This is a genomic window from Streptomyces sp. NPDC046465 (assembly GCF_040646035.1).
In the GTDB taxonomy this organism is placed as follows: domain Bacteria; phylum Actinomycetota; class Actinomycetes; order Streptomycetales; family Streptomycetaceae; genus Streptomyces.
Map to the genome: position 1 here is coordinate 56,237 of NZ_JBEYZK010000001.1, position 225,185 is coordinate 281,421.

Genomic DNA, 225,185 nt, shown 5'->3' on the forward strand with positions numbered 1-225,185 from the left:
GAGCACCCCGCCGCACAGCCACACGTCCGTCCAGCCGATCCCGCTGAGCGAGCCGAGGAGCCAGAACAGCACGCCACGGGTGGTCTCGGCGTCGCCTGCCGTGAGCACGACGAACGAGGTCAGTGCGGAGAAGAGCTGCATGGCCGCGACGCCGGACAGCACCACCCGGTCCGTGGTGTCGCCCAGCGTGTGGCTCAGGAACAGCACAAGGGCGAAGGAGCAGACCGCTCCGGCGAAGGCGCCCGCCGAGATCGACACCGCTCCCCCGCCGACCCCGAGGACGACGACCGCGACGGCTCCCGTGGACGCCCCGGACGACACCCCGAGCACGAAGGGGTCCGCGAGGGGGTTGCGGAGCAGGGACTGCATGACCACCCCGCAGACCGCGAGGCCCGCGCCGCAGACCGCGGCCAGCAGGGTGCGCGGCATCCGCAGGTTCCAGACGATGCCGTCCCTGATCGGGGTGAGCGGGGTCTCGCCCCAGCCGAGGTGGGCGACGACGGTCGACCACACGTCGGGCACGGAGATGTCCGCGGGGCCGATGGTGACGGCCACGGAGACGGAGAGGAGGAGCGCGGCGACGCCCAGCGACCAGAGCAGGCTCAGGCGCAGGCCCACGCGAAGTCCCGGGCGAAGCCCCGGGCGAAGCCCCGTACGCAGGCCGTGCGGCGGCGGGGCGGGAGGGTGTACGGCGCCGGGCGCCACGTCCTCCGTGGCGGGTGCCACGTCCTCCATGCCGGGTGCCACGTCCTCCATGCCGGGTGCCACGTCCCCCACCCGCGTCACGTGACGAGTCCGAACTTCCGCAGCGCTGCCGCGACCTGTTCGATGCCGTCGGCCGTGCGGATCGTGGGGTTCATGGCCTGGCCGCTGAGCAGCACGTACCGCTTCTTCTTCACGGCGGTCAGGTTCTTCGTCGCCGGGTTGGACTCCAGGAACTCGATCTTCGCCGCGGCGCTCTCGGCCGACTGCGACTTGCGGGTGAGGTCACCGAGGACGATGACGTCGGGGTCGCGATCGGCGACGGTCTCCCAGTTGATCTGGGGCCACTCCTCGCGGGTGTCGTCGAAGACGTTCTTCGCGCCGAGTTCGCGGGTGATGATGCCGGGGGCGCCGCAGCAGCCCGCCATGTACGGGGCGTCGGAGTTGGCGAACCAGTACATGAGGCGCGCGTCGGAGGCGTCGATGTCCTTCGTGGCCTTGTCGACGCGGCTCTTCATGTCGGCGATCAGCTTCTCGCCGCGCTTCTCGACGTCGAAGACCTTCGCCAGGTCGCGCACCTCGCCGTAGACGCTGTCCATGGTGAGGGTCTTCACGCGCTTGCCGTCGCCGGAGCCGCCGTTGTCCTTGCCCGCGCAGTCGGTGGGCGAGACGTAGACGGGCACGCCGAGTTCGGTGAACTTCGCGCGGTCGGCGACCCCGCCCTTGCCGACCGTGTAGAGGAAGGAGGCGCTGACGAAGTCCGGCTCCTTGGCGAGGACCTTCTCCAGCGACGGGTAGCGGTCGGCGAGCCGCTCCACCTTCGCGTTGTCCTGCGCCAGGTTCTTCAGGACCGGGTCGGTCCAGGTGCCGGTACCGGCCATGCGGTCGGCGAGGCCGAGGGAGAGCAGGATCTCCGTGGATCCCTGGTCGAGGGAGACGGCCCGCCGCGGCGGCGCCTCGACCTTCGCCTCCTTGCCGCAGGAGCTGACCGTGACCGGATAGCCGTCGGCGTTCTTGCCCCCGGCGGTACCGGACTTCTTCCCGGAGCCGTCGCCGCACGCGGTGAGCGCGAGCAGGCAGGCACAGAGGAGGGCGGATATACGGGCTGTCGAGGACACGGGATCCCTTGAGTCTCACGGCTCATACGCGGAGCCTGGCCTGCGTCACGGCCTCCGCCGCCCGGTGTGCGAGCGGAGGCGCCAGCAGGTCTTCGGACTCGGGATCGACCGGGCGGGGCGCCTTCCCGGGTGTCCTGAGACGCCCAGTGGCCGTGGCCCCGCCCGTCCCCCTCACCGCTGCGCGTCAGTTCCGGTTTTTCACCGGATTCCCTGGCCCAGGTGTGGGTTTGACTGGCTTGCGCAAGTTATCACGCACCCGGCGGCCCCTCACGCGGTCGGTGCGGGCCTCGGCTCGCCGCGGTAGGTGCCGAACGACCAGCGGTTTCCCTCCGGGTCCTCGATGCCGAATTCGCGGCTGCCGTACGGCTTGTCCTCGATCTCGGCGGTGATCTTCACGTCCGCCGCGACGAGGCGGCGGTAGAGGTTGTCGACCCGGGCGGTGACGACGTAGGCGCCCGCGGTGCCGGGTGTGCCGCAGGTGGCCGCGGCCTCCGGGTCGTACGAGCCGAGCATGATGCCGCCGCCCTCGGGCCAGTCGAGCTGGGCGTGGGCGACGCGGCCCCCGTCCTCGTAGACGGCGGTGCGCAGGAAGCCGACGGTGTCGACGAGGAAGTCGATCAGCGCGGGGGCGTCCTGGGCCTGCACGCCCGGCCAGATGGCGGGTGGGGGCGTGGTGAGGTGCTCACCCGCGGCCGGGCTCGGCTCAGGGTTCGGGTCCGGGTTCGGATCAGGGGTCAGGTTCGGTGTGGTGTGCGGTGTGGTGTTCATGCCTTCGAGTCTTCGCCCGTACCGTGCGCCCCGGCTTGGATATTCCGGCACTCTTCGGCCAGCCAGCCGGTGGGGCTCACCCCTGTGTATTGCCGGAAGTCGCGGACGAGGTGCGAGTGGTCGTAGTAGCCGGTGTCGGCCGCGACCCGGGCGAGGTCCGGCGGGCAGCCCCGCGCGACGGCGCGGGTCACGGTGGCCTTCGCGTGCTGGAAGCGCATCAGGCGCGCGGCCTGTTTGGGGCTCAGGCCGGTCTCGGCGCGGAACAGCGCGGTCAGCCGGCGTTCGCTGAGCGCGACGTGCCGGGACAGGCCGTCCAGGGTGCCCGCACCGTGGTGCCGGGCCAGCCACGCCCAGGCCTCGGCGACCTCCGGGCGGACGGGGCTCGCGGCACGGTCGTCGGACGCGAGCCGCCGCAGATAGGCGGAGAGGTGGGTGAACCTGTCCGCCCAGTTGTCCAGCTCGCACAGCCGTTCCCGGACGTCGGCGGCGCGGTCGCCGAACACGTCCGTGCCGTCGACGACGAGCTGTCCGGTCAGATCGGCGGCGGGCAGGCCGAGGAGCGCTCGGGCCGCGAGGGGGTGCACGGCGAGCTGGATGCCCGCCTCGTGCTCGGCCTGTACGACGTACGCGGGGCTCTGGTGCAGGCCGCCCACCACGATCTCGGTGCGCGCCGCGTCCGGTCCTGTCGCCCGGTCGGGGGTGCCGCCGGTGGCGATGGGACCGTCCAGCGAGAAGATCACCGTCAGGTACGGCGAGGGCAGGCCCCGGTGCAGGGCGGGGCGCTGCCCCGCGGTGCGGTAGCCGACGGCGGAGACGACCATGCCGTCGAGCCGCGGCGCGGCCCGGACGAACTCACGGGAGCCCATGGAAACCAGTATGCGCGGTGGGTACCGGGCGGTCACGGCGACAGGGGTGACGACACGGGTGACGACACGGGTGACGCCGGGAGCCAGGGTCCGGGGCCGTCCCGGCGTCAACCTCGCCTACCCGCGTTCACTTCCCCCATGCCCCCGGGACCCGGTGACTTCGATCATGGGAAATGTCCGCCGTGCCCCATAGCATTGCGCGCCGCTCCGGACGGGGCCGCGCATCGCTCTCAGGAACGGCAGGGACGTAACAACATGGCAGTACGGGCAAAGGGCAAGCTGGCCGTCATCGGCACCACGGGCGCGCTGGCCGCCGCCGTCCTCGCGGGCAGCGCGCTGTGGCCGACGAGCGAGGCGAACGCCGCCGACACCTCGGCGGCCACCGCCCGCGAGCTGTCGCACTGGCCGAAGCCCGTGGCGAAGAAGCTCGGCAAGGTCATCGCGAAGAACGACCACAAGGGCGCGTACGCGGTCTTCGACGCGGACAACACCACGTACCGCAACGACCTCGAAGAGGCGCTGCTGCCGTTCCTGGAGATGAAGGGCGTCCTCACCCGCAAGACGATGGACCCGTCCCTGAAGATCATGCCCTTCAAGGACAAGGCCGGTCACAAGGAGAGCCTCTACAGCTACTACCTGCGGCTGTGCGATGTGGACGACCAGGTCTCCTACCCCTGGGCCGCGCAGATCTTCTCCGGCTTCACGCTGAAGGAGCTCAAGGGGTACGTCGACGAGCTCCTCGCGTACAAGAAGCCGATCCCGGCCGAGTACTACGAGGACGGGAAGCTCACGAAGACCGAGGTGAAGCCGCCGGAGTTCTCGCGCGGCATGCAGCAGCTCTACAAGACGCTGCGCGCGCACGGCGTCGAGGTGTACGTGGTCAGCGCGGCCAGCGAGGACCTGGTGCGCATGGTCCTCGCCGACCCGAAGTACGGCTACGGCGTGAAGCCGGAGAACGTCATCGGCGTCTCCGCGCAGCTGAAGGACCGCAAGACCGGCGCAGTCACCAGCTCCCGCAAGGAGATCGCCGAGGGCCGCTTCGGCGAGAAGGACCGCGCGAAGCTCGCGAAGCGTGAGCTGACGCCGAACCTGTGGGCGCCGCTGACCTGGTACGAGGGCAAGCCCGCGGCCATCAACACCTACATCGACGAGTGGAAGAAGCCGATCCTCGCCGCCGGTGACACACCGTCGAGCGACGGCCCGATGCTGTTCCACTCCGCCGATGTGGACCACGGCGGCGTGCGCGTCTGGGTCAACCGCAAGGACTCGTACATGAAGCAGCTCGACGGGATGAAGAAGAAGAACGCCGAGCGCCAGCGCGAGCTCGGTCAGAAGGTGACCGCCGACAAGCGGTGGCTGACGGTCACCCCGGACCAGATCGGTTAGTTCACCGTCCCGCCGGTTCACCGACCCGCTAGTTCACCAACGCGCGGAAGGCGTCGGCCACTTGGGCGTGGTCGGCGCCGTCCGCAAGCAGCGCGTGCAGCAGGAGCCTGGCCTTCGGCGCGTCCAGCGGACCCGCGGAGAGCAGGCCGCGCCCGAGCATGTCGTACTCGGAACCCGGACCCTTGTACGTCTCGCTGAGCAGCGGGCCCGCGCCCGTGCGGGAGGCGAGGACCACCGGCATGCGGGCGGCGAGCGCGGTCAGCGGTTCGACGAGCCAGGTGGGGACGTGGCCCGCGCCGAACGCCGCCACGACCAGGCCGCCGAAGCGGTCGTCGACTGCGTCGAGGAGTTCGCCGCGGTCGCCGAGCGCGAGCGTCACCAGGGCGACCCTGGCCGGGCCGCGCAGGCTCAACGGGCGGGCCACGGTGGGCCCGGCCGGGCGGAGCAGGACGCGCGGCCTGCCCTCGACGACCCGGCCGAGAGGGCCCGCGCCCGGCGACGCGAAGGTCGCGACGGACGTGGTGTGGCACTTGCGCACGTGCCGTGCCGCGTGGATCTCGTCCGCGAGGACCGCGACGACGCCGAGCCCCGCGCACTCCGGGTCCGCGGCGACGGCGACCGCCGCGGCCAGGTTCGCCGGGCCGTCGGCGCCCGGCAGGTCAGGGCGGCGCATCGCGCCGGTGACCACGACGGGGGTGCGGGGCGCGCAGGCGAGGTCGAGGAGGAAGGCGGTCTCCTCCAGGGTGTCGGTGCCCTGCACCACGACGACGCCGTGCCCGGCGGCCGCCGCCTCCTCGACCCGCTCGGCGAGGGCGGCCACGTCCTCCACGCTCAGCGAGGAGCTGGGCAGCCTGCGGACGTCGTGGACCTCCACCTCGACGCCGGGCGGGATCGCGCCGGTCGCCGCGAGGACCTCGGCCCCGGACAGCCGGGCCGAACCGCCGCCGCCTCGGGCGGAGATGGTGCCGCCGAGGGTGAACACGGACACGGTCGTCGCCATATGCCTCATCTTCCCGTTACGCGCCCCACGGCACGGGGGCCCGGCCGAGGATAGGCGGCATGACTCAGGACTCCCTCGCCACGCCCGCCTCTTCCACCCCCTCCGCTCCTTTCACCCCCGCCACCCCTTCCACTCCTTCCACTCCTTCCACTCCTTCCACTCCTTCCACAGCCGTCTTCTCCTTCGTCTGTGACGGCGAGACGCTCAGCTGCTCGGAGGCGGTGCCCGGCGCCGTGCGGGACCCGGCCGACCCGGCCGACCCGGCCACCACCGTCGTCCTCCTGCACGGCGCGGGCGCCGGAAGCAAGGTGCGCCTTGCCGCCCTCCAGGCCGACTTCGCCGCGCGCGGCTGCCGGGCGCTCACGTTCGACTTCTCCGGGCACGGCGAAAGCTCGGGCGAGCTGCGGGAGTTGAGCCTGCGGCGGCGGTTCGAGCAGGCGGTCGCGGTGGTCGAGGAGCGGATGCCCGGCTCGGACGGGCTGGTGTTCGTCGGGTTCAGCATGAGCGGGCAGACCGTGGCTGACCTGGTGGCGCACTTCGGCGCACGGGTCACGGGCATCGGCCTGTGCGCGCCCGCCGTGTACGCGACGGCGGCCTGGCCGCTCCCCTTCGGCGACGGCGACGGCCGCTTCACGGAGATCATCCGTACGCCGGGCCGGTGGCGCGAGTCCGCCGCGCTCGACATCTACCGGGACTTCCGCGGCCGGGCGGTGCTCGTGGTGCCCGGCACCGACGCGGTGATCCCGCCCGAGGTCACGGCAGCCATAGACGAGGCTCTCGGCACCCGCGCACGGTTCACGCGCCTCGAACTGCCGGACGCGGGCCATGCGTTGGGCGCCTGGCTACGGGACCACGCGGCGGACCGGCGACGCCTCGTGGACGCCCTGCTCGGGTGACGGGAAGCAGCCGGGACGCACTCCGCCGACACACTCCGCTCGCCTCAGCGGCCGGTGACCGCCGTCGTGCCGGGCCTCTCCTCGTCCGCCGTCCACGCCGCCACCCGCTTGGCCAGCGTCGCGCCCGCCCGGGTCCACGCGAAGTGGTCGAGCCGTCGGCCCGCCTCCTGCGTCGTGTAGTGGCGACGGGTGAGGCGGGCTTGCGGGACCTTGCCGAGCAGGTGGTCGAGGGCGGTGACGGGGGCGTAGCCGTCCTGCTCCACGGAGACCGCGAGCACGGGCAGCTCCAAGGCGCCGAGCGCCGCTTCGTAGTCGAGCGCGGAGCCCTTGGCGCGGTAGCGGCCGGTGCGCACCTGCCTCGCCCAGTCGCGCATGACGCCCTTGGGCTGATCGCCGCCGAAGCCGAGCCGGGTGCCGGGCCAGCGGCCGAGCACGGTCACCGCGCCGGTGACCAGGAGCTGGAAGAGGAACAGGCCGACGCCGCGCAGCGGGCCGAACGCGCGGTACCAGACCGAGCCGGTGGCGACGAGCGCCACTCCGTCAACGCCGGGACGACCGGGACGACCGGGACGACCGGAGTGGCCGGAGCGGCCGGGGGTTCCCTGCGCCACCGCCGCGTACACCAGGCCGAGTTGGCCGCCGAGGCTGTGGCCGAGGAGGTGCAGGGGCGGTTCGGGGCCGAGCTCGTCGCGGATCGCCGCGACGACCGCGGGGAGGTCCTCCTCCACGATCGCGCGGTAGCCATGGTCGAGCGCTCCGTGCCGGGTGTCGGCGGGGGCGCCGGGGGTGCCGGTGGCGCCGGGGGCCGACTCGCCCTGACCGCGCAGGTCGACGGTGAGCACCGTAAGGCCCTCGTCGTGCAGTTGGCGTGCGAAGCGGCGGTAGTAGCGGGCGGCGGTGCCCATCGCGGGCAGGATGAGCACCGCGGGGGCCGGGGGCGGGCCCGGCGCCGGACCCGAGCCCGACGGAAGGAAGCGTTCCGGTGCGGGGGCGCGCAGGCCGCGCACGGGAAGGCGGGTGCCGTCCGGGAGTTCGGCGGTCAACAGGAGCGGCAGTTCGCCGACGGGTTCCGGCAGGGTCATGGGGCCCAGCATGTCCCATCGCACACGCGACCGCACAGGCCCGTGCGGAAACGGGGCCCGCGGCGGTCAACTGCCGCCACAGGCCCCGTACTTGCTCAGCGGCTGTACCGCATCAACGCCCGCACCATATGGCAGGTGATGTCGGACGGCGGATGGATCCCGACATCCTCGGCCATGCGCCGTATCGTGCTGTTCTTCGCCTGGTTCGGCAGATAGACGCCGGAGTCGAGCAGGGCGATGGCAAGGCGCATCGCCTTGAGTCGACGGTTGTGGTTGACGTACCACTCGCGCGGGCGCCCGGCGGGCAGCGCCTTCTTCTCCAGCGGTACGTACGGCAGGTCGATCAGGACGGGCTTCGGTACGGGCTTCGGTACGGTCTTGGACACACGCTTCGATGTGAGTGCGGCAGCGGGCACAGGCATCCTCCTGTCGCGGTCAGGACCCCCCGTCGGGCGCCCTCGAACACTACTGTGATTCTACTGCGAGGCACTGACAATCGCCGCTGGCCAGACGGCCTTTGGGCTATTCGAACAGAGGCGCTCGCGAACGCCCGGAACGGGTGGGGCTGGGGGTACCGTACGGGCATGGAGATCTGGATCAACCCCGCCTGTTCGAAGTGCCGGAGCGCCCTCTCGCTGCTCGACGCGGAGGGCGCCGACTACACCGTGCGCCGCTACCTCGAAGACGTCCCGACCGAGGACGAGATCCGCGCCGCGCTCGACCGCCTCGGCCTCGAACCCTGGGACATCACCAGGACCCAGGAGCCGGAGGCAAAGGAGCTGAACCTCGCGGACCGCGCGGCCTGGCCCCGCGACGCCTCGGCCCGCGACCGCTGGATCACGGCGCTCGCCGGTCACCCCAAGCTGATCCAGCGCCCGATCATCACGGCGGACGACGGCACGGCGGTGGTGGGCCGCACGGAGGAGGCGGTGCGGGACGCGCTGTCGCGCTGAGCTGACCCCGGAGCCGAGATGACCTGAGCGCCGCGATGACCCGGGTGCGCGCCGAGATGACCCCCGACCGATGGCCGAAGTCCGGCAAACCGTTACATATGCCTGTCTAGGGTAGGGGGCTCCACACGCCGTCGCCCGGACGAAGGATCCGGCACACGGAGAGGAGCGCGCCGTGCGGAGCTGGATGTTCGGGGGTGTATACGGAACGGTCCTCGCGAGCGCGCTGCTCGCGGCGCTGCACTCGGAAGGCACCCCCTACACGCCGTACTACGACGCGGCCTGGGTCATGGTGACCGCGGGCACGGCCGCGCTCGCGCACGGCTACGCGCACCACATGTCGACGCACCGGCCGGGGCACGGCACCCACCGCTGGCGCCAACTGCTCTGGGCGCTGGTGAACGAGTGGCCGGTGATCGTCGCCTGCTGGCCGACCGTGCTGCTGCTGATCCTCGCGGGCGCCCTCGGCTGGCCCGAGAGCCGCGTCACCTACGGCGGGCTGCTCCTGAACGCCGCCCTGCTCTTCGCCTGGGGCACCGTCGCCGCGCTGCGGGTCGGCTACCGGCGCCGCTCCGCCGTCCTGATCGGCGGCGCCGACGCGGCCATCGGCCTTGCCATCGCGGCCGCCAACGCCGTCATCAAATGACCGCGCCGACACGGCCCTGAGCGACGGGCGCCCGGTGACGTGGGACCGGTGACGTGGGACCGGTGACGTGAGCCACACCCACCGCAGGTAACACGGGGTTCACACAAGGGCAACGGTCGGGAAATCGCGGATTGCCAGGCTGCCGCACATCACCACGGCACCGCAGCACCCGCACGTTCTGCGCCGTACCGAGCGTCAAAGGATGAGGCCCCCGTGACCTTCAAGGCTGAGTACATCTGGATCGACGGCACCGCGCCGACCGCCAAGCTCCGTTCCAAGACGAAGATCCTTGCGGACGACGCGAAGGGCACCGAGCTGCCGCTCTGGGGCTTCGACGGATCCAGCACGAACCAGGCCAAGGGCCACGCGTCGGACCGCGTCCTCAAGCCCGTCTACACCTGCCCGGACCCGATTCGCGGCGGCGCGGACGTACTCGTCCTGTGCGAGGTCCTCAACACGGACATGACGCCGCACGAGTCCAACACCCGCGCCGAACTCGCCGAGGTCGAGGCCCGTTTCGGAGCGCAGGAGCCGATCTTCGGCATCGAGCAGGAGTACACCTTCTTCGAGGGCGACCGCCCGCTCGGCTTCCCGGTCGGCGGCTTCCCCGCCGCGCAGGGCGGCTACTACTGCGGCGTCGGCTCGGACGAGATCTTCGGCCGTGACGTCGTCGAGGCGCACCTGGAGCACTGCCTCACGGCCGGCCTCGGCATCTCCGGCATCAACGCCGAGGTCATGCCGGGACAGTGGGAGTTCCAGGTCGGCCCGCTGGCCCCCCTGGAGGTCTCCGACCAGCTGTGGATCGCCCGCTGGCTGCTCTACCGCACCGCCGAGGACTTCAAGGTCTCCGCGACCCTCGACCCCAAGCCGGTCAAGGGCGACTGGAACGGCGCGGGCGCCCACACCAACTTCTCCACCAAGGCGATGCGTGAGGGGTACGCCCCGATCATCACCGCCTGCGAGTCCCTCGGCGAGGGCTCGAAGCCGCTCGACCACGTCAAGAACTACGGCGCGGGCATCGACGACCGCCTCACCGGTCTGCACGAGACCGCGCCCTGGGACGAGTACAAGTACGGCGTCTCCGACCGCGGCGCCTCGGTGCGCATCCCGTGGCAGGTCGAGGTGGAGCAGAAGGGCTACATCGAGGACCGCCGCCCGAACGCGAACGTCGACCCGTACGTCGTGACGCGGCTGCTCGTCGACACCTGCTGCACCGCCCTCGAGAAGGCCGGCCAGGTCTGATCCGTCCGACCGTCACCGACGGGGGCGCCCACCGGTACCGGTGGGCGCCCCCGTCGCCATCTGATTCAATGGAGCCATGGGCAGCCACCGGATCACCGCGACAGGTCGTCATGACCTCGAGCCCTTCTGGCCCTCCCGGCAGCATCACGACTTCGACCGGGTGTGTTGCCGCGCGATGAACGCGCGGGCCCTCTAAAGCCGTTCACGCGGCCTTCGCCTGACGCGCACGACGTACGTCTCGTTTCTGACGACTCCTTCGCGCGAAAGAGCTGATCCCACCATGGCGAACACCCGATCCTTCTCCGCCACCGCCCCCACCGCCCTCACCCCTCCCCCGGTGCCGGGCCGCGGCCGACTGCGAGCCGTCGCCCCCGACGAGGTGGCGCAGATCTCCGACTTCCTGCCGCCGGGCGCCACCTGGCTGCCCGCGCCGCAGCACACCCTGCCGACCCTGCCGGGGCAGCCCCCGATGGTCGGCTACCTCGTCCTCGTACCGGCGGGCCAGGAGCCCGTCGCCGCCGCCCCCGCACCGCCCGAGCCCCGGCCCGCGCCCGCCGCGGGACCGGTCAGGATCGACGCCGGACAGCGTGCCGCCGAAGTCGACGGACGCCTCCTCGACCTCACGTACCTGGAGTTCGAGCTGCTCGCCCACCTCGTCGCGCACCCCCACCGGGTGCACACCCGCGACCAGTTGGTGACCACGGTGTGGGGGTACGGGCACGTGGGCGACGGCCGGACCGTCGACGTCCACGTCGCCCGGCTGCGCCGCAAGCTCGGCGCCGAGCACCGCAGGACGATCCAGACGGTGCGCCGGGTCGGCTACAAGTACGCGCCGCTGACACCGCGCTGACCTGGAGCGCAGTACGGGTCCTTGCTCTGCTGCGAGCAGAATCCGGTTCCCCCGGCACAGGTCGTCCGGGCAGAGTCGCCCTCATGAGACTTCTGATGCTGGGCGGTACCGAGTTCGTGGGACGTGCGGTCACCGAGGCGGCCCTCGCCCGGGGCTGGGAGGTGACCGTCTTCCACCGCGGCCACCACGCGGCGCCCGAGGGGGCCACGGCCGTGCACGGCGACCGCACCGCCGAGGGCGGCCTCGCGGCGCTCGCCGACGGCGAGTGGGACGTGGTGGTCGACACCTGGTCGGCGGCGCCCCGGGTGGTGCGGGAGTCGGCCCGGCTCCTCGCGGGGCGGGCCGGCCGGTACGTCTACGTCTCCAGCGGCTCCGTCTACCGCTACCCCGGCGAGGCCGGGTCCGACGAGAGCTTCCCCGTGGTGGACGGCGATCCGGACGCGGACGCGACGGAGTACGCGCAGGACAAGCGGGGCGGCGAGCTGGCCGCGGTCGCCGAGTTCGGGGCCGGGCGGACGGTGCTGGCGCGGGCCGGGCTGATCCTCGGGCGCTACGAGAACATCGGGCGGCTGCCGTGGTGGCTGAACCGCGTCGCGCGGGGCGGGCCCGTCCTCGCCCCCGGCCCCCGCGACCTGGACATCCAGTACATCGACGTGCGGGACCTCGCCGAGTGGATCCTGCACGCGGCGAGTGCCGGGCTGCACGGCCCGTACAACCTGGTCAGCCCGATGGGGCAGATCACGATGGGCGAACTGCTCGACGCCTGCACGGCCGTGGCGGGGCCGGACGCGTCGCTGCGCTGGACCGATCCGGAGACGGTGCTCGCCGCGGGCATCGAGCAGTGGATGGAGCTGCCGGTGTGGCTTGCGCCGGGCGAGCTGCACGAAACGATGCACCGGACGTCCTCGCGGAAGGCGATCGACGCGGGGCTCGGAACGCGGCCGGTGACCGACACGGTGCGCGACACCTGGGAGTGGCTGCGGTCCATCGGCGGGGCGGCGCCGCAGCGCCCCGACCGCCCGGTGGTCGGGCTCGCCCCGGACAAGGAGGCGAAGGCGCTGGGCCTCTAGCGAGAGGCTGGCAGGACGCCCGGCAAGGTGAACGGCATGACACGGCCCCGGTGCGGAGGTTCCGCGCCGGGGCCGTGTCATGCCTGGCCCGCCTCCGTCAACGAGTGCTCGGCACCGGGGCGTTGGGCCACCCGGGCTGCTGCGGGGCGGCCGGGGCCTCCTCCTCGTGGGAGATCTCCGGGAGCCACCGCAGGTAGCGCGGCGTGTGCCAGTTGCGCTCGCCGAGGAGGCTCATCAGGGAGGGCAGCAGGATCATGCGGACCACCGTCGCGTCCAGGAGGACCGCCACGCCCAGGCCCACGCCCATCTGCTGCATGTCCTGCATGGACAGCGTGCCGAAGACCCCGAACACCGCCACCATGATCACGGCCGCCCCGGTGACCGCGCCCGCCGTGCGCGTGATGCCCTCGCGGATCGCCGAGCGGTTGTCCATGCCCCGGTCGCGGAACTCGCGGATCCGCGAGACCACGAACACGTGGTAGTCCATGGAGAGGCCGAAGAGGACGACGAGGACGAACAGCGGCATCCAGTTCTCGATCGCGCCGACCTTCTCCGAGCCGATCAGCTCCGCGCCCCAGCCGTGCTGGAAGACGGCGGTCATGACGCCGTAGGCGGCGCCCACCGACAGCAGGTTCAGCGCGATCGACGTCACCGCGATCACCACCGAGCGGAAGCTGAGGAGCATCAGGAGGAACGTCACCGCGGTGATGAAGACGAAGACCGGCACGATGCCCTTGCCGAGCTGGTCGCTGAAGTCCTCCGAGGACGCCAGGTCGCCGCCCACGTACGCCTCGGCGTCCACCCCGTCGAAGGCCGCGGGCACGGTGTCCTCCCGCAGTTCGTGCAGGGCCTCCTTCGCCTCCGCGCCCGTGCCGTCGCCCGGCAGCGGTACGGCGATCTCCGCGACGCCCGCCGTCTTGTGGACGGTGAGTTCGGCGCCGTCGCCCGCCTTCCGCGTCAGCGAGCCGAGGGCGTCCCGCACCGGCCCGGCGTCGATGTCGTCGGCCTTGACGACCACCCGGGCGGGGGCAGGACCGCCGGGGAACTTCTCGGTGATCTTCTTGTACGAGACGGAGAGCGGGGCGTCCGAGCCGAACTGCTTCTCCAGGCCGAGCTGTTCGGTCTTCATGCCGAGCGCGGGAGCGGCGAGGGCGAGCAGGAGCACCGCGGCGCCGATGGCGAAGAACTTTGGGCGGGCGAGGACGGGCTTCAGTACGGTGCCCGCGAAACCGCCACTGGCGTGCACCCCCTTCTTGGCTCGGCGGTTGAGGAACGGGATACGGCCCGCGTCGATCCGGTCGCCGAGCCCGGCGAGCAGCGCGGGCAGCACGGTGACCGAGCCGAGCATCGCCACACAGACCACCAGGATCGTGGCGACGGCGAAGCCCTTGAAGAGGAGCAGTCCGGACAGGAACATGCCCGCCATCGCGACCATCACCGTGAGCCCCGAGACCAGGACGGCGCGTCCGCTGGTGGCCGCGGCGATCCGCAGGGCCGTGTCGGCGTCCCGGCCCGCCGCCCGCTCGTCGCGCTCCCGGCGCAGGTAGAACAGGCAGTAGTCGACGCCGACCGCGAGGCCCATCAGGAACATCACCGAGTACGTCGTCTCGAAGAGGTGCAGCTGATGGCTGGCCAGCGAGAGCAGCCCGAAGGCCGCCACGCACGCGGTGAGGGCGAGGCCCACCGGGAGCAGCGCCGCGACCACGGCGCCGAAGGCGACCAGGAGGATGCCGAGCGCCAGCGGCACCGCCGTGAACTCGGCCTTCTTGAAGTCGTCGGAGAGCAGGTCGGTGAGGTGCTTCTCGGAGCTCGCGTCGCCGAACTGGTGGACGGATACGCCGTGTTCCGCCCCGTCCCGCGACGCCTTCGCCACCGCGTCGAGGACCGGCTCGACACGGTCAGCCGCGTCCTTGGACTCGCCCTTGATCTCGAAGCGCAGCAGCGCGTCCCTGCCGTCCTCGGAGGGCAGCGGCGCCTTCAGCCCCCGTACGTCACCGGTCGCCGTCAGCGCCTTGGACAGGTCGGCCGCCGCGTCCCGCCACCCGTCGGGGGTCCGGGCGGTGACCATGACCAGCTCGCCCGCGGGTTCGTCGATGTCCGCGTCGTCGAGGATCTTCGTCGCGCGGGCCGAGTCGCCGACCCCCATCTCGTCTTCGGAAGCGGTGACCATGCCGGAGGCCCCGCCGATGACCGTGGCGAGAACCACGAAAACCAGCCAGCCGAAGATGGCCGTCTTCCGGTGGTGTGCGCTCCACACCCCGAGTCGTGCCGCGAGGTTCCGCCTCATGGCGATCCGCCCCCATCAAGTCTGCGTGTATGCGTCGGATAAGACGTGCTCCACGCTAGAAATCGGGGGCCGCCCGCCCCAGCCGCCGAGGCCCCCTCTCTCCGAGGCACAGGGCGAGGCCGGGGGGTGTCGTCAGGTACACCCCCGCTCGGGTGCGGGACCCAGTGCTCCGCACCGGTGCGACCAGCGAGAATGGTCGGGTGCCGGACGCGGGGAGCGGCCGGACGACCTGACGAGAGGGGCTCACGGCCATGACGAGGCTACGGAACGCGGTGATCGCCGCAGGGCGGGGGCACTATCTGGCGACCGTCTCGGTCTCGGTCTCGGTCACCCTCTTCGTCCTCACCGTCCTCTCGCTCGCCTTCATCCCGCTCGGCATCGGCCTGTTCACCACGCCCGTGGCCCTGACGGCGGTCCGCGGCTGGGCGACCTTGCGGCGCCATCAGGCCCTGCGCTGGTCGGACGTCCGGATCCCGGTCCCCTACCGGGCGCTCCCCGCCGACCCGCGCAGCGGTGTCACCGGTCAGGTGGAGCGCTGCATCTTCATGCTCAAGGACCCGGCCACCTGGCGCGATGTGCAGTGGCTGCTCGTCGACATGACCGGCGGGCTCCTCACCGCGATCTTCGCTCCCGCGCTGCTGCTCTACTGGCTGTACGGCTGGGTGCTCGCCCTCGGCGTCTGGAAGCCGATCTACGACGCGGGCGGCGGCGAGTGGTACGGCTTCATCCACGTCACCTCGCAGTCCACGGCCAACCAGGCCGCCGCCCTCGGCACCGCGCTCCTGGTGCTCGGCGTGTTCGTCAACCCGGCCCTGATCCGCGGCCACTTCCTGCTCGCCCGTACGCTCCTGGCGCCCACCACGAGCATGCGCGAGCGCGAACTGGCGCTGCGCGTCGACCGGTTGACCGAGACCCGGCACGACGCCGTGGACAACTCCGCCGCCGAGCTGCGCCGCATCGAGCGCGACCTGCACGACGGCGCGCAGGCCCGCCTGGTCGCCATGGGCATGGACCTCGGCACCGTGGAGGCCCTGATCGACGCGGACCCCGCCAAGGCCAAGGAGCTGCTCGCCAAGGCCCGGCAGAACTCCGGCGAGGCGCTGACCGAGCTGCGCGACCTGGTCCGCGGCATCCACCCGCCGGTCCTCGCCGAGCGGGGCCTCGGGGACGCGGTGAAGGCCCTCGCGCTGCGGCTCCCGATCGCCACGGAGGTCGACGTGGAGCTGGCTTCGCGCGTCGGGGCGCCGGTCGAGTCGGCCGCGTACTTCGCGGTCAGCGAGACCCTCACCAACGCGATCAAGCACGCGGGCGCCGACCGCATCTGGGTGGACATGCACCACGCCGACGGCATGCTGCGCATCGCCGTCACCGACAACGGCAAGGGCGGGGCGGCCGTGGGTGCGGGGTCCGGGCTGACCGGGGTCGAACGCCGACTCGGTACATTCGACGGCGTACTGGCCGTCAGCAGCCCCGCGGGCGGCCCGACCATGGTGACCATGGAGATCCCTTGCGAGTTGTCCTAGCCGAAGACCTCTTCCTGCTGCGCGACGGCCTGGTGCGGATGCTGGAGGCGTTCGACTTCGAGATCGCGGCTGCCGTGGAGAGCGGGCCCGAACTGAGCAAGGCCCTCGATGAGTTGCAGCCGGACGTCGCCGTCGTCGACGTCCGGCTTCCGCCGTCCCACACGGACGAGGGCCTGCAGTGCGCCCTTGCCGCCCGCCGGGCCCGGCCGGGACTGCCCGTCCTCGTCCTCTCCCAGCACGTGGAGCAGTTGTACGCGCGCGAGCTCCTGGCCGACGGCAACGGCGGCGTCGGCTATCTCCTCAAGGACCGGGTGTTCGACGCCGCGCAGTTCATCGACGCCGTGCGCAGGGTCGCGGGCGGCGGCACCGCGATGGACCCGCAGGTGATCCAGCAGCTCCTGTCGCGGCACTCCGCCGAGGAGCCGCTCGGCGCGCTCACCCCGCGCGAGCGCGAGGTCCTCGAACTCATGGCGCAGGGCAGGTCGAACGCGGCCATCGCGGCGCAGCTCGTCGTCACCGAACGGGCCATCGCCAAGCACACGTCCAACATCTTCGGAAAGCTGGACCTGGCGGTCTCCGACGACGACAACCGGCGGGTCCTCGCGGTCCTCGCCTATTTGGACCAGGGGCGCTGAACGCTGAACACGCCGGGCCACTGATGCGTATGTAGCCCCATGGGACGCACTTCACGAAAACGATCGAAGCTCGCGCGGCGCATGGTCGCCGCCTCCGCGGCGTTGCTGCTGGGCGGCGGCGGTCTCGTCGCCGTGAACGTCTACGCGAACGCCGAGGAAGGCTCGGACCGGCCGCCGCCTCCGCAGAACGCCGCGCAGCAGGTGTCCACCATCAGCTGTCCGGACGTGGGGAACCAGCTCTCCGAGGTGCCCGACGCGGCACGCGGTGAGGTGGACCGCGGGCTCGCCGAGCTGGACACCCAGATCACCCGGGCCTACACCCGCTTCGGCCAGGTACAGGACAAGGAATCCGTGCTGCCCCCGCTGGAGGAGCAGCGGCGGGAAACCATCGGCCGGATCGACGACGCCCTCGACCAGGCCGGTGACCGGCCCGAGACCCCCGAGAACATCGCCGGCATGGCGCCGTGCACCCTGCGCGCCGACGACCAGCAGCAGCAGCAAGGGCAGGAGCAGGGCCAGGAGCAGCAGGGCCAGGGCGGCGGCAGCAACAACGGCAACGGGCCCGCGGCCGGTGACTTCGTGCGCATCCAGTCCGTCCGGCCCGACGCCGACCGCCCCCGCGACGGCCGCAACGCCTCCCGCGGCACCTTCACCACGAGCTGCGGCCGCAACGAGAACGGCAAGTTCAACCCGGACAACGTGATCGCCGCGCCCGGCGTGCGCAACGGCGCGCACCACATGCACGACTATGTGGGAAACCAGGCGACGGACGCCTTCGCCTCCGACGACGACCTCGCGAACGGCCGGACCACCTGCCGCAACCAGGGCGACAAGTCGACGTACTACTGGCCCGTCCTGCGGCTGCAGAACGGCAAGGACGAGAACGACGCCCAGGCCGACGGCGGCGGCAAGGACCAGAACGTCGGGGAGATCCAGACCCCCGCGTCGGTCACGCTGAAGTTCGCCGGGAACCCGGTGAGCAAGGTCTCCGCGATGCCGCGCTTCCTGCGGATCATCACCGGTGACGCCAAGGCCCTCACCAACGGCGACGCCAACGCCAACGCCTCCTGGAGCTGCACCGGATTCGAGAACCGACAGCTGAAGGACAAGTACCCGATCTGCCCCGAGGGCAGCAAGGTCGTCCGGACGTTCAGGTTCCAGAGCTGCTGGGACGGCCGGAACACCGACAGCGCCAACCACCGCACCCATGTCGCCTTCGCGGACCCGCGCACCGGCGCCTGCCCGCAGGGCTTCCGCGCCGTCCCGCAGCTCGTGCAGCGCATCGTGTACGACGTGCCGCCGGGCCCCGGCTTCGCCGTCGACTCGTTCCCCGAACAGCTGCACAAACCGGTCACCGACCACGGCGACTTCATCAACGTCTTCGACGAGCGCCTGATGCGGCGCGTCGCGAAGTGCGTCAACGCCGGACAGCGCTGCACCTGACCCCGCGCCCGGCCCCGCGGCTGTTCGAAGACGGGCTCTCAGCCCATGCGGTGACCGTGGTGGCCCCCGCCGTGCTTGCCCGCGGCGTCCACCACGGTCCCGCCGAGCCTGCCGCGCAGCGCCGCGATGTCCTCGGCGCCGCCGACCGCCACCCAGCTCCCGCCGACGAGGTACGTACCCCCGTAGTCGTTCGCCTCGTCGAGCCATTCGGCCTGGCCACGGCTGTTTGTAAAGGTTACGAGGAGGTAGCGCCGGGCACCGTTCTCACAGGTGGCCTGGCGCAGTTCGGCCGCGTCCGTCTGGACGTCGGGCCTGCACCCCGCCTCCGCCGCCAGCTGCTCCAGGCTGCCGCTCGCCGTGTCCGGCGGGCCGTCATGCCCCGAGCCGCACCCCATCAACGTCAGCATCAGCACCCCACCCACAGCCATGCCCGAAAACGCGCTCCGTGCTGCCCTCATCGTCACACCAGCCTCACCCGGCGACTTGAACACGCCATCTCCCTCTTCACCGTTGAGCACGGGGTGCGGCACGGATACCGTGCGCCGCAGCCTTCACCCCAGGGGGTACACATGTCCGAACTGTCCCGACGTTCCGTGCTCGGCACCGCCGGCGCGCTCGGCCTCGGCGCCGCCGCGAGCGCGGTGCCGCTGCCCGCTCACGCCGCCGACGGCCCCACTCGCCCCACGGAAACCACCGGGGGCCCCGCCTTCGATACGGATTCCGCGCGCTCGGCGCTCAACAGACTTCTGCCGCATCACGCGGAGCAGATCCGTCTCAGACTCGTCCCGGTGCGGGACGGCGAGGACCGCTTCCGGGTCACCGGCACCACCGGGCGGATCCAGGTGACCGGCACGACGCCCGCCGTGCTGCTCACCGGAGTGCACTGGTACCTGAAGTACGTGTGCGGCGCGCACATCACCTGGAACGGCAGCCAGTTGGACCTGCCGCGCAGGCTCCCCGCACCGGCCCGACCGCTGGAGCGGTCCACCTCGCTCCCCCACCGGTTCGCCCTCAACGACACCAATGACGGGTACACCGCGCCGTATGCCGACTGGGCCTACTGGGAGCGGATGATCGACGTACTCGCGCTGCACGGCTGCAACGAAGTCATGGTGATCGCGGGCGCGGAAGCCGTGTACCACCGGGTACTTCAGGAGTTCGGCTACTCCGACGCGGAGGCCAGGGCCTGGCTGCCCGCCCCCTCGCACCAGCCCTGGTGGCTGCTGCAGAACCTCTCCGGGTACGGCGGCCCGCTGGCGCGGCAACTCATCGACGACCGCGTCCAGTTGGGCCGCCGCATCGTGGACCGGCTGCGCGGACTCGGCATCGCACCGGTCTTCCCCGGCTACTACGGGCACGTGCCCGACGGCTTCGTCGAGCGCAACGGCGACGACGCCCGGGTCGTGCCGCAGGGCGTCTGGCACGGCTTTCCGCGCCCCGACTGGCTGGACCCGCGCACCACCGCGTTCGCGAAGGTCGCCGCCTCCTTCTACCGGCACCAGGAAGACCTCTTCGGCCCCGCCGACCACTTCAAGATGGACCTCCTGCACGAGGGCGGAACCGCGGGCGACGTGCCCGTGCCCGCGGCCGCCCGCGGCGTCGAAGCCGCCCTGCGGAAGGCCAGACCCGGGGCCACCTGGGTGATTCTCGGCTGGGAAGCCAATCCGCTGCCCGAGCTCCTCGACGCCGTCGACAAGAAGCGGATGCTGATCGTCGACGGCGTCTCGGACCGGTTCAAGGGCGTGACGGACCGGGAGAAGGACTGGGGCGGCACCCCGTACGCGTTCGGCACCATCCCCAACTTCGGCGGGCGCACGACGATCGGGGCGCGCACCCACATCTGGAACGAGAAGTTCTTCGCCTGGCGCGACAAGGCGAACAGCGCGCTGACCGGCACCGCCTTCCTGCCGGAGGCCACCGACCGGGACCCCGCCGCCTTCGAGCTCTTCTCGGAGCTGGCCTGGACGGAGGACCGCGTGGACCGGTCCTCGTGGTTCTCCTCGTACGCCGACTTCCGGTACGGCGGACGCGACCGCGACGCGCGGGCCGCCTGGCAGGCCCTGAACGACACCGCCTACCAGCACACCGCCGTCGAGCGCAGCGACCCGCACGACTCGCTGTTCGCCGCCCGGCCCGACCTGGCGGCCGCCCGCGCCGCCGACTTCGCGCCGCGCGCCCTCACCTACGACCCGGGCCGCTTCGACGCCGCGCTCACCGGGCTGCTCGGCGTGGGCACCGCGCTGCGGGCCAGTGCCGCCTACCGGTACGACCTGGTCGACGTCGCCCGGCAGGCCCTCGCGCACCGCAGCCGCCAGCTCCTGCCGCAGCTGCGGGCGGCCTACGCACGCAAGGACCGGGAGACCTTCGCCGCCCTGTCGACGCTGTGGCTGCGGCTCATGCGGCTCTCGGACGACGTGACGGGCACCGACCCGGCGTTCCTCCTCGGGCCGTGGGTCGAGGCCGCCCGGCGGATGGGCACGAGCGAGGCCGAGGCCGCCGAGTTCGAGCGGACCGCCAAGGTCCTGATCACCGTGTGGGGCGAGCGCGCCACGGCCGACCCGGGGCGGCTGCGCGACTACGCCAACCGCGAATGGCACGGCCTCATGAACGACTTCTACGTGCCCCGCTGGCAGACGTGGCTGGACGAGCTCGCCGACGCTCTCGCCGCGGGCCGCGCGCCGAAGCCGGTCGACTGGTTCGCGTTCGAGCAGCCGTGGACCCGGGAGCGCAAGGACTACCCGCTGCGGCCCGTCGGCTCCGCGTACCGCACCGCGTCCCGCGTCCGGGACGTCCTGGCCCGTGCGCCGTACCAGGGCGACCTCAAGGTCACCGCGGAGCCGCCCGCTCTGCCGCCGGGCGGCCACGCCCGCCTGGAGGCCGTCTTCCGCAACGTCAACGGGCTGCGCGCCACGGGCCGCGTCGACTTCGCGTTGACCGGCATCGACGCCGAGCCGACAGGGCCCGTGTCGCTGCCGAGGGTCCCGCCCGCGGGCACGGCGAAGGCCGCCTGGCGGGCCGACGCGCCGGACACGCCCCTGGACCGGCCGCTGCGCCCGCTGCCGTACGAGATCACCGTCGAGTACGGCCCCGCGGGCGAGCGCCGGGTGCGGTCCGTCCACGAGGGCACCCTGTACGAGGCCGGGCCCGTGAGCGGCGTGTGGCGGACGTACACGAACAACGGTGCCGTCTTCGGGGAGCTGGAGAAGCGGTACGCGATCGACGGCGGCGGCGCGGATCTGTGGAAGGGCACGACGGAGTTCGGCGCGCTGTACCGGGAGGGGGCGCTGCGGGACGGGGTGTCGGTGACGGTACGGGTCGACTCCCAGACGGTGTCGGGGCCGTGGGCGCGTGCGGGCATCATCAGCCGCGCGGCGCTCGGCACGCCCGGCTCGCACGGGATCGTGAATCTCGCCGTCACACCGGCCAACGGCGTCGTCCTGTCGTACGACACGAACGGCGACGGCACGCTGGACACGTACAAGCGGCTCACCGGGATCAAGGCGCCGGTGCTGCTGCGGCTTTCGCGCGAGGGGAACTCCTTCACGGGGGCCTGCTCCACGGACGACGGCGCCTCCTGGCGGACCGTGGCGACGGCGGCCGTGGCCGGTGCGGTGGCGGCGCAGGACGTGGGGATGTTCATGAGCGCGACGAACGGGGGCGACGGCGGGCGCGGGACGGTGGAGTTCAGCGGCTGGAAGGCCGACGCGTAGCGCCCCGGGGCCGAGGCGGTGCGGGAAAAGGAGTGACGTGAGGGGGTCCGCGGTGCGAGGGTGAGGGAATGGATGACGACTGGGAGAAGCGGCTCGCGGCGACGTGGGACACACAGGACGACTACGGCGAGGAGAACGCCGGGGAGTTCCGCGCCGCCATCGACGCACTCGCCGCCGAACTCCCCGAAGGGGACCCCGTCGGCCTCTTCGAGCGGGCCTGCGCCTTCGACTCCACCGGCCACTCCGACCGCGCCGTGCCCCTTTACCAGGAAGCGCTGGAGCGCGGCCTTCCGCAGTACCGCAGGCGGCGGACCGCGGTCCAGCTGGCCAGCTCCCTGCGGAACGTCGGGCGGGCCGAGGAGGGCGTCGCCCTGCTCACCCCTGAACTGGTCGCTCCGAGCGATGAGCTGGACGACGCCGTGCGGGCCTGCCTGGCCCTGTGCCTGGCGAGCCTCGAGCGCGAGCGCGAGGGCCTCGCCCTGGTGCTCGGCGCCCTCGCGCCCCATCTGCCGCGCTACCAGCGGTCGATGGCCAACTACGCCCGCGCGCTCGTGGAGGACGCCCCGGCCTGAGGTGACCACAGGTGACCATCCGACGATTCGCTCGTTTTGCTGAACGTGTCGTCGAATGTGCAGTCTCACCCGAAGCCCCCGAACCCCAGCGGCCCCGCGGCCGTCGTCGACGTGGAGCAGGCCGAGGCCGCCCTCGTCGAGCACTACCCGCGGCTCGTCCGGCTGGCCTACCTGGTGCTGCCGCCGAGCCTCGGCCGCAACCGCCGGGTCCTGACCGCCCACGCCCTCACCCAGCGCGCCCTGCCACGCAGCCGCAAGAGCGCCGACGCGGCCGCCGTCCCCGCGCAGCGGGGCTCCGGCCCGCACGGCGACCCCGGGTACGCGTACATCCGGCTCCAGGTGCTGCGCAGCGCCCTGGACGCCGGGCTGCCGCTGCGGTGGACCTCCTGGCCCAAGCGGGCCCAGCTGCCACCACTGTTCCCCCAGGTGCGGGGGCTCAGGCTGTTCCCGCGCTCGGGCGGCGCCGATGAACTCGCCCTCGACCAGCGGCTGTCCGCCCTGTCCGGCGCCGCGCGCGCCGCCTACGTACTGCGCGGGCTCGACGGGCTCGACGACGCGGCCGTGGCCGCCGTGCTCTCCGCCGCCGGGTGCGACGACCCCGAGGACGCCCTGGACGAGGCCGACGACGTCGAGGAGCGGTACGACCTGCTCGCGTCGCCCGAGTTCGACCCCTGCTCGCTGCAGGCCAGGCCGACCGACCTGATGCGGCGCAGGCAGCACATGAAGGCCGCGGGCGTCGCGGCCGTCGCCGCGCTGGTGTGCGGGGCGCTCCTTGGCCTGCCGGGCGAGGGCTGGGGGCCCGACGGCGCCGCCGCTCCCCCGTACGCGCGGAACCCGGCGGGCCAGGCCGCCCTCGACCCCGGGCGGCTGACGGTGGCCACCGCCGCGGCCTGGAAGCGGTCCGCGCGCACCGACTTCTCCGTGTGGCCCGCCCGCGGCAACCTCGTCGGCGACCGGGCGCTGCTCCGCCGCGCCCTCGCCGTCTGGGCGCGGCCCGGCGAGTCCGTGCAGGTCTCCGCGACCCCGGGCACCGCGTCGGGGGCGCCGCCCGGACCCGCCCAGCTGCTCTTCGCCGGTGACGTCGACTCCGCGCGCGTGGTGCTGCTCCACGACGGCCTGCGCATCGTGCGGTACGCCGAGCCGCGGGAGGGCACGAGCGGCGCGGCGCTCGACTTCGCGCGGGTGGACGGCGCGGGCGGCACCGAGGCGAACGCCGTCGTCGTGGACCGCGCCGACGGGAACATCCGCTATCTGACCGCCCCGTGGGTCACGGCCGCCTCGGTGCAGGACCTGCTGAAGCCCGCCGCGAGGCCCGCCGCCCTGCACCGCTCCAAGGACGGTGTCACCGACCCGTTCGCCGGGCCCGCGCAGAGCGGGCAGTGCACGTCGTGGAACGCGCTGCGGCTGCGTGACGAATCCGGCTCCGTGTACATGTCGAGCGACCTCGGCGAGCTCGTCCCGGCCCATCTGACGGCGGGCCGCCCCGAGGACCCGCGGGAGGCCACGCCCGCGGAGTGGTCGAAGTCCGCGTGCTCGCTCGCGACGGTACGCTCCAACGGCGTCCGGGCCGTGAACTCCTGGGCGTACGCGCGCCAGACGCTGCCCGAGGGCAACGGCGCGGCGCAGTGGGTCTGCACCCGCGCGGAGACCTGGCGGGGCGGCGGCAGCCGGACCCTCGCCCAGTTCCAGACGGCCGACGGGCCCGCGGGCGCCGTCGCCGCCAAGGCCGAGGACACCCCGGCATGCGGCAGCCGCGACCCCCAGGTCCTCGCGGGGGTCCGCTGGAAGTCGCGCGGCGGCAGCTGGTACCTGCTCGCGGCCGGCAGCAAGGACGTGGCGTCGATCACCGCGACGGGCGGTGTGCGGGTGCCCGGCCATGTCCTCGCGACGCGGACGGAGCGGGACGCCGAGCTCAGCCTGACCGGCACGTTGCCGGACGGCAGGAAGCTGAGTCCGCCGCGGTAGCCACCGAAGTTCCTCCCGCAGACCCCTGTACCGCCGAACTACCGCTCAGTACATTGACGCCATGTCTAATACGCAGAGCCGGGTGCCCGAGCCCGTCGCGTCCGAGCACATACCGCTCAAGGCACGCAACGTCTCCTTCTCCTGGGAGAACACCCCGCTCCACTGGCTCCCGGACGACCCGTTCACCACGCACACCATCAACGTGCTGCACCTGCTGCTGCCCGCCGGTGAGCGCTGGTTCGTGCACGTCTACAAGCAGGTCCTGCCGCTCATCCGCGACGAGAGACTGCGCGAGGACGTCATCGGGTTCATCGGCCAGGAGGCCATGCACTCGCAGGCCCACGACGAGGTCCTGCCGCACCTCAAGGAACAGGGGCTCGACCCGACGCCGTACACCGCGCAGGTCGACTGGCTCTTCGAGAAGCTGCTCGGCGACCGGACGCTGCCGCCGGGCAAGCCGCGCCAGTGGTGGCTGATGGAGCGCGTCGCGATCATCGCGGCCATCGAGCACTACACGGCCTTTCTCGGGGACTGGGTGCTCAACGCCGGGGAGCTGGACCGCAGGGGCGCCGACCCGACGATGCTGGACCTGCTTCGCTGGCACGGCGCGGAGGAGGTCGAGCACCGCTCCGTCGCCTTCGAGCTGTTCATGCACGTCGACGGCGGCTACCGGCGCCGGGCCAGGACCTGGGCGACCGCGTTCAGCGCCTTGGTCTTCCTCTGGCAGCGCGGCACGCGGTTCTTCATGGAGAACGACCCGACGCTCGTCGACGGCAAGGCGTCCTTCAAGGACTTCCACCGCAGCGGCAAGGCGGGCACGCTGCCCACCGCGGGCGACATGATCCGCTCCATCCCCCGCTACCTCAGCCGGAACTACCACCCCTCGCAGGAAGGCAGCACGGAACAGGCCGTCGCCTACCTCGCCTCATCGCCCGCGGCCGTCGCCGCGCTCGCCGCCGAGAAGGGGGCCGCCTGACATGCCCCGCATCCGCACCGTCGCCCTCGTCGCGGGCGCCGCCCTGCTCACCCGGCGGGCCCTGCGCCGCCGCATCGGGGCCTCCCCGCTGTGGCCGCTGCCCGCCCTGGAGGAGCCGGTCTCCGGGCAGCCGCGCTCCCGGGCGCTCAGGCTCACCGTCGCCCGGCACGAGAGCGTCGCCGACGGCGTCGTCCAACTGCGCCTGGAAGGGCGGGACTTGCCCGCGTGGGAGCCGGGCGCCCACCTCGACGTCGTGCTGCCCTCGGGGCTCGTACGGCAGTACTCGCTCTGCGGCGACCCCGAGGACACCTCCTCGTACACCGTCGCGACCCGCCTGATCAGCGCCGAGCAGGGCGGCAGAGGCGGCTCGCGGGAGGTGCACGAGCGGCTCCGGGAGGGCGCCGAGGTCGAGGTGCGCGGGCCACGCAACCGCTTCCCGCTCGCCGGCGCCCCGTCCTACGTCTTCGTGGCGGGCGGCATCGGGATCACGCCGGTCCTGCCGATGCTGCGGGCCGTCGAGGCGGCCGGGGCGGACTGGCGGCTGCTGTACGGGGGGCGTTCGCGCGGCTCGATGCCGTTCCTGGAAGAGGTCGAGAAGCTCGGCGGCGCGGGGCGGCAGCGGGTCACCGTCGTGGCCGAGGACGAGGCCGGACTGCCGGACCTGGCCGCCTTCCTCGACGGCACCCCGCGGGGCACCGCCGTCCACGTGTGCGGCCCCGAGGCCCTGATGGACGCCGTCGACGCCGTCCTGCCCGAGGGGTGCACGCTGCACCTGGAGCGCTTCTCGCCCCGCACCTCCCTCGACGGCAACGCACCCTTCGAGGTCGAACTGCGGCGCAGCGGGCGCACGGTGGCGGTCGCCGCGGACACCACGGTGCTCGCCGCCGTCCGCGCCGAGCTGCCCCATACCGCGTACAGCTGCGAGCAGGGTTTCTGCGGGACGTGCCAACAGCGGGTCGTGGAAGGGGAGATCGACCACCGCGACGAGCTCCTTAACGACGGCGAGCGGGCCACATCGATGCTCATCTGCGTCTCGCGGGCGCGGGGCGAGCGGCTCGTGCTCGACATGTGACTCGTGCTCGACACACGGACCGGCCCTCCGTAGGGCCGGTTCTGCTCGGTAAGGTGTTCGCATGACAACCGGGGTGCGCCGCAGGATGGGTGTGGAGGAGCGGCGGGAGCAGTTGATCGGGGTCGCGCTCGAACTGTTCAGCCACCGCTCGCCGGACGACGTCTCCATCGACGAGATAGCAGCGGCCGCGGGCATCTCCCGCCCGCTGGTCTACCACTACTTCCCCGGCAAACTCAGCCTGTACGAGGCGGCGTTGCGCCGGGCGGCGGAGGATCTGGCCGGCCGGTTCGTGGAGCCGCGCGAAGGGCCGCTCGGCGCGCGGCTGCTGCGGGTGATGCGGCGCTTCCTCGACTTCGTCGACGAGCACGGGCCCGGCTTCTCCGCGCTGATGCGGGGCGGCCCCGCGGTCTCGGCAGGCGGTGCCTACGCGCACGAGGCCGCGTCGACGACGAACGCACTGATCGACTCGGTGCGGCAGGCGGCGTACGACCAGATCCTTAACCATCTGGGCATCACGGACGCGCCCGCCCGGCTCGAACTCGTGGTGCGCTCCTGGATATCGCTCGCCGAGGCGACGGCGCTGATCTGGCTCGACGGCCGCCGCATCCCGCGCGCGGAGCTGGAGTTGCAGCTGGTGCACGACTTCGCCGCGCTGACCGCGGTGAGCGCCGCGTACGACCCGGAGATGGCGACGCTGCTGCGCGGCATCCTCGCCTCGGAACCGGCCGACGGCCCGTTCGCCGAGCTGATCGAGCGGCTGGTGACGCTCGCCCCATGACCACCGCACCGCTCACCGTCCGCCCGGCGACGGACGACGACCTCGGCACGCTCGTCTCCCTCTACGACGGCGCGGCCCGCTGGATGCTGGCGCAGGGCATCACCCAGTGGACGCCGGGCGGCAGGGACGAGCGGCACTTCCGCCGGCTGCTCCGGTCCGCCTCGGCAGAGGTGTGGCTCGCCCACGACGGGCCGGGGAACGCCCTCGGCGCGTACGAACTGTGGTGGTCCGACGAGCAGGCGTGGGGCGTGCAGCCCCCGGTGGCCGGTTACGTGCACCGGCTGATGACGCGCCGCGGCGCCCCCGCGGGAACGGGCCGCGGACTCCTCGCGGACGCCGAGCGGCGGATCGCCGCGGCGGGCCGCTCCCTGTCCCGGCTGGACTGCGTGGAGACCAACCCGCGGCTGCGCACGTACTACGAGAAGGCGGGCTACACGGTCGTCGGAAAGCTGCCGGACAAACGCGCCGCGGACGGAAGCCTGTACGCGGTGCTGCTCCTGGAGAGGCCGCTCGGCTAGAGCGCCTCCGCGCGCAGCCGCATCGCGAGCAGCGCGATGTCGTCCTCGCGGTCGTGGCCGAGGCAGGTGAGCAGCGTGTCGCAGAGGGGCGTGACGCCGGGCGGCGCGTCGGCCGCGACCGTGCGCAGGTGCTCCATGGAGACCGCGAGGTCCGTGCCTCGGGTCTCGATGAGCCCGTCGGTGACCATGAGGAGCCGGTCGGTGGGGCGCAGGACCGTCTCGGTGGGCTCGGGCCTGTCCAGGCCGAGGCCGAGCAGCGGGCCGCTCGCGCGGAGGTAGGCGGCGGTGCCGTCGTCGCCGACGACGAGGGGCGGGATGTGCCCGGCGTTGGCGACGCGGGTGCGTCCGTCGGCCGGGTCGGTGAGGGCAAGGCAGAGGGTGGCCGTCACCTCGGGGTGGTAGCGCTGGAGCATTCTGTCGAGGCGGCTCGCGAGCCTGCCGGGGTCGGGGTCCTCGACGCAGTAGGCGCGCAGCGCGTGCCGGATCTCGACCATCACGGTGGCCGCCTCCAGGGAGTGGCCGACGACGTCGCCGATGCCGGTGAGCAGGCCCTGGGAGGTGCCGAGAGCGGCGTAGAAGTCGCCGCCGATCTCCGTGTCGCGGGAGGCGGGTTCGTAGCGGACGACGACTTCGGTGCCGGGCGTCTGCGGCACGTGTGCCGGCAGGAAGCTGCGCTGCAGGGTCAGGGCGATGTGCCGCTCCATCTCGTACATGAGCAGGCGTTCGGCGGCGACCGCGGTGGCGTGGGCGAGGCGCGCCACGAGCCGCCCGGTGTCGGGGAGGAGCCTTCGGGCGTACGCGGGGGTGGCGAGGCAGACGGGCGCGCAGCCCTCGCGGGCGCGGGCCAGGGTCAGCCGGGCGTCCTCGGGGAGGCGGGGGCCCGCGGACGGCTCGGCGTGGAAGAAGCCGGGCGGCCACAGGGGCGCGGGCACGACGGTGTCCCGCACGCCGACGCGGCCCGACATGCCGCGCTCGATCAGGTGGACGACCGCCGTGTGCGCGCCGTCGTCGGGCAGCGCGACGGCGGCTCTGCGCCGCGACAGGCCCCGGTGGAGCTCGCCGTCGTCGCCGAGGACGAACGCGGCCGCCGGGCCGTGGGTGAGGCGGGCCGTACCGGCCGCGGCGGCCTCGGCGAGCTCGCGCGGGCAGCGGGCCGACTGCACGTCGACGATGGTCTCCGCGAGCCGGGTCAGGTGTCCGGCCTGTGCCTCGGCGTCGCAGCGGTGGCGCGCGCCGCGGGCGGCCGCGCGCACGACGGCCTGGATCTCCTCCGGTTCGGCGGGCACCATCAGATAGGACTCGCCGCCCGCGTCGAGGCCGCGGCAGCGGTCGGCGGGGGCGGTCCACGCCGCCGAGAAGTGCACGACGGGCAGGGCGGCGAAAGGGGGCGTCTCCTTCATGCGGCGGCACAGTTCGAAGCCGCTCATGTCGGGCAGCCCGACGTCGACGAGCGCCACGTCGGGCAGTAGCCCGGCCCGCCCGCGCACGTCGAGCTCGATGAGGGCCTCGCTCGCGGTGGCGGCGAGAACGACGCGGTGGCCGTCCCTGCGCAGGACCGCGCCCAGTGCGTACCGGCTGGCGGCGACGTCGTCTACCACCAGGATCGTGGTGCCTGCCTTGCCGTGGACGCTCACGCGGGGCCCCTTTGGGGCTGGTGGGACAGACCCCCGTTGGGCCTGTCCGACCAAATTAGCGCTCCGACGGGCGCTGCGGGAGGCGACGAGGCCGCTGCGACCGGGACCGGTGAAGATCCCGGAACTTTCGCCGTGGGCCGTGTGCTTGACGATAGGATCTGCGCCCGAGCGGCGCCCGGGGCGCCAGGTGCCCGTGTTCCCGCGGCCCGCCCGCGCGAAGGCACCGGACCACTACCGCCGGTGCGGCGGACACGTTCGTGACCTTCACGTTCCGCTTCGTGACCTTCACGTTCCGCGCGGCGTTCACCAGCGTGTCCGGTCCGCCACCGGCGCCGCCCGCGGCGCCGGACCCCACCGCGGTCCCCGGCCGCCTCCGGCCCCTTCGCCCACGTAACTCCCCGCATCTCCAAGGGACTTCATGACGCAGAACGTGACCGCCGCGCCCGCCGCCCCCGGCTCCGCTCCCGCACCGCAGTGGTGGCGCGACGCCGTCATCTACCAGGTCTATCCGCGCAGCTTCGCCGACGGGAACGGCGACGGCATGGGCGACCTGCCCGGCATCGCCGCCCGCCTGCCGCACCTGCGCGACCTCGGCGTGGACGCCGTCTGGCTCTCCCCCTTCTACGCGTCGCCGCAGGCCGACGCGGGGTACGACGTGGCGGACTACCGCGCCGTCGACCCGATGTTCGGCACCCTCACCGACGCCGACGCCCTCATCCGCGAGGCGCACGCCCTCGGTCTGCGCGTCATCTTCGACATCGTGCCCAACCACTGCTCGGACCGGCACGAGTGGTTTCTCCAGGCGCTGCGGGAGGGCCCTGGCGCACCGGTCCGCGACCGCTTTCATTTCCTCCCCGGCAAGGGCCCCGACGGCGAACTCCCGCCGAACGACTGGGAGTCCGTCTTCGGCGGCCCCGCCTGGACCCGCGTCGAGGACGGCGAGTGGTACCTCCACCTCTTCGCGCCCGAGCAGCCGGACTTCAACTGGGACCACCCCGCCGTGCACGAGGAGTTCCGCTCCGTGCTGCGCTTCTGGCTCGACCTCGGGGTCGACGGATTCCGCGTCGACGTCGCACACGGCCTGGTCAAGGCCTCGGGCCTGCCGGACATCGGCCACGGCGAGCAGGTCAAGCTGCTCGGCAAGCAGGAGGTGCCCTACTTCGACCAGGACGGCGTGCACGCCATCTACCGCGACTGGCGCCGGATCCTGGCGGAGTACGGCGGTGCGGAGCGCATCGCCGTCGCCGAGGCGTGGACCCCGACGGTCGAGCGCAGCGCCCGGTACCTGCGCCACGACGAGCTGCACCAGGCGTTCAACTTCGAGTACCTGACGACGGACTGGGACGCCGCCGCGCTGCGCGCCGTCATCGACCGCTCCCTCACCGCGATGAACGCCGTGGACGCGCCCGCCACCTGGGTGCTCTCCAACCACGACGTCGTACGACACGCCACGCGCTTCGCCGACGGCGACGGCGACGGCGACGCGGCCCGCGGCCTGCGCCGGGCGCGGGCGGCCACGCTGCTGATGCTGGCGCTGCCCGGCTCCGCCTATCTCTACCAGGGCGAGGAGCTCGGCCTGCCCGAGGTCACCGAGCTGCCCGACGAGGTGCGGCAGGATCCGGCGTTCTTCCGCGGCGCCGGGCAGGACGGCACGCGGGACGGGTGCCGGGTGCCGCTGCCGTGGTCCGGGCGGCGGGCGCCGTTCGGGTTCGGGCCCGCCGAGGGCGGCCCGAGCTGGCTGCCGCAGCCGGACTCCTGGCAGGGCCTCTCGGTGGCGGCGCAGACCGGCGACCCGGATTCCACGCTGGAGTTCTACCGGCGCGCGCTCGCCGTGCGCCGCGCCCACCCGGCCCTCGGCGCGGGCCGCGACATCGTGTGGCTGCCCTCGCCCGAGGGCGTGCTCGCCTTCCGCCGCACCGGCCGGGGCGGCTCGTTCGTCTGCACGGTGAACCTCACTGCGTCGCCCCTGTCGCTGCCCACCCCCGGCACCCTGCTGCTCGCGAGCGCGGACGTCGGGCCGGGCGCGGGCAGGACCGTCCTCCCGGCGGATACGACGGTCTGGTGGGCGGCCTGAGCCACGGCCGGTGCGGTCTTCGGGCCCCAGACGCCCCAGGCGCCCCAAGGGCCACACGCGGATGGCGGCCTCGTTCCTGTGGCGTAGACAATGCGGCCCGAACCCGACCAGGGGATGATCGGTCGAAGGATGTGGATCTGGCAGACTCTGTCCCTATGGGTGAGAAGACCGTGACGACACTGGAGGGCCGACAGAGCCCCGCTTCATCACCCGTCGCGGGCGAGCGTGACGCCCGCAATGGGCGGAGTTTCGCACGCCGTCTCCGCCGCCTCCGTACGCCCCGCCGCCCCCGCCTCTGGTTCGAGATCCTGCTGATCGCGGTGAGCTACTGGACGTACTCACTGATCCGCAACGCCGTGCCGGAACAGAAGTCGCAGGCGCTGGACAACGCCGACTGGATCTGGCGCGTCGAGCACCACCTGGGCATAGCGGTCGAGCAGAGCGTCAACCATGCCGTCGACTCGGTGACATGGCTCATCGTCGGCATGAACTACTACTACGCGACGCTGCATTTCGTGGTGACGCTCGGCGTTCTGGTGTGGCTCTTCCGCAAACACCCCGGCCGGTACGCGGCGACGCGCCTGGTCCTCTTCGCGACGACGGCGGTGGCCCTGGTCGGCTACTACCTGTACCCGCTGGCGCCGCCGCGCCTGATGAACGGCACGCACTTCATCGACACCGTGGTGTTCCACCAGACGTGGGGCTCGATGGCGTCGGGCGACCTCAAGAGCATGTCGAACCAGTACGCGGCGATGCCGTCGATGCACATCGGCTGGTCCCTGTGGTGCGGCCTGACCATCTTCGCCCTGGCGTCGGTGCCGTGGGTGAAGGTCCTCGGCCTGCTCTACCCCACCGCGACGCTCATCGTGATCGTCGCCACGGCCAACCACTTCTGGCTCGACGCGGTCGGCGGCATGATCTGCCTGGCCTTCGGGTTCCTGGTGGCCCGCCTCTGGTACGGCGCGATGCCGTACGCGCTGGCGCGCGAGGTGGCCGTCGAGGACGCGGAGACCATGCCGCCGGCCGACGGGCCTAGCTGAACGACTCGTCGCCGTCCCACTTCACGTGGACGACCTCGGGGGCGAGGCCGTGGACCACCGCGCGGCCGACGTCCTTCTTGAAGCCGTCGATCAGTCCCTGTATGCCGCTCAGCGGGTACTTGGCCTCCAGCGTGGCGATCAGCGCCTCCGCCGAGACGCCGACGCCGCGCGCGAGCTCCGCGGTGTTGCCGGACCGGTTGTTCCAGCCCTTGGCGTTGTTGCGGCCCACGTGGATGGACTCCTCCGCGGTGAGGCTGGAGGCGCCGGCCTCGTGGATCCGGTTCTGGCCGGCCACCGGGCGGGCCGTCAGGTGGAAGAGCGAGCCCTTGATCGTCGCCGAGGATTCGCCCGTACTGCGGTCCCTGACCTCGCCGCCGCTGGTGAGCATGACGTTGAGGTGGACGGCCAGTTGGGCCGTCGTGCCGCCGTCGCTCACGGTCACCGTGACGGGCCGGGAGATGAGGTTGTTGCCGCCGTTGTTGCGGCAGTCGGAGCCGAACTGGAACCCGCCGAGGCTGCGGTCCTGGCCGACGATGATGTTCAGCAGGCGGTCCCAGTCGACCCGGGGCCCGAGCTGGGTGTCGTTGACCCGCTGGAGGGCGGTCGCGCGCTGCACGTCGGGCGCGTGCGAGGAGGCGGTGGCGCGCTGGACCGCCGCTTCGGCGTGGGCCTCGGGCGCTGGTCCGGACAGGACCCGGTGGGCGTTGGCCTCGGCCTCGCGCTCGAAGCGGTCGGACGGGTCCGACACCCGCAGGCCGCTGCCGTTGTCGGTGCCGGCGACGGGGCCCTGCCGCTGCTGGATGACGTGCGTCAGCTCGTGGGCGAGTGTGTGCCGGTCCGCCCCGCCGTCGCCGATGACGACGTGGCTGCCGGAGGTGTAGGCGCGGGCGCCGACCTCGGCCGCGGAGTCCTTCGCGGCGCTGTTGTCGTGGATGCGGACGTCGGAGAAGTCCGCGCCGAGGCGCGCCTCCATGTCGGTACGGGTACCGGCGTCGAGGGGGCGGCCGCCGCTGCGGAGCACGTCGTGGACGGCGGAGCGCTGCACGGCCTCGACGACGGCGGCGTTCCCCGCCGTGCGCTGCAGCGCACGGACCTCCTCGGCGGACATGGTCCCCACGCTCGCCGGGGCCCCGGCGGAACGGGCCGGTACGCGGCCGGCCCTCTCCCCATCAGCAGGTCGGGCGGTTTCGCGGGCACGCATGGCGGCCTCCAGGCAGACGGACTCGAACTCTTCCTGGATACGTCACGGAGCGGGTGCCGGGCCAGGTGCGCAAGGGCAGGGTTCGGTGCACGATCAGACAGCCGGGGCGCCGGGCGGCCCTGGTGACGCGCTCACGCGGCCCTGTGCGACCGGGCTCACGCCGCCCCGTAGAACCGCTCCTCCACCACTGCCCGCGCCCGCCGCGTGATCCGCCGGTAGTCGTCCAGCATGTCACCCACGTGTCCCGTGTCGTACCCCAAGTACCGTGCGACGGCGGCCAGTTCACGACCGTCGGAGGGGAACGTGTCACCCGCCCTGCCGCGCACCAGCATCACCGCGTTGCGCACCCGCGCGGCGAGGACCCACGCCTCGTCGAGGATCGCCGCCTCGTCCGTCGGGATCAGCTCCGCCGCGCAGGCCGCCGCGAGGGCCTCGCGGGTACGGGTCGTGCGCAGCCCCGGCTCGGCCCAGCCGTGCTCCAACTGCAGGAGCTGGACGGTCCACTCGACGTCGGAGAGGCCGCCGCGGCCCAGCTTGGTGTGGAGCGTCGGGTCCGCGCCGCGCGGCATCCGCTCCGCCTCCATACGGGCCTTGAGGCGGCGGATCTCCCGGACCGCGTCATCGCCGAGCCCCTCCACCGGATAACGCAGAGGGTCGATGAGCTCGATGAAGGCGCTGCCGAGCTCCGCGTCGCCCGCGACGGGTTCGGCCCGCAGCAGCGCCTGGGACTCCCAGACGAGGGACCAGCGGCGGTAGTACGCCCCGTACGAGCGCAGGGTGCGCACCAGCGGGCCGCTCCTGCCCTCCGGGCGCAGATCCGCGTCGATGAGCAACGGCGGGTCGGCGGACGGGAGTTGGAGCAGCCTGCGCATCTCGGAGACGACCTTGGCCGCAGCCTTCGCCGCCTCCTGTTCGTCGGCGCCCTCGCGCGGTTCGTGTACGAACAGGACGTCCGCGTCCGAGCCGTAGCTCAGCTCGTGGCCGCCGAAGCGGCCCATGCCGATGACCGCGAAGCGAGTGGGGAGCGTGTCGCCCCAGCCCTCCCGGACGACCGCGCGCAGGGTGCCCGCGATGGTGGCGGCCGTCAGGTCGGAGACCGCGTCGCCCACCCGGTCGACCAGCGCGCCGGGGTCGGCCTCGGCGGGGCTCTCCTCCGTGCCGTACGAGCCGATGATGTCCCCCGCGACCGTACGGAACAGCTCGCGGCGGCGCACGCCGCGCGCCGCCGTCACGGCCTGCTCCGCACCGTCCGCGCGGCGCACCGCCGCCAGGATCTCCTGGTCGAGGGGGCCGCGGCCGCGGGGTTCGAGACCGCGGGAGTCGCCGAGCAGGGCGACCGCCTCGGGGGCGCGGAGCAGCAGGTCGGGGGCGAGGCGCCCGGCGGACAGGACACGGGCGAGGTTCTCGGCCGCCGCGCCCTCGTCCCTGAGCAGCCGGAGGTACCAGGGGGTCTTGCCGAGCGCGTCGGACACCTTGCGGAAGCCGAGGAGCCCGGCGTCCGGGTCGGCGGAGTCGGCGAACCAGCCGAGCAGGACGGGCAGCAGGGTGCGCTGGATGGCCGCCTTGCGGGAGACCCCGGAGGCCAGCGCCTCCAGGTGCCTGAGCGCGGCGCTCGGGTCCGCGTACCCGAGGGCGACGAAGCGTTCGCGGGCCGCCGCCGTACTCAACCGGGCCTCGCCCGGGGCGAGTTGGGCGACGGCGTCGAGCAGCGGGCGGTAGAAGAGCTTCTCGTTCAGGCGGCGCACCACGGAGGTGTGCCGCTTCCAGGCCCGGCTGAGCTCGGTGATCGGCTCGGTGCGCATGCCCAGGGAGCGGCCGATGCGCCGCAGGTCCGCGTCACCCTCGGGGACGAGGTGGGTGCGGCGCAGCCGGTAGAGCTGGATGCGGTGTTCGAGGGAGCGCAGGAAGCGGTACGCGTCGTCGAGCTGGGCGGCGTCCACGCGCCCCACGTAACCGCCCGCGCCGAGCGCCTGGAGCGCCACCAGCGTTGAGCCGCTCCGGATCGAGGGGTCGCTGCGCCCGTGCACCAACTGCAGCATCTGCACGGCGAATTCGACGTCCCGCAGCCCGCCGGGCCCGAGCTTGAGCTCGCGGTCGACCTCCCCCGCCGGGATGTTCTCGATCACCCTGCGGCGCATCTTCTGCACGTCGGGCACGAAGTTCTCGCGCTCGGCGGCGTGCCAGACGAGGGGCGCGAGCGTGGCGACGTACTCCTCGCCGAGCGCGAGGTCGCCCGCGACCGGGCGGGCCTTGAGCAGCGCCTGGAACTCCCAGGTCTTCGCCCAGCGCTGGTAGTACGCGAGATGGCTGGAGAGGGTGCGCACCAGGGGGCCGTTCCTGCCCTCGGGGCGGAGGTTCGCGTCGACGGGCCAGATCGTGCCCTCGACGTTCGTCTCGGAGCAGATCCGCATCATGTGCGAGGCGAGCCGGGTCGCCGCCCGGATCGCCTCGTCCTCGTCGGCGCCGTCGACCGCCTCGCCGACGAAGATGACGTCGACGTCGGAGACGTAGTTGAGCTCGTGGCCGCCGCACTTGCCCATCGCGAGGACCGCGAGCCTGCACTGCGCGGCGTCGCCGGGCGCCGCCGCGCGGGCCATGGCGAGCGCCGCCCGCAGCGTCGCCGTCGCGAGGTCCGCGAGCTCGGCCGCCGCCTCGGCGACGTCCGTCGTGCCGCACACGTCGCGCGCCGCGATGGAGAGCAGGCAGCGACGGTAGGCGACGCGCAGCGAGACCGGGTCGCCCGCCTCGCCGAGACCCCGCTCGAACTCCGCCACGCCGGGGTGCAGATCGGCCGATTCGTACGTGACGAGGGCCCGCCAGTCCCTGGGGTGCCTGGCCAGGTGGTCGGCGAGCGCCTCGGAGGCGCCGAGGACGGCGAGGAGGCGGTCGCGCAGGGGCTTCGCGGTGACGAGGGTGTCGAGCAGCTCCCGCCGGTCGAGGTCGCCCTCCTGGCCCTCCACGAGCCGGACGAGGCCGAGGAGCGCCAGGTCGGGGTCGGCGGTGGCGCCGAGCGCGTCCAGGAGCAGCGGGTCGTCGCGCACGGCGCTCAGCGCCGGGTCGTCGAGGAGCCGCTCCGCGGTGGACGGGTCGGTGAAGCCGTGCCGCAGCAGCCGGGTGAACGTACTGCTCCGTCGTCCTTGCGGCACCGTCATGCCGAGCCTCCGTTCGATCACTCCTCGGCCCGAGCCTACGGCCTGACCCACGCACTCGGCGCGTGCGGAGCCTCCTTGCGCGGGGACACCGCGTCGGGGGCGCTGACAGGGGCCCGGCGCCCTGGTGTACTGCGGGTCATGGAATACACACTCGAAGTGATCCCGCTGCCCATCAGCGACATCGACCGTTCCATGGAGTTCTACCGCGACAAGCTGGGCTTCCACGTCGACATCGACACCGAGGTCATGCCGGGCATGCGCATCGTCCAGCTGACCCCGCCGGGTTCGGGCTGTTCCATCGCCCTGGGGGACACGATCTGGGAGTCGGTCCGCGGGCCGCGTCCGGCCGCCGGGAGCTATCAGGGCCTCCAGCTGTGCGTGCCCGACGCCAAGGCCGCGCACGCCGAGCTCGTCGCCCGCGGCCTGGACATCACCGAGCCGATCGAGCACGCCCCGCAGGACGGCGCCACGTTCATGTACTTCTCGGACCCGGACGGCAACGGCTGGTCGATCCAGGAGTACCGGGTCCGCGCGACCACATCGCTGCGGGAGGCGATCGTGCCGAAGCTCTGAGTCCGAGCACCGGGGCGCCGCCATGCGGCGCTCACCGATTGCGTGGCATCGCGAGACCCACGGAGGGATAGGGAAGGCTCCGGGGCTCCCAGTGGGTCGGGGCGCTCCGGGCCGCGGGGTCCTGGTCGCGGGCGGTTCGGCGGCTGCGCGCCGACGCCTCGTGCAGCCGGGCCAGGCGCCGCCCCATCCGCTCCACCTCCTGGTGCCGGCTCGCGCGGTGCCAGGCACTGCGCCAGCGCCCCCATTCGACGCCGTCGGTCACATCGCACACCCGCAGAAAGGCCACGAGCTGGGAGAGGTCGAACATGGACTTGCCCGACAGCATCCGCAGCACCGTGCTGTGCGGCAGCTCTCCGTGCGCACCGGCCCGGCGCTCCATCTCGTCCACGGGGATCGCCCCCGCCTTGTAATAGAGCTCCTGCAGCGCGTGGTTGAGACCGTTCCGGTCATAGACCCGGTCCGGTCTGGGGACGCCCGCCCGCGGGTACTTCCGCCGGTGCTCGGCGTACCGGGCGGCCTGCCACAGCCGCCGCGCCTGCCCGACCGGAGCCCCGCAGGTCCGTGCGTACGCCTCCACCACCGGCAGGCGGGGGATCCGGTTCCCGCTCGCGGCACGGGAGTACGTGGTGGCGGAGAAGGCGTACCCGGACTTCTCCGCCATCTCCCGGTGGGTCAGACCCACCGCCCGACGGTGGGCACGCAGCCACTCCACGAGCTTCGCCAGGCCGGGATTGGAGGTGGAGACCGGCTGCTCCGGGCGCGCCACGGCCCGCCCGGTCACATTCCGGTCGGCGCGGACTGAGCGCGGCGAGCCAGTTGGGCGCCGATCAGACCGCAGGCCGTCAGGGTTTCGGCCAGGACGGCGACGGGCGTTCCGGCGAGCGCCAGGGCGGCGCCGAGGACCAGAACCACGATGACGATGACGGTCTGGCGGCCGTCCGGACGGATGGAGGGCTTCGGCCTGATCGGCGTGGCACAGGTCGGCCGCCGGTGTGTGCGCATGAGGTACCTCTGGATCTCGAAGTGCCCGGGATGTCGCGCCCGGTACAGTCATGGACTGCAAGGTCAACTGGGCGCCGACAGGCACCCGTTGGGACATCGTGGCACTAGATCCGAGGCGCCCGCGGGGTTGATGCACTCCTACCCCACTCACACGGCTCCGGCGCGGTTCAGCCGCGACCGGGGCCGCCCCGGAACCCCTCCCCACCTGCACGGACACCAGGCGCCCGAACGTATGTGCCGCATGTGGGCGGCAGTTGATGCACGCTCGGACCCGACACGTCTGCGCCCCGCCTACAGCACCGGCAGGTTCTTCCGCAGCTCGAAGGCCGTGACCTCGGAGCGGTACTCCTCCCACTCCTGCTTCTTGTTGCGCAGGAAGAAGTCGTAGACGTGCTCGCCGAGCGTCTCGGCGACCAGTTCGGACTTCTCCATCAGGGCGATCGCCTCGCCCAGGTTCTGCGGCAGCGGCTCGATGCCAAGGGCGCGGCGCTCCGCGTCCCGCAGCGCCCATACGTCGTCGTCGGCGCCGGGCGGGAGTTCGTAGCCCTCCTCGATGCCCTTGAGACCGGCGGCGAGCAGCACCGCGTACGTCAGGTAGGGGTTGGCGCCGGAGTCGATGGAGCGGACCTCGACGCGGGCGGAGCCCGTCTTGCCCGGCTTGTACATCGGGACGCGGATCAGCGCGGAGCGGTTGTTGTGGCCCCAGCAGATGTACGAGGGGGCCTCGCCGCCCGCGCCCGCCGTGCGCTCGGAGCCGCCCCAGATGCGCTTGTAGGAGTTCACCCACTGGTTGGTGACGGCGGAGATCTCCGCGGCGTGCTTGAGCAGGCCCGCGATGAAGGAGCGGCCGACCTTGGAGAGCTGGTACTCGGCGCCGGACTCGTAGAACGCGTTGCGGTCGCCCTCGAAGAGGGAGAGGTGCGTGTGCATGCCCGAGCCGGGGTGCTCGGAGAACGGCTTGGGCATGAAGGTGGCCTGGACGCCCTGTTCGAGGGCGACCTGCTTCATGACCAGGCGGAAGGTCATGATGTTGTCCGCCGTGGAGAGCGCGTCCGCGTACCGCAGGTCGATCTCCTGCTGGCCCGGCGCGCCCTCGTGGTGGCTGAACTCCACCGAGATGCCCATGGATTCGAGCATCGTGATGGCCTGGCGGCGGAAGTCCATGCCCACGTTCTGCGGGGTGTGGTCGAAGTAGCCGGAGTTGTCGGCGGGGGTGGGCCGCGAGCCGTCCAGCGGCTTGTTCTTCAGGAGGAAGAACTCGATCTCGGGGTGGGTGTAGAAGGTGAAGCCCAGGTCGGAGGTCTTGGCCAGGGCGCGCTTGAGGACATAGCGCGGGTCGGCGAAGGACGGGGAGCCGTCCGGCATCAGGATGTCGCAGAACATGCGGGCGGTGCCGGGGGCCTCCGCGCGCCAGGGCAGCACCTGGAACGTCGACGGGTCCGGCTTGGCGATCATGTCCGATTCGTACACCCGGGCGAAGCCCTCGATCGCCGAGCCGTCGAAGCCGATGCCCTCGTCGAAGGCCTGTTCCAGCTCGGCAGGGGCCACGGCCACCGACTTCAGGAAGCCGAGGACATCCGTGAACCACAGGCGTACGAACCGGATGTCGCGCTCCTCCAACGTACGGAGCACGAATTCCTGCTGCTTGTCCATCTTCCGCTTCCACCCATCCTTGCTGGTCAGGCCACCTTCACCCGGCTCCCGGGACGCACCGGGCACACGAGCATCCCATTACTCGGTTTCGTGCGCGTTGCGGAGACCGCGCCGCGGCGTCCCGAGCCGTACCGCGGCGTTCCGAGCTGTGCCACGTGCCGCTCCCTGCCCATAGTGCCTGCTCGACGGCGCGGCTGTAACGGCGGCGGGTGCCTCGTCCGGTCCGCGCCGTCCGGCGCCCCCTCGCTATAACTTGCATCTCAGATGCTAATTTGGAGCCCGAAACAGACAACGGGGGCGCAAACCCCCCGTACCTCTTCGCCCTTGAGCCCTTTAGCCCTTTAGCCCTTGAGCCCTTGAGCCCTTTGGCCCTTTAGCCCTTGAGGAGTCCACGTTGCTGTCCGAGCAGTCAGCCGCGACCGTCCGCGCCACGCTTCCCACCGTCGGAGCGGCCATCGACGAGATCACCGAGCGCTTCTACGACCGGCTCTTCACGGCGCATCCGGAGCTCCTCAAGGACCTGTTCAACCGCGGCAACCAGGCAGCGGGGACCCAGCGCCGGGCCCTGGCGGGATCGATCGCCGCCTTCGCCGCCCACCTGGTGGACCACCCCGACGAGCGGCCCGACGTGCTCCTGAGCCGCATCGCGCACAAGCACGCCTCGCTCGGCGTGACCCCCGGCCAGTACGAGACCGTGCGTCACCACCTCTTCGCGGCCATCGCCGAGGTGCTCGGCGACGCGGCCACGCCCGAGGTGGCCGCCGCCTGGGACGACGTCTACTGGCTCATGGCCAACGCCCTCGTCGCCATCGAGGCCCGGCTCTACGCCGCGCACGGCGTCACGGCGGACGCCCCCGGCCCGCGGGAGTGGGAGGTCGTCGAGCGCGTCGAGGAGACCGCCGACGTCGCCACCTTCAGGCTGCGCCCCCTGGACGGCGCGCCCGCCCCGGACTTCCGCGCGGGGCAGTACGTGTCCGTACAGGTCCAACTGGACGACGGGGCACGGCAGATACGGCAGTACAGCCTGTCCGGCGGCGTCGGCCGAGGCTCTGAGGTGCGGCAGATCAGCGTGAAGCGGGTGCGAGGGGTCGCCGGGGCCCACGCGGCACCCGAAGGGGAGGTCTCGAACCACCTGCACGCGCGCGTGCGGGCCGGCGACGTGCTGCGGCTCTCCCCGCCGTACGGGGACCTCGTCCTCGACGCGGCGGACACCGACGTTCCGCTGCTGCTCGCCTCCGCGGGCATCGGCGTCACTCCGATGATCGCCATGCTGGAGCAGCTCGCCGACGCCGGGCACCGCGCGCCCGTCACCGTCGTGCACGCCGACCGCTCCCCCGCCGGGCACGCGCTGCGCGCCGACCACGAGGCGTACGCCGCCAAGCTCCCGGACGCCCGCACCCACTTCTTCTACGAGCGGCCGGACGCCGGGCACCCCGCCGCCCTGACGGGGCGCGTGGACCTGGCGGCGCTCCCGGCGGTTCCGGCGGGCACGCGCGCGTACCTGTGCGGGCCGCTGCCCTTCATGCGGGCCGTACGGGCCCAGCTGATCGGGCGTGGGGTCGCTCCCGCCGACATCCACTACGAGGTGTTCGGGCCCGACCTGTGGCTCAGTTCGTGCCCCGGACCGTGATGTCCAGCAGGAGGCCGCCCGTCGGCGCCGCCACGATGTCCGCCACCGTGAGCGGGTCGAGCGAGGCGTAGAACGCCTCCTGCGCCCTGCGGAGCGCGTCCCGCAGGCGGCACGCCGAGTTCAGCGGGCACGGCGTGCCGCCCTCGCAGTCCACCACGTCACCCGTGCCCTCGAAGGACCGCACAAGGGCGCCGACCGACGCGGTGCGGCCCGCCTCCGTCAGCGCGAGCCCGCCGCCCCTGCCCCGGCGGGCCTCGAGAAGGCCCAGCTTCTGGAGCTCGGCGACCACCTTGGTCTCGTGGGTGTAGGGCACCGCCATGTCGGCGGCCACCTCACGCGTCGTGGGGGCCGCCCCCTTCGCCACGGCCAGGCGCATGAGCGTGCGCAGCGCCAGGTCGGTCGATCGCATGAGCCGCATGCCGTCGAGCGTAGGTAATGCGCATCTCCGGCTCAAATCATCCGGCGCCATGAATGTCGAGGACGCTCCGCAGGGAGGACGCCCTGTAGTACCGCCCTCCCTCGCATTACGATCAGCGGACTCGTTCGTCGTCCCGTCCGTCCCTTTCCGCAGAAGGACACACCATGGGTTCCGCCAAGAACACGAGCAACGCTTCCCGCAAGGCCCGGATAGAGGAGATGCGCCGGGCAGAGCGCGCACGTGATCGCCGGGGCCGGGCCCTGACGATCACCGTCAGCGCGGTCGTCGTCGCGGCGCTCGGCGTGGGCGGCTTCTTCCTCTTCGACAAGGCGTCCGACGACTCGGGATCGACGGACGACGCGAAGGGCTCGAAGTACAAGGTCACCTCCGACGGCGAGAAGGTCTGGGGCAAGCTCGGCCGTACGCACGTCACCAAGAAGGTGGACTACCCCATGACGCCGCCCGTCGGCGGGGACCACAATCAGGTGTGGATGAACTGCAACGGCGATGTCTACAAGAAGGCGATCCCGGAGGTGAACGCCGTGCACTCCCTGGAGCACGGCGCCGTCTGGGTCACGTACAACGCCAAGGCGAAGCCGGCCGACCTGAAGAAGCTCGAGGCGAAGGTCAAGGCCACGCCGTACTCGCTGATGAGCCCGGTCGAGGACCAGAAGGACCCCGTCATGCTGAGCGCGTGGGCGCACCAGCGGACGGTCTCGGGCGCGGACGACCCGAAGGTCAAGGAGTTCTTCTCCACGTACGTCCAGGGCAAGCAGACCCCGGAGCCGGGGGCGGCGTGCACGAACGGCCTCGCGCAGTGAGCACGGTGAAGGCAGTGGGCGCGGTGGGCGCGGTGAGGTGGGGTGTGACGTGAGGCGGCGTACGAACTGGCTGGTCGGTGGCGTCGCGGCGGCGGTCGTCGCCGCGGGCGGCATCACGGCGGCGGTGGCCGCCACGGACTCCGACTCCGGCGGCTCGCCCGCGACGTCGTCGGCCGACGCGGGCTTCGCGCAGGACATGGCCGTCCACCATCAGCAGGCCGTGGAGATGTCGTACATCGTGCGGGACCGCACCGAGGACGAAGAGGTGCGGCGCCTCGCGTACGACATCGCGCAGACCCAGGCCAACCAGCGGGGCATGCTGCTCGGCTGGCTGGACCTGTGGGAGCTGCCGAAGGTTCCGGAGGGCGCGCCCATGGAGTGGATGGGCATGGGCGACATGCCGCCGGGCGAGGACGGGGCGCTGATGCCGGGGATGGCCACGGGGGCGGAGCTCAAGCGGCTCGGGAAGCTGAGCGGTGACAAGGCCGAGGTGCTGTACCTGCAGTTGATGACGCGGCACCACCGGGGCGGGGTGCACATGGCTCAGGGCTGCGTCGACCGGTGCGAGGTGCCCGCGGAACGGCGCCTCGCCCGGGGCATGGTGGAGTCGCAGGAGTCCGAGATCGAGCTGATGGCGACGTTGCTGAAGGCCCGCGGCGCCAAGCCCTGAGGCGGCGCCAAGCCGTGAGGCGGCGCCGGGCCGGGGGTTCGAGAACAGGCTCTCAGCGCACCGGGAAGCCGAAGGTGTGGCCCTGCTCCTTGAGCCGCGGGATGAGCCGGCGCAGGGCCTCGACGGTCTGGGTGCGCTCGCCGCCCGCGTCGTGGAAGAGGAGCGTGGGTCCGTTGGACAGCTCCCGCTCGACCGTGGCGACGATCGCGTCCGTACCCGGGCGTTCGAAGTCCTTGGTGTCCACGTTCCAGCCCAGCGGGCGCATGCCCCGGGAGGCGGCGAGCTTGCGGCTGTAGGGGGTGAAGGCGCCACCGGGCGCGCGGTAGTACATCGGCCGCACGCCACCGGACGCCTTGGTGATCATGCGTTCGGCGTCGAGTATCTGCTGGGACTGGTAGGCGTTGGTGTCCTTGTCCATGCCGGTGTTGTGCGACACCGTGTGGTCGCACAGCCGGTGGCCCGCGGCGACGACCTTCTTCACCATGTCCGGGTGGGCCTGGGCCTGCCCGCCCACCATGCAGAACGTGGCCTTCACGTCGTACTCCCGCAGCACGTCGAGCACTTGAGGGGTCCATCTGGGGTCGGGGCCGTCGTCGATGGTGAGGTTGACGGCGCCCTTCCCCTTCTCCGAGGCGTGCGCGATGGCCGTCGAGACCGGCTTGGCGGCGCTGCCCGGCGCGGGCGCGGTCGCCTCCGACGAGGCGTCACCCTTCGAACCGGCCTGCGCGGTCCACACGGAGGCGCCGGTGGCGAGCATCGTCACCCCCAGCGCCGCCCCGATCATCTTGCCGTACCAGCCCCGCCCACCGCTGTGCCGTGCCATGCCCCGCCCCTCTCGCCCTGTCCCTCGCCGATCCCCGGTCACCCTGTGACCACCTGGCAGGACGAGAGATGAGGCCCGGGGGATCCGCCTGTTACAGATCACGGACAATCCCGGGAAGATCTCCGGACAAGCGCCCCGGGGCGAGGCCCCCACACGGCGGAACTCCGCCCGGCGGACGGCCCCTACGCCAGCCGCGCCAGTTCCTCCCTCAGGAGCCGCCCCCGCAACTCCGCCCCCGCCACGAACCGCTCGACCTCCGCCACCGCGTACTCCCCGAGGCGGCGCACCTCGCTCCCCTGCGCCCCCGCGATGTGCGGGGTGACCAGGACGTTCGGCAGGCGAAGGAGTGCGTGGTCCGGCGGCAGCGGCTCCGGGTCCGTCACGTCGAGGAACGCGTCCAGGCGCCCCGTCCCGCACTCCCGCGCCAGCGCCTCCGTGTCGACGAGTGAGCCCCGCGCGGTGTTGATCACGGCTCCGCCGTCGGGGATCAGCTTCAGCATCTGTTCGCTCAACAGGCCGCGCGTCTCGGGTAGTTGCGGTGCGTGCACCGTGACGATGCTGCTGCGCTCGCACAGCTCGGGCAGGTCCACCAGGTCCACGCCGAGCGACGCCGCCTCCGCGGGGCTCACGTAGGGGTCGGTGAGCAGGACGCGGCACCCCGTGTCCGACGCCCGCAGCGCCGCGATCACCCGGCGGCCGATCCGGGACGCCCCGATGACGCCGATCGTGCGGGCGTCCGCTCCGGCCCGGCCGGTGAACGGCGGCCACCCGGCCGCGTACCGCGCCGCGGTCGAGAGCGCTCCCTTCGCCGCGAAGGTGATCGCGGCGATCGTGAACGCCACCACCGGGTCGGCGTTGGCGTCCGCCGCCGACGAGACCACGATGCCGCGGTCCCAGACCGCGTCCGTCACCATCGGCTTGACCGAGCCCGCCGCGTGGACGACCGCGCGCAGGCGGGGCGCTCCGGCGAGGATCTCCGGGGTCAGGGGCGGGCACTCCCAGCCCGTGACCAGGATTTCCGTCTCGGCAAGGACCGCCCGCGCCCCGGGCGTGGTGAGCGTGCCCGACAGCAGGAGCGGGGACAACTCCACGCTGCGGGCGAGCCGTTCGCGCAGGTCCGGCGCGAACACGCGGTCCGCGACCTCGATGCCCATGGCCAGGGCCGTGATCGGCGGCCCTTCACCGGCCCGCTCCCGCCGATCCGCCCTCCGCCGATCCACCCGCTCCCGCCGATCCACCCGCTCTGCCTGATCTGCCACGCGTGACCGTCCCTCGTAGTAACCGGTTACCAACCAGCGTCTGGAGGCTAGGACCAATCCGGGAGCGTGGTCAAGAGACAGCGAGGCGAGGGGGGTTGACCGGGCGCAGTAACCGCTTTAGATTCCGGGCACCTTATTCCGACGACGGAGGGGTTGCCGTGCCGACGGTGACGAAGGACCGGGCGAAAACCGAGGCGGTGAAGCCGCCCGGCAGGCGCGAGAGTGGGTCAAGTGGTGAGAAAACGGGCCGTGGTGAGCTGTGGAAACGGTTTCAGCGCACGCGTGTCCTGGTGCTGCTCATGGTGCCGGGGCTCGTGTACTTCCTGGTCTTCCACTACGGCGCCTTCGTCGCCAACGCGGTGGCCTTCAAGGAGTACGTCCCCTTCGACGGCCTGTGGGCCAGCCCGTGGGTCGGCACCGAGAACTTCTCGCGGATGTTCGGCGACCCGGACTTCTGGCACGCGACGTGGAACACCCTCTTCATCGCCGTGCTGCAGCTGGTCTTCTTCTTCCCCGCGCCGCTCGCCATCGCGCTGCTCCTGCACAGCCTGACCTCGGACCTGCTGCGCCGCTTCACGCAGTCCGTGATCTATCTGCCGCACTTCCTGTCGTGGGTCGTCGTGGTCGCGCTCTTCCAGCAGGTGCTCAGCGACACGGGGTTGCTGAACACCTTCCTGAGCGACTCCGGGCTGCACACCGTCGACATCATCGGCAATCCGGACGCGTACAAGCCGCTCGTCGTCATCGAGGTGATCTGGAAGGACGCAGGCTGGGGGACGATCATCTTCCTCGCCGCCCTGATGCAGGTCGACGAGCAGCTGTACGAGGCCTCGGCGATCGACGGGGCCGGGCCCTGGCGCCGCTTCTGGCACGTCACGCTGCCCAGCATCCGGCCCATCGTCATCCTGCTGCTGATCATGCGGCTCGGCGACATCCTCTCCGTCGGCTTCGAACAGATGCTGCTGCAGCGGCAGTCGGTCGGCCCGGAGGTCGGCGAGGTGCTCGACACCTTCGTCTTCTGGCAGGGCATCGTCGGCGGCGACACCGGATACGCGGCGGCCGCCGGTCTGTTCAAGGGCGTCGTCGGCGCCGCGCTCGTCTTCACCGCCAACCGGATCGCCCACCGGCTCGGCGAACAGGGGGTCTACAAGTGAGTACCGGTCACGTCACCAGGCCCGCCTGGATGGAGAAGCCCCGGTTCGCGACCAAGGCCGCCAAGGCCGTGGCGGTCCTCGTCATCCTCGGGCTCGTGCTGATTCCCTTCCTCGTCATCGTCTCGACGTCGCTCGCCTCCAACCGGGAGGTCGTGGACAACGGCGGCTGGGTGCTCTGGCCGAGCGATCCGACCCTGCGCGCCTACCGGACCATCCTCGACGGCGGCATCGTCACCAAGGCGCTCGGCATCAGCGTCGGCCTCACCGTCGTGGGCACGCTCTTCTCGCTCGCGTGCACCACCTTCCTCGCGTACGCCCTGGCCCGCCCCGGCGTCTTCGGCGGCAAGCCGGTGCTGCTGCTCATCCTGTTCACCTTCCTCTTCCCGCCCGGCATGATCCCCGCGTTTCTGCTGGTCAAGGGGATGGGGATGATGGACACGTATGCCGCTCTCATCGCGCCCGTCCTCATCAACGTCTTCAATCTGATCGTGCTGCGCGGCTTCTTCCAGGGGATACCCGAGGAGCTGTACGAGGCCGCCAGGCTCGACGGGGCCGGTGACTGGCACATCCTGTGGCGGATCGTTCTCCCGCTGTCCAAGGCGGCGCTCGCCGTGGTCTCGCTCTTCTACGCGGTGAGCTACTGGAACGCCTGGTTCCATGCCTCGGTCTACATGGAGTCCGGCCACTGGCCGCTCTCCCAGGTCCTGCGTACGTACGTCATCGGCGGCTCCCAGATCGCCGACACCGGACTGAGCGAGGCCGGTCTGGTCTCCGCCCCGCAGACGACGCAGATGGCCGTCCTGGTGATCGCCACCGTGCCGATCCTGCTCGTCTACCCCTTCCTGCAGAAGTACTTCACCAAGGGCGTGCTCACCGGCGCCATCAAGAGCTGAGCTGCCACCCGATCCGTCGTCAACCCGTCGTTCAGAAGGGCTCATTCACGTGTCCGGTTCCTCGATGTCGCGGCGCACGCTGCTCCGCTCCATAGCCGTCGGCGGCGCCGCCCTGGCCGCCCCGTCCGTCCTGACCGCCTGCTCGACCGACTCCAGCGGCGGCGGCAACGTCTCCAACGCGGGCAAGAAGGTGACGCCCTGGCCGACGTACACCCCGGCGAAGGGCCCCACCCCGGACCTCGCGCCGACCACCGAGGGCGTGCAGCCCGGGTACACGAAGTACCCGGAGAAGCTGGTGCGGGCGACGGCCGAGAAGCCGGGCACCGGCAAGCAGAAGATCAAGGTCATGACCATCACCTACGGCACCCCGCCGAAGCCGGTCGGCGACAACAAGTACTGGCAGGCCGTCAACGAAGCGCTGGGCGTCGAGGTCGAGTTCACCGTCGTGCCGGACGCGGACTTCCGCGCGAAGATGTCGACGCTGATGTCGGGCGACGACCTGCCCGACATGATCAACTTTGGCGGCGGGTACGTCCTGCCGCGCGAAGCGCAGTTCGTGCAGGCACGGTGCGCCGACCTGAGCGAGCACCTGTCGGGCGACGCGGTCAAGGACTACCCGAACCTCGCCAACATCCCCACGTACGCCTACGAGGGCATGGGCCGCATCTCCGGGCGCCTCTACGGCCTGCCGATCGAACGCGCCAAGGTGCAGGGCGCGATGTTCATCAACCGCGAGGCGTTCGACAAGGCCGGGTACAAGCCGGGCATGTCCGCGCCCGACTTCCGGTCGATGGCCCAGGACGCCTCGCAGGGCAGGAAGTCCGCGCTCGGCGGGTCCTCGGTGGGCTTCTTCGGCTACCTCTACCACGCGATGTGGCACGGCGCGCCCAACCAGTGGCAGATCAAGGGCGGCAAGGCCACCGACATGTTCGGGACCGACGCGTTCAAGGCCGCCCTGGAATATATGGCCACGCTGCGCAAGGACGGCTCGTACAACTCCGACGCCACCTCGATCTCCCAGGTGGACCTGAAGACGCAGTTCTACAACGGCACCGTCCGCTCCATGACGGACGGCTGGGGCGCCGTCATCTCCAACGCCCAGGGCATCAAGGACGAGTTCACCCTGGACGTCGCCGAGCCCTACGCGGTGGATGGTGCGACACCCGTCTACCAGCAGAACCGCGGCTGTTTCGGCTACACCGTCATCAAGAAGGCGTCCAAGGACCGCGTCGAGCTGATGCTGCGCGTACTGAACTGGCTCGCCTCGCCGTTCGGCTCGAAGGAGTACGAGCTGATGCACTACGGAGTCGAGGGCACCCACTTCACGTACAACAAGGACGGCGACCCGGTCGCCACCGAGGTCGGCCTGGTCGACTCCAAGACCAACCTGCCCTTCCCCTACCTCATGGACGCGCCGCAGCCGCTGTACTTCCCCGGCTTCCCCGACCTCACGAAGCGGCTGCACGCGTGGGAGAAGAAGGTCGTCCCGCTCCTCGTGCCCGACGACCACTGGGGCCTGATGTCACAGACGTACAACCGGCAGGGCGCCACGATGCAGCAGATCATCGAGGACGGCGTGACGGCGATCGTCTCCGGCCGCAAGAAGCTCTCCGACTGGGACGGCATCCACCAGAAGTGGCAGGCGCAGGGCGGCAAGCGGGCCGCCGAGGAGTTCCTGAAGGAGTACGAGGCCGCGCACTGACGCGGGGCGCGGGCGCGCGATGATGGTCCGGGGACGGAGTGCCGTGGGGGCAACTCCGCCCCGGGTACGGCGGGTTGGCTGCCGGGCGATCAAGGGCCGGCCGACGGCCGGGTGAGGGAGACACAGTGGGTGAGCGGGTCACCATCCGCGAGGTGGCCGCGCGCGCGGGCGTCTCGGTAGCGACCGTCTCGCGGGTCCTCGCGGGCAACTACCCGACGTCCACGGCGTCGCGCGCCAAGGTGCTGCGGGCGGTCAAGGACCTGGACTACGTCGCCAACGCGCACGCGCGCGCGTTGGCCGGCGCGGGCCGCAAGACGATCGCGGTCCTCATGTACGACGTGGTGGGGGCCTTCTACGCGCAGGTCGCCCAGGGCGTAGAGGTGGAGGCCGCCCAGCGCGGCCGCCTCACCCTCGTCGCGTCCACGGGCAGCGATCCGGCCCGCGAGCTGGCGCTGGTGCAGATGATGCGCGAGCAGGCCGCGGAGGCCGTCATGCTGGTGGGCGGCGCCGTCCAGGACGACGAGTACCGGCAGCGGATGGCGCGGTACGCGGAGGCGCTCGCGGCGGCGGGCTCCCGGCTCGTGCTGTGCGGGCGCCCCGCGCCGACGCCCGACATGCCCGCGCTGGTCGTCGAGTACGACAACGAAGCGGGCGCGCACGCCGTCACCAGCCACCTCCTGGGCGCAGGACACCGCCGGATCGCCCTGCTCGGCTACGAGCCCGGCAACACCACCGGCGAGGACCGTCTCGCCGGTTACCTCCGGGCGCTCGACGACCACGGGGTGCCCCGCGGCGAAGCCATCCTGCACGGGACCGGCTTCGGACAGAACCACGGCTACCGGGCGATGCGCGAACTGCTCGACGAGGCGGCAGGGAAGCCCCGCTTCACCGCGGTCTTCGCGGGCGACGACCGGGCCGCGGCGGCGGCGATCATCGCCCTGCGGGAGTACGGCCTGCGGGTCCCGGAGGACATGTCGGTGGTCGGCTACAACGACGACCCGGTGGCCGGGGACATCACCCCCGGCCTGACGACCGTCCACATCCCCGCCGAGGAGATGGGCCGCACGGCGGTCCGCCGCGCCCTCTCCGGCGGGCCTCTCACCGGCCAGGAGCGCCATGTCCTGGGCACGCACATCGTGATCCGGGAGAGCGTGCGGCCGGTCCGGGGCGCGCAGGGGTGAGCCGGGGGCGGCTGTGCGGTGCGGGGCTTCAGGAGGCGGCCCGTGCCCCCGCGAGGACCGCCGCCGCCACGTCCGCGGGGCGGTCCCGCATCACCAGGTGACCCGACGGCCACGTCACGCGGTACGTGCCGCCCAGGGCGGCGGCAAGGCCCCGCTGCCGGTCGAGCCAGCGCCGCGAACCCCCGGCGTACGCGGCGAGCACCGTCACGGGCACCTCCTCGCGCAGGGGCAGGGCCCGCCGCAGCCCGGCGAGTTCACGCGCCGCGTCGCCGTACGTCGCGTACTCCATGAGCGCGCCCCGCCACATCCGGCTGCTCCCGTAGAGCCACGCCCAGGGGGTCGGCGCCGTCAGCCTCCGCAGCGCGGGCCCCACCGCCCGCGGCAGCCCCACCGCGCGGAGCAGCACCCCGCACGCGCGCGTGCCCGCCACCCGCGCACCTCGCGGCAGCGGCACGAGCCCGCGAGACCGCTCCTCCACACTGGAGTCGACCAGGACGAGCCCCGCCGTACGTTCCGGATACAGCCGCGCGAACGCCTCCGCGTGGAAACCGGCGAGCGAGTGGCCGACCACCGTCGCCCGCTCACCGCCGCGTCCCGCGCCGCCGCGCCCCGCACCCTCGCGCCCCGCCCCGTCGAGCACCGCGTCAAGGACCCGCAGAATCCGTTCCGCCTCGCCCCGCAGAGTGGGCGCCACGCGCGTGTGCCCACTGAGTCCGGTGCCCGGCCGGTCGAAGCGGACCACCGTCCGGTGCGGGGCGAGGAGCGGCACCACCGGGTCCCAGTCGAACCAGCCGAGCCCGAGACCGGCGCTCAGCACGCACACGGGCCCGCTGCCGGTCACCGCGACGTGGTGCGGCACTCCCCCGACCCGTACCCGTACGAAGGTCATCCCCGCCCGGTCCCCGACGAGCGATTCCGGGCGGGCGGCTCCGCGGCCGTCATCAGCGACCGTGCGAGGACCACGAGCCAGACCGCGATGAACAACACCTGAAGCCGCTGGCCGATGCCGAGGCCCCAGGTGCCCCGCCCGGCTTCGAACGCGGCGATGGAGGCCAGCGTCCAGCAGGTGGCGGCCAGTTCGAGGGCGACGACGGCGGGGCCGGTGCGCGCGAGTACCGGCCAGCTGGCGGCGTGGCGGCGCGCGACGGCCGTGAGCAGCACCATGCCGGTCAGCGCCGCGGTGGCGGCCAGACCGCTGCTGACCACGTGCGCGGAGTGCGTCCAGGGGACGTCGCCCGCCCGCTCCCGCGCGATGCACCCGGCGTCGGCGGTCGCCACGCAGCTCAGCGGCAGCCGCGAGTCGGCCGCGGTGGCCGCCCCGAACAGCGCGATCCCGGCCCAGCCCGCCGCGGCCCACCGCCCCCGGCCCGGCAGCCACCGCAGCGCGCCCGCCGCGCCCGCGAGGACGAGGAGCCCGGCAAGCAGATCGGCGGCGCGGAAGAACGTCCCGTACGGCTGGTCCTCGGCGGCGAGCGCGCTGACGTACACCGTGCGGGGTGAGAGCCCGGTCGGCAGGAAGATCTCGCTCACCCAGGTGGTGTACGCGAGGGCACCGGCCAGCAGAAGGACCGTCAGGACGCGGGCGAGGGCGGGCCGCGGTCGCTGCGGGGCCATGGGGGCGGTTGCCGTCGTCGGGGGCGGTGCCGGGCGGGAGAGGCTATTCGGGCACATGGGCAGACCGATGCTCGGGATGGATCCAGCCGGGTTTGCGGTACTTGAGGAAGGCCGCGGGCGCCAGGACACCGAGCACGAGGAGACCGCCGCCGACGATCAGCAGATAGCGCCACAGCGGGCCCTTGCCGAACTGGTCGGGCGGCACGAAGCCGATGGCGAGGGCGGCGAGCGAGGCGACGAACCCGACGGACGCGACGAGCGTCACCGCGGGCACCACGAAGCCCCGCGGTACCTCGGGCCGCACCGTCCGCAGCCGCACGACGGCCACGAACATCAGCAGGTACGCGATGAGGTAGATCTGCACGGTGATGACGGAAAACATCCAGTACGCACTGGAGACGTCGGAGCTGAAGGCGTAGAGAACGCCGATCAGGGTGGTGACGACGCCCTGCGCGACCATGATGTTCCGGGGCACGCCCGCCTTGTTGAACTTCTGCAGGAAGGGCGGCAGATAGCCCTCCTGCCGGGACAGCGTCACCAGCCCCTTGGCGGGCCCCGCGAGCCAGGTGAGCATGCCGCCGAGCGCGGCCATGACGAGCATGACGCCCACGACCTTCGTCAGCCAGCCGACGTGGAAGTGGTCGAAGAACGCCTGGAAGGCCTGCATCAGACCGGCGGTGAGGCTGAGTTCCTCCGACGGCATGACCCAGCTGATGGCCAGCGCCGGAAGGATGAAGATCAGCAGGACGAGGCCGGTGGCGAGGAAGATCGAGCGCGGGTACTCGGCGCGGGGGTGGCGCAGCGACGACACGTGGACGCCGTTCATCTCCATGCCCGCGTAGGAGAGGAAGTTGTTGACGATGAGGACCAGGCTGGCGAGGCCGGTCCACGGGGGCAGCCAGTGGCCGGGGTCCATGGGCGCGGCGGACGCGTTGCCCTGCCCCAGGAAGACGATGCCGAGGACGACGAGGACGACACCGGGGATGAGGGTGCCGATGATCAGCCCCAGGGAGGAGAGACCGGCGACCGTTTTGGTCCCCCGGCAGGTGACCCAGACGCCCGTCCAGTAGATGACGACGATGACGATCGCTACGTAGGGGCCGTTCTCGGCGAGGCTCGGGTGGATGACGTACGCGAACGTCGAGGCCACGTAGGCGAGCAGGCTCGGGTAGTACGCGATGGTCATGGCGAACTGGCACCACACGGCGACGAACCCGAGCGGCTTGCCCAGCGCCTCGCTCACCCACCGGTAGATGCCGCCGGACCACCCGGAGGCGAGCTCGGCGCCGACGAGGGCGGTGGGCAGCAGGAAGACCACGGCGGGCAGGAGGTAGAGGAAGACGGCTGCCAGTCCGTAGATGGCCATCGACGGCGAGGGGCGCAGGCTGGCCACGGACGCGGTGGTCATGAGGGCGAGCGTCACCCAGGAGATGAACTGGCGCGGGATGGCGGGGTCCGGCTCCGGAAGCTGCCCTTCGAGCCCTTCGAGCCCTTCGCCGGTATGTACCGGTACGTCCTTACTCGTCATGCGCTCATGATCGTCGCAGTGCGAGGGGCCCGCACGTCGGTCCGATACCCGGTGGGGGTAGGGTTTCCCGCATGGCGAGGACGCGGAGCCGTACAGGACGCCGTACGGGACGCCGTACGGGACACGGGCAGTTGCTGCTGCTCGCCGCGCTGCTCCTCGGGATCGTGACCATGCATACGCTGGGGCATCCGTCGGGCGGCCACGAGAGCGGTTACGAGGGCGGCCACGGCGGTGGCTCCGCCGCGTCGGCGCCGATGCGGCACGACATGGGCGCGGCGCCCGCCGCCCCGCACGACGCGGGGCCCGGTGCGGTCCTCGGCCCGGCCACCGACTCCGGCACCACCGTCACGGAGACGGCCGCGTCCGCCCCCGAGCCGCACGGCGCCATGAGCATGGATCCGCTGTCCGTGTGCCTGGCGGTCCTCGGCGCCTTCACCCTCCTCGTACTCCTCGTGCTGGTGCGGGCCGGGCTGCTGCGGCCGGGCGGCACCCTCGCCCACCTGCCCCCTCCCGGCCGCCTCCGGCACGCCCCGCGGCCCGAACCGCCCCCGCTCCGGATACTTCTCGCCCGCCTGTCGGTGCTGCGCATCTAGGCCCGCGCACCGGCTGCTTCGCGCTGCCCGCGCAACCCGCGCCAACCCGCACCGGAAGCAGCAGACGCGCCCTCTGCACGCACACCATCGGACGAGGTGTCACTCAGTCATGCGTAAAGAAACTCCGCACTCCCCTTCGCGCCGCGCGGTGCTCGGCGCGGCGGCGGCCGTCGCCGGGACGGGAATCCTGACGGCGTGCTCCGGCTCGGAGCCGAGCGACGGTCACAGCGGCCACAGCGGTCACAGCGGCCACAGCCGGGGCGGCGCGGCCGGTCCCGAAGGCTATGTGGATCCGGCGGGCCAGGAGGTCGCGGCGGCCGAGAAGAAGCGCGCCCGGGGCGGCCGGGTCCGCGAGGTCAGGCTGACGGCCGCGGAGACGCGGCTCGACCTCGGCGGCCCCACGGTCAGGACCTGGGCGTACGGGGACCGCCTCCCCGGCAAGGAGGTCCGGGTCACCGCGGGCGACACGCTCGCCCTCACCCTCGCCAACCACCTCCCGCGGGCCACGTCCCTGCACTGGCACGGCATCGCCCTGCGCAACGACATGGACGGCGTCCCCGGGCTCACCCAGAAGGCCATCGCCCCCGGAGGGGACTTCACCTACCGCTTCGCGGTGCCGGACCCGGGCACGTACTGGTTCCACCCGCACTCCGGCACCCAGCAGGACCGCGGCCTGTACGCCCCCTTGATCGTCGACGACCCGAAGGAGCCCCTGCGGTACGACAAGGAGTGGGTGATCGTCCTCGACGACTGGGTCGACGGAGTGGACGGCTCGACACCGGACGGCGTGCTCGCGGAGCTCAGCAAGGGGATGGCCGACCACGACATGGGCGGGGGCCACGACATGTCGAACATGTCCCACGCGGCGGCACGAAAGGCCCCGTCGCCGACACCTTCGGGGCCTTCGGGGCCGCCGTCCGGGCCGTCCCGGATGATGATGGGCGCCGAGAGCGACCTGCTCGGCGGCGACGCGGGCGACGTCGCCTACCCCCACCACCTCATCAACGGCCGTACGGCGACGGCGCCTTCGCAGTTCCGCGCCCGCCCCGGCGACCGCATCCGCCTGCGCATCATCAACGCGGGCGGCGACACGGCCTACCGCGTCGCGCTGGGCGGCCACGAGATGACGGTGACGCACACGGACGGCTCTCCCGTGCGGCACGCGAAGACCGACGCGCTGCTCCTCGGCATGGGCGAGCGGTACGACGTACTGGTCACCGCCAAGGACGGCGTCTTCCCGCTGACCGCGCTGGCCGAGGGCAAGAAGGCGGCGGCCCTGGCGCTGCTTCGCACGGGCGGCGGCACCGCGCCGTCCGCCTCGGCCCGTCCCGAGGAGCTGACGGGCCGCCTCCTCACCGCGGACCGCCTCAGGGCGCACGAGTCCGTAGCCCTGCCCGCCCGCAGGCCCGACCGCACGATCAAGCTCCGGCTGACCGGCGGCATGGCCGCGTACGACTGGGCGTTCGACAAGAAGCCCTACTCCCCCGGACAGCGCCACCCCGTCCGCGCGGGCGAGCGGGTCCGCCTCACCTTCGCCAACGCGACCACGATGTGGCACCCGGTCCACCTCCACGGCCACAGCTTCACCCTGGCGAACGTGGCGGACGGCCCCCGCAAGGACACCGCGATCATCCTGCCGAACGGCACCCTGTCGGTGGACTTCGAGGCGGACAACCCGGGCCTGTGGATGATCCACTGTCACAACGTCTACCACGCGGAGGCGGGCATGATGACGGTGCTCGGCTACCGCGGCTAAGGCCTTCGGGGCGCCCCGCGTGGGGCGCCCCACACCGTCCCGCAGGGCATCGCGTCGCTCTGACGATTACACTGGGCCGCGTGCCTCAACTACGCCTCGCTCTGAATCAGATCGACTCGACCGTCGGCGATCTCGCCGGGAACGCCGAGGCGATCGTCCACTGGACCCGGCACTCCGCCGAGCAGGGGGCGCATCTCGTCGCGTTCCCCGAGATGGTGCTGACCGGCTATCCCGTCGAGGACCTCGCCCTGCGTTCGTCCTTCGTCCACGCCTCGCGGGAGGCGCTGCGCGCGCTCGCCGTGCGGCTGCGGGACGAGGGGTTCGGGGAGCTGCCGGTCGTCGTCGGCTATCTCGACCGCACCGAGGAGGCCAAGCCGAAGTTCGGCCAGCCCGCGGGCGCCCCGCGCAACGCGGGCGCGGTCCTGCACCGCGGCGAGGCCGTCCTGACCTACTCCAAGCACCACCTCCCCAACTACGGCGTCTTCGACGAGTTCCGCTACTTCGTGCCGGGCGAGACCCTGCCGGTCGTGCGCGTGCACGGCGTCGACGTCGCGCTCGCCATCTGCGAGGACCTCTGGCAGGACGGCGGCCGCGTACCGGCGACCCGCAGCGCGGGGGCGGGGCTGCTGCTCTCCATCAACGCCTCGCCGTACGAGCAGAACAAGGACGACGAGCGCCTGGAGCTCGTGCGCAAGCGCGCGCAGGAGGCCGGGTGCACCACCGCCTACCTCGCGATGATCGGCGGGCAGGACGAGCTGGTCTTCGACGGCGACTCGATCGTCGTCGACAAGGACGGTGAGGTCATCGCGCGCGCCCCGCAGTTCTCCGAGGGCTGCGTCGTGCTCGACCTGGAGCTGCCTGCCGCCGCGCCCGCGGCGCCGTCCGGCGTCGTGGACGACGGGCTGCGCATCGAGCACGTCACGCTGTCGGAGGAGCCCCTCGCCGCGTACGAGGGCGAGCTCACCGGCGGGTACGCCGAGCGGCTCGACGACGACGAGGAGGTGTACTCGGCGCTCGTCGTGGGGCTGCGCGCGTATGCCGCGAAGAACGGTTTCGGCAGCGTCCTGATCGGCCTCTCCGGCGGCATCGACTCGGCGATCACCGCCGCCATCGCCTGCGACGCGCTCGGCGCGCAGAACGTGTACGGCGTCGCCATGCCGTCCCGCTACTCGTCCGACCACTCCATCGGCGACGCGGAGGAGCTGGCCCGCCGCACCGGCCTCAACTTCCGCACCGTGCCGATCGCGCCGATGTTCGACGCGTACATGGGGTCGCTCGGGCTCACCGGGGTCGCCGAGGAGAACCTCCAGTCGCGGCTGCGCGGCACGACGCTGATGGCGCTCTCCAACCAGGAGGGGCACATCGTGCTCGCGCCGGGCAACAAGTCCGAGCTGGCGGTCGGCTATTCGACGCTCTACGGCGACTCCGTCGGCGCGTACGGCCCCATCAAGGACGTCTACAAGACGGCGATCTTCCGGCTCGCGGAGTGGCGCAACCGCGCGGCGCGGGAGCGGGGGCAGACGCCGCCGATCCCGGAGAACTCCATCAGCAAGCCGCCGAGCGCCGAGCTCCGCCCCGACCAGGTCGACACGGACTCGCTGCCCGACTACCCGGTCCTCGACGGGATCCTGGAGCTCTACGTCGACCGCGACCAGGGCGCCGACACGATCGTGGCCGCCGGGTACGACCGGGAGCTCGTCACCAAGACGCTGCGCATGGTCGACACCGCCGAATACAAGCGGCGGCAGTACCCGCCGGGGACGAAGATCTCCGCGAAGGGCTTCGGCAAGGACCGCCGCCTGCCCATCACCAACCGCTGGCGCGAGACCGCCTCCAGTTGAGGGGTGGCGGTGTACTGAGCCGCCGCGTCGCGGCGGAATTCTTCCCACCCACCACCCACCCGTTTGCCCCGCACCGGACTGGACCGCAGGGGCACGGGTGGGTGGGAGCCCGTGTCAGTGGTGGGCCGGTCGGCGCTGCTCGGTCGACGTCGCCACCACCCGCTCCGCACCCGGCACGGGACCGCGCCGCAGATCCACCGCGTACGCCAGGCCCGCCACCGCGAGGCCGAGCACCGCGAGGACCGCGCCGGTCACCGCCGGGGAGGTCACACCGAAGCCCGCCGCGAGGGCGAGGCCGCCGATCCAGGCGCCACCCGCGTTGGCGAGGTTGAACGCGCCCTGGTTCGCGGACGAGGCGAGCGAGGGGGCGGCGGCCGCCTTCTCCATGACCATGAGCTGCAGCGGCGAGCCCGTCGTGAACGCCGCCATGCCGAGCAGGAAGACGGCGATCGGCGCGCTCCACGCGGCGGTCATGAGCAGCGGGAAGAAGGCCAGGACCACGGCGAGCGCGATGAGCCCGCCGAAGAGCGTGCCGCGCAGGGAGTGGTCGGCGAGGCGCCCGCCGAGCAGGTTGCCCGCCGTCGCGCCCACGCCGAACAGCGCCAGGAGCAGCGTGACGCTGGACTCGGCGTAGCCCGCCGCGTCCGTGAGCATCGGCGTGATGTAGCTGTACGCCGAGAAGAGCGCCCCGAAGCCCGCGACGGTCGTGCCGAGCGCCAGCCAGACCGGGACGCTGCGCAGCGCCCGCAGCTCGCCGCGCAGGCCGACCGCGTTCTCGTGGCCGTGATCGGCGGGGACGAGCAGGGCGAGCGCCGCGATGGCCGCGAGCCCGATGGCGCTCACCGCGAGGAAGGTGGCGCGCCAGCCGAGCTGCTGCCCCATGGCCGTGGCCACCGGCACGCCGACGATGTTGGCGACGGTCAGGCCGAGGAACATCAGGGAGACCGAGCGGGCCTTGCGCTCGGGGGCGACGAGCCCGGTGGCGACGACCGCGCCGACGCCGAAGAAGGCGCCGTGCGGCAGACCGCTGAGAAAACGCGCGGCCATCAGCAGGTGGTAGTCGGGGGCGGCGGCCGACAGGGCGTTGCCGACCACGAAGAGCACCATCAGGCCGATCAGGACGCGGCGGCGCGGCAGCTTCGCGGTCACGGCGGCGAGCAGCGGGGCGCCGATGACGACGCCGAGCGCGTACGCGGAGACCAGGTGTCCGGCGACGGGGATGGAGATGTCCAGGTCGTCGGCGACGTTGGGCAGCAGGCCCATCATCACGAACTCGGTCGTGCCGATGCCGAAGGCGCCCACGGCGAGGGCGAGCAGGGCCAGGGGCATGAAGAAGTACCTCTTACGGAAGCAGGGGGAGCCCGGGGGGCGGAGGGGGGACGGGGGGAGGGCAGCGCGGGGCAAACCCGTAAGTTCATGTACGGAACAAAGCCGCGCCCGCCGAGTATTCCGCCTGCTCCGAGTATTCCGCTTGCTCCGAGTATTCCGTGCGGCCGGAAAGACCGAGCGACGCGGACGTTACGAGGAGAGGTCGACCCGCGCCGCGATCGGCAGGTGGTCGCTGCTCGTCTTCGGCAGTGTCCAGGAGGAGACCGGCTCGACGCCCTTGACCATGATCTGGTCGATGCGCGCCATCGGGAACGACGCGGGCCAGCTGAAGCCGAAGCCGTCGCCCGCCGCGCCCTGCGTGGACCGCAGCTGCGCGGTGACGCCGTTCAGGGCGCGGTCGTTCATGGTGCCGTTGAGGTCGCCGAGGAGGACGATCTTGCCGGTCTTCTCGTCGGAGATGGCCTCGCCGAGCGCGTCGGCACTGTTGTCCCGCTGGTTGGCGGTGAAGCCCGCGTCGAGCTTCACGCGCACCGAGGGCAGATGCGCGACGTAGAAGGCGACGTCGCCCTTGGGGGTGTGCACCGTGGTGCGCATCGCACGGACCCAGCCCAGCTTGATGTCGACGGGCTTGGTGTCGGCCAGCGGGTACTTGCTCCACAGGCCCACGGTGCCCTTCACCGAGTGGTACTTGTACGTACCGGCCAGGGCCTTCTCGTACGTGGGGACGGCGTTCGCGGTGAGCTCCTCCAGGGCGATCACGTCGGCGCCGGAGGCCGCGACGTCCTGGGCGGTGCCGGTCGGGTCGGGGTTGTCCGCGTTCACGTTGTGCGTGGCCACCGTCAGGTCGCCGCCGGTGGCCGACTTGCCGGTGATCAGGCCGCCGAAGGAGTCGATCCAGATGACCAGGGGCAGCAGCAGGGCGATCAGCGCGGTGGCGGACTTGCGGACCACCGCGACGACGAGCAGCACCGGGATGAGGAAGCCGAGCCAGGGCAGGAAGGTCTCGGTCAGGCTGCCGAGGTTGCCCACGTTGTTCGGGATCTGCGCGTGGAAGAGCATCACCAGGGCGAGGAGGACCGCGACACCCGTAACGACCAGTCCGCGCCGCCAGATGCCCGGGTCGCCCCGCCAGCCGTCGAGCAGGCGGCGGAGCCGGGATCCCGGACGTTCGGGGCCCGAGCCGCCGCTGCCCGTCTCCGTCATGTACGCCTGCGCCATGCTCTCGTCGCCTCACTGCCTGCCGTGCACACCGTCTGTTCCCGCCCCCTGAAACCCTAGGCGATGATCGGGTGTCGTCCCTGCCGTCTCGCGACGGCCGTACAGGCTCCAGGACGAACGGCGCGGCGCGGCAGGTTCCTGATCGGCCACGGAGAGCGCACTCTGTGACGAAATGCGCATATGCGCGGCGGCGGTCTCCGGCGCGTCACTTCGGGGCGTCCCTTCGGGGCGTCACTTCGAGGCGTCACTTCGAGGCGTCACTTCGAGGCGTCACTTCGAGGCGTCACTTCGGGGCGCGAAGTCCGCTCAGGACCGTGTCGACGATCCGCTCCGCGAGATTCTCGTCGAGCGGGGCGCCGGGCCGCAGGATCGTGCGCAGCAGCATGGGCCCCACGAAGAGGTCGTTGGCCGTCTCCACGTCGACGTCCGCGCGCAGGTCCCCATCGGCGACGCCCTGCCGCAGCACGTCGAGTATCCGGCGGCGGCGGGGCGCGACGACCATCTCCTGGTAGGCCTCGGCCAGCTTGGGCAGGGCCTTCATCTGCGCGAAGACGTTGTGCAGCAGGGCCGAGGAGCGCATGGTCAGGCCGCGGCGGCGCAGGCTCTCCAGGATGCAGATGAGGTCGTCGCGCGTCGAGGTGCCGGGCAGTTCGGGGTCCGGCTCCTCGAAGACGCGCAGGACGTCGACGAAGAGGGCCTCCCTGCCGTCCCAGCGCCGGTAGATGGTGGCCTTGCCGACGCCGGCCGTGCGGGCGATCCGCTCGATGGAGAGCTCGGTGAGCGGGACGCCGTCCTCCATGAGCTGGAGGACGCCCTCGATGATCGCCTGCTCCACGGCCTCGCTCCGGGGCCGCCCCCGGCCGGCCCGGGCGGCGGGCACCCCCTCGGCGGTGCCGACCTTGCCCGCGACCCGCACGGCTTTGTGGACCACGTCGTCTCTCCCTCGCTCACGTCGGCTGCGGGGCCGACCACGTCGGCTGCGAGGCCGATTCTGCCTCAGCGTCCGGCGGCTCCCACCGGCTCGGTCGTCTCCTGCTGCGGCCCCTCGTCCCGGGGCGCGCGGCCCGGCAGGAAGAGGAAGACGATCACTGAGCCGAGCACGGCGACGCCCGCGCCGCACAGCGCCGTGACGTGCATGGCGTGCAGGAACGAGTCGTTGGCCGCCGTCACCAGGGGCTCACCCCTGGGGCCGAGCTTCGCGGCGACGCCGAGGGTCGCCTCGATGGACTCGCCCGCGGTGTGCCGCGCGCCCTCGGGCAGCATGTGCAGCTTGTCCTCGACGCCGCCCCGGTACGCCGTGGAGAGCACGGAGCCGAGTACGGCGATGCCGAGGGCGCCGCCGACCTGCCGGAAGGTGTTGCTGAGCGCGGACGCGGAGCCGGCCTTCTCGCGCGGCAGGGCCTGCATGATCACGACACTGGTCGGCGTCATGATGTGCGCCATGCCGGTGCCCATCAGGAAGAAGACGACCTCGAGGAGCCAGATCGGCGTATCGGACTCGAAGAGCGTGAAGGCCGTCAGGGTCGCCGCCACCAGGAGCAGCCCGCCGGTGCACACGGCCCGGACGCCGAACCGGTCGACGACGAGGCGGGCGCGCGGCGCGAAGATGAGCTGCGCCACGGCCAGCGGCAGCATCAGCAGGCCGGTCTGCAGCGGCGAGTAGCCCCGCACGCTCTGGGTGTAGAAGACCGAGAAGAAGGTCACGCCCATGAGCGCGAAGAACACGAGCGCGATGGCGCAGATCGCCGCCGAGAAGACGCGGTTCTTGAAGTAGGCGATGTCGATGGAGGGGTGGTCGCTGCGCTTCTCGTAGAGCACGAAGGCGGCGAGTACGACGACTCCCGCGACGACGGTCCCGACGACGGCCGGGTCGGTGAAGTCGGCGAGCTGGCCGCCCTTGATGATGCCGTAGACGAGCAGGACAAGGCCGACGACGGAGAGCGCGACACCGAAGAGGTCGATGCGGCCGGGCTCGGGGTCGCGGGAGTCGGGCACGAGCCAGACCATCAGGGCCAGGGCGATGAGCACGATCGGCACGTTGACCAGGAAGACCGAGCCCCACCAGAAGTGGTCGAGCAGCACGCCACCGGTGATGGGTCCGATGGCGATGGCGAGGCCGACGCCGCCCGCCCAGATGCCGATGGCCTTGGGCTGTTCGTCGCGCTCGAAGACGTTCATCAGGACGGCGAGGGTGGCCGGCATCACGAAGGCGGCGCCGAGGCCCATGACCGCGCGGAACGCGATGAGCTGGACGGGCGAGCCGGACATCGCGGCGAGCGCGGAGCCGATGCCGAAGACGACGAGGCCGCCGAGCAGGACCTTCTTGCGGCCGAGCCGGTCACCGAGCAGGCCCGCGGTGAAGAGCAGGCCCGCGAAGACGAGCGTGTAGGCGTTGATCGCCCACTCCAGCTCGCTCTGGGTGGCGCCGAGACCGGTCGGTGCGGGGGTGGAGATCGTCTTGATGGCGACGTTCAGGATCGAGTTGTCGAGCACCACGATCAGAAGGCTGAGCATCAGCACCCCGAGGATCACCCAGCGGCGCCGGTGGACGGCTTCCGGGATCCGGGTCGGGGTGGGCATGGCGGGGGAAGACATGCCCCTCACCCTAGACCCATTTCGATACGAGACCGTCTCGTATTGAAAAGGCCTTGGGGGGTGGCTGGCCAAATCTTTGCCGAAGGGCTCGTCAAGCGTGGCTCGTCGAGCGCCGCACTAGCTTCGAACGGGTGCGTGATGCCACCATGGAGGTGATCCGGGGACGCCGTCAGGGTGCCTCGAGATGACAGAAGGAGCCGTTGCGATGACGCAGCTTTCGGCTGCCCAGAAGAGTGCCGACGCCCCGCGGAGCCCCGACAGCAGCAAAGCGCTGTACGGCGGCAAGGGCACCCGGCGCATCACTGTGCGCGACATCAACGCCGCCAAGGAACGCGGCGAGAAGTGGCCCATGCTCACCGCCTACGACGCGATGACCGCGTCCGTCTTCGACGAGGCGGGCATCCCCGTCATGCTCGTCGGCGACTCGGCGGGCAACTGCCACCTCGGGTACGAGACGACCGTGCCCGTCACCCTCGACGAGATCACCATGCTGTCGGCCGCGGTCGTACGGGGCACCTCGCGCGCCCTAGTCGTCGGCGACCTGCCGTTCGGCTCGTACCAGGAGGGCCCGGTCCAGGCGCTCCGCTCGGCCACCCGGCTCGTGAAGGAGGCGGGCGTCGGCGCGGTGAAGCTGGAGGGCGGCGAACGCTCCCTGGCGCAGACCGAGTTGCTCGTCCAGTCCGGCATCCCCGTCATGTCCCACCTCGGCCTCACCCCGCAGTCCGTGAACACCATGGGCTACCGCGTGCAGGGCCGCGGCGACGAGGCCGCCCACCGGCTCCTGAACGACGCCAAGGCGGCACAGGACGCGGGCGCGTTCGCGGTCGTCCTCGAGCTGGTCCCCGAGGAGCTGGCCGCCGAGGTCACCCGCTCCCTGCACATCCCGACCGTCGGGATCGGGGCGGGCGCCGCGTGCGACGCGCAGGTCCTGGTCTGGACGGACATGCTGGGCCTGACCGGCGGGAAGATGCCGCGCTTCGTCAAGCAGTACGCGGACCTGCGGGGCGTCATGTCCGGCGCGGCCAAGGCGTTCGCCGAGGACGTGGTGGGCGGGGCGTTCCCGGCGCCCGAACACGCGGTCCACTGAGGCCGTGGGGGCGGACCGGCATCGCTTCCGTCCGCCCTCCCTCCCTCCCGCCCTCCCTCCCTCCCGACCATCGCGGCACCATGGCAGCCCGCCGATTTCCCCCGTCGGCGGGCTGCCCTTTTCTCGCCCCTGGGCGGTTGGACGGGCGGCTGGGGCCGGGCCTCTCCTCGCCCTCGGGCGAGTGGGTCTGGGCGGGCGGATGGGGCCGGGCCGCTTCTCGCCCTCGGGCGGGTGGGTCTGGGCGGGTGGATGGGGCCAGGTCGCTTCTCGCCCTTGGGCGGGTGGGTCTCAGGCCCGCCGCTGCGCGGCGGATTCTCCCCACCCACCCACCCGTTTGCCCCGCGACGCAGGGTGGGGGTAGGGCCCCTACGGTCCCGTCCGGTGCGGGGCAAACGGGCGGGCGGGGGCATCCGCCGCGCAGCGGCGAGCAGGAGCTCCTACAGGCCCGTCCGATGCAGGGCAAACGGGTGGGTGGGTGGGGGGCATCGCCGCGCAGCGGCGGGCAGGAGCCCCTACAGGCCCGTCCGGTGCGGGGTGAACGGGCGGGTGGGTGGGAGCATCGCCGCGCAGCGGCGGGCAGGAGCCCCTACAGGCCCGTCCGGTGCGGGGTGAACGGGTGGGCGGGTGGGGGCATCGCCGCGCAGCGGCGGGCAGGAGCCCCTACGGCCCCGTCCGGTGCGGGGTGAACGGGCGGGCGGCATCCGCCGCGAAGCGGCGGGCAAGGGCCCCTACAGGCCCGTCCGGTGCGGGGTGAACGGGCGGGCGGCATCCGCCGCGAAGCGGCGGGCAAGGGCCCCTACAGGCCCGTCCGGTGCGGGGTGAACGGGTGGGCGGCATCCGCCGCGAAGCGGCGGTTCAGGACACCGCCGACGCCCCCGCGAAGGCCCGCTGTCGGCGGCATGTCGGTGGTTTGTCGGTGGCACCTGGCATCTTGAGGGCATGAAGCGAATCGACATGAACCCCGGCGGCGCAGGGAGCGCGGTCACCGTAAGGGGACTGGTCAAGCACTACGGCGAGACCAAGGCACTGGACGGCGTGGACCTCGACGTGCGCGAGGGCACCGTCCTCGGCGTGCTCGGGCCCAACGGCGCCGGCAAGACGACCCTCGTACGCTGCCTCTCCACCCTCGTCACCCCGGACGCGGGCTCGGCCCTCGTCGCCGGGTACGACGTGGCGAGCCAGCCCCGCCAACTCCGCCGCGTCATCGGCCTCACCGGCCAGTACGCGTCGGTGGACGAGAAGCTCTCGGGGCGCGAGAACCTCTACATGATCGGGCGCCTGCTCGACCTGTCCCGCAAGGAGTCCAGGTCCCGCGCCGACGGCCTCCTCGAGCGGTTCTCCCTCACCGAGGCCGCCAAGCGCCCCGCGAGCACGTACTCCGGCGGTATGCGCCGCCGCCTCGACCTCGCCGCGTCGATGATCGGCAGCCCGGCCGTCCTCTACCTGGACGAGCCGACGACCGGCCTCGACCCCCGTACCCGTAACGAGGTGTGGGCCGAGGTCAAGCGCATGGTCGGCGACGGCGTGACCGTGCTGCTCACCACCCAGTACATGGAGGAGGCCGAGCAGCTGGCCTCCGAGCTGACCGTCATCGACCGCGGCAAGGTCATCGCCAACGGCGGCATCGACGAGCTCAAGGCGAAGGTCGGCGGCCGCACCCTGCGGGTCCGCCCGGCCGACCCGCTGGAGCTGCGCCCGCTGGCGAACGCGCTCGACGACCTCGGCCTGACCGGCATCGCCACCTCCACGGTGGACGCCGAGTCCGGCACGGTCCTGGTGCCGATCCTCAGCGACGAGCAGCTCACCGCCGTGGTCGGCGCGGTCACCGCGCGCGGCATCACGATCGGCTCCATAGCCACCGAACTGCCCAGCCTGGACGAGGTGTTCCTGTCGATCACCGGCCAGAAGGCCAGTGCTCCGCAGGACGCCCGCCCCAGCGAAAACGAACTCGAGGAGGTCGCCGTATGAGCGCCACCACTCTCGCGGCCCCCCTCAAGCCGGGGGCGGCCGACGCCCGCATCGGACTGCGCGGCCACGTCCGGCACACCGGCGCCCTGGTCCGCCGAAATCTGCTCTGGATCCGGCAGGACCCGGAGTCGATGTTCGACGCGGTCCTGATGCCGATCGTCTTCACCCTCCTGTTCGTGTACGTCTTCGGCGGTTCGATCGGGCAGGCGCTCGGCGGCGGTCAGGACCAGTACGTGCAGTATGTGGTGCCCGGCATGATGGCGATGATGAGCATGAACATCGCCATGGCCGTCGGCACCGGCTTCAACCAGGACTTCCAGAACGGCATCATGGACCGCTTCCGGACCCTGCCGATCGGCCAGGGCTCGGTCCTCTTCGCCAAGATCGTGGTGGAGCTGATGCGGCTGCTCATCGCGACGACGATCATGATGATCGTCGGTGTCCTGGTGGGCTTCGACATCACCAACTGGGGCGGACTCTTCGCCGCCGTGGGCCTCTCCGCCCTGTTCGGCACGTCCATCATGTGGATCTTCCTGGTGCTCGGCGTCTCGATGAAGAGCGCCCAGTCCGTCCAGGCGATGGGCTTCCTGGTCCTGATGCCGCTGCAGTTCGGCTCGTCGATCTTCGCGCCGACCCAGTCGATGCCGGGCTGGCTGCAGGGCTTCACCGACTACAACCCGCTCTCCGCGCTCGCGGACTCCGCGCGCGGCCTGATGGTCGGCGGCCCGGTCGCGCACGACCTGTGGGTGACGGTCGGCTGGTCGGTGGGGCTCACGCTGGTGATGGCGCCGATCGCGATCCACAAGTTCCGCACGAAGAACTGATCACGACGAACTGACCACGACGGACTGATCGCGACGGACTGATCACGACTGACCACGACCTCACGCGGTGCACAGGGCGGCGGCCTCCTCCAGGGAGAGGCCGCCGCCCTGCGCGTACGCCGATGCGTACGCGGCGCCGCCCAGCACCGCACGGGACAGCCGCTCCGCGTCCTCGCGGACGCCCCGCTCCATCGTGCTCGCGATATGCGCCGGCGGCAGCTCCCGGTCGGCGACGCCGAGGAGCCGCGCCGCGTCGTCCGCACGGGCGCCGTCGGCGGCCTGGGACAGGGCGAGAGCGGCGATCCACAGATGGACGGAGACCATCTGCGGGGCGACCATCCGCGAGAGCGGGTCGAGGGCCTTCTCGAAGGCATCGCCCACGCGGGCGACGCTCTCGGCGTACCGCCCCTCCAGCGCGTCGAGCCAGGCCGTGAGGCCGAGCACCGCACTGTCGAACACCGCGTAGCCGATGGGGTTGAACTCCAGGCGGAGCAGCCGCAGATGCTCGCGCGCCTCGGCGATGCGGCCGGTGCGGCCGAGCGCGTACGTGAGGAACATCCGGGCGGCGGGCATGGCCTCGCCCGCGTGCTGGCGGCCGGGGTTCTCGATGACCTCCCGCAGCATCGCCTCGCCCCGCGCGAAGTCGTCCGTCCGCTCCGGCGCGTCCGTCAGGAGCGAGCCGAGACGCGCCTTGAGCAGAACCACCTGGGCCTGCGCGCCGACCTGTTCGGCATACTCCACGGCTGCCCTGAAGTCCTGTGCTGCCAGCGCCAGTTCGCCCCGCCGCTCTCGCGCCTCGCCGCGCGCGGAGAGCGCCTCGGCGACGCCCCACACATCTCCCAGGCCCTGGAACACGCGCAGCGCCTCGTCCGCGTCACGGATGGCGTCGCCCGACCAGTCGGTGCGGTTGGCGAGCAGGTTGGCGCGCATCTGCAGGGCGGCGGCGAGCTCCCACTCGTAGCCGAACTCGCGGCAGGCCTCGACGGTCTCGTCGATGGTGACGCGCAGCATCTCCATGTCGCCGCCGAGCATCACCGCGAAGAACCAGAGGTTGCCGGGCGTCCGGCAGGTCTGCGGCAGTCCCGGCCGGTACGCGGCCCTGATGCCGCGCATCTTCTCCTCCGCCTCCGCCGCCTGCCAGTCCCGCACGTCCATGTCCATGCAGGACAGGTGGAGCAGGTGCGCCCCGCGGCGGGCCTCCATCAGGACCTCGGGGCTCATCGGCGGGGGCGCGGCCGTGCACGGCTCGTACATCGGGGGCGCCGGGGCGACGGGCGGGGCGAAGGGATCGGGGCCGAGCGCCATGACCTCGCCGGCCCAGTTGCGGGTCTCCATGCGCAGGCCGCGGATCTGCCAGTACCAGCAGAGGGACAGGACGAGACAGAGCGCCTCCTGCTCGTCCCGCGCGGCGATCGCGTGCCGCAGGGCGGTGCGCAGGTTCTCGTACTCGGCCTCCAGGCGCTCCACGGCCGCGTGCTGGCCCCTGCCGCGCAGCTCGGGATCGGTGGTCCTTGCGACCTCCCGGTAGTGCACGAGGTGCGCGCGCCCGGCCTCGCCCCGGTCGCCCGCCTCGTCGAGGCGCTCGCCCGCGTACTCCGCGACGGTCTCCAGGAGCCGGTAACGCATGCCGCCGTCGGACGTCGGCGAAGGCGCCGCGACGACCAGGGACTTGTCGACGAGCGAGCCCAGCACACCGGCCACGTCGGACGCGCCCCCGGCCGCCCCGCACACCTCTTCCGCCGCCCTCAGATCGCAGCCTCCGGCGAAGACCGAGAGACGGCGAAGCACCGCGCGTTCGGCCTCGTCGAGCAGGTCCCAGGACCAGTCGACGACGGCCCGCAGGGTCTGCTGGCGGGGCAGCACCGTACGGGCGCCGCTGGTCAGCAGCCGGAAGCGGTCGTCGAGGCGGTCGGCGATCTGGCGCGGGGTGAGCATCCGCAGCCGGGCGGCGGCCAGTTCGATGGCGAGCGGCAGTCCGTCGAGACGGCGGCAGATCTCGGCGGCCGCCGCCGGGTCGCCGTCGACGGTGAACCCCGGCAGGGCGGCGGCGCCGCGGTCCGCGAAGAGCCGCAGCGCGACCGGCTCGGGCAGCGGCTCCACGGGGCGCAGCAACTCCCCCGGTACGCCGAGGGGTTCGCGGCTGGTCGCGAGGACCGTCAGGCCCGGACAGCGGGCGAGGAGCTCGTCGGCGAGGCGGGCGGCCGCCTCGATGACGTGCTCGCAGTTGTCCAGGACGATCAGCATGCGCCGCGCGGCGCAGTGCTCGACGAGCCGGGCGACGGGGTCCTCGCCGTGGTGCTCCGAAATGGCCCGCAATTCCTCGGCACCGGCGCCCCGCAGCACGGTCTCGCGGGCGCCGAGCGCGGTGAGCACGGCCGCGGGTACGTCGACGGCGTCCTCGACCGGCGCGAGCTCCGCGAGCCACACCCCGTCGGGGGCACCGGCGGCGACCGCCTCGGCGACCTCCTGCGACAGCCGCGTCTTGCCGGAGCCGCCCGGTCCGAGCAGGGTGACGAGGCGGGCGTGCGCGAGGTCGCCCCGCAGCGCGTCGATGTCGTCCTCCCGGCCGACGAAGGACGTGAGCCTGGCCCTGAGGTTTCCCGGTGTGCGCGGGCGGGGCGGGGGCTCCCGCAGCAACTCCTCGTGCAGGGCCCGCAGTTCGGGCCCTGGGTCGACGCCGAGCCGGTCCGCGATGCCACGCCGTACGCCGTCGTACGCGGCGAGGGCTTCCGCCGGACGGCCCGTGTCGCGCAGCGCGCGCAGCCGCAGGGCCTGCAGCGGCTCGTCGAGAGGGTGCGCGTCGCAGAGCTCGGCGAGCTCGGGCAGCGCCTGCTCCGCCCGGCCGAGGGCGAGGGCCGCGGTCACCCTCGCGCGGCGGGCGTCGAGGTGCCTCGCATGCCAGCGGGCCGCTTCCGCGGTGTGCTCCGGCAGGTCGGCGAGGGGTTCGCCCGTCCACAGGGCGAGCGCGTCGTCCAGGAGTACGGCCGCCTTCGCCGGGTCGGCGTCCGCGAGGGCGCGGCCCGCGTCGGTCACAAGGCGGTCGAACCGGAACACGTCCACGTCGTCCGGGCTCGCGCGGAGCCGGTACCCGCCGTCCACCGAGACGACGGCGTCCGCGCCGAGGGCCCTGCGGAGCCGGCCGACCAACGCCTGCAGCGCCCCCGCCGCGTCGGCGGGCGGCCCCGCGGTCCACACCTCGTCGACCAGGGCCTGGGCGGGCGCGGTGTGGCCTGCGCGGAGGGCGAGGGCCGTCAGGAGGGCGCGGAGGCGGGCGCCGCCGACGGGGACGGGGGTTCCGTCGGGGCGGGTGGCTCGGGTCGAGCCGAGGAGGCGGTATCGCACTGGCCTATTGTCCCTGTACGGCGGGGCGGGGGGCATGAGCGTCCCTCAAGGCGGTCCCACCCCGCCTCCTACCTCCGGCCCACCCCGCCTCCTACCTCCGGCCCACCCCGCCTCCTGCCTCCGCCTCCTACCCCGCCTCCACCTCCACCTCCACCTCCAGCGAAATCAGCACGCCCGTCTCGTCCCTGCGGTACTCCCGGCCCTTCCGGGTCCCCGTCGACACCGCCCGCTTGAACCACTTCGGGCATGCCTCCACCGGGCGCAGCCACCGTTCCCCCGCCACCCGTTCCGCATCCACGTAGCCCTGCTCGACGATCTGGATGCCCCGCACCACTCCCACCGTCTCCGGCCACTTCCCCCCGTGCCGTTCCACGCACAGCAGCCCCCTGAGACGCAGCCGGGGAGGCCACGAGCCCTCGCCCGTCCACGGGACCGTCACCCCGTCGACACACACCACGGGGCCGCCGCCCGCCGACTCCACCGGGCCCTCGATCTCGCTGAGCTCGGATCGCCACTCGCGGCCCCGCTCGTCCACGTCGATGAGGAGCGGCCACGCCACTCGGTCCCCCACCCGGAACGGCTTGCCGCAGCATTCCATCTGCCAGTCCTGGTACATCACGTTCCACAGCGCCATGCCCCCAGCCTCCCCGGAACTCCCCGTCCGGTGCGAGACGTTTTCGCCGTACGCCCTATACGGTCGGGCACGCAAGGCCGTCGGACCCCAGGAGCCCCGCCCCATGACCACCGCCCCCATCCGCCGCAGCGACCGGCGGATCAGCCCCGTCTTCCTGGGGATCGCCGCCGTGACGGCGGTCTCCGGCTGGGCCGCCTGGACCGGATTCGCCGACAACCCCGGCGTCGCCGTCTTCCTCTTCGTGACGGCCGCCTGGATCGTCTCGCTCTGCCTGCACGAGTACGCGCACGCGCGCACCGCCCTGCACAGCGGCGACATCTCCATCGGCGCGAAGGGCTATCTGACCCTCAACCCGCTCAAGTACACGCACGCCCTGCTCAGCATCGTGCTGCCCGTGCTCTTCGTGATCATGGGCGGCATCGGCCTGCCCGGCGGCGCGGTCTTCATCGAGCGGGGCAGGATCAGGGGCCGCTGGAAGCACAGCCTGATCTCGGCGGCGGGCCCGCTGACGAACGTGCTGTTCGCGGTGGTCTGCACGGCGCCGTTCTGGCTCGACGCCCTCGACGGCGTCCCGGACGCGTTCCGCTACGCACTCGCGTTCCTGGCGCTGCTCCAAGTGACCGCGGCGATCCTGAACTCGCTGCCCATTCCGGGTCTGGACGGCTACGGAGTGATCGAACCCTGGCTCTCGCACGGGATCCGCCGCCAGGTGGAGCCGTTCGCGCCGTTCGGTCTCATCGCGGTCTTCGCCGTCCTGTGGATCCCGGAGGTCAACCACGCGTTCTTCGACGCGATCGACGCGATCCTGCGCGGCCTCGGCGTCAGCGAGTGGGACAGCTACTGGGGTCAGCGGCTGTACCGCTTCTGGGACGGTTCGCAGGAGGTCCCGCCCGCCCTGGGGCTCAGTTCCTGAGCGCTTCGGCGCCGCGCACCGCGTCCCGCTCGGCCTTGGCACGTCGCAGGTAGAACCAGGCCATGTTCGAGGAGAGGCCCGCGAGCAGGACCCACACGATGCCGAGCCAGCTGCCCTGCACGAAGGAGATCACGGCGGCGGCGACGGCGAGGGCGCAGACGACGAGGGCGTACACGGCGAGGCGGGGCATGGAGGTCGGCTCCTGTCGGGGTGAAGCGTGCGGGTGCGTAGTGCGTGCGTGGTGCGCGCTGCCCGTCCAGTGTCCCCCATGCCCCTGCCGCGGCTATACGTCGGTGACGCGAAGGCCCGCGTGCGCCTTGTAGCGGCGGTTCACGGAGATCAGGTTGGCGACGAGCGATTCGACCTGGTGGGCGTTGCGGAGCCGGCCGGCGAAGATGCCGCGCATGCCCGGGATGCGGGCGGCGAGCGCCTGCACGACGTCGGTGTCGGCGCGCTTCTCGCCGAGGACCATGACGTCGGTGTCGATCTCCTCGACGGCCGGGTCCTGGAGCAGGACGGCCGAGAGGTGGTGGAAGGCGGCGGTGACGCGGGAGTCCGGGAGCAGGGCGGCGGCCTGTTCGGCGGCGCTGCCCTCCTCGGGCTTGAGTGCGTACGCGCCCTTCTTGTCGAAGCCGAGCGGGTTCACGCAGTCGACGACGAGCTTGCCCGCCAGCTCCTCGCGCAGCGCTTCGAGGGTCTTGCCGTGACCGTCCCACGGCACGGCGACGATCACGATGTCGCTGCGCCGCGCGCACTCCGCGTTCTCGGCGCCTTCGACGCCGAGGCCCAGCTCGTCGGCTGCGGTCCGCGCCCGCTCGGCCGCGCGGGAGCCGATGATCACCTTCTGGCCCGCGCGGGCAAGCCGGTAGGCGAGGCCGCGCCCCTGGTCGCCGGTGCCGCCGAGGACGCCGACGACGAGGTCCGAGACGTCGGGCAGCTCCCAGGGGTCCTTGGCGGGGGCCTTGGCGGGGGCGTTCTGCGCACTGTCTGTAGAGGTCATGGGGCGACCTTACTCACCGCTCGTCCCGACGAGGTCCGCCACCGGTACCCGCCGGAAGGAGACCGTCTCGTACGCGCTGAAGTCCCCTGTCTCGTAGAGGAGTCCGACGGTCTCTCCGTCGACCCGCACGAGGTCGGAGTACGCGGCCGGAAGACCGTCGACCGTGTGGACGGTCCGCCAGGTGGTGCCGCCGTCGGCGGAGCCGCGCACGGTCATCAGGGCGCGGAAGCCGGGGTCGGCGGGTCCGGAGAAGAGGAGCAGGTCGGGGTCGCGCAGTTGCAGGACGCTGCCCTCGACGACGGGGCCGGTGAGGCAGGCCTGTGGGCGGAAGGGGCGCAGGAGGCTCTCGCCGCCGTCCGTCGAGTGGGCGTCGGCGCGGTTGCCGGGCGCCGGGGAGTCGTTGCGGGTGTTGAAGTAGAGGCGGCCGTCGGGGAGTTCGGAGGCGGTGGTCTCGTTCACGTTGATGTAGCCGTCGGTGTTGTCGTCGACGTAGCCGATGCGCCAGGTGTCACCGGCGTCGTCGCTGAGCAGGCAGTGGCCGCCGTTGTACTTGCCCTCGGTGCCGTTGTCCGTCCCGGTCGGCGGCAGGGAGTGGTTGGCGGGGACGAGGATGCGTCCCGTGGTCAGCCGCACGGCGTGGCCGGGCGTCGTCGCGTACCAGCGCCAGGCCGCCCTCTTCACCTGGCCGGTGATCTCGCGCGGCGCCGTCCAGATGAGGCCGTCGTCGTCGCTGTGCTGCAGCCAGACGCGGCGCCCGTCGGCGGCGGGGACGGTGCCGCGGCGGATGGCGTCCTCGGTGGCCGAGGCGGCGTTCCTGACCTGGACGAGGAGGAGGCGCCCGGTGTCGAGGACGACGGGGGCGGGGTTGCCCGCGAGGTCGGTGCCGTTCTTGGCGACGACCTGGAGGGGGCCCCAGGTGCGGCCGCCGTCGGCGGAGCGTCTGAGGACGATGTCGATGTTGCCGAAGTCCGCCTGGGAGCCGACGCGGCCCTCGCAGAAGGCGAGGACGGTACCGGACGCGGTCACCACGACAGCGGGGATGCGGAAGCTCGCGTATCCGTCTCGGCCCGCGCGGAAGGGAACAGATGTCTCAGCAGTCATCCTCCGCCCTTCCCCAGCCCGGGGGAATTCCCCGTGAACACCCGGTGACGAGTGGCATGTTGGGGCAGGATGCGACGCCATGGACGCCGTACGGGTCGCGCTGCTGCGCGAAGTGCTCGCCGGGACCGAGTGGCTCGGTGCCACCCGCCGCTTCGCGGGGACGCTGCGCTCCTCCGTCGTGCCGCACGGCGGCGGGCTGCTGCTCGTGGGCACGGCGGCGTACGAACCGTGGCACCTGGCCGCGCACCTGGTCGACGAGGCGGCCTGGTCGGGCACGCCGGAGCTCACCCCGACGCTGGTCCGCCACCGGGTCCTCGGCACGGAACCGGCCCACCTGTCGACCGGCCTCGGCAGGATCGAGGCCGCGCGGCGCGGCGAGACGCTGCTCGTGGTGGCCCCGGACGCGCCGGACCCGGAGCTCCTGACGCGCGTGCACGACGCGCGACGGGCGGGCGCGACGGTGCTCGCGCTCGGCTCCGGGGACCGGGACCTGGGCGCCCTCTCGCACGAGGCACTGACGGTGCCGGAGACGCCCGACCTCGACCTCGACACGGTCCAGCACCTGGTCAGCGCGGCGGCCGGGGAGAACGCGCTGCCGCAGGCCCGCGGCCCCCGGCGGCTGCGCGACCGGCTGTCCCGGCTCGCCGACCAGCTGACGTCGCCGCCCCCCACGCGGTGGTGAGAAATGGTGAGAAATTCGGTTGCCTGCTACACGGTCAGCGCTGAGCATGGCTTCTCGTGCCTCTCTCCGCGATACTGCCCGACCTCTCCCCCTGGCGGTCCACCCGTGACTTCCGGCTGCTGTGGGTGCAGGGTCTCGTCACCACCTTCGGCAGTTTCATGGCCCTGGTCGCCCTGCCGCTACAGATCAAGGATCTGACGGACTCCCCGATCGCCGTGGGCGCGATGGGCGCGGTGGAGCTGGTGCCGCTGATCGTCTTCGGTCTGTACGGCGGGGCGCTCGCCGACGCCGTGGACCGGCGCAGGGTGATCCTGCTGACCGAGGCGGGCCTCGGGCTCCTCGCCGTCGTCCTCCTGGTGAACGCGCTGCTGCCCGAGCCGCTGCTGTGGCCGCTGTACGTCGTGGCGGCCGGGGTCTCCGCGCTCGCCGGGCTGCAACGGCCCGCCCTCGACTCCCTGATGGCGCGGATCGTGCCGCACCACCAGCTGACGGCGGCCGCCGCGCTGAACTCGCTGCGGTGGAACGTGGGCGCCATCGCGGCGCCGTCCCTCGCGGGCATCGTCGTGGCGTACGCGGGTCACGCGTCGGCGTACGGGGTCACGGCCGTCTGCTTCGTGCTGTCGGTCGCGCTGTGCACCCGCCTCTCGCCCGCGCCCGCCGCGCACGACGCGGAGAAGCCGTCGCTGAAGGGTCTCGCGGAGGGCGCGCGGTACGCGTGGTCGCGGCCGGTGCTGCTCGGCACGTACGCGATCGACATGGCGGCGATGTTCTTCGCCTTCCCCAATACGATCTTCCCGTTCCTCGCGGACGACCTGGACGCGGAGTGGGCGCTCGGCCTGATGTACGCGGCGGGCGCGGTCGGTTCGCTGGTCTTCAGCCTCACCAGCGGGTGGACGTCGCGGGTGCGGCGGCACGGGCTGCTCGTGGTGTTCGGCGCGGCGGGCTGGGGGCTCGCGATCACCGCGGCGGGCTGGTTCTCGAACGTCTGGGTGGTCCTCGTGTGCCTCGCCCTCGCGGGCGCCGGGGACATGGCGAGCGGGCTCGGCCGCTCCACGATCTGGAACCAGACCATCCCGGACGAGCTGCGCGGCAGGCTCGCCGGGATAGAGGTCCTCTCGTACAGCGTGGGCCCGCAGCTCGGCCAGGTCCGCGCGGGCGCGGCGGCGGGCTGGACGGGCACCCGCTCCGCCATCTGGTCCGGCGGCATGGCCTGCGTGGCCTCGGTCGGCGTCCTGGCGGCGGTGCTGCCGCGGCTCATCACGTACGACGCGACGACGGACCCCGACGCGAGGCTGCGGCGGGAGCGGACCGAGGAGCGGGCGGCGGCACTCTAGCGCGGCCTCCGCGCTCCAGCGCCGCCTCGCCCCGCCCCGCCCCTCCCCCCACGTCCGCCCCGGGAGGGCCGGGGTCTACTCGTCCTCGGGCCGTGCGGTCTTGTCGTGCCACCTGGGGTCGGTCTCCCACTCCAGGTTCCGGTCGGCGGCCGTCTGCATCGCGTGCTGCGCGTCCTCACGGGAGGCGTAGGGGCCCATGCGGTCCTTGCCGGGGCAGTCGGGGCCCTCCTCGACCTTGTTGTGCTCCAGGCAGTAGAACCACTCGCCCGGCTTGCCGACGGTCTTCTTCTTGAACAGCGCCATGACCCGCTCCTTCCGTCCTCGGTGACGTGCCGCTCTCCGGGACCATGCTGCCCCACGACGGCTGGCTAGACTCGCTGGCATGTCTGGCCAGTCACTGCTCGTCCCAGGGGAGCTCTCCCCCATCCGTTCCGTACCCGGCAACATCAGGCGCCCGGAGTATGTGGGGAAGCCCGCGCCGACCCCGTACACGGGGCCCGAGGTCCAGTCCCCCGAGACCATCGAGTTGATGCGCACCGCGGGCCGCATCGCCGCCCGCGCCATGGAAGAGGCCGCGAAGCACATCGCGCCCGGTGTGACCACCGATGAGCTCGACCGCGTCGCGCACGAGTACATGTGCGACCACGGTGCCTACCCCTCGACGCTGGGGTACCGCGGCTTCCCGAAGTCGCTGTGCAGCTCGGTCAACGAGGTCATCTGCCACGGGATCCCCGACTCCACCGTCCTGAACGACGGCGACATCATCAACCTCGACGTCACGGCGTACATCGGTGGCGTGCACGGCGACAACAACGCCACGTACCTCGTCGGCGACGTCGACGACGAGTCGAAGCTGCTCGTCGAGCGGACCCGCGAGTCCCTCGACCGCGCCATCAAGGCCGTCAGGCCCGGCCGTCAGATCAACATCATCGGCCGGGTCATCGAGTCGTACGCGAAGCGCTTCGGCTACGGCGTGGTCCGTGACTTCACCGGCCACGGCATCAACTCGTCCTTCCACTCCGGCCTGATCGTCCCGCACTACGACAGCCCGCACGCCACGACCGTCATCCAGCCGGGCATGACGTTCACGATCGAGCCGATGCTGACGCTCGGCACGTACGAGTACGACATGTGGGAGGACGGCTGGACCGTCGTCACGAAGGACCGGAAGCGGACCGCGCAGTTCGAGCACACGCTGGTGGTGACGGATTCCGGGGCGGAGGTCCTCACGCTGCCCTGAGGGGCGTGCCGAGAAGGCTGCCCTGAGGAAGATCGGGTCCTTACGGTTCCTTGAGCCGGAGGCGGGTAGCGTTTTTACCGACAGGACGTCGGGAACCAGTTGACTTAGGTAAGCCTAACTTGCCATGATCTGAGAGGTCGCAAGTCGCAGGTCGCAGGTCGCAGGTCGCACTGGTTCCCGCCATCCCGTCATCCCTAGGAACCCAACCCCATCCCTAGGCTCCCCAGGCTCCCTTTGGAGGCCCCGCATGGACACGGCGCCCACGCCCTTCTCGACGGTCATCCGCACCGCGTCGCACGAGCAGCACACCGAGGCCGAGACCTCGACCTTCATGAGTGACCTGCTCGGCGGCAAGCTGGGTGTCGACGCCTACACGCGCTACACCGAACAGCTGTGGTTCGTGTACCGCGCCCTGGAGGACGGCGCGCGGGCCCTGCTTCACGACCCCGTCGCGGGACCTTTCCTCCAGCCCGAGCTGGCGCGCGTGAGCGAGCTGGAGCGCGACCTCGCGCATCTGCGGGGCGCGGACTGGCGCACCGGCCTCACCCCGCTGCCCGCCACGGCGGCGTATGCGGCACGGATCGAGGAGTGCGCCCGCACCTGGCCGGGCGGCTATGTCGCCCACCACTACACGCGCTATCTCGGCGACCTCTCCGGCGGCCAGATCATCCGCGGCAAGGCCGAGCAGACCTGGGGCTTCGACCGCAAGGGCGACGGCGTGCGGTTCTACGTGTTCGAGGGGATATCCAACCCGGCCGCGTTCAAGCGGGGGTATCGGCAGCTCCTTGACGGGATTGACGGGGTGGTCGTGGACGAGTTGGAGAGGAAGCGGATCGTCGACGAGTGCAAGCGCGCGTTCGCTTTGAATACGGCGGTGTTCCGGGAGCTGGGGGATGAGTTTCCGCTGAGCGCCTGATGTGTGGACGACTCGGGGGCGCTGCCCCCGGGCCCCCGCTCCTCAAACGCCGGAGGGGCTGAAATGGCTCACGCCGGAGGGGCTGGTACCGCTCAGGCGGACCCTGCCGCCCACCTCGATCCAGTCCTCCGGGCCCGGTGCCGTCAGGAGTTGTGAGCCGTGGCCCTGAGTGATGTTGAGGGCGCGGTTCAGGGCGTGGGTGAGCAGGAGCGCCGCCGCGCCCGTCGCCTCGTCCTCGTCGATGCCGTCCCCCCGGCCGGGGAAGCCCCTCGCCCGTACGCGGCCCGCCGCCTCGTCCTCCCAGGCCCAGGCGTAGATCCACTCCCCTTCCGGCGGCACGTCGAGCGCGTCGACCTCCGCCGCCGACCCGTACCGCCGCAGCGTCCTCGGCGGCGCCCAGTCCGCCCGTCCCGCGATCCAGCTGAACTCGCCGTCCTGACGGGCCTCGACCACCCCGGCTGGCGTGACGAGTTCGGGTACGTCGAGGAGCCATGCCGTACCGACGCAGGGGTGGCCCGCGAAGGGCAGGCGCAGCGTCGGCGTGTAGATGTCGATGACGCCGCGCTCGGGGTCGTCGACGAAGACCGTCTCGCTGAAGCCGAGCTTCGCCGCGAACGCCTGCCGGTCACCGGGCACGCGCATGCGGGCCCCGTCGCGCACGACACCGAGTTCGTTGCCGTGCCGACCGTCGGGCCCGCAGAAGACGCGCAGCACGTCGAGTGCGTCCAGCGCTTCGCGTACGTCGTCGAGTGCTTCAGTCACCCGGATATTCAAACATCACGCTGTTTCCGCGCCCCGTCGCCGCCGTGCCACGACGACCGCGCCCGCGCCCGTCGCCAGCGCCGCGCCCGCCACGCCGATGAGCGCGGTGGAGGGGACGGAGGAACCGGTGGCCGCGAGGGCGCCCGCCCCGCCGACCGAACCACCGCCGACCGAACCACCGGCGCCGTCACCACCGCCCACAGGGCCGGACCCCGCCGCGTCGTCGCCCGCTTCCCCGCCGCCCGAGGAGAGCCGGGCGCCCGCCGATGAGGACAGCGCGACCGTCACCGGGTCGAGCTTCTCGCCCTTCTCGTACGGGGAGCCGTTCCGCTCGCTGGCGAACTGCCGCGCGCCCGCCGCGGTCAGGGTCGCGGGCAGGTTGTCGAGCCGTACGACACCGCCCCGGGGCTCGTACGAGGCGCGGGAGAGGTCGAGCGTCGCGAACTTCACGTCGTTGTGGGTGCCCTGGGGCGTGGTGACGTCGGCGAGCAGCGTGCCTCCCGTGCCCTTCGCCCGCACCTTGAGGTCGCTGAACTTCATGTCGATGCCGTGGGCCTTGTACGTGAAGCGGACGGTGCCGCCGAACGAGGCGTCGGCCTTCTTGGCGCCGGAGTCCAGGTCCGCCTCGGCGTACGGGAAGTCGTAGCCGGTGGAGGTCTTCGTGGCGCCGCCTCCCACGGTCGCCCCGCCGCCGGTGGAGATGTACTTGCGGAAGCTCTTCTTCAGCCCCCAGGACAGCCGGCCGTCGACGACACCGGCCGACTTCGCGGGCTCGGCGGGCTTGGCGGGCTTCGTGGGCTCGGCGGGCTTCGAGGGCTCGGCGGGTTCAGCGGGCTCGGTCGGCTTCGGCGGCGCGGGCTGCTCCGTCACCGGGTCGCCCGGCGTCACCGTCAGCGTGGCCGGGTCGAGCTTCTCGCCCTTCTCGTACATGCCGTTGAACGCCTTCGCGCCCTTCGCGGTCAGCGTCGCCGGAATGTCCTTGAAGACCATCGCGCCGCTCTCGCCCTCGCCGGGGCGGACCGCGCTCAGGTCGAGCTCGGCCAGGGCGATGTCGTTCTGGGTGGCGCCGTTGAGGGTGACGTCGGCCTGGATGGCGCCGCTCGTGCCCTTGGTGCGGACCTTGACGTCGCCGATGGTGATGTCGAAGCGGTGGACCGTGGAGACGAAGCGGACGCCGCCCTTGAAGGCGGTGTCGGTGGCGTGGGTGCCGGGCTCGTACGTCCCCTTGCCGCCGGGGAACGTGAACACCCCGTTGCCCGCGGCCTGTTCGGCGCCGCCCTTGGTCTCGATCCTGCCCCGGGCCATGCCCGTGACGTACTTGCGGAAGGATTCCTTCACGCCCCAGTCCAGCGTCCCGTTCTTGAGCTCCACCTTCGGCGGGGCGGCCTTGCCGCTGTCGGCGGCGAGCGCGGGCGGTGTGAGGACGCTCGCGCCGAGGGCGACGGCGGTCGCGACGGCTGCCGCGAGGGTGATGGGGCGACGAGTGGCGGCCATGATCAGGCTTCTCCTTGGGGTGAGAGATGAGCACGGAGGGACACGGAGGGGAGAGGAAGGAGGGAGGGGGTTGGGGTCAGGAGGGGGTGAGGTCGGTGGGGGGCGTGGCGGTGTCCTCCGTGGCCGTCCGCGTCGCGCGCTTCTTGCGGACGACGCCGAAGGTGACCGCCGCGGCGAGCAGTACCGCGACTCCCGCGCCGACGCCGATCGGTACGGCATTGGACGTCGAGCCGGAGGAGTCGGCGGACCGTGCCGCGTTGCCGGTCCTGGGGTCCGCGGAGGCCTCCGGACCCCCCGCTCGCTTCGGGGACGAGCCGAGGTCGGGCAGCGCGGGGAGTTTCGCGTCGGCGTCTAGGGTGACGGCGAGCGAGAGCGGGTCCATGGCGGAGCCCGCCTTGTACATGCCGCCGAACGCCTCGGCGCCCTCGGCGGTGAGCTTCGACGGCTCCTCGGTGAGCCGGACGAGGCCGTTCTTCGGCCCCAACCGCCCGGCAGGCGCGGGGAAAGTGACCAGCGGGGCCCGCTTGGCGCTGCTCACGCCGTCGACGTCCGCGAACAGCGTGCCCTTGCCGTCCTTCACCTGCACGGCGACCTTGCCGAGCGCGAGGTCGAGGCCGTGCTTGCCGGTGAAGCGGACGGTTCCGGCGAAGTCCGCGTCGAGGGTGTGCTTCTTCTCGTCGTACGTGCCCTTGCCCGCGGGGAAGCGGAAGAGCGCGCCGCCGTCCTGGGCCCCGCCGGTCAGCTTCCATTCGCCCTTGGCGACGGTGCCGGTGACGTACTCGCGGAACGTGCGCCGCACGCCCCAGTCGACGGCGGCGTCCTCGATGCGGCCCGCCTCCGCCTTCCTGCCCGGCTCCGGGGGTTTCGGCTTGGGCTTCTTCGCGGGCTTGCCGGGGCCGGACTTCGCCGCGAGGTCCGCCGACAGGCTCACCCGGTCGAGGGCGGTGCCTGCCGTGTAGTACCCGGCGAAGGCCTTCGCGCCCTGTGAAGTCAGCTTGGCGGGCAGGTTGTTGAGGGCGATCGGGCCGGTGCCGCCCCTCATGTCGATGCCGGAGATGTCGAGCGAGGCGAGCGGCACCTGCGGCGTCGAGGTGACCTTTCCGGTGCCCTTCGCCTTGCTGACCATGTCGGCGTAGAGCGTGCCGGAGCCGCCGGAGACCTTCACCGTGGGACGGCTGACGGTCAGGTCGAGCTCGTAGGAGCCGCCCTTCTTGTGCCCGGTGAAGTGCACGCCGCCCGAGAACCCGGCGCTGAACTTCCCGCTCTGCGGGTCGTACGAGCCCTTCGCCGAGTGGAAGCGGAACTGGCTGCCGCCGACCGTGGCGGCGCCGTCCTCCAGCGTCGAACTGCCGCGGGCGATGGGCCCGGTGACGTAACTCTGGAAGGAGGATTTGATGCCCCAGTCGAGCCGTCCGCCCTGGACCGTGCGGTCCTCGGCGTGCGCGGCGGCCGCCGGGAGCAGCGCTCCGATCAGTGCGGTGAGCACGGCCACGGCGCCGGTGCGGCCGACGGCTCGCACCTTTCCAAACGACCGCATGGACGACGGCATGGACGACGGCATGAGGGACCCCTCCAGGCCTAGCGAATTAGGTAAGGCTAACCTAAGCTACGATCGCTCTGAACTGGAACCCCGCAAGCTGGGCCCCCTCAAGCTGAACCCCCCAAGAGCTCGACAGGACGGTGGACTTCGGTGCGTATGCCGCGCTCACTCCGTATCGCAGGCGCATGGGCCGCCGTGCTCGCCCTCGGCCTCACCGGATGCGGGACGACGGACGACGGCGGTGGGCAGCCGAAGCCAGGGACGAAGGCGGGGGGAGCCGCCGCCGCGCCCGATCGGGTCGAGCCCCTGAAGACCCGCCCGAAACCCGAACTGCCCGCCACCGTCACCTCGACCGACGGCCACAGAGTGACGGTGCGCGACACCAGCCGCATCGTGCCGCTCACCGGCAGCCTCAACGAGATCGTCTTCACCCTGGGGCTCGGCGAGAACGTCGTCGCCCGCGAGATCACCGCCACGTTCCAACAGGCGGCGAAGCTCCCCGTGGTGACGCGGGCCCACGACGTCTCGGCGGAGAGCGTGCTCTCGCTCAAGCCGACTGTCGTCCTCGCCGACACCACCACAGGACCCGCCGAAGCCATCGACCAGATCCGTGACGCGGGCGTCCCCCTCGTCGTGTTCGACCCCGCGAAGAGCCTCGACGACGTGAGCCCCCGGATCAAGGCGGTGGCCGAGGCGCTGGGCGTCGGCTCGTCGGGCGCCCGGCTGACCGACCGTACGGAGCAGCGGATCGCGAAGGTCCGCGAGGCGATCCCGGCACCCGCTCGCAAGACCCGCACGCCGCGGGTCGCCTTCCTCTATCTGCGCGGCTCGGCCTCCGTATATCTCCTTGGCGGCGCCGGGTCCGGGGCGAGTTCGCTCCTGGAGGCGGCGGGCGCGGTCGACGCGGGCAAGGAGTCCGGGCTGACGAAGGACTTCACGGCGATCACCAGCGAGGCGCTCGCCAAGGCCGCGCCGGACGCGATCCTGGTGATGACGAAGGGCCTTGAGTCGGTGGACGGCGTCGACGGCCTCCTGAAGGTGCCGGGCGTCGCCGAGACCCCCGCGGGCCTGGACCGCCGCGTCGTCTCGATCGACGACGGCGTGCTCCTCAACTACGGGCCGCGCACCGACCAGGTACTGAAGTCCCTGGTGACACAGTTGTACGGGGACGCCGAGGGAGCCGAGTGAGCCTGCTGACCAAGGCCGGGCGCCCTTCCGTCCCCGTGGCCCCCGACCGGCCGCCCCGCCCCCGCCGCGGCGCCGCCCTCCCTCTCACCGCGGGCCTCACCGCGGGCCTCGCCGCCGCCCTCGTCCTGCTCTGCCTGCTCTCCGCCGGAATCGGCGCGTACGACATCCCCCTCGGCGACGTCCTCTCCTCCGTCCGGCACCGCGCCGGTCTCGGCGGGACCGCGCTCGACCGGGTCGGCGAGAGCGTGCTGTGGAACGTGCGGCTGCCGCGCGTCGTGCTCGCGCTGCTCGTCGGCGCCTCGCTCGGCTGCGCGGGCGCGCTGATGCAGGGCGTGTTCGGCAATCCGCTCGCCGAACCGGGCGTCATCGGCATCTCCTCGGGCGCGGCGGTCGGCGCGGTCGCCTCCATCGCGCTCGGCCTGAACTTCTTCGGGAACTGGACGGTCACGGTCTGCGCGTTCGTCGCCGGGCTCGCGACCGTTCTTCTCGTGTACGCGATGTCGCGCGAGGGCGGCCGGACGGAGGTCGTCACGCTGATCCTCACCGGCATCGCCGTGAACGCCTTCGCGGGCGCCCTCATCGGCCTGTGCGTCTTCTTCGCGGACAACGCGCAGCTCAGCCAGATCACCTTCTGGCAGCTCGGCTCGCTCGCCCAGGCGACCTGGCCGAAGGTGCTCGCCGTGCTGCCGTGCGCGGCCGTCGGACTCGTGGTCGCGCCCCTCTCCGCGCGGAAGCTGGACCTGCTCGCGCTCGGCGAGCGGCCCGCCCGGCACCTGGGCGTGGACGTCGAGCGGCTGCGGCTCGTCCTCGTACTCGTGGTGGCCCTGCTGACCGCGGCCGCCGTGGCCGTCGCCGGGATCATCACCTTCGTCGGCCTCCTCGTACCGCACCTGCTGAGGATGGCCGCAGGCCCCGGGCACCGCTTCCTCGTGCCCGGGAGCGCGCTCGGCGGTGCGCTGGTCCTCGTCGCGGCCGATCTGGCCGCGCGCACGGTGGCCGCGCCCGCCGAGCTGCCGCTCGGTGTGCTCACCGCGCTCTTCGGCAGCCCGTTCTTCTTCTGGCTGCTGCGCAGGACCCGTCGCAGGCAAGGGGGTTGGGCGTGATCGGGCAGCTCGGCAGGCGGCTCTTCGCCGGGCGCGAGCGGGAACTGCCCGCCCCGCCCGTCCGCGGCGACGCCCTCGCCGAGGCCGTGGGGCTGCGGGTGCGGCTCGGCGGACGCGAGGTGCTCGCCGGGGTCTCGCTGGCGGCACGGGCGGGCGAGGTCCTCGCCCTGGTCGGGCCGAACGGGGCAGGAAAGTCGACCCTCCTGGCGGCGCTTGCCGCCGATCTGGCGCCCGCCGAAGGGGCCGTACGCGTCTGCGGCAGACCGGCCACCGACTGGAACGCCCCCGAACTGGCCCTGCGCAGGGCCGTATTGCCGCAGTCCGCCGCGCTCTCCTTCCCCTTCCCCGTCGAGGACGTCGTCCGGATGGGCCGCGCGCCCTGGGCGGGCACCCGTCCGGCGGACGACGACGACCGGATCGTGCGCGAGTCCATGGCGGCCACCGAGGTGGGCGCGTTCGCCACGCGCTCCTTCGCCGCGCTGAGCGGCGGTGAGCGGGCCCGGGTCGCGCTGGCCCGCGTCCTCGCCCAGCGGGCCCCGCTGCTGCTGCTCGATGAGCCGACCGCCGCGCTCGACCTGCGCCATCAGGAGCTGGTGCTGCGGATCTGCCGGGAGCGGGCGGCTGCCGGGGACGCGGTCGTCGTGGTCCTGCACGACCTGAGCCTCGCCGCGGCGCACGCGGACCGGGTGGCGGTGCTGTGCGACGGGACGGTCGCCGCGGCGGGCGCCCCCGGCGACGTGCTCGGTCAGGCGCTGCTCTCCGAGGTGTACCGGCAGCCCGTGGAGGTCTTCCCGCACCCGCGCACGGGCGTCCCCGTGATCACGCCGCTGCGGGGCCGCGAAGATCGGGATTGACCGGTGCTTTACCTGGTCATGGGCCGTCCATCGGTTGCCCGTGATCGGCCCGTGAGCAGTCGTACGGCATGAGAGCTGAATCACTGCACGGGCGGGTATTACCGAGGTAAGGCTCGGTTAAGTTAGGTCGGCCTCACCGGCTTGCGGTGGGGCCGGAGCCCGTCCGTGACCCGTCTTGGAGCCCCTATGCGACCCGTGCGCCCCGCACGCCTCACCGCCGTCACCGCTGTCGCCGCCGTGGCCGCCCTGACCGCCGTCACGGGCTGCACGGAGAAGAGCGACGGCAAGGGCGGCGGGAACACCGTGCGAGTGACCGCCACCGACGACACGTGCGAGGTCTCCGAGAAGAAGCTCTCCGCCGGGCACGTCGAGCTGGCCATCGAGAACAAGGGCTCCAAGGTCACCGAGGTCTACCTCCTCTTCCCCGACGACCGCATCGTCAGCGAGCGCGAGAACATCGGCCCCGGCACGAAGCAGAAGCTCACCGCCGAGGTGAAGGCGGGCTCGTACGACATCGCCTGCAAGCCCGGCATGAAGGGCGACGGCATCCGCCAGAAGGTCACCGTCACCGGCGGCGGCAAGACCGCGAAGCGCGACCCCCGCCTGGACAAGGCCGTCGCCGCCTACCGCGAGTACACGCAGGAGCAGGCCGACGCGACGCTGCCGAAGGCGAAGGCCTTCACCGACGCCGTCCGCGAGGGCGACCTGGCCGCCGCGAAGAAGGCGTACGCCGACTCCCGCATCGGCTGGGAGCGCACCGAGCCCGTCGCCGAGTCCTTCGGCGACATCGACCCGAAGGTCGACGTGCGCGAGGACGGCCTCGAGGAGGGCCAGGACCCGGCGAAGGACTGGACGGGCTGGCACCGCCTGGAGCGCGCCCTGTGGAAGGACAAGAAGATCGGCGCCCGCGAGAAGCAGCTCGCCACGCTGCTCGACAAGGACCTCCTCGCCTGGCAGAAGCGGGTCGGCAAGGCCGTGATCACGCCGACCTCGATGGCCAACGGCGCCAAGGAGCTCCTCGACGAGGTCGCCACCGGCAAGGTCACCGGCGAGGAGGAGCGCTACTCGCACACCGACCTCGTCGACTTCAAGGCCAACGTCGAGGGCGCCCAGAAGTCCTACGAGCTGCTCAAGCCCGTCGCCGCCGAGAACGACGCGAAGCTCGCCAAGGAGCTCGACAGGCAGTTCGCGGCCCTGAACAAGCTCCTGGACAAGTACCGCGAGGGCGGCGCCGGCTCCTACGAGTTCACCTCGTACGAGAAGCTCGGCAAGGCCGACACCAAGGAGCTGTCCGACGGCGTCAACGCGCTCGCGGAGCCGCTCTCGAAGCTGGCCGCCGCCGTCGTCAAGACCAAGTGACCGGCGGGGAGAAACAGGGAGAGACGATGACCGAGGGCAACTCCCGCACCACGTCCCGGCGTTCGCTGATCGGCTGGGGCGGTGCCGGGCTCGCGCTCGGCGCCGCCGCGGCGGGCGGCGCGGTGGCGATGGCCCGTTCCGACGACGAGACGGCGCCCGCCGCCGAGTCGGGCACCGCCGTCCCCTTTTACGGCGCGCACCAGGCGGGCATCGCGACCGCCGTCCAGGACCGCCTGCACTTCGCGGCGTTCGACGTGAAGACGGCCGACCGCGAGGAGTTCGTACAGCTCCTCAAGGACTGGACGGACGCGGCGGCGCGGCTGACGGCGGGGCACGCGGTCGGCGAGGGCGCGTTCGGCGGGCTCACCGAGGCGCCGCCGGACGACACCGGCGAGGCGGTCGGCCTCAAGCCGTCCCGGCTGACGCTGACCATCGGCTTCGGGCCCTCCCTGTTCGAGAAGTTCGATCTCGCGGACCGGCGCCCCGAGGCCCTCGTCGACCTGCCCAAGTTCCCCGGCGACAACCTCGACAAGGCCCGCAGCGGCGGCGATCTGTGCGTGCAGGCCTGCGCGGACGACCCTCAGGTCGCCGTGCACGCCATCCGCAACCTCGCCCGCATCGGCTTCGGCAAGGTCGCGGTGCGCTGGTCCCAGCTGGGCTTCGGCAAGACCTCGTCGACGACGCCGGACGCGCAGACCCCCCGTAACCTGTTCGGCTTCAAGGACGGCACCCGCAACGTGTCGGGCCGGGACTCCGCCGCGCTCGACGGCCACGTGTGGGTCGGCGAGAAGGACGGGCCCGGCTGGATGACCGGCGGCTCCTACCTCGTGGCGCGCCGCATCCGCATGAACATCGAGACGTGGGACCGGACCTCGCTCGGCGAGCAGGAGGACGTGTTCGGGCGCGACAAGGGCAAGGGCGCCCCGGTCGGCAAGGCCAAGGAGCACGACGAGCCGTTCCTGAAGGCGATGAAGCCCGACGCGCACGTGCGGCTCGCGCACCCCGACGCCAACCACGGGGCGACGATCCTGCGCCGCGGCTACTCCTTCACGGACGGCACCGACGGCCTCGGCCGCCTGGACGCGGGGCTGTTCTTCCTCGCGTACCAGCGGGACGTCCGCAAGGGCTTCATCCCGGTCCAGCGCGGCCTGTCGCGCTCCGACGCGCTCAACGAGTACATCCAGCACGTGGGTTCCGCGGTCTTCGCGGTCCCGCCGGGCGTCCGCGGCAAGGACGACTGGTGGGGCAAGAGCCTGTTCACCGGGAAGGCGTGAGCCGATGTTCGGCAACTATCTGATCGGCCTGCGCGAGGGTCTCGAGGCCAGCCTGGTCGTCTGCATCCTCATCGCCTACCTGGTGAAGACCGGGCGGCGGGACGCGCTCCTGCCCATCTGGATCGGCATCGGTGTCGCGGTGGCGCTCGCGCTCGGCTTCGGCTGCGCGCTGACCTTCGGCTCGCAGGAGCTGACGTTCAAGGCGCAGGAGGCGCTCGGCGGTTCGCTGTCGATCGTCGCCGTGGGACTGGTGACGTGGATGGTCTTCTGGATGCGGCGCACCGCGCGGCACTTGAAGACCGAGCTGGGCGCCAAGCTCGACGCGGCCCTGCAGATGGGCACGGCCGCGCTGGTCGCGACCGCGTTCCTCGCGGTGGGCCGGGAGGGCCTGGAGACGGCTCTCTTCGTCTGGGCCTCGGTACGGGCGTCCAACGACGGCTCGCACGGTCCGCTGGTCGGCGTGATCCTGGGGCTGCTCACCGCGGTCGCGCTCGGCTGGCTGTTCTACAAGGGCGCGGTCCGCATCAACCTCGCGAAGTTCTTCACCTGGACCGGCGCGATGCTGGTCGTGGTGGCGGCGGGCGTCCTCGCGTACGGCGTGCACGACCTCCAGGAGGCGGAGTTCGTCGGCGGCCTTCGGGACAAGGCGTTCGACATCAGCGCGACGATCCCGCCGGACAGCTGGTACGGCACGCTCCTCAAGGGCATCCTCAACTTCCAGCCTGATCCGACCGTGCTGCAGGTCGTGGTGTGGCTGCTTTACCTGGTGCCGACGCTGGCGTTCTTCTTCGCGCCGGGACTCTCCGCCTCGCGGGGGCCCCGGGAGGCGGCGAAGGCAACAGTTCCGGAACAGGGCTGACCGGGCTGCGGCGGGCTCGAACTCCCGTGCCTATGATCGACGTTCATCCTGTTGATCGACACCTGAGGACTCCCCCCATGCGAACGTCCCGTTTCGGGAAGAGCATCGCCACGCTGACCGCGGCGACCGCCGTGGCGCTCGGCGCCTCGCTCATGACCGCCCCCGCCGCCTCGGCGGTCGGCGGCAGCGCCTGCACCAAGAACGTCAAGAACCACAACATGATGGTCATCAACGTGGGCGCCACCGCGTACTCGGGCCCCGGCTCCAGCTACAGCAAGCGCAAGCGCCTCGAGTGGTTCGACAACGTCTACGTCCGCTGCTACACGGTGAAGCGCGGCACCCAGTGGTACTACGGCGACCTGCCGCGCAGCAGCAAGCGCGGCTGGGTCAACGCGCAGCTCCTGCAGGAGATCTGACCCGCACCGCACGGCCTCTTCCCGGGCCCGATAAGGTTCGGGCCCGGAAGGGGTAGGTGAAGGAATTCCGATGAGCAGAGTTCGCAGGGTTCGCGGTGCCCGTCGGCCCGTCCTGGCGTCGGCGGCGGTGACGGCTCTCGCGCTGAGCGCGAGCGGCTGTGTGACCGTGCACGGTGAGCGGGAGGTCGTCCCCGCGGCCACCACATCCGAGGCCGCCCGCGCGCTCAAGGACTTCCTCGCCGCGTACAACAAGGCCGACAAGACCTACGACCCCGCCGCGGACGCCGCCCGCATCACCGGCCCGCTGGGCGCCATCAACCAGGGCGGCCTGAAGTCCCGGCGCGTGCAGCACCCGGACGGCAACTCCCACCACGTCCCGCTCGACCTCACCGACGTGTCGTACGCGATCCCGAAGAAGGCCGGCTGGCCCCGCTACTTCATGGCCGACACCCGGGCCAACCGCCGCTCGGACCTGCGCTGGCTGTGGGTCTTCACGAAGGGCGGCCCCGACGAGCTGTGGCGCGCCACCTATCTGAACCTGGTGTCGCCCAAGAAGATGCCGGAGCTGAAGAAGGACAAGGACGGCTTCGCCGAGCCGGTGGACGTGGCCGCGAAGGATCTCGCGCTCGCCCCCTCGGCCCTCGGCAAGGAGTACACGTCGTACTTGAAGTCGGGGGGTGACGCCTTCGCGCCGGGTGACCACACCTCGGGCTGGAAGGCGTACCGCGACAAGAACTCCGAGCGCGCCGGGCTCGCCGTGCAGTACGTCGACGAGCCGCAGAACGGCGGCGCGTTCGCCCCGCTCGGGCTGCGCACCGAGGACGGCGGCGCGATGGTGTTCTTCTCCACGCACCACTACGAGAAGCAGACCGCGTTCAAGGGCCTGAGCCCGAAGGTCGGCCCGGACGCCAAGGCGCTGCTCAAGGGCGAGGTGCGGCAGTCCCTGCTCCTCGACCGGGTCTCGAACCAGGTGGTCGTCGACCCGAAGAAGCGGGGCGGCGAGAAGGTGGCGTTCCTGGGCCGCATCCAGGGCCTGACGGCCGCCAAGGGCGCGTAGCCCCCCTGGTCGCGGCTCTCCCCCGACCGCGCGGCTCAGCCCCGCAGCGGCCAGGCGGCGACGTCGTGCTGGGGCTCCCCCGCGACCCGCGCGCATTCGTCGGTGAGCGTCTCCAGGAGCGTCAGCGGGTCCGGCAGGGGATGCTCGGGGCCACGCAGCCAGCGCACCTCCCGGTCATCGGGGAGCCGGGCGGGCGGCACCAGTACGTACGAACCGCGGCAGTGCCAGCGCAGGCCCGGGTGCTCGTCCATCGTCTCGGGGTGGCAGTCGAGCTCGCAGGGCCACCACTCGTCCTCGTCCTCGGGGGTGCCGCGGGTCGCGGTGTAGAAGAGCGCCCGGCTCTGGCCGTTGCCGGCGCCCGACTCGGCGACGGGGCCGACCTCGATCCCGGCGGCGAGGAGCCGCTCCAGGGCTTCCAGACCAGCGTCCAGCGGCACGTCGAGGACGTCGTGGATCATGCCGGTCGCGGTGATGAAGTTGGCCTGCGGCTGGTGGCGTGCCCACCGCTCGATCTGGCCGCGGTCGGTCGTGGACTGCGTCTGCCAGGCGAAGGAGACCGGGTGCCGGGCGGGTGTAGGGCAGCCGACGCGGTCGCAGGAACATCGGTACCCCGAGGGATACGCGGCCGGGGCGAGCGGCAGCCCGGCCCCCGCCGCGGCAAGGAGCAGGTCCTCGCGGGCCCGGTCCTCCGCCGCCGTGTCCTTCGGACGGCGGCGAAGCCACTGGGAAATCCTGCCCTGTCCGCCGGACCGGCTGCCGAACTCCGCGCCCATCTAGCCCCTCACCTCGCCGTTGTGCCGAAAGCTTGACCTCATGGTCCCACCATCCTGCGCCCCGGGGGGCCGGAGTTCACATCCGGGGTGGCCGGGGCGATGCCAGCCGCTGGGGGCCAAATCGCGCCATTGGGAAGTAAGGAGTGATTTTTCCCCCTACCGTGGTCGTCATGGTCATTAAGACTGTGCTGACAGGCCTCACGGCGCTGACCCTCACGGCACCGAACGGCTTCCTCGCCCCGATCGAGTGGGGCGGCGGCCCCCTGACCGTGGAGGCGCTCCCCCGCGTCGTCTACACGGCGCACCGCGGCGGCGCCCTGGAAGTCCCGGAGAACAGCATGTCGGGCCTGCTGACGGCCTACCGACGCGGCACCGCGCAGGTCATCGACTTCGATACGCGGATACTGCGCGACGGCACGCTCGTGGTCATGCACGACGACACCCTGGACCGCACCACGTTCTCCACGGGCCCGGTGCGCGCCCTGGACCGCTGGGACTGGCTGGGCGTCCGGCTGCGCCCCGGGGTCACGCTGCCCGGCAACTGGCGCCCGGAGCGGCCGCCGACGGTCGCGGAGGTCCTCGACCGGTTCGGCGGCCGGATCATGCTGATGCTGGAGGCCAAGGACCCGCAGAGCCTCAAACCGCTCGCCCGGCTGCTGCGCGCCCGCGGTCTGACCCGCTCGGTCTTCGTGAACAGCAACAGCCCCGCGGTCGCCATGCGCGCCCACGAGCTGGGCCTGCTCGCCCAGCTGTGGCGCTCCAAGACCCAGATGCGCACGGACCGCCCGGAGGGCTGGGCGCCCTACGTGGACGTCCTGGACGTCGACTACAAGGCGCGCGACAGGGATCTGGTGCGGGCGGTGAACTCGGGCATCCCCCGCGTGTGGGCGCACACCGTGACCTCGCCCAAGCAGCGCGACCGGGTGCTGTGGCTGGGCTGCAACGGCGTGATCACCGACGCCCCCGGCCTGCTCTCGCGCACGCCGGTCAAGAAAGTCAAGAAGGTCAAAAAGGTCAGGATTCCGTCGGGCGCGGTGTGATGCCGTAGAGCGCGTACTCGACGAGCGTGTCAGCGTACGCGTGGGTGAGGGGGCCCGAGCGCATCAGCCACCGCTGGGCGAGCGGGCTCGTCCACATTTCGAGCGCGATACGGGGGTCGATGGCGGGCCCGACCTGGCCCGCCTCCTGGGCCTGCCGCACGCGCTTCACGTAGAGCTGGAGCTGGGGCTCAAGGAGCTTCTCGACGAACTCGGCGCCCAGCTCGGGGTTGAGCAGCCCTTCGGCGGCGAGCGCGCGGTAGGGGGCGTCGTACTTGGCGTCGTTGAACTCGTCGACGGTGGCCCGCATCACGTACTTGAGGTCGGCCTCCAGGTCCCCGGAGTCCGGGATCGACGTCGCGATCTCGTCCTGGCCTGCCTTCTCACTGACCTCCCGGGCGGCCTGGTCGGCGAGGTCGAGGAAGGCGTCGAGGAGGACGGCGCCCTTGGACGGCCACCAGCGGTAGATCGTCTGCTTGCCGACGCCCGCGCGGGCCGCGATGGCCTCGATCGTCAGTTTGGCGTAACCGACCTCGTCGACGAGGGCGAGGGCTGCGTCGTAGATCGCGTGGCGCGAGCGTTCGCTGCGGCGCGTGGAGTCAGGGGCGGTCTTCTGGGCCATGCCTTCGAATGTAGCAGCGAGCCGAACCGATACGTACCGTCTCATCGCCGCCGGTGAGCCGCCCCGGTGGCGGCGAGATGACCATCTCTGTAACCACCCGTTCGGTTCACAGCGGCGAGGGCTCCTCAGACCGCACTATGGGCTTCAACTGCCCCACCAAGGGCGGCAGCTGACCCTGCGGTCGTGAGGAGCCTTCTTTGTCCCGTAATCCTCGCTCTCCTCGGCGCGCCACACCCCGGCGCTATCTGATGTGCCCACCGGCACACTTCAAGGTCACCTACTCCATCAACCCCTGGATGGATCCCGCCAAGCCGGTCGACGTCCCCCTGGCCATCGCCCAGTGGGAGGACCTGCGCGACCGGTACCGGGCCCTCGGCCACACCGTCGAGGAGCTCACCCCCCGGCCCGACCTGCCGGACATGGTCTACGCGGCGAACGGCGCGACCGTCGTCGGCGGACGCGTGCTCGGCGCGCGCTTCGCCTACCGCGAGCGCGAGCCGGAGGCCGAGGCCCACCTGGAGTGGTTCCGCGCGCACGGCTTCACCGAGATCCACGAACCCACCCACATCAACGAGGGCGAGGGCGACTTCGCCGTCACCGCCTCCTACGTCCTGGCCGGACGCGGCTTCCGGGCCAGCCCGCTCTCGCACGGCGAGGCCCAGGAGTTCTTCGGCCGCCCGGTGATCGGCCTCGACCTGGTCGACCCCCGCTACTACCACCTGGACACCGCGCTCGCCGTCCTGGACGACGCGGCGGACGACGTCGTGTACTACCCGCCCGCCTTCTCGCCCGGCAGCCGGGCGGTGCTGCGGCGGCTCTTCCCCGACGCGTTGATCGCCGAGGAGCCCGACGCCGCGGCGCTCGGGCTCAACGCCGTCTCCGACGGGCTCCACGTGGTCCTTCCGCAGGCCGCGGTGGGCCTCTTCGGACCGCTGCGCGAACGCGGCTACGAACCCGTCGGGATGGACCTGAGCGAGCTGCTCAAGGGCGGCGGCAGCGTGAAGTGCTGCACACAGGAGCTGCGGGCCTAGCTAGCTCCGGTGCAGCTTTGCCGGGCAGAGCCGGCGCGGCTCGTCGTCGCCCTTGAGGCGGGCGTCGACGCAGCCGCCCGGCAGCCCGTCGTGCGCCTTCGTGCCGAAGTTGGCCGTGACGGTCAGCGTGCCCCTGCCGAACACCGTGCGCTGGACGTCGTGGTCGGCGCCGAGGCGCCGGTAGGAGGTGAGGGGCTCGGTGCCCGCGGCCTTGTGCAGGGGCGCGAAGTACTTCTGCAGGGCGGCCAGTTCGGCGCCGTGCTGCTTCAGCGACGGGCCGTCGAGGACGTAGTTGAGGGGGGTGTTGTAGAGCATCGCGAGCAGGGCGCGGGTGGTCTTCTGCCGCGGCAGCTTCTCGTAGGAGATCTCCCAGCGCTCGGTGTTGACCAGGGAGCCGTGCAGCGCGGTCTCGTAGAGCGGGACGCGGTAGCGCGGGTCGTACATCGCCTTGGCGAGGTCGGCGGGCAGGTCGACCGGCTTGAAGAAGAACTTCGGCCCGGCCTCCGGGTAGTAGGCGCCCCACTTCTCCTTGTCCTTCTGGAGTGCCCAGATGCCGTCGGCCGGGGGCGTGCCCGCGCCGTGGTCGAAGGCGACGGCCTTGTTCGCCCAGGCCTGGGCGGTCTCCGAGCCGAGGACGAGGCCGTCCTTGCCGTACTCCTCGATGCGCTTCATGCGCGCGAGGCGGTTCTTCCTGTCCTGCGCCTTGGTCATGGGGTGGCTCTTGGCGTGGTCGCGGAAGAGCTCGCCGGTGGCGTCGACGTCGAGGAAGAGGCTGTCGGCGCCGTTGGCGACGACGGAGCGGGTCCGGTCGGCGAGGTAGTGGTGCTTCTTCTCCGCCTGCTCGAAGGCCTGGGAACTCATGTAGCAGCCCCGGTCGCCGAAGCCGGTCTGCGGCTTGCCGTCGGCGCGGCGGACGCAGAAGTCCGGGTAGAGGGTGCCGGGCCAGGCCGACGCGGGGTTGTCGGCGTCGGCACGCGGCTGGCCGTTGTCGAAGGAGTCATACGGGCCGACCAGGTATCCGGCCTTCTTCGCGGCGCTCACCGCGGCCTTGTCCATCGGGTCGGGGCCCGCGTCGTAGCCGAGCCACATCCGGTCGACGCCGAGCTTCTTGAGCTGCTCGACGGCGGGGGCCTTGCGGGCGTCGCCCCAGGTGTAGGCGTGGAAGGCGCCGAGGAGCCGGCCGGTCGCCGGGTTCTTCGCGATCTTCCGCTTCAGACTGCCGAGTTGGCCGCGCTCGGCGAGGTAGGAGCGGTAGTCGGCGGCGGGCGCGACCGCGTTGCCGTCGGTCAGGGCGAAGGTGACGGAGTAGTCGCGGGTGCCGTCGCCGCCGTCGAAGGCGTGCTTCGCGGTGGCGCGCAGCCGGCCGCCGGGGGTGGTGAAGCCGAGGGTGGTGCCGATGTCGGTGGGCGTGAGGTAGCTGACGCCGGTCTTCTTGCCGAGGGAGTAGCCCCACAGCGGGAGGGTCAGGTCGGCGCCCACATCGACCGTGCTGCCGCCGAGGCCGCCCTTGCCGGTGGTCCAGAAGGCGTCCTTGACGGGGATGTCGAGGCCTTCGCCGCGCGGCAGCTGGAGGGCCGAAGCGGTGGCGTCGGTGCCGGTGACGGGCCAGCTGACGGAGGTGTCGCGGTCCGCCTTCAGCGTGAGGGAGAGGCGGCCGTGGTCGGTGCGGGCGGTGACGTCGATGCCGCGCTCGGGATAGCTCCAGCGGGCCCGGCCCTTGCCGGAGCGGGTCACGGGGCCCGGTGCGCCGAGGTCGGTGCCGGAGGCGTCGGAGAGGGTGAGGTCGCGGCCTTCGCGGGTGTGGGCGCGGACGGCGAGGGTGCCGGTGTCGACGAGGGCCGTGCCGCCGTCGACGGCCAACTCGACCTGCTTTCCGTGGGGCTGCTCGGCGCCGGCCGTGAAGGCGTACGTGGTGGCGCCGGCCGCGACGACCGCGAGCGCGATGGACAGGGAGAGGAAACGGGTCTCCGAACGCCTGCGGGCGTGGCCTGGAGAGCTGCTCTTGGTGGGCATGGGAACTGAATAGTCGGCGGGGTTAAGAACCTTCTAAGAACCGGAGGGAACCTTCTGAAAAGTGGAGGGCCCGGTGAGGCGCCCCGCTAAAAGGAGGGGCAGTTCAACCACCTGTCTGACAACGTGCTACCAATACGTGCGCACAGGTACACAGGTGCACAGACCGGCCTGTGCGAACGCATCGCCACAACCAAACAGTTGGGTCCACAGGGGCCCAGGGGGAAGAAGAGGTATCAGCGCAGTGAATCGCATGCGCACGTCCGCCGCAGTTCTGGCCACCGCGGGGGCCCTTACCGCCGCTCAGCTCGGCCTGGCCGGTTCCGCCTCCGCGGCATCCGGACCGACCGCCGTGAAGACGGCGCCGCGCGCCGTCGCCGGCTGCCCGATCAACATTGTCTACCCGAAGCGCTTCTACTACGACGCGCACGGCAATGTCACCAACGGCGGCCTGTACTTCGGCATCAAGAGCAAGACGACGAAGAGCATCAAGAAGGTCACTTTCACGGTGACCAACACCAAGAACATCCGCTTCAAGAAGGCGACGCCGACGGGCGGCAAGATCACCCACCGGACGACGAAGACGGTCTCCGTCTACGACAAGAGCCTCAAGGGCAAGGCGAAGCTCGGCTTCAAGGTGCAGACCCGGCTGCTGAACACCCGCTCGTTCGGGGTGAAGTTCACCCTGCGCGGCACCGGCTGGAACTGCTCGGTCAACCAGGGGACCTGGGGACCGGCGTAGCCGGTCAGCCCGCGGATTCCGCGGACCGGGGCGGCCAGGCGTCGCCCCAGTCCGCGTCGCGGGCCGCGCGGTAGAGGGGACCGTGGCGCTTGGTCACGGTCTCCTTGCGCAAAGCCTCCTCCGCCCCGCACAGGTCGAGGAGGACCTGACCCTTGCGGATCTGCGGGCGGCGGACGACCCGGGAGGGCGCCGGATCCGGCGCGAAGCGGACCGCCGCGACATAGCTGAACTTCTCGTCCTCGTACGCCAGTGAGCCGCCCTTGACCTGGCGGTGCAGGGACGACCTGCTGACCCGGGCCGAGAAGTGGCACCAGTCCGTGCCGGGCTCGATGGGGCAGGCCGAGCTGTGCGGGCAGGGCGCGGCGATCCGGAAGCCCGCCGCGATCAGCCGGTCGCGCGCCGCCATGATCCGCGCGTAGCCGTCGGGGGTGCCGGGCTCGATGACGACGACGGCCTGCGAGGCCGCGTCGGCCGCCGCGTCGACGACCGAGCCGCGGTCGGCCTCGGTCAGCTCCCCGAGCACGTACGACACCGTGACGAGATCAGCGCTCTCGATGGCGAGCGATGCTCCGATACGAGAGCGCTGCCACCGCACGCCACTCAACTGCCGCTCCGCGTCCGCCAGTTCGCGCCCCAGGGCCAGCGCGGGCTCGGCCCAGTCCAGGACCGTCACGGGCCGCTCCCCCGCCCACGTCGCCGCGACCGCCCAGGTCGCCGCGCCGGTCCCGCCGCCCACGTCCACCTGGCTGCCCGGCGCCCACCCCTCGGGCGCCGCGTCCGCGAGCGCGGCAAGGGCCGAACGGACCGCCTCGAAGGTCGCGGGCATGCGGTACGCGGCGTACGCGACGACGTCCGCGCGGTCGCGCAGGATCGGGGCGTCGGTCGGGGTGCGGCCCCGGTAGTTGGCGATCAGCCGGTCGACGGCCTGGGTCGCCTGCCGGGGCGGAAGGCCGTCCAGGAGCCCGGCGAGGGCGGTGCGCAGCGTCTCGGCCGGAGAGGTCGGAGAAGTCGGGGGGAGGGGGGCGTTCACCCCGTGATTCTACGGGGGTAGGAGGGTGGCAGGAGCAGACGGTGAAGTGGTGAACGGTGTGGAGAGGGAGCGTCATGAGCACAGAGCTGCGTCGGGCCCGGGTGTCCGACCATCCGGCGATCATCGAGCGCGTACAGACCTGGTGGGGCGACACCCACTCCCCCGAGCAGTCCCGCGAGCTGTCGCTGCTGCTGCCGAAGCTGTTCCTGCAGTTCTTCTCGCACACGAGCCTGGTCGCGGAGTGGGACAGGGAGCGGGGCGGGGAGCGGGACAGGGAGATCGGGGCGTTCCTCGTGGGGCTCCACTCCACCGACAACGACAGCGACGCCTACATCCACTTCGTCGGCGTGGCCCCCGCGCTGCGCGGCCGGGGCGTGGGCCGCGACCTCTACACGGAGTTCTTCCGGCGGGCCGCCGCCGCGGGCCGCAAGGAGGTGCGCTCGGTCACCTCGCCGCGCAACACCCGCTCCATCGCGTTCCACCGCGCCATGGGCTTCTCCCTCGAACCGGGTGACCGGGAGGTGGACGGTCTTCCGGTGCACAGCGACTACGACGGCCCCGGGCACGACCGGGTCTGCTTCCACCGGACGCTGTGAAGCGGGCCCCGTGAACCGGGCCGCGTGAACCGGGCCCTTTACGCCTCAGGCGTCAGCGACCCCGCGCCGCCCGCGCGAGCCGCGTGCCCGCCGCCGCGCGGGGCCCGCTGTCCGCGGCCCCGCGCCGGGGGTGCACCGTGTTCGCGAGCAGCACCAGGAACGTGTCCGTCGCCGGGTCGAGGACCAGGGACGTGCCGGTGAAGCCGGTGTGCCCGGCCGCGCCGCGTCCCGCCAGCTCTCCCATGAACCACGGCTGGTCGATGCGGAAGCCGAGACCCGGCTCCGCCAGCATCAGCTCGACGAAGTCGGGGCCGAGTATGCGGGCCCTGCCGTACGAGCCGCCGCACAGCAGCGTGCGGCAGAACACCGCCAGGTCGCGGGCGGTGGAGAAGAGGCCCGCGTGCCCGGCGACCCCGCCGAGCGCCCAGGCGTTCTCGTCGTGCACCACGCCGCGCAGCATCCCGCGGTCGGCCTTCGCCCACGGCTTGCGCTGGTCCTCGGTCGCGGCGGCGTCGGGGCGCGGCCCGAAGCCGGTGGCGGTCATCCCGAGCGGCCGGGTGATGCCGTCGCGGACGAGGGCGTCGAGGGGGCGGCGGGTGAGGCGCTCCAGGATGCGCTGGAGCAGCAGCATGTTCAGGTCGGAGTAGACGTAGTCGCCCGCGACGGTGACCGGGGCCTCCGCGCGCAGGGCGGCGAGGCGCGCGGCGTCGTCGGGGCGGTCGTACAGCGGCAGCTCGGGGCGGAGCCCGGAGGTGTGGGTGAGGAGCTGGCGGACCGTGATGCCGTGCTCGGCGGCGGCCGTGAACTCGGGGACGTACGCCCCGACGAGCGCGTCGATGCCGAGCGTGCCGCGCTCGAGCTGCTGCACGGCGGCCACCGTGGTGAAGAGCTTGGTGAGCGAGGCCAGGTCGAAGGGGGTGGTGGTGCGCATCGGCACGCGCCACTCGCGGGGCAGCTCGACCCCGGTGTCGGTCTCCGGGTCGTACGCGGCGTAGCGCACCGCCCAGCCCGCCGCCTCCTGGGCCGCGATGACGGGTCCGCGGCCCGCGACGACCACGGCGCCCGCGCACCAGGGGCGGGGGCCGCGGGTCAGGTCGCGCACCTCGCTGACGAGGTGGCCCATCTCGTCGGGGTCGAGGCCTGCCCGCTCCGGGGAGCCGGGGCGCAGGAGTCTTGGTGTGCTCAGTGGTCCGCCTCCTGCGTGGGCGGATGGGTGGGCGGATGCGTGGGCGGACGCTGCCAGGGGCGGCAGAGTCCCACGAAGCAGGCGATGGCCGCCAGCGCGCAGACGAGCTGGACGACAGCCATGGGGACGGCCGTGTCCTCGCCCGCGATGCCGACGAGCGGGGACGCGACCGCGCCGACGAGGAAGGAGGTGGTGCCGAGCAGCGCCGACGCCGAACCGGCCGCGTGCGGGGTGCGGATCAGCGCGAGCGACTGGGTGTTGGGCATGGCGAGGCCCATCGACGACATGAGGACGAAGAGCCCGGCGGCGACGGGGAACAGGCCGACGTCGCCGAAGACGCCGGTGGTCATGAGCAGGAGCGCGGTGGCGGCGGCCGTGATCATCGCCAGGCCGATGCCGAGCACCTTGTTCAGGCTGGTCCGGCCGACCAGGACCTTGCCGTTGAGCTGGCCCGCGGCGATGAGGCCGACGGAGTTGACGCCGAAGAGGAGGCTGAAGGTCTGCGGGGAGGCGCCGTAGATCTCCTGGATCACGAAGGGCGAGGCGGAGATGTACGCGAAGAGCGCGGCGAAGGCGAAGCCGCCCGCGATCATGTAGCCGGTGAAGACGCGGTCGGCGAGGAGGGACTTCATGGTGCGCAGCGCCTCGACGGTGCCGCCGCTGTGCCGCTTCTCGGGGGCGAGGGTCTCGGGCAGCCGCCGCCACACAAGGAGGGTCAGCGCGGTGCCGACGACGGTGAGGACGACGAAGATGCCGCGCCAGTCGGTGAAGCGGAGGACCTGGCCGCCGATGAGGGGGGCGGCGATGGGGGCGACGCCGGAGATCAGCATCAGGGTGGAGAAGAAGCGGGCCATCTCCACGCCGTCGTACAGGTCGCGGACGACCGCTCGGGCGATCACTATCCCGGCCGCGCCCGCGAGGCCCTGCAGCAGCCGGAAGCCGATGAGCAGCTCGGCGGTGGGCGCGAAGGCGCAGGTGGCGGTGGCGAGGACGTAGACGAGCAGGCCGATGAGGAGGGGGCGGCGGCGGCCCCACTTGTCGCTCATGGGACCGACGACGAGCTGGCCGAGTGCCATGCCCATGAGGCAGGCGGTCAGGGTCAGCTGGATGGTCGCGGCCGGGGCGTGCAGGACGTCGGTGACCTCCGGCAGGGCCGGCAGGTACATGTCCATGGAGAGCGCGGGGACTGCGGTGAGGCCGCCGAGGACGAGCGTGACCAGGGCGCCGGTACGACGGAGGGCGGCGGGGCCGTTCGGCTCCGCCGCCTTCGTTGCCTCCGCCGCCTCCGCCGCCTTCGTTGCCTTCGTTGCCGGATGTGCTGTTGTGGCCTGCCCGAGCTCAGGCATCGTGCCCCTCCCATGCGCTGCGTGTACGTCACCATGGTCGCAGCTATGGGCTTCGCCCCGGAACGCGGTGCACGTGGCTCGGTCAGTCACCGGGTTCGCCGGGTTCGCCGGGTTCGCCCTCAATCGCCGGACGGGCTGGACCCGCCCGGGGCGGTTACGCGGGCTTCAGCCCCGGATCGCCCGCCTCCGTCACGAAGGACGCCGCCGTCCTGATGGGGGCACCCGGCGTGGTGACCGCGGAGACCGTCTTGAAATCGGCCCTGGCGGAGTCCTTGCCGTAGCCGACCGTCACGTAGCCGCGGCGGCCGTTGTAGAACTTCATGTGCGGGTTGGCCTTGGTGTACGTGTCCCAGTTGGCCGGCTTGTCCGCGCCGTCCTTGCCGCTCGCGATGGACGTCGCGACGATCTCCGTACCGACCGTGCGCGAGGACGGGTCGTCGAAGTCGGCCTTGATGTCGAAGGCGTAGCCGACGTGCACGTCGCCGGTGAGGACCATGAGGTTGTCGAGGCCCGCGGCCTTCGCGCCCGCGAGGACCCGCTGCCGGGAGGCGCGGTAGCCGTCCCAGGCGTCCATGGAGAGCTTGGCCTGCGCGTTGAGGTCAAGGCGCCGTTCGGAGAAGGTGACCTGCTGCGGGACGACGTTCCACTGGGCGCGCGAGCGCCGCCAGCCGTCGAGGAGCCAGCGCTCCTGGGTGGCGCCGGTGATGGTGCGCGCCGGGTCGTCCGACTCGGCCCCGGGGACGTGGGCCCCGTCGCCGTACGCCTGGTCGGAGCGGTACTGGCGGGTGTCGAGGATGTCGAACTGGGCGAGCCTGCCCCAGGTCAGGCGCCGGTAGAGCTGCGCGTCGGGACCGCTCGGCAGCTGCTTGCGACGCAGCGGCTGGTTCTCCCAGTACGCGCGGTAGGCGGCGGCGCGGCGGAGCAGGAACTCGGCGGGCGGGTCGTCGTTCTCGGAGACGTCGCCCGCGTAGTTGTTCTCGGCCTCGTGGTCGTCCCAGGTGACGACGAAGGGGTGCGCGGCGTGGGCGGCGCGCAGGTCGGGGTCGTGCTTGTAGAGGGCGTACCGCAGGCGGTAGTCCTCCAGGGTCTTGGTCTCCTTGTTGAAGTGGGCGGGCAGCGTGCGGTCGGTGTAGTTGCGGGCGCCGCCTGCCGCGTTCACGGCGTACTCGTAGAGGTAGTCGCCGAGGTGGAAGACGACGTCGACGTCGTCCTGCGCCAGGTGTTTGTACGCGGTGAAGTAGCCGTCGTGGTAGGCCTGGCAGGAGACGGCGGCGAGGGTCAGCGCGCCGGGGCGGCTGCCCGCGGGCGGCGCGGTGCGGGTGCGGCCCGTCTCGCTCACCCACCGGCCGGTCCTGAAGCGGAAGTAGTACGTGCGGCCCGCGTCGAGGTGGTCCGCCTCGACGTGCACGGTGTGGCTGAACTCGGGGTGCGCGGTGACCGTGCCGCGTCTGGCGACGCGCCGGAAGCGGGCGTCGTGGGCGAGCTCCCACTGGACGGTGACGCGCTCCTGGGGCAGGCCGCCGCCGGGCTCGTAGGGGGCGGGGGCGAGGCGGGTCCAGAGCAGGACCGAGGAGGGCAGCGGGTCTCCGGAGGCGACGCCGAGCGTGAAGGGGTTCTCGGTGATGCGGCGGGCGTCGAGCTCGGCGGCGCCCGCGACGCCCGCGGTGGGCAGGTTGGTGGCGAAGGCGAGCGCGGCGGCGGCGCCGGTGACGGTGAGGAAGCGACGGCGCCCCAAGTGGCGGGCGGCGGCTCGGAGCTCGGACGCGTGCTGCTGGCCTGCGGGTGTCATGGGCCCTCCCCTGACGATTGGTGTCAAGGGCATGTAAGTGGCGGGGGACGACCTGGGCCTGTCGCGTACACAACAGCCGCATGGCGGGCGGATGATGTCCGCGTGGACAGCCCTCCCGTACGCTGCGGGGCCATGAACGCTGAGCGAACTGCACCGCAGAAGACTGCCGTAGTGACCGGAGCCGGCTCCGGAATCGGCCGCTCCGTAGCCCTCGAACTGCTCGCCGCGGGCTGGTCGGTGGCGCTCGCGGGCCGCCGCACCGAGACCCTGGAGGAGACGGCCGCCCTCGCGTCGGCGGCGGACGGCGCAGCTCTGTGCGTACGTACGGATGTGTCGCGCCCCGACGACGTGGCGGCGCTCTTCACCCGCGTACGCGAGGGCTTCGGCCGCCTGGACCTCCTCTTCAACAACGCCGGTACGTTCGGCCCCGGCGGCGTGCCGGTCGAGGAGCTCCCCTACGACGCCTGGCGGCACGTCGTCGACACCAACCTCAACGGCGCGTTCCTGTGCGCGCAGGCGGCCTTCCGGCAGATGAAGGAGCAGGACCCGCAGGGCGGGCGCATCATCAACAACGGCTCGATCTCGGCGCACGCCCCGCGCCCGAACTCGGTGGCGTACACGGCGACGAAGCACGCCCTGACGGGCCTGACGAAGTCACTCTCCCTGGACGGCAGGCCGTACCGCATCGCCGTCGGCCAGATCGACATCGGCAACGCGGCGACCGACATGACCGAGCGCATGCAGTCCGGAATCCTCCAGGCGAACGGCCAGTTGGCGAGCGAGCCGGTGATGGACGTGTCGGACGTGGCGCGCACGGTGCGGCACATGGCGGAACTGCCGCTGGGGGCGAACGTCCAGTTCGCGACGGTCCTCGCGACGAACATGCCGTACGTGGGGCGGGGTTGAGGCACCCGGGCCGACAGCTCGTGTCCGAGGGGCTTACCGGAGGGTGGGGGTTCCTCTTTTGCGTGCCTACTGCTCCAAAGGCTTAAGCCCCTCATACACCTCGCGCAAGTCCGACGCTTCCGGTAGCTGCCGAGCCTCCACAGCCGTCACGATCTCCAGGGCCCGCCAGTGATTGCTGGGCACCACCTTGCCGCTGAGAATGGCTCTCTGCGCTGATACACACGCTTCGTCCAAGCGGTCTTCCGTGACCAGGACCAAGGCGAGGTCAATGTTTGCTGACGCTACTCGCCTTGGCCAGAAGGCTGCATTGTCACTGGGACACAGCCGCTTGATGACCTCCCGCGCGTAGGGCTCCGCGGCCACGTCTCCAAGCCATGCAAGCGTCGTCGCGGTGTACGAGAGCGACTTGGCCGGGTCGTAGCGGTAATGGTGTTCTGGGCTTTCAGGCGTGCCTACAGCAGCCGAGAAGGCCTGCACCCGCCCTATGGCGGAGTAGGTCTCCTGGCGGTTACCGAGCCTCGCGTGTGCTCTGCCCTCTTGTGCAGTCGCCTGGATAAGAGCCGAGGAACCGGGCGGGGCCGCTGCCTGAGCGACGCGGGAGAGCTCCAGGGCCCGGACGTAGTCCCCGTCAGTGAGGACTCGCCACGCGTCCGTTTCGAAGCACCACGCTTCGATCTCAGAGACCGCGGCCTCGTGGGCAAGGGCAGCCGCAGACTGAAGCCGAGCCATGGCCGCCCCCTCTTGCTTCAGGTCGATATGAAGCGTGGCACCGAGAAGGCAGAGCCAGCCGCCGACAGTCAACAGGCGTCGGTGTTCGGCGAGCGTCTTCTTGGCGTCCAGGAGCTTGCCGACGTAGCCCGAGTGCCTTCGCACCTTCCTCAGCAAGTCGTCCGGGTCAGCCTTGGGGTAGGCCATGGCCAGATCATCGAAGGTGCGCTCCAGCCGACTCAGCGTCGCTGCACCTACGTCACTCGCCTGGACACGGCGGACCAACTCCCACGCGTCCATCTCGTCATCGTGCGGGCTCGCTTCCTCAACGGTGAGCGACAGCCCAAGAAGTTCGTTCACGGCTTGGATCAGTTCGGCGGAGGGTGCCTGTTTCCCGCTCATGACACGGCTCAGATAGGCAACGTCGTAGTGAAGCTCCCTGGCCGCACCCCGAAGGCTCACCCCTTGGATCTTCAAAGCCTTGCGAACTTGGTCCCCGAAGTCGATCATGTCGCCGCTCCCGTTGACTGTTGACCAGAGCGTATGTCAACGCTGGTCAACTGCCCTGTGCATACGTGAATTCGGTTGGCTTGGACAGCAGAACCGCCCGACCGCATGCAGCGTGTTCGGGCGGCCGGCCGACTGACCAGGAGTCGACAACGTGAACGCTACCGCCGCTACACCTACGCACGGAATGCCGGGCAGCCTGCCCCCTGTCGACGTGCTCATGATGCGTCGCGCAACCGCCCGTCTGCTCTCCCCGGAAGCCGACGCACCCAGCCCCGACGAGCTGGACGACCTTCTCCTTCTTCTTCGAGGGATGATCATGTTGATGATCCCTGAGGTCGAGACCGCAGCCCAGAAGTACCCCGCCGACGACATCCCCGCAACGTGTGCGAAGGCGTGCATCGGTGAGGCGCGGATGAAGTTGAATGTCCAGCCGCAGAAGCCCCTGCCCGCGCGCATCTCGCTCGGCCAGAAGCTCTCACGCGTGCTGAACGCTCTCGTGGATCATCACGAGAACCTGGGCGGTGGCCACGCATGACCGTGGCGACGCCGCGCGTATGCCGCCCTTGCGGCCAAGTGATCACCGGCCCGGCAGACGGCGTCCTGGTCCGGGTGGAGCCGAGTATCAGCGGACCACCGCGCCCCGTCTACGCGCACCTCGATCACGCGAATCTCGCCGGGCCGGACGCAGCGCGTCTTCGGCTGCTCGCCGATGTCCTGGCACGGAAGCTCGACGCACTGGGCGGCGCCGGAGGGGAGTGATACTGCGATGGAGCGTTCAGCGATCAAAGTCGGGATGCCGGTGTACGACTTTCACACGCAACTGGTGGGCCGTGTGGCCGACTTCGAGACGCACCGAGTGATCATGGTTCGTCCGGCCGGACTGACCTGGTCGGCGTCCCCGATGTCTCTCCGTGCGGCGTCCCCTGCCGAGCTACGGCAGCTCTGCGCCTTGAGTGATCTTCACCGAGTCCAGACGCGGGGGGTCCCTCCAGAAGCACTCAGGGGCCGTCACCGACTCAGCCCGTGACGAAATCAAGCACGTCAGCAGAGCCCCGGCATCGCCACCCCCTTCAGGGACCGCTGGGGGGGGGGAAGGCACCGGGGCTCTGAAGTGGCCGGATTCCGCCTGGGGTGGCGTCGGGTGGCGTGACGACTCGGGCGGAATCTTTACAAATGGAGTTTCTACTACCGCATCAAATCAGGTCAGTGCTCCCCGTATGCTCGGCTCCTCTCCACGAGAACTTCACACTTGGAGCACTCCTTGCGCATACGTACCGCGGCCCCCGCCGTCCTCGCCGCCACCGCCCTGTCGGTGTCCCTGCTCGCCATGTCCCCGGCGTCGGCGGCGACCGCGCGCCACCAGGGCGGGCTGCACCTCGGCTACATCCAGTACGACAGCCCGGGCCGGGACACCCGCTCGAACGACTCGTTGAACGCGGAGTGGGTGAACATCCACAACAGCGGCCGCTCCGCGATCCAGCTCAAGGGCTACAAGTTGAAGGACAACACCGGCTACACCTACACCTTCGGCAGCTACAAGATCGGCGCGGGCAAGACCGTCAAGGTCCGCACCGGCAAGGGCCGCGACGCCTCGGGCGTGCGCTACTGGGGCCAGGGCAACTACGTCTGGAACAACACCAGCGACAAGGCCCGTCTCCTCAAGCCGAGCGGCGCGCAGCAGGACTCCTGCTCGTGGTCGCGGCTCGGCTCCGGGCACGCGAACTGCCACTGACCACTGCCGAAGAGGAGGGGGCAGGGCGACCGCTCCGTGACGAGGGGCCCGCGGTTGGGGCCGCGGGAACGACCCGCGTCGCGGAACGGTCGCCCTGCGAAGCGCCTGTGTCCCTGAAACACCCTGTGCTCGGTGAAGCGGTCAGGCCTGGCCGGTCTCGAAGCGGGAGACCTTGCCGTCCTCGACGGTGAACCGCCACTTGGTCCGCATCTCACCCCAGGTGTCGTTGCGGAACGAGACGAGCAGCGTGCGGCCGCCGTCCGACTCCGACTCGACGTCCATATGGCCGTTGGAGGAGAAGATCTCGCGGACCGTCCAGTCGGCGATGTCCCGGTCGGACCCGTCGTCGGACATGGTCGCGCCGGGCGCGAGCAGGCTCTCGAAAGCGGACTTGTCCTGGGCGTTCAGCGCGGTGACGAAGGCCCGGACCGTGGGGTCGCCGAGCCGGTTTACCTGGATGCTCATGGGCCCACGGTCACACCGGGCGCCCCGCGGCGCCACCCGTGCCGCGCCGCGCCGGTCACCCGGACGGCCCCGCGAGCCGGGTGGCGGGCGCCGGTCCGGTGGACGGTGGAGGCGCACGCAACCGCACCCCGACCAGGGGCCGAACCGGGAGTTCCCCATGACCACCTGCACGTGCCTGGACCGACGTGACCTCGGACTGCTCCTGCTGCGCGCGGGAACCGGCGGGGTGCTCCTCGCCCACGGCGCCCAGAAGCTGTTCGGCTGGTTCGGCGGCGGCGGCATCGAGGGCACCGGCGCCTTCATGGAATCCGTCGGTTACGCGCCCGGCAGGCTGAACGCCGCGATGGCCGGGGTCGCCGAGGCTGGCGGCGGCGCGCTCCTCGCCCTCGGCCTCGCGACGCCGGCCGCGGGCTCGGCGGCCGCGGGCGCGATGGCCGGCGCCGCGGCCGTGCACGCGCCGAACGGGTTCTTCAGCCAGGGCGGCGGCTACGAGTACCCGGCGTTCCTCGGCATGGTCGCCGCGGCCCTCGCCGTCACGGGGCCCGGCCGCTACTCCGCCGACCACGCGCTCGGCCACTCCCTCAACCGCGGCTGGATGGTGCCCGCCGCGCTCGCGGGGACGGCCGTCGGAGTGCTCGCGACGCTGGGGGCCCGGAAGAAGAACGTCCGCGCGGCGGAAGAGGGCGCCGGGGAGGCCTAGTCCGGGCCAGGCGCCCTCCCCTGTCGCCCGTCCATGTCGTACCCCCGTGACAAGCTGCCCACCATGGACGATCAGCAAGGCGCGCCAGGGACCGGCCAGGACCCGTGGGACACCGTCGACCGCCTGTACGCGTGGCTCGATGCCCACAATCGCCGCACACCCCAAGAGGCCCTTCTGCTGCGGATGCTGAAGCTGTCGGAGGAGGTCGGCGAGGTCGCGCAGGCGGTCATCGGCGCCACCGGACAGAACCCGCGCAAGGGCACCACGCACACCTGGGACGACGTGCAGGGCGAGCTCTGCGACGTCATCGTCACGGCCATGGTCGCCCTGCGCACGCTCACCCCGGACGCGGCGGACGTCCTGGACACGCACCTGCGCCGCGTCGACGAGCGGGCCAAAATTCCTTTGCCGCCCTCCCTTTGAGGTTTTAGCGTCACCGCATATGACCACTGCTTCTGATCATCCCCCCCGCCTCACCCGCCTCACCTTCCACGGCCCGCTCTCCGAGCCCCGGGCCCACAGGATCGTCGAACGCCTGACGGCGACTGCTCCCCGTACCGTGCTCGACATCGGCTGCGGCTGGGGCGAGTTGATGCTCCGCGTCCTCGAAGCAGTCCCCGCGGCCACCGGCGTCGGCGTCGACCTCAAGGCCGAGGACCTGGACCGCGGCCGGACCACCGCGAAGCAGCGCGGTCTCGGCGACCGGGTCGTCTTCGCCGAGGAGTCGGCGACGGACACCGCGCGCGGCCCCGCCGATCTCGTCCTGTGCCTCAGTTCCAGCCACGCCCTCAGCTCCGCCGCGCCGCCCCGGGCGACCGTCGAGGCGCTGCGGGTGCTGCGCCGCCTGGTCCTGCCGGGCGGCCGTGTCCTGCTCGGCGAGGGCTTCTGGCAGCGCGAACCCACCGCGAAGGAACTCGCCGCGATGTGGCCGGACGCCGACGCCGGTGAGCACCTCTCCCTCGGCGACCTGGTGGACGCCGCCGTCGAGGCGGGGTTCCGCCCGCTGTGGGTGGAGACGGCGAGCGCGGAGGAATGGGAGGAGTTCGAGTCGGGCTACCGCTCGGACGTCGAGGAGTGGCTGGCCACGCACCCCGACCACCCCCTGGCCGCCGAGACCCGCACCCGCGTCGACGCCCAGCGCGCGTCCTGGCTGCGCGGCTATCGCGGGGTGCTCGGGATCGCGTATCTGACACTGGTGCCGGTCGGCTGAGGCATCAGGCGTCAGGCGTCAGGAATCCCCGCCCGTCACCGCCCGAACCACGCCTCGGCCAGCGCGTCGAGGGTCGGCTCGGGCGGGGCGGGCAGCTCCCGCAGATACCGGGGCAGGCTGCTGTATACGTGGAGCAGCGTGTACGCGAGGAGTTGGCGCGGGTCGAACGACCGGCCGTACGCCTTCGCGAAGCGGTCCATGAGCCCCGGCTCGCCGCGCGTGACGAAGAGGCCGACGCCCACGAAGTCGTACGCCGGGTCGCCGATCATGGCGGGCTCGAAGTCGAGGAGTCCGGTGAGCCGCCAGCCGTCGTCCGCGTCGACGGTCAGATGCTGGAGCATGAACTCGGTGTGCAGCAGGGCGGGTTGGCGGCGATTCTCGGCCTCGAACAGCGGGACGGCGTCCAGGAAGCCGGGGATCTGGACCAGCCAGTGCTCCGCGAGACCCCGCTCGCGCTGCCGGTCGACCGCGCCCGCGCGCTGCCCCGCGAGGAACGCGTCCCAGTCGCCGGGGCCGAGGACGTCGGCAAGCGGTCCGGGGTCGAGCGCGTGCAGCGCGGCCAGGGTCTCGGCGGTGTCGGTGACGATGCGCTCCCGGTCGGCGCGCGGGATGCGGGGCCAGGCGGCGGCGAGGTCCTCGCCGGGCAGGCGGGACATCAGGATGTAGCGCCAGCCGCTCTCGTACGTTCCCGATCCGTGCACCCGGGGCGTGGGGACGGGGAGGCGGCCCTCGATGTGGCTCAGCACGCGGGCCTCCGTGATGCCGTCCTGGGCCGCCGCGCCGGGGAAGAGTTTCAGGACGTGCTCCTCGCCGACGGCGTAGACCGGCTGGGAGCCTTCCGGGTAGCGGGTCAGGGGCTCACCGGCGAGCCCGAGCCGGGCGCACAGGTCCTCGGCCGCGGGCCGCACGACCGTCTCGTCGCCGACGACGCGGTCCCACTCTTCGTCCGTGTTCACCTCGGGCAGCATGATCGGCACCGTAGCCGCCGTCGGCGGGGCGTGGCGAAGGGTTTGTGGGTGCGGGGAGGAGGGCGCCCCACCCGCGCCCACTCCCCACCCGCGCCCACTCCCCTCCCGCACCCACTCCCCTCCCGCTCCCGCTACCGGCCCAGCGCCTCCCCCACCTCCCTCGCGAGCAGCTCCACGTACGCGGCCGTCCAGCCCTCGACCGTGGCCCGGTCCCACAGATCGGTCGAGTACTCCAGATACCCGGAGAGCACGTCGCCCGTCGGGATCAGCCCGAAGTTGAACTCGGAGCGGGCGCCCGGCACCGCGAGGTCCTCGACCGCCGTCGTCACACCCGGCAGCTCGACCTCCGTCTCCAGCGAACTCTGGTACTGGAAGCCCAGCGACAGCCGGTCCGGGATCTCGGCGCCGAGCACGGCGCTCACGTCCGCCGCCACCGCACGCAGCGGCGCCGCGTGGTCGATGGCCCCGACCGAGCTGCGCGCCACCTGGTCCACGAGCGCCCCGAACGACGCGGCGGCGTCGCCCCGGACCCGTAGCGTGAACGACGACACCGTGCAGGCCGCGAGCGCCTCGAACGCCCGCCGCTCACGGTTGGCGTGAGAGATGCCGAGCACGACGTCGGGACCGTCCCCCGCCTCCGCGACAAGCCGCGCGAACGCCGACGCCGTCACCACGAACGGTGTCGTACGGTGCCTTCGCGCCAGCGCCTCCACATCGGCGCGCGCGGCCCGGTCCACCGTGAACAGCACCACGTCACCGGCCCCGCTCAGCTCGGCGGGCCGGGGCCGGTCGAGCGGCAACGGCATCCCGAAGGTGGCCCCTGCCAACTCGCGCGCCCAGTAGTCGACCAGGCGCCCCGTGTCCTGCGTGCGGCTCTGCTCGCGCTGCCAGCGCGCGTACTCGCCCGGCTGCGGAACATGTTCCGGCAGGCCGTGCGGGACCCCGGTGGCCGCCGCCCGGTACAGCGCGGCCAGCTCCCGCAGCAGGACACTGACCGACCAGCCGTCGCAGGCCGCGTGGTGCAGGACGAAGAGCAGCACCCAGCGGTCCGGCCCTGTGCGCAGCAGGCGCAGGACCGGGCCGAGTTCGGCCTCGATGTCGAAGGGGACCGCCGCCGTGTCGGCGGCCGTGCGCTCCGCCGCGTCCTCGGCCGCCCGCACCGAACCGTGGCGCGCGACGAGGTCCTCCTCCGGCAGCTCCACCGGCCGGGGACGCAGTGCCTCCTGCCACCACTGCCCGTCGTCCTCGACGAAGCGGGTGCGCAACGCCTCGTGCCGGGCGACGAGTCCGGTCAGCGCGGTGCGCAGGGCGGTTACGTCCATGGCTCCCGTCAGGGTGAGCCGCATCGCCACGTTGTAGATCTGCGGGCGGGGGTGCGTGCGGTGGCGGGTGATGAAGGCGCCCTGCTGGACGGTGACGGGGGCGCGGCCGACGACGTCCGTCACGCCCTGTTCCGCCTCATCCGCCTGTTCCGCCTCATCCGCCTGTTCTGCCTCATCCGCCTCGTCGCCCTCGCCGAGGTCTCCCGCGAGGTACGCCGCCATGGCCCGCAGGGTCGGCTCCTCGTAGAAGCGCGCCACGGGGTACTCCGTGCCGAACTCCTCCCGCACCCCGTTCGCAAGCCGGATCGCGGTGAGGGAGTGGCCGCCGAGGTCGAAGAAGGAGGCGTCGGCGGTGATCGCCGCCACCTCCGTCTCGAACTCCTCGGCCCACAGCTGCTTCAGGCGTGCCTCGATGGCGTCACTCGCGGGGCGCGGCCGCACGGCGGGAGCTGAGGGACTGGTGGGAGCTGAGGGACTGGTGGGAGAGGTGATCAGAGTGGGGGCGGGTAGCGCGGACCGGTCCAGCTTGCCGTTGCCGGACAGGGGGAGGCGGGGCAGCACGGCCCAGGCGCGCGGCACCATGTGGTCGGGCAGCAGCCCGGCCAGCTCCGCCGTCAGCCGGTCCGCGAGCTCCCGCTCGGGCGCGCCGGGACGCGCGGGCACGACGTGGGCGACGAGCCCCGCCTCGCCCCGCTGGTCGCGGCGGGACAGAACGACCGCCTCGCCGACCTCCGCCAGGCCGTTGAGGGCCCGCGCGACCTCCTCGGGCTCGACGCGGTAGCCCCGTATCTTCACCTGGTCGTCGGTCCGGCCACGGAACTCCAGCGCGCCCGCCGCGTTCCGGCGCACCAGGTCACCGGTCCGGTACAGCCGCCCTTCCGTGCCCCGCGGGTCGTCGACGAAGCGCTCCGCGGTCAGGTCGGGCCTGCCCAGATAGCCGGTGGCCACGCCGGGGCCCCCGACGTGGAGCTCCCCCACCTCACCGGCGGGCACCTCGCGGCCGCGCTCGTCCAGAACGCGCAGCGTGACGTTGTCGACGGGGCGGCCGATCGGGATGGGGGCGTCAGTGGCGCCCGCGGGCTCCACCGTCTGGGTCGTGCAGAGCACCGTCACCTCGGTGGGGCCGTACACGTTCACCGTCTCGTACGGGGCGCCGGGGCGCGGCCGGGTGCGCAGGACGTCGCCGCCCAGGAGCAGGTGCCGCAGCGGGGGCTGCCGGTCGTCCGGCAGCGCGAGGACCGCCTCGCCGAGCGCGGTCGGCAGGATGGAAAAGGTGATCCCGTGCTCCGTGTACCAGCGGGCCAGCACGGCCGGGTCCCTGCGGGTGTCGTCGTCGGCCACGACGACCGTGGCGCCCGCGGTCAGGGCGGCCCAGATCTCCAGCGCCGAGGCGTCGAAGCCCTGGCTGCAGACGGCCGCGGCGCGGTCGTCCGCCGTGAACCCGAAGCGTTCGTGGTGCCACTGGCAGAGGTCCACCACGGCCCGGTGCGGGATCGCGACGCCCTTGGGGGTGCCGGTGCTGCCGGAGGTGTAGACGGCGAGGCAGAGGGATTCGGATCCGTGGGCCGGTGCGGCCCCGGCGGGGGGTACGGCACGTACGGCGACGGAGTCGGTGCCGACATCGATCACGGCGGCTCCGTCCGGCGGCTTCGGGCGCGCGTCCTCGCGCTCGGCACCGTCCACGACCAGGAGCCGGGCGCCGCTCTCCGCGAGGATCGCCTCGGCCCGCGCCCTGCCCTGTCCCGGGTCCAACGCCACATACCCGTGGCCGGACTTGAGGGCGGCGAGCATGGCGACGATCAGGTCGGCGCCGCGCGGCAGCCACAGGGCGACGGGAGCGCCGCCCGCGCCCCCCGCGTCACCGGCGCGCAGCGCACCCGCGAGGCGTTCCGCACGCTCGGCCAACTCCCCGTACGAGAGCGTCACTTCGCCGCTGATCACCGCGGTGCGGTGCGGGGCGACCTCGGCCCAGCGTGACGCCAGGGAGTCGACCGTGCTGCGGGTGCGCTGCCGGACGGGGCCACGACGCCACTCCTGCACCTCCGCGGCCAGCACCTCCGCGCCCCGCGCCTCCGCGCCCACCGCCTCCGTGAGCACGGCACGGAACGTCCCGAAGAGCGCGTCGACCGTCGCCTCGTCGAAGAGGTCGGTGGAGTACTCCAGGTGGCAGCGGATGCCGTCGGGCCCGTCGGTGAAGTACACGCTGAGGTCGGTCAGCGCCTTGTCGGGCCCGGCGTCGAGCGGTGTCGCCCGCACCCCGGGCAGGTCGAAGCGGAACGGGTCGCCCGTCTCGAACTCGGCGAGCGTCTGGAAGACCGGCGTCCGGCCGAGCGTGCGCGGCGGCGCGAGCTCCCGCACGACCGCCTCGAACGGCACGTCGGCGTGGTCGTACGCGTCCAGGGCCACCCCGCGCACCCGGTCGAGGAGCGTGCCGAAGTCCGGGTCGCCGGAGAGGTCGAGGCGCAGCGTCAGGGTGTTGACGAAGAAGCCGACCACGTCCTCGTACTCGGGCGTGCGGTCGGACATCGGGGTGCCGATGACGAGGTCGTCCTGGCCGGTGACACGGTGCAGCGCGGCCGCGTAACCGGCGAGCAGGGTCATGAAGAGGGTGCTGCGCCGCGCCCGGCCGAACTCGCGTACTCGCCGCGAGAGTTCGGTGTCGAGCGTGCGGAACAGGGCACGGCCGCGCGACGTCGGCACGGCGGGCCTCGGCCGGTCGGCGGGCAGCGCCAGGAGGGGCAGGTCTCCGTCGAGCGCCTTCTTCCAGTACGCGAGGTCCTCGGCCGCCTTCGGGCCGTCGAGCGAGCCGAGCTGGCCGCGGGCGTGGTCGGCGTACGTACGAGTGAGGGCGGGGAGGGCCGCGGCCGGCGCGCCCGGCAGCCGCTCGCGGTAGAGGGCGGACACGTCCCGGGCGAGAACGGCGGCCGAGGCCGCGTCCATCACGATGTGGTGCAGGGACAGGACGAGGACGTGCCGCCGATCACCGAGGCGGACGAGGCGCGCGACGAACAGCGGGCCTTGCGCCAAGTCGAAGCGGCGCTCGCTCTCGGCCTTGAGGACGTCGGCGACGGGATCGCCGCCCCGCGCGCCGTCGACGACCTCGAAGTCCACTTCTCCCGGCGGGAGCGTGAACTGCCGCGCTTCGCCGCGCACTTCACGGAAGACGGTCCGCAGCTGTTCGTGTCGCGCGGCCAGGGCGCCGAGCGCGGACCGCAGGGCGGTGGCGTCAAGCGGGCCCTCGAACTCGATGGCCTTGGTCTCGTTGTAGGCGGTGCGGCCGGGCAGCATCCGCTCCACGAACCAGATGCGCTGCTGGCCGGGTGAGAGGGGTTCTCCGCTGCCCCCGCCGCCGGGAGCGGGCGGGCTTCCCGCGGTCGTCACGTACTTGCGGCGCAGGTCGTCGAAGTGGACCAGGCCCTCCCGCAGGGCGGCGGGGGCGACCCCGAAGTCGACGAGGCCGACGATCTCGTCGGCGCCAGCCGCGTGCACCGCGTCCACCACGGACCGTACGCTCTCGGGGCTGCCGATGAGGGCCCGCTGGTCGCAGTACCGGTCGTAGGCGCGGCGGAAGACCACGTCCAAGTCGTCCTCGGTCATCGACGACAGGTCGACCTGGTGGCCCAGGCTGTTGGCGACGTTCCCGAACAGGGAAAGCGACGAGCGCATGTACCGCGCGAGTGGTTCACGTGCCTCGGCGCGCGCCGCCGCGTGGTCCTCGGCGAGGTAGGTGTGCAGCAGCACGGCCACGTGCCCCGCGTCCGGATCCAGGCCGCAGGCGGCGCGCGTTCGGCGGTAGAGCGCGACGTTCTCGTGGAGCAGCTCGACGCTCTGGGTCATGAGGTTGGTGACGATGCCCAGGTCGTGGCGTGCGGCCAGTTCGTACGACGCCGGGTTGCCGACGACGGCCGTGTACATCGGCGGGGCGTCCTGGACCGGCCGGGGGAACAGCCGCAGGTCGCTCTCGCCGTTGCCCGTGGTGCGGCGCACGGGGTCACCGCGCCACAACTGCCGTACCTGCGCGACCTGTTCGTACATCTTCTCCTTGTGCAAGCCGAAGCGTTCGGGGAAGAAGACGAAGTCGTTGGCGTGCCAGCCGCTCGCGCAGCCGATGCCGATCCGGCCGCCGGAGAGGTTGTCGACCATCGACCACTCTTCGGCGACGCGGATCGGGTCGTGCAGGGGCAGCACCACGGAGCCCGCGTTGATGCGGATGCGGTCGGTCTCGCGGGCGAGGGCGGCGGCGAGGACGACGGGGTTGGGGAACAGGCCGCCGAAGGAGTGGAAGTGCCGTTCGGGGATCCACAGGGAGTGGAAGCCGTTGCGGTCGGCGAACCGGGCCGTTTCCAGGAGGTGGTCGTACTTGCCGTGGCGGGGTGCGGAGTCGTCCTGCGGATAGTCGCCGAAGAAGTAGACGCCGAAGTCGAGGGTGCGGGGGCCCTGTCGGGCGGGACGGCGACTCTCCGGTTCGCGCTCAGGTTCACGCTTCGGCTCACGCTCAGGTTCACGCTTCGGCTCGTGCTTCGGCTCGGCCCGTGCGGCGACCGCCGCCGCCCCGTTCCATGCCATGGCCTTCACCGGTGCCCTCACCGGCGCCTTCGGCCCGCCGAGGGAGAACCCCGCCGCGCGCAGCTCCCGCAGCGACCCCTGCACCGCGTCCACGAGGAACTCGATGTCCCCGTCGGAGTGTTCGGTGGACAGGAAGAAGTTGCGCCACTCCCACACATGGACGCCGCGCAGCATGAGGTGGTGGTAGAGCAGTTCCATGTCCGCACGGTGCTCGAAGCGGAACATCGAGCCGAAGTGGCTCATGCTCAGGGCGAACCCCTCGTCCTCGAAGAAGGCGTTGAGGGTGGCGGCGAGTTCGTCCGTGCGGGCGTTCAGGCGCTCCTGGAGCCGTGGGCTGTGCTCCTTGAGGTGGGACAGCACGGCGCGGGTGGCGACCATCGACACCGGGTGCTGGATGTAGGTGCCGCCGAAGAACGTGGTGTCGGCCGCCGGGTAGCTGTCGTCCCCGTAGTTCCAGTGGCCGCCGTCGATGCCGTCCATGATGTCGGCCCGGCCCGCGATGGCCCCGATCGGGAAGCCGCCGCCGAGCAGTTTGCCGTACGTGGCCAGGTCGGGCGTGACGCCGTAGAGCTCCTGGGCGCCGCGCGGCGCGGGCCGGAAGCCGGTCAGCATCTCGTCGAAGAGCAGCACGATGCCGTGCCGCCGGGTCAGCTCGCGCAGCCTGCGTACGAAACCGGCGGGCTGGAGCGACGGATGGCGGCTCTGCACCGGCTCCACGACGACCGCCGCGATGTCGCCCGCCTGCTGCTCGATGACCGCGAGGCTCTCCTCGCTGCCGTACGGCAGGACGAGCAGGTCGGCGACGGCGTTGGGCGGTACGCCCGCGGACATCGGGACGGTGGTGAGGCCGTCGCCGCCGGTGCGCGGGGAGCGGCCGAGGACGTTGTCGTTGTGGCCGTGGTAGGCGCCCTCGAACGTGATGATGCGGGAGCGGCCCGTGGCGGCGCGGGCGAGCCGGATGGCCGCGGAGTTCGCCTCCGTACCGGAGTTGGCGAAGGCGACCCGCTCCATGCCGGTCAGCTCGGCGAGCAGCTCCGCGGCCTCGCCGGTCTCCACGTTGCGGGGGCCGAGCTGGATGCCGCGCGCGAGGTGCTCGCGGACCACCTCGGTGACGAAGGCGGGCTCGTGGCCGAAGAGCAGGACGCCGAAGCCCATGGTGATGTCGACGTAACGGTTGCCGTCGACGTCCTCAAGCCAGGAGCCGCGCGCCCGCCGCCCCGCGATGGGGTACAGCATCTCCTTCGTACTGCTGCGGAAGCCGACCGCCGCCCTGCTGTCGGCGAGCACGCGGCGGTAGCGCTGGGCGATGTTCTTCGAGGTGGGCGTCTTGGCGGTGTAGCGCCGCACGAGGTCGTCGAGGTGGGTGCGCTGCCTCTCGGACGCGTTGCCTCGGAGCATGCCGGAGCCGCGGGCCACCTCCAGGCGGGGGCCGTGCTGGGCGGGGGGCGCGTCGGTCGGCTCCGGTGCCGGTGCTGGTGCCGGTGGCGGTGCCGGTGCCGGTGCGCCCATCTGCTGGGCGATGCGCTCCGAGAGCTCGGTCATCGCGGCGAGGTCCGCGTCGACCGCGGCGGATACGGAGCGGTCGGCGGCCGCGGTCCCGGTCACCGGCCCGCCTCGGCGTCGGCGACCACGTGCGCGGTCTGCGCGGTCTGCGCGGCAAGCAGCTGGGAGAGCTGGCCCATGAGCTGGAGCTGCATCTGCGAGAGCTGATGGACCTGGCGTACGAGGTCGTCCACTTCTCGGCGGGTGGCGTACTCGGCGGGTGCGGCGGCGGCCGGGACCGGGGCCGGGGCGGGCTCGGGGGCCCGCAGAGACGCCACCACCGGCACTGACACAGGCGCAGACGCAGACGCAGACGCAGACGCAGGCAGAGGCACAGGCACAGGCACCGGTTCCCTCACCACCGGCTCCCCCGCCTCACCCCCCATCTTCCCCACGATGATCAGCGCTAGCCCCTTCGCCGACCCCGCCTCCTCGAAGAGCTCCCGCATCGACACCTTGACCCGGTGCTCCTCCTCCAACTCGCGTAGCACGCCGATCATTTGCAGCGAGTCCGCTCCCAGGTCGAAGAAGGACGCGTCCTCGGCTATCTCGCTCGTGTCGTAGCTGAGGTGCTTCGCGGTGACCTTGATGATGTGCTGGAGCACGCGCTCGACCGCTGCCTCGTCCTGTGCCACTTCCGCCCCATCCCTTGCCGTTTGTACGGGTTGTCCTGGCCGGGGAAGGTGATTCTCCGGCCCTGTCCAGTAGTCCTTGTGCTGGAATCGGTAGCCGGGCAGGGGAATCCTGCGGCCCGCCCCGCCCATGAAGATCCGCCAGTCGACCGGCGCCCCGGCCCGGTACAGTCCGGCGGCCGCGTCCCACAGCGGCGCGAGCCCGGCACCGCGCCGCAGCGTCGGGTGTGCCGCCCGCTCCGGCAGCTCCCGGCGGGCGAGTCCGCTGAGGGTCGTGTGCGGGCCGATCTCCACGAGCGCGCCCAAGCCGTCGGCCGACGACCCCACCTCCCGCAGTACGTCCGCGAATCGCACCGGCTCACGCGCCTGCCGTACGAAATACTCGGCGTCCGGCACCCAGCCCACCGGCCGGGTGCGCCCGTCGAGTCCGCTCACGAACGGCACCGCGCTCGGCCGCAGTGCGACGTCGGCCACCAGTTCGCGGAGCCCGTCGAGGGCCGGGTCCATGAGCGCGGTGTGGAAGGCCTGCCGCACCGGCAACTCCCGCGCGTGGACGCCTCGTTCGGCCAGCAGCTCCATCATGTCCTCCATGGCGGCGGCCGGGCCCGCGAGCACCTGGCTGAGCCGGCCGTTCGTGACGGCGAGGGCCACACCGGGCACCTCGGCGGCCAGCTTCTCCGCCGCGCGCTCCCGTACCGGGACCGCGACCATCGCGCCCGGCGCGCACCGCAGCCGCATCAGCCTGCCGCGCCCGGCCGTCAGGCGCAGCCCGTCCTCGGCGGACAGCACCCCCGCCGCGTACAGCGCGCCGTACTCGCCCACGCTGTGCCCGGCCACCACGCGCGGGGCGATCCCGGCCTCGCGCCACAGGCCGACGAGAGCGCACTGCAGCGCGAAGAGCGCGGGCTGCGCGACCTCGGTGTCCCTCACCTGCTCGCCCGCCTGTTGCCCGGCCCTCTCCCCCGCGGCCGGGTCCCCGGTGCCGAGCAGCGGGGCGAGGAGGCTGCCCCCGCCGGTGAGCCCGGCGAACTGCCGCTCGCAGGCGTCCAAAACCTCGCGTACGACGGGAAACCGCTCGTAGAGGACGCGTGCCGCACCCCGGTGGAGGCTGCCCTGCCCGGTGAAGAGGAAGCCGGTGCCGGTGTCGCCGCCCGCACGGGACGGCTGTCGCGGCAACCAGTCGTCCAGGGCGCCGGTGAGCGCCGCCACGGTGTCGCCCCGTACCGCGAGCCGGTGTCTGCGGTGGGCGCGGCCGAGGGCCAGCGTGGTCACGAGGTCCGCGGGGTGGGTCCCGGGGTGCGCGCGCAGATGGTCGCGCAGGGCGGCAACGTTGTCGGCGAGGGCCGCTTCGGTGTGGCCCGAGAGCACCAGGACGCCCGCGGGCCGCGAGGTGCCGGCCGGGCGCGGCGCGGGGTCGGGGGCCTGTTCCAGTACGAGGTGGACGTTCGTGCCGCCGACGCCGAAGGAGCTGACGCAGGCCCGCCGCGGTACGTCGCTCCGCGGCCACGGGCGTGCGGAGTCGGGCACGTAGAACGGGCTGGACGCGAGGTCGAGGGCCGGGTTGGGGCGGCGGAAGTTGGCCATCGGCGGGATGACGCCGTGCCGCAGTACGAGTAGGGCCTTGACCAGGCTCGCGAGGCCCGAACACACGTCGAGGTGACCGATGTTGGCCTTCACCGAGCCGAGTGCGCAGAAGCCCGTACGGTCGGTGTCGGCCCGGAACGCGGCGGTGGCGCCCTCGAACTCGATCGGGTCGCCCTTGAACGTGCCGGTGCCGTGCGTCTCCAGATAGCCGATGGTGCCCGCGTCGACGCCCGCCCGGTCCAGGGCGCGGCGGATCGCGCCCCGCTGGCCTGCCGCGCTGGGCGCCGTGAACGCCTTCTTGTCCGCGCCGTCGTTGTTGACGCCCCAGCCCCGGATGACGCCGTGGATGTGGTCGCCGTCGGCGACGGCCCGGTCGAGGCGCTTGAGCACCACCGCCACGACGCCGGTGCCGCCGACCGTGCCGTCGGCGTCGGCGTCGAAGGGCCGCAGGCGGCCGCTCTTGGAGAGGATGGAGCCCTTCACGTACCGGTAGCCGAGCACCTGCGGCACATGGAGGGCGGTGGCCCCGGCGACGGCGAGGTCGCACTCGCCGGTCGCGACCGACTGCGCGGCGATGTACACGGCCGTGAGCGAACTGGAGCACGCCGTCTGGACGTTGACGGCCGGGCCGGTCAGGCCGAGTCGGTAGGCGGCGCGGTTGGCGGTGAAGTCGGCGAAGTTGCCGATGGTGACCTGTAGCCCGGCGACCCAGTCCGCGACGCCGCCGGGCAGGACGTTGTTCTGCAGGTAGTTCTGCAGGGAGTAGAGGTGGTAGCCGGTGCTCGCGTACACCCCTATGTCACCGCCCCCGCCACCGCCGCCGCCCCCGCCACCGCCGCCGTCACCGCCGCCACCACCACCGCCGCCCGCGTACCCGGCGTCCTCCAGAGCGTGGTGCACGCACTCCAGGAACAGGCGGTGCTGCGGATCGGTGATCCGGGCCTCGTGCGCGCTCATCCCGAAGAAGCCCGCGTCGAACCCGGCGATGTCGTCGAGGACGCCGCTCGCCCCGACGAAATCGTCGGCGCGGTACTCCTCTTCGGGCACCCCGGCGGCGGCGAGTTCGGCGTCGGTGAAGCGGCGGATGCGGTCGGCGCCGTCGCGGATCGTGCGCCAGAACTCCTCCGGGGTGTCGGAGCCGGGCAGCCGGAAGGACATCCCGACGACGGCCACGGCGTCACACACTGCACCGCTCACCGGACTTCACTCCCGCTCTCGTTACGAAGTACCTGACGTTCCCGGCTCTCGCCCTTCCCCCCTTGGTGACGCACCAGGACGACGAACAACGCCAGACAGAGCACGATCGCCACCCCATGCAGCAGCCCCACGACTTGAAGGGGCGAGAGGCGGTCGAGGAGGGCGCCGCTGACGAGCATGCCGAGGCCGAACCCGGTGTTCTCGACCGACGCGGAGAGCCCGAAGAGCCTGCCGCGCTCCTCGTCGGGCGCGGCCTGGAGGCGGGTGACGTACGCGATCTCGGTGAGCCCGTCGGCCATGCCCGCCACCAGGGCGGCCGCGACCGCGACCCCCGTGGGCAGCCCGGCGAAGACCACGATGAACGCGGCGGACATCACGCAGGCCCCGACCGCGAAGGCCCGCTCCCCCGGCCCCTGCCGCCCGCCACGCCCGGCCCACCGCCCGCACACCTGCTGCATGACGATGTTGCCGATGGCCCAGGTGGCCCAGAACTGGCTGACGAAAGTGGCCGGATGGGACGGGTCGAGGTCGCTGGAGTAGACCGGCAGCGCCACGTTGTGGGACGAGGAGCCGAGTCCGTCGGCGGCTCTGAGCGCGATCATGAGGGCGAGGACGGGGGCGGCCCGCATCATGAGAAGCGCCCCGTTCCGCCCCTCCCGCCGCCCGCCGCTCTCCGCCGCGCCCGCCGCCCCGGCGGCACTCCCCGCATCACCCCCCGCGTCACCCTCGGCCTTCGCCCTCGTACGGAGGGGCAGCGAGAGCAGCACGCTCGCCGAGACCGCGAAGGTGGCGGCGTCCAGGGAGATGGCGGCGACGTAGCCCAGTTGCGCGACCACGACGCCCGCGGAGGCGAATCCGGCGATCATCGCAAGGGAACGCCCGGTCGCGAGAAGTGAGTTGGCCCGCAGCCGCAGTTCGCCCCCGACGATCTCCGGGATGCTGCTGCGCAGCGCGACGCCCGACAGGGTCGAGCAGAAGCCGGTCACGACGGCCAGCGCGTACAGGAGTCCTGCTCGCCCCGCGTCGGGAGCGATCAGCAGCGCTATCATGGCGACGCACTGCGTCAGATCGGCACCGACCATCAACCTCTTGCGGTCGTACGCCGAGACCAGCCGTCCGCTCACAAAGCCGGATACGACGCTGGTCAACAGCCGTACGGCCATGAAGAGTCCAGCGGCGAGCGCGCTGTCGGTCACCTCGTAGACGAAGACGTTGAGGGCGACCATGTTCAGGTAACTGCCGTACGCCGAAACGGCGTTGCCCACCACCAGCAGGCGAAAGTGCCGCAACCGATCTCCCTGGTCCGCGCCGGGCTCATGCCATTCGGGTCGTGCACGGCTGCGCCCAGCCGAGACCGTCTTCACACTCACCCGCCCCGAAGCGCGCCTACAGTCACTCGAATTGGGGACTTGACACGGCCGGTCGTACTCAGTACCTGCACATTCCGCCTGGGTATGCGGGGATTCCTTTCTGTTTCTTCACGACCATGGTTAGATCACGTTGCGGCTACAGCCGTCGTACGTGTTGACAGTCCCTCCCGGAGGGAAAATGCCAGGAAACAGCCGCCCGCAGAACGCACCGGCGTTGTCCCACAGGGAACGCCAGGTGCTGGCCCATATCGCGGCAGGCCTCTCACACAAGCAGGTCGCCAGGCGCCTGGGCATCAGCGTGCATACGGTGAGCACCTACCTGCGCCGGATCCGCACCAAGCGGACCGCGCCCACCGTGGCCCATCTGATCCACCTGAGCCACAGCGAGGGCTGTTAGTCCCTTTTCCCGGCCCTCCCCCTCCCCCTCCCCTTTCCCTTCCCCCCAGACGCCGGTTCGCCTGTGACAGAACGAAGACGTCGCGGGCAACCGCCTGTGACTCGGTGCGAGATACAAATACTTCAGACCGCACGCACCGCGCTCCTTCTGGGGGAAACCGTGAAGTACACCCGCATCTCCGCTCTCGCCGCCATGGGCATCGCCGCCACCCTCTCGCTCACCGCCTGTGGCGGCGGCGACTCCGGGACGGACTCGTCCGCCAAGGGCTCCGCGGGCTCGTCCTCTTCGGGCTCCTCGTCCTCCTCGTCCTCGAACGGTGGCTCCGGCGACTCGAAGTCGGAGGCCGGAAACGCGAAGGCCGGATCCGGTGAGGACACCAAGACGGAGGCAGGCACGAACAGCGCGGCGAAGACCGGCGCCAAGGTCACGTTCTGCAAGACGGAGGACCTGGCCATCAACGCGCAGGACGCCGCGCCCGACGAGAACGAGGGCCGGATCGACATCACCATGATCAACCGGGGCTCGACCACCTGCTCGGCGACGGGCTTCGCGGGCGTCGACATCAAGGACGAGGACAACACCTCGAACCCCATCGAGCGTGGCCAGGCCCAGCCGCGTGTCACGACCCTGAAGCCGGGCGACGCCGCCGTCTTCAACCTCGCCTACGACATCGACGCCTCGGGCAACAGTCTCGCGTCCCCGACCAACATCCTGGTGACGCCCCCGAACGAGACCCACAGCGTGAGCCTGGAGTGGCCCGCGAGCGCGGGGCAGATCAAGGGCGCCTACACCGACGTCCAGGTCTACCCCACGCACACGACCAAGTAGCAGGCCGCGGAATGCGGGCCGCAGGCTGCACGCTAGGGAAGGCTGTGCACCTTCGGGCCGACCGTGTTCGACCACGCGCTGCCCGCCGTCGCGTCCCAGTTCGTGGACCACGTCATGGCACCGCGCAGCGCCGGGTACGTCTTCGAGGGCTTGAAGGATCCGCAGCCGGTGCCGCGGGTCAGGCAGTCGAGGGCGTTGTTCACGACCGACGGGGCCACGTAGCCACTGCCCGCGCCACGCGTCGACGCCGGGACGCCGATCCCGACCTGTGACGGATCGAGGCCGCCCTCCAGCTGGATGCAGGCGAGCGCGGTCAGGAAGTCCACGTTGCCCTGGCTGTAGACCTTGCCGTCGCAGCCCAGCATCGAACCGCTGTTGTAGTACTGCATGTTGACGACCGTGAGGATGTCCTTCACGTTCAGCGCCGTCTGGAAGTAGCCGCCGGACGTGGACTGCATGTCGATGGTCTGCGGCGCCATCGTGAGCACCAGCTTCGAACCCGCCTTTGCGGCGAGCTGGCGCAGCGCCTTCGTCATGTAGGTGGGGTTGAGACCGTTCTCCAGGTCGATGTCGACACCGTCGAAGCCGTACTCCTGCATCAGCGCGTAGGCACTGTTCGCGAACGCCGCCGCCGAGGCGTCACTGTTGACCGAGATGGTGCCCTTCTCGCCCCCGACCGAGAGGATCACGGACTTGCCCGCGGCGTGCTTCGCGGCGATGTCCGCCTTGAAGTCCGCGGTGGAGGAGTAGCCGACGGCCGGGTCCAGGTTGAAGGTGATCTGGCCCTGTGTGGTGGTGGCGTCGGCGAAGGAGACGGCGATGATGTCGTACTGCGACGACACGTCCCGCAGCTTCTGCACGGTGGCGCCGTTGTTGAAGTTCTGCCAGTAGCCGGTCAGCGCGTGCTTGGGCACGGTGCCGCCGTCCCCGCCGCCGCCCTTGGTGGTCCGGGCGGACACCGCCGTCGACTTGGCGGACTCGCCCGCCGCGTTCGACGCGCTCACCTGGAAGCTGTACGTGGTCTCCGGCGTGAGGCCGGTGACGGTCGTGGCGGCGCCGCTGGTCGAGGCGACCTTCGTGCCGTCGCGGTAGACGGTGTATCCGGTGGCCGTGGAGACCGGGGTCCAGGACAGGTCCACCGACGTGGACGTCGCCGTGCCCGCCGCGAGGCCGCCCGGCACGGCCGGTATCTCCACCGGATCGGTGCCGCCGCCCCCGTCGGGCCCGAAGACGCTCACGTCGTCGGCGTAGTACGCGCTCTGCCCGTACCAGCCGTGCGTGTACACGGTCACGGACGTGGTGTTCGATCCGGTGGTGAAGGTGGTGGAGAGCTGCTGCCAGGACGAGTTGCCCGGCGTCCAGGTCGACACGTCGGTGGTACCGGTGCCGCGGGCGCCGAGGTAGACATAGCTGCCCTGCACCCAACTGCTCAGCTTGTACGTCGAGTTGGGCTTCACCGCGACGACCTGCGAGCACTCCGCGGTGCCCTGGCCCGACGGGGTGGCCTTGAGCGCCTTGGTGCCGCCGTGCACGGGGGTCGTGACGGCGGCACCGCTGTTCGCGGCGCAGGTCCAGTTGCTCAGGTCCGACTCGAATCCGGCGTTCTTGGCGACGTTGACGTCGGCGGCTCTGACGTCCGCCTTGGCTTCGGCTCTGACGTCGGCGGCTCCGGTGTCCGCCGACTGCGCGGGTGCGGCGAGCGCGGTGACGGCGAGTGCGGCGGACGCACCAACGGCGATGGCCGCGCCGAGTCTCCGGCGGACGCCGGGTCTGCCCTGACGTACACGGTCCACGGGGCACCTCCAGGAAGGGGTGAAGGACGGGAGTGAACGACGGTGGCCACCGCTGCTGTGCGCATCGTTGGTCCAGACCAATCAAGTTGTCAAGGCCTGAACAAGTGGATCAGCGCAGTCCGGCGAAAAGGTCGGTCTCGGGCACGGGCCCGCCGGTGGGGTCCTGGACCCGTACGAAGGTCTCCATGCCCATCAATTCACCGAACCGCTCCTGGCCCATCTTCAGGAAGAAGATGTTCTCGCCCTGACTGGCGTGCGCGGCGAGCGCGTCGAACTTCTGGCCGCTGAACGCCGTGGTGTCCACCCACGTGCTGATCTCGTCGTCGGGGAGGCCGATCTCGGCCATGGCGGCGGCCTCCGCGGGGTCCGGCTCCGGCATGTCCTCGTTGAACTCGCGCATGATCTCCCCGAACCGAGCCATCATCGACCGGGGCATCGTCGTCCAGTACACCTTCGGCGTCAGCCCGGTCTTCGCGGTCTTCTCCAGCGCCGCCATCGTGATGCGGTGGGCCTGGATGTGGTCGGGGTGCCCGTAGAAGCCGTTCTCGTCGTAGGTGACGACCACGTCAGGGCGGTAGTGCTCCATGAGCTCGGCGAGCCGGGCGGCGCCTTCTTCCACGGGGGTCTGCCAGAAGGATCCGGGGGCCTCGTTGCTCGGCCAGCCGATCATCCCGGAGTCGGCATAGTCCAGCGTCTCCAGATCGCTGATCTTCAGGACGTCACAGCTCGCCCGGAGTTCCGCACGGCGCATCGCGGCGACGGCCACGGGGTCGTGCGCGGCGTCCTCCGGCTTCACACCTCCCGGCCCGTCACCGCAACCGCCGTCGGTACACGTCACGAGAACCGTGCGGATGCCCTCCGCCGCGTACCGCGCGAGGATGCCGCCGGTCCCGGTGGCCTCGTCGTCGGGGTGGGCGTGCACCGCCATGAGTGTCAAAGGTCGCTCAGTCATGAAATGTCCTTCTGTAGAAAGCTTCGCCTGCCGGTGCAACAGCGCTGCCCGGATCGGCTGTTCCCGAGGTGAGGCGTGCCATCTCCGCCGCCGAGAGCCGCAGCGCGCCGGCCGCCACGTTCTCCGCGAGGTGGTCCGGATCACCGGTCCCCGGGATCGCCAGGACGTGCGGCCCTTGCTGCAGGGTCCAGGCCAGCCGGACCTGGGCGGGGGACGCGCCGTGCGCGCGGGCGACGGCGCACACCTCCTCGCTGTCACCGGGAGCCGGGCCCGCCTCCCGGCCGGAACCGGCGATCGCGAAGAACGGCACGAAGGCGAGGCCGAGTTCACCGCAGAGCCGCAGCATCGCCCCGCTCTCCTTCGCCGCCCCGATCCCGTACGGGTTCTGCACGCAGACGACCGGGGCGATGCCCCGGGCCTCGGTCAGCTGCTCGGAGGTGACGTTGGAGACGCCGAGGTGGCGGACAAGACCGGCGTCGCGCAGCTCGGACAGCGCTCCGAAGTGCTCGCTGATCGTTCCGGCCCGTCGGCTCGGCGGCACGCGCAGGTTCACCACGTCCAAGTGGTCGCGGCCGAGCTGGCGGAGGTTTTCCTCGACCTGCCCCCGCAGCTGCTCCGGAGCGGCCCACCACCACGCGCCCGACGGATCTCGGCCCGGCCACACCTTGGTGGCGATGACCAGATCCTCCGGATACGGCGCCAGCGCCCGGTTGATCAGCTCGTTGGCGGAACGCGTCGCGGAGAAGTAGTACGAGGCGGTGTCGATGTGATTCACGCCGAGCTCGACGGCTCGCCGCAGCACGCCCATCGCCTGCTCGCGGTCGCGCGGCACGCCGCGGTCGAAGGGCGCCGTACCGGTCAGACGCATCGCGCCGAACCCGACGCGGCTGACGGTCAGGTCGCCGAGTCGCCACGTTCCGGTGGCCGTCGTGGTGTTGGCCTCCGAGCTCAAGATATGGCTCTCCTCTGACGAGTTTTACGCCCCGGACATGAAAAAAGCCTCCCCGGCGGATCGGAATCCGCGCCGAGAAGGCAGTTGTGCGGGTCGCATTTTAGCAGTGAGGGCAGCCGAGGCGTCCGTCGGCCCGCGGCGCCCCGGGGCGGCGGCTTTCGGCCAAGCAGCTGACCGGGGCCGGTCATTCCGTGAGAAGCGGCTTCTGCCGGTGGTGCGGGGCGGCGAGGATCTCGCCCGCTACCGCTCCGGTAGTGCGTCCTGAGGCAGGTGATCAGGACCGTGATCAGGGGGTTGGGCATGACCACGAACACCCGGACCAGCCATATCAACCGGACGGCGCGCTGGCGCAGGGCTCTGGCGGTCGCCGTGGTGCTGACCGCGGCGGGCACCGCGCTGACCGCGGTGCCGCAACCGGCCCGGGCAGCGCAGACGGCGCTGCCGCCGCAGACCATCGCGGACCCGGTGCACTACTGGAACGACGTGCTCATGGAGGTGGTCCGGAGAGAGGGCGGCGGCCCCGGCCCGATGTCCAGATCCGCCGCGATGCTGAACGCCGCCGTCTACGACGCGGAGTCCTCGTACCAGCTCAAGTGGAAAGGGAAGATCACTTCCGAGCCGTACATCCGCGCCGCGAAATACACGGGGTGGGTCGAGGGGCCCGACGAGGAGGAGCGGGTCGTCGGACGCACGGCCTACAACATCCTGCTCGGGCTCTATCCGGGGCAGACCAACTACCTGGACGCACGGTTCCGGCAGCGCTTCGGCACCGAGCCGACCGGGTTCGACCTCCTCGACACCACGGTCGTCGGGCCGATGGTCAAGCAGATGCGCGATGCCCGCGACGGCGACGGCTCCGACAACGACCAGGTGTACGTCGCGGACAACAAGCCCGGCGCCTGGCGGCCCACCAGTTACCCCGACATGGTCGACCCGAGCTGTACCCAGGCCAGTCAGGCCGTGACCCCGTTCTGGGGCCAGGTCAAACCCTTCGCACTGACGTCGGGCTCGCAATTCCGGCCGCCGACCCCCGGCCTGTACGGCACGTACGAGAAGCTCCTCGCCAGTGACGCGTACAAGCAGCAGGTGGCGGCGGTGCGCACGGCCGGTGCCGACAAACCCACCGCTGCGACCCCCGAGGTGAACCGGACCCCAGAGCAGGAGGCGGTCGCCTGGTTCTGGGCGAACGACGAGGACGGCACGTACAAGCCGCCGGGCCAGCTGCTCCAGGCCACCCGTGAGGTCGCGACCCAGCGCAGACTCACCACGTACGAGAACGCCCGCCTGTTCGCCCTCGTCTCGATCGCGATGGCGGACGCGGGGATCGCGGTGCGGGACGTGAAGTACCTGACCCCGATCGACCTGTGGCGGCCGGTCTCCGCCATCCGCGACGGCGGTCTCGACCCCGAGTGGAAGCCCTTGCTCAAGACGCGGGCCGGAGTGAACGTCTCGCCGTGCTTCCCGGCCTGGGCCTCCGGACACGCCACCTTCGGCGCCTCCTGGGCCGGGGTGATGAAGCGCTACTTCGGCAGCGACGACATCGCCTTCACCATGACCACCGATGAACCGCAGTCCCCGGTCAAGTCCCGCTCGTTCACCAGCTTCGGGCAGGCCGCCCGGGAGGACGCCCAGAGCCGGGTCTGGCTCGGCGTCCACTTCCCCTGGGACGCCGAGGACGGTCTCGTCCTGGGCGACAAGATCGCCAACCACGTCTACACGACCAAACTGCGCAAGCTCTGACACACGCTCTACACGCTCTACAGGCTCTTACGCGGGGGCCCGGTCGGAGGACGGCCAGACATAGGGCAGGTCGTCGGGGACGCCCGGGAAGAGCGGGGCGTAGAGGTCCGGCGCCTTGCGCACCAGGGCCGACCGATGGCTGCGGTGGAAGGCCGGGTCCCCCAGCCAGGGAGGCAGCTCCCCGTCGTCGGCGAGCTCCTCCTGGGCGCGTACGGCTGTGTCGGGACGGTGTCGGGTGAAGTCGGTGACCAGGGTGGTGGCACAGGTGTCGCTGCGCCCCTCCGCCACCCACACCGCGCACATGTCGAGGCCGTAGCGGACGAGGGCTTCCTCGTAGCCGGTCCACATGCGCACCGCGGGGTGGTGCCGCCATCCGTAGCCGGGCACCGTCAGGCCGCGCAGCACCTGGAGCGCCTCGACCCGCTGCTTGCCCAGGCGGGCCTGGTCCAGGACCGTGGCGGATCGCGTGAAGTCGGGGTACGGGAGGAAAGTCTGCACGCGGAATGCCTACCGCGGCGGGCCCGTATCCACTCCGTCCGGTACGGACCCGTGCAAGGGGGGGCTTGCCCCAGCAACGACCGGCCGGTTGCCCGGATGGTCCGGCACCCCCCGCTCGACGAGGCTGAACGCCTAGCGCCTAGCGCCTACGGATTCACCAAGCAGAAGGAACGCCCTGTGTTCAGCTTCAAGCCACCGCGCCGCCGTACCGCCCGCACCGCCGCCCTCGGCGCTCTCGTCGCCGCGGCCTGCGCCATCGTCACGGTCGGCAGCGCCGGAGCCATCGTCAACGGATCGGACTCCACCGAGCGCTATCCGTTCATGGTGACCATCCCGGAGTCCGCACCGAAGCACGGTCTCCACGACGGGACCTGCGGGGGATCGCTGATCGACAAGCAGTGGGTGCTGACGGCGGCCCACTGCGTGAAGGGGGACGGGCTCGAACTGGAGGGCACCGTGCGCGTGGGCAGCGACCACCGCAAGTCCGGCGGCACCGTCCGGAAGATCGACCGGGCCTTCGTCCACCCCGGCTATGTGAACGGCGACAACAAGGCCGCCAACAAGGACGACATGGCGCTGATACGTCTGGACCGCCCGGTCGCCGAGAAGCCCATCAAGATCGCCGAGCGCCCCGGACGGCCCGGCACGCCCACCCGGCTCATCGGCTTCGGCACCACCGTGGACACCGAGTTCAGGTTCCCGGACCGGCTCCAGGAGCTGAACACCCGCAGGGGCGCCGCGTCCGAGTGCGCGCCCGGCTACGCGGACCGGACCCGGCTGTGCACGATCACCACGGTGCCCAAGGCCATGGCGTGCTTCGGGGACTCCGGCGGACCGCAGATCCGCAAGGGCCGGGGCGGCCGGTGGGAGCTGATCGGCGTCACCTCCGGGCCCGGCGCCCCGGAGGTGCCGTGCTCGCAGGGGCCCGGCCTCTACACCAGCGCGCCCGCCTACGCGCGCTGGATCGACAGGACCATGCAGGAGGAACCCGTCAGAATGTAAGCCGGAAGGAAGCGGGCGCCGTCAGCCGCCGCGGCGCACTCGGGCCGCCTTGCGGGCCTCGGCGAGTTTGCGGGCCTCGGCGCCCTTCTTGGACTTGCCGCCCGCGCCGCGAGCGGTGTCCTTGCTGGTGCCGAGGCCGCGGAACGGGGTGTTCACGTTCTTGGGCCGGGGCGCGGCGGGGCCGCCGTCGAGCGGTGTGCCGGAGGGGCGCTTCGCCCCGGTGATGCGGCTCAGCACGGCCTCGCCCGAACGCACCTTGGTGACCTTCGGCTCGATGCCCGCCTCGGCCAGCACGCGGCTCGTCTCGCGGCGCTGCCCCGAGAGGACGAGCGTGATGACGCGGCCGGACTCGCCTGCCCTGGCGGTACGGCCCGCACGGTGCAGGTAGTCCTTGGGATCGGTCGGCGGGTCCACGTTGACCACGAGGTCGAGGTCGTCGACGTGCAGGCCGCGGGCCGCGACGTTGGTCGCCACCAGCACGGTGACCTTGCCGTCCTTGAACTGGGCGAGGGTGCGGGTGCGCTGCGGCTGGGACTTGCCGCTGTGCAGGGCCGCGGCGTGCACACCGCTGGCCCGCAGGTGCCGGGTCAGCTGGTCGACGGCGTGCTTGGTGTCGAGGAACAGCAGGACGCGGCCGTCGCGGGCGGCGATCTCCGTGGTCACGGCGTACAGGTCGGGGCCGTGCACGACCAGGACGTGGTGGTCCATCGTCGTGACCGCACCGGCCGACGGGTCGACCGAGTGGACGACGGGCTCGTGCAGATAGGCGCCGACCAGGTGGTCGACGTCGCGGTCCAGGGTGGCCGAGAAGAGCATCCGCTGGCCGTCGGGACGCACCTGGTCGAGCGCCTCGGTGACCTGCGGCAGGAAGCCCATGTCGCACATCTGGTCGGCCTCGTCCAGGACGGTGATCCGGACCCGGTCCAGGCGGCAGGCCTTGCGCTCGATGAGGTCGTGCAGGCGGCCGGGGGTGGCGACGACGACCTCGACGCCGTCGCGCAGCGCGGCGATCTGCCGACTGATCGAGATGCCGCCCACGACGGTGGCCATCCGCAGCCGCAGCGCTTCGGCATACGGCGTGAGGGCCTCGGTGACCTGCTGGGCCAGCTCACGGGTGGGTACCAGGACCAGCGCGAGCGGCTGCTTCGGCTCCGCGCGCCGCCCGGCGATCCGCGCCAGCAGCGGCAGACCGAAGGCGAGCGTCTTGCCGGAACCGGTGCGTCCGCGCCCCAGGACGTCGCGGCCCGCGAGGGCGCTGGGCACGGTGGCGGCCTGGATCGGGAAGGGCTCGCGCACCCCGGCCTCGTCGAGCGTGCGCAGCAGCGCGGGCGGCAGTTCCAGCTCGGCGAAGGAGGCGGGCGGGGTCGCCGCGGTCCCGGAACGGTCCTGGTGGGTCATGGAGCGCCTTCCGCTGAGGGAACGTATCTGAACGTACCGAGGGAAGGCCCGGCAGGTTGTGGCCTCACAGGTGCGGGCCGGGGTGGAGAAGTTCCGCCCCGGCCGGAGCCGGAGCGGGTGGGGCAGACGAGCCGGGCTGTACGCCGGGTTCTGTGCCGCGGGTCCTCGCGGACGTCGCGGCGACGGCCATCCATCTAGGACCGGCATTGCTGCCGGCCTCGTGCGGTCTACCCGCGGACTCGGGCGGGCAGCCCTCGAACGTCCGCGCAGAGCGCTTCTCACGGCGCTCCTCTTGACCTTGCTCCAGGTGGGGTTTACCTAGCCGCCTGAGTCACCTCAGGCGCTGGTGGTCTCTTACACCACCGTTTCACCCTTACCCCGCGCCTGAACGCGAGGCGGTCTGCTTTCTGTGGCACTGTCCCGCGGGTCACCCCGGGTGGCCGTTAGCCACCACCTTGCCCTGTGGAGCCCGGACGTTCCTCGGGAAGCCCCCGAAGGGATCTTCACGCGACCGTCCGCCCGGCTCGTCTGCCGTGCCGCCCATGGTACCCGCCGGGTCCCCCGGCCCGTGTCGGGGAGGTCAGCTGAAGTCCGCGGTCTCCAGCTCGAAGGCGAATGGTTCGGGCAGGTCCACGGGCTTGCCGAAGGGGCGCGTGCAGAGCTCCCGGTAGTCGGCGCCCTGGGGGTCGCGGAAGAGCGTCACGGAGGAGGCGTCCCGGTCGATGAGCAGATAGAGCGGGATGCCGCCCCGGGCATAGCAGCGCCGCTTGGCCTCGCGGTCCGCCTCCGGCTTGCTGGAGGTCACCTCGACCACCAGGGCGACGCCTTCGCAGGGCATCCAGGGGTCGGCGCCGCGGAAGAGGCGAGGCTCAGTGGGGGCGAAGGTGCCGTCCGGTACGGCATGGTTCTTGGGACAGCCGCCCCCGCTCCTCAGCTTCAGCCCCTTGTTCCCGGAAAAGTCCATGTCGGTCCGAGAACGCCTGATCACCTGCTTCACGACCAGGTTGATGTAGTCCTCGTTGTCCCCGTCCGGCGGCGGCGTCACGACGATGTCCCCCTCGATCAGTTCCGCCCGGAATCCCTCCGGGGTGTCCAGAGCGAGGAAGCCCTCCAGCAGGACCTCTGCCTGCGTGAGCGGCTCGTGTGCCATGGCGGTCATGTCACGCTCCTCCTTCGGTCGCTCGTCAGACTGGGGCATCGGATGATCAGCCGTCCGTGAGATCGGAAGTCGTTCCCCCGATCGTGGCACACCCGTACCCGCGGCGGAGGCCCTGCGATCGGCGGTCCGTCCTCACGCGGGTGCGAACTGAACCTTCGCGGTGCCGGGGTCCGCCTGGGCCAGGCGGACCCGTAGGCGCTCCCCCAGGGGCAGCCTCGACGAGCCGCCCTCGATGCGGGCCACCACCGCGGGTTCGGCCAACTGGACCGTTCCGACGGCCGGTTCGCGCTCCTTCACGTCCACCACCACCGCGTCGAAGATCTCGCCGACCCGGCCCTTGAGCAGGGCGGCCTCGACGAGGTCCACGCACTCGCGCTCCACGGTGTTGCCGCGCCGGGTGCCGTCCGCCATCTCCTTCGGCAGCTCGTCGAGGGCGGCGAGCACCCACTGGGGAGGCGGCACGTCCGCGCAGGCTGCCAGGCAGAGCTCGGAGGCGTAGCGGTCGACGAGGCGGCGCAGCGGGGCGGTGCAGTGGGCGTAGGGCGCGGCGACCGCGGCGTGCGTGGTCAGCTCGGGGACCTCGCCGCCCGCGAACGCCGTGTAGCCCGCGCCCCGCAGCAGCGTCGTGCACTCCTGGAGGAAGGCGGCGTGGTGCGGCCTGCGGGCGTCGAGAGAACGGACGAGCCGCGCGTACGACACGTGGTGCGGCCAGTCGATGTCCAGGGCCTTCGCGGTGCGGCGCAGGCGGGCCACGGCGCCGTCGGGGGCGGTGGGGAGCGTCCGCAGGACGCCCGTACCGGAGGCGATCATGAGCTCGGCGGCGGCCATGCCGGTGAGGAGCGAGATCTGCGCGTTCCAGCCGTCGGCGGGGAGCGGGGCGCGGAAGGCCAGCTCGTACGTTCCGTCGCGCTCGACGATCTCCTGCTCGGGCACGTCGAGGGAGATGCCGCCCCGGTCGACCTCGCGCTGCTCGCGCAACTCCCCGATCTCGCGCAGCAGTGCGACGGGCTCCTCCGCCGTGCCGTCGTCGACTGCCCTCTGCACCCCCTCGTAGTCGAGCTTGGCCCGGCTGCGGACCAGCGCGCGACGCACGTCGGTCCGCTCGGCGCTGCCGTCCGCGGCCAGGTCGATCGTCCACAGGACGGCCGGGCACGTCTGGCCGGGCAGCAGGCTGGCCGCGCCCTCGCTCAGCGACGTGGGATGCAGCGGGACCTTCTCGTCGGGGAAGTACAGGGTGGTGACGCGCCGGTGGGCCTCGGCGTCGAGCGGGCCGCCTGGCGTGACGTACGCGGCGACGTCGGCGATCGCGTACGACACGCGGAAGCCGCCGCTCTTGCGGCGCACCAGGTGCATGGCCTGGTCGAGGTCTACGGAGGTGGGTGGGTCGACGGTGAAGAGGGGGAGGTCCGTGGCGTCGTCCGCGGGCAGCCGGGGCGATGCGGCGGCCTGCGCCGCCTCCGCGAGGACGTCGGCGGGGAACTCCTCGGGCACGTCCAGTTCCGTACGCAGTGCGCGCAGGGCGGCCCGCAGCGGAGCGTCGTCGGCTGCGCCGGTCATGCGGAGATGGCGGCGGGGCATGTCTTGAGGGTATGGGGTGCGCTCTCCCCCCGCCGCCCCGGAGTCCGCTCAAGCGCCGTCGCCTACAGACGCCCCGTACCCTTTCGCAGGGGCCGCACCCCTCCCCCCCGTACCCCTGAAGGAGTCCGATCGTGCTCGTCCTGCTGCCGCCGTCCGAAGGCAAGGCACCCTCCGGGCGCGGAGCCCCGCTCAAGCCGGAGACCCTCTCGCTGCCGGGGCTCACCGAGGCGCGGCAGGCCGTCCTCGACGAGCTCGTCGAGCTGTGCTCCGCGGACGAGGAGAAGGCGCGGACGGTGCTCGGCCTCAGCGAGGGGCTGCGCGGCGAGGTCGCGAAGAACGCCGAGCTGCGTACGGCGGGCGCGCGTCCGGCCGGGGAGGTCTACACCGGCGTCCTGTACGACGCCCTGGACCTCGCCTCGCTCGACGCCGCCGCCAAGCGCCGCGCCGCCCGCTCGCTGCTCGTCTTCTCCGGCCTGTGGGGCGCCGTCGGCGTGCACGACAAGATCCCCTCCTACCGCTGCTCGATGGGCGTCAAGCTCCCCGGACTCGGCGCGCTGGGCCCGTACTGGCGCGGGCCGATGGCGGACGTACTGCCCGAGGCTGCGGGCGCCGGGCTCGTCCTCGACCTGCGGTCGTCCGCGTACGCAGCGGCGTGGAAGCCGAAGGGTGAGGTCGCGGAGCGGACGGCGACCGTACGGGTGCTGCACGCTCAGGTCGACGAGAAGACCGGTACCGAGAAGCGGTCCGTCGTCTCGCACTTCAACAAGGCGACGAAGGGGCGGATCGTCCGTTCGCTGCTGACGACGGGCGCTGAGCCGAAGGGCCCGGCCGAGCTGGTCGAGGCGCTGCGGGACCTGGGGCACGTGGTGGAGGCGGCGGCTCCGGCCAAGGCGGGCAAGCCGTGGGCCCTCGACGTCGTGGTGCGCGAGATCCACTGACGGGGCGAGACCGGGCGAGTGGCAGGGCGAGGCCGGGCGAGCGACAGGGTGGGACCGGCCGTTGCAGCATGCGCAACACCCTTTGCGCATGCTGCACGCACCGGTGCAGGATGCCCTCATGACCTCCTCCGCGCCCTCCCCCCACACGTCCGCCGAGCCCGAGCCCGAGCAAGCGTCTGCGTCCGCGTCCGCCTCGGTCCTCGACCTCGCCCCCGTCGTCCCCGTGGTCGTCGTCTCGGACCTCGCGGACGCCGTGCCGATGGCGCGTGCACTGGTCGCGGGTGGGCTGCCCGCGATCGAGGTGACCCTGCGGACGCCGGTCGCGCTCGACGCGATCTCGGCCATCGCCGCCGAGGTGCCGGACGCGGTGGTCGGCGCGGGCACCGTCATCTCGGCGCGGAACGTCGCCGACTCCGTGGAGGCGGGCGCCCGCTTCCTGGTCAGTCCGGGCTGGACGGACACGCTGCTCGACGCCATGCGGGGCTCGGGCGTGCCGTTCCTGCCCGGCGTCTCGACGACCTCGGAGGTCGTGGCACTGCTCGAACGCGGCGTACGGGAGATGAAGTTCTTCCCGGCGGAGGCCGCCGGCGGCACCGCCTACCTGAAGTCGCTCGGCGCGCCCCTGCCCCAGGCACGGTTCTGCCCGACCGGCGGGATCACACCGGCCTCCGCGCCCTCGTACCTGGCGCTGAAGAACGTCGGCTGCGTGGGCGGCAGCTGGATGCTCCCCGCCGATGCCGTCGCGGCGAAGGACTGGGACCGGGTCGAGGCCCTGGCCCGCGAGGCTGCGGCCCTGCGCTGAACGGCAGGGCGTGGCGGCGGTCTAGCGCAGGTGGGACGTGTCGTTGAGGAGCCGTACGGACGCGTTGCCGTCGGTGTAGTACGCCACCGCCGAGACCGAGGCCGCCGAGAGCTCCATGCGGAACAGGGACTCCGGCGGGGCGCCGAGCGCGAGCCGCACCAGCGTCTTGATGGGCGTGACGTGCGTGACGAGCAGCACCGTGCGGCCCGCATACGTACCGGTCAGCCGGTCGCGCGCCGCCGATACCCGCCGGGAGACCGCCGCGAACGACTCGCCGCCGGGCGGCGCCGCCTTCGGCGAGGCCAGCCAGGCGTTCAGCTCTTCCGGATGGCGCTCGCGCACCTCACCGAAGGTCAGCCCCTCCCAGGCCCCGAAGTCCGTTTCGCGCAGGCCCTCGTCGAGGTGTACGTCGAGTCCGAGCCGGGCGGCGACGGTGCGCGCGGTCTCCTGGCAGCGCTTCAGCGGCGAGGAGACGATCGCCTGGATCGTGCCGCGCGCGGCGAAGGCGGTGGCGGCGCGCTCGGCCTGGGCCCGGCCGATGTCGGAGAGGGACGGGTCGCTGCCGCCGCTTCCGGAGAACCGCTTCTGGGGCGTCAGCGCGGTCTCGCCGTGGCGGAGCAGGACGAAGGTCGCGGGGGCGCCGAGGTCGGCGGGGGCGGCCCAGCCGACGGGCGGGGCGGCGGCGTTGCGCGCGGCTCGGGCGTCGGCGCTCTCCCCTGTCGGCGCATCCGTCAGCGCATCCGTCGGCGCATCCATCGGTGCATCCGTCGGTGCATCCGTCCCGGACTCGCCGCCGTCCGCTTCGGCTGCCGCCCGTGCGGCCCTCGCGTCGAACTCCGCCGTGGACGCCGACGGCGACCACCGCTCCCCCCGCTTGCCCGCGTCCATCGCCTCGTTCGCGAGCCGGTCCGCGTGCTTGTTCTTCTCGCGGGGGATCCACTCGTACGTCACCCGGGACGGGGGATGGGCCCGCGCGGCCTCGGCGGCGAGCGGCTTCATGTCCGGGTGCTTGATCTTCCAGCGGCCCGACATCTGCTCGACGACGAGCTTGGAGTCCATGCGGACGTGCACCGAGGCGGCCGGGTCCAGCTGGTGGGCCGCCTTGAGCCCGGCCACCAGGCCCTTGTACTCGGCGACGTTGTTCGTCGCGACGCCGATGTACTCGGCGGCCTCCATCAGGGTCTCCCCCGTGGCCGCGTCGATGACGACCGAGCCGTACCCGGCGGGCCCCGGGTTGCCCCGCGACCCGCCGTCGGCCTCGACGATGAACTCCCGCACGGGCACGGCTCCTGGAGGCACAGACACGGCCCCTAGAGGCCGGACTCGGACGTGCGGACCAGGATGCGGCGGCAGTTCTCGCACCGCAGCACGGTGTCCGGGGACGCCGCCTTCACCTCGTTGACCTCGGTGATGTTGAGCTCCAGGCGGCAGCCCTCGCAGCGCCGCTGGTAGAGCTTGGCGGCGCCGACGCCGCCCTCCTTCTCGCGCAGCTTGTCGTAGAGCTTGAGCAGGTCGGCCGGGACCGAGCCGGCCACGACCGCGCGCTCCTTGCCGACCGTGGCGGTCTCGCCGTCGAGCTCCCCGAACGCGGCGTCACGGCGCCCCGTCGCGGCGTCGATCTTCGACTGGACGGAGGAGACGCGCTCGGTGAGCTCGGCGACCCGCTCCTGCGCGGACTCGCGGCGCTCCATGACCTCGAGGACGACGTCCTCCAGGTCGCCCTGGCGCTTGGCCAGCGAGGCGATCTCCCTCTGGAGGTTCTCCAGGTCCTTGGGGGACGTGACGGCGCCGGAGTCCAGGCGCTGCTGGTCGCGGACCGCGCGCTGACGGACCTGGTCGACGTCCTGCTCCGCCTTGGTCTGCTCGCGGGCGCAGTCGCTCTCCTCGGTCGTCGAGGCGACGAGCAGGTCGCGCAGCTGCGTGAGGTCCTTGGTCAGCGACTCGATCTCGGCGTGCTCGGGCAGGGACTTCTTCTTGTGCGCGAGCTGCTGCAGGCGTACGTCCAGGGCCTGGACGTCGAGCAGTCGGATCTGGTCGGCGGGCGCGGCGTTCAGTTGGGGGCTCCTGTTGAGTCGTTTGAGTCGTCGTGTGAGGCCGCGTGGGCGGTCCAGGGGTCGGTGACCGTCTTCGAGACGTGGACGCGAAGGCCCCATCCGTTCCGGTCGGAGATCTCGTCGAGCTGGGCTGCGGCCAGCTCGCACCAGGGCCACTCGGTGGCCCAGTGCGCCGCGTCGAGCAGCGCGAGGGCGTTGCGTTCGCGGGCCTCGGACGCCGGGTGGTGGCGCAGGTCCGCGGTGAGGAAGGCGTCGACGCCCGCGGCGCGCACGTCGTCGAAGAGGCTGTCGCCGGAGCCGCCGCTGACCGCGACGGTGCGGATCAGCGCGTCCGGGTCACCCGCGACGCGGATGCCCTGCGCGGTGGCGGGCAGCCGCTTCGCGGCGCGCTCGGCCAGCTCGCGCAGGGTCAGGGGGTGGGCGAGCTCGCAGACCCTGCCGAGGCCGCGGCGGCCCTGCCCGTCGGTGGGATCCGGTACGAGGGGGCGCAGGATCCGGAGGTCGAGCGCGCCCGCGAGGGCGTCGGAGACGCCCGGGTCGGCGCGGTCGGCGTTGGTGTGCGCGACGTGCAGCGCGACGTCGTGCTTGATCAGGTCGTGGACGACCCGGCCCTTGAAGGTGGACGCCGCGACCGTCGTCGTACCCCGCAGGTAGAGGGGGTGGTGGGTGACCAGGAGCTGGGCTCCCAGGGTCACCGCTTCGTCGGCGATCTCCTGGACGGGGTCGACGGCGAAGAGGACCCGGGAGACCTCCGCGTCGGGGTCTCCGCAGACCGTGCCGACCGCGTCCCAGCTCTCGGCCAGATCGGCGGGCCACAGGGCGTCGAGCGCGGTGATGACTTCAGACAGACGGGGCACGGAGAAAGGCTACCTTCCCCGCGTACCCCACAGGTCGAGCGTTACGGAACGCTACGGTGCGGCTACTTGACGGGGCTGCGGCGGTGGTCGTCGGCCCCCCTCACAGCACAACCGCCCCCGCCCCCTCAGGCGAATCGGGACATCTCCACCCTTCTGTGTGAAGCGGACGCTCGTCGGTGCCACGTCAGTGCGTGCGAAAACTAGCTTCGGGGCCGGAGGTGACATCACGATGACTGCGCCACCAGCGCCGCCACCGACCCAGGCCCCGACCCCGGTTCCGGCCCCGGCCCCGGTTCCAGTCCCGACCCCGACCCCGGGCCCCACCCGCGTCCGCGTCCGCGTCCCCGCCCGTCCCGCGGGGTGCACGATCGCGGCGGACGGCTCGTACGCGGCGCGCCTCGCCCGCGCCGCCGGTGCCCCGGACTCCTGGTACCCCGAACGCTGGACCCTCGGCTCCCCCGAGCCGTACGCCGTGCCCCTGCCCGGCAACCAGCCCGAGGAGCCGTCCACGGAGGTGCATCCGATGGCCGACGGCCGTGTCCTCATCCACCGCGTGGTGGGCGAGCGGCACACCTTCGCCCTGCTGTACCCGACGGGCCCGGGCACCGGTGCGGTACCGCTCGGGGCCGTGGAGTGCGGCGAGTTGAGCCTGCTGCCTCCGGCGCCGGGCGGCGACCGCGCGTACGCCGTCGCGCCCGGCGCCCGCTCCTCGGACATCTGGCTGGTGGCGGGCGGCACCTTCGGTCCCGAGCACCTCGCCTCGGTGCCCGGCCGCTGCTCGGGCGGCGTCTGGCTGGACGGCACGGAACGGATGCTCGCGCTCGACCGCGAGCTGGACGGGCGCACCAAGACGGTCGCGGTGGATCTGGAGCGCGGCGGCGAGGTCTCCCCGCTCCTGCAGATCGCGGAGGAGAGCGACGACCGGCTGCTCCTCGCCGACGCGGACAGCGGCCTGCTCCTGATCCGCTCCGACGCCCCCGGCGGGCCCGGCGGGCCCCGCCTCGGCTGGGGCGTCCTCGGCGGTACGCGGCCGGTGCGCTTTCCCGAGTGCCTGCGACTGCCGGACCTCACGGTGACACCGTTCGCGATCCAGCCGGGGCAGGTGCTGACGCCGGAGGCCTGCGCGGTGGCGCTGCGGATCGACGGCCCCGGGGGCGGTGGAGGCGGCGGTGGCGGTAGTGGCGGTAGTGGTAGCGGCAGTTGGCTCGGGCTGTGGCGGCCCGCCGACCGGAAAGTGCTCCAACTAGCGTCCCCCGAGGGGTGGTTGGCCGGTTCGGGATGGTGGACCCGAGACGGCCTCCTGCGCCTGCCGTACGCGACGGCCGCGGAGCCGTGCGGGGTGGCCCGGGTGAGCGGGCCCGCGCCGGGCACCGGCCCCCTGCGGGACGGCGTCGGGCCCGTACGGGACGGCGTCGGGCCCGTGCGGGACGGCGTCGGGCCCGTGCGGGAAAGCGCACCACCTCCCCCGGCAGACCCCCCGCATCCCGCTGTCGCACGCCCCGTCCCCCTGCAGCAGGCACCCCTCGGCGTACGCACGGGCGACCGTTAGACTCGCCCGGCTGTACGAACGATCTTCTTTACGGGGTGAATGGCTTGACTACGACCGAAACCTGCACGGAGACGCTACAGAACACCGCATCACGGTGGCCGTCGACCGTGCCCACCGGCGCGGGGTCCGGGGCCGGCAAGCACCGGGGCCCGGTGGCCGAGCACGACGAGGCGGCCGCGCCGCAGGGACGTCACCGCAGGCAGGACCAGCAGCACCGATCCTGACCCGACGCTCCGCGGACTCCGCAGGCTCCGCGAACTCCGCGAACTCCGCAGACTCCGCAGACTCCGCAGAAAGGTCTCGCCCCCGCGCCGCCACAAGCGGCACGGGGGCGAGGTTGTTTCGTCTAGTCCCGCTTGAGCCCCAGCACCTCCGCCGCCGCGAACGTCTCATTCGGCGGCCGCCCCGCGTAGTACGGCGACAGCGCCTCGTCCAGCTCGTCGAAGGTGAACGTCTCCTTCGCCGCGTCGAACTTCGCCGCCACCCTGGGCCGCTCCACGATCGCGACCATCCCGCCGTGCACCACGAGCAGCTGACCGTTGACCTGCGCGGCGGCGGGCGAGGCCAGGTACCCGACCAACGGCGAGACATGTTCGGGCGCCAGCGGGTCGAGCCTGCCCTCCGCGGGCTCCTGGAAGCCCGCGAAGACGTCCTCCGTCATCCGCGTACGGGCGCGGGGGCAGATGGCGTTGGCGGTCACGCCGTACTTGGCGAGCGCCAGCGCCGTCGACGTCGTCAGGCCGACGATGCCGCCCTTCGCCGCCGCGTAGTTGGGCTGGCCCGCCGAGCCCGCGAGGAAGGCCTCGGACGAGGTGTTGACGATCCGGCCGTAGACCGGGCCGCCCGCCGCCTTCGACCGTTCGCGCCAGTGCGCCGCCGCGAAGTGGGTGGTGTTGAAGTGGCCCTTGAGGTGGACGTGGATGACCGAGTCCCACTCGGCCTCGCTCATCGAGAAGATCATCCGGTCCCGCAGGATGCCCGCGTTGTTGACCAGGATGTCGAGCTTTCCGTAGGTGTCGACCGCCGACCGGACGAGCGCGCGGGCCTGTTCGTGGTCCGCGACGTCGCCGGTGTGGGCGACGGCCTCGCCGCCCGCCGCCCGGATCTCGGCGGCGACCTCCTCGGCGGGCGCCGCCGAGGCCTCCCCCGAGCCGTCGCGGCCCGGCTGCCCGAAGTCGTTGACGACGACGCGCGCGCCGAGGCGGGCCAGTTCCAGTGCCTCGGCGCGGCCGAGCCCCCGGCCCGCTCCGGTCACGATCGCGGTCAGGCCCTCAAGCGGCCCCTCAAGTGGCAGTGACATCGAAGTCCCTTCCGGAGCTGAATCGAGCTGAGCGGAGGCGGTCAGATCTCGATGCAGGTGCGCAGGGCGGCGCCCGTACGCATCTGCTCCAGCGCCTCGTTGACCTCGGCGAGCTGCACGCGGTGGGTGATCAGGCCCGCCAGGTCGATGCGGCCCGCCCGCCAGAGCGCGATGGCCCGCTCGTACGACGTGAGGACGTCGCCCCCGCCGTACATGGAGGGCAGGATCCGCTTCTCGTCGAAGAACAGCTCGAACATGTTGAACTGCAGGTGGTCGTCCATGGCTCCGGCTCCGACGACGCACATCGTGCCGCCGCGCCGCGTCGTCTCGTACGCCGTGCGGGCCGTGACCGACTTGCCGACGACCTCGAAGACGTAGTCGAAGCCCTCGCCCGCGGTGATCCGCTGTTTGGCGTCGGCCAGTTCGTCGGGCGAGACCGCCTCGGTGGCGCCGAATGTGAGCGCCGCCTCCCGGCGCGAGGCGACCGGGTCGACCGCGACGATCTGTGCCGCGCCCTTGAGCCGGGCGCCCTGGATCGCGGAGATGCCGACGCCGCCGCAGCCGATCACGGCGACCGACGAACCGGCCGCCACATCGGCGGTGTTGACGGCCGCGCCGAGCCCCGTCGTCACGCCGCAGCCGATCAGCGCCGCGATGTCGAAGGGCACGTCGTCGGGGATCGGCACGGCGCACCCGGCGTCGACGACGACCTCCTCGGCGAAGGTGCCGGTGCCCGCGAAGCCGAATACGTCGCCGCCGGGGCGCTTGAAGTTGGGGGTGCCCGCGTTCATGAACCCGGCGAGACACAGGTGGGTCTGGCCGCGCTTGCAGGCGGGGCAGGCGCCGCAGGCGGGGAGCCAGCAGAGGAGGACGCGGTCGCCCTGGGCGAGACCGGTCACGCCGTCACCGACGTCGATGATCTCGCCCGCGCCCTCGTGGCCCGGGATGAAGGGCGCGGGCTGCGGCAGCACGCCGTTCATCGCCGAGATGTCGGAGTGGCACAGTCCGGTGGCCCGGACCCGGATCTTCACCTTGCCGGGGCCAAAGCCCGCCGTCTCGATGTCGTCGAGGACTTCGAGCTTGTCCTGGCCTGTCTCGTGCAGTACGGCTGCGCGCATGGTGCGGCTCCTCTCGTACGAAGATCCGGGCGGGCCCGAGCGGATTCGGGGGCGCCCGGGCGGACTCAGGCGTGTTCGACGACTCAGGCGTGCTCGATGACTCAGGCGTGCTCGATGACTCAGGCGTGCTCGACGACGGTGTCGGCCAGGACCGGCGCGTCGTCCCGTTCGACGGCGGTGACCGTGGCCTGCACCCGGCCCTCGCTCCGCCACATGCGGATCCGCAGCGTCTCGCCGGGGAAGACGACGCCGGTGAAGCGGGTGCTGTAGCCGCGCACCCGGGACACGTCGCCGCCGAGCTGGGTGTCGACGACGGCCTTGAGGGTCATCCCGTAGGTGCACAGGCCGTGCAGGATCGGCTTGTCGAAGCCGGCGAGCACGGCGAACTCGGGGTCGGCGTGCAGCGGATTCCAGTCCCCGGAGAGGCGGTAGAGGAGTGCCTGGTCCTCGCGGACGGGGCGCTCGACCTCCAGGTCGGGGTCGCCCTCGGGGGCGGGGAGGCGGGTGGAGGGGCCTCGGTCGCCGCCGAAGCCGCCCTCGCCGCGCACGAAGATCTGGGCGTCACTGGTCCACAACGGCCCGTCGGCGTCGGCGACTTCGGTGCGCAGGACGAGGATCGCGGCCTTCCCCTTGTCGTACACCGCGGCGACCCTTGAGGTGCTGACGGCCTCGCCCCTGACAGGGATGGGGCGGTGCAGCGTGATGCTCTGGCCGCCGTGCAGGACGGCGGCGAGGTCGACCTCGATGCCGGGCGCGGAGAGGCCGCCGACGACGCCCATGCCCGCGCCCGCGACGGTGGCGAAGCTGGGCAGGACGTGCAGCCGGGACTCCAGCGTGTAGCGCAGCTCGGCCGGGTCGGTGGCGGGCCGTCCGGCGCCGAGTCCCAGGTGGTAGAGCTGAATGTCCTTGTGGTCCCAGGCGATCTCGGCGGACCGGGGCTCGGCGGCCACGGCCTTCACTGCGTCAATGGGCATCTGGGGGCAGCTCCTTGGGCCGGTGATCGAAGACCTCGGTGCGGCCGTCCGCACCGTCGTCCGCACCGAGGTCGCAACAGGGCCGGAGGGGCGATCCGCGAACAGCCTCTCCTGAGGATGCGCGAACAGCCTTGTCCCAGAACGCACGAACAGCCTCGTTCTAGAACGCGTTCCAGTCCGGCCGTCCCATGTATAGCCGAGGCCACGACGGTTGTGAAGACTCCTGACAGGGCGTCAGGTAGGGGCGCCGCTCCGACCGGTCCACGTGTGACATTTGTACTGGCCGAGTCGGTACAGGCGCATCTGCCGACGGCCGCCCCCCGCTCCGTAGCGTCGTGGTCATGACGCAGACAACGCAGAGCGGGCCGCCCGCGGTCGCCTTCGCGGGGGCCGTGAAGGCCTTCGGACCGGTACGTGCCGTGGACGGGGTGGACCTGGAGATCCAGCGGGGCGAGACCGTCGCCCTGCTCGGCCGCAACGGCGCGGGCAAGTCCACCACCCTGTCCCTGCTCCTCGGCCTCGACGAGCCCGACGCGGGCACGGTGCGGCTCTTCGGGCGCGCCCCGGGCCGGGCCGCCGCCGCCGGGCAGGTCGGCGCGATGCTGCAGGAGGGCCGCCAGGTGCCGCGCGTCACCGTCCGCGAGCTGGTCGCCTTCGTCGCGCAGACCTACCCCGAGCCGATGCCCGTCGCCCGCGCCCTGGACCTCGCGGGCATCGCGGGGCTCGCCGGGCGGCGCGTGGACCGGCTGTCCGGGGGCCAGGCGCAACGCGTGCGGTTCGCCGTGGCGCTCGTCGGAGACCCCGCGCTGCTCGTGCTCGACGAGCCGACCGCGGCGCTCGACGTCGAGGCCCGGCACGACTTCTGGACCTCGATGCGCTCCTACGCGCGGCGCGGCCACACCGTCCTGTTCTCCACCCACTACTTGGAGGAGGCCGACGCCCACGCCGACCGGATCGTCGTCATCGACCACGGCCGGATCGTCGCCGACGGCACCGGGGACCAGTTGCGCCGCGCCGCGGGCGGCAGCCTCGTCTCCTTCGACCTGGCGGGCGGCGGCACGGTGGGCCTGACCGAACTGCCCGGCGTGCTCGGCCTTGAAGTGCGCGGCGACCGGGCCCTGTTGCGCAGCGACGACTCGGACGCGACGGTCCTCGCGCTCGCCTCGCGCGGCGCGGTCCGCGGTCTCGCGGTCGCGCCGCCCTCACTGGAGGACGCGTTCCTCGCCCTCACCTCGTCCCGCGCCGCTGCCGCGACCGCCGCGACCACTCCCGCGACCACCCACGCGACCGCTCTGGAGACCCTGTGATGCTCGCCTACCTCCGCCTCGAGATCCGCAGAACGCTGCGCGACCCCGGCTATGTGATCTCGGCGGTCGCCATGCCGGTCCTCATGTATCTGCTCTTCACCAACATCGGCGGGGACGACCAGGGCTCCTGGAAGACCCAGTCGATGGTCGGCATGGCCGCGTACGGCGCGCTGGGCGCGGCCATGAACACCGGCACCGGCGTCGCCGAGGACAAGACCATCGGCTGGCTGCGGCAGCTGCGGGTCACCCCGATGTCGCCGCGCGAGGTCGTGGCGGGCCGGGCCCTGAACGGCTCGGTGACCGTGCTCCCCTCGATCGTCGCCGTGTTCGCCGCGGGCGGCCTGGTCAACGACGTACGCATGGACGCCTGGCAGTGGGCGGCGGCCGCCCTGCTGCTCTGGCTCGGCTCGCTGCCCTTCACCCTCCTCGGCCTCGGCAACGGCTACCGCCTCACCGCCCAGACGACCGGTGTCGTCAACGTCGCCTGCTACCTCGGGCTCGCGGTGGTCGGCGGGCTGTGGTTCCCGATCGCCCTGTTCCCCGACTGGCTGCGCACCCTCGCCGCCTACACGCCCACGCACCGGTTCGCCGAGCTCGGGGTCGCGGTGACCGAGCACAGCGCGCCCGGCCTTGTCACGGTGGCGGTGCTGCTCTGCTGGCTGCTGGCCTTCGGTTCGTACGCTGTGGTCTCCTACCGTCGGTCCGCGCGCACCGCGGCCGCCTGATGCCGAGGACGGGGAGTGCCGACATGGCCGGGAAGAACAGGGTCGGCCACTCCGTGCGGGAGTGGCGGACCGCCCGTATCGAGCGGAAGAGCGCCCGCGACGAGTGCAAGGCCGAGCGGAAGCGGTGCAAGGCGGCCCGGCGGGAGGGTGGCCGGTGGAAGGGCGGCCGGTGGAAGGGCGGCCAGTGGAAGGGTGGCGCGGACGGCCAGAACAACGCCGACCACCTCGGTCCGCCGCCCACCGGATTCGCACTCCTGCCCTGGCTCCTGATGGGCTTGGGCGCCGTCTCCCACCTCCTCCAGGGCCGCACCCCCAACCCCTGGGTCGGCGGCATCGGGATCTTCGTCTTCAACTCCCTCTACGTCTTCCTGGCGTTCCGCGCCTTCGACAAGGAGAAGCGGCAGGCCCGCGCCACGCTGGTCGCCCTGATCGCGCTCGGCCTGCTGACCGTCGGTCTCGCCGTCGGCTACGGAGGCAATTGGCTGCTCTTCTTCCCGCTGCTCGGCCTCGCCGCGGGGGCGATCGTGCGCGGCCGGGGCCTCGGCCCCATCGGCCTGGGGCTGAGCGCGCTCGCGGGTCTCATCGGCGGGTTCAGGGACGGCTGGGGCGCGCTGAACGTCGCCTACGCCACGTTTCTGTCGACGATGGTGACGGCCGCGATCCTCTCGCTCTCCGAGGCGGTCCGCGAACTGCGCGACACCCGCGAGGAACTGGCCCGCACCGCCGTCGAGAAGGAACGCCTCCGCTTCTCCCGCGACCTGCACGACCTGCTCGGCCACACGCTCTCCGTGATCGTGGTGAAGGCGGAGGCGACCCGCCGCATCGCCCCGCGCGACCTGGACGCGGCGCTCGGCCAGGTCTCCGACATCGAGTCCGTCGGCCGACAGGCGCTCACCGAGATCCGCGAGGCCGTCACCGGCTACCGCGAGGGCAGCCTCGCCACCGAACTGGACTGCGCCCGCGATCTGCTCGCGGCCGCCGGGATCGGCGCGGTCGTCCGCCAGTCGGGACCGCCGCTCGCCCCGCAGACCGCGGCGCTCCTCGGCTGGGTCGTCCGCGAGTCCGTCACCAACGCCGTACGCCACTCCGGCGCGGCCCACTGCGACATCGAGGTCACGGGCACCTCCGAACACACCCGCCTGGTGATCACGGACGACGGCCGCGGCGCGGGCTCGGGGCCGCCCGGCAGCGGCCTGAAGGGTCTCGCCGAACGTCTCGCGGCAGCGGGCGGCTCACTCACCACCGGCCCGGCGCCCCGCTCCGGCTTCCGCGTCACGGCCGTACTCCCGGCGCTCCCGGCCATGGAGCCGGACCGGCGGCATGACCCCGGGGGTTTCGCCGCGGCCAACTGATCCTTACGGTGTCCCGATGACGTCGATCAAGAAGTTCCAGGTCACCTTCGACTGCGCGGAACCGGAGCGTCTCGCCCGCTTCTGGTGCGAGGTGTTGGGGTATGTCGTACCGCCGCCCCCGGAGGGCTTCGCCACGTGGGACGACTACAAGCGCGCCCAGCCGCCCGAGGAGCAGGACGCGTGGTTCGCCTGCACCGACCCCTCGGGGGAAGGCCCCCGCCTGTACTTCCAGCGCGTCCCCGAGGGAAAGTCCGTCAAGAACCGGGTGCATCTCGACGTCCGGGTCGGCACCGGACTCGTGGGCGAGGAACGCCTCGCCGTACTGGAGGCCGAGTGCGCCCGCCTGATCCCGCTCGGCGCGGTACACGTACAGACGCTGTATGACGGCAACGACGCGTGCATCCCGATGCTGGACATCGAGGGCAACGAGTTCTGCATCGACTGAGCGGCGTGCGGCGCTTTCGTCGTCGCGTGCAGGGCACAGCGAAGCCCCACCGTGCCAAGCACGGTGGGGCTGCCTTGAACGAGTCGGGCGGGCCGACTTGTCAGATGGACCCGAACTCTCCAGCCTTGACGCTCACCACGAAGGAAGTGAACGAACCGGTGGCGAAGTCCAGGACCGGGCCGGACGGGTCCTTGGAGTCACGGACGGGGACCACACCGCGCGAAGCGGCCAGGTTTGCGGCGACCTCGATGCAGTCGCCGCCGTTGCTGCTGTAGGAGGACGTGAACCACTGCGGGTCTTCGCTCGTCACGGGGTGCCCTTTCGAAGCTGTTCGATCATGGCCACGGAAGCCGCTTCGGGCATCGCTTCGGCCGGAGTTGAGCCCACCCGACCGGTACAGACGAGCCGTGTTCCTGTCCCTGGGACTGGCTGTCTGACTGCGACGAAAGGTCCGCCGCTCTGGAACGGGAAGAGTGGCGAGCTGAGTGGCTTACCCCGGGGGTTACACGGAGACGGTGGCGGCTCGTCCGCGCTCGTACAAGCTACGGGCAGCCTGGTTGCGCAGGTGAGGGCGGACCAGCGACTTCATGCGCTGGACTTTTTCGTCGGCGCTACCTGACGACACAAGCGGGTAGTCATCCAGAACGCGGTGCCATGTGGCGCACGCTTCTTCCAGGTGCCCGACCTCTAGTTGGCGTTCAGCCAACAGTGCGTTGTACCGGACGCTGCTACGTCGATAGTGGCTGTCCCTCAACCTGTCGGATTCCTTCAAGGACTGCACTGCCCCCGCCTTGTCACCAAGGGCATAGCGGACTTGGGAGACGTGGTACGCAAGTGACGATGGGGCGTAGCTACCGAATGCCTTGGCTCGGGATTCTGCCTTGTCCATGGCCACTTCCGCCTCCTTGATGAAGGAAAGAGCGCTGCTTCGATCGCCGCTCGCTGCGTAAGAGTGAGCTTGCTGCCCAGCCAGAAATGCCCGCATGCGGGGCCCAGCCGCAGGGGACGCCGCAGCGGCGGAGTCCGCCAGCCGCACAGCGCGGGAAGCGTGACCGAGGTCGACGGCCTGAAGGCTCATGCCGCGCAATGTTGTGCAGTAGGTGAGGTGGTCGTCTGCCGCCCCTGCAAGCTCAAGAGCCTTCAAGTAGTACTGCTGGGCCACGCCGTGCACGCCCTCATCGACTGCCATGAACCCCGTGAGGTACAGAAGATCCGACGTAGCGGACAAGAGCGCTCGGCGTACGTCTTCGGGGGCATCGACTTTGAGGTGCGGGCCCACCGTGTTGACCAGGAATGCGGCTGCCATCGGGCGGGCGTGCCGACCCCCAAACTGGTCGTCCAGTTCCGAGACTTTCTCGGTCATAGCCGCTACGGCATCCACTTCGCGGAAGCCGATACGACGAGTTTTGCCCGACTCGACAGCAGCGAGGCGCCCTAGCACGTCGGGCCATTCCGGAATGGTGAGCGCAACGGAGAACAGCGTGGCCCCTAGCACGCCACGGCGGGACGGGTCCATGTCGTACCTCCCCAGCTCCATCAACTCTTCCACGGTATCGGGGCGAGCGGTCGCCTGAGGAGCCGAAGTAGGGAAGCCAGCCTCAGCGTGCGTAACGGGGCGCTTCAGTCTGCGGGCCAACGCTTCAAGAACGAACCGGCGAACCTTGGGTTGTGGCAGCGTCCCGCTCAGCCAGTGCGCTACCGCGGACTGCCCGTAGCGCAGAGGCGTACCAGCTTCAGCCCCCACACGGTTAACCTCCCGCGCTAGCTGTGACTCACTCCAACTTGTCTCGCCCAGCAGCCGTTTCAGGTTCTGGTTCGGTCCGCGACTGGCCATGCCCGACTCCCCGCGTGCAGCCAACTTTCATGGCTTTCATACTCCCGCGACGCCGCAACGGTACCGCTCAGAGTGTCTGCGCGGTTGCGTAGAGACAAGAGAGAGATCGCCAGTGATCGGAGCCAACCCATGGAGCGCGCAGCACGACGCATGAGGCACGTGCGCACGGTGCTCGTGATCGTGTCCGCGTTCACCGCGTGGGGGGTAGTCGGGTGGCTGCTCGCGCGGCCCGTCGCTCACCCCTGATCCTTCCGCTTCCGGACGGGCCGGCGAAGGCCACCAACCCCCCGTCCGGCGGCGGGACTTCATCCCCACAACAGGACGGAAGCCCGATGACACACGCTGACCTAGACCCTGCCAACCCGCCCCGCCGCCACATCGGAGCCGTGGTTCTGATCCGCAACCGCCACGGAGACGTGCTGATGGTCAGGCCGAAATACAAGCATGCGGACGAACAACAGGGCTGGCAGCTCCCGGGCGGGGGCGTACACGAGGGCGAGACCGTCGCTGCTGGCGCAGTCCGCGAACTCTTCGAGGAGACCGGAGTAAAGCGCCACATCACGCACGCACTGGTCATCGACCAGGTGCCCGCGAGCGAGGACGGCAGCAGCGCCGAGGGGTACAACATCGTCGTGGACGGCGGGGTGCTCGATCCCGACCCAGCCGCCGCGGTGACCCTGCCCCAGAGCGCTGCCGACGAGTTGTCGGCCCTCCAGTGGGTGCCCATGGGCAGACTCGACACCCTTGCCTTCCCCTACCAGGCGGCACGCGTGCGTGCAGCCGCTCGGGCTCACGACTTCGGCATGCGACTGCCTCTGTATCAGCGAGGCGAGCCCGCCGACGCGGGATGAACAGACTTCCACTCCCCGCCGCATGAACCCCGCCTGGACCCCGCGGGGCAGTCGCGACAGAGAGCGGAACGGGGTCCCGTCCCTGCCGTATCGAATCCGAACCGGCTCCCCCGTCTGGCAAGGGGATACGGCAGGGACGGGCGTTCGTGCAGTGCACCACTCCAACCAGGAGGGAACACGCCATGACAGCAACGACCACCCCACTCAAGACTGGGCGCGCGCTCGTCAGTGAAGAGTTGTTCGCCAGCATCGCGCATTTCGTGCGCTTGCAGTTCAAGCACCCGCAGGGCCAGGCCGAAGCCATCACGGATCAGGCGCTGGCATTCGTCGCCACCGCCGCCATGGCGAGCAACGGCATGATGCCGTCCGACGACGTGGACGACGGCCTGCACGCGTTCATCCTGCACACCCAGGCATACGCCGAGTTCTGCCAGACGTTCGCGGGACGCTTTCTGCATCACAGCCCCGAACCCGGTCCGGGCCGACGCACCATCGAGAAAGTCACCGCGTCGGCGCTCGCCGTTAAGGGCGCGGGCTTCCGGGTCCTCGACAACGTGTGGTCCGTGAACGGCGAAAACGCCGCGCAGTGCGACGCGGACTGCGGACGGCCGTACGGCCAGCAGTAACCGCCCCCTTCCGGAGTAGCGACCGGGCACCCGTGGCAGAACCGGTCCGTGGTTGCACGGGTCGGCTCTGCCACCCAGAAAGGACACCCGTGCCAACCCCCGAACAGCCCTCGATCCCCGGGCCGATCATCTCCATCCTGGACATCTCGGAGTCGGCTGTGGTGGCTCATCGGCGGGGCTCCACCGTGTGGCGCGTACGGAGCAAGGATGCCGAGTACGCCGTGAAACTCGGATACCCGATCACTGCTACGGATCGCTGGGAAGCTGCCGAATGGACTGCCCTCGCTCCCGCGCGCGAAGGGGCAGTGCTGCAAGAGCTTGGCAGCGTCACGGCCGCCTACGGAGTGTGGGACCGAGGGACCTGGAACGTGCAGCCCTGGTACGAGGGGACGGACCTACAAGCCGTGTGGACCCCCCATCGCACTCGGCAAGAGGTGAGTAATCCGCCGATTCGTGATGCCCACGCATGCGCTCGCGCTCTCACAGAGCTGCACGACAAGGGGTACGTGCACGGGGACGTCCAACCGGCGCACTTCATCCTCGACAGTGAGCGCACTGGTGCGGCGCTCATCGACTTGGCTCTGGTTCACGGCGCGGAGATCCCGAAGCGATTCGATTTCCCGTACCGGGGTTGTCTCGTTCACTACGAAGCACCGGAGATCAGCCGCAGCGTATTGAAAAGTGGTAAGGCCACACCGACACCGGAAGCCGATGTGTACGGGTTGGGCGCAACACTGTTCATGGCCGCGACGGGATGGCGCCATGTCGAATACCCCGATGACGCGTCCAGAGCAGAGCAGCGCCGAGCGGTCGTCGACAGGTCGCATCGCCCTGTGAACGTGGCGAGGCCACTCGGATGGTTGATCAACGACATGTTGCGCTACGACCCGCACGACCGGCCGAGCATGCAGGAGGTCTGCGCAGCACTGGAGACCGAAGCGCCGTAACAGCACCTACCCGCCTCGCTCGTCCGTCCGCTGCGGGCGGGGCTACTCGCCATCCTGGTGCTCGTCCACGGCGGGGGAACCGTCTACGAATTGGGCCCATAAGCCCGGAGGCGGGGCAGGCCCAACGCCACCGCAGCTCTGTGACTTTGGCGCCTGCCCCTCGTTGTCCATGCATGATTTTCCATCGTATCGCCGCCGCCCTGGGACTGGTCGTCGTCGCTGTCGGCGCCGGTGTCGCAACCGCAGCACCTGCCATGGCCGGCGGGGTCGGCGACTTTCTTTCCCCCGCCTTCGGCACGAACTGTGCCAATCGCCATACGGCAGCTCATGCCCAGGGGAAGGCTGGCACCGGGACCGGAACGGCCGACGGAAACCTCGCTGGTATTCCCATCGGCGTACCCCTCAACCAATGCGGCGGAGCCGATCAACCACTGAGTCACCTGAAGGTCTATCTGGCTGGTCAAAGGATGGATTATTCCTCCACGTTCGCTATTGGAGCTCCCATCTCCGATCTGACGGCCCAGTGACATTGGGCGACAGGTACCGGACCAGCACTCCAGAAGCACTCGGACCGGCCTCGCGCCGCACAGGGCTTCTTGCCGCTCTGACCAGCAACTCCGCACGTACTCTTCGCACATGGACGAGATGCCGCAGGACCACCGCCCGACCAAGAGCGTCAGAGTTCTGCTCGCCGAGGACCAGGGCATGATGCGGGGCGCTCTCGCCCTGCTGCTCGGCATGGAGGAGGATCTCGAGGTCGTCGCGCAGGTCGGTGCGGGGGACGAGATCGTCGACGCGGCGCTGGTCGCGCGTCCCGACGTGGCACTGCTCGACATCGAACTGCCGGGCCGCAGCGGCCTGGAGGCGGCGGCCGACCTGCGTGCGGAGTGCCCCGACTGCCGGGTTCTCATCCTCACGACCTTCGGCAGGCCCGGCTATCTGCGCCGTGCCATGGAGGCCGGAGCGGTCGGCTTCCTGGTCAAGGACGGGCCCGTCGAGGAGCTCGCCGACTCGATCCGCCGGGCGCTGCGGGGCGAGACGGTCATCGACCCGGCGCTCGCCGCCGCCGCCCTGAGTGCGGGGCCGAACCCGCTGACCGACCGTGAGGCGGACGTCCTCAAGGCCTCCGTGGACGGCGCCACGGTCGCCGACATCGCGGGCAAGCTCCATCTGTCGGAGTCGACCGTGCGGAACTATCTGTCGGCGGCGATCGGGAAGACGGGGACGCGGAACCGGATGGAGGCCGTGCGCGAGGCGCGGCACCAGGGGTGGTTGTAGGGGCGGTGGCCACCCCGGCCCCGACCCCGCCCCGAGCCCCGACCCGGCCCGAGCCTCAGCCCCAGCCCCAGCCCCCTAGGAACAGGCTCAGCCAGTAACCGGCTCAGCGTGACGACGACTTCGCCGCCGCGGCCGTCCGCGCCCCCGGCATCCACAGCAGCAGCACGACCACGCCCGCCAGCAGAATGAACCCGCTCGTCCGGAACGCCATCGCGTACCCGTCGGTGAGTGCCTGCGGTGACGTCGAGCCGTTCATCTGCGCGGCGGCCACCGTGGAAAGCACCGCGAGGCCGAGCGCGCCGCCCATGGTGCGGGAGGTGTTGACCAGGCCGGAGACGAGACCCGCGTCGTCCGCCCTGGCGCTCGACGTGGCGAGCGAGGCGAGCGGGGTGGTGGCGAGGCCCGCACCCAGCATCATCACGATGCCGGGCAGCATGATCGAGGTGACGTACGCGGCGTCGACCGTCATCGTCGACTGCCAGCCGAAGCCCGCGGCGGCCACCACGATGCCGAGCACGGAGACGTTCTTCGCGCCAATCACCGGCATCAGGCGCGGCGCGATCATCGAGCCGAGGACGACGGTGAACGAGGACGGCATGAGGGCCAGGCCCGACTTCAGCGGCGAGTAGCCGAGGACGTTCTGGGTGTAGAGCGTCATGAACATCCACATGGCGAACATGCCGCCGCCGCACACGAACATCGCGGCGTTCGCGGCCGACACCGTCCGTACCTTGAACAGCTTCAGCGGCATCAGCGGCACCTTCGTGCGCGACTCCACCACGAGGAACGCCGCGAGCAGCGCGAGGCCCGCCGCCAGGGGCAGCAGGGTGGCGGCCGCCGTCCAGCCCTTCTCCTCGGTCTGCACGATGCCGTACGCGAGGGTGGCGAGGCCGCCCGTCACCAGGATCGCGCCCGGCACGTCCAGGCGGCGCGTCCGGTCGGCCCTGCTCTCGGTGAGCCAGGCCAGGCCCGCGACGATCACCAGGGCGCCCACCGGCACGTTGATCAGGAGTACCCAGCGCCAGGAGAGCAGGTCGGTGAGGACCCCGCCGACCAGTCCGCCGGCCGCGCCGCCGCCCGCGCCGACCGCGGACCAGACGCCGATCGCCCGCGCCCGCGCGGCGCCCGCGGGCACCGCCGACGTGAGGATCGTCAGGGTCGACGGCGCGAGGATCGCGGCGCCGAGGCCCTGCACGGCCCGCGCGACGAGGAGCTGCCACTCGGCCTGCGCGAGGCCGCCGCCGAGCGAGGCGACGGTGAAGAGCGCGAGTCCGACGAGGAACATCCGCTTGCGCCCGAAGAGGTCTCCGGCCCGCCCGCCGAGCAGCATGAAGCCCGCGAAGGCTATGGAGTACGCGTTGACGACCCATTGCAGGCCGATGGCGCTCATGCCGAGGTCGGCGCGCATCGACGGCAGCGCGGTGTTCACCACGGACACGTCGAGGACGACGAGGAACTGGCCCGCGCAGGCGGTCAGCAGCACCGCCCACACGGGGACGGATCTTTTCCGTGGGGCGGATGCGGGGGCGGAGCCGGTGTCGGCGTCGGTATGGGTGTCGGTGTCGGTGTCGGCCGTGTAAGCGGTGGAGGGCGTCTGAACCATGACAGCCATTCTCTCAAGCGAGACTCCAGCGGCGCATCGGAAATTCGCTGGACGCGACCTGGGCCGACAGGACTAGGACCTTGAGGACCAGGACCTCACCTCCGCAGCATCGTCACCACCGCCGCCCCGCCGAGCCCGATGTTGTGCGCGAGCCCCACCCGCGCCCCCTCGACCTGTCGCGCCGCCGCCTCGCCGCGCAGCTGCCAGGTCAGCTCGGCGATCTGTGCGATGCCGGTCGCCCCCAGCGGGTGGCCCTTGGAGATGAGGCCGCCGGAGGGGTTGACCACCCACCGGCCGCCGTACGTGGTCGCGCCGCTCTCGACCAGTTTTCCCGACTCGCCCGGCGCACACATGCCGAGCGCCTCGTACGTCAGGAGTTCGTTGACGGAGAAGCAGTCGTGCAGCTCGACGACGTCGACGTCCTCGATGCCGAGCCCCGACCTCTCGTACACCCGGCGGGCCGCCTCCCGTGACATCGGCTGTCCGACGGCGTCGATGCACGACCCGGAGGCGAAGGAGTCGCCGGTGTCGGTGGTCATGGCCTGGGCGGCGATCTCCACCGCCCGTTCCGCGAGGCCGTGCCGCTCGACGAACCGTTCGGAGACCACGACCGCCGCCGCCGAGCCGTCCGACGTCGGGGAGCACTGGAGCTTGGTGAGCGGGCGGTGGATCATCTTGGCGGCGAGGATCTCGTCGACGGTGTACGCGTCCTGGAACTGCGCGTACGGGTTGTTCGTGGAGTGCCGGTGGTTCTTGGCGCCGACCGCGGCGAGCTGTGCCTCGGTGGTGCCGTACTTCTCCATGTGCTCACGGGCCGCGTTGCCGAAGATCTGCGCGGTGGGCGGGGTCATCTCGAAGCCGTGCCGGGCGGCCATGATCCCGTAGTGGCGGGCGACCGGCGACGTCTTGCCGAATCCATCAGCGGCTCCGCCGCGGGCGCCCCCGTCGCTGCCGCCGCCCAGCGCGCCGCGCGCCATCTTCTCGAAGCCGAGCGCGAGCACGCAGTCGCTCAGGCCGCCCTCGACGAACTGCCGCGCCATCATCAGCGCGGTCGACGCGGTGGCGCAGTTGTTGTTGACGTTGTAGACGGGCACGCCGGTCAGGCCGAGTTCGTAGACGGCGCGCTGACCCGCGGTCGAGGCCTGGAAGCAGTAGCCCACGGGGACCTGCTCGACCTGGTCGTACGAGATCCCGGCGTCGTCGAGGGCCTTCGTGCCCGCTTCCTTCGCCATGTCCCAGTACTGCCAGTCGCGCGTCTCGGGCTTCTCGAACCTGGTCATCCCGACGCCGACGACGTACGCCTTCATGATGTCCCTTTCGCTGGCCGGTGGTTCAGTCACGGGGCAGGCCGAGGATTCGCTCGGCGACGACGTTGAGCTGGACCTGAGTGGTGCCGCCCGCGATGGTCAGGCAGCGCGACATCAGGAAGCCGTGCAGCGCCCGCTCCCCCGGGCCCTCGCGGACCGCGCCCGACGGGCCGAGCAGTTCGAGGGCGAGCTCGGCGACCTTCTGCTGGTGGGGGGTCTGGACGAGTTTGCGTACGGAAGCGCCCGCGCCCGGCTCCGCGCCCGCGACCTGTCGGGTGGTGGTGCGCAGCCCGATGCAGGCGAGGGCGTGCGCCTCGGCGGCGAGCCCTCCGATACGGGCCCGGTACGCGCCGTCGAGTTCACCGGCGCGGGCGATGAGCGCTTCGAGGCCGGTGTCGAAGGTCAACTGGTCGGCCATGTGGACGCGTTCGTTGCCGAGTGTGTGACGGGCGACCCGCCAGCCGTCGTCGACCCGGCCGACGACGGCGTCCTCGGGGAGGAACACGTCGTCGAAGTACACCTCGTTGAAGAGGGCTTCGCCGGTGATCTCCTTGAGCGGGCGGATGTCGATGCCGCCGCCCTCACCCGCGGCGGCCTTCATGTCGACGAGGAAGTACGTCAGCCCCTTGTGCTTGGGCGCCGACGGATCGGTTCGGGCGAGGAGGATGCCGTGGTCCGCCCACTGGGCCGCGCTCGTCCACACCTTCTGACCGGTCACGCGCCAGCCGCCCTCGACGCGCTCGGCCCGGGTGCTCAGGGACGCGAGGTCGGAGCCCGCGCCGGGCTCGCTGAAGAGCTGGCACCAGAGCAGCTCGCCGCGCAGGGTGGGCGCGAGGAAGCGTGCGCGTTGCGCGTCGGTGCCGTACGCGATGAGGGAGGGGATCACCCAGGTCGCGATGGAGAGGTCGCTGAGCGTGACTCCGGCGTGCCGCAACTCCTGCTGGACGACGAGCTGTTGTACGGGCCCTGCGCCCAGGCCGTACGGCTCGGGCAGGTGCGGGGCCGCGTAGCCGGTGGGGGCGAGCGCCTTGCGGGCCGCCGCCGGGTCGAGTCCGCGGGCCGGGGCGATCGCCGCGCGGGCCCGGGTCCGGTACTCCTTCGCCTCTTCCGGCAGTTCCAGGCGCAGTTCACGGCGCGCGCCGCCCTCCGCGAGGCGTACGGCACGCAGCCGGTGCGCGTCGCCCGCGCCGAGCAGTTGGCGCGCCACGACCGCCCGGCGCAGATACAGATGGGCGTCGTGCTCCCAGGTGAACCCGATGCCGCCGAGGATCTGCACGCAGTCCTTGGCGCAGGAGTGGGCGGCGTCCAGGGCGGTGGCCGCGGCGAGTGCGGTGGTCAGGCCGCGTACGTCGGCGGTCGCGTCGGGGTCGTCCGCCGCGCGGGCCGCGTCCCAGGCCAGGGCGCGGGCCTGCTCGACGCGGACCAGCATGTCGGCGCAGAGGTGCTTGACGCCCTGGAACTGCCCGATGGGGCGGCCGAACTGCTCGCGCACCTTGGCGTGTTCGGCCGCGGTGTGCAGCGCCCACGCCGCGGTGCCGCACGCGTCGGCGGCCAGCACGGCGGCGGCCAGGTCGCGGACGGTCGCGGCGTCGACGGCGAGCGCGCGGTCCGCCGGGACGTGCGCGGCCCGCGCGCTCACTTCGGCGGTGGGCCGCGTCGGGTCGGCGCTGTCGTGCGTACGGACGGTCAGCGCGGCGGCGTCGACCGCCAGCCACACCGGGCCCGCGGCGGACGCGGCGGCGAGGACCAGCAGGTCCGCCTCGCCGCCGGAGAGCACGGGCGGCGCCGTGCCGTCCAGGACGTAGCCGTCGGGTCCCGCGACGGCGGTGAGCGTGCCCGCGTCCAGCGCCACGGCGCCGATCCGGGCGCCGCTCGCCAGCTCCGCGGTGAGCGCGTGCGCGCCCGCGCGGTGCAGCACCAGGGAGGCGAGGGAGCTCGCCGCGAGCGGCCCGGGGAGCGCGGCCCGCGCCGCCTCCTCAAGGACGACGGCGAGGTCGATGAGGCCCCCGCCCCCGCCGCCGTACTCCTCGGGGAGGTGGACGCCGAGCAGCCCCTGCCCGGCGAGCGCGTCCCAGTGGGCGGGCCGGGCGCCGCCGGTGAGCCCCATCACCCCGGGAGGGAGCGGCGGGCCCGCGGAGTCATCGAGCAGCTTGCGCACCTCCTCGGGCGGCACGGTGCGGGCGATCCAGCCGCGCACAGCCGACGCCAACTCCCCTTGTTCCCGCGTGATTCCGATCCCCATGCGCATCCTCGCCGGTAGCCGGTGCCGGGACGGCGACAGAGTAGAACACGTTTCAATCTGACGGAAGGTCAGGTGCGGGGCGGCTTGGCGGGCGCCCCAGGGGTCTCCGGGGACCCGGCTGATGAAAGGGTTAACAACAGGTCAAGAGTTCCTCTGGTACGACATCCGTCGGAATAGTCGCCCCGGGAAACAGGTTCGAGCTACACGTACACGCTGCCGTGCGCGTACGGATCCACGTACTCCTGCGTACTCCTGCCGAGTCCCCTGCCGCCCCGGAGGCCCCACACAATGTCGATGTCGACGACCCACCCACGCGGCATACGCGGAGTCGTCCCCGTACTCGCCTTCTCCGGCATCGTCGTCGCGGTGATGCAGACCCTGCTCGTGCCGGTCATCAAGGACCTGCCGGAGCTGCTGCACACCTCGCCCTCGAACGCCACCTGGGTCATGACGTCGACCCTGCTCGCCGGCGCCGTCTCCACTCCGATCATGGGCCGCCTCGGCGATCTCTACGGCAAGCGGAAGATGCTGCTCTCCAGCCTCGCCGTCATGGTGGTCGGCTCGCTGATCTGCGGATTCACCGACGATCTCGTCGTGATGATCGTGGGCCGCGCACTCCAGGGCTTCGCCATGGGCGCCATCCCGCTCGGCATCGGCCTGATGCGCGACGAGCTGCCCCGCGAGAAGCTCGGCTCCGCGATGGCCCTGATGAGCTCCTCCATCGGCGTCGGCGGCGGCCTCGCCCTGCCGGTCGCCGCGCTGACCGCGCAGAACGCCGACTGGCACGCGCTGTTCTTCGGCGCCGCGGGGCTCGGCGTCCTCTCGATCCTGCTGACCCTCGTCTTCGTGCCGGAGAGCCCCGTCCGCGCCCAAGGCACCTTCGACGTGCTGGGCGCGCTCGGCCTCTCCGCCGGTCTCGTCCTGTTCCTGCTGCCGATCACCAAGGGCAGCGACTGGGGCTGGGGCTCGTCCACCACGCTCGGCCTGTTCGCCGCCGCGGCCGTCGTCCTCGTCCTGTGGGGCGTGATGGAGCTGCGCCTGAAGGCCCCCCTCGTGGACCTGCGCACCACGGCCCGCCGCTCGGTCCTCTTCACCAACCTCGCCTCGATCATGGTCGGCGTCGCCTTCTACGCCGTCTCGCTGGTCCTGCCCCAGCTGCTCCAACTCCCCGCCGCGACCGGCTACGGCCTCGGCCAGTCCATGGTCGTCGCGGGCCTGTGCGTGATGCCGCTCGGCCTGACGATGATGTTCACGGCGCCGGTCTACGCCCGCCTGTCGGCGAAGTACGGCCCGAAGGTGACCCTCATCCTCGGCATGCTGATCATCACGATCGGCTACGGCGCGGGCCTCGGCCTGATGAGCGCCGCCTGGCAGACGATCATCATCGCGGTGCTCCTCGGCGCGGGCATCGGCCTCGCCTACTCCTCGCTCCCCGCGCTCATCATCGGTTCCGTCGACGCGTCCGAGACGGGCGCGGCCAACGGCCTCAACACCCTGATGCGCTCCATCGGCACCTCGGTGTCGAGCGCCGTGATCGGCATGGTCCTCGCCAACACCGCGGACCATGTCGGGGGCGTCGCCGTGCCCACCATGCACGGCTTCCGCGTCTCGTTCCTGATCGCCGCGGGCGCGGTCGTCGTCGGCCTGTTCTTCGCCCTGATGCTGCCCTCCGCGCGCCGTTCGGTCACCACGCAGCTGCGTGCGAGCAGCGAGGAGGACGCCAACCTGGAGCGCGCCGCCGAGGTGCTCGCGGGCTTCCACGGCCTGGTTCGGGGAGCGGACGGGACGCCCGTCCCCCGCGCGAAGGTGACGCTGATCGACCGCCGCGGCAAGCAGGCGGGCGCGGCCCTCACCGACGACGATGGCCGCTACGCCCTCGCCGTGCCCTCCGACGGCAGCTACGTCCTCGCGGCCACCGCCACCGGCCACGCGCCGCGCGCCTCCGCGGCGGCGTACCGCGGTCACGACCGCCCCGTGCGGGTCGACCTGGCGCTGTCGGGTGCGGCGGACGAGAGCGACGTACCGGTCTGACGCGTCAGCGCCATCGCCGACTGCACCGGAGCACCCCCGTCACCCAGGTGGCGGGGGTGCCGTGCATCATGGCGCCCATACCCACCTTTGACCTGCCTCCGACCTACGACCTACGACCTGGAGGAAGCCCGTGGCCATGGCCGCCGAGCCCAAGCCGGAGATCCTCGCCGCCTTCGAGTCCGCCAAGGGCTTCATGCCGCGCGGCGAGGGGCTCGCGCTGTACGCGGCCGCGGCGGAGGCGACCGCGCTCGGCCTGCCGCTCCTGGAGGTCGGCACGTACTGCGGGCGCTCCACGATCCTGCTGGCCGACGCGGCGCGGCAGGCGGGCGTGAGCGCGATCACCGTGGACCACCACAGGGGCAGCGAGGAGCAGCAGCCCGGCTGGGAGTACCACGACCCGGAGACGGTGGACCCCGAGGTCGGCCGGATGGACACGCTGCCCACCTTCCGGCGCACGCTGCACCGGGCGGGCCTGGAGGAGCACGTGATCGCCGTCGTCGGGCGCTCGCCGCAGGTGGCGAAGGCGTGGGGCGGCGCGCTCGGGCTCGTCTTCATCGACGGGGGCCACACGGACGAGCACGCCACGGCCGACTACGAGGGCTGGGCGCCGCACGTCGCCGAGGGCGGCCTGCTCGTCATCCACGACGTGTTCCCCGATCCGGTCGACATCATGACCGGGCAGGCGCCGTACCGCGTCTACCTCAGGGCCCTGGAGTCCGGCGCGTTCACTGAGGTCTCGGTGACGGACTCGCTGCGCGTGCTGCGGCGCACGGGGCCGGGGATCTGACGGATACGACAGCCCTGAAGGTGCTGAGAGAAGGTGCCGGGACCGGGCCGCAACGAGGAGCGGGGACCCGGCCCCGCGGATAGGCTCGCCCCGTGTCGTACGTAGGTCCGGAATTCGATCCCTCCCAGCCGCCCAGGCGCAGCGTCCGCCGACCGCTGACGGTCGCCGTCGCCGCGCTGGTGCCGACCTGTCTGGCGGCCTATCTCGTCTACCAGGCGACCAGCGGGTCCGACGAGGGCGAACCGGCGAGATCGCTGCCGGTGTCGTCGAGCACGTCCGAGGGCGCGGACGCGTCACCCGGGTCCGCCTCGTCCGCCCCGTCCGGGACCCGCGGGCCCGAAAAGGGGAACCACAAGGACGACAAGGGCGACAAGGGCGACAAGGACGGCAAGGGTTCGGACGGCGACGACAACGATTCGGCCACGAAGCCGACGTCGCCCGGCCACGCCCCCGGCGGCCCCCTCAAGGGCAAGGTCGTCGTGGTCGACCCGGGCCACAATCCGGGCAACTTCCAGCACACGGCGGAAATCAACCGTCAGGTCGACATCGGGACGAACCGCAAGCCGTGCGACACGACGGGCACGTCCACCAACGGCGGCTACAGCGAGGCGAAGTTCACCCTGGCGGTCGCCCGCAACCTGCGCACGCTGCTCGAAAAGCAGGGCGCCACGGTCAAGTTCACGCAGGACGGAGACCGGCCCTGGGGCCCGTGCGTCGACGAACGCGCCCGGATCGGCAACAAGGCCCATGCCGACGCGGTGATCTCCATCCACGCGGACGGCTCCGGGGCAGGCAACCGCGGCTTCCACGTGATCATGCCCGCGAAGGTGAAGTCCGGCGCGGCCGACACCACGGCGATCGTCGCCCCCTCCAAGGAGTTGGGCGAACGCATCGCGGGAAAGTTCGTCGCCGCGACGGGCAGCGCCCCCTCGAACTACGTCGGCGGCGGCACCGGACTCGACGTCCGCAAGGACCTCGGCGGCCTCAATCTCTCCACCGTTCCCAAGGTGTTCATCGAGTGCGGCAACATGCGCGACGCGAAGGACGCGGCCCTGCTGACCAGTGGTGCGTGGCAGCAGAAGGCGGCACAGGGGATTTCTGAGGGAATTGCGGGATTCCTGCGTCGGTAGGTGCGGAGACGTCACCGTTTCGAAGCGCGGACGTCTTTATCCCGAGCAGACACCCCGCGTCTCCGGACGATATTGTCCTCCCTACGATGAGGGGCCACCCCCGCGCTTCGCGCACCGCGACACGACCGCGACTACGGCGACAGCGACGCCTCCACTGACGAGACGACTGACGAAGGACCTGAAGTGAATTTCCGCTCCCTCACTCGAGGCGACGGCGTGGTGATCGGAGCAGCGGTGTTGCTCTTCATCGCCTCGTTCCTCGACACCCTTGACATCGAAGGCGCCCCCAGCGACAAGCTGTCGAACGCCTGGGAAAACGGCAACCTGCTGCTGAGCGTGTACCTGCTCGGCATCATCGGTGCCGTGCTCATCGTCGTGGGCCGGGCCCTGCCGCAGCAGCGCAAGATCGTGGGCCTGGACCTCGGCCAGCTCGGGGTGGCCTTCACCATCGCCGCCGCGTGGAGCTCGCTCGGCGCGATCTTCGACACCGACCAGTCCTACAACTTCTTCTTCGACACCAGCCTCGGCCGCGGAGAGACCCCCGACGCCGGTGTCGGCCTCATCCTCGGCCTGATCGCCGCGCTCGTGCTCGCCGCGGGCGCCGTCGCGACCCTGCTCGTCCCCGCCCTGAAGGCTCCCCTCATGGGCGCCCCGCGTCCGGCCGCCCCGCAGCCCTACGGCGGCCAGCCGCAGGGTGGCTACGGCTACCCGGGGGCCGGTGCGGGTCAGCCGCAGCCGGGCGCGCCCTACGGCGCCCAGCCCGGCCAGCCCGGTCAGCCGCAGGGCCAGTCCTTCGGCGGGCAGCAGCCGCAGCCGCAGGCCGGGCAGACCCCGCCGCCCGCGCAGGCCCAGCCCGCCGGTGACTTCTCGCCGTTCTGGTTCGCCGTGCCGGTGCCGCGTCCGCTGTACGCGGAGGACGGCTCGCCGACCCCGATCGCCGAACTGGCGCCCGGTACCTGGTACTTGGCCGTCGAGCAGCGCGGTCCCGGCCTGGTGGCCCAGACGCAGGACGGCCGTCGCGGCGTCCTGCAGGACACCACGGGGATCCAGCGCGGCTGACCCCGCACCGAGTTCCGCCTCGGCCCCTCGCCCTTCCGGGCGGGGGGCCGTTGTCGTACAGTCCCTCCCCTACGGACCCCATCTGACGTAGCGTCAGTTCACCAGGGAGGCAGGCCTATGCGGCTCGGGCTCGCACTCGGTTACTGGGGGCGCGGCCCCGGCCCCGGGCACGTCGCCCTCGCCCAGGAGGCCGAACGGCTCGGCTACGACTCCGTGTGGACCGCGGAGGCCTGGGGCTCCGACGCCTTCACGCCGCTGACCTGGATCGCCGCGCGGACCTCGCGGATCAGGCTCGGTACCGCCGTCGCGCAGATGGCGGCGCGCTCCCCCGTCACCACCGCCATGCACGCGCTCACCCTCGACCACCTCTCCGGCGGGCGGATGATGCTCGGCCTCGGCCTCTCCGGGCCGCAGGTGGTGGAGGGCTGGTACGGGCGGCCGTTCCCGAAGTCGCCGCTGACCGCGACCCGCGAGTACGTCGAGGTGATCCGCCAGGTCCTGCGGCGCGAAGGTCCCGTGGAGGTCGCGGGCCGCTTCCACTCCCACCCGTACAACGGCCCGGACAGCACCGGTCTCGGCAAGCCCCTCAAGCCGATCACCCACCCCCTGCGGGCCGAGCTGCCCATCCTGCTCGGCGCCGAGGGGCCCAAGAACATCGCGCAGACGACGCGGATCGCGGACGGCTGGCTGCCGCTGTACTGGTCGCCGCTGCGGACCGACGTGTACGAGGCGTCGCTGACCGGTCTGCGGGAGGGCTTCACCATCGCCCCGATAGCCCGCGCGAAGGTCTGCGACGACGTCGCGGAGGGCCTGCTCCCGGTCAAGGCCATGCTCGGCTTCTACATCGGCGGCATGGGGCACTCCGCGCGCAACTTCCACGCCGACCTGATGGCACGGATGGGGTACGAGGCCGAGGCCCGGCGCATCCAGGAGCTGTTCCTCGCGGGGCGCAGGGAGGAGGCGGTGCTCGCCGTGCCCGACGCCTTCGCCGACGAGATCTCCCTGGTCGGCCCGCGCGCCCGGATCGCGGAGCGCCTGGAGCTGTGGCGCAAGGGCCCGGTCACGGACCTGCTCCTGCTCGCGCCGGACCCGCACACCCTGCGGGTCCTGGCCGAGCTCAACTCCTGAGAACTCCTGGGCCCGAAGGCGTCAGCCCTTGCTCAGCTCACCCGCCGACGGCACCTTGTCCTTGACCTCCGCGCCCGCGCTGCTGCCCGCGCCCTTGACGTCCTTGATGATGTCGTCGAAGGAGTTCACCACCGAGTCCGTCCCGTCGCCCTTGCGGAGCTTGGACGGCAGGTCCTTCAGGGCGTCGATGCCCGAGGTGAGGGGGGCCACCGCCTTGGCGAGGGTCGGGTCGCCCTGCGCGTTCTTCGTCGCGGCCTTCAGCCTGTTGTACGTGAACGCTCCGGCGAGGCCCGCCTTGACCAGGGAGAACTTCCGCCCCTTGGCGCCCTTCTTGAACTTGCCCGCGCGGAACGGCTTCACGATCCACTGGTAGGTCGCCCCGGCGGCCAGTCCCGCGTTGGCGACGAAGCGGGTCTTGGCGAACTTCTGCTTCTCCTGCTTGTCGGCGCTGCTGCTGGCGGACGGCGCCGACGCGGAGGCGGTGTCGTCACCGCTGCCGCCGCAGGCCGTCGCGCCTGCCAGCAAGGTGCAGCAGAGAGTGAGGGAGACTCCGGCACGTCGGACGGATACGGGGCTGAGCACGGGGCGGCCTCCAGGCGAGAGCTGAGCGGCCCGCGGCAGAGCGCGCTCCTCTGCGCAGCCTCACCCCGGCCGCCGCGCCCCGCCAGCGGGACGGGCCCGTACGGGTTTCAAGGGGGGCCTTCCAGGTATCCGGTCCTTATGTCTCCCACAAGGCACTCCCACGGCAGCACCGCGGGGCGGGTCATAGCGCTCGTCGCCGACATCATGGCCGCGATACTCGGCCTGTGGATCCTCATGTACCTGCTTGACGCGAACCGCGCCAACGACCTCGTCCAGTTCATCCACGACGTGGCCCGCTGGCTGGCGGGCTGGTCGCACGACCTGTTCACGTTCGACGAAGGCTGGGCGCGGGTCGTCGCGGGCTACGGCCTCGCCGCCGTCGTCTACCTCTTCATCGGCCACGCCCTCGCAGGACGCCTGCGCCGCTACTGAGCCACCCCACCCCACCCACCGGTCGCATGACCCGGGGGCCCGGGGCTACGGCCTCGCCGCCGTCGTCTACCTCTTCATCGGCCACGCCCTCGCAGGACGCCTGCGCCGCTACTGAGCGGCGTCTAACGAGGGACGTCGCAGCAGTCCGGGTCCAGGCCCCGCGGCAGGCGGTCGCCGGAGAAGACGGCGCAGGTCGCCTCGTCGCCGCCGAGTGCCGCCACCGCGAGGAGCAGCGAGCCCGCCGTCCAGGTGGTGAGCTCCGCGGGCCAGAGCGCCTTGTCGTCGAAGACGTAGCCCGTCCAGTACAGGCCCGACTCGGGGTCGCGCAGGTGCTGGATGGACTGCAGGATCTCCAGGGAACGGTCCGACTCCCCCAACACCCAGAGGGCGAGGGCGAGTTCGGCGCTCTCGCCGCCGGTGACCCACGGGTTGGGCACCACGCAGCGCACCCCGAGGCCGGGCACCACGAAGCGGTCCCAGCCCTCCTCGATGCGGGACTTGGCCTCTTCGCCGGTCAGCGCGCCGCCCAGGACCGGGTAGTACCAGTCCATCGAGTAGCGGTCCTTGTCGAGGAAGCGCTCGGGGTGGCGGCGGATCGCGTGCGCGAGGGCACCGGCCGCCAGCTCCCAGTCGGGCTGCGCCTCGTCGCGCTGCTCGGCGACGGCCAGGGCGCAGCGCAGCGCCTGGTGGATGGAGGAGGAGCCGGTCAGGAGCGCGTCGGTGACCGGCGTGCCGTCGGCCTCCCGCTTCCAGCCGATCTGCCCGCCGGGCTGCTGCAGCCCGAGGACGAACTCGACGGAGGCGACCACGGCGGGCCACATGCGGTCCAGGAAACCCTCGTCGCCGGTCGAGAGGTAGTGGTGCCAGACGCCCACCGACAGGTAGGCGCAGAAGTTGGTCTCGCGGCCGCGGTCGGTGACGTCGTCCGGGTCGCCGTCGGCGTACGCCGCGTACCAGGACCCGTCCGGGTTCTGGTGGCGCGCGAGCCAGTCGTAGGCGCGCTCGGCGGCCGCGTGTTCGCCCGCCGCGTCCAGCGCCATCGCCGCCTCGGTGTGGTCCCACGGGTCCAGGTGGTGTCCGCGGAACCACGGGATGGCGCCGTCCTCGCGCTGCACGGCGAGGATGCCGCGGACCGTCGCCACGGCCTGATCGACCGTCAGGACGCCGGGCAGGACGAGGTGTTCGGTCCGCTCCGGGCTCGTCACTTGGCGTCCGCCGCGGCGTCGGCCGAGGCCTTCGGCAGGTGCGGCTTGGTGGCGTAGGCGACGAAGCTCTTGCCGACCACGGGGTTGAGCAGCTGCTCGGCGACCCGGGTCGCGAGAGGCTTCTTCATGATGTCCCAGACCAGGAGCTTGTGGTACGCGCGGACCGGCAGCGCCTTGTCGTTGTCGACGCCGAACGCGCACTTGAGCCACCAGTACGGCGAGTGCAGCGCGTGGGCGTGGTGCGTGCCGTACGGCTTGAGCCCGGCTTCCTTCATCCGCCCGATCAGCTCGTCCGCCTTGTAGATGCGGATGTGGCCGCCCTCGACCTCGTGGTAGGCGTCGGAGAGGGTCCAGCAGACCTTCTCGGGGCCGTAGCGCGGGACGGTGACCGCGATGCGGCCGCCGGGCTTGAGGACGCGCACCATCTCCGCGAGGACCCCCTTGTCGTCGGGGATGTGCTCCATGACCTCGGAGATGATCACGACGTCGAACGACGCGTCGGGGAAGGGCAGGTTGAGCGCGTCGCCCTCCATCGCGGTGGCCGTCGCACCCGCGGGGGCCTCGCCCGCCTCCTTCATCGCGGCGAACCACTTGGCGACCTCGCGGATCTCCTCGCCGTTCTGGTCGAGGGCCACCACCTGGGCGCCGCGCCGGTAGCACTCGAAGGCGTGCCGGCCCGCGCCGCAGCCCAGGTCGAGCACGCGATCGCCGGCGGCGAGCGGGAAGCGGGTGAAGTCGACGGTCAGCACGTGGCCCTGCTTTCGGGGTGAGGTCCTGCAACTTCGGGGGCGAGCGCGGCCCCGGGGGCGGGCGCGGTCACCGGGGCGGGCGCGGCCACCTGGGCGGTGCGGCGCCCCGCGGAGCGGTCGATCGCCGTGCGGTAGAGCTCCGCGGTGCCCTGGGCGGCGCGGGCCCAGGTGAACTTGGCGAGCACACGCGCGCGTCCCGCCGCACCGAGCCTGGCCCGCAGCCCGGCGTCGCCGAGGAGCCGGTTCAGGCCGAGCGCGAGCGCCCCCGCGTCGCCCGGCGGCACCGCGAGGCAGGTCTCGCCGTCGGTCCCCGCGACCTCCGGGATCGCGCCGCCGGTGGTCGCGAGGAGCGGGGTGCCGGTCGCCATCGCCTCGGCGGCGGGCAGCGAGAACCCCTCGTACAGCGAAGGGACGCAGGCGACCTGCGCCGAGCGGACGAGGTCGACGAGTTCGGCGTCGGTGATGCCCTTGACGAACTCGACGGCGCCCGCGAGTCCGTGCCGCTCGATGGCCTGGGCGACCGGGCCGTCCTCGGCGCGCTTGCCGACGACGACGAGGTGGGCTCCGGGGTGCTCGGTGCGCGTCTTGGCGAGCGCCTCGATGAGGAAGACGAGGCCCTTGAGCGGGACGTCTGCGCTGGACGTCGTCACGATCCTGCCGGGCACCTCGGGGACGGCCGGGTCGGGCGAGAAGAGGTCGGTGTCGGCGCCGATGTGGACGACGCTGATGCGGTCGTCGCGCACGCCGAGGTGGTCGACGATCTCCTGGCGCGAGCTGCCGGAGACGGTGAGGACGGACGGCAGGCGGCGCGCGACCCGCTTCTGCATGCGCGTGAACGCGTACCAGCGGCGGACGGACATGCGGCGCTTGATGTCGGGCGCGGCGTCGAGCTCCAGGCGCCGGTCGACGGTGATGGGGTGGTGGATCGTGGTGACCAGGGGCGCGCCGAGGTCGCCGAGCAGGCCGTAGCCGAGGGTCTGGTTGTCGTGCACGACGTCGAACTCGCCGCGCCGGGCACGCAGGTGCCGCCGGGCCCGCAGACTGAAGGTGGTGGGCTCGGGGAAGCCGCCGGTCCACATCGTCGCCACTTCGAGGGCGTCGACCCAGTCGCGGTACTCGTCGCGCCCGGGAGTGCGGAAGGGGTCGGGCGAGCGGTAGAGGTCGAGGCTGGGGAGCTCGGTGAGCTTGAGGCCTCTCAGGTCCTCGCCCTCGTCGAGGACGGGGTAGGGCTGTGCGCCTATCACCTCGACGCTGTGGCCGAGCCGGGCGAGTTCGCGCGAGAGATGGCGGACATAGACGCCCTGTCCCCCGCAGAACGGGTTCCCTTTGTACGTGAGGAGAGCGATGCGCAGCGGACGCTCGCCGTCCCGCTCAGAGCCCTTTCGGGGGCCTGCCTCCATGGCCTCGGCGGTCACTCTCGGCCCCCTTCTTCCTGCAGCTCTCCGCGAGGTTACGCCGGGACGGTAATCTAGAACAAGTTTCAGACTTGATCGCTGAGTGATCGCTGAACGAGCTTTGAATCTACCGGCAGGTAGGCGAGGTGTAAGGCCCGGATCAGGTGATTCGCGCCACGACGGGCTCCCTGCCATGCTGTGCGATCTCGGGAGGCGTTTTCCAAAGGGGCATCGACATGACAGCGGAAGCCAAGGCGGCGAACCCGGCGGCGCCACCCCTCACCGAACGCCAGGAAGCGCGCCGCCGCCGCATTCTGCACGCGAGCGCCCAACTGGCCAGCAGGGGCGGCTTCGACGCCGTGCAGATGCGGGAGGTCGCCGAGGCCGCCGGTGTCGCCCTCGGCACCCTCTACCGCTACTTCCCCTCCAAGGTGCATCTGCTGGTCGCCACCATGCAGGACCAGTTGCAGCACATGCACACGACCATCCGCAAGCGCCCGCCGGCCGGTGAGACGCCCGCCGAGCGGGTCTCCGAGACGCTGATGCGGGCCTTCAGGGCGCTGCAGCGCGAGCCGCACCTCGCGGACGCGATGGTGCGGGCCCTCACCTTCGCGGACCGTTCGGTGAGCCCGGAGGTCGACACGGTCTCGCGGCTCACGACGGCGATCATCCTGGACGCGATGGGCCTCACGGAGAACCCGACACCGCGGCAGCTCTCCGCGGTACGGGTCATCGAGCACACCTGGCACTCCGCGCTGATCACCTGGCTCTCCGGCCGGGCCTCGATCGCCCAGGTGAAGATCGACATCGAAACGGTGTGCCGACTCATCGACCTTACGGCGGAGCCCCGGACGTAATCTCATCGCTCACCTGTCTGTCGCACAGGGGGCGCACAGTCGTACGGCAAATGCGCCCCCGCACACCCCCTTGGCCAGTTCTCTGCGTCACGACGGGGGTACTCACCGCTATGAATGTTCTGCGTGCTTGAACGGAGCAACCGGAGCGGGGAGCTGGAGGGGCAAGAGCGTGATCCGGGTCCTTCTCGTGCACGACGCCTGTCTACTGCGAATGGCTCTGGCGGAGCAATTGGCCCGCGAGCCGGATCTGGAGGTGTTCCACGCGCCGTGGTCACACGCGCGCGGCCGTCAACGCAGCGTGCGGCCGGACCTGTGCGTGGTCGACCTCGACGACGAGGTGACCTATGCGCACAACCCGCTCGGCGAACTGACCGGGCCCTCGGCACTGGGGAGGGGTTGCCGAGTTCTGGTGCTTGCCACCGCCAACCGCCCCGGCCAGCTGCGGCGGGCGGCGGAGGCGGACGCACTCGGCTATGTGAACAAGGCGAGCCCGCCGGAACGGCTGCTCGCCGGGATACGACAGGTGGCGGCCGGTCAGCGGTTCGTCGACGAATCGCTGGGCTTCGGCTTCCTCAAGGCGGCGCAGATGCCGCTCACCCGACGGGAGTTGAGCGTGCTGTCACTCGCCGCCGGGGGCGCCTCGGTCGCCGAGATCGCGAGCAGCCTCCATCTGTCCAACGGAACGGTGCGCAACTACATGGCCGCGATCACCCGGAAGACCGGGGCGCGGAACAGGATCGACGCGATACGGATCTCGCAGGGCGAGGGGTGGGTGTGAGGTGGCGCTCTCCTCCCCCCAGTCGCCCGCGCCGTTGAGGTCCCGATAGAGAGGCGAACGCTCCAGCAGCTCGTCGTGCCGCCCGCACAGGGCATGTGCTCCGTCCATCACCAGGATGCGGTCGGCGCGGCGGGCCGAGCTGATGCGGTGGGCGATCACCACCAGGGTGCCGCCGGGACGGGCCGCGAAGGCCCGCTCGGCGCGCGACTCCGCGACCGGGTCGAGATGACAGGTCGCCTCGTCGAGGACCGCCAGCGGAGCGGCCGACAGATAGGCGCGCGTCAGCGCTATCAACTGCCGCTCTCCCGCTGACAGTTCGGCGGGTACGAGCGAGGCGTCGAGGCCGCCGAGCCGCTCGGCGAGCGGGGCCAGGCCGACGGCTTCCGCGGCGGCGAGCAGCTCCCGTTCGGGCACGGCGTCCGCCCGCAGGTACCGCAGATTGTCGCGGAGCGTCCCGGTGAAGACGTACGCCTCCTGCGGGATGAGCACCCGCCGCCCCACAGCCTCCTCGCCCCGCACGGGCAGCCCGCCGACCCGCACGTCTCCGGCGTCCGGTGCGAGGAGCCCTGCGACGATTCCGGCCAACGTCGACTTCCCGATGCCGCTGGGTCCGACGACGGCGAGGTGCTCGCCCGGCGCGACGGTGAGCCCCAGATCGCGCAGGACGGGCTCGGCGTGGGGGCCGTAGGCGAAGGTGAGGGAGGAGAGGTCCAGGGCGGCGACGGGGGCCGGGGCCTCGGTGGCGGTGCCGCCTTCGGCCGCCGCCCCTTCCCCGGCGTCCGGGCTCACCGCCGGCGGGTCCCACGTCAGGCGGCGCAGGACGATCGCCAGGCGGGAGCCGCTCGCGCCCAGGCCGTGGACCAGATTGTGCAGGGCGGGCAGGAGCGCCTGGGTGACATAGGCGAGGGCTCCCACCAGCGCGCCCGGCGTCACTCCGCGGTCGAGCAGCCAGGGAGCCGTGGCGAGGAGCAGGACGAGCGGGAGCTGGCCGCCGACGGCGAGGGCCGCCGTGCGCAGGATGCCCCAGCGGGCGAGAGCGCCCGCCGTCGCGTACTCCCGGGCGACGTCCCGGTCCAGGTCCTCGGCCACGCCCTCCTCCGCACCGGCCGCCGCGACGTCCCGCAACCCCGGGCAGACCACGCCCAGTTGGCCCGCGAGGCGCTCGTCGGCGACCAGGAACTCCTCCTGCCGCCGGGCCAGCGGGCGCAGCGTCGCCACGAACAGGCCGATGCCCGCGAGCAGCGGCGGCGCGACCACCAGGAGCAGGAGCGGGTCCAGCGAGAAGAGACCGATCAGCGCGCCCACCGCCGTGAAGACGAAGGAGCGGGAGACCATCACCAGGCCCGCGAAGGTGTCCCTGGCGATCTCGACCTGCTGGGTGAGCCGGGACACGGCGGCCCCGTCCGCCTCCCGCAGCCCCCGGCCGACGACCTGGCGCACCAGGGTGTCCCGCAACGGCTCCACCAGGTCGGCGACCGCGCGGTACACCTGCCCGGTGCCGTACGCGGCGATCACCACGCCGAGCGCGGCGGCGCCGAGCCAGCCGAGGCCGGTCGCCTCGTTCCCGTCGAGGAACCCGTCGTCCAGGGCGTGCGCGAGCGCGTACCCGGTGAGGAACGTCTGGCCGGTCTCCAGGACGGACCAGATGGCGAGCCGCGCCACCACCGGCCACCTGCGCCACAGGAACCGCAGACCGCGGCGGTACGGCCCGCGCGGGGCCGCCTGGTCGGCGGACGAGGCGGACGAGGCGGACGAGGCGGACGAGGCGGACGAGGGCCTCATGCGCCGAACACCTCCCGGTACTCGGGCCGTTGCCACAGCTCCGCATGGGTGCCGACCGCCCGGATCCGGCCGTCGTGCAGCCAGGCCACGGCGTCCGCGCGGGCCGCCGTCGCCGCGCGGTGGGCGATGATCAGGCGGCTGCGGTGCGGGGTGTGGCGGAGCAGGGCCTCGGCGATGTGGTGTTCGGTCACCGTGTCGAGGCTCGACATCGCGTCGTCGAGGATCAGGAGCCGCCCGCCACGGGCGAACGCCCTTGCCAGGCCGAGCCGTTGGGCCTCACCTCCGGAGAGGGGCGCCTCGGCGCAGGGCGTGGCGTAGCCGTCGGGGAGCCGGGTGACGAAGGTATCGGCGCGGGCGGCGCGGGCCGCGTCGCGGACGCGGTCGGGGGCCGGGCGCGGGGCTCCGAAGCCGATGGTGTCCCGCAGGGTGTCGCCGAGCAGCGCGGGCCGCTCGAAGGCGTAGCCGACCTCTCGGCGCAGCTCGGCGCGGCTGAGGGTGTCCAGCGCTGTGCCGTCGAGGCGTACGACTCCTTCGTCGGGGTCGGCGAGCCGCCCCGCGAGGGAGGCAAGGAGCGATTTGCCCGCGCCGGAGCGGCCCACGACGGCGACCGTGGTGCCCGCGGGCACGGTGAGGTCGACGCCGTCGAGGACGGCGCGGCCGCCGCGGGCGGCCCTGACCCCGCGCAGCTCCAGCAGGCCTCCGCCGTCCGGGAGCCGCGCCGTGCCGTACGCGGTCGCGGGCTCCGCGAGCACCTCGCGCAGGCGTCCCGCCGCGGCCCTCGCCCGGACCAGGCCGCCCAGCTGTCCGACGAGCATGCCGACGCCGGTGGCGAGCACCGCGTACCGGGACGCGGCGAGGAGGTCGCCGATGCTGATGCGGTGGTGGAGCACCAGGTGGCCCGCCACGGCGGCGACCGCGATCTGCAGGAGCGGGGCGACGGCGACGGCCTGCGCCTGGGAGCGGCCCTGGACCCGCCACATCCGGTGGCCCTGGCGGCCGAGTTCGGGCAGCGGCTCCAGGACGCGTGCCGCCTCCTTGTCCTCGGTGTGCGCGGCGGCGATGGTGCGTGCCCCGCCGATCGCCTCGTCGAGGCGGCCCGCGATGTCTCCCTGGACCTTCTGGTAGCGCGCCACGCAGTCGGACGAGACGCGGACGAACGCCCTGAGCAGCAGGAAGAGGACGGGGCCTCCGACGAGGAACACCACGGCGAGGCGGATGTCGACGACGGCGAGGGCGACCACGGCGCCCACCGGGGTGACCAGGGCGGCGAGGAGGGCGGCGAAGGTGGCGGGCGCGATGCCCGCGTGTGCCGCGTTGTCGATGAGGCGGGCCACCAGGTCGCCGGGGGCGAAGCGGGCGGTGGTGCGGGGGCCGACGGCCAGTGCGTGGCGTAGGACGCGGCCGCGCAGCCAGGCCGTGGTGCGGGCGTTGGTGGTGCCGGTGAGGACGCCGTCGATGGCGTCGAGGAGTGCGCTCGCGGCGATCAGTGCCGCGCACACCAGGATCCAGCGGGTGGCGTCGGGGTCGTCGCGGCCGGTGAGGTGGCCGGTCAGGACGGCGTCCAGGGCGTGGCCGATCGCGTACGGCAGGAACAGGGTCGCGCCCGAGCCCGCGACGGCGCACAGGGCAAGGACCGCGCAGCGGGCGGCGCTGTACCGGGTGGCTTCGCCCAACAGGCGGGTGCCGGTGGTCGGTTGGTGCGGACGGGGGGTCGTCGTCGCCATGCGGTGCGGGTCTCCGTCGCCTCGTCGTGTGCGTAGGTCTCGCAGCCCCCGTGTCGGCGGGGCCACTGAGGGCCCGGACGGCCCCTTGCGGGACCGCCCGAGCCCTCAGTGCCGTGCCGCTTTCACATGCGGTCAGTCAGCGGCGATCAGAGGCAGAGCACGACACTGGCCTGGCTCCAGCAGAGCAGCAGGCTGGCGAGGCTGCCGCCACCACCACCGCCGCCGCCACCGGTCAGCTCGTCGGACTCCATGCTCTGCAGGTCGAGAAGCGCCATGAGAATTCCCTCTCTCTATGGGGATTTGTTCTTCCCTGTGGGTGGTGTCACGATCCCGCTGGGTCGCGGAACCGGGTATGGGGCTGCCGCAGTGGCGGCAGGAAGGGGACGTGCGCTCCGCTCTCGCCGAGTGCTCCGGCGAGTGCGAGGAGACAGCCGGCCGTCCCGGTGTGGAGATCCATGGACAGGCGCAGCATCTGGTTCCCCGGGAAGGCGAGCCGGCCCGCGTACGCCATGGTGAACCAGCCGAGTTCCTCGATCTGCGCGGCGACGTCCTCGGGCGTGATGCCGGGCGTGGTGCTGCGGTTGACGTGCAGCAGCAGTCCGGCGCGGCCCTGGAAGAGGCCGGGCTGCACGCAGAAGCGGGCGCGTGCGGCGGCCAGGATGCCCGGCCGTACGGCCTCGAAGGCGGCGTCGTCCCGGTGGGCGAGGTAGTCGTCGATGACCATGCCGATGCCGACGCTGCCTTCGCCGAGGTAGGGCATGGTGCGCCAGCCCTCGTTCACGGCGAGGCTGCCGTCCCGCGGCTGGGTCACGCACTGGGCGAGGTCCGTGCGCAGGGCGTGGGCCGCGAGGTCGAGGTGTGCGGGGTCGCCGCCGCGTTCGTACAGGCGCAGGAAGAGCAGGGCGGGTCCGGTGGCGCCGCGCAGCAGGCCGGCCCGGCGCCGTCCGATCTTCGGGGTGCTGTCGGCGTCCTGTGCGGTGAGGCGCTCGGCGAGCAGTTCCGCGGCGTGCTCCGCGTGGCGGGCCAGGGCGCTCTCGCCCGTGCTGTGCGCGAGGGCGTCGAGGGCGAGGCCGAGTCCGGCCAGGCCGCCGTACAGGTCGGAGGGGAGCCGCTGCCAGTTCTCCTTGAGGACGAGGGCCATGAGGTCGAGGGCGCGGGCGCGGTGGCCGAGCCGGTCGAGTACGTGGGCAACTCCGGCGAGGCCGTCGTGGAGGCCGAGCGGGGTGCCGGTCGGGGCGGGCGCCGCGTGGTCGAGGAGCCAGCGCTCGCCTTCCTCGTACCGTTCGGCGCCGCTCTCGGCGAGGGCGAGCAGCACACCGGCCGCGCCGTGCGCGAGGCCGAGCCCGCCGCCTTCGGAGAACTGGGCGATGTCGCCCGGGAAGAGCCGGTCGTCGCGGTCGGGGGTGGCCGAGGCGAGGATGGCCTTGACCATCGAGTCCCTGCTGTACGGCCAGTCGGCGGGGTCGACCAGAGGTGCGGCCTTCCCGGTCGTACGGGCGGCGCCGACCTGCCCGGCCTGCCCGGCCTGCCCGGCCTGCCCGCCGTGCTCGATCTCGGCCACCGCTTCGGCCAGGAACTCCGCCGGTACGTCGGGGAATTCGGCCGCGATGATCTCGGCGAAGTGGGCCGCCTTGCCGCGGTCGATGGAGAGCAGCGAGGTGATGGGCAGGAAGAGGGCGAGCCGCAGACACGCGAGGGCGTAGCGGTCGACGCCGGTGCCGGTGCGGTCCGGCGGTGCGAGGAACCCGGGGTGGGCGACGATCTGGCGCCCCCCGTCGCCCACGGCCGTCGCCGCCTCGAAGTCGAGGAGGGAGACGGACTGCTCGTCGGGGTCGACCATGATGTTGAAGAGGTGCAGGTCGTTGAAGACGACGCCGCGTCCGTGCACGGCGGCGACGGCCTCTTCGACAAAGCGGTGCATGCGCAGCGCCCAGGACGTGTACTCGGATATGTCGGCGGGGTCCGGCTCGCTGGTGAACAGCGGGTGGCGCTGGGCGAAGTACGAGTTGAGGGTGGCCCCTTCGAGGAAGTCCATGACGAGGAAGCGGTGGCCGTCGAGGAGGAACCAGTCGCGCACCTCGGGGGCGACGCCGAGTCCGGAGAGCTTCTCCAGGGCGGCCTTCTCGCGTTCGAGCCGGGCCACGGCGTCGGCGCCGTCGGAGGCGAGGCCCGCGTGCGGGCGGCCTTCCTTGAGGACGACCTTGCGGCCGTCGCGGGTGTCGGTGCCCGCGTAGACGCCGCCGCCGTTGGAGAAGTGCAGGGCCTTCTCGATGCGGTACGGCAGGTCGCCGAGGGTCGTCGTATTGCGGGCCTTGAGCGCCGGTTCGAGGAAGGCGGGCAGGGTCACCCACTCGGGGACCTTGAAGGCGGGGTCGCGCGGGTCGGGCACGAGCCGTCCCTCGCCGTCCTCGATGGCGGGCACGAGGGTGCCCTTGCCGTTGTCGCACATGCGCCGCGTGAAGGCGCCGTACCTGACGTACAGCGGGCCCTGGCGCCAGCGCAGGTCGGTGAGGATGTACGGGCCTTCGGTCCCGTCGAGGAGGTCGCCCAACTCGGTGACGACTTCCTCCAGTTGGGTCTCGTCGGCCGGGTAGACGGTGACGGCCTTGCCGCTGTGGTCGCGGCCCGCGTACTTGCTGTTGCGCAAGTGCAGCAGGTGCTTGGCCGGCACGAACTTGAAGGGGATGCTGCGCGGCACGCAGTAGTCCCACACCGTCGACGCGACGTGGTCCGCGTTCTCCAGGGTGGCGGAGACGTGGATCTTCCAGCCCTGCTGGGGGGCGGGGAGCGCGGCTCCGCTGTCGTCCACGGGGGCGAGGGCGAGCCAGTCGCCGAGGCGCCCCGAGCGCCAGCCCGCGGGAACGGGGCGGCGGGCCACCGGATACTCAGGGGCGCGCTCGGTGCCCTTGGACGACAGCCGGTCCGGGGTCTCGTAGAAGCGCCTGTCGGCCAGACAGTAGACCTCGTACCGCTTGTCCATGGCGTCCCTTCCCCGCTCGGCGTGGAGGAGAGATTTCCAGTACGCCGAGGGGCGGAACAGTCACGAGTGTCACCGGAACACCGTGCGGAACGCATGGGTAAAGTCACGTTCGCTCATGTTCGAGAGTCCAGAATAACGACGGACCGGACATATGGCGACGCCCGCGTCGTCACCGGGGTGAACTGGACGCGGGCGCAGGCCTGTTGAAGGTTCGGGGTGGGCTACTCCTCCGGCGGGAACACGACCTCCCCGCCGTCGGCCAGCGCGATCGTGATCGCCTCCACCGGGCAGCCCTCCGCGGCCTCGAGGACCTTCTCGTTGGCGTCGGTCTCGGCCGCGGTGGGGTGCGACTGGCGGGCGGTGTCCAGCTCGAAGCCGCCGGGCGCGGTCAGCACGCACATTCCCGAGCCGATGCAGACCGACCGGTCGACCTCGACGCGCCAGCGGTCACCCATCAGGCACCGCTCCCCTGGTAGCCCGCCGGGAGGTGGATCATCTTGTGCTCGAAGTACTCGCCGTACCCCTCGGGGCCGAACTCCCGCCCGAGGCCGGAGTTCTTGTAGCCGCCGAAGGGGCCGAGCATGTCGAGGCTGAAGGTGTTCACGGAGTACGTTCCGGTGCGCACCTGCCGTGCGATGTCGATGCCGCGCTCGACGTCGGCCGTCCAGACGCTGCCGCTGAGCCCGTAGTCGGAGTCGTTGGCGATCTTCACCGCCTCGCTCTCGTCGCCGTACGGCAGCAGGCAGATGACGGGGCCGAAGATCTCCTCGCGGGCGATCCGCATCGAGTTGTCGACGCCGCCGAACAGCGTCGGCTCGACGTACCACCCCTGGTCGATCCCGGCCGGGCGACCGCCGCCCGCGAGGATCTTGGCGCCCTCCTCCTGGCCGATGCGGATGTAGTCGAGGGAGCGCTGCTGCTGCCGCTGGGCGACGAGCGGGCCGAGTTCGGTGGCGGGGTCGAGCGGATCGCCGACCTTGAGTGCGGCGGCGGCCGCGGCGAAGGCCTCGGCGAACTCGTCGTAGCGGCTGCGCGGCAGGAGGATGCGGGTCTGGGCCACGCACGCCTGACCGTTGATCATCCAGGCGAACGGGGTGATGCCCGCGACCGCGGTCGCCGCGTCGGCGTCCGGCAGGACCACGGCGGCCGACTTGCCGCCGAGCTCCAGGGTCACGCGCGTCAGATTGCGGGCCGCGACCTCCATGACGCGCTTGCCCGCGGCGACGGACCCGGTGAAGGAGACCTTGTCGACGTCCGGGTGCCCGACGAGGTACTCGCTGACCTCGCGGTCGGCGCAGATGATCGAGAGCACCCCTTCCGGGAGCCCGGCCTCGGCGGCGATCTCCGCGAGGATGTACGCGTCCAGAGGCGCTTCCGGCGAGGTCTTGAGGATCACCGGGCAGCCCGCGAGCAGCGCGGGGCCGAGCTTGGCGGCGGCGGTGAACTGCGGGACGTTCCAGGGCACGACGGCCGCGACGACGCCCACCGGTTCGCGCCGGACGAGCAACCTGCCGAGGACCCCGTCGCGCTCCTCCTCATAGGTGAAGTCGCGGGCGACGGTGATGGCCGCGTCCCACGCCATCATCGCGGCGAGGGCCTGCACCATGACGCTGGACGTGTAGGGGGTGCCGTTCTCGGAGCTGATGACGCGGGCGATCTCCTCGTGGCGTACCGCGAAGCCGTCCTTGATCCTGGTGATGATCTCGATGCGTTCGTCGGGGGTCATCCGTGGCCACGGGCCGTGTTCGAAGGCGCGGCGGGCGGCGGCGACGGCGCGGTCCACGTCGGCGGGCGCCGCGTGCGGCACGCGGGCGAAGACCTCTCCGGTGTGCGGGGAGACGACGTCGATGACGCCCTTGCCGAGCGGGTCCACCAACTCCCCGCCGATGAACAGTTGTCCGTGTTCCACGAGCTCGGTCATGGCTGACTGCCTCCTGCGGAGCGCTTCCTGACACTTCCTGACACCGTTTCAGAACTGATACCAGTTCTAGTTGGAGGAGTCCACGGAAGGAACGGCCAACTCGGCCGCCAGTCGGTTGACTTGGGCGGCCATTGAAACCAGTTCTAGTTATAGTGGCGGCACCAGCGACAGAGACGAGGCGCCCATGACGCAGGTGAGCGGCACGCAACCGGGCGGCACGCAGCCAAGCGGCACGCAACCGGGCGGCACGCAGCCAAGCGGCACGCAACCGGGTGGCACGCAGCCGAGCGACCCGCCGGTACTCGAACACGGCGGCGGCGTCTGGAGCATCAAGGTCCCCATCCCCGACAACCCCCTCGGCTTCACCCTCGTCCACCTCCTGGACACCGACGCGGGACCCGTCCTCGTCGACACCGGCTGGGACGACCCCGACTCCTGGCAGACCCTCGCCGCCGGGCTCGTCGCGTGCGGCACCGCGATCGAGGACGTGCACGGCGTCGTCGTCACCCACCACCACCCCGACCACCACGGCCTGTCGGGAGCGGTCCGCGAGGCCTCCGGCGCGTGGATCGCGATGCACGAGGCGGACACGGCCGTGGTGCGCCGCACCCTCTCCAACCTGCCCCACCGCTGGTACGGCTACATGGCCGCGAAGCTCACCGCCGCGGGCGCCCCCGCCGACCACGTCGCCCCGCTCGTCCGGGCCCGCGACGAAGGGCGGCCCCGCACCCTGCCCGGCCTGCGCCCCGCCCTGCCCGACCGCGACATCGCCCCGGGCGAACTCCTCGCCCTGCCGGGCCGGCGCCTGCGGGCGATCTGGACCCCCGGCCACACACCGGGCCACGTCTGCCTGCACCTGGAGGAGGACCACCCGACGGGCCTGCCCGGCAACGGCCGCCTCTTCTCCGGGGACCACCTGCTGCCCGGCATCACCCCGCACATCGGGCTCTACGAGGACCCCGACGACGACGCCGTGACAGATCCCCTCGGCGACTACCTCGACTCCCTGGAACGCGTCGGCCGACTGGCCCCCGCCGAAGTCCTCCCCGCCCACCAGCACGCGTTCACCGACGCCCCCGCCCGCGTGCGCGAACTCCTCGCCCACCACGAGGAGCGCCTGACGGGCCTGCGCGCGCTGCTCGCCGAGCCCCGCACCCCCTGGCAGATCGCGCGGCGCATGGAGTGGAACCGCCCCTGGGCCGAGATCCCCTACGGCTCGCGCAACATCGCCGTCTCGGAAGCGGAAGCCCATCTGCGGCGCCTGGTGAAGCGGGGCCGCGCCGAGGCCGTGGCCGGGAGCGACCCGCTCGCGTTCGTGGCGGTGTGACCCGAGGCGCCCGCGGACCGGCCGGTAGAGTGAGTACGTCGTCCTCACGTCCGCGCAGGGGGAAGCCGGTGCGAATCCGGCGCTGACCCTTCCCCAAGCTCTCGGCTTCGCTCGAGCAGGGGAGGCCCCAATCCGTATGCCAGACCATGCGGAGAGCCGGAATGCCCGGTGCGGAACGTGACCGGCTCGCGTCACCAGGGACCCCCCGGTGAGCGGCACCGTCGAGGTATACGGAGCCGGAGCCGCCCGGAAGCCGTGCTGCCCGCACGGCCCGCGGCGCCCGGCTCCCCCGCAGGGAGAGGCAACCCGCCCCATCATGAACGTTCGTCGCAGCGCAGCGGTCCTGGCCGCCGTCGCCGTGTTCGGCTCGGCCACCGCACCGGCCGCCTTCGCGGACGACAAGTCGCCGTCGCCCTCGGCCGCGCTCCCCTCGGGCCTCTACGGCAAGACGGACCCCAAGTTCGACGGCGTCTTCCGCCAGTCGTACGCCCTGCTCGCCCAGCACACCGAAGGCGTCGAGCCCGCCGCGAAGGCCGTCGACTGGCTGACCGGGCAGCAGTGCGCGAGCGGCGGCTTCGCGCCGTTCCGCGCGGACGCGGCCAAGCCGTGCGACTCCAAGACCACCGTCGACAGCAACTCCACCGCCGCCGCCGTGCAGGCCCTCGCCGCGCTCGGCGGCCAGGACAAGACGGTGGACAAGAGCGTCCAGTGGCTGAAGTCGGTCCAGAACAAGGACGGCGGCTGGGGCTACAACCCCGGCATGCCCTCCGACGCGAACTCCACCGGCATCGTCATCGGCGCGCTCGTCGCGGCCGGTGAGAACCCCGCGTCCGCCAAGTCCAAGGGCGGCAAGTCCGCCTACGACGCGCTGCCGAAGCTCGCCATGGACTGCGGCAAGGACGGCGGCGCCTTCGGCCTCGCCGACGCCAAGTCCGGCAAGCTCTCGCCGAACGCCGACGCCACCGCCGCCGGTGTGCTCGGCAGCCTCGGCCGCGGCCTCGTCGTCGCGCCCGCCAAGAAGGCCGCGTCCGGCGCCCCCGAGTGCGCGAAGCCGGACACCACCGCACAGGCCGCGAGCAACGGCACCGGCTACCTCCTCGACACCCTCGGCAAGACCGAGGACCACCTGATGTCCGCGATGCCGGGCGCCACCGACCAGCCGGACGTGGGCAACACCGCGGACGCCGTGGTCGCCCTCGCCGCCGCCGGGCAGCAGGAGCAGGCCGAGAAGTCCGCCAAGTGGCTCGCGAAGAACTCCGCGGCCTGGGCGAAGCAGTCCGGCCCCGCCGCCTACGCCCAGCTGGTCTTCGCCGCCAACGCGGCCGGTATGGACCCCCGCGACTTCGGCGGCGCCGACCTCGTCAAGCAGCTCAACGCCCAGGGTCCGGCCCCGCAGTCCGCGGCGGACTCCGCATCCGCGTCGAAGAGTGACGAGAAGAAGGACGACGACGGCGGCGTCAGCGTCTGGTGGATCATCGGCGTCGGCATGGTCGCAGGCATCGGCATCGGCTTCCTGTACAGCGGCAACCGCAAGAAGAAGCAGCTGTGACGCCAGGCCGTGGGCGGCGCGGGCAGCGCGATCGGCTGATGCTCGGGGCGCTCGTCGCCGCCGTCGTCGGCCTCCTCGTGGCCGCGCCCGCCCAGGCCGCCGGGTACCGCTACTGGTCGTTCTGGGACCGGGACGGCAGCGCGTGGACGTACGCCAGCCAGGGTCCCGGCACCGCCCGCCCCGACGACGGCGCCGTGCAGGGCTTCCGGTTCGCGGTCTCCGAGGACTCCAAGGACGCCGCGAAGCCGCGCGGCGCCGCGGACTTCAAGGACATCTGCGCGGACACCCCGGCCGAGGACGGCCGCAAGCGCGTCGCGCTCGTCGTCGACTTCGGCACGTCGGGCGACGCGCCCGACGGGGAGAACCCGCCGAAGCCGCGTACCGCCTGCGCGCGGGTCGCCGAGGACGCCACCAGCGCCGAGGCCCTCGCCTCCGTCGCCAAACCGCTGCGCTACGACAGCAAGGCCCTGCTCTGCGCCATCGACGGCTACCCGAAGTCGGGCTGCGGCGAACAGGTCGCCGGTGACGGCAGCGCACGCGAGGAGACGGCCTCGGACACGGGCTCCGACCACTCCGAGGACGACGGCGGTCCCTCACTCGGCCTGATCGCCGGGGGCGCCGCCGTCGCACTGCTCGGCGGTGCGGCGGTCTGGCAGTCCCGCCGCCGCCGCGGCTGACGCCGCCGGACACAGACACAGACTCGGACTCGGACGGCACGATGACGGACCACGGCAGCGGCGCGCCCGGCCTCCTGCGGCGCCGCCTCGCCCCCGAGGCGCACCGGAGCAACGCCCTGCACCCGGGTGCCTGGTGGGTGTGGGCCATCGGCCTCGGCACCGCCGCGTCCCGCACGACCAACCCGCTCCTGATCGGACTGCTGATCGGCGTCGCGGGCTATGTGGTGGCGGCGCGGCGGACCTCGGCGCCGTGGGCGAAGTCGTACGGCGCGTTCGTGAAACTGGGGCTCGTGGTCATCGCGATCCGGCTCGTCTTCGCGATCGTGCTCGGCTCGCCGATCCCCGGCACGCACACCGTCGTCACGCTGCCCGAGGTGCCGCTGCCCGACTGGGCCAAGGGTGTGCGCATCGGCGGCCGGGTCACCGCCGAGGGCCTGGCCTTCGCGCTCTACGACGGCATCCGCCTTGCCGGGCTGCTGATCTGCGTCGGCGCCGCGAACGCGCTGGCCAGCCCGGCGCGGCTGCTCAAGTCGCTGCCGGGCGCGCTGTACGAGGTCGGGGTCGCCGTCGTCGTGGCGCTGACCTTCGCGCCGAACCTCATCACCGACGTGCAGCGGCTGCGGGCCGCCCGGCGACTCCGCGGGCGCCACGACAAGGGCGTACGCGGACTGCTGCAGGTCGGGCTCCCGGTGCTGGAAGGCGCCCTTGAGCGGTCGGTCGCGCTGGCCGCCGCGATGGACGCGCGCGGCTTCGGCCGCACGGCTCCCGTCCCCGCCGGGGTGCGCAGGGCGACGACCGTGCTGACGCTCGGGGGCCTGATGGGCGTCTGCGTCGGAACGTACGGACTGCTGACCGCGCAGGGCGCCACCTACGGACTGCCCGTACTGGCCGTCGGCCTCGTCGCCGCACTCACGGGCCTGCGACTCGGCGGCCGCCGCTCGGTGCGCACCCGCTACCGGCCCGACCCGTGGGGCGTGCGCGCCTGGCTGGTCGCCGGGTCCGGGGCGGCGGTGGCGGGCCTGATGATCTGGGCCGCGTCGTCCGACCCGGCCGCCCTGCACCCCGGAGTCGTCCCCCTGACCGCACCGGCGCTGCCGCTGTGGCCCGCGGCGGCGATCCTGCTCGGCCTGCTCCCGGCGTTCGCGGCACCGACACCGCCCGAGCCGACACCGCCCGAGCCGACATCACCGGGCCGACCCGGCCCGCATCAGCCCGCCCCCGCGGAGAAGCCCTCCCCCGCGGCCTGGCGTACGGCCGCCTCCCCCACCCCTCCCGAGGAGACCTCATGATCCGTTTCGAGGACGTCTCGGTGACCTATGACGGGGCGGCCGCGCCCACCGTGCGCGGGGTCGATCTCGCCGTGCCCGAGGGTGAGCTGGTGTTGCTGGTCGGCCCGTCCGGAGTCGGCAAGTCGACTCTGCTCGGCACGGTGAGCGGGCTCGTGCCGCACTTCACCGGGGGCACGTTGCGCGGCCGCGTGACCGTGGCGGGCCGCGACACCCGTACGCACAAACCGCGCGAACTCGCCGACGTCGTCGGCACGGTGGGCCAGGACCCCCTCTCGCACTTCGTGACGGACACGGTCGAGGACGAGCTCGCGTACGGCATGGAGTCGCTGGGCCTCGCCCCGGACGTGATGCGGCGCCGCGTCGAGGAGACCCTCGACCTGCTCGGCCTCGCGGACCTGCGCGAACGCCCCATCGCGACCCTCTCCGGCGGCCAGCAGCAGCGCGTCGCCATCGGTTCCGTGCTCACCCCGCATCCGCGGGTCCTCGTCCTGGACGAGCCGACCTCCGCGCTCGACCCGGCGGCCGCCGAAGAGGTCCTCGCCGTGCTGCAGCGGCTCGTCCACGACCTGGGCACCACGGTCCTGATGGCCGAGCACCGCCTGGAGCGGGTCGTGCAGTACGCGGACCAGGTACTGCTGATCGGCGCGCCCGGCGAGCCGCCGGTGCTCGGCGATCCGGCCGCGCTGATGGCCCGCTCCCCCGTGTTCCCCCCGGTGGTCGCGCTCGGCCGCCTCGCGGGCTGGTCGCCGCTGCCGCTGACGGTGCGCGACGCGCGGCGCAGGGCGGGCGCGCTGCGCGAGCGGCTCGCCGACGCGGTCCCGCCCCGGGAGACCGGGGCCGCCGCGCCTGCCGCGCCTGCCGCGGAGCGGACGCCCGGCCGCCGGTCCCGGCTGCGCAAGGAACGTACGCCCGAGGAGACACCGTCCGCGTCCGTCGAACGCCTCGCCGTGCGCCGCGGCCGCGTCGAGGCGCTGCGCCGCGTCGACCTGACCCTCGTGCCCGGCGAGACCGTCGCCCTGATGGGCCGCAACGGCGCCGGGAAGTCGACCCTCCTGTCCACCCTGGTCGGCCTGCTCGAACCCACCTCGGGCACGGCCCGCGTCGGCGGCGCGGTCCCGCACCGCACGCCCCCGCGCCGGCTGATCCGGCACGTGGGCCTGGTCCCGCAGGAGCCGCGCGACCTCCTCTACGCGGACACCGTGGCCGCCGAGTGCGTGGCCGCCGACCATGACGCGGACGCGCCGCCCGGGACGTGCCGCGCCCTGGTCGGCGAACTGCTGCCCGGCATCGCGGACGACACGCATCCGCGGGACCTCTCCGAGGGCCAGCGCCTCGCGCTCGCCCTGTCGATCGTCCTGACCGCCCGGCCGCCCCTGCTGCTCCTGGACGAGCCGACCCGCGGCCTCGACTACGCGGCCAAGTCCCGCCTGGTCACGATCCTGCGGGGGCTCGCAGCCGAGGGGCACGCGATCGTCCTTGCCACGCACGACGTGGAGCTGGCCGCCGAGATCGCCCACCGGGTGGTGATCCTCGCGGACGGCGAGATCGTCGCGGACGGCCCCACCGAGGAGATCGTGGTGTCGTCGCCGTCCTTCGCGCCGCAGGTCACGAAGGTCCTTGCGCCGCAGGAGTGGCTGACGGTCGCGCAGGTGCGGCGGGCCATTGACGCGGGTGACGCGGGCGGGGAGGAGTCGTCGTGACGGCCGTCGCGAAGGCGCAGGCCCGCCCCATCCGCCTGGGCCGCCGCTCGATCGCCGCGCTCGCGCTGGTCAGCGCCGTCGGGGTGGTCGCCTTCGGGTGGCCGCTGCTCGCGGGCGGCAACTCCGGCCTCGCCCAGCACGCGCAGGACGCGCCCTGGCTGTTCGCGGCGCTGCTTCCGCTGCTGCTCGCCGTGGTGGTGGCGACCATCGCGGACGTCGGGCTCGACGCGAAGGCGATCGCGATGTTGGGGGTGCTCGCCGCGGCGGGTGCCGCGCTGCGGCCGCTGGGCGCGGGGACGGCGGGCATCGAGCCGATGTTCTTCCTGATGGTGCTGAGCGGGCGGGTGCTCGGTCCGGGTTTCGGGTTCGTGCTCGGGGCCGTGTCGATGTTCGCTTCGGCGCTGCTCACCGGCGGTGTCGGGCCGTGGATGCCGTTCCAGATGCTGTCGATGGGCTGGGTCTGCATGGGCGCCGGGCTGCTGCCGGGGCCCGACACGCTGCGGGGCCGCCGCGAGCTGTGGCTGCTCGCGGCCTACGGGGCGGTGTCCTCCGTGCTGTACGGCACGGTGATGAATCTGCAGGGCTGGCCCTACCTCGGCGGTCTGGCCACCGGCGTTTCCTTCGTGCCGGGCGACCCCCTCGTGGACAACCTCGGCCGTTTCATCGCGTACTGCCTGGCCACCTCGCTCGGCTGGGACCTGCCGCGGGCCGTCGTCACGGTCCTGCTGAGCCTGGCGCTCGGGCCCGCCGTCCTGAAGGCGCTGCGCCGGGCCACGCGCCGGGCGGCGTTCGAGGCGCCCGTCACATTCGAGGCCCCGAAGCCGTAGGCGGGCCGCGACCCAGCGTCACATCGGGGTCCCGTCGGGGTGAGGCGGCCCACAGGTCTTTGGTCCTCTACTAGGCGAGGCCGTAGCTCCACATCTTGGCGTGCCCACACCAAAACGCGCTCCGACCTGCGCATTGAGAGCCACGTCACACGACGGACGTTCGTCACAGATGCGACTTCCACTAGTAAATACGGACATTGCATCCACCCGGGGTCGGCTGTTTCTGTGGATGAGTCGCAAGGCGCCGACGACCCCTCAGGGACGCGGCGCCGCCGCATGTCCCCCACGTTCCACGACGTGCACCGCGCCGCCCCGTCCCCCACCGGAAGGTCCTCTGTGTCCGCCTCGCTCATCCGCCGCATCGCTTCCCCGAAGAAGGCCATCACCGGCGGCCTCGTCGCCGCCGCCGCTTCCGGCATGGTCTTCGCCGCGGCCCCCGCTCAGGCAGCCACCCCGACCACCACGAAGGCCGCCGCCCCGGCCGCCGCCCACGCCGCCGCTCCCACGTCCGCCAAGGCGATCGCCAAGAAGAAGATCACGGACCCGGCCCAGTTCGCCGCGTTCGACAAGATCGTCTCGCACGAGAGCGGCTGGAACGCGAGCGCGAGCAACTCCTCGTCCGGCGCGTACGGCCTGGTCCAGGCCCTGCCCGGCTCGAAGATGGCCTCGGCGGGCGCCGACTGGAAGACCAACCCGGAGACCCAGATCGAGTGGGGTCTGAAGTACATGAACGAGCGCTACGGCAGCCCGGTCGGCGCCTGGAACCACTGGCAGGCCAACGGCTGGTACTGAGCCGCAGCCACCCGGCCACCCGGCCACCGGCCACCGCAGCACCGAAAGAGGCGGCAGCCCCTGCAGAAGGGGTTGCCGCCTCTTTCGCGTGCGCGGACTGAATCGTACGTTCGGGCCCGACTCAGGGCATCGAGGCGAACCACCGGGCGATCTTCGGCGCGGCCTTCGCGACCGACTCCATGTGCGGCACGCCGCCCTGGTCCATGACGGGCGCCCGCACGCCGTGCCCGGCGAGGTCCGCCGCGCAGCTGCGGGCGTTCCCGATGGGCACGTCGGTGTCGCCGCGGGCCGCGTAGAGGCGGACGGGAGCCCGCGGCTTCCAGTCGCAGGAGCCGTCATTGGCGGCCAGCGTCTCCTTCAGACCGCCCGTAGGGTGCTTGAGCCGCTCATAGAAGGAGGGCGTGATCAGTTCCTTCACCGATCCGGGGAGCGCGCCGATGACCTCCTCCTCGCTGTGCCGACCGTCGAAGAGCTTCTCCACCCGGTCCGCGTAGGGGGCGCGGAACGCCTCGGAGGGATCCTTGTAGATCGGGTGCAGCCGGTTCTGGGCCACCAGGAAGTACGAGAGGTAGAAGACGCCGCTAGTGCCGTTGACCCGGCCGTCGTCGAGGGCGGGCATCTCTTCGCCGGAGAGGTCGTAGGGCCCGCTGACCGGGGCGACGGCCCGCGTCGTGAACCCGGATTTTCCTCCCTTCAACTCCCGGGCCAGCGCCATCGCCACCTGCCCGCCCTGCGAGAAGCCGGTGAGGTACAGATCGCCGGAGAGCGCCCGCCCCTGCCGGTCCGCCGCGCTGCGCGACGCCCGCAGCATGTCCGCGGAGGCCGTCACCGCCGAGCGCGTGTCCATGTACGGGTGGGTGCCGGGGCCCTTGCCGAGCCCGAGGTAGTCCGGGGCGGCGACGGCCTTGCCCGCGGCGGCGTGGAGGTAGGGGCTCAGGCGCCCGGAGTCCTCGGCCACGGAGGGCGCGTAGTCGCGGTGGACCATGGTGCCGTGGGTGTCGGAGACGAGGCCGAGGCTCCGCCCGCCGGAGACTTTGGGCAGCACGAACAGGCCGGTGGCGGTGGTGGCCTGCCCGTGCACGTCGACGGTGCGATAGGTGAGGCGGTACGCCGTCACCCCGTACCGCACGGTGCCGGTGGCGAACTTCCCCTCCGCGAGGAACGCGGCGACCTCGGCGCGGCTCAGGTCGGCGACGGGCGTGACGTGCAGGAGGTCCCCCCGCCCAGCGGACGGCGCCGTCTCCGCCGCCTGAACGGCAGGCGCGGCGACGAGCCCACCGAGCATCAGGGTGGCGAGGGCGAGGGCTCCTCGTCGTACGGAACGGGCTTGGTGGCGAGTCGAGTTGGTCATAGTGGTCATACGGAAACGCTACGAAGCGGGCCGCGCGGACGATATCCGAGAGACCCCCCACGAGGGGGTGTACCTACGACCACCAATCCAGCCCGTCCGGCGTTTGAGGGACGAACTCGGCGAAGCCGGTGACAGACCGAGCCCCGGCCCCGCTACAGCCGCTGCAAAATCGTCCCCGTAGCCACCGCACCCCCCGCACACATCGTCACCAACGCGAACTCCTTGTCCCTGCGCTCCAGTTCGTGCAGCGCGGTCGCGATCAACCGCGCCCCCGTCGCCCCCACGGGATGCCCGAGCGCGATGGCGCCCCCGTTCACGTTCACCTTCTCCAGGTCCTGCCCGAAGACCTGCGTCCAGCTCAACACCACGGACGCGAACGCCTCGTTGATCTCCACGATGTCGATGTCCTTCAGGGACATCCCCGCCTTGCCGAGCACCGCGCGCGTCGCGTCGACCGGCCCGTCGAGGTGGAAGTGCGGATCGGCGCCGACAAGGGCCTGGGCGACGATCCGCGCCCGCGGCTTCAGCTTCAGCGCCCGCGCCATCCGCTTGGACGCCCACATGAGGGCCGCCGCGCCGTCCGAGATCTGCGAGGAGTTGCCCGCCGTGTGCACGGCGGTCGGCATCACCGGCTTCAGGCGGCCGAGGCCCTCCATCGTGGTGTCGCGCAGCCCTTCGTCGCGGTCGACGAGCCGCCACATGCCCTGCCCCGCGGACTGCTCCTCCTCCGTGGTGGGCACCTGCACGGCGAACGTCTCGCGCTTGAAGCGTTCCTCGGCCCAGGCGACGGCCGCCCGCTCCTGCGAGATGAGGCCGAGCGAGTCGACGTTCTCGCGGGTGAGGCCGCGCTTGCGCGCGATGCGCTCGGCGGCCTCGAACTGGTTGGGCAGGTCGACGTTCCACTCGTCGGGGAAGGGCTTGCCGGGCCCGTGCTTGGAGCCCGAGCCGAGCGGCACCCGCGACATCGCCTCGACGCCGCAGCTGATGCCGACGTCGATGACCCCGGCCGCGACCATGTTGGCGACCATGTGGCTCGCCTGTTGCGAGGAGCCGCACTGGCAGTCGACGGTGGTCGCCGCGGTCTCGTACGGCAGTCCCATCGCGAGCCAGGCGGTGCGCGCCGGGTTCATGGACTGCTCCCCGGCGTGCGTCACCGTGCCACCGACGATCTGCTCGACGCAGTCGGCGTGGATGCCGGTGCGCCCGAGGAGTTCGCGATAGGTCTCACCGAGCAGATAGGCGGGGTGGAGATTGGCGAGCGCACCTCCGCGCTTGCCGATGGGCGTGCGTACTGCTTCGACGATGACGGGTTCCGCGGCCATGGGCTCGTCCTCTCCCTCCACGCCCCGCGAGCCGTCCCGGCGGCTCGCGGGTAGAACTAGTACGCGTTCTAGTTCCGTGCAGCAGTCTGCTGAGCCGAACCCCGCCCCCGCAAGGGTCTTGCACGCATCTTGCCCAGGACCCGCACGCAACCGGACCCGCCGCGGGCCTTGCCTCTTGTAGAACCCGTTACTACCTTTCGAGCGAGCTGCCCTGATGGACCGTCAGAACCATGCCCACGCCTGGAGTTGCCGATGACCTGTCCAGCGCTGCCCGACGGGTTCGACTTCACCGACCCCGACCTGCTCCAAGACCGCGTGCCCCTGCCGGAGTTCGCACAGCTGCGGCAGACGGAACCGGTGCGCTGGGTCACCCAGCCGCCGCGGATATCCGGTTACGACGACGCGGGCTACTGGGCCGTCACGCGGCACGAGGACGTCAAGTACGTTTCCACGCACCCCGAGTTGTACTCCTCCAACCTGAACACCGCGATCATCCGCTTCAACGAGACGATCACCCGTGATCAGATCGAAGTCCAGAAGATGATCATGCTGAACATGGACCCGCCCGAGCACACCCGGGTCCGCCAGATCGTGCAGCGCGGCTTCACCCCGCGCGCCATCCGCTCCCTGGAGGACGCGCTGCGCACCCGCGCCGCCTCCATCGTCGAGACGGCCCTGGCGAACGCGGGCCCCGACGGCTCCTTCGACTTCGTGACGAACGTCGCCGTCGAGCTGCCGCTACAGGCCATCGCCGAGCTGATCGGCGTCCCCCAGGCGGACCGCTCCAAGATCTTCGACTGGTCCAACAAGATGGCGGCGTACGACGATCCGGAGTACGCCATCACCGAAGAAGTCGGCGCCGAGGCCGCGATGGAGATCGTCTCCTACGCGATGAACCTCGCCGCGGCCCGCAAGGAGTGCCCCGCCAAGGACATCGTCAGCCAACTGGTGGCGGCCGAGGACGAGGGCAACCTCTCCTCCGACGAGTTCGGCTTCTTCGTGATCCTGCTCGCCGTCGCCGGCAACGAGACCACCCGGAACGCCATCACCCACGGCATGCACGCCTTCCTCACCCATCCGGACCAGTGGGAGCTCTACAAGCGCGAGCGCCCCGCGACGACCGCCGAGGAGATCGTGCGGTGGGCGACGCCGGTGGTCTCCTTCCAGCGCACGGCCACGCAGGACACCGAGCTCGGGGGTGCGCGGATCAAGAAGGGCGACCGGGTCGGCATCTTCTACTCCTCGGCCAACCACGACCCCGACGTGTTCGAATCACCGGAGAAGTTCGACGTCACCCGCGACCCGAACCCGCACCTCGGCTTCGGCGGCGGCGGCCCGCACTTCTGCCTCGGCAAGTCCCTCGCCGTCCTGGAGATCAACCTCATCTTCAACGCGGTCGCCGACGCCATGCCCGGCCTGCACCTGACCGGCGACCCGCGCAGGCTCCGCTCCGCCTGGCTCAACGGCGTCAAGGAACTACAGGTCAGCACCGGCTGACCCGCTTCCAGACCGCCTCCAGGGAGGCAGGGGCGCCCTTCTCACGCCCGCGCCCCTGCCTCCCCCCGGCGCGGCCCAGCCAGCCCAGAGGCGACCTATCAGGTCAATCACGTTTACTGAACCAACGTTTCCGTTGCACGTAGCGTCCTGAGAAGTGAACCTTGCCTCCCCTGGACTCGAACGGAAACGGTGGCCGTGGTCTCTGCCGATGTCTCGCTCTCCCCGCCCGGCAGTGCGTCCACCGGCCGGAACGCTCCCCTCCGCCCGTTCCTGCGGCGCTTTCGCGTGCCGCTCCTCGCCACCGTCCCCACCCTTCCGCTGTACGCCGTCTGGGTGGCGTTCCTCGCCACCGGCGGCGGCGACCTCGCGGCGCAGGAGGCCTGGGCCAGATTCGCCTCCGAGCACGGCACGGCCGCGTACAACCTCTTCTGGTACGGCGGCATGCACACCGCCAACTACAGCCTGATCTCGCCGTATCTGATGGCCGCGCTCGGCGTGCGGACCGTGACGGTGCTCTCCGGTGTCGCGGGCGCCTGGCTGGTCGCCGCCCTGATCGAGCGCACCGGCATCCGAAGACCGCTCTGGCCCGCGGTCCTCGCCTCCCTCGCGATCTGGTGCAACGTGGCCTCCGGGCGCACGACGTTCGCCCTCGGCCTCGCCTTCGGCCTCGCGGCCTGTCTGGCCCTCGTGGGGAAGCGGCGCGTGATCGTCGCGGTGGTGTGCGCGGCGCTCGCCACCATGGGCTCCCCGGTCGCGGGGCTCTTCCTCGTCGTGGCGGGCGCGGGCTACTTCTTCGTACGCGACTGGGCACGGGCGGCGACGCTGATCCTGCCGCCCGTCGTGGTCGTGGCGGTGACCACGGTGCTCTTCCCCTTCACCGGCGAGCACCTGATGCCGTTCGACCGGATCTTCCCACCCGTGCTGTTCAGCCTGGCCCTCATCCTGGCGGGGCCGCGCCAGTGGCGGGTGCTGCGGTGGGGCGCCGGCGTCTACGCGGTCGGGACCGTCCTCACGTATCTCATCGCATCCCCCATCGGCACCAACGTCGAACGGCTCGCGGAGCTGGTCGGCCCCGCCCTGCTGCTCGCCGCCCTGCTCGTGCCCGGCCTGTCCCGGGCGCGCCGGGTCGCGCTGACCGTGGCGCTCGTGCTCTCCTCGGCCTGGGTGACGCAGAAGACCGTCGACGACCTCGCGGTCTCCACGAAGGTGCCGAAGTGGGCGGTCGACACCCACGGCGTGGTGCGGGAACTGGAGCGCCTTGAGGCCAACCGCACCCGCGTCGAGGTCGTCCCGACCCGCAACCACCGCGAGGCCACCGCCCTCGCCCCGTACGTGAACATGGCGCGCGGCTGGAACCGCCAGCTCGACATCGAGCGCGGCCGCCTCTTCTACGACGGCTCGTTCTCGGGGGCCACCTACCGCAAGTGGCTCGACAAGTGGGCCGTCGGGTACGTGGTGCTGCCCTCGGGCAAGCCGGACGGCTTCGCCGAGGACGAGGCGGAGCTGGTGGCGGGCCGTCCGAAGTGGCTGGAGCCGGTGTGGAGCGACGCGCACTGGCAGATCTTCCGGGTGAAGAACCCGGTGCCGCTGGTCTCCGAGCCCGCCGCCGTCGTGCGCTCCACCGGGTCGAACGTGGTGGTACGGGTCCCCAAGCGGGGCTCGGTGACCCTGCGCCTCGTGTACTCGCCGTGGCTCCGGGCGGAGGGCGCCTGCCTGAAGCGGCACGGCGAGTTCACGCGCCTCTCGGTACCCGCGCCGGGCACCTACGAGATCAGCTCCGGCTACGGTCGTTCGCGGGGTCGTCCTGCGGCGTGCCGCTGACCGGCTCCGGCAGTTTGCTGAGCGGCTCCGCGCCCGTGGCCACCCTCAGCGGTTGGCGCACCCGGGGCCCGGAGAGCAGATAGGTCAGGCCGAAGCCCGCGCCCACCACGGCCGCACCGCCCACCGCGTCGAGCACCCAGTGGTTGCCGGTGCCCACGATCGCGGACACCGTGAAGAACGGGTGGACCAGGCCCAGCGCCTTCATCCACCACCGGGGCGCGACGACCGCGATGACCAGACCGCACCACAGGGACCAGCCGAAGTGCAGCGAGGGCATCGCCGCGTACTGGTTGGTGAGCTGGGTCAGCGTGCCGTAGTCCGGCTGTGTGAAGTCCTGCACGCCGTGCACGGTGTCGATGAAGCCGAGGCCCGGCATCAGGCGCGGCGGGGCGAGCGGATAGGCCCAGAAGCCGATGAGCGCGAGGACCGTCGCGAAGCCGAGCGCGGAGCGCGCCCAGCGGTAGTCGGCGGGCCGACGGACGTACAGGACGCCGAGGACGGTCAGCGGCACCACGAAGTGGAACGACGTGTAGTAGAAGTTGAAGAAGTCCTCCATCCACCCGGTCCGCGCCGTCAGGTGGTTGAACCAGCGCTCCAGGTCGATGTGGAGGAACTGCTCGATCGAGTGGACCTGTTCGCCGTGCTGCTCGGCGGTGGCCCGGCCGCCGGAGATCGTGCCGCCCGTCGCCGCGAGCCTGACCTGCTGGTACGCGGAGTAGCCGACGCGGATCAGGAGCAGTTCGAGCAGGAGGTTCGGGCGGGTCAGGACGCGCCGCCAGAACGGCACGAGCGGTACCCGGCTCCAGCGCGCCGGGACGGGCTCGGCGTACTCCGTGGGGATGGGGCCGCGGTACTGCGGGTGCGACCGGGAGAGGAACGGCACGACGGCGGCCGCGGCGAGCGCCGCGATCAGCACGACGTTGTCCCGGATCGGCTCGGTGACCGGCATGTTCGGCAGCATCATCTTGGCGGGCAGCGTCGACACGAGGACGACGGCCACCGGCCACATGTAGCGGTCGGAGCGGCGCTTGCCGACCCGGCCGACCACCGCGAAGAGCACCCACAGGAGCTGGTGCTGCCAGGTCGTCGACGACACCGCGACCACGACACAGCCGGTGATCGCGACGGCCAGGAGCAGCTGCCCGTCCTTCGCGTACCGCACGGCGCGGCGCAGCCCCACGTAGACGAGGGCCAGGCTCAGGGCGATGAAGAGCCCCGTTTCCAGCGGGCCCTCCAGGCCGAAGCGGAGCAGCATGCCGTGCAGCGATTGGTTGGCGGTGGCGTCCGGCCCCACGCCCAGGCCCGCTCCCGCGAAGTGGTGGATCCAGTACGTCCACGAGTCGTGCGGCATCGCCGCCCAGGTGAGGGCGGTGCAGACGGCGAAGGCCGCGCCGGTGGACGCGGCGGCCTTCTTGCGGCCGGTGAACCAGAGCAGCCCGGCGAAGAGCAGCATGGTCGGCTGCAGGGCGACGCCGATGCCTGTCAGGATGCCGCTGGCCCGTTCGCCGCGGACCGCGAAGAGGCCGAGCAGGACGAGCAGGACCGGCAGGATGCTGGTCTGGCCGAGGTGCAGGGTGTTGCGCACCGGCAGCGACAGGATGAGCAGGCTGATCGCCACGGGTGCGGCGAGCAGCGAGGTGCGCCGGGTGACGGGCTGCGGCAGGGCGCGGGCCGCGACGAGGCCGAGCACGACGACGAGGCCGAGCGTGCCGAACGTCCAGGCCCAGCCGAGCGCCTGTTCGCCCGCGCGCGAGAGCGGCTTGAGGACGAGGCCCGCGAAGGGCGGCCCGGTGAACTTGTCGGCGTCGTAGAAGGAGCCGTTGACGTGCAGGACGCCCTCGGGACCGATCCAGGCGTCCAGGTCGGTGAACCGTTCGCCCTTGGGGGTGCGCAGGACGTCGGCCACCTGCCGGACGGCCAGGACGGCGGCGATCAGCCAGAGGCCGACCCTGGCCGCTCCGATCCGCGCCTCCGGGTCACCTGCCTGCCCCGCTCCCAAGGCATTGCCCGGTCCCGGTCCCCTGTGCTCGAAGTTCACCACGCGCCGTCGGCCCTCCCGCCCCGTCCGTCATCTGTGCGGCCCCTGTCCGTGCGGGGCCCGCCTGTCCGTGAGGGGCACGCGCGCCCTTGTGGGACCCGCGTGTCCGTGCAGGGCCCGCGTACGGCCCGTTCCGTGCAGGGCCCGCGTACGGCCCGTAGAGATTCCGCGCCCTGTTGTGAGACGCACGCAACCACCGTTTCACCTGGCAGCCACATCGATTTCTATCGGCCTCCCGGCATCGGTGTGCCACCGGGGTACCCCTACGGAGTTGCGGAACCCCAACCCCAGGATGACTCCTCCAGCCCCGGCGCGTGGTTCCCGGCCCGAGCAGCGACATAGATCACAAAGGCGCCTTATCCCCGCCACCTGCGGAAACACCGTTTGACCTGGACAGAAGCGGTTTCCGCGCGCTCTGCGGCCAATCGGACACCGACCGTAATGATGCCCCCTGCACCTATGGTCGCTTTTCGGGCCGCCCCGGTTTCCGGGCGCGGCCTCATCCTTGTCGTCGATCGAGAGCAGGCGAGCGAACCCTTGGCGAGCGCCACACCCGTCGCACTACGCAAGCCCGAGCCTTCGCAGACCCCGCTGTCCTCGGCGGGACGCCGCCCCGGGGCGGGTGGGGAAGCGGCCGCCCCGGACGTCACCGTCACCGACCCCGCGATGGTGAAGCGCGCGGTGAAGGCGGCGGCCCTCGGCAACGCGATGGAGTGGTTCGACTTCGGCGTCTACAGCTATATCGCCGTGACGCTCGGCAAGGTCTTCTTCCCCTCGGGCAACCCGACGGCCCAGCTGCTCTCCACCTTCGGCGCCTTCGCCGCGGCCTTCCTGATCCGCCCGCTCGGCGGCATGGTCTTCGGCCCGCTCGGCGACCGCATCGGCCGCCAGAAGGTCCTCGCGCTGACCATGATCATGATGGCGGCGGGCACGTTCGCGATCGGCCTGATCCCGTCGTACGCGGCGATCGGCGTCTGGGCCCCCGTCCTGCTCCTCCTCGCCCGTCTGGTGCAGGGCTTCTCCACCGGCGGCGAGTACGCGGGCGCTTCCACGTTCATCGCCGAGTACGCGCCCGACAAGAAGCGCGGCTTCCTCGGGAGCTGGCTCGAGTTCGGCACCCTTGCGGGCTACATCGGCGGCGCGGGCCTGGTCACCCTGATGACCGCGCTCCTGTCCACCGACGACCTCCTCTCCTGGGGCTGGCGCATCCCGTTCCTGATCGCGGGTCCGATGGGCCTCATCGGCCTCTACCTGCGGATGAAGCTGGAGGAGACCCCGGCGTTCGCAGCGGAGCTGGAGAAGGCGCACAAGGACGAGCAGTCGCGCGCGAAGGTGCGGCTGCGCGACATGGTCACGGGCCAGTGGAAGGCCCTCCTCCTCTGCATGGGCCTGGTCCTCGTCTTCAACGTCACGGACTACATGCTGCTCTCGTACATGCCCAGCTACCTGACCAGCGAGCTGAAGTACGACGAGACGCACGGCCTGCTCGTCATCCTGGCCGTCATGGCGCTGATGATGTGCGTCCAGCCCTTCATGGGCGCGCTCACGGACCGGGTGGGCCGCCGCCCGGTGATCGCCGCGGGCTGCGTCGGCTTCTTCGCACTCTCCATCCCCGCCCTGCTCCTCATCCGCGAGGGCTCGCTGTGGGCGATCGCCCTCGGCCTCGGCGCGCTCGGCCTGCTCCTGGTCTGCTTCACGGCCTCGATGCCGTCGACCCTCCCGGCCCTCTTCCCGACGAAGATCCGCTACGGCTCCCTCTCCATCGGCTTCAACATCTCCGTCTCGGTCTTCGGCGGTACGACACCGCTGATCGTGACGGCGCTGATCGGCGCGACGGGCAACAAGATGATGCCCGCGTACTACATGATGGCGGCGGCCGTGATCGGCGGAATCGCCGTCTGGTACCTGACGGAATCGGCCCGCAGGCCGCTGCCGGGTTCGCCTCCGGCGGTGGAGACGGAGGCGGAGGCGACGGCTCTGCGCGAGGCGCGCTGACGTCCGTCGGGGCAGCCCAGTTTGCGAGCCGCCACTGACAATCCGCCGCTCCCCCCGTAGGCTCATTAGCGAAACTAACTAGACAGTCGAAGGGAACGCGTGAGCCGCATGAACCAGCAGCAGTGGAACTCCGTCGACGCCTACTTCACCGACCTCCTCGCCCCGGCCGACGAGGCCCTCACCGCCGCCCTGCGCGACAGCGACGCGGCCGGCCTGCCGCACATCAACGTCGCCCCCAACCAGGGCAAGCTGCTCCACCTCCTCGCCCAGCTCCAGGGCGCCCGCCGCATCCTGGAGATCGGCACCCTCGGCGGCTACAGCACCATCTGGCTGGCCCGCGCCCTGCCCGCCGACGGCCGCCTCATCACCCTCGAATTCCGCCCCGAACACGCCGACGTGGCCCGCGGCAACCTCGCCCGCGCCGGGCTCGACAAGACCGTCGAGGTCCGCGTCGGCCCCGCGCTCGACTCGCTCACGGCACTCGGCGCCGAGCACACCGCGCACCCCGAGCCGTTCGACCTCGTCTTCATCGACGCCGACAAGGCCAACAACCGGCATTACGTGGAGTGGGCGCTCGAACTCACCCGCCCCGGCAGCCTGATCGTCCTCGACAACGTCGTACGGGGCGGCGCGGTCACCGACGCCACCAGCACCGACCCGAACGTGGTCGGCACCCGGGCCGCGCTGGAACTCATGGCGGAGCACCCCAGGTTGAGCGCCACGGCGGTGCAGACGGTGGGCACGAAGGGGTACGACGGGTTCGCGCTGGCCCGCGTACTGGCCTGACGGAGCCGCGCCGCCCGCCTCCCCCGAGGCGCCCTCACCCCTCGTGGAAATACCCCACGTTCAAGCTCCGCGGCCCCGACCTGTCCTTGATGACGACCTCGCCCGAGCCGCCCCGGGCGAGCGGCGCGGTCCCCCCGTACGTGAGGAACCGCGCCGCCCCCTCGGAGACCAGCCGCACTTCGGAGGCCGGGTCGGGGTTCGAGCCGCGCAGCCAGCTGACGGACCACGTGCCGTCGGGCCCGCAGCGGAACTCCAGGTGCGTACGGGAGACGAAGAGCCAGTCGTCGGGCGTCACGAGACGGCACACGTTGCGGTCGCGCCCGACGCGCAGCACGGCGCCCGGCTCACTCGGCGCCTCCGCCATGAACATGCCTGCGGTGGCCCCCGCACCCGCGTCCGCCCCGGACACCGCGGCCATGGTCAGCTCCAGCACGTGGATACGTCCCTTCAACTCGCGGCGGCGCGAGCCCGGTCGGGGTTTCGCGCGCTGCCGCATCCTAAGTGCCACCCGGCCTGGGCGCACGACGCCGTGCACGCCGCCGCCCGGTCCGTTTGGCGGACCGATTCCGGGCAACTCGTTCCGGGGTACGGGTGCCGAGGCCCACCGGGTCTCGCGCCCGAGGCCGATCCCCGAGCGAGAAGGCACCCACTCATGTCCACAGTCCTGATCATCGCTCTGATCGTGGTCGTCGTCGCCGTCCTTGCCGTCGGTGCCATGGCCGTGATGAACAGCAAGCGGGGCGCGGGCGGCACGCGTGGTCTCAAGCGCCGCTTCGGACCCGAGTACGACCGCGCGGTCGCCCGGCACGACGGTGACGCGAAGGCCGCCGAACGCGACCTCGGCGAGCGCGTGAAGCGCCACGGCTCCCTGCGTACGCGCCCGTTGGAGCCCGCCGCGCGCGAGCAGTACGCGGCCCGCTGGACCGTCGCCCAGGAGCGCTTCGTCGACTCGCCCCGTGACGCGGTGGCCGAGGCCGACCGGCTGATCGCCGAGCTGGCCGGCGCCCGCGGCTTCCCGGACGCGGGCCACTACGAGGACCAGATCGACGCGCTCTCCGTGCACCACGCCCACCACGTCCACGGCTACCGCAAGGTGCACCGGGCGGCCCTCGGCACGACGGGCTCCGAGAAGGGCCGGACCGGCACGCTGGGCGCCACCCTGCCCGGCACCGAGTCCGACGCCGCGGCCGGTACCGAGGAGATGCGTGCCGCCATGATCGAGGCGCGGGAGCTCTTCGACGCCCTGGTCGCGGAGCAGCGGTCCGACACCGGCACCGGCGCCGCACCCACCGACCGGCACGACACCCACAAGCGCTCGACCGGCATCACTCACAAGGGAGTTCAGCATGGCTGAGGCGTCCGCCCTCTATCCGCCCGACGCGCGCGACAAGCTGACCCTGCGCCTCCAGAACGCCGTCAACAGCTTCGTCGACAGCCCCCGCACGGCCGTCGAGAGCGCCGACAGCGTCCTGGAGGAGGCGATCGCCGACCTGACGCACACCCTCGCCGAACGCCGCCGCACCCTGCGCACGACCTGGCAGTCCCTCCCGGCCGACGGCACCCCCGGCACGCCGACCGGCACACCCACCGGCACACCCCCGCCCCCCGAGGGCGCCGCGCCGCCCGTCGAACCCCCCACCGGCGACACGGAACAGCTCCGCCTCGCCCTGCGCGACTACCGCGAAACAGCCGAACGCCTGCTGCGACTGTGACGCGCCGGTGAGGACACGCTCGTGAGCCCCGGGGACCGGACCCCGGGGCTCACGCCTTCCCGACGCCCCCGTACGGCAGGATGGCGCCATGAGCATCGTGAAGATCAACGCCCTCACCGTCCCCGACGAACAGCGCGAAATCCTGGAGAAGCGCTTCGCCTCCCGCGCGGGCGCGGTCGAGAACTCGGACGGCTTCGAGTGGTTCGAGCTCCTCCGCCCCGTAGAAGGAACAGATCAGTACCTCGTCTACACCCGCTGGCGCGACGAGGAGTCGTTCCAGGCGTGGATGGAGGGCCCCATGAAGGCGGCCCACCAGGGCGGCGGCGACCGCCCGAAGCCTGCCGCGAGCGGGTCTTCTGTCTGGTCCTTCGAGGTCGTGCAGCAAGCCGCGCCCAAGAGCGAATAGCTCTCACAGCGGAAGGCTGCGGAAGGCTCACCACCCAGCCGTGTCGGCAGCCCCCGCACACTGCTACGTACGTTGTCCGACCAGCCGTAGCCTCGGCTCGGCTCGGCTCGGCTCGGCTCGGCTCGAAGTAAGCGTGCCCCGTACCTGGATTCGTCGCAGGTGCGGGGCACGCTTGCTGCACATGATCTGAGTAGGTGGAGCCGTAGTTCGAGCCCACCGGGGCCTGCGAATAGATCCACCATGCTGACTTCGCGATTGTGGACCGTTTTTCGATAGCCGCTTCTTCTCCCTCCGATGGTCCCTCAGGGCGCTTTTAACCTGCGCGAACGTGTGTCGGCTCACTGTGTTCGAGGTGACCGGTATGATGAGCATTGCTGAACTGAACCTCCCCTGAACTAGGTGCAAAAATCAGCTAGTTCGAAGGAGTCCGACCTACACCGACGGGTCGGTAGCCGGTCCACCCAGACCGGCTCGGGGGCGAAGGGAGGTGGTGTGATGAGCTCCGGCGTGGAGAAGTGCCGCAAAAAGTGGACCGGCCCTGAGAAATGGCAGGTCGGCTTAGCGGTAGTGACCTTGTTGGTGGCGATCATCGCCCTGGCGGGACAGTTCGCTCAGCTCGCCTGAGTGCCGCCCGAGCACCCGGCCGGAACGTTCAGGCCGCTGCAAATGCAGCGAGCCCGATCGTCTCTTGCTCGACCGGGCTCGTGAACTGCGCGGAGGGCCTGTCTGGGGTAGGAGCCAGGCGGGCCCTTCGTGGTACCAGAATCCTTATTGGGTACCCACTAACGTCAACAACATTACAGCAGCTCACGTCATCTGCGAACGCTCAGGGCTACCTGTGAGAGCCGTCGCAGTGTCTTGTGAGGCCTCTCGTGGCGAGTGACCTGCTGGGTGATCCCCCGTGTCAGCTTGTTGTGGCGCTCGCGGTGAACGTGGCCAGTCATGTCGTAGCGTCAGTAATGGTTGCCCCCGGACTAACTCCTCGCTACGTATCGCACGTGCACCCTGGCCAGAATTTTGGGTGGTGGTGCACGTGCGTATCTACTGGCGGCGAGGTCACATAGGGCCAGGAAGATTCAAAACGGGAGTTCTGGAGATGCCTGGCCTCGCGTGATGGTCAGGATGCGTTCGTGGAAATCGCGGGAAGCGGCCTCACGCGGGTACCGGGACCGGAGTTCCTTGTCCAGCTCGTTGGCGACCAGGAGCAAAGAGGGAAGCGACTTACGATCGGCTTCCAGCGCCGCAGCGCCCATGCCCACTGCCTGTTCGATGTCCCCCATCCGGGCGGCGGAGACTCCGAGCGTGAGGCGGGCTTCGGCTGCTCGCATGGGTGAGATCTCGGTCCCATCGGGGCCTGTACTGATCCGAATTACCGACCGAGCGTGCTTGGCGGCGCGCTCGTCGTCGCCGAGCAGGCGGTAGGCATCCATCTCATAAAAGTCCCACTTGTCGGGGTCGATGATGAAGTGATGCTCGGGGTGGTCCGGGCGCGGCAGACGGTCCAGCCTCGCGCGCCCGGCGTCCAAGGAATCACGGACCAGGCGGGCGTCTCCCATGCGTGCGGCGGCCCGCGCCTTATGGGCGTATAGCTGCACGCCGACGGAATGGGTCTGGTCAGCCGCGTGCCCGGCTTCGACAGCGTCGATCATGTCCTGCCAGCGGCTCTGCGTGAGGGCGAACCAGGCCTCGATCTCCCACGCCCACGCCTTGATCTCACCGTGGCCGGCCTCGTCGCCGATCCTCAGTGCTGCGGCCTTGCTCAGGTCGGCGGCCTCCCGCTGGCCTCGGTCGTACTGGACGCACGCGTTCAGCAGGAACAACCACCCTGCGTCGACGAGGAGTTCCCCGTGCTGGCGCAGGGTCATCCGGCCTTCGAGTTGCTTGGTGACGTACTGGAGTCCGTTGCGGGTGCGCGCGTGCAGATGGTCGGCGTCGGCATAGGGGTACGCGCGTGCCAGTTGGTCGATGCCCTGCTCGATCGACTCCAGGGCCGCGCTGTTGATGTCGGACATCTCTGTCCGCCGGAGCAGCTCCGCCACGTCCCACAGTCCGGCGCCCCCACGTGCCAGCAGGGTGCTCGGATCTACCGACGGAGAGGCGTTCGAGCTGCGCTCCAGTTCCCATGGGCGTGGAGTGAGTCCGGCGAGGTGGCCGGGGATGCGCAGTGCGTCCACCACTTCAAGGATCTTGCGGTGCTGCGTGACCCGGGGGCGGGCGCCCTTACCGTCGATTTCAGGCCGGGCCATCTTGCCGATGTGCTCGCGCTTGTAGCCGACAGCCTCAGCGATCTTGGCGTAGCTGATCTTCCCGTGCTGCCGGGCGAGCCTGAAGACCTCCCCGAAGTCATGGGCAGCGATGGCCGCACGTACATCGGCACGTTCCACCACATGCGGCGGCAGCGCCGCCGGAGTGGGAGCAACTTCGGTCATCTCACTTCCCCATCGTGGCTGACCTTGCGTCTCCGTGTCGCGAGTGTACCCACGAGGGGGGTCCCCAAGAGGGGGGAGCGGAACCGCGCACGCGGGGTGCACTCTCGGGCCACCCTGCCGGGACCACCTCGGTAGGCGCGAGTCGAGGACGGTGGATCGGGCCATGAACGCGCCGGACAGCAGAGGCCTAGCGAACGCTTCCGTAACCACCCCCGCTCCTCGTGGTCAAAACCGGATACCGACCGGCGGGCACTTCCGTGCGCTGACGCTCTTCGCCGAGTCTCCGGACTGCGCACGCGGCTCACGCGCCATGGTGGGTGCATGTATGCGCGATTGGGGGCTCACCCCGCTCGCTGACGATGTCCGACTGGTCGTTTCGGAGCTGGTCGGCAACGTCGTCCATCACGTGGTGCCCGACGAGTGTCTGTCACGTCCCGGCGCTGCGCGGCGTATCGACATCGTCCTCAGGATGTGGCCGCAGTGGCTCTTCATCGGTGTGACCGATGAAGACTCCACGCTGCCTGAGTTGCCGGTGGGTGAGTTCGTCTCCCCGGAGCTGGTCGGCGAGTTGTCCGCAGCGGTATTGCCGGACTGCGGACGTGGCCTGTTCATCGTGCATCGTCTCGTCGACTTCGTGTGGTGTGAGCCGGGCGAAGTGGGTGGCAAGACCGTGTGGTGCCGCTTCGACCTCGACGGCAGGACCGCCGACAACGTGACGTAAAGGTCGCTGGACCACCCGCACAACCACAAACCAAGACCGGGCCACCCCTGCTGAGGCGCATGGCAGCAACCGGGGTGGTCCGGAAAGGGGACACTGCGGCCCCGGTGCCTGATGACACCGGGGATGGCCGTGGGCTCGTACGGCTGACCGGCTGGGCTGCCTCAGCGGGCCGACTCGCCGGACTCCTGGAAGCGGTCGCGATCGGCCCCCTGTCCTTCGAGGCTCGCCCCACGGGAGCTGCCTGACGTCTCGGAGGCCGGAGACCCCCAGCCCCGTGAGGCCCGGGTGGGGGTGAACGGTCAACGCCTGGCTCGCATTGCACCGGCCACGCATGTGCCGCGTAGGGGAGCTAATTCGCTTGCCCGGCGGCGGCCGGACGGGCCCAGAATGGCGCCATGACCGACACATTCCCCGCCGCCGCCACCACCACCGAGTGGACCATCTCCCCCGAGGCGTACGACTCCGACGTCGCCACCGCGCTCTGGCGTGCGTACTACACCGAGGTCAGCGACCGCTGGTACCTGCTCCACGAAGGGCGCGCGACCGACCCGGCAGAGCTGGAGCGTGAGGTCGCGGCGGAGACGGGGGCGGATCTCGCGCCGCCGGGTGGGGTGCTGCTGGTCGCGTGGTGCGAGGGTGTGGCCGTGGGGACGGCGGGAGTGCGGCTGCTCGATGAGGAGACCGCCGAGCTCAAGCGCGTCTTCGTGCGCGAGGACATGCGCGGCAGGGGCGGCGCGCCCCGCCTCCTCGCGGCCGCCGAGGACGCGGCGCGCGGGCTGGGGGCCGGGCGCATCGTCCTCGACACCCGTACCGACCTGGTGGAGGCCCGTGCGCTGTACACCCGGCACGGGTACGAGGAGACCGAACCGCTCACCGTCCGGCCGTACGCCGAGCACTGGTACGCGAAGAAGCTCACCCGGGGCTGAGCCACCGTCCACGGCTCAGGCCGCGCGCACCACCGTCGCCCCGTTGTGCGGCCGCTCCGACTCCGAGCCGCACAGTTCGGAGCTGAGCTCCTCGACCAGCTGGGTCAGGTCGGTCGGCCGGTCGGGGCTCCACCAGTCGCCGAGCAGCTCCGACAGAGATGCCTCGCGGGCCTTGGCGAGGTCGGCCGCGACCTCGTGGCCGCGCTCGGTCAGGACCATCTCCAGGCCACGCCGTACCGCCAGACGCCGCTCCTCGACCTGGCGGGCAGCCGCCGTGACGACGGTCAGCGGCACCGTGGTGCGCTCGGCGAGTACGCCGGGCTCGACGGAGCCGTGCCGGGCGATGCGCAGGAGCAGCCAGCTCGCCGCGGGCAGCAGGTCGTATCCCGCCCGCTCGGTGATCGTCACGTAGATCGCGCGCCTGCCCTCGCGCGTCCCCAGCACCGAGAGCGCCCGCGCGCACTCGTCGTGCGACGAACGCTCCACGGGGTTGCTGGCCAGCGTCTGCGTCGGGTCGGGCGCCGTCACGGAGACCCGCAGCTTGTCCTCGCGCAGGAACCAGGCGAGGACGAAGGCGGCCAGGGCGAGCGGCACCGCGTACAGGAAGACATCCGTGATCGACGAGGCGTACGCGTGCAGGGCGCTGGGCCGCAGCTCGGCGGGGAGGCGCGAGATGCCGCGCGGATCGGCCTCCAGGGTGCCCACGCTCAGGCCGGGCGGCAGCTGCTGTCCGGCGAGGGCGTCGGTGAGTTTGTCGCCGAGCCGGTTGGTGAAGATCGTGCCGAAGATCGCGACGCCGAAGGAGGCACCGATCGACCGGAAGAAGGTCGCACCCGACGTCGCGACGCCGAGGTCCTCGTAGCTCACCGCGTTCTGCACGATGAGGACGAGCACCTGCATGACCAGGCCGAGGCCCAGGCCGAAGACGAAGAAGTACGCGCTCATCTCGCCGGTGCCGCTGTGCTCGTCGAGCTGGTGGAGGAGGAGCAGGCCGATCGCGGTGACGGCGGTGCCCACGACGGGGAAGACCTTCCAGCGTCCGGTGCGGCTGACGATCTGGCCGGACGCGGTGGTGGACAGGAGCATCCCGGCCACCATGGGCAGCATGTGCACGCCCGACATGGTCGGCGTGACCCCCTGGACGACCTGCAGGAACGTCGGCAAATACGTCATCGCCCCGAACATCGCGAAGCCCACGATGAAGCTGATGACCGCGGAGAGGGTGAACGTACGGATCCGGAACAACTTCAGCGGAAGCACCGGCTCCACGGCCCTGCGCTCCACCGCCACGAAGGCGACCGCGAGGACCGCGCCGAGCACCGCGAGCCCGATGATCTGCACAGAACCCCAGGCCCACGTGGTGCCGCCGAGCGAGGCGACAAGGACAAGGCAGGTGGCGACGGACGCGATGAGAAACGTGCCGAGGTAGTCGATGGTGTGTCGGGTGTCGCGCACCGGGATGTGCAGCGTCGTGGCGATGACCAGCAGGGCGATCACGCCGATCGGCAGATTGACGTAGAAGACCCAGCGCCAGCTGAGGTGCTCGGTGAAGAGACCGCCGAGCAGCGGTCCCAGCACGCTCGTCGCGCCGAAGACCGCGCCGAACAGTCCCTGGTACTTGCCGCGTTCGCGCGGCGACACGATGTCCCCGACGATCGCCATGGACAGCACCATGAGGCCGCCGCCGCCCAGTCCCTGCAACGCGCGGAAGCCGATGAGCTGCGGCATGTTCTGCGCCATGCCGCACAGCGCCGAGCCGACGAGGAAGAGCACGATCGCGGTCTGGAACAGCTTCTTGCGGCCGTACTGGTCGCCGAGCTTGCCCCACAGGGGGGTCGCGGCCGTCGCGGCCAGCATGTACGCGGTGACGACCCAGGACAGGTGGTCCATGCCGCCCAGCTCGCTGACGATCGTCGGCAGCGCGGTCGAGACGATGGTCTGGTCCAGGGCCGCGAGCAGCATGCCGAGCAGCAGCGCCCCGATGGAGACCAGTACGCCGCCGGACGGATGCCCGTTGCCGCCCCGGCCCGGGGCAGGCTCGGGTCCCTGCCCCGCGGGGCGGGCGCTGACATCGTGCGTCATGGACACCTCCTGGGGTTCCGAGGCCCCCCTCGGCTCTCTCCTCGGCTCTCCCCTCGTCCTTACCTCTTCACCTCTTCGCCTCTTCACCTCTTCCCATCCTGGTCCGTGTCTCGGGTTATGGCCTGTTGAAGCAGGGGTCTGCATAATCGCTCGCTAGAGCTCTCGGGGCGGGCGGGCCAGTAGGGGGGAGGAACAGCCGGTCGGCGAACAGGACGAGCGGCGTGACGGGCGACAGCGGGACGGGCGACAGCGAGATGGGCTCCCTCGGGGCGACGTCGACTCGGGCGACGCCGACTCGGACGACATCGACCCGGACGGTGCCGCCGCGGCTGCGAACGCCGCTCACCGCACGCGGGCGCGGGCCCGGTCGGTCGAGGCCGCCGCCGCGGACGACTTCGATCCGTTGCGGTTACGTCCTTACGTATCGCTTCCGGAACCCGACGATCCCGACCATTCCGCCCCGGCCCCCCGGCACCCGGCGGAGCCCCGGCCGCCCCTCCCGTCGCCGGGCGCGGACGGCAGCCCTCCGCCCGAGCCCGTCTCGCCGGAAGAGCCACCGGCCCGCAAGCGCCGTTTCGCGCTCTATGCCGGGGCGGCGGGCGCGGTGGCCGCCGGTGTCACTGCCGTCGTCTTCGCGGTCGGCCTTCTCTCGTCGGCCACGGACCGGCCGACCCGGGATCGGGCCCTGCCGGGCGACCCGGTGTCGGCGCCGGTGCACGCGAACCCGACGAAGTCTGTACCGCCCTCTGCAAGGGCGTCCGAGTCCCCCGCCAGCGCCCCCTCCGCCCCGGCAAGGGGCGCGGAGCCGTCGCGTTCGGCGGCCGCCCGCTCAGAGCCGCCGCCCTCCTCCGCGCCACCGCCACCGACGGCACGCGCCACGGGATCGGCCGGTACGTCGCCGTCGCCGCCGCCCCGCAGGACGGCCGACGTGACCTTGCGGGAGGGTGACAAGGGGGCCCGGGTCGCGGAGCTGCAGGCCCGGCTCGCGCAGCTGTATCTGTACATCGGCGAGCGCGACGGCATCTACACGTCGCAGGTCACAGACGCGGTCTCCCGCTACCAGTGGGCCCGCGGTCTCAGGGACGACGCCCCGGGCGAGTACGGCCGCCAGACGCGCCACAGCCTGGAATCGGAGACCACAGAACCGTGAACTGAACCCTGAAGGTTCCTGCGCCCCACCGACCGGCCGTCAACCGAACGTCAGCCGTATCGCCCCGTCACCCGCGTCAGCGACCCGCACCGAAGTCAGGTCCTCGACATGCACTGTGGGGCCGAACGCGGCGGCCCGAGGACCGACGCCCACGACCCTCATACCCGCCGCCTTGCCCGCAAGGATCCCCGCCTCGGAATCCTCGAAGACCACGCAGTCCGCCGGTTCGAACCCGAGCGCCGCCGCCCCCTTGAGGAAACCCTCGGGGTCTGGCTTGCTGGCGCCCACGCTCTCCGCGGTCACCCGTACGTCCGGCAGCGCGAGCCCGGCCGCGGCCATCCGGCCGGTGGACAGGGGTACGTCGGCGGAGGTCACGAGGGCGTGCGGCAGGCGCAGGCCGGCCAGGGACGCCAGGAACGCGGGCGCGCCCGGCACCGGGACGACGCCGTCCATGTCGGAAGTCTCGGCGGCGAGCATCTCGCGGTTCTCGGCGTGGTTCTCGGCCACGGGCCGGTCCGGCAGAAGTATCGCCATGGACGCGTAGCCCTGCCGCCCGTGGGCGACCTTGATGACCTCGTCGAAGTCGAGCCCGTGCCGCTCGGCCCAGCGCCGCCAGCAGCGCTCGACGACGGCGTCCGAGTTGACGAGCGTGCCGTCCATGTCGAGGAGTACGGCCCCGGCGGTCAGAACGGGTGCGACAGGGGCGGCGGTCGTGGCCGTCATCGGGGTGCTCCAGAGCGCGGCGGCAGCGGAAGTTCAAGGCAGCCCCGCCCGCCGGTCAGGGAATACGGGCGGAGCCACTTTGTTCCTGCACGGTACAAAACAGGGCCAGGAAAAGCCAACGCCGCAGGTCACACCGTTACGGCGGAGGTCGCGGGAACTGCGCGACCAGGCACACAAGACCCACAAGGCCCACACCGAGCACAGACCGAGCAGACCGCGCACACCGCGCACACCGCGCACACCGCGCAGATCAGACTAACAACCCCGAATCCCGCCAAAGCTGCCCCCCACCACCCCACCACCCGGACCACGCCAAAGCCGCCCCCACCGCCCCGGTCAGGCAATCGCCTCGTACAGGCTCCACACCCCGAGCCCCAGCATCAGCAGCGCCGCGATCTTCGTGATGAGCGCCAACGGCACCCGCTTCATCAGCGCCTTTCCGCCGACGATGCCGAGCCCCGCGACCGCCCACAGCGCGAGCACCGCGCCGAGGCCGACGGAGAGCGGGTCGTCGTAACGGGCCGCCATGTTCGCGGTCATGATCTGCGTCAGATCGCCGAACTCGGCGACCAGGATGAGCATGAAGCCCGCCCCGGAGACCTTCCAGAAGCTCTGGTCCGCGGGCTGCCTGACCTCTTCGTCGTCGTCGCCGCCCTTGAAGAACAGCATCGCGGCGCCGCCGAGGAAGAGAACGCCCGTCAGCGCGTGGACCAGTTGCTGGGGCAGCAGGGTCAGGACACTGCCCGCCGCGACGGCGAGGACCACATGGACGGCGAAGGCGGCGGCCACGCCGACGAAGACGTACGAGGCGCGGTAGCGCGTACCGAGGACGAGCCCGGCCAGCGCCGTCTTGTCGGGCAACTCGGCCAGGAAGACGACACCGAAGACGAGCGCCATCACGCTGAAGCTGATCAAGGTTCCTCAATCGGTCGGGACTGCCCCACCGAGAGTGTTCCACCGCTTCGCGTACGACACCTCGGCACGGCAGCGCACATGGACGCACACGGGTGTGCACGTCCGGACGTACGCGCATGCGTACGCCAGGCACTGCTTGCCGAAGGTCTCGCTGGCCTGCCCCACAGGGCCTGCCTCCGGGCGCCGGCTCAGACGAGCTGAGCAGTATGTCGACGGTCCGGCGAAGAGCTACTCCCCTTCTGCGCCGTCCATCGTACGCGACCTTCGCCCACCCCCCACCAGGGCCTTTTGACCCTCCCGGGTGCGACGCGGAGCACCCGAGGGGGTGACGTGGGGCACGCGACACACATGCACACATGACACACGTGGGACATGCGGGACATGCGGGACGCCTGGGACCAACTTCCTGACCATGGCCCGCACATGACACATCGCCAGACCTATTGAACTCCGCACCCATTTGACGCGACCCTGTCACCAGCTGCTCATCCACCGGCAACCCCGCTCCGCGACCATGGCCGCCCCACCGGCCAACCACCCCCCACATCAAGGGAGTTCACATGTCCGTTGTCTACGCGCGTCGACACCCCCGCTCCGCCTTCGCCGCCGCGGCCGTCGCCCTGGCGTCCGCCACCGCCCTCCTCACCGGCACCCCCGCCCAGGCCGCGCCCCCGGCACCGGTCAGCGCCGCCACGGCCCGCACCTACCTCGGCGGGCTCACGGTAAAGGCCGAGGGCTCCTCCGACGGCTACAGCCGCGACAAGTTCCCGCACTGGATCACGCAGTCCGGCGCCTGCAACACCCGCGAGGTCGTCCTCAAGCGCGACGGCACGGGCGTCGAGCAGGACTCCAGCTGCGCCGCCACCTCGGGGACCTGGAAGTCCGCCTACGACGGCGCCACCTGGACCGCCGCATCCGACCTCGACATCGACCACGTCGTACCGCTCTCCGAGGCGTGGAAGTCCGGGGCGAACGGCTGGACCACCGCGCAGCGCCAGGGGTTCGCCAACGACCTGACCCGGCCCCAGCTGATCGCCGTCACGGACAACGTGAACCAGGCCAAGGGCGACAAGGACCCGGCCAAGTGGCTCCCGCCCACCGCCTCGTACCACTGCTACTACGCCCGCATGTGGGTCGACGTGAAGCACCACTACAAGCTCAACGTGAACTCCGAGGAGAAGAGCGCCCTGTCCTCGATCCTGAACGGCTGCTGAGTCCGGTGAACGGGTGCTGACTCCGGTGAACGACTGCTGACTCCGGGAAATCCCGGAACCACCCCGCCCACCTCCGTCGTTCCGTACCGTACGGGCGTTCCGTACCGTACGGGGCGATGGAGGAGAGTGATCACCTGTGGCACGGCTGCGCCTTGGTCCACTGCTGAGGTACGTCGACGGGTCAGCGGCGACCGTCTGGGTCGAGGCCGACCGGCCCTGCACCGCCGAGGTGCGGTGCGCGGACGGTGCGCGCGGCTCTGCGCGCACCTTCCAGATCGCGGGCCACCACTACGCACTCGTGCCCGTCACCGGCCTGACCCCGGGCGCGACGACGGCGTACGAGGTGTGGCTCGGCGAGGGCGCGCGGGCCGCCGTCTGGCCGCTGCCCGACTCGCCGTTCCCCGCGAGCACCATCCGCACGCCGTCGGGGACCGACGACGACGAGCTGCACGTCACCTTCGGCTCCTGCCGCTGGGCCGCGCCGCCCTCCGACGAGACCGACCCCGTGGGCCCCGACGCGCTCGACACCCTCGCCGCCCGGATCGCCGCCGCCCCGGACACCGAGCGCCCGGACGTCCTGGTCCTCCTGGGCGACCAGGTGTACGCGGACCAGACCTCCAAGGCCACCCAGCGCTGGCTCGCCGCCCGCCGGGACCTCACCGAGCCCCCGGGCGTCCAGGTCGCGGACTACGAGGAGTACACCCACCTCTACTACGAGTCCTGGCTCGACCCGGAGATCCGCTGGCTCCTGTCGACCGTCCCCAGCTGCATGATCTTCGACGATCACGACGTGATAGACGACTGGAACACCAGCGCCGCCTGGCTCGCCGAAATGCGGGCCACGCCCTGGTGGCGCGAGCGCGTCCTGAGCGGCCTGATGTCGTACTGGGTCCATCAGCACCTCGGCAATCTGCCGCCCGAGAAGCTGGCGGCCGACGAGGTCTACGCCGCCGTGTGCGCGACCCCCGACGGCACGGACGCGCTGCGCGCCTTCGCCTCGGCGGCCGACGCGGACGCGGCCTCCGTCCGCTGGAGCTACCGGCGGGACTTCGGGCGCGTACGGCTCCTGATGGTCGACACCCGCGCGGCCCGCGTCCTGGAGGAGGGCGAGCGCGCCATGCTCGACCCCGACGAGGCCCGCTGGCTGCGCGAGCAGGTCCTTGCCGACCCGGGCGGCTACGACCATCTCCTCATCGGCACCTCCCTGCCCTGGCTCCTCCCCCACCTCATCCACGACGCCGAGGGGTGGAACGCGGCGCTGTGCCGCGGCGAGCGCGGCGACCGCTGGGCCCGGTTCGGCGAGAACGTGCGCCGACGCGCGGACCTGGAGCACTGGGCCGCCTTCCCCGCCTCCTTCGAGGCGCTCACCGCACTGATCGGGGAGGCGGGGACGGGCCCGCGGGCACCCGCCACGGTGTGCGTGCTCTCCGGCGACGTCCACCACGCCTACATCGCCGAGCCGAGCTGGCCCACGGGCGACGGTCCCGAGGCCCGCGTCCTGCAGCTGACCTGCTCGCCCGTCCACAACTCGATCCCCGCCTCGATCAAGCTCGGCTTCCGCTTCGGCTGGAGCCGGGTGGGGCGAGCGCTCGGCCGACGGATCGCGCGGCACGCCAGGGTGACGGAGGCGGGCATCGACTGGGACAGGACGGGCGGGCCGTGGTTCGGCAACCAGCTCATGACGCTGACGCTGCGCGGCCGTTCGTCCCGCCTCCGCCTCGACCAGGCACGGGCCGAACGGGGTGGCGCGGTGCGCCTGGAGACAGCGGAGGAGATACGGCTCTCGTGAGAGTCGTGACCGGCGGAGAGGACACGGCTCTCGTGAGGGTCGTGAACGACGTAAGACACGCGCTGCCCGTGAGCCCCGTACGCCCAGTACGCCCCGTACGCCCCGTACGCCCCGTATACGGCGTCCGCACACGCCTCACACCCCGCGTCCACACCAGGCACACCAGCCCCACGTGACGCGGCCCACACCCGGAAGCGCATCCTCCGGGCGGGGTTCGCCATCGGGGCGTCCGACGGCATGATGAGGCGGACTTGCCTCTTCCAGTGCCCTCTACGCCCCGGGAGCCACGCTTTTGTCCGCACCTGTAACCGCGTCGCTCCCACCCGCGCCGCGCCGGTCCGCCCCGGACGCGTCCGCCCTCGCCCTGGTCGGCGCGGGCCCCCGCGGCACCAGCGTGCTCGAACGGCTCTGCGCCTCGGCGGCCGAACTGCTCCCGCCGGGGACACGCCTGACGGTCCATGTCGTCGATCCCGCCCCGCCGGGCGCGGGCCGCGTCTGGCGGACGGCGCAGCCCGGCGAGCTCCTGATGAACACCGTCGCCTCGCAGGTGACCCTCTTCACCGACGCGAGCGTCGACTGCTCGGGCCCGATACGTACGGGACCGAGCCTGTACGAGTGGGCCGCCGACGGCCGCGTACCGGGGCTCGGGCCCGACGACTACCCGTCCCGCGCCTGCTACGGCCGCTACCTGGAGTGGGTCTTCGCCGAAACCGTGCGCGGCGCCCCCGCCGCTGTGCGCGTCCAGGTCCACGCGGCGCGCGCCGTACGCCTCGACGAGACGGCCGACGGGCTGCAGACCCTCGTACTGGACGACGGACTCGAACTGTCCGGGCTCGCCGCGGTCGTGCTCGCGCAGGGCCACCTGCCGACGGCCGGTGACGACGAGCAGCGGCGCCTCGCGGACCACGCGGCCCGGCACGGCCTGCGCCACTTCCCGCCCGCCAACCCCGCCGACCTCGACCTGTCCGTCATCGCCCCCGGCGAGCGCGTGCTGCTGCGCGGACTCGGCCTCAACTTCTTCGACCACATGGCGCTACTGACCGGCGGCCGCGGCGGCCGGTACCTGCGCACGCCAGGCGGCACCCTGCGCTACGAGCCCTCGGGCCACGAGCCGCGCCTGTACGCGGGGTCGCGGCGCGGCGTCCCGTACCAGGCGCGCGGCGACAACGCGAAGGGCCCGTACGGGCGTCACGAGCCCGCCGTCCTCACCGCCGACGTCGTGGCCCGCTTCCGCAAGCGTGCGGACAGCGGCGAAGCGCCCGACTTCCTCGCGGAGATATGGCCGCTGATCGCGAAGGAGGTGGAGACGGTCTACTACGCGGCGCTGATCGCGGGCCGGGTCGACGGCGTCCCCGGTGCCCACGGCGTCCCCGGTGCCCACGGTGCACCCGGTGTCCACAATGCTTACGGCGATCCGAGCGGCTTCCGGGAGCGGTTTCTCGCCACGCAGCATCAGAGCCCCCAAGAGGCCCTCGTCCTGGGCGAGTTCGGCATCGCTGACGCCGACCGCTGGTCCTGGGACCGGCTCTCCCGCCCGCACCCGGCCCGCCCTTTCACCTCCCCCCGCGCACACCGCGCCTGGCTGCTCGACCGGCTACGCGAGGACGCCGCGCAGGCCGCGCTCGGCAATGTCGCGGGCCCGCTGAAGGCCGCGCTCGACGTCCTGCGCGATCTGCGCAACGAGCTCCGCGGGATCGTCGACCACGGCGGCCTGTCCGGCACCTCGCGCCGCGACCACCTGGACCGCTGGTACACGCCGCTCAACGCGTTCCTCTCGATCGGCCCGCCGCGTCGCCGCATCGAGGAGATGGCCGCGCTGATCGAGGCGGGGGTCCTGGAGGTGGTCGGCCCGCGCCTGGCCGTGCGGACCGACGGCGGGGCGTTCCGCGCGCACTCCCCCGACGTACCGGACTCCACTGTGAGCGTCACCACGCTGATCGAGGCCCGGCTGCCCGAGCCCGATGTGCGCCGCACCGCCGACGCGCTTCTCGGACAGCTCCTCGCGGACGGCGGATGCCGCCCTCATGTGGTCGACGGCTATGAAACCGGAGGCGTGGATGTGACCGCGCGCCCCTATCGCCTGATCGACCGTCAGGGTCGGAAGCAGCTACGGAGATTCGCGTTCGGAGTGCCCACCGAAGGGGTCCACTGGGTGACCGCGGCCGGTGCCAGGCCTGGCGTCGACTCGATCACACTGTCGGACGCGGACGCGGTGGCGCGGGCCGCGCTGCGCACCGCCGCCGGAGGTGCCGGGTCGCTGTCCGAACCCGGCAGGGAGCCGAAGCGGAATCTCCGGATGACCGAATGTTGAACTTGCAAGCACTAATTAGGTTCCCCTAATCTTGGGCCTCCGCTCGGTTACCGTCCCCCAACCGAAGGAGTCCCCACCATGACTGGACGTCTCAACAGCGCCCAGCCCTACGCCCTCGGCCTGTTCCGCATAGTGATCGGCCTGCTCTTCGCCTGCCACGGAGCGGCCTCGCTCTTCGGCGTCCTCGGCGGCGCGTCGGGCGGCGGCACGATCTCCGTCGGCACCTGGCCCGGCTGGTACGCGGCCGCCATCCAGCTCGTCGGCGGCGCCCTGGTCCTGCTGGGCCTCGGCACCCGCGCCGCCGCGTTCGTCTCGTCCGGCTCGATGGCCTACGCCTACTTCAAGGTCCACCAGCCTGAAGCCCTCTGGCCCATGGAGAACGGTGGCGAGGCCGCCGCGATCTTCTGCTGGTCGATGCTGCTCATCGTCTTCACCGGGCCCGGCGCGTGGGGCCTGGACCGCCTCTTCCCCTCGCGGACCACGAGCGGGACGGATGACGCCGACGCTGACGCCGACGCCCGCACGAAGCGCGGCACGGCCGTCGTGGCCTGATCCGCGACGGCTCGACGGTTCGACACCTCGACGGCTCGACGGCTCCGCTCAGGACGGCGCCTCCTCCCCCGTACGTACGGGGAGGAGGCGCCGTTCGTACGTACGAGGTCTCGCAGCGTCCGAACCCTCAACCCCTCGGCTCGAACGGCACCGTGAAGCACGCCGCCCGCTCCCCCGCGCCGCCCGGCTCGTCGTGCAGGACCACGGAGGCGGCCTCGCCCGGCCGGAACCCCCAGTGGTGCAGCGCGCGGGCCTCTCCGGAGCCGTCCGCACGGGCGGTGAAGTCCAGCCACACCTCGTTCGCCGGGTTCACGTAGTCCGGGTCCTTCGACGGCTGCACCGGGTCGACGCGGTGCTGGTAGTGACCGTCGGCCGCCTCCGGGTCCGCGCCGCACGGCTTCTGGTGCACGTGCACTCCGTACGCGTGCCCCGGCTTCATGCCCCTGACCTGCAGCGTGACGACCAAGCCACCCCCATGTCCGTGGCCGCCTCCGCCGCGCTGCTCGACCGCGATCCAGGACGCGGCGGGCACCAGGTCCATGTCGTACGTCAGCGCGGGCGAGGGCACGAAGGCCGAGGGCGGAGCGAACCGCGCCTCGGCCCGCACTCCGGGGTGCTCCACCCCGCCTACCGCCCCGCCTACCGCACCACCACTCGCGGCCAGCACCGCCGCCGCCACAGCCCCGGCCACCACCACTGCCACCATCGACCGCTCCGTCCCTCGTGTCACGCGCCCACAGCGTGGGTACTGACTCGTTCGTACGGGACTTCGGGGCCGTACACCGCATCGGGGGAGGCAGCCGGGTGAACGTGATGTAGGGAACATCTAAGGCCCCCGTGGATCTTCCGCCGCACCCGCGGCGTACGCTGTACAGCTGTCATCAGGCTGCTCATGCCGTCCTCCGCTACACAGCGGCACCGCGCTGCCGATCGGGGAGTAACGGGGAGTTACGGTGCTTGAGATTGTGGGGTCGTTGACCGGCAGTCCGTGGATTTACGCGGTCGTTGCCCTGTCCGTCCTGTTCGACGTGTTCGTGCCCGTCCTGCCGAGCGGCGTCATCGTCATCATGTCGGCCACCGCAGCCGCCGCCGCGGGCACCGGCGCGGGGCAGGTCCCGCACGCGGTGCCCGACATCATGATGCTCACCCTCTGCGCGGCCACCGCCTCCGTCCTCGGCGACATGGTGGCCTTCCGCCTCGCCTGGCGCGGCGGCGAACGCCTCGACCGCGCCATCGCCCGTTCCCGCCGCCTGACCAGCGCGCAGGAACGACTCGGCACCGCGCTCGCCAGGGGCGGCGGCATCCTCGTCGTCATCGCGCGCTTCGCCCCCGCCGGACGCTCGATCGTCTCCCTCGGCGCGGGCGCGGCCCACCGCAGGCTGCGCGAGTTCCTGCCGTGGTCCGTGCTGGCCGGCGTGGCCTGGGCCGGCTACAGCGTCGCCCTCGGCTACTTCGGCGGCCAGTGGCTGGGCGCGACGTGGCTGGCCACGGGCGTGTCCCTGCTCGCGCTGTTCGCGGCGGGCGCGGGGGCGGCGTTCCTCGTACGGCGGCCTGCGGCGGGCTGATCCGCCGACCACGGACCCGCCGGGCATCGGCGGGCTAGGACGCGCGCGCCCCGCGCACTTCAAGGCCTGCGAGCAGTTCCGCGGTCGCCTCGGCCACGGTGTCGACGGCGCGGTCGAAGACCTCGCGGTTGTGCGCCGCCGGGGCGCGGAACCCGGACACCTTGCGCACGTACTGCAGTGCGGCGGCCCGGATCTCCTCCTCGGTGGCGTCGTCGGGGATGGCGGGCGGGCGGAGCGTCTTGATGCTTCGGCACATGCTTCCAGCGTGCCACCGAGGGGCGGCCCATGACTTCCCGAGCACCGCGAAAGCCCGCCTCAAACACGTGCACGAGACACCGGACGGCTCCCTCCCCGCAAGCCATTGACAGGCACAGGGGGCGGGCGTTGACTCGCTACCAGCCACGAACTAGAGCCGTCTTCGAGCCGTATTCGAGGTGTCTTCGAGTTGTCTTCGAGGTGTCCGCAAGCCGTCTTCGAGCTGCTTCGGGTCACGGAGGTGCAGCCATGAACGTCCTGATAGTCGTCGCGATCCTGGCCCTCGTCGGCCTGGGCTTCGACCAGCCGCTGCTGTGGCTGGCCGCGGCAGCGCTCGCCTTCTACCTGGTCCGCTTCTACGACGGCGGCTCGGCCACCAAGAAGAGCGGCTCCGCGGGGAGCTCGGGCGGTGGCGGAGCGGCAGGCGGTGGCGGGGCGGGAGGCGGTGGCGGGGCGGGAGGTGCCGGTGCGGGAGGCGGCGGTGGCTACCCCAAGACCTACCGCGACTACCGCCTCCGCAAGGAGCGCCAGGAACGCTGGGACCGCCGCTACCGCAGGACGCACCCGGGCTCAGGCCGCTGAACCCCGTACCTGAACCCCGCAGAGCGGCCCTAGGAGCAGCCCTGCGGTCACAGCAGGTGCCGCGACCGCAGGTCCGCCACGTACTTCGTGATCAGGTCCTGCGAGAGATGCGGGATGTCGTTCTCCTCGTTGAATGCGGCGGCCCGCACCGCCGCGTGGAACTGGTGGGCCGGCAGGGCGGAACCGGGCAGGAGCTCCTGCGGCGCCGCGAAGGCGTCCAGCAGAGGGAGCAGCGAATGCTGCCGTCGGCGGTCGGGCAGGCCGCGCAGGGCGGTCTCGAAGCGGTCGAGCCACTCGTCATAGTCGTAGATGCGCGCCAGCGGATATCCGGCCGCCGCCAGCCAGTCGACGAACGTGTCGAGTGAGATGCCGTCCTCGTGCGGGTTCACGACGTTGAAGGTCCGGTGGCCCTCTCGCGCGCGGTCGCCCAGGGAGGCGATGGCCTGCGCGGTGAAGTCCACAGGAAGCCCGTCGTAGTGCCCGCCGCCGTCGTGCCCGCCACCCGTACCCCCCGCGTAGAAGCTGCCCGGGGCGATTCCCGTCGCCAGCAGGCTCAGCAAGAGGCGTGTGAAGACGTCCGGGATGTTCAACTGCCCCCGGTAGCGGGGGTGCGCGAGGATCAGGTTCGAGCGGAACACGGCGACCGGCAGGCCGAACGTGTCGTGCGCCTCGCGCAGCAGCACCTCGCCCGCCCACTTGCTGGCCCCGTAGCCGTTCGCGTAGCCGCTGTCGAGGTCGCGCACCCGGCAGGCGGTCCGGATGTCCGCCGCCTCGTCGGCCGCCGCGTCGGACCCGAAGACTACGGCGACCGTCGACAGGTAGGTGAACTGCTTGATCCGGGAGGTGACCGCGAGCCTGATCAGCTCGGCCGTACCCAGCACGTTGGGGCCGAACAGCTGGTCGTAGGGCAGGACGTGGTTGACCAGCGCCGCCGGGTGAACGATCAGGTCGACGGTGCCGGCCAGCCGCTGCCACGTCTTCTTGTCGAGTCCGAGGCCGGGCTCCCCCACGTCGCCTGCGATCACCTCCAGGTGCTCGGCGGCCAAGTCCCGGTAGTGGTCGAGGAGTTCCGGGTCGCCGCTGTCGAAGGCGGCGTCGAGCCGTGCCCGCGCCAGCTCGTCGGTGCCGCCACGCACCACGCACACCAGCGTGCCGTCGCGCTCCGCGACGCGCTCCAGCCATTCGAGGCACAGGAAGCGGCCCAGGTAGCCGTTGGCACCGGTCAGCAGGACGGTGCGGGCCTCGGGCAGGGCCTGGGGCTGGGCCTCGGGCAGGGCCTCGGGCAGTAGGGCGGCGGGCCGGTTGGCCTTCGCCATGGTCTCCGCGTCGAGGAACGCGTCCATGACGGGGAACGCGTCCATCGTGAGGTCGTCCGCCCGTAGCCGCGTCGCGCCCGGACCGTGGACGGTGTCGGCGGTCGGACGGTGGTGCCCCGAGCCGAGCGCCTTCTCGATGTGATCAGCCACGTGCTGGAGCGTGTTGACCGGGTTGATGACGACGTCGACAGGGACGTCGACGTGGAAGATCTCCTTCAGCAGTTGGCAGTACGACAGCGCGGAAAGGCTGTCACCGCCGAGTTCGACGAAGCGTGTGCCGGGCGCCACGTCGCCCTTCCGTTGTCCGAGAAGGGCGCGGGCGGCCCGGAACACCGTTTCCGGAACCGGCCGGTCCGGGCCGCCGTGGCGCAGTGCTTCGAGTTCGTCGTTCTCGCGCTCGGTCAGCTCGGTGTACAGCGCTTCGAGGCGCTCGCCGTAGCGCTTCGTCAGCGCGGGGCGCAGCGGCTTGCGCACTCCGGAGAGCAACCCGTTCCACTGGCTGAACGGCTCGGTCTCGATGAGGAAGTCCCTGGGAATCTCGTACGAGTTGAGGCCCGCTTCCGTGGCGATACGCTGCAGGGACTCGCGCAGGATCGACCTGAGAAGCCGACTGTCCTCACCTGCGCGGTCGAGCGCGTCCGGGGTGGGCACGATGACCGCGAGCAGGTAGGCACGGGCACTGTTGCCGTACACGAAGACCTGCCGGACGACCGGACTGCCGGTGAAGAGGGACTCCAGACGGGAGACGGCCACGAACTCGCCCTGGGACAGCTTGAGGACGCTGGAGCGGCGGTCGACGTACACCAGCTCGTCGGGGCCGACGCGGGCCACGATGTCGCCCGTGCGGTAGAAACCGTCCTCGTCGAAGACCTGGGCGGTGGCGTCCGGCCGCCGGAAGTAGCCGGGGACGAGCCGCTCGGACTTGATCAGCAGTTCGCCCCTGGGGTGCGGGGAGTCGGTGCTGAAGTATCCGAGCTCGGGCACGTCCGCCAGCTTGCGGTCGGTCACCGGCGGGCGCAGCACCCGGCCGTCGAACCAGACGATTCCGGCTTCCGTCGACCCGTAACCGTCGAGCATGCTGACGTGCAGGCAGCTCTCGACGAACGCCGTCATCTCCGCGCCGAGCGGTGCCGAGGCGTTGGCCGCCCACAGCAGACGGCCTCCCAGGGTCTTCTCCCGGAGTTCCTCCGCCGACTCACTCTCGTGGCGCTGGAAGAGCATGTCGCAGATGCGGGGCACCATGAGGAACTCGGTGGGGCGGACCAGGGCGAGATCCTCGAAGAGTGTCGACAAGTCGCTCGACGCCGTGAAGTAGGCGATGCCGCCCTTGGCGAGCGTGCCGAACAGCACGCCCCGGCCCATCATGTGGCTCAGGGGCATGTAGTTGAGCACGATGGACGGCCGCGTCTCCTGACCCGGCACGAAGTCGACCCAGAACTGTCTGACCAGGTGCTGGGTGTACATGGCGCCCTTGGGGGTGCCGGTACTGCCCGAGGTGTAGATCAGCGTGCTGAGCGCGTCGGCCGCCGCCGTCGCCCCCTCGGGGCTCCGGGGAACGGGCGGCAGGGGCCTTTGGGGCCGGGACGTTCCTCGCTCGATGGCCGACGCCAGCGTGTCCAGGACCACGCCTCGTCCCTGCATCGCGAGTCGGGTGCGCGCCGAGTCCAGCGCTTCCCGGTGCGCGGTGGCCTCGGGACGGTGGCCGAGAACGATGATCCTGCCCAGTGACGGGGCGTCCGCCGCGATTTCCAGGGCGACATCGAGATGCGCCACGTCCACCGCGAGTACGCGGGGTCCGGTCTGCGCGACGATGGGGGCTAGGTGCGCCGCCGGGGCGCCGGCCTGGAGCGGAACGGACACGGCACCGGTGCGGACGCACGCCAGGTCCACGGTGGCGTACTCGGCGCTCGTGGACCCGAGAAGCGCGACGAAGTCGCCCTGGCTGAGGGCGTGTTCGGGGCCTTTGGGGTGGTGGAGCCATTCGGAGGCTAACGCGCCGACCCGTTCCCACAGTTCGGCGTAGGTGAGCGTGTCGAACCGGTCCAGGAGGCGCAGCGTGGTGCGGCCCGTATCCGGGTCGGTGACCGGCTCCGTGGCGCGCTCGCCCAGGGCGGGGCGATCCGCGTAACCCTCCATCACCGTGGCCACAAGGTCGGCGAGCGGGAGGCCGGGCCGCCGGATCGCCTCGTTGACGGCTGCCAGGGGTGCGGCGGCGCGGAACTGCGGATCTGTCGCGTAGAGATGGGCGCTGCGCTGAGCGGTGAGTGCGGCAAGTGCGGTAGGTGCGGTACGTGCGGTACGTGCGGTACGTGCGCCGCACTCGTCGGTCGAGGGCTGCGAACCGGTCATGAGGATGTCTCTCCTTTGCGGCGGGAGGGGAGGCGTGGGTGGACGCTCGTCAGCGGGCGGATCAGCGCACTTGGCGGGCTCGCCCCGCGCCGTAACCGGCCCCGGCCATGGCGATACCGAGAACGACCAGGACCGTGAGCGGAAGGGTCCAGCTGTCCGTGGTGTCGTGCAGGATGCCGAGGAGGAGGGGCCCGGCCGCCGCCACGAGGTAGCCGATGGACTGCGCCATGCCTGCCAGCGCGGCGGCTTCGCCCGCGCTTCCGGCGCGTTCACTCTGAAAGGTCAGCGCGAGGACGAGGCACACGCCGCCGCCCAGACCGAGCAGAGTGCACGCCAGGACGGACAGCGAGGGGGCGGCAAGCAGCACGGCGAAGCCGCCCGCGACAACGGCCGAGGCCCCGGCCGCGGTCCAGCGCTGGTCGTGCCGACCCCGGGTCAACAGGGGCAGGAGACTGCTGGCCGCCAGGGCGATCAGCTGGTAGTAGAACAGCATCCAGCCGGCCGCGGTGCTGGTCGTGCCGCGGTGGATCAGAATGCTGGGCAGCCAGGCGACGGCGGTGTAGAAGGCCAGGGACTGCAACCCCATGAAGATGCTGACCTGCCATGCGAGTCGCGACCGCCAGGGGATCGGACTGCGGGTCTCGCCGCTGGAGGCCTGGGGCCTGTCGCCCCGTATCCGGGGCAGCCAGAAGAGGAGCGCGGCGACGGTGAAGGCGACACCCCAGGCGAGAGCGGTGTGCCAGGAACCCGGCAGGGTGTGGGACAGGGGCGCGGAGATCCCGGAGGAGACCGCGGCCGTGACGCCCATGACGGTGACGTAGAGAGCGCTGACGCCGTGAATGCGGTGTGCGGGCACGCTCCGTCTGATCAGAGCGGGCAGCAGCACGTTGCCGAACGCGATGGCGGCCGAGAGGATCACGGTCCCGGCGAACAGGCAGATGACCGAGGGAAGCGACCGGACCACGGTTCCGACGGTCAGCGCGCCGAGGGCCGCCACCAGGAGGCGTGCGGTGCCGAACCGGTGAGAGGCCCGGGCCACCAGGGGCGACGTCGCGGCGAACGTCAGGAGCGGGAGGGTGCCCAGCAGCCCGCCCCAACTCGATGTCAGGCCACTGCCGCGCTCGATCGCGGGCAGCAGCGTGCCGACGCCGGTCAGGCTGGTACGCAGGTTCGCCGCTATGAGGCAGATCGCGATGATGAGCCCGATTGACACGGCGGGCCGGATGTCATCGACGACGGGCGGGGCGGAGGCGGAGGCGGAGGTGGAGGTGGAGGTGGAGGTGGAGGTGGAAGCGGAAGCGGAGGCGGAGGCGGAGCGCTGACCGCCGCTCACTGTCCTTCCGCCGCCCGTGCCGCTTCGGCCTCGGCCTCGGCCTCGTGGTCGCCGGTGAGCCGGACGATGGCAGCCGCGGCCTCGCGGGCGCCGCTCTCGTCCCGGGCCTCGATCGCGTCGACGAGCCGCCGGTGCAGCCTGGCGTGCTCCTCGGCGGCGGTGGCATCCCAGGGCAGGCCTCCCAAGGCGGAGGTGAGGGCCGTACCGAGGTAGTCGTACACCTCGACCAGGAGGTCGTTGCCGCTCGCACGGACGACGGCGCGATGGAACAACGCGTCGACGCTCCCGGCCGCGGACATGTCCTCACCGGCATGGGCCGCGTCGGCGTCCGCCAAGAGCTCCCGCAACTGGTGGAGTTGGTCCTCGCTGCGTCGAAGGGCGGCGGCCCCCGAGGCGTACTCCTCAAGGACGGTGCGCAGTTCGAGCACGCTGTCCCGGTGCGCGGAGCTCGCCCGCCGCACCATGACCGACTGGAGCTCACTCGACGCGCGGACGTAGGTCCCGTCCCCTTTCCGGGCTTCCAGCAGCCCCAGATGTACGAGCGCCCCGAGCGCCTCCCGCAACGTGCTGCGCCCGACTCCGAGCTCCTCGATGAGGGCCTGCTCCGACGGGATGCGCGTCCCCACGGGCCAGCCACCCGCTTCGATGTGCGAGCGGAGACTGTCCACGAGCTGTGCGGACAGGCTTGCTGCCCTACGCGGTGTACTGATGCGTTCCATGGAAACAGCATACATACAGACGTCAGACATTTGAACGTCACACACAACCGGGTCGACAGAAGCCGCCGCCTCGCCGCTCCGCCGCGGCCCCTCCGTCCCAACAGCGCGCATCGTTGGCATCGTCGGCTTGGTGCGAGAGCCACCGAACCGCCGTCGGCTCTATGCTCTGGACCCATGGCAACGGACGACTTGCACGACAGCGAGCTGTGGCCTGTGCCTCCGGCATGGCTGATGGCCTGCGACCAGTGCACGAGCCTCTACCAGCGGATGATCAACGCCCGGGAGGCAGTCGCGGAGGCCGAGCTGACCACGTCAGGATCGGTGGACTACGACCCGTTCGACTCCGGGCTGTCCGCTCAACTGGCTCTGGGGCAGCACATGGGGCGCGAGCACACAGATCTGCTTCCCGACTTCGATCCCGCGTGCCCCCGGTGCACGGCCTGCCAGGAGGACCTGGAGCGGCCAGCCAGGTCGGAGGGGGCCGCCATCTACGCGGTGACGGCTGCGGCAGAGCACAGGGCGAGACACCTCATCGTCCCGTCCGCGCTGACAGTACGGCTCTGACGTCACGCCGCTCCATGGCGGCGGGCCAGCCCGCGCGCCCCACAGGGGTGCCACCATCCGAGCCCAGCAGTACCCTCCGGGCAACCGAGGGAGGAACACCATGGGCGACATCCCGAAGTCCCGCGACGCGAAGCACCCAATCCTCAGGCACATCCTCTTTCCCTTCTACCGGACCCGCATGATGCGCCTTCAGCACGCCAACGTGACTCGGAAGGACAACATCGCGACTTTGAAGGCCAACAAGGCGAGGATCCGGGCCGCCCGCGAAGAGCGGGCCTACGTCAAGCAGCTCAAGAAGGACGGCACGCTGAGGTAAGACCAGTCAGAGACCGCTGAGCCCTCACCTCGACGCGCGGCGGGTCCTCGAACGCGTGCGGCTACTCCTCGGCGGCGGGCCGCTTGGGGCATCTCTCGTGCAGCAAGATGCTGTGGCCGCCGGCCGACATGGAGACCTTCACGGCCGTCACCACCACCTGCCCCCGGGTGATCGGCTCGTCGCAGCGCCAGCAGAACCGCGTGCCCTCACTCATCGTTGGCCGCGGCAGGCTCGGCGGCGCGTCGGAGGACGAGCCGGGTCTCGCGTAGCGCCCGCCGGATCCGTGCCGCTTCCTCGCAGTCCTCGTCGGCCCTACAGGTGGCGCACTCCACGGTGTGCAGGAGGAGGATCTCGTAGACCTCCTGCTCGTGCCGCACCAGCTCGGATTCCTCGATGAGGCTCACGGGTGCCCTCCGGTGCGCGCCCCGCGGGCGATGTGGACGAGCGCGGCGACGGCCGGCACGGGGCACAGGTCACCGACGATGCGGGGACGCACCGCCCAGTGCAGACCGGTCGGGCCGTGGAGGTCGGAGGCGGGCACGCTCAGGAAGTGCCCGGCGCCCAGCATCGGAGCCTCGTGGGGGTAGCGCCACCGTGCCACCGGGCCCCTCTCGACCAGCGCGTAGTACGTGTTCTGCGGGGCGTTGTGGATGACCGGGCCGCAGAGCAACTCGGCCAGCGTCCGGGTCACCCCGTCGAGATCGTCCGTTCCGGCGCCTGTGTGCACGATCCGGGCGGGCAGGCACACCGAGTTGAACCGCTTACCGAGCGGCAGCAGGGCGATGCCCCGCTCCTGCCACTCCCAGTGCGCTTGCTGCGGCTCCTGCTGAGCGCGCGCCAGCCAGTCGAAGGCGGCACTCGTCAGCGTCGGAGATCCGCTCCCCGCACCGAGAGCGCCGCTCTCCTCCGGTCCGTTCATCATCCGTCTACCCCCACGGCCGCAGTGACGTGTCCCATATGTGCGACCGTAGGGGTGTCGGACCAAGGGGGAGGACCGGAATCCGGTCCCCTCTATGCCGCCAGAATGCCGACGCTCACAGCCAGTTCAGACGCCCGCCGACGGCGCTCAGCCACCTTCGACTCGACCTCTTCGAGGATGATCCGACGTGCGTACCCGTTGTACGCGATCGTCTCCGGCGCTGCCTCGTGCGCCTTTTGAAGCGTGGCGATCGCCACGTCCGGCTGCCCGTCGAGCTGGTACCCGCGGGCCTCTTCGATCCTGTGCCGGGCCCGGCGAGGCCGCGACTTGATGACGGCCTCGTCAGCCTTCGCCGCCTGGCGCACGGACTCCCCGCCCTGGTGCAGTTCGACGGCGACAGTGACAGCGTGCGCGCCCATGATGGCGCGGGAGAAGGACGTCACCGGGTGGTAGTAGTCCCGCGGGAGCCGCTTGGCCACGTCGTTCGCCTT

200 protein-coding genes, 1 other RNA gene, 2 pseudogenes and 1 riboswitch (2 of these 204 running past the window's edge) are annotated in these 225,185 nt (G+C 71.8%); of the genes and pseudogenes, 109 read left to right on the forward strand and 94 right to left on the reverse strand.

Features of this window, described 5'->3' with window-relative positions; translation table 11 throughout:
- From ABZ953_RS00265 to ABZ953_RS00280, 4 genes are all read right to left on the reverse strand, one after another.
- On the reverse strand, positions 1–768 hold the 5' portion of the coding sequence (locus tag ABZ953_RS00265; RefSeq protein WP_361714189.1) for an iron chelate uptake ABC transporter family permease subunit. Its footprint begins 396 nt before the window's first position; only the first 768 of its 1,164 coding nucleotides appear in the window; the start codon lies at positions 766–768; its stop codon lies off the left edge, out of view.
- Between the two features lie 14 nt (positions 769–782).
- Entirely contained in the window at positions 783–1,820 is a 1,038-nt protein-coding gene (locus tag ABZ953_RS00270; protein ID WP_361714192.1) for an ABC transporter substrate-binding protein, read from the reverse strand.
- Between the two features lie 65 nt (positions 1,821–1,885).
- Positions 1,886–2,071: riboswitch (cobalamin riboswitch) on the reverse strand.
- Positions 2,072–2,087: 16 nt separating this feature from the next.
- The gene (locus ABZ953_RS00275) at positions 2,088–2,588 is read right to left on the reverse strand and encodes a VOC family protein (protein ID WP_361714195.1); all 501 of its coding nucleotides are present in this window, start codon (positions 2,586–2,588) and stop codon (positions 2,088–2,090) included.
- Positions 2,585–3,454, reverse strand: a complete 870-nt coding sequence (locus ABZ953_RS00280; RefSeq protein WP_361714197.1) for a helix-turn-helix domain-containing protein — start codon at positions 3,452–3,454, stop codon at positions 2,585–2,587. The genes ABZ953_RS00275 and ABZ953_RS00280 overlap by 4 nt, the downstream gene beginning before the upstream one ends.
- Before the next feature lie 255 nt (positions 3,455–3,709).
- On the opposite strand from ABZ953_RS00280, the gene ABZ953_RS00285 reads away from it, so the two are divergent.
- On the forward strand, positions 3,710–4,840 hold the full coding sequence (locus tag ABZ953_RS00285; protein ID WP_361714200.1) for an HAD family hydrolase: 1,131 nt from the start codon (positions 3,710–3,712) through the stop codon (positions 4,838–4,840).
- A gap of 28 nt (positions 4,841–4,868) precedes the next feature.
- Here ABZ953_RS00285 and ABZ953_RS00290 read toward each other — a convergent pair whose 3' ends face one another.
- Positions 4,869–5,840, reverse strand: a complete 972-nt coding sequence (locus ABZ953_RS00290) for an asparaginase (RefSeq protein ID WP_361714203.1) — start codon at positions 5,838–5,840, stop codon at positions 4,869–4,871.
- A gap of 59 nt (positions 5,841–5,899) precedes the next feature.
- On the opposite strand from ABZ953_RS00290, the gene ABZ953_RS00295 reads away from it, so the two are divergent.
- Positions 5,900–6,736 (forward strand): alpha/beta fold hydrolase, encoded by an 837-nt coding sequence (locus ABZ953_RS00295; protein WP_361714206.1) that lies wholly within the window; start codon positions 5,900–5,902, stop codon positions 6,734–6,736.
- Positions 6,737–6,780: 44 nt separating this feature from the next.
- Here ABZ953_RS00295 and ABZ953_RS00300 read toward each other — a convergent pair whose 3' ends face one another.
- The gene (locus ABZ953_RS00300) at positions 6,781–7,818 is read right to left on the reverse strand and encodes an alpha/beta fold hydrolase (RefSeq protein WP_361714209.1); all 1,038 of its coding nucleotides are present in this window, start codon (positions 7,816–7,818) and stop codon (positions 6,781–6,783) included.
- 95 nt (positions 7,819–7,913) lie between these two features.
- Positions 7,914–8,240 carry a hypothetical protein gene (locus ABZ953_RS00305; RefSeq protein WP_361714212.1) on the reverse strand — a complete coding sequence of 109 codons (327 nt, stop codon included), beginning with the start codon at positions 8,238–8,240 and terminating at the stop codon, positions 7,914–7,916.
- 162 nt (positions 8,241–8,402) lie between these two features.
- Here ABZ953_RS00305 and ABZ953_RS00310 point away from each other — a divergent pair, with 162 nt between their 5' ends.
- From ABZ953_RS00310 to ABZ953_RS00330, 5 genes are all read left to right on the forward strand, one after another.
- The gene (locus ABZ953_RS00310) at positions 8,403–8,771 is read left to right on the forward strand and encodes an arsenate reductase family protein (protein ID WP_361714214.1); all 369 of its coding nucleotides are present in this window, start codon (positions 8,403–8,405) and stop codon (positions 8,769–8,771) included.
- A 172-nt stretch (positions 8,772–8,943) separates the two neighbouring features.
- Entirely contained in the window at positions 8,944–9,414 is a 471-nt protein-coding gene (locus tag ABZ953_RS00315; RefSeq protein ID WP_361714217.1) for a hypothetical protein, read from the forward strand.
- A gap of 213 nt (positions 9,415–9,627) precedes the next feature.
- A complete protein-coding gene (glnII, locus tag ABZ953_RS00320; RefSeq protein WP_361714220.1) occupies positions 9,628–10,656 on the forward strand; it encodes a glutamine synthetase in 1,029 nt (342 codons plus the stop codon).
- A 280-nt stretch (positions 10,657–10,936) separates the two neighbouring features.
- On the forward strand, positions 10,937–11,506 hold the full coding sequence (locus tag ABZ953_RS00325) for a winged helix-turn-helix domain-containing protein (protein ID WP_361714223.1): 570 nt from the start codon (positions 10,937–10,939) through the stop codon (positions 11,504–11,506).
- Between the two features lie 83 nt (positions 11,507–11,589).
- Complete coding sequence (locus ABZ953_RS00330) at positions 11,590–12,576, forward strand: NAD-dependent epimerase/dehydratase family protein (protein WP_361714226.1); 987 nt, start codon at positions 11,590–11,592, stop codon at positions 12,574–12,576.
- A 97-nt stretch (positions 12,577–12,673) separates the two neighbouring features.
- Here the strand turns inward: ABZ953_RS00330 and ABZ953_RS00335 are convergent, their stop codons facing one another.
- A complete protein-coding gene (locus tag ABZ953_RS00335; protein ID WP_361714229.1) occupies positions 12,674–14,863 on the reverse strand; it encodes an MMPL family transporter in 2,190 nt (729 codons plus the stop codon).
- A 251-nt stretch (positions 14,864–15,114) separates the two neighbouring features.
- Here ABZ953_RS00335 and ABZ953_RS00340 point away from each other — a divergent pair, with 251 nt between their 5' ends.
- Genes ABZ953_RS00340 through ABZ953_RS00350 form a run of 3 tightly spaced genes read left to right on the forward strand, consistent with a single transcriptional unit; the run spans position 15,115 to position 18,464 of the window.
- On the forward strand, positions 15,115–16,386 hold the full coding sequence (locus tag ABZ953_RS00340) for a sensor domain-containing protein (protein ID WP_361714232.1): 1,272 nt from the start codon (positions 15,115–15,117) through the stop codon (positions 16,384–16,386).
- Positions 16,371–17,021 carry a response regulator transcription factor gene (locus tag ABZ953_RS00345; protein WP_361714235.1) on the forward strand — a complete coding sequence of 217 codons (651 nt, stop codon included), beginning with the start codon at positions 16,371–16,373 and terminating at the stop codon, positions 17,019–17,021. The genes ABZ953_RS00340 and ABZ953_RS00345 overlap by 16 nt, the downstream gene beginning before the upstream one ends.
- Positions 17,022–17,060: 39 nt before the next feature.
- Entirely contained in the window at positions 17,061–18,464 is a 1,404-nt protein-coding gene (locus ABZ953_RS00350; protein WP_361714238.1) for a DUF1996 domain-containing protein, read from the forward strand.
- A gap of 38 nt (positions 18,465–18,502) precedes the next feature.
- On the opposite strand, the gene ABZ953_RS00355 is transcribed toward ABZ953_RS00350, so the two are convergent.
- Positions 18,503–18,892, reverse strand: a complete 390-nt coding sequence (locus ABZ953_RS00355; RefSeq protein WP_361714241.1) for a hypothetical protein — start codon at positions 18,890–18,892, stop codon at positions 18,503–18,505.
- Between the two features lie 141 nt (positions 18,893–19,033).
- Here ABZ953_RS00355 and ABZ953_RS00360 point away from each other — a divergent pair, with 141 nt between their 5' ends.
- The 7 genes from ABZ953_RS00360 to ABZ953_RS00390 all read left to right on the forward strand — a co-directional run bounded on the left by ABZ953_RS00360 (position 19,034) and on the right by ABZ953_RS00390 (position 28,055).
- Positions 19,034–22,174: an alpha-N-acetylglucosaminidase gene (locus ABZ953_RS00360; protein WP_361714244.1), complete on the forward strand. Its 3,141-nt coding sequence runs from the start codon at positions 19,034–19,036 to the stop codon at positions 22,172–22,174.
- 68 nt (positions 22,175–22,242) lie between these two features.
- On the forward strand, positions 22,243–22,746 hold the full coding sequence (locus ABZ953_RS00365) for a tetratricopeptide repeat protein (protein WP_361714247.1): 504 nt from the start codon (positions 22,243–22,245) through the stop codon (positions 22,744–22,746).
- A gap of 57 nt (positions 22,747–22,803) precedes the next feature.
- Positions 22,804–24,711 (forward strand): hypothetical protein, encoded by a 1,908-nt coding sequence (locus ABZ953_RS00370; protein ID WP_361714250.1) that lies wholly within the window; start codon positions 22,804–22,806, stop codon positions 24,709–24,711.
- A 61-nt stretch (positions 24,712–24,772) separates the two neighbouring features.
- Positions 24,773–25,687 (forward strand): metal-dependent hydrolase, encoded by a 915-nt coding sequence (locus tag ABZ953_RS00375; protein ID WP_361714253.1) that lies wholly within the window; start codon positions 24,773–24,775, stop codon positions 25,685–25,687.
- Position 25,688: 1 nt separating this feature from the next.
- Positions 25,689–26,759 carry a PDR/VanB family oxidoreductase gene (locus tag ABZ953_RS00380; protein ID WP_361714256.1) on the forward strand — a complete coding sequence of 357 codons (1,071 nt, stop codon included), beginning with the start codon at positions 25,689–25,691 and terminating at the stop codon, positions 26,757–26,759.
- A 61-nt stretch (positions 26,760–26,820) separates the two neighbouring features.
- The gene (locus tag ABZ953_RS00385; protein WP_361714258.1) at positions 26,821–27,537 is read left to right on the forward strand and encodes a TetR/AcrR family transcriptional regulator; all 717 of its coding nucleotides are present in this window, start codon (positions 26,821–26,823) and stop codon (positions 27,535–27,537) included.
- Positions 27,534–28,055: a GNAT family protein gene (locus ABZ953_RS00390; protein WP_361714261.1), complete on the forward strand. Its 522-nt coding sequence runs from the start codon at positions 27,534–27,536 to the stop codon at positions 28,053–28,055. The genes ABZ953_RS00385 and ABZ953_RS00390 overlap by 4 nt, the downstream gene beginning before the upstream one ends.
- Here ABZ953_RS00390 and ABZ953_RS00395 read toward each other — a convergent pair.
- Positions 28,052–29,689, reverse strand: coding sequence for a fused response regulator/phosphatase (locus ABZ953_RS00395; RefSeq protein WP_361714264.1), 1,638 nt, complete (start codon positions 29,687–29,689; stop codon positions 28,052–28,054). The genes ABZ953_RS00390 and ABZ953_RS00395 overlap by 4 nt on opposite strands.
- 418 nt (positions 29,690–30,107) lie before the next feature.
- On the opposite strand from ABZ953_RS00395, the gene ABZ953_RS00400 reads away from it, so the two are divergent.
- On the forward strand, positions 30,108–31,763 hold the full coding sequence (locus tag ABZ953_RS00400) for a glycoside hydrolase family 13 protein (RefSeq protein ID WP_361714267.1): 1,656 nt from the start codon (positions 30,108–30,110) through the stop codon (positions 31,761–31,763).
- A 155-nt stretch (positions 31,764–31,918) separates the two neighbouring features.
- Positions 31,919–32,803: a phosphatase PAP2 family protein gene (locus ABZ953_RS00405; protein ID WP_361714270.1), complete on the forward strand. Its 885-nt coding sequence runs from the start codon at positions 31,919–31,921 to the stop codon at positions 32,801–32,803.
- Here the strand turns inward: ABZ953_RS00405 and ABZ953_RS00410 are convergent.
- Positions 32,796–33,911 carry a DUF4157 domain-containing protein gene (locus ABZ953_RS00410; protein WP_361714273.1) on the reverse strand — a complete coding sequence of 372 codons (1,116 nt, stop codon included), beginning with the start codon at positions 33,909–33,911 and terminating at the stop codon, positions 32,796–32,798. The two genes, ABZ953_RS00405 and ABZ953_RS00410, sit on opposite strands and share 8 nt — an antisense overlap.
- 248 nt (positions 33,912–34,159) lie before the next feature.
- Positions 34,160–37,156, reverse strand: coding sequence for a bifunctional [glutamine synthetase] adenylyltransferase/[glutamine synthetase]-adenylyl-L-tyrosine phosphorylase (locus ABZ953_RS00415; protein ID WP_361714276.1), 2,997 nt, complete (start codon positions 37,154–37,156; stop codon positions 34,160–34,162).
- A gap of 138 nt (positions 37,157–37,294) precedes the next feature.
- Between ABZ953_RS00415 and ABZ953_RS00420 the strand changes: the two genes are divergently transcribed.
- Complete coding sequence (locus tag ABZ953_RS00420; RefSeq protein WP_361714279.1) at positions 37,295–37,729, forward strand: VOC family protein; 435 nt, start codon at positions 37,295–37,297, stop codon at positions 37,727–37,729.
- A gap of 31 nt (positions 37,730–37,760) precedes the next feature.
- Here ABZ953_RS00420 and ABZ953_RS00425 read toward each other — a convergent pair whose 3' ends face one another.
- From ABZ953_RS00425 to glnA, 3 genes are all read right to left on the reverse strand, one after another.
- The gene (locus ABZ953_RS00425; RefSeq protein WP_361714282.1) at positions 37,761–38,495 is read right to left on the reverse strand and encodes a helix-turn-helix transcriptional regulator; all 735 of its coding nucleotides are present in this window, start codon (positions 38,493–38,495) and stop codon (positions 37,761–37,763) included.
- A gap of 11 nt (positions 38,496–38,506) precedes the next feature.
- Positions 38,507–38,731, reverse strand: coding sequence for a hypothetical protein (locus ABZ953_RS00430; RefSeq protein ID WP_361714285.1), 225 nt, complete (start codon positions 38,729–38,731; stop codon positions 38,507–38,509).
- A 291-nt stretch (positions 38,732–39,022) separates the two neighbouring features.
- Positions 39,023–40,384 carry a type I glutamate--ammonia ligase gene (gene glnA / locus ABZ953_RS00435; protein ID WP_361714288.1) on the reverse strand — a complete coding sequence of 454 codons (1,362 nt, stop codon included), beginning with the start codon at positions 40,382–40,384 and terminating at the stop codon, positions 39,023–39,025.
- A 394-nt stretch (positions 40,385–40,778) separates the two neighbouring features.
- On the opposite strand from glnA, the gene ABZ953_RS00440 reads away from it, so the two are divergent.
- Positions 40,779–42,014, forward strand: a complete 1,236-nt coding sequence (locus ABZ953_RS00440) for a globin domain-containing protein (RefSeq protein WP_361714291.1) — start codon at positions 40,779–40,781, stop codon at positions 42,012–42,014.
- Here the strand turns inward: ABZ953_RS00440 and ABZ953_RS00445 are convergent.
- Positions 41,992–42,432: an Rrf2 family transcriptional regulator gene (locus ABZ953_RS00445; RefSeq protein ID WP_361714294.1), complete on the reverse strand. Its 441-nt coding sequence runs from the start codon at positions 42,430–42,432 to the stop codon at positions 41,992–41,994. The two genes, ABZ953_RS00440 and ABZ953_RS00445, sit on opposite strands and share 23 nt — an antisense overlap.
- A gap of 164 nt (positions 42,433–42,596) precedes the next feature.
- On the opposite strand from ABZ953_RS00445, the gene ABZ953_RS00450 reads away from it, so the two are divergent.
- Together ABZ953_RS00450 and ABZ953_RS00455 are read left to right on the forward strand one after the other, a co-directional pair.
- The gene (locus ABZ953_RS00450; RefSeq protein WP_361714297.1) at positions 42,597–43,253 is read left to right on the forward strand and encodes a DUF3105 domain-containing protein; all 657 of its coding nucleotides are present in this window, start codon (positions 42,597–42,599) and stop codon (positions 43,251–43,253) included.
- A gap of 49 nt (positions 43,254–43,302) precedes the next feature.
- On the forward strand, positions 43,303–43,923 hold the full coding sequence (locus tag ABZ953_RS00455) for a DUF305 domain-containing protein (RefSeq protein ID WP_361714300.1): 621 nt from the start codon (positions 43,303–43,305) through the stop codon (positions 43,921–43,923).
- Between the two features lie 52 nt (positions 43,924–43,975).
- Here the strand turns inward: ABZ953_RS00455 and ABZ953_RS00460 are convergent, their stop codons facing one another.
- On the reverse strand, positions 43,976–44,746 hold the full coding sequence (locus ABZ953_RS00460) for a polysaccharide deacetylase family protein (protein ID WP_361714303.1): 771 nt from the start codon (positions 44,744–44,746) through the stop codon (positions 43,976–43,978).
- A 182-nt stretch (positions 44,747–44,928) separates the two neighbouring features.
- Positions 44,929–46,005 (reverse strand): hydroxyacid dehydrogenase, encoded by a 1,077-nt coding sequence (locus ABZ953_RS00465; RefSeq protein ID WP_361714307.1) that lies wholly within the window; start codon positions 46,003–46,005, stop codon positions 44,929–44,931.
- Positions 46,006–46,304: 299 nt separating this feature from the next.
- Here ABZ953_RS00465 and ABZ953_RS00470 point away from each other — a divergent pair, with 299 nt between their 5' ends.
- From ABZ953_RS00470 to ABZ953_RS00485, 4 genes are all read left to right on the forward strand, one after another.
- On the forward strand, positions 46,305–47,159 hold the full coding sequence (locus tag ABZ953_RS00470; RefSeq protein WP_361714310.1) for an ABC transporter permease subunit: 855 nt from the start codon (positions 46,305–46,307) through the stop codon (positions 47,157–47,159).
- 29 nt (positions 47,160–47,188) lie between these two features.
- Positions 47,189–48,052, forward strand: a complete 864-nt coding sequence (locus ABZ953_RS00475) for a carbohydrate ABC transporter permease (RefSeq protein WP_361715571.1) — start codon at positions 47,189–47,191, stop codon at positions 48,050–48,052.
- A 49-nt stretch (positions 48,053–48,101) separates the two neighbouring features.
- Entirely contained in the window at positions 48,102–49,754 is a 1,653-nt protein-coding gene (locus ABZ953_RS00480; protein WP_361714313.1) for an extracellular solute-binding protein, read from the forward strand.
- 125 nt (positions 49,755–49,879) lie between these two features.
- Positions 49,880–50,935, forward strand: coding sequence for a LacI family DNA-binding transcriptional regulator (locus tag ABZ953_RS00485; protein ID WP_361714316.1), 1,056 nt, complete (start codon positions 49,880–49,882; stop codon positions 50,933–50,935).
- A 28-nt stretch (positions 50,936–50,963) separates the two neighbouring features.
- Here ABZ953_RS00485 and ABZ953_RS00490 read toward each other — a convergent pair whose 3' ends face one another.
- From ABZ953_RS00490 to ABZ953_RS00500, 3 genes are read right to left on the reverse strand one after another with little or no spacing between them, the layout of a single operon-like run.
- On the reverse strand, positions 50,964–51,824 hold the full coding sequence (locus tag ABZ953_RS00490) for an alpha/beta hydrolase (RefSeq protein WP_361714319.1): 861 nt from the start codon (positions 51,822–51,824) through the stop codon (positions 50,964–50,966).
- A complete protein-coding gene (locus ABZ953_RS00495) occupies positions 51,821–52,549 on the reverse strand; it encodes a DUF998 domain-containing protein (protein WP_361714322.1) in 729 nt (242 codons plus the stop codon). The genes ABZ953_RS00490 and ABZ953_RS00495 overlap by 4 nt, the downstream gene beginning before the upstream one ends.
- 43 nt (positions 52,550–52,592) lie before the next feature.
- The gene (locus tag ABZ953_RS00500) at positions 52,593–54,077 is read right to left on the reverse strand and encodes an APC family permease (RefSeq protein ID WP_361714325.1); all 1,485 of its coding nucleotides are present in this window, start codon (positions 54,075–54,077) and stop codon (positions 52,593–52,595) included.
- Between the two features lie 71 nt (positions 54,078–54,148).
- Here ABZ953_RS00500 and ABZ953_RS00505 point away from each other — a divergent pair, with 71 nt between their 5' ends.
- The 3 genes from ABZ953_RS00505 (at position 54,149) to ABZ953_RS00515 (ending at position 58,267) form a co-directional block, all read left to right on the forward strand.
- The gene (locus ABZ953_RS00505; RefSeq protein WP_361714328.1) at positions 54,149–54,670 is read left to right on the forward strand and encodes a hypothetical protein; all 522 of its coding nucleotides are present in this window, start codon (positions 54,149–54,151) and stop codon (positions 54,668–54,670) included.
- Positions 54,671–54,779: 109 nt separating this feature from the next.
- The gene (locus ABZ953_RS00510; RefSeq protein ID WP_361714331.1) at positions 54,780–56,426 is read left to right on the forward strand and encodes a multicopper oxidase family protein; all 1,647 of its coding nucleotides are present in this window, start codon (positions 54,780–54,782) and stop codon (positions 56,424–56,426) included.
- A gap of 80 nt (positions 56,427–56,506) precedes the next feature.
- Entirely contained in the window at positions 56,507–58,267 is a 1,761-nt protein-coding gene (locus ABZ953_RS00515; RefSeq protein ID WP_361714334.1) for an NAD+ synthase, read from the forward strand.
- A gap of 114 nt (positions 58,268–58,381) precedes the next feature.
- On the opposite strand, the gene ABZ953_RS00520 is transcribed toward ABZ953_RS00515, so the two are convergent.
- From ABZ953_RS00520 to ABZ953_RS00535, 4 genes are all read right to left on the reverse strand, one after another.
- Positions 58,382–59,596: an MFS transporter gene (locus ABZ953_RS00520; protein WP_361714337.1), complete on the reverse strand. Its 1,215-nt coding sequence runs from the start codon at positions 59,594–59,596 to the stop codon at positions 58,382–58,384.
- A 189-nt stretch (positions 59,597–59,785) separates the two neighbouring features.
- A complete protein-coding gene (locus tag ABZ953_RS00525; RefSeq protein WP_361714340.1) occupies positions 59,786–60,814 on the reverse strand; it encodes an endonuclease/exonuclease/phosphatase family protein in 1,029 nt (342 codons plus the stop codon).
- Positions 60,815–61,097: 283 nt separating this feature from the next.
- Entirely contained in the window at positions 61,098–61,694 is a 597-nt protein-coding gene (locus ABZ953_RS00530) for a TetR/AcrR family transcriptional regulator (RefSeq protein WP_361715574.1), read from the reverse strand.
- Between the two features lie 116 nt (positions 61,695–61,810).
- On the reverse strand, positions 61,811–63,409 hold the full coding sequence (locus ABZ953_RS00535) for an MFS transporter (RefSeq protein ID WP_361714343.1): 1,599 nt from the start codon (positions 63,407–63,409) through the stop codon (positions 61,811–61,813).
- Between the two features lie 205 nt (positions 63,410–63,614).
- Between ABZ953_RS00535 and panB the strand changes: the two genes are divergently transcribed.
- The 3 genes from panB to ABZ953_RS00550 all read left to right on the forward strand — a co-directional run bounded on the left by panB (position 63,615) and on the right by ABZ953_RS00550 (position 67,288).
- Complete coding sequence (gene panB / locus ABZ953_RS00540; RefSeq protein WP_361714346.1) at positions 63,615–64,496, forward strand: 3-methyl-2-oxobutanoate hydroxymethyltransferase; 882 nt, start codon at positions 63,615–63,617, stop codon at positions 64,494–64,496.
- A gap of 939 nt (positions 64,497–65,435) precedes the next feature.
- Positions 65,436–66,464, forward strand: a complete 1,029-nt coding sequence (locus ABZ953_RS00545; RefSeq protein ID WP_361714349.1) for an ATP-binding cassette domain-containing protein — start codon at positions 65,436–65,438, stop codon at positions 66,462–66,464.
- Complete coding sequence (locus ABZ953_RS00550) at positions 66,461–67,288, forward strand: ABC transporter permease (RefSeq protein WP_361714352.1); 828 nt, start codon at positions 66,461–66,463, stop codon at positions 67,286–67,288. The genes ABZ953_RS00545 and ABZ953_RS00550 overlap by 4 nt, the downstream gene beginning before the upstream one ends.
- 60 nt (positions 67,289–67,348) lie before the next feature.
- Here ABZ953_RS00550 and ABZ953_RS00555 read toward each other — a convergent pair whose 3' ends face one another.
- Together ABZ953_RS00555 and ABZ953_RS00560 are read right to left on the reverse strand one after the other, a co-directional pair.
- Positions 67,349–70,666 (reverse strand): BTAD domain-containing putative transcriptional regulator, encoded by a 3,318-nt coding sequence (locus ABZ953_RS00555; protein ID WP_361714355.1) that lies wholly within the window; start codon positions 70,664–70,666, stop codon positions 67,349–67,351.
- A 91-nt stretch (positions 70,667–70,757) separates the two neighbouring features.
- The gene (locus ABZ953_RS00560) at positions 70,758–71,264 is read right to left on the reverse strand and encodes a DUF6578 domain-containing protein (RefSeq protein ID WP_361714358.1); all 507 of its coding nucleotides are present in this window, start codon (positions 71,262–71,264) and stop codon (positions 70,758–70,760) included.
- 103 nt (positions 71,265–71,367) lie between these two features.
- Between ABZ953_RS00560 and ABZ953_RS00565 the strand changes: the two genes are divergently transcribed.
- Complete coding sequence (locus ABZ953_RS00565) at positions 71,368–72,177, forward strand: site-2 protease family protein (RefSeq protein WP_361714361.1); 810 nt, start codon at positions 71,368–71,370, stop codon at positions 72,175–72,177.
- On the opposite strand, the gene ABZ953_RS00570 is transcribed toward ABZ953_RS00565, so the two are convergent.
- The 3 genes from ABZ953_RS00570 to ABZ953_RS00580 all read right to left on the reverse strand — a co-directional run bounded on the left by ABZ953_RS00570 (position 72,167) and on the right by ABZ953_RS00580 (position 74,278).
- A complete protein-coding gene (locus ABZ953_RS00570) occupies positions 72,167–72,367 on the reverse strand; it encodes a hypothetical protein (RefSeq protein WP_361714364.1) in 201 nt (66 codons plus the stop codon). The genes ABZ953_RS00565 and ABZ953_RS00570 overlap by 11 nt on opposite strands.
- A 93-nt stretch (positions 72,368–72,460) precedes the next feature.
- Complete coding sequence (gene npdG, locus ABZ953_RS00575) at positions 72,461–73,177, reverse strand: NADPH-dependent F420 reductase (RefSeq protein ID WP_361714367.1); 717 nt, start codon at positions 73,175–73,177, stop codon at positions 72,461–72,463.
- A gap of 9 nt (positions 73,178–73,186) precedes the next feature.
- A complete protein-coding gene (locus tag ABZ953_RS00580) occupies positions 73,187–74,278 on the reverse strand; it encodes a sialidase family protein (protein WP_361714370.1) in 1,092 nt (363 codons plus the stop codon).
- A gap of 79 nt (positions 74,279–74,357) precedes the next feature.
- On the opposite strand from ABZ953_RS00580, the gene ABZ953_RS00585 reads away from it, so the two are divergent.
- On the forward strand, positions 74,358–74,960 hold the full coding sequence (locus tag ABZ953_RS00585; RefSeq protein WP_361714373.1) for a hypothetical protein: 603 nt from the start codon (positions 74,358–74,360) through the stop codon (positions 74,958–74,960).
- Positions 74,961–75,016: 56 nt separating this feature from the next.
- Positions 75,017–76,294 carry an MFS transporter gene (locus ABZ953_RS00590; RefSeq protein WP_361714376.1) on the forward strand — a complete coding sequence of 426 codons (1,278 nt, stop codon included), beginning with the start codon at positions 75,017–75,019 and terminating at the stop codon, positions 76,292–76,294.
- A 75-nt stretch (positions 76,295–76,369) separates the two neighbouring features.
- On the opposite strand, the gene ABZ953_RS00595 is transcribed toward ABZ953_RS00590, so the two are convergent.
- Positions 76,370–76,597, reverse strand: a complete 228-nt coding sequence (locus ABZ953_RS00595) for a hypothetical protein (RefSeq protein ID WP_361714379.1) — start codon at positions 76,595–76,597, stop codon at positions 76,370–76,372.
- A gap of 79 nt (positions 76,598–76,676) precedes the next feature.
- On the opposite strand from ABZ953_RS00595, the gene map reads away from it, so the two are divergent.
- Together map and ABZ953_RS00605 are read left to right on the forward strand one after the other, a co-directional pair.
- Positions 76,677–77,534: a type I methionyl aminopeptidase gene (gene map, locus ABZ953_RS00600; protein ID WP_361714382.1), complete on the forward strand. Its 858-nt coding sequence runs from the start codon at positions 76,677–76,679 to the stop codon at positions 77,532–77,534.
- Positions 77,535–77,781: 247 nt separating this feature from the next.
- The gene (locus ABZ953_RS00605) at positions 77,782–78,450 is read left to right on the forward strand and encodes a biliverdin-producing heme oxygenase (RefSeq protein ID WP_361714385.1); all 669 of its coding nucleotides are present in this window, start codon (positions 77,782–77,784) and stop codon (positions 78,448–78,450) included.
- A 42-nt stretch (positions 78,451–78,492) separates the two neighbouring features.
- Here the strand turns inward: ABZ953_RS00605 and ABZ953_RS00610 are convergent, their stop codons facing one another.
- The 3 genes from ABZ953_RS00610 to ABZ953_RS00620 form a co-directional block, all read right to left on the reverse strand.
- Positions 78,493–79,179 (reverse strand): PhzF family phenazine biosynthesis protein, encoded by a 687-nt coding sequence (locus ABZ953_RS00610; RefSeq protein WP_361715577.1) that lies wholly within the window; start codon positions 79,177–79,179, stop codon positions 78,493–78,495.
- A 48-nt stretch (positions 79,180–79,227) separates the two neighbouring features.
- Positions 79,228–80,706: an HtaA domain-containing protein gene (locus ABZ953_RS00615; protein ID WP_361714388.1), complete on the reverse strand. Its 1,479-nt coding sequence runs from the start codon at positions 80,704–80,706 to the stop codon at positions 79,228–79,230.
- A 76-nt stretch (positions 80,707–80,782) separates the two neighbouring features.
- Positions 80,783–82,243, reverse strand: a complete 1,461-nt coding sequence (locus tag ABZ953_RS00620; RefSeq protein WP_361714391.1) for an HtaA domain-containing protein — start codon at positions 82,241–82,243, stop codon at positions 80,783–80,785.
- A gap of 159 nt (positions 82,244–82,402) precedes the next feature.
- On the opposite strand from ABZ953_RS00620, the gene ABZ953_RS00625 reads away from it, so the two are divergent.
- From ABZ953_RS00625 to ABZ953_RS00660, 8 genes are all read left to right on the forward strand, one after another.
- On the forward strand, positions 82,403–83,434 hold the full coding sequence (locus ABZ953_RS00625; protein WP_361714394.1) for an ABC transporter substrate-binding protein: 1,032 nt from the start codon (positions 82,403–82,405) through the stop codon (positions 83,432–83,434).
- A 35-nt stretch (positions 83,435–83,469) separates the two neighbouring features.
- Positions 83,470–84,537 (forward strand): iron ABC transporter permease, encoded by a 1,068-nt coding sequence (locus ABZ953_RS00630; protein WP_361715580.1) that lies wholly within the window; start codon positions 83,470–83,472, stop codon positions 84,535–84,537.
- A 44-nt stretch (positions 84,538–84,581) separates the two neighbouring features.
- Positions 84,582–85,391, forward strand: coding sequence for a heme ABC transporter ATP-binding protein (locus ABZ953_RS00635; RefSeq protein WP_361715583.1), 810 nt, complete (start codon positions 84,582–84,584; stop codon positions 85,389–85,391).
- 195 nt (positions 85,392–85,586) lie between these two features.
- On the forward strand, positions 85,587–86,750 hold the full coding sequence (gene efeO / locus ABZ953_RS00640) for an iron uptake system protein EfeO (protein WP_361715586.1): 1,164 nt from the start codon (positions 85,587–85,589) through the stop codon (positions 86,748–86,750).
- Between the two features lie 26 nt (positions 86,751–86,776).
- Positions 86,777–88,024 carry an iron uptake transporter deferrochelatase/peroxidase subunit gene (gene efeB / locus ABZ953_RS00645; RefSeq protein WP_361714397.1) on the forward strand — a complete coding sequence of 416 codons (1,248 nt, stop codon included), beginning with the start codon at positions 86,777–86,779 and terminating at the stop codon, positions 88,022–88,024.
- Between the two features lie 4 nt (positions 88,025–88,028).
- Positions 88,029–88,883 (forward strand): iron uptake transporter permease EfeU, encoded by an 855-nt coding sequence (efeU, locus tag ABZ953_RS00650; RefSeq protein WP_361714400.1) that lies wholly within the window; start codon positions 88,029–88,031, stop codon positions 88,881–88,883.
- 77 nt (positions 88,884–88,960) lie between these two features.
- Positions 88,961–89,299 carry a hypothetical protein gene (locus ABZ953_RS00655; protein ID WP_361714403.1) on the forward strand — a complete coding sequence of 113 codons (339 nt, stop codon included), beginning with the start codon at positions 88,961–88,963 and terminating at the stop codon, positions 89,297–89,299.
- A gap of 70 nt (positions 89,300–89,369) precedes the next feature.
- Entirely contained in the window at positions 89,370–90,356 is a 987-nt protein-coding gene (locus ABZ953_RS00660) for a hypothetical protein (RefSeq protein WP_361714406.1), read from the forward strand.
- A gap of 35 nt (positions 90,357–90,391) precedes the next feature.
- On the opposite strand, the gene ABZ953_RS00665 is transcribed toward ABZ953_RS00660, so the two are convergent.
- Positions 90,392–91,129, reverse strand: coding sequence for a bifunctional DNA primase/polymerase (locus ABZ953_RS00665; protein WP_361714409.1), 738 nt, complete (start codon positions 91,127–91,129; stop codon positions 90,392–90,394).
- Between the two features lie 170 nt (positions 91,130–91,299).
- Here ABZ953_RS00665 and ABZ953_RS00670 point away from each other — a divergent pair, with 170 nt between their 5' ends.
- On the forward strand, positions 91,300–92,169 hold the full coding sequence (locus ABZ953_RS00670) for a glycerophosphodiester phosphodiesterase (protein ID WP_361714412.1): 870 nt from the start codon (positions 91,300–91,302) through the stop codon (positions 92,167–92,169).
- Here the strand turns inward: ABZ953_RS00670 and ABZ953_RS00675 are convergent.
- Positions 92,144–92,788 carry a TetR/AcrR family transcriptional regulator gene (locus ABZ953_RS00675; RefSeq protein ID WP_361714415.1) on the reverse strand — a complete coding sequence of 215 codons (645 nt, stop codon included), beginning with the start codon at positions 92,786–92,788 and terminating at the stop codon, positions 92,144–92,146. The genes ABZ953_RS00670 and ABZ953_RS00675 overlap by 26 nt on opposite strands.
- 197 nt (positions 92,789–92,985) lie before the next feature.
- Between ABZ953_RS00675 and ddaH the strand changes: the two genes are divergently transcribed.
- Complete coding sequence (gene ddaH / locus ABZ953_RS00680; protein ID WP_361714418.1) at positions 92,986–93,819, forward strand: dimethylargininase; 834 nt, start codon at positions 92,986–92,988, stop codon at positions 93,817–93,819.
- On the opposite strand, the gene ABZ953_RS00685 is transcribed toward ddaH, so the two are convergent.
- On the reverse strand, positions 93,820–95,832 hold the full coding sequence (locus ABZ953_RS00685; protein ID WP_361714421.1) for a glycoside hydrolase: 2,013 nt from the start codon (positions 95,830–95,832) through the stop codon (positions 93,820–93,822).
- 250 nt (positions 95,833–96,082) lie between these two features.
- Between ABZ953_RS00685 and ABZ953_RS00690 the strand changes: the two genes are divergently transcribed.
- Positions 96,083–96,571, forward strand: a complete 489-nt coding sequence (locus ABZ953_RS00690; RefSeq protein WP_361714424.1) for a hypothetical protein — start codon at positions 96,083–96,085, stop codon at positions 96,569–96,571.
- 4 nt (positions 96,572–96,575) lie between these two features.
- On the opposite strand, the gene ABZ953_RS00695 is transcribed toward ABZ953_RS00690, so the two are convergent.
- Positions 96,576–97,601: a small ribosomal subunit Rsm22 family protein gene (locus ABZ953_RS00695; RefSeq protein ID WP_361714427.1), complete on the reverse strand. Its 1,026-nt coding sequence runs from the start codon at positions 97,599–97,601 to the stop codon at positions 96,576–96,578.
- A gap of 74 nt (positions 97,602–97,675) precedes the next feature.
- Between ABZ953_RS00695 and ABZ953_RS00700 the strand changes: the two genes are divergently transcribed.
- Positions 97,676–98,197 carry an N-acetyltransferase gene (locus ABZ953_RS00700; RefSeq protein ID WP_361714430.1) on the forward strand — a complete coding sequence of 174 codons (522 nt, stop codon included), beginning with the start codon at positions 97,676–97,678 and terminating at the stop codon, positions 98,195–98,197.
- Positions 98,198–98,249: 52 nt separating this feature from the next.
- On the opposite strand, the gene ABZ953_RS00705 is transcribed toward ABZ953_RS00700, so the two are convergent.
- From ABZ953_RS00705 to ABZ953_RS00715, 3 genes are all read right to left on the reverse strand, one after another.
- Positions 98,250–99,320, reverse strand: coding sequence for a serine hydrolase domain-containing protein (locus tag ABZ953_RS00705; RefSeq protein ID WP_361714433.1), 1,071 nt, complete (start codon positions 99,318–99,320; stop codon positions 98,250–98,252).
- A gap of 59 nt (positions 99,321–99,379) precedes the next feature.
- On the reverse strand, positions 99,380–100,729 hold the full coding sequence (locus tag ABZ953_RS00710) for a multidrug effflux MFS transporter (RefSeq protein ID WP_361714436.1): 1,350 nt from the start codon (positions 100,727–100,729) through the stop codon (positions 99,380–99,382).
- A 154-nt stretch (positions 100,730–100,883) separates the two neighbouring features.
- Positions 100,884–102,518 (reverse strand): alkaline phosphatase D family protein, encoded by a 1,635-nt coding sequence (locus ABZ953_RS00715; RefSeq protein WP_361714439.1) that lies wholly within the window; start codon positions 102,516–102,518, stop codon positions 100,884–100,886.
- 132 nt (positions 102,519–102,650) lie between these two features.
- On the opposite strand from ABZ953_RS00715, the gene ABZ953_RS00720 reads away from it, so the two are divergent.
- On the forward strand, positions 102,651–103,424 hold the full coding sequence (locus tag ABZ953_RS00720) for an SDR family oxidoreductase (protein ID WP_361714442.1): 774 nt from the start codon (positions 102,651–102,653) through the stop codon (positions 103,422–103,424).
- A gap of 66 nt (positions 103,425–103,490) precedes the next feature.
- Here the strand turns inward: ABZ953_RS00720 and ABZ953_RS00725 are convergent, their stop codons facing one another.
- Entirely contained in the window at positions 103,491–104,642 is a 1,152-nt protein-coding gene (locus tag ABZ953_RS00725; protein ID WP_361714445.1) for a helix-turn-helix transcriptional regulator, read from the reverse strand.
- A gap of 151 nt (positions 104,643–104,793) precedes the next feature.
- Between ABZ953_RS00725 and ABZ953_RS00730 the strand changes: the two genes are divergently transcribed.
- The 3 genes from ABZ953_RS00730 (at position 104,794) to ABZ953_RS00740 (ending at position 106,374) form a co-directional block, all read left to right on the forward strand.
- Entirely contained in the window at positions 104,794–105,177 is a 384-nt protein-coding gene (locus ABZ953_RS00730) for a DUF6415 family natural product biosynthesis protein (RefSeq protein WP_361714448.1), read from the forward strand.
- Positions 105,174–105,401, forward strand: coding sequence for a hypothetical protein (locus ABZ953_RS00735; protein ID WP_361714451.1), 228 nt, complete (start codon positions 105,174–105,176; stop codon positions 105,399–105,401). Before ABZ953_RS00730 ends, ABZ953_RS00735 begins: the two co-directional genes overlap by 4 nt.
- Positions 105,402–105,903: 502 nt before the next feature.
- Complete coding sequence (locus ABZ953_RS00740) at positions 105,904–106,374, forward strand: lamin tail domain-containing protein (RefSeq protein ID WP_361714454.1); 471 nt, start codon at positions 105,904–105,906, stop codon at positions 106,372–106,374.
- Between the two features lie 141 nt (positions 106,375–106,515).
- Here ABZ953_RS00740 and ABZ953_RS00745 read toward each other — a convergent pair whose 3' ends face one another.
- Complete coding sequence (locus ABZ953_RS00745; protein ID WP_361714457.1) at positions 106,516–106,839, reverse strand: nuclear transport factor 2 family protein; 324 nt, start codon at positions 106,837–106,839, stop codon at positions 106,516–106,518.
- A gap of 157 nt (positions 106,840–106,996) precedes the next feature.
- On the opposite strand from ABZ953_RS00745, the gene ABZ953_RS00750 reads away from it, so the two are divergent.
- From ABZ953_RS00750 to ABZ953_RS00760, 3 genes are all read left to right on the forward strand, one after another.
- Entirely contained in the window at positions 106,997–107,539 is a 543-nt protein-coding gene (locus tag ABZ953_RS00750) for a DoxX family membrane protein (protein WP_361714460.1), read from the forward strand.
- A gap of 63 nt (positions 107,540–107,602) precedes the next feature.
- Positions 107,603–107,962: a MazG-like family protein gene (locus tag ABZ953_RS00755; RefSeq protein WP_361714463.1), complete on the forward strand. Its 360-nt coding sequence runs from the start codon at positions 107,603–107,605 to the stop codon at positions 107,960–107,962.
- Positions 107,963–107,981: 19 nt separating this feature from the next.
- On the forward strand, positions 107,982–108,749 hold the full coding sequence (locus tag ABZ953_RS00760) for a class I SAM-dependent methyltransferase (RefSeq protein WP_361714466.1): 768 nt from the start codon (positions 107,982–107,984) through the stop codon (positions 108,747–108,749).
- A gap of 35 nt (positions 108,750–108,784) precedes the next feature.
- Here ABZ953_RS00760 and ABZ953_RS00765 read toward each other — a convergent pair whose 3' ends face one another.
- The 4 genes from ABZ953_RS00765 to ABZ953_RS00780 all read right to left on the reverse strand — a co-directional run bounded on the left by ABZ953_RS00765 (position 108,785) and on the right by ABZ953_RS00780 (position 121,849).
- Complete coding sequence (locus ABZ953_RS00765) at positions 108,785–109,717, reverse strand: aminoglycoside 3'-phosphotransferase/choline kinase family protein (protein WP_361714469.1); 933 nt, start codon at positions 109,715–109,717, stop codon at positions 108,785–108,787.
- A 131-nt stretch (positions 109,718–109,848) separates the two neighbouring features.
- Positions 109,849–117,210, reverse strand: a complete 7,362-nt coding sequence (locus ABZ953_RS00770) for a MupA/Atu3671 family FMN-dependent luciferase-like monooxygenase (protein WP_361714472.1) — start codon at positions 117,208–117,210, stop codon at positions 109,849–109,851.
- Positions 117,207–120,560, reverse strand: coding sequence for a beta-ketoacyl synthase N-terminal-like domain-containing protein (locus ABZ953_RS00775; protein ID WP_361714475.1), 3,354 nt, complete (start codon positions 120,558–120,560; stop codon positions 117,207–117,209). The genes ABZ953_RS00770 and ABZ953_RS00775 overlap by 4 nt, the downstream gene beginning before the upstream one ends.
- A complete protein-coding gene (locus ABZ953_RS00780; protein ID WP_361714478.1) occupies positions 120,557–121,849 on the reverse strand; it encodes an MFS transporter in 1,293 nt (430 codons plus the stop codon). Before ABZ953_RS00780 ends, ABZ953_RS00775 begins: the two co-directional genes overlap by 4 nt.
- Before the next feature lie 259 nt (positions 121,850–122,108).
- Here ABZ953_RS00780 and ABZ953_RS00785 point away from each other — a divergent pair, with 259 nt between their 5' ends.
- Both ABZ953_RS00785 and ABZ953_RS00790 read left to right on the forward strand, forming a co-directional pair.
- On the forward strand, positions 122,109–122,327 hold the full coding sequence (locus ABZ953_RS00785) for a helix-turn-helix transcriptional regulator (RefSeq protein WP_361714481.1): 219 nt from the start codon (positions 122,109–122,111) through the stop codon (positions 122,325–122,327).
- Between the two features lie 159 nt (positions 122,328–122,486).
- On the forward strand, positions 122,487–123,155 hold the full coding sequence (locus tag ABZ953_RS00790) for a DUF4232 domain-containing protein (protein WP_361714483.1): 669 nt from the start codon (positions 122,487–122,489) through the stop codon (positions 123,153–123,155).
- A 32-nt stretch (positions 123,156–123,187) separates the two neighbouring features.
- Here the strand turns inward: ABZ953_RS00790 and ABZ953_RS00795 are convergent, their stop codons facing one another.
- The 3 genes from ABZ953_RS00795 to ABZ953_RS00805 all read right to left on the reverse strand — a co-directional run bounded on the left by ABZ953_RS00795 (position 123,188) and on the right by ABZ953_RS00805 (position 126,768).
- The gene (locus ABZ953_RS00795) at positions 123,188–124,948 is read right to left on the reverse strand and encodes a glycoside hydrolase family 18 protein (RefSeq protein WP_361714486.1); all 1,761 of its coding nucleotides are present in this window, start codon (positions 124,946–124,948) and stop codon (positions 123,188–123,190) included.
- 109 nt (positions 124,949–125,057) lie between these two features.
- Entirely contained in the window at positions 125,058–125,900 is an 843-nt protein-coding gene (locus ABZ953_RS00800; protein ID WP_361714489.1) for a PIG-L family deacetylase, read from the reverse strand.
- Positions 125,893–126,768: an aldo/keto reductase gene (locus ABZ953_RS00805; protein WP_361715589.1), complete on the reverse strand. Its 876-nt coding sequence runs from the start codon at positions 126,766–126,768 to the stop codon at positions 125,893–125,895. The genes ABZ953_RS00800 and ABZ953_RS00805 overlap by 8 nt, the downstream gene beginning before the upstream one ends.
- Before the next feature lie 384 nt (positions 126,769–127,152).
- On the opposite strand from ABZ953_RS00805, the gene ABZ953_RS00810 reads away from it, so the two are divergent.
- Entirely contained in the window at positions 127,153–128,592 is a 1,440-nt protein-coding gene (locus ABZ953_RS00810) for a vanadium-dependent haloperoxidase (protein ID WP_361714491.1), read from the forward strand.
- A 27-nt stretch (positions 128,593–128,619) separates the two neighbouring features.
- On the opposite strand, the gene ABZ953_RS00815 is transcribed toward ABZ953_RS00810, so the two are convergent.
- Complete coding sequence (locus ABZ953_RS00815; RefSeq protein WP_361714494.1) at positions 128,620–129,090, reverse strand: MSMEG_6728 family protein; 471 nt, start codon at positions 129,088–129,090, stop codon at positions 128,620–128,622.
- 177 nt (positions 129,091–129,267) lie between these two features.
- Here ABZ953_RS00815 and ABZ953_RS00820 point away from each other — a divergent pair, with 177 nt between their 5' ends.
- Complete coding sequence (locus tag ABZ953_RS00820) at positions 129,268–130,092, forward strand: serine protease (protein WP_361714497.1); 825 nt, start codon at positions 129,268–129,270, stop codon at positions 130,090–130,092.
- A 21-nt stretch (positions 130,093–130,113) separates the two neighbouring features.
- On the opposite strand, the gene ABZ953_RS00825 is transcribed toward ABZ953_RS00820, so the two are convergent.
- From ABZ953_RS00825 to ABZ953_RS00840, 4 genes are all read right to left on the reverse strand, one after another.
- Positions 130,114–131,490, reverse strand: coding sequence for a DEAD/DEAH box helicase (locus ABZ953_RS00825; RefSeq protein WP_361714500.1), 1,377 nt, complete (start codon positions 131,488–131,490; stop codon positions 130,114–130,116).
- A 123-nt stretch (positions 131,491–131,613) separates the two neighbouring features.
- Positions 131,614–132,017, reverse strand: an RNA gene (rnpB, locus tag ABZ953_RS00830) — RNase P RNA component class A.
- 53 nt (positions 132,018–132,070) lie between these two features.
- A complete protein-coding gene (locus tag ABZ953_RS00835) occupies positions 132,071–132,640 on the reverse strand; it encodes a Uma2 family endonuclease (RefSeq protein WP_361715592.1) in 570 nt (189 codons plus the stop codon).
- 141 nt (positions 132,641–132,781) lie between these two features.
- Positions 132,782–134,227, reverse strand: a complete 1,446-nt coding sequence (locus ABZ953_RS00840; protein WP_361714503.1) for an RNB domain-containing ribonuclease — start codon at positions 134,225–134,227, stop codon at positions 132,782–132,784.
- A 131-nt stretch (positions 134,228–134,358) separates the two neighbouring features.
- Between ABZ953_RS00840 and yaaA the strand changes: the two genes are divergently transcribed.
- Together yaaA and eda are read left to right on the forward strand one after the other, a co-directional pair.
- Complete coding sequence (yaaA, locus tag ABZ953_RS00845) at positions 134,359–135,165, forward strand: peroxide stress protein YaaA (protein WP_361714506.1); 807 nt, start codon at positions 134,359–134,361, stop codon at positions 135,163–135,165.
- 118 nt (positions 135,166–135,283) lie between these two features.
- Positions 135,284–135,967: a bifunctional 4-hydroxy-2-oxoglutarate aldolase/2-dehydro-3-deoxy-phosphogluconate aldolase gene (eda, locus tag ABZ953_RS00850; RefSeq protein WP_361715595.1), complete on the forward strand. Its 684-nt coding sequence runs from the start codon at positions 135,284–135,286 to the stop codon at positions 135,965–135,967.
- Between the two features lie 21 nt (positions 135,968–135,988).
- On the opposite strand, the gene ABZ953_RS00855 is transcribed toward eda, so the two are convergent.
- The 3 genes from ABZ953_RS00855 to ABZ953_RS00865 are packed head-to-tail and all read right to left on the reverse strand — an operon-like array spanning position 135,989 to position 138,878.
- A complete protein-coding gene (locus ABZ953_RS00855; protein WP_361714509.1) occupies positions 135,989–137,245 on the reverse strand; it encodes a bifunctional RNase H/acid phosphatase in 1,257 nt (418 codons plus the stop codon).
- A gap of 32 nt (positions 137,246–137,277) precedes the next feature.
- Positions 137,278–138,021 (reverse strand): C4-type zinc ribbon domain-containing protein, encoded by a 744-nt coding sequence (locus ABZ953_RS00860; protein ID WP_361715598.1) that lies wholly within the window; start codon positions 138,019–138,021, stop codon positions 137,278–137,280.
- Positions 138,018–138,878 (reverse strand): Nif3-like dinuclear metal center hexameric protein, encoded by an 861-nt coding sequence (locus ABZ953_RS00865; RefSeq protein ID WP_361714511.1) that lies wholly within the window; start codon positions 138,876–138,878, stop codon positions 138,018–138,020. Before ABZ953_RS00865 ends, ABZ953_RS00860 begins: the two co-directional genes overlap by 4 nt.
- 229 nt (positions 138,879–139,107) lie before the next feature.
- On the opposite strand from ABZ953_RS00865, the gene ABZ953_RS00870 reads away from it, so the two are divergent.
- Both ABZ953_RS00870 and ABZ953_RS00875 read left to right on the forward strand, forming a co-directional pair.
- Positions 139,108–140,427, forward strand: a complete 1,320-nt coding sequence (locus ABZ953_RS00870) for a hypothetical protein (protein WP_361714513.1) — start codon at positions 139,108–139,110, stop codon at positions 140,425–140,427.
- A 44-nt stretch (positions 140,428–140,471) separates the two neighbouring features.
- Positions 140,472–140,651, forward strand: coding sequence for a hypothetical protein (locus tag ABZ953_RS00875; RefSeq protein ID WP_361714516.1), 180 nt, complete (start codon positions 140,472–140,474; stop codon positions 140,649–140,651).
- 122 nt (positions 140,652–140,773) lie between these two features.
- Here the strand turns inward: ABZ953_RS00875 and ABZ953_RS00880 are convergent, their stop codons facing one another.
- The 3 genes from ABZ953_RS00880 to ABZ953_RS00890 form a co-directional block, all read right to left on the reverse strand.
- On the reverse strand, positions 140,774–141,727 hold the full coding sequence (locus tag ABZ953_RS00880) for a 3-oxoacyl-ACP reductase (RefSeq protein WP_361714519.1): 954 nt from the start codon (positions 141,725–141,727) through the stop codon (positions 140,774–140,776).
- 41 nt (positions 141,728–141,768) lie between these two features.
- The gene (locus tag ABZ953_RS00885) at positions 141,769–142,845 is read right to left on the reverse strand and encodes a Zn-dependent alcohol dehydrogenase (protein ID WP_361714522.1); all 1,077 of its coding nucleotides are present in this window, start codon (positions 142,843–142,845) and stop codon (positions 141,769–141,771) included.
- A gap of 119 nt (positions 142,846–142,964) precedes the next feature.
- Positions 142,965–143,819: a MaoC/PaaZ C-terminal domain-containing protein gene (locus ABZ953_RS00890; protein ID WP_361714525.1), complete on the reverse strand. Its 855-nt coding sequence runs from the start codon at positions 143,817–143,819 to the stop codon at positions 142,965–142,967.
- On the opposite strand from ABZ953_RS00890, the gene ABZ953_RS00895 reads away from it, so the two are divergent.
- From ABZ953_RS00895 to ABZ953_RS00915, 5 genes are all read left to right on the forward strand, one after another.
- Complete coding sequence (locus ABZ953_RS00895) at positions 143,812–143,934, forward strand: hypothetical protein (protein WP_361714528.1); 123 nt, start codon at positions 143,812–143,814, stop codon at positions 143,932–143,934. The genes ABZ953_RS00890 and ABZ953_RS00895 overlap by 8 nt on opposite strands.
- Before the next feature lie 226 nt (positions 143,935–144,160).
- Positions 144,161–145,126, forward strand: coding sequence for an ABC transporter ATP-binding protein (locus tag ABZ953_RS00900; protein WP_361714531.1), 966 nt, complete (start codon positions 144,161–144,163; stop codon positions 145,124–145,126).
- Positions 145,126–145,851, forward strand: coding sequence for an ABC transporter permease (locus ABZ953_RS00905; RefSeq protein WP_361714534.1), 726 nt, complete (start codon positions 145,126–145,128; stop codon positions 145,849–145,851). The genes ABZ953_RS00900 and ABZ953_RS00905 overlap by 1 nt, the downstream gene beginning before the upstream one ends.
- 23 nt (positions 145,852–145,874) lie before the next feature.
- Entirely contained in the window at positions 145,875–147,203 is a 1,329-nt protein-coding gene (locus ABZ953_RS00910) for a sensor histidine kinase (protein ID WP_361714537.1), read from the forward strand.
- Positions 147,204–147,219: 16 nt separating this feature from the next.
- Entirely contained in the window at positions 147,220–147,648 is a 429-nt protein-coding gene (locus ABZ953_RS00915) for a VOC family protein (protein ID WP_361714540.1), read from the forward strand.
- A 100-nt stretch (positions 147,649–147,748) separates the two neighbouring features.
- On the opposite strand, the gene ABZ953_RS00920 is transcribed toward ABZ953_RS00915, so the two are convergent.
- Complete coding sequence (locus ABZ953_RS00920; protein WP_361714543.1) at positions 147,749–147,958, reverse strand: DUF397 domain-containing protein; 210 nt, start codon at positions 147,956–147,958, stop codon at positions 147,749–147,751.
- 192 nt (positions 147,959–148,150) lie between these two features.
- A complete protein-coding gene (locus ABZ953_RS00925; RefSeq protein ID WP_361714546.1) occupies positions 148,151–149,164 on the reverse strand; it encodes a transcriptional regulator in 1,014 nt (337 codons plus the stop codon).
- Between the two features lie 650 nt (positions 149,165–149,814).
- On the opposite strand from ABZ953_RS00925, the gene ABZ953_RS00930 reads away from it, so the two are divergent.
- From ABZ953_RS00930 to ABZ953_RS00950, 5 genes are all read left to right on the forward strand, one after another.
- The gene (locus ABZ953_RS00930; RefSeq protein WP_361714549.1) at positions 149,815–150,333 is read left to right on the forward strand and encodes an NUDIX hydrolase; all 519 of its coding nucleotides are present in this window, start codon (positions 149,815–149,817) and stop codon (positions 150,331–150,333) included.
- Between the two features lie 182 nt (positions 150,334–150,515).
- Positions 150,516–150,959 carry a hypothetical protein gene (locus ABZ953_RS00935; protein ID WP_361714552.1) on the forward strand — a complete coding sequence of 148 codons (444 nt, stop codon included), beginning with the start codon at positions 150,516–150,518 and terminating at the stop codon, positions 150,957–150,959.
- 89 nt (positions 150,960–151,048) lie between these two features.
- Positions 151,049–151,906, forward strand: coding sequence for a protein kinase (locus ABZ953_RS00940; protein WP_361714555.1), 858 nt, complete (start codon positions 151,049–151,051; stop codon positions 151,904–151,906).
- A gap of 173 nt (positions 151,907–152,079) precedes the next feature.
- Positions 152,080–152,433 carry a chaplin family protein gene (locus ABZ953_RS00945; protein ID WP_361714557.1) on the forward strand — a complete coding sequence of 118 codons (354 nt, stop codon included), beginning with the start codon at positions 152,080–152,082 and terminating at the stop codon, positions 152,431–152,433.
- 109 nt (positions 152,434–152,542) lie between these two features.
- Entirely contained in the window at positions 152,543–153,184 is a 642-nt protein-coding gene (locus ABZ953_RS00950) for a response regulator transcription factor (protein WP_361714560.1), read from the forward strand.
- A gap of 103 nt (positions 153,185–153,287) precedes the next feature.
- Here ABZ953_RS00950 and ABZ953_RS00955 read toward each other — a convergent pair whose 3' ends face one another.
- The 3 genes from ABZ953_RS00955 to ABZ953_RS00965 all read right to left on the reverse strand — a co-directional run bounded on the left by ABZ953_RS00955 (position 153,288) and on the right by ABZ953_RS00965 (position 158,336).
- Positions 153,288–154,787, reverse strand: a complete 1,500-nt coding sequence (locus ABZ953_RS00955; RefSeq protein WP_361714563.1) for an MFS transporter — start codon at positions 154,785–154,787, stop codon at positions 153,288–153,290.
- 95 nt (positions 154,788–154,882) lie between these two features.
- Positions 154,883–156,094 (reverse strand): lipid-transfer protein, encoded by a 1,212-nt coding sequence (locus ABZ953_RS00960; protein WP_361715601.1) that lies wholly within the window; start codon positions 156,092–156,094, stop codon positions 154,883–154,885.
- A gap of 25 nt (positions 156,095–156,119) precedes the next feature.
- Positions 156,120–158,336, reverse strand: a complete 2,217-nt coding sequence (locus tag ABZ953_RS00965; protein WP_361714566.1) for an acyl-CoA dehydrogenase — start codon at positions 158,334–158,336, stop codon at positions 156,120–156,122.
- Positions 158,337–158,624: 288 nt separating this feature from the next.
- On the opposite strand from ABZ953_RS00965, the gene ABZ953_RS00970 reads away from it, so the two are divergent.
- The 5 genes from ABZ953_RS00970 to ABZ953_RS00990 all read left to right on the forward strand — a co-directional run bounded on the left by ABZ953_RS00970 (position 158,625) and on the right by ABZ953_RS00990 (position 164,471).
- The gene (locus ABZ953_RS00970) at positions 158,625–160,367 is read left to right on the forward strand and encodes an MFS transporter (RefSeq protein WP_361714569.1); all 1,743 of its coding nucleotides are present in this window, start codon (positions 158,625–158,627) and stop codon (positions 160,365–160,367) included.
- A 136-nt stretch (positions 160,368–160,503) separates the two neighbouring features.
- Positions 160,504–161,154, forward strand: a complete 651-nt coding sequence (locus ABZ953_RS00975) for a class I SAM-dependent methyltransferase (RefSeq protein WP_361714572.1) — start codon at positions 160,504–160,506, stop codon at positions 161,152–161,154.
- Between the two features lie 92 nt (positions 161,155–161,246).
- Positions 161,247–162,284, forward strand: a complete 1,038-nt coding sequence (locus ABZ953_RS00980) for an N-acetylmuramoyl-L-alanine amidase (RefSeq protein ID WP_361714574.1) — start codon at positions 161,247–161,249, stop codon at positions 162,282–162,284.
- A gap of 183 nt (positions 162,285–162,467) precedes the next feature.
- Entirely contained in the window at positions 162,468–163,343 is an 876-nt protein-coding gene (locus ABZ953_RS00985; RefSeq protein WP_361714577.1) for a hypothetical protein, read from the forward strand.
- Between the two features lie 117 nt (positions 163,344–163,460).
- Positions 163,461–164,471 carry an LLM class F420-dependent oxidoreductase gene (locus ABZ953_RS00990; protein ID WP_361714580.1) on the forward strand — a complete coding sequence of 337 codons (1,011 nt, stop codon included), beginning with the start codon at positions 163,461–163,463 and terminating at the stop codon, positions 164,469–164,471.
- A 21-nt stretch (positions 164,472–164,492) separates the two neighbouring features.
- On the opposite strand, the gene ABZ953_RS00995 is transcribed toward ABZ953_RS00990, so the two are convergent.
- A complete protein-coding gene (locus ABZ953_RS00995) occupies positions 164,493–165,053 on the reverse strand; it encodes a hypothetical protein (protein ID WP_361714583.1) in 561 nt (186 codons plus the stop codon).
- Between the two features lie 138 nt (positions 165,054–165,191).
- On the opposite strand from ABZ953_RS00995, the gene ABZ953_RS01000 reads away from it, so the two are divergent.
- Complete coding sequence (locus ABZ953_RS01000) at positions 165,192–165,485, forward strand: hypothetical protein (RefSeq protein WP_361714586.1); 294 nt, start codon at positions 165,192–165,194, stop codon at positions 165,483–165,485.
- Positions 165,486–165,607: 122 nt separating this feature from the next.
- Here the strand turns inward: ABZ953_RS01000 and ABZ953_RS01005 are convergent, their stop codons facing one another.
- The 3 genes from ABZ953_RS01005 to ABZ953_RS01015 are packed head-to-tail and all read right to left on the reverse strand — an operon-like array spanning position 165,608 to position 168,854.
- Positions 165,608–166,690 (reverse strand): prenyltransferase, encoded by a 1,083-nt coding sequence (locus ABZ953_RS01005; protein WP_361714589.1) that lies wholly within the window; start codon positions 166,688–166,690, stop codon positions 165,608–165,610.
- Positions 166,687–167,439, reverse strand: a complete 753-nt coding sequence (locus ABZ953_RS01010) for a class I SAM-dependent methyltransferase (protein WP_361714592.1) — start codon at positions 167,437–167,439, stop codon at positions 166,687–166,689. The genes ABZ953_RS01005 and ABZ953_RS01010 overlap by 4 nt, the downstream gene beginning before the upstream one ends.
- The gene (locus tag ABZ953_RS01015) at positions 167,433–168,854 is read right to left on the reverse strand and encodes a glycosyltransferase family 4 protein (protein ID WP_361714596.1); all 1,422 of its coding nucleotides are present in this window, start codon (positions 168,852–168,854) and stop codon (positions 167,433–167,435) included. The genes ABZ953_RS01010 and ABZ953_RS01015 overlap by 7 nt, the downstream gene beginning before the upstream one ends.
- Before the next feature lie 215 nt (positions 168,855–169,069).
- Here ABZ953_RS01015 and ABZ953_RS01020 point away from each other — a divergent pair, with 215 nt between their 5' ends.
- Positions 169,070–169,690, forward strand: coding sequence for a TetR family transcriptional regulator (locus tag ABZ953_RS01020; protein WP_361714599.1), 621 nt, complete (start codon positions 169,070–169,072; stop codon positions 169,688–169,690).
- A 211-nt stretch (positions 169,691–169,901) separates the two neighbouring features.
- Positions 169,902–170,384 (forward strand): annotated as a pseudogene (locus ABZ953_RS01025) (response regulator transcription factor); the annotation flags it as partial.
- Here ABZ953_RS01025 and ABZ953_RS01030 read toward each other — a convergent pair.
- The 6 genes from ABZ953_RS01030 to ABZ953_RS01055 all read right to left on the reverse strand — a co-directional run bounded on the left by ABZ953_RS01030 (position 170,310) and on the right by ABZ953_RS01055 (position 178,875).
- The gene (locus ABZ953_RS01030; protein WP_361714602.1) at positions 170,310–172,250 is read right to left on the reverse strand and encodes an ABC transporter ATP-binding protein; all 1,941 of its coding nucleotides are present in this window, start codon (positions 172,248–172,250) and stop codon (positions 170,310–170,312) included. The pseudogene ABZ953_RS01025 and the gene ABZ953_RS01030 sit on opposite strands and share 75 nt — an antisense overlap.
- Positions 172,247–173,974, reverse strand: a complete 1,728-nt coding sequence (locus ABZ953_RS01035; protein ID WP_361714604.1) for an ABC transporter ATP-binding protein — start codon at positions 173,972–173,974, stop codon at positions 172,247–172,249. The genes ABZ953_RS01030 and ABZ953_RS01035 overlap by 4 nt, the downstream gene beginning before the upstream one ends.
- A 146-nt stretch (positions 173,975–174,120) precedes the next feature.
- On the reverse strand, positions 174,121–174,249 hold the full coding sequence (locus tag ABZ953_RS01040; RefSeq protein ID WP_361714607.1) for a SapB/AmfS family lanthipeptide: 129 nt from the start codon (positions 174,247–174,249) through the stop codon (positions 174,121–174,123).
- 47 nt (positions 174,250–174,296) lie between these two features.
- Entirely contained in the window at positions 174,297–176,954 is a 2,658-nt protein-coding gene (lanKC, locus tag ABZ953_RS01045) for a class III lanthionine synthetase LanKC (protein ID WP_361714610.1), read from the reverse strand.
- A gap of 221 nt (positions 176,955–177,175) precedes the next feature.
- Positions 177,176–177,409 carry a ferredoxin gene (locus ABZ953_RS01050; protein ID WP_361714613.1) on the reverse strand — a complete coding sequence of 78 codons (234 nt, stop codon included), beginning with the start codon at positions 177,407–177,409 and terminating at the stop codon, positions 177,176–177,178.
- Positions 177,409–178,875 (reverse strand): aldehyde dehydrogenase, encoded by a 1,467-nt coding sequence (locus ABZ953_RS01055; protein WP_361714616.1) that lies wholly within the window; start codon positions 178,873–178,875, stop codon positions 177,409–177,411. Before ABZ953_RS01055 ends, ABZ953_RS01050 begins: the two co-directional genes overlap by 1 nt.
- Positions 178,876–179,059: 184 nt before the next feature.
- Here ABZ953_RS01055 and ABZ953_RS01060 point away from each other — a divergent pair, with 184 nt between their 5' ends.
- The 7 genes from ABZ953_RS01060 (at position 179,060) to ABZ953_RS01090 (ending at position 187,036) form a co-directional block, all read left to right on the forward strand.
- Entirely contained in the window at positions 179,060–180,202 is a 1,143-nt protein-coding gene (locus tag ABZ953_RS01060) for an MBL fold metallo-hydrolase (protein ID WP_361714619.1), read from the forward strand.
- A gap of 316 nt (positions 180,203–180,518) precedes the next feature.
- Positions 180,519–181,751, forward strand: coding sequence for a prenyltransferase/squalene oxidase repeat-containing protein (locus ABZ953_RS01065; RefSeq protein WP_361714622.1), 1,233 nt, complete (start codon positions 180,519–180,521; stop codon positions 181,749–181,751).
- 38 nt (positions 181,752–181,789) lie between these two features.
- Positions 181,790–182,428, forward strand: a complete 639-nt coding sequence (locus ABZ953_RS01070; protein ID WP_361715604.1) for an SCO2322 family protein — start codon at positions 181,790–181,792, stop codon at positions 182,426–182,428.
- A 41-nt stretch (positions 182,429–182,469) separates the two neighbouring features.
- Entirely contained in the window at positions 182,470–183,717 is a 1,248-nt protein-coding gene (locus ABZ953_RS01075) for an energy-coupling factor transporter transmembrane component T (RefSeq protein WP_361714625.1), read from the forward strand.
- Positions 183,714–185,417 (forward strand): ATP-binding cassette domain-containing protein, encoded by a 1,704-nt coding sequence (locus ABZ953_RS01080; RefSeq protein WP_361714628.1) that lies wholly within the window; start codon positions 183,714–183,716, stop codon positions 185,415–185,417. The genes ABZ953_RS01075 and ABZ953_RS01080 overlap by 4 nt, the downstream gene beginning before the upstream one ends.
- A complete protein-coding gene (locus ABZ953_RS01085; protein WP_361714631.1) occupies positions 185,414–186,244 on the forward strand; it encodes an ECF transporter S component in 831 nt (276 codons plus the stop codon). Before ABZ953_RS01080 ends, ABZ953_RS01085 begins: the two co-directional genes overlap by 4 nt.
- A gap of 276 nt (positions 186,245–186,520) precedes the next feature.
- A complete protein-coding gene (locus tag ABZ953_RS01090; protein WP_361715607.1) occupies positions 186,521–187,036 on the forward strand; it encodes a transglycosylase SLT domain-containing protein in 516 nt (171 codons plus the stop codon).
- 121 nt (positions 187,037–187,157) lie between these two features.
- On the opposite strand, the gene ABZ953_RS01095 is transcribed toward ABZ953_RS01090, so the two are convergent.
- Both ABZ953_RS01095 and ABZ953_RS01100 read right to left on the reverse strand, forming a co-directional pair.
- Positions 187,158–188,387 (reverse strand): alpha/beta hydrolase, encoded by a 1,230-nt coding sequence (locus ABZ953_RS01095; RefSeq protein ID WP_361715610.1) that lies wholly within the window; start codon positions 188,385–188,387, stop codon positions 187,158–187,160.
- Positions 188,388–188,539: 152 nt separating this feature from the next.
- Complete coding sequence (locus ABZ953_RS01100) at positions 188,540–189,709, reverse strand: steroid 3-ketoacyl-CoA thiolase (protein ID WP_361714634.1); 1,170 nt, start codon at positions 189,707–189,709, stop codon at positions 188,540–188,542.
- Positions 189,710–189,961: 252 nt separating this feature from the next.
- Here ABZ953_RS01100 and ABZ953_RS01105 point away from each other — a divergent pair, with 252 nt between their 5' ends.
- Together ABZ953_RS01105 and ABZ953_RS01110 are read left to right on the forward strand one after the other, a co-directional pair.
- On the forward strand, positions 189,962–191,206 hold the full coding sequence (locus ABZ953_RS01105; RefSeq protein ID WP_361714637.1) for a cytochrome P450: 1,245 nt from the start codon (positions 189,962–189,964) through the stop codon (positions 191,204–191,206).
- 189 nt (positions 191,207–191,395) lie between these two features.
- Positions 191,396–193,027 (forward strand): hypothetical protein, encoded by a 1,632-nt coding sequence (locus tag ABZ953_RS01110; RefSeq protein WP_361714640.1) that lies wholly within the window; start codon positions 191,396–191,398, stop codon positions 193,025–193,027.
- Here the strand turns inward: ABZ953_RS01110 and ABZ953_RS01115 are convergent.
- A complete protein-coding gene (locus ABZ953_RS01115; RefSeq protein ID WP_361714643.1) occupies positions 192,978–195,026 on the reverse strand; it encodes a bifunctional glycosyltransferase 87/phosphatase PAP2 family protein in 2,049 nt (682 codons plus the stop codon). The two genes, ABZ953_RS01110 and ABZ953_RS01115, sit on opposite strands and share 50 nt — an antisense overlap.
- A 498-nt stretch (positions 195,027–195,524) precedes the next feature.
- Between ABZ953_RS01115 and proP the strand changes: the two genes are divergently transcribed.
- Both proP and ABZ953_RS01125 read left to right on the forward strand, forming a co-directional pair.
- Positions 195,525–197,060: a glycine betaine/L-proline transporter ProP gene (proP, locus tag ABZ953_RS01120; protein ID WP_361714646.1), complete on the forward strand. Its 1,536-nt coding sequence runs from the start codon at positions 195,525–195,527 to the stop codon at positions 197,058–197,060.
- Between the two features lie 108 nt (positions 197,061–197,168).
- On the forward strand, positions 197,169–197,846 hold the full coding sequence (locus tag ABZ953_RS01125) for an O-methyltransferase (protein WP_361714649.1): 678 nt from the start codon (positions 197,169–197,171) through the stop codon (positions 197,844–197,846).
- Positions 197,847–197,880: 34 nt separating this feature from the next.
- On the opposite strand, the gene ABZ953_RS01130 is transcribed toward ABZ953_RS01125, so the two are convergent.
- Entirely contained in the window at positions 197,881–198,279 is a 399-nt protein-coding gene (locus tag ABZ953_RS01130; protein WP_361714651.1) for a hypothetical protein, read from the reverse strand.
- Positions 198,280–198,498: 219 nt separating this feature from the next.
- Between ABZ953_RS01130 and ABZ953_RS01135 the strand changes: the two genes are divergently transcribed.
- The 4 genes and pseudogenes from ABZ953_RS01135 (at position 198,499) to ABZ953_RS01150 (ending at position 200,588) form a co-directional block, all read left to right on the forward strand.
- Complete coding sequence (locus ABZ953_RS01135; protein ID WP_361714654.1) at positions 198,499–199,200, forward strand: hypothetical protein; 702 nt, start codon at positions 198,499–198,501, stop codon at positions 199,198–199,200.
- A 31-nt stretch (positions 199,201–199,231) separates the two neighbouring features.
- Positions 199,232–199,558 (forward strand): annotated as a pseudogene (locus tag ABZ953_RS01140) (hypothetical protein); the annotation flags it as partial.
- 88 nt (positions 199,559–199,646) lie between these two features.
- Positions 199,647–199,964: an antibiotic biosynthesis monooxygenase gene (locus ABZ953_RS01145; protein ID WP_361714657.1), complete on the forward strand. Its 318-nt coding sequence runs from the start codon at positions 199,647–199,649 to the stop codon at positions 199,962–199,964.
- Positions 199,965–200,459: 495 nt separating this feature from the next.
- The gene (locus ABZ953_RS01150; RefSeq protein WP_361714660.1) at positions 200,460–200,588 is read left to right on the forward strand and encodes a hypothetical protein; all 129 of its coding nucleotides are present in this window, start codon (positions 200,460–200,462) and stop codon (positions 200,586–200,588) included.
- Between the two features lie 452 nt (positions 200,589–201,040).
- On the opposite strand, the gene ABZ953_RS01155 is transcribed toward ABZ953_RS01150, so the two are convergent.
- Positions 201,041–202,393, reverse strand: coding sequence for a tetratricopeptide repeat protein (locus ABZ953_RS01155; RefSeq protein ID WP_361714663.1), 1,353 nt, complete (start codon positions 202,391–202,393; stop codon positions 201,041–201,043).
- A gap of 163 nt (positions 202,394–202,556) precedes the next feature.
- On the opposite strand from ABZ953_RS01155, the gene ABZ953_RS01160 reads away from it, so the two are divergent.
- Both ABZ953_RS01160 and ABZ953_RS01165 read left to right on the forward strand, forming a co-directional pair.
- Positions 202,557–203,114 (forward strand): ATP-binding protein, encoded by a 558-nt coding sequence (locus tag ABZ953_RS01160; protein WP_361714666.1) that lies wholly within the window; start codon positions 202,557–202,559, stop codon positions 203,112–203,114.
- Positions 203,115–203,509: 395 nt separating this feature from the next.
- On the forward strand, positions 203,510–204,040 hold the full coding sequence (locus ABZ953_RS01165; RefSeq protein ID WP_361714669.1) for a GNAT family N-acetyltransferase: 531 nt from the start codon (positions 203,510–203,512) through the stop codon (positions 204,038–204,040).
- Positions 204,041–204,055: 15 nt separating this feature from the next.
- Here the strand turns inward: ABZ953_RS01165 and ABZ953_RS01170 are convergent, their stop codons facing one another.
- Positions 204,056–206,002, reverse strand: a complete 1,947-nt coding sequence (locus ABZ953_RS01170) for an MFS transporter (protein ID WP_361715613.1) — start codon at positions 206,000–206,002, stop codon at positions 204,056–204,058.
- 702 nt (positions 206,003–206,704) lie between these two features.
- Positions 206,705–207,073 carry a hypothetical protein gene (locus ABZ953_RS01175; protein WP_361714672.1) on the reverse strand — a complete coding sequence of 123 codons (369 nt, stop codon included), beginning with the start codon at positions 207,071–207,073 and terminating at the stop codon, positions 206,705–206,707.
- Between ABZ953_RS01175 and ABZ953_RS01180 the strand changes: the two genes are divergently transcribed.
- The gene (locus tag ABZ953_RS01180) at positions 207,051–207,272 is read left to right on the forward strand and encodes a peptidoglycan-binding domain-containing protein (RefSeq protein ID WP_361714675.1); all 222 of its coding nucleotides are present in this window, start codon (positions 207,051–207,053) and stop codon (positions 207,270–207,272) included. The two genes, ABZ953_RS01175 and ABZ953_RS01180, sit on opposite strands and share 23 nt — an antisense overlap.
- A 39-nt stretch (positions 207,273–207,311) precedes the next feature.
- Here ABZ953_RS01180 and ABZ953_RS01185 read toward each other — a convergent pair whose 3' ends face one another.
- Both ABZ953_RS01185 and ABZ953_RS01190 read right to left on the reverse strand, forming a co-directional pair.
- On the reverse strand, positions 207,312–207,995 hold the full coding sequence (locus tag ABZ953_RS01185) for an HAD family hydrolase (RefSeq protein WP_361714678.1): 684 nt from the start codon (positions 207,993–207,995) through the stop codon (positions 207,312–207,314).
- A 336-nt stretch (positions 207,996–208,331) separates the two neighbouring features.
- A complete protein-coding gene (locus ABZ953_RS01190) occupies positions 208,332–208,910 on the reverse strand; it encodes a TMEM165/GDT1 family protein (protein WP_361714681.1) in 579 nt (192 codons plus the stop codon).
- 560 nt (positions 208,911–209,470) lie between these two features.
- Here ABZ953_RS01190 and ABZ953_RS01195 point away from each other — a divergent pair.
- The 4 genes from ABZ953_RS01195 (at position 209,471) to ABZ953_RS01210 (ending at position 214,776) form a co-directional block, all read left to right on the forward strand.
- On the forward strand, positions 209,471–210,124 hold the full coding sequence (locus tag ABZ953_RS01195; RefSeq protein WP_361714684.1) for an HNH endonuclease family protein: 654 nt from the start codon (positions 209,471–209,473) through the stop codon (positions 210,122–210,124).
- Positions 210,125–210,260: 136 nt separating this feature from the next.
- The gene (locus tag ABZ953_RS01200) at positions 210,261–211,913 is read left to right on the forward strand and encodes an alkaline phosphatase D family protein (RefSeq protein ID WP_361714687.1); all 1,653 of its coding nucleotides are present in this window, start codon (positions 210,261–210,263) and stop codon (positions 211,911–211,913) included.
- Between the two features lie 364 nt (positions 211,914–212,277).
- Positions 212,278–214,224, forward strand: coding sequence for an FAD/NAD(P)-binding protein (locus ABZ953_RS01205; RefSeq protein WP_361715616.1), 1,947 nt, complete (start codon positions 212,278–212,280; stop codon positions 214,222–214,224).
- A gap of 78 nt (positions 214,225–214,302) precedes the next feature.
- Entirely contained in the window at positions 214,303–214,776 is a 474-nt protein-coding gene (locus ABZ953_RS01210) for a DoxX family protein (RefSeq protein WP_361714690.1), read from the forward strand.
- Between the two features lie 127 nt (positions 214,777–214,903).
- Here the strand turns inward: ABZ953_RS01210 and ABZ953_RS01215 are convergent, their stop codons facing one another.
- Positions 214,904–215,482, reverse strand: coding sequence for a superoxide dismutase family protein (locus ABZ953_RS01215; protein ID WP_361715619.1), 579 nt, complete (start codon positions 215,480–215,482; stop codon positions 214,904–214,906).
- Between the two features lie 247 nt (positions 215,483–215,729).
- Here ABZ953_RS01215 and ABZ953_RS01220 point away from each other — a divergent pair, with 247 nt between their 5' ends.
- Entirely contained in the window at positions 215,730–216,341 is a 612-nt protein-coding gene (locus ABZ953_RS01220) for a VTT domain-containing protein (protein WP_361714693.1), read from the forward strand.
- Between the two features lie 34 nt (positions 216,342–216,375).
- On the opposite strand, the gene ABZ953_RS01225 is transcribed toward ABZ953_RS01220, so the two are convergent.
- Positions 216,376–216,597, reverse strand: a complete 222-nt coding sequence (locus ABZ953_RS01225) for a DUF2277 domain-containing protein (protein ID WP_361714696.1) — start codon at positions 216,595–216,597, stop codon at positions 216,376–216,378.
- 248 nt (positions 216,598–216,845) lie between these two features.
- Between ABZ953_RS01225 and ABZ953_RS01230 the strand changes: the two genes are divergently transcribed.
- The gene (locus ABZ953_RS01230; RefSeq protein ID WP_361714699.1) at positions 216,846–217,178 is read left to right on the forward strand and encodes a hypothetical protein; all 333 of its coding nucleotides are present in this window, start codon (positions 216,846–216,848) and stop codon (positions 217,176–217,178) included.
- 47 nt (positions 217,179–217,225) lie between these two features.
- On the opposite strand, the gene car is transcribed toward ABZ953_RS01230, so the two are convergent.
- The 3 genes from car to ABZ953_RS01245 form a co-directional block, all read right to left on the reverse strand.
- A complete protein-coding gene (gene car / locus ABZ953_RS01235) occupies positions 217,226–220,843 on the reverse strand; it encodes a carboxylic acid reductase (RefSeq protein WP_361714702.1) in 3,618 nt (1,205 codons plus the stop codon).
- Between the two features lie 61 nt (positions 220,844–220,904).
- A complete protein-coding gene (locus tag ABZ953_RS01240; RefSeq protein ID WP_361714705.1) occupies positions 220,905–222,056 on the reverse strand; it encodes an MFS transporter in 1,152 nt (383 codons plus the stop codon).
- 116 nt (positions 222,057–222,172) lie between these two features.
- A complete protein-coding gene (locus ABZ953_RS01245; RefSeq protein WP_361714708.1) occupies positions 222,173–222,895 on the reverse strand; it encodes an FCD domain-containing protein in 723 nt (240 codons plus the stop codon).
- A gap of 174 nt (positions 222,896–223,069) precedes the next feature.
- Between ABZ953_RS01245 and ABZ953_RS01250 the strand changes: the two genes are divergently transcribed.
- Together ABZ953_RS01250 and ABZ953_RS01255 are read left to right on the forward strand one after the other, a co-directional pair.
- A complete protein-coding gene (locus ABZ953_RS01250) occupies positions 223,070–223,459 on the forward strand; it encodes a hypothetical protein (protein ID WP_361714711.1) in 390 nt (129 codons plus the stop codon).
- 100 nt (positions 223,460–223,559) lie between these two features.
- Entirely contained in the window at positions 223,560–223,775 is a 216-nt protein-coding gene (locus tag ABZ953_RS01255; RefSeq protein ID WP_361714714.1) for a hypothetical protein, read from the forward strand.
- A 61-nt stretch (positions 223,776–223,836) separates the two neighbouring features.
- Here the strand turns inward: ABZ953_RS01255 and ABZ953_RS01260 are convergent, their stop codons facing one another.
- The 4 genes from ABZ953_RS01260 to ABZ953_RS01275 form a co-directional block, all read right to left on the reverse strand.
- Complete coding sequence (locus ABZ953_RS01260) at positions 223,837–223,989, reverse strand: hypothetical protein (protein WP_361714717.1); 153 nt, start codon at positions 223,987–223,989, stop codon at positions 223,837–223,839.
- On the reverse strand, positions 223,982–224,179 hold the full coding sequence (locus ABZ953_RS01265) for a hypothetical protein (RefSeq protein ID WP_361714720.1): 198 nt from the start codon (positions 224,177–224,179) through the stop codon (positions 223,982–223,984). Before ABZ953_RS01265 ends, ABZ953_RS01260 begins: the two co-directional genes overlap by 8 nt.
- Complete coding sequence (locus ABZ953_RS01270; protein WP_361714723.1) at positions 224,176–224,697, reverse strand: hypothetical protein; 522 nt, start codon at positions 224,695–224,697, stop codon at positions 224,176–224,178. Before ABZ953_RS01270 ends, ABZ953_RS01265 begins: the two co-directional genes overlap by 4 nt.
- A gap of 89 nt (positions 224,698–224,786) precedes the next feature.
- Positions 224,787–225,185, reverse strand: partial view of a helix-turn-helix transcriptional regulator gene (locus ABZ953_RS01275; RefSeq protein ID WP_361714726.1) — the end only. 855 nt of this gene lie beyond the right edge of the window; the window shows 399 of its 1,254 coding nt (coding positions 856–1,254); its start codon lies off the right edge, out of view; the stop codon is at positions 224,787–224,789.

Bases quoted from the DNA above. Each gene is read 5' to 3' on its own strand.
- ABZ953_RS00930 (WP_361714549.1), top strand. From the start codon at position 149,815: ATGACACACGCTGACCTAGACCCTGCCAACCCGCCCCGCCGCCACATC.
- ABZ953_RS01245 (WP_361714708.1), bottom strand. From the start codon at position 222,895: ATGGAACGCATCAGTACACCGCGTAGGGCAGCAAGCCTGTCCGCACAG.
- ABZ953_RS00735 (WP_361714451.1), top strand. From the start codon at position 105,174: ATGACCGTGGCGACGCCGCGCGTATGCCGCCCTTGCGGCCAAGTGATC.
- ABZ953_RS01080 (WP_361714628.1), top strand. From the start codon at position 183,714: ATGATCCGTTTCGAGGACGTCTCGGTGACCTATGACGGGGCGGCCGCG.
- ABZ953_RS00490 (WP_361714319.1), bottom strand. From the start codon at position 51,824: ATGACCTTCGTACGGGTACGGGTCGGGGGAGTGCCGCACCACGTCGCG.
- ABZ953_RS01250 (WP_361714711.1), top strand. From the start codon at position 223,070: ATGGCAACGGACGACTTGCACGACAGCGAGCTGTGGCCTGTGCCTCCG.
- ABZ953_RS01090 (WP_361715607.1), top strand. From the start codon at position 186,521: ATGTCCCCCACGTTCCACGACGTGCACCGCGCCGCCCCGTCCCCCACC.
- map (WP_361714382.1), top strand. From the start codon at position 76,677: ATGTCTGGCCAGTCACTGCTCGTCCCAGGGGAGCTCTCCCCCATCCGT.
- ABZ953_RS00665 (WP_361714409.1), bottom strand. From the start codon at position 91,129: ATGGGCGCGGAGTTCGGCAGCCGGTCCGGCGGACAGGGCAGGATTTCC.
- ABZ953_RS00375 (WP_361714253.1), top strand. From the start codon at position 24,773: ATGTCTAATACGCAGAGCCGGGTGCCCGAGCCCGTCGCGTCCGAGCAC.
- ABZ953_RS01055 (WP_361714616.1), bottom strand. From the start codon at position 178,875: ATGACCGAGCTCGTGGAACACGGACAACTGTTCATCGGCGGGGAGTTG.
- ABZ953_RS00935 (WP_361714552.1), top strand. From the start codon at position 150,516: ATGACAGCAACGACCACCCCACTCAAGACTGGGCGCGCGCTCGTCAGT.
- ABZ953_RS01135 (WP_361714654.1), top strand. From the start codon at position 198,499: ATGTCCACAGTCCTGATCATCGCTCTGATCGTGGTCGTCGTCGCCGTC.
- ABZ953_RS01215 (WP_361715619.1), bottom strand. From the start codon at position 215,482: ATGGTGGCAGTGGTGGTGGCCGGGGCTGTGGCGGCGGCGGTGCTGGCC.
- ABZ953_RS00720 (WP_361714442.1), top strand. From the start codon at position 102,651: ATGAACGCTGAGCGAACTGCACCGCAGAAGACTGCCGTAGTGACCGGA.
- ABZ953_RS00535 (WP_361714343.1), bottom strand. From the start codon at position 63,409: ATGTCTTCCCCCGCCATGCCCACCCCGACCCGGATCCCGGAAGCCGTC.
- ABZ953_RS00335 (WP_361714229.1), bottom strand. From the start codon at position 14,863: ATGAGGCGGAACCTCGCGGCACGACTCGGGGTGTGGAGCGCACACCAC.
- efeB (WP_361714397.1), top strand. From the start codon at position 86,777: ATGACCGAGGGCAACTCCCGCACCACGTCCCGGCGTTCGCTGATCGGC.
- ABZ953_RS01060 (WP_361714619.1), top strand. From the start codon at position 179,060: ATGACGCAGGTGAGCGGCACGCAACCGGGCGGCACGCAGCCAAGCGGC.
- ABZ953_RS00595 (WP_361714379.1), bottom strand. From the start codon at position 76,597: ATGGCGCTGTTCAAGAAGAAGACCGTCGGCAAGCCGGGCGAGTGGTTC.
- ABZ953_RS01255 (WP_361714714.1), top strand. From the start codon at position 223,560: ATGGGCGACATCCCGAAGTCCCGCGACGCGAAGCACCCAATCCTCAGG.
- ABZ953_RS01145 (WP_361714657.1), top strand. From the start codon at position 199,647: ATGAGCATCGTGAAGATCAACGCCCTCACCGTCCCCGACGAACAGCGC.
- ABZ953_RS00330 (WP_361714226.1), top strand. From the start codon at position 11,590: ATGAGACTTCTGATGCTGGGCGGTACCGAGTTCGTGGGACGTGCGGTC.
- ABZ953_RS01125 (WP_361714649.1), top strand. From the start codon at position 197,169: ATGAACCAGCAGCAGTGGAACTCCGTCGACGCCTACTTCACCGACCTC.
- ABZ953_RS00495 (WP_361714322.1), bottom strand. From the start codon at position 52,549: ATGGCCCCGCAGCGACCGCGGCCCGCCCTCGCCCGCGTCCTGACGGTC.
- ABZ953_RS00355 (WP_361714241.1), bottom strand. From the start codon at position 18,892: ATGGCTGTGGGTGGGGTGCTGATGCTGACGTTGATGGGGTGCGGCTCG.
- ABZ953_RS00870 (WP_361714513.1), top strand. From the start codon at position 139,108: ATGACTGCGCCACCAGCGCCGCCACCGACCCAGGCCCCGACCCCGGTT.
- ABZ953_RS00340 (WP_361714232.1), top strand. From the start codon at position 15,115: ATGACGAGGCTACGGAACGCGGTGATCGCCGCAGGGCGGGGGCACTAT.
- ABZ953_RS00550 (WP_361714352.1), top strand. From the start codon at position 66,461: ATGAGCGCCACCACTCTCGCGGCCCCCCTCAAGCCGGGGGCGGCCGAC.
- proP (WP_361714646.1), top strand. From the start codon at position 195,525: ATGGTCGCTTTTCGGGCCGCCCCGGTTTCCGGGCGCGGCCTCATCCTT.
- ABZ953_RS00525 (WP_361714340.1), bottom strand. From the start codon at position 60,814: ATGGCGCAGGCGTACATGACGGAGACGGGCAGCGGCGGCTCGGGCCCC.
- ABZ953_RS01225 (WP_361714696.1), bottom strand. From the start codon at position 216,597: ATGTGCCGAAGCATCAAGACGCTCCGCCCGCCCGCCATCCCCGACGAC.
- ABZ953_RS00500 (WP_361714325.1), bottom strand. From the start codon at position 54,077: ATGACGAGTAAGGACGTACCGGTACATACCGGCGAAGGGCTCGAAGGG.
- ABZ953_RS00800 (WP_361714489.1), bottom strand. From the start codon at position 125,900: ATGACTGAGCGACCTTTGACACTCATGGCGGTGCACGCCCACCCCGAC.
- ABZ953_RS00475 (WP_361715571.1), top strand. From the start codon at position 47,189: ATGGAGAAGCCCCGGTTCGCGACCAAGGCCGCCAAGGCCGTGGCGGTC.
- ABZ953_RS00585 (WP_361714373.1), top strand. From the start codon at position 74,358: ATGGACGCCGTACGGGTCGCGCTGCTGCGCGAAGTGCTCGCCGGGACC.
- ABZ953_RS00835 (WP_361715592.1), bottom strand. From the start codon at position 132,640: ATGGCACACGAGCCGCTCACGCAGGCAGAGGTCCTGCTGGAGGGCTTC.
- ABZ953_RS00460 (WP_361714303.1), bottom strand. From the start codon at position 44,746: ATGGCACGGCACAGCGGTGGGCGGGGCTGGTACGGCAAGATGATCGGG.
- ABZ953_RS00310 (WP_361714214.1), top strand. From the start codon at position 8,403: ATGGAGATCTGGATCAACCCCGCCTGTTCGAAGTGCCGGAGCGCCCTC.
- ABZ953_RS00705 (WP_361714433.1), bottom strand. From the start codon at position 99,320: ATGGGCCACCTCGTCAGCGAGGTGCGCGACCTGACCCGCGGCCCCCGC.
- ABZ953_RS01150 (WP_361714660.1), top strand. From the start codon at position 200,460: ATGAGCTCCGGCGTGGAGAAGTGCCGCAAAAAGTGGACCGGCCCTGAG.
- ABZ953_RS00825 (WP_361714500.1), bottom strand. From the start codon at position 131,490: ATGACCCACCAGGACCGTTCCGGGACCGCGGCGACCCCGCCCGCCTCC.
- ABZ953_RS00275 (WP_361714195.1), bottom strand. From the start codon at position 2,588: ATGAACACCACACCGCACACCACACCGAACCTGACCCCTGATCCGAAC.
- ABZ953_RS01040 (WP_361714607.1), bottom strand. From the start codon at position 174,249: ATGGCGCTTCTCGACCTGCAGAGCATGGAGTCCGACGAGCTGACCGGT.
- ABZ953_RS00745 (WP_361714457.1), bottom strand. From the start codon at position 106,839: ATGAGCATCCAGGTAAACCGGCTCGGCGACCCCACGGTCCGGGCCTTC.
- ABZ953_RS00910 (WP_361714537.1), top strand. From the start codon at position 145,875: ATGGCCGGGAAGAACAGGGTCGGCCACTCCGTGCGGGAGTGGCGGACC.
- ABZ953_RS00905 (WP_361714534.1), top strand. From the start codon at position 145,126: ATGCTCGCCTACCTCCGCCTCGAGATCCGCAGAACGCTGCGCGACCCC.
- glnA (WP_361714288.1), bottom strand. From the start codon at position 40,384: ATGGACAAGCAGCAGGAATTCGTGCTCCGTACGTTGGAGGAGCGCGAC.
- ABZ953_RS01195 (WP_361714684.1), top strand. From the start codon at position 209,471: ATGTCCGTTGTCTACGCGCGTCGACACCCCCGCTCCGCCTTCGCCGCC.
- ABZ953_RS00700 (WP_361714430.1), top strand. From the start codon at position 97,676: ATGAGCACAGAGCTGCGTCGGGCCCGGGTGTCCGACCATCCGGCGATC.
- ABZ953_RS00750 (WP_361714460.1), top strand. From the start codon at position 106,997: ATGACCACCTGCACGTGCCTGGACCGACGTGACCTCGGACTGCTCCTG.
- ABZ953_RS00620 (WP_361714391.1), bottom strand. From the start codon at position 82,243: ATGCGGTCGTTTGGAAAGGTGCGAGCCGTCGGCCGCACCGGCGCCGTG.
- ABZ953_RS00950 (WP_361714560.1), top strand. From the start codon at position 152,543: ATGGACGAGATGCCGCAGGACCACCGCCCGACCAAGAGCGTCAGAGTT.
- ABZ953_RS01160 (WP_361714666.1), top strand. From the start codon at position 202,557: ATGAACGCGCCGGACAGCAGAGGCCTAGCGAACGCTTCCGTAACCACC.
- ABZ953_RS00890 (WP_361714525.1), bottom strand. From the start codon at position 143,819: ATGCCCATTGACGCAGTGAAGGCCGTGGCCGCCGAGCCCCGGTCCGCC.
- ABZ953_RS00360 (WP_361714244.1), top strand. From the start codon at position 19,034: ATGTCCGAACTGTCCCGACGTTCCGTGCTCGGCACCGCCGGCGCGCTC.
- ABZ953_RS01100 (WP_361714634.1), bottom strand. From the start codon at position 189,709: ATGGCCGCGGAACCCGTCATCGTCGAAGCAGTACGCACGCCCATCGGC.
- ABZ953_RS00785 (WP_361714481.1), top strand. From the start codon at position 122,109: ATGCCAGGAAACAGCCGCCCGCAGAACGCACCGGCGTTGTCCCACAGG.
- ABZ953_RS00955 (WP_361714563.1), bottom strand. From the start codon at position 154,787: ATGGTTCAGACGCCCTCCACCGCTTACACGGCCGACACCGACACCGAC.
- ABZ953_RS01020 (WP_361714599.1), top strand. From the start codon at position 169,070: ATGACAGCGGAAGCCAAGGCGGCGAACCCGGCGGCGCCACCCCTCACC.
- ABZ953_RS00555 (WP_361714355.1), bottom strand. From the start codon at position 70,666: ATGCCCCCCGCCCCGCCGTACAGGGACAATAGGCCAGTGCGATACCGC.
- ABZ953_RS00900 (WP_361714531.1), top strand. From the start codon at position 144,161: ATGACGCAGACAACGCAGAGCGGGCCGCCCGCGGTCGCCTTCGCGGGG.
- ABZ953_RS00385 (WP_361714258.1), top strand. From the start codon at position 26,821: ATGACAACCGGGGTGCGCCGCAGGATGGGTGTGGAGGAGCGGCGGGAG.
- ABZ953_RS00405 (WP_361714270.1), top strand. From the start codon at position 31,919: ATGGGTGAGAAGACCGTGACGACACTGGAGGGCCGACAGAGCCCCGCT.
- ABZ953_RS01065 (WP_361714622.1), top strand. From the start codon at position 180,519: ATGAACGTTCGTCGCAGCGCAGCGGTCCTGGCCGCCGTCGCCGTGTTC.
- ABZ953_RS00710 (WP_361714436.1), bottom strand. From the start codon at position 100,729: ATGCCTGAGCTCGGGCAGGCCACAACAGCACATCCGGCAACGAAGGCA.
- ABZ953_RS00380 (WP_361714256.1), top strand. From the start codon at position 25,689: ATGCCCCGCATCCGCACCGTCGCCCTCGTCGCGGGCGCCGCCCTGCTC.
- ABZ953_RS00670 (WP_361714412.1), top strand. From the start codon at position 91,300: ATGGTCATTAAGACTGTGCTGACAGGCCTCACGGCGCTGACCCTCACG.
- ABZ953_RS00885 (WP_361714522.1), bottom strand. From the start codon at position 142,845: ATGCGCGCAGCCGTACTGCACGAGACAGGCCAGGACAAGCTCGAAGTC.
- ABZ953_RS01210 (WP_361714690.1), top strand. From the start codon at position 214,303: ATGACTGGACGTCTCAACAGCGCCCAGCCCTACGCCCTCGGCCTGTTC.
- ABZ953_RS00760 (WP_361714466.1), top strand. From the start codon at position 107,982: ATGACCACTGCTTCTGATCATCCCCCCCGCCTCACCCGCCTCACCTTC.
- ABZ953_RS00325 (WP_361714223.1), top strand. From the start codon at position 10,937: ATGGCGAACACCCGATCCTTCTCCGCCACCGCCCCCACCGCCCTCACC.
- ABZ953_RS00545 (WP_361714349.1), top strand. From the start codon at position 65,436: ATGAAGCGAATCGACATGAACCCCGGCGGCGCAGGGAGCGCGGTCACC.
- ABZ953_RS00560 (WP_361714358.1), bottom strand. From the start codon at position 71,264: ATGGCGCTGTGGAACGTGATGTACCAGGACTGGCAGATGGAATGCTGC.
- ABZ953_RS01035 (WP_361714604.1), bottom strand. From the start codon at position 173,974: ATGGCGACGACGACCCCCCGTCCGCACCAACCGACCACCGGCACCCGC.
- ABZ953_RS00975 (WP_361714572.1), top strand. From the start codon at position 160,504: ATGGCCGCCGAGCCCAAGCCGGAGATCCTCGCCGCCTTCGAGTCCGCC.
- ABZ953_RS01070 (WP_361715604.1), top strand. From the start codon at position 181,790: ATGCTCGGGGCGCTCGTCGCCGCCGTCGTCGGCCTCCTCGTGGCCGCG.
- ABZ953_RS00655 (WP_361714403.1), top strand. From the start codon at position 88,961: ATGCGAACGTCCCGTTTCGGGAAGAGCATCGCCACGCTGACCGCGGCG.
- ABZ953_RS00445 (WP_361714294.1), bottom strand. From the start codon at position 42,432: ATGCGGCTCATGCGATCGACCGACCTGGCGCTGCGCACGCTCATGCGC.
- ABZ953_RS00675 (WP_361714415.1), bottom strand. From the start codon at position 92,788: ATGGCCCAGAAGACCGCCCCTGACTCCACGCGCCGCAGCGAACGCTCG.
- ABZ953_RS00570 (WP_361714364.1), bottom strand. From the start codon at position 72,367: ATGCCCCGCCTCGCCGTGTACGCCCTCGTCGTCTGCGCCCTCGCCGTC.
- npdG (WP_361714367.1), bottom strand. From the start codon at position 73,177: ATGACCTCTACAGACAGTGCGCAGAACGCCCCCGCCAAGGCCCCCGCC.
- ABZ953_RS00285 (WP_361714200.1), top strand. From the start codon at position 3,710: ATGGCAGTACGGGCAAAGGGCAAGCTGGCCGTCATCGGCACCACGGGC.
- ABZ953_RS00280 (WP_361714197.1), bottom strand. From the start codon at position 3,454: ATGGGCTCCCGTGAGTTCGTCCGGGCCGCGCCGCGGCTCGACGGCATG.
- ABZ953_RS00605 (WP_361714385.1), top strand. From the start codon at position 77,782: ATGGACACGGCGCCCACGCCCTTCTCGACGGTCATCCGCACCGCGTCG.
- ABZ953_RS00390 (WP_361714261.1), top strand. From the start codon at position 27,534: ATGACCACCGCACCGCTCACCGTCCGCCCGGCGACGGACGACGACCTC.
- ABZ953_RS00625 (WP_361714394.1), top strand. From the start codon at position 82,403: ATGCCGCGCTCACTCCGTATCGCAGGCGCATGGGCCGCCGTGCTCGCC.
- eda (WP_361715595.1), top strand. From the start codon at position 135,284: ATGACCTCCTCCGCGCCCTCCCCCCACACGTCCGCCGAGCCCGAGCCC.
- ABZ953_RS01170 (WP_361715613.1), bottom strand. From the start codon at position 206,002: ATGCTGCTCGCGGCCCTGGACCAGACCATCGTCTCGACCGCGCTGCCG.
- ABZ953_RS00510 (WP_361714331.1), top strand. From the start codon at position 54,780: ATGCGTAAAGAAACTCCGCACTCCCCTTCGCGCCGCGCGGTGCTCGGC.
- ABZ953_RS00415 (WP_361714276.1), bottom strand. From the start codon at position 37,156: ATGACGGTGCCGCAAGGACGACGGAGCAGTACGTTCACCCGGCTGCTG.
- ABZ953_RS01270 (WP_361714723.1), bottom strand. From the start codon at position 224,697: ATGATGAACGGACCGGAGGAGAGCGGCGCTCTCGGTGCGGGGAGCGGA.
- ABZ953_RS00840 (WP_361714503.1), bottom strand. From the start codon at position 134,227: ATGCCCCGCCGCCATCTCCGCATGACCGGCGCAGCCGACGACGCTCCG.
- efeU (WP_361714400.1), top strand. From the start codon at position 88,029: ATGTTCGGCAACTATCTGATCGGCCTGCGCGAGGGTCTCGAGGCCAGC.
- ABZ953_RS00970 (WP_361714569.1), top strand. From the start codon at position 158,625: ATGTCGATGTCGACGACCCACCCACGCGGCATACGCGGAGTCGTCCCC.
- ABZ953_RS01050 (WP_361714613.1), bottom strand. From the start codon at position 177,409: ATGGGTGACCGCTGGCGCGTCGAGGTCGACCGGTCGGTCTGCATCGGC.
- ABZ953_RS01095 (WP_361715610.1), bottom strand. From the start codon at position 188,387: ATGACCAACTCGACTCGCCACCAAGCCCGTTCCGTACGACGAGGAGCC.
- ABZ953_RS00520 (WP_361714337.1), bottom strand. From the start codon at position 59,596: ATGCCCCTGGCCCTGCTCGCCCTCGCCGTGGGCGCCTTCGGCATCGGC.
- ABZ953_RS00400 (WP_361714267.1), top strand. From the start codon at position 30,108: ATGACGCAGAACGTGACCGCCGCGCCCGCCGCCCCCGGCTCCGCTCCC.
- ABZ953_RS00565 (WP_361714361.1), top strand. From the start codon at position 71,368: ATGACCACCGCCCCCATCCGCCGCAGCGACCGGCGGATCAGCCCCGTC.
- ABZ953_RS00470 (WP_361714310.1), top strand. From the start codon at position 46,305: ATGGTGCCGGGGCTCGTGTACTTCCTGGTCTTCCACTACGGCGCCTTC.
- ABZ953_RS00880 (WP_361714519.1), bottom strand. From the start codon at position 141,727: ATGTCACTGCCACTTGAGGGGCCGCTTGAGGGCCTGACCGCGATCGTG.
- lanKC (WP_361714610.1), bottom strand. From the start codon at position 176,954: ATGGACAAGCGGTACGAGGTCTACTGTCTGGCCGACAGGCGCTTCTAC.
- ABZ953_RS00945 (WP_361714557.1), top strand. From the start codon at position 152,080: ATGATTTTCCATCGTATCGCCGCCGCCCTGGGACTGGTCGTCGTCGCT.
- ABZ953_RS00365 (WP_361714247.1), top strand. From the start codon at position 22,243: ATGGATGACGACTGGGAGAAGCGGCTCGCGGCGACGTGGGACACACAG.
- ABZ953_RS00580 (WP_361714370.1), bottom strand. From the start codon at position 74,278: ATGACTGCTGAGACATCTGTTCCCTTCCGCGCGGGCCGAGACGGATAC.
- ABZ953_RS01155 (WP_361714663.1), bottom strand. From the start codon at position 202,393: ATGACCGAAGTTGCTCCCACTCCGGCGGCGCTGCCGCCGCATGTGGTG.
- ABZ953_RS00925 (WP_361714546.1), bottom strand. From the start codon at position 149,164: ATGGACCCGTCCCGCCGTGGCGTGCTAGGGGCCACGCTGTTCTCCGTT.
- ABZ953_RS00660 (WP_361714406.1), top strand. From the start codon at position 89,370: ATGAGCAGAGTTCGCAGGGTTCGCGGTGCCCGTCGGCCCGTCCTGGCG.
- ABZ953_RS00715 (WP_361714439.1), bottom strand. From the start codon at position 102,518: ATGACACCCGCAGGCCAGCAGCACGCGTCCGAGCTCCGAGCCGCCGCC.
- ABZ953_RS00300 (WP_361714209.1), bottom strand. From the start codon at position 7,818: ATGACCCTGCCGGAACCCGTCGGCGAACTGCCGCTCCTGTTGACCGCC.
- ABZ953_RS01185 (WP_361714678.1), bottom strand. From the start codon at position 207,995: ATGACGGCCACGACCGCCGCCCCTGTCGCACCCGTTCTGACCGCCGGG.
- ABZ953_RS00685 (WP_361714421.1), bottom strand. From the start codon at position 95,832: ATGCCCACCAAGAGCAGCTCTCCAGGCCACGCCCGCAGGCGTTCGGAG.
- ABZ953_RS01000 (WP_361714586.1), top strand. From the start codon at position 165,192: ATGTCTCCCACAAGGCACTCCCACGGCAGCACCGCGGGGCGGGTCATA.
- ABZ953_RS00430 (WP_361714285.1), bottom strand. From the start codon at position 38,731: ATGCGCACACACCGGCGGCCGACCTGTGCCACGCCGATCAGGCCGAAG.
- ABZ953_RS00755 (WP_361714463.1), top strand. From the start codon at position 107,603: ATGGACGATCAGCAAGGCGCGCCAGGGACCGGCCAGGACCCGTGGGAC.
- ABZ953_RS00725 (WP_361714445.1), bottom strand. From the start codon at position 104,642: ATGATCGACTTCGGGGACCAAGTTCGCAAGGCTTTGAAGATCCAAGGG.
- ABZ953_RS00290 (WP_361714203.1), bottom strand. From the start codon at position 5,840: ATGGCGACGACCGTGTCCGTGTTCACCCTCGGCGGCACCATCTCCGCC.
- ABZ953_RS00765 (WP_361714469.1), bottom strand. From the start codon at position 109,717: ATGCTGCCCGAGGTGAACACGGACGAAGAGTGGGACCGCGTCGTCGGC.
- ABZ953_RS00915 (WP_361714540.1), top strand. From the start codon at position 147,220: ATGACGTCGATCAAGAAGTTCCAGGTCACCTTCGACTGCGCGGAACCG.
- ABZ953_RS00965 (WP_361714566.1), bottom strand. From the start codon at position 158,336: ATGGGGATCGGAATCACGCGGGAACAAGGGGAGTTGGCGTCGGCTGTG.
- ABZ953_RS01030 (WP_361714602.1), bottom strand. From the start codon at position 172,250: ATGAGGCCCTCGTCCGCCTCGTCCGCCTCGTCCGCCTCGTCCGCCTCG.
- ABZ953_RS00450 (WP_361714297.1), top strand. From the start codon at position 42,597: ATGGGTTCCGCCAAGAACACGAGCAACGCTTCCCGCAAGGCCCGGATA.
- ABZ953_RS01260 (WP_361714717.1), bottom strand. From the start codon at position 223,989: ATGAGTGAGGGCACGCGGTTCTGCTGGCGCTGCGACGAGCCGATCACC.
- ABZ953_RS00350 (WP_361714238.1), top strand. From the start codon at position 17,061: ATGGGACGCACTTCACGAAAACGATCGAAGCTCGCGCGGCGCATGGTC.
- ABZ953_RS00295 (WP_361714206.1), top strand. From the start codon at position 5,900: ATGACTCAGGACTCCCTCGCCACGCCCGCCTCTTCCACCCCCTCCGCT.
- ABZ953_RS00990 (WP_361714580.1), top strand. From the start codon at position 163,461: ATGCGGCTCGGGCTCGCACTCGGTTACTGGGGGCGCGGCCCCGGCCCC.
- ABZ953_RS00615 (WP_361714388.1), bottom strand. From the start codon at position 80,706: ATGGCCGCCACTCGTCGCCCCATCACCCTCGCGGCAGCCGTCGCGACC.
- ABZ953_RS00805 (WP_361715589.1), bottom strand. From the start codon at position 126,768: ATGCGTCTGACCGGTACGGCGCCCTTCGACCGCGGCGTGCCGCGCGAC.
- ABZ953_RS01230 (WP_361714699.1), top strand. From the start codon at position 216,846: ATGAACGTCCTGATAGTCGTCGCGATCCTGGCCCTCGTCGGCCTGGGC.
- ABZ953_RS01075 (WP_361714625.1), top strand. From the start codon at position 182,470: ATGACGGACCACGGCAGCGGCGCGCCCGGCCTCCTGCGGCGCCGCCTC.
- ABZ953_RS00410 (WP_361714273.1), bottom strand. From the start codon at position 33,911: ATGTCCGCCGAGGAGGTCCGTGCGCTGCAGCGCACGGCGGGGAACGCC.
- ABZ953_RS00420 (WP_361714279.1), top strand. From the start codon at position 37,295: ATGGAATACACACTCGAAGTGATCCCGCTGCCCATCAGCGACATCGAC.
- panB (WP_361714346.1), top strand. From the start codon at position 63,615: ATGACGCAGCTTTCGGCTGCCCAGAAGAGTGCCGACGCCCCGCGGAGC.
- ABZ953_RS01105 (WP_361714637.1), top strand. From the start codon at position 189,962: ATGACCTGTCCAGCGCTGCCCGACGGGTTCGACTTCACCGACCCCGAC.
- ABZ953_RS00690 (WP_361714424.1), top strand. From the start codon at position 96,083: ATGCGCACGTCCGCCGCAGTTCTGGCCACCGCGGGGGCCCTTACCGCC.
- ABZ953_RS00305 (WP_361714212.1), bottom strand. From the start codon at position 8,240: ATGCCTGTGCCCGCTGCCGCACTCACATCGAAGCGTGTGTCCAAGACC.
- ABZ953_RS00960 (WP_361715601.1), bottom strand. From the start codon at position 156,094: ATGAAGGCGTACGTCGTCGGCGTCGGGATGACCAGGTTCGAGAAGCCC.
- ABZ953_RS01165 (WP_361714669.1), top strand. From the start codon at position 203,510: ATGACCGACACATTCCCCGCCGCCGCCACCACCACCGAGTGGACCATC.
- car (WP_361714702.1), bottom strand. From the start codon at position 220,843: ATGACCGGTTCGCAGCCCTCGACCGACGAGTGCGGCGCACGTACCGCA.
- ABZ953_RS00505 (WP_361714328.1), top strand. From the start codon at position 54,149: ATGGCGAGGACGCGGAGCCGTACAGGACGCCGTACGGGACGCCGTACG.
- ABZ953_RS00810 (WP_361714491.1), top strand. From the start codon at position 127,153: ATGACCACGAACACCCGGACCAGCCATATCAACCGGACGGCGCGCTGG.
- ABZ953_RS00895 (WP_361714528.1), top strand. From the start codon at position 143,812: ATGGGCATCTGGGGGCAGCTCCTTGGGCCGGTGATCGAAGACCTCGGT.